The sequence below is a fragment of the Bacillus sp. FJAT-27986 genome, from assembly GCF_001685035.1.
Taxonomy (GTDB): domain Bacteria; phylum Bacillota; class Bacilli; order Bacillales; family Pradoshiaceae; genus Pradoshia.
This window is the reverse complement of sequence record NZ_MAYV01000019.1, coordinates 1-195,409: the sequence shown is the minus strand read 5'-3', so window position 1 is coordinate 195,409 and position 195,409 is coordinate 1. Positions and strand designations below refer to the sequence as shown.

The 195,409-nt window shown below is 39.0% G+C and carries 180 protein-coding genes, 1 pseudogene and 1 riboswitch; of the genes and pseudogenes, 131 read left to right on the top strand and 50 right to left on the bottom strand.

Features of this window, described 5'->3' with window-relative positions:
- Nucleotides 1-339: 339 nt before the first annotated feature.
- From gyrA to dnaA, 7 genes are all read right to left on the bottom strand, one after another.
- Nucleotides 340-2,892: a DNA gyrase subunit A gene (gene gyrA / locus A8L44_RS17950; RefSeq protein WP_066109750.1), complete on the bottom strand. Its 2,553-nt coding sequence runs from the start codon at nucleotides 2,890-2,892 to the stop codon at nucleotides 340-342.
- Between the two features lie 147 nt (nucleotides 2,893-3,039).
- Nucleotides 3,040-4,962 carry a DNA topoisomerase (ATP-hydrolyzing) subunit B gene (gyrB, locus tag A8L44_RS17945; protein WP_066109747.1) on the bottom strand — a complete coding sequence of 641 codons (1,923 nt, stop codon included), beginning with the start codon at nucleotides 4,960-4,962 and terminating at the stop codon, nucleotides 3,040-3,042.
- Nucleotides 4,963-5,019: 57 nt separating this feature from the next.
- Nucleotides 5,020-5,256: an extracellular matrix regulator RemB gene (gene remB, locus A8L44_RS17940; protein ID WP_066109744.1), complete on the bottom strand. Its 237-nt coding sequence runs from the start codon at nucleotides 5,254-5,256 to the stop codon at nucleotides 5,020-5,022.
- A gap of 10 nt (nucleotides 5,257-5,266) precedes the next feature.
- Nucleotides 5,267-6,385, bottom strand: coding sequence for a DNA replication/repair protein RecF (gene recF, locus A8L44_RS17935; RefSeq protein ID WP_066109741.1), 1,119 nt, complete (start codon nucleotides 6,383-6,385; stop codon nucleotides 5,267-5,269).
- A gap of 18 nt (nucleotides 6,386-6,403) precedes the next feature.
- Nucleotides 6,404-6,619 carry a S4 domain-containing protein YaaA gene (gene yaaA, locus A8L44_RS17930; protein WP_066109738.1) on the bottom strand — a complete coding sequence of 72 codons (216 nt, stop codon included), beginning with the start codon at nucleotides 6,617-6,619 and terminating at the stop codon, nucleotides 6,404-6,406.
- Between the two features lie 114 nt (nucleotides 6,620-6,733).
- Entirely contained in the window at nucleotides 6,734-7,867 is a 1,134-nt protein-coding gene (gene dnaN, locus A8L44_RS17925) for a DNA polymerase III subunit beta (protein WP_066109733.1), read from the bottom strand.
- 208 nt (nucleotides 7,868-8,075) lie between these two features.
- Nucleotides 8,076-9,428: a chromosomal replication initiator protein DnaA gene (gene dnaA, locus A8L44_RS17920; protein ID WP_066109730.1), complete on the bottom strand. Its 1,353-nt coding sequence runs from the start codon at nucleotides 9,426-9,428 to the stop codon at nucleotides 8,076-8,078.
- A 582-nt stretch (nucleotides 9,429-10,010) separates the two neighbouring features.
- On the opposite strand from dnaA, the gene rpmH reads away from it, so the two are divergent.
- The 10 genes from rpmH to A8L44_RS17870 all read left to right on the top strand — a co-directional run bounded on the left by rpmH (nucleotide 10,011) and on the right by A8L44_RS17870 (nucleotide 19,387).
- Nucleotides 10,011-10,145 carry a 50S ribosomal protein L34 gene (rpmH, locus tag A8L44_RS17915; RefSeq protein WP_066109727.1) on the top strand — a complete coding sequence of 45 codons (135 nt, stop codon included), beginning with the start codon at nucleotides 10,011-10,013 and terminating at the stop codon, nucleotides 10,143-10,145.
- A 203-nt stretch (nucleotides 10,146-10,348) separates the two neighbouring features.
- Nucleotides 10,349-10,690 carry a ribonuclease P protein component gene (gene rnpA, locus A8L44_RS17910; RefSeq protein WP_066109724.1) on the top strand — a complete coding sequence of 114 codons (342 nt, stop codon included), beginning with the start codon at nucleotides 10,349-10,351 and terminating at the stop codon, nucleotides 10,688-10,690.
- A gap of 139 nt (nucleotides 10,691-10,829) precedes the next feature.
- The gene (gene spoIIIJ / locus A8L44_RS17905) at nucleotides 10,830-11,603 is read left to right on the top strand and encodes a YidC family membrane integrase SpoIIIJ (RefSeq protein WP_066109790.1); all 774 of its coding nucleotides are present in this window, start codon (nucleotides 10,830-10,832) and stop codon (nucleotides 11,601-11,603) included.
- The gene (gene jag, locus A8L44_RS17900) at nucleotides 11,600-12,220 is read left to right on the top strand and encodes an RNA-binding cell elongation regulator Jag/EloR (RefSeq protein ID WP_066109723.1); all 621 of its coding nucleotides are present in this window, start codon (nucleotides 11,600-11,602) and stop codon (nucleotides 12,218-12,220) included. Before spoIIIJ ends, jag begins: the two co-directional genes overlap by 4 nt.
- 352 nt (nucleotides 12,221-12,572) lie before the next feature.
- Nucleotides 12,573-13,958: a tRNA uridine-5-carboxymethylaminomethyl(34) synthesis GTPase MnmE gene (gene mnmE / locus A8L44_RS18785; protein WP_066109720.1), complete on the top strand. Its 1,386-nt coding sequence runs from the start codon at nucleotides 12,573-12,575 to the stop codon at nucleotides 13,956-13,958.
- A gap of 12 nt (nucleotides 13,959-13,970) precedes the next feature.
- Nucleotides 13,971-15,860 carry a tRNA uridine-5-carboxymethylaminomethyl(34) synthesis enzyme MnmG gene (mnmG, locus tag A8L44_RS18780; protein ID WP_066109717.1) on the top strand — a complete coding sequence of 630 codons (1,890 nt, stop codon included), beginning with the start codon at nucleotides 13,971-13,973 and terminating at the stop codon, nucleotides 15,858-15,860.
- 11 nt (nucleotides 15,861-15,871) lie between these two features.
- On the top strand, nucleotides 15,872-16,588 hold the full coding sequence (gene rsmG, locus A8L44_RS17885) for a 16S rRNA (guanine(527)-N(7))-methyltransferase RsmG (protein ID WP_066109714.1): 717 nt from the start codon (nucleotides 15,872-15,874) through the stop codon (nucleotides 16,586-16,588).
- Between the two features lie 138 nt (nucleotides 16,589-16,726).
- On the top strand, nucleotides 16,727-17,608 hold the full coding sequence (gene noc / locus A8L44_RS17880) for a nucleoid occlusion protein (protein WP_066109711.1): 882 nt from the start codon (nucleotides 16,727-16,729) through the stop codon (nucleotides 17,606-17,608).
- A 182-nt stretch (nucleotides 17,609-17,790) separates the two neighbouring features.
- On the top strand, nucleotides 17,791-18,552 hold the full coding sequence (locus A8L44_RS17875) for a ParA family protein (RefSeq protein WP_066109709.1): 762 nt from the start codon (nucleotides 17,791-17,793) through the stop codon (nucleotides 18,550-18,552).
- Nucleotides 18,545-19,387, top strand: a complete 843-nt coding sequence (locus tag A8L44_RS17870; RefSeq protein WP_066109707.1) for a ParB/RepB/Spo0J family partition protein — start codon at nucleotides 18,545-18,547, stop codon at nucleotides 19,385-19,387. The genes A8L44_RS17875 and A8L44_RS17870 overlap by 8 nt, the downstream gene beginning before the upstream one ends.
- A gap of 30 nt (nucleotides 19,388-19,417) precedes the next feature.
- Here A8L44_RS17870 and yyaC read toward each other — a convergent pair whose 3' ends face one another.
- Nucleotides 19,418-20,056, bottom strand: a complete 639-nt coding sequence (gene yyaC, locus A8L44_RS17865; RefSeq protein ID WP_066109705.1) for a spore protease YyaC — start codon at nucleotides 20,054-20,056, stop codon at nucleotides 19,418-19,420.
- 546 nt (nucleotides 20,057-20,602) lie between these two features.
- On the opposite strand from yyaC, the gene A8L44_RS17860 reads away from it, so the two are divergent.
- From A8L44_RS17860 to A8L44_RS17775, 18 genes are all read left to right on the top strand, one after another.
- Nucleotides 20,603-20,800 carry a DUF951 domain-containing protein gene (locus tag A8L44_RS17860; protein ID WP_066109702.1) on the top strand — a complete coding sequence of 66 codons (198 nt, stop codon included), beginning with the start codon at nucleotides 20,603-20,605 and terminating at the stop codon, nucleotides 20,798-20,800.
- 172 nt (nucleotides 20,801-20,972) lie between these two features.
- Entirely contained in the window at nucleotides 20,973-22,073 is a 1,101-nt protein-coding gene (gene ychF / locus A8L44_RS17855; RefSeq protein ID WP_066109696.1) for a redox-regulated ATPase YchF, read from the top strand.
- 140 nt (nucleotides 22,074-22,213) lie between these two features.
- Nucleotides 22,214-22,507: a 30S ribosomal protein S6 gene (gene rpsF, locus A8L44_RS17850; RefSeq protein WP_302621348.1), complete on the top strand. Its 294-nt coding sequence runs from the start codon at nucleotides 22,214-22,216 to the stop codon at nucleotides 22,505-22,507.
- A 61-nt stretch (nucleotides 22,508-22,568) separates the two neighbouring features.
- A complete protein-coding gene (gene ssb / locus A8L44_RS17845; protein ID WP_066109692.1) occupies nucleotides 22,569-23,075 on the top strand; it encodes a single-stranded DNA-binding protein in 507 nt (168 codons plus the stop codon).
- A gap of 52 nt (nucleotides 23,076-23,127) precedes the next feature.
- The gene (rpsR, locus tag A8L44_RS17840) at nucleotides 23,128-23,370 is read left to right on the top strand and encodes a 30S ribosomal protein S18 (RefSeq protein WP_066109691.1); all 243 of its coding nucleotides are present in this window, start codon (nucleotides 23,128-23,130) and stop codon (nucleotides 23,368-23,370) included.
- A 357-nt stretch (nucleotides 23,371-23,727) separates the two neighbouring features.
- Entirely contained in the window at nucleotides 23,728-25,701 is a 1,974-nt protein-coding gene (locus tag A8L44_RS17835) for a DHH family phosphoesterase (RefSeq protein ID WP_066109688.1), read from the top strand.
- Nucleotides 25,698-26,144, top strand: a complete 447-nt coding sequence (gene rplI, locus A8L44_RS17830) for a 50S ribosomal protein L9 (RefSeq protein WP_066109684.1) — start codon at nucleotides 25,698-25,700, stop codon at nucleotides 26,142-26,144. The genes A8L44_RS17835 and rplI overlap by 4 nt, the downstream gene beginning before the upstream one ends.
- Before the next feature lie 227 nt (nucleotides 26,145-26,371).
- A complete protein-coding gene (gene dnaB / locus A8L44_RS17825) occupies nucleotides 26,372-27,736 on the top strand; it encodes a replicative DNA helicase (protein ID WP_066109682.1) in 1,365 nt (454 codons plus the stop codon).
- A gap of 185 nt (nucleotides 27,737-27,921) precedes the next feature.
- On the top strand, nucleotides 27,922-29,211 hold the full coding sequence (locus tag A8L44_RS17820; protein ID WP_066109679.1) for an adenylosuccinate synthase: 1,290 nt from the start codon (nucleotides 27,922-27,924) through the stop codon (nucleotides 29,209-29,211).
- Between the two features lie 267 nt (nucleotides 29,212-29,478).
- Nucleotides 29,479-30,189, top strand: a complete 711-nt coding sequence (yycF, locus tag A8L44_RS17815) for a response regulator YycF (protein ID WP_066109676.1) — start codon at nucleotides 29,479-29,481, stop codon at nucleotides 30,187-30,189.
- 5 nt (nucleotides 30,190-30,194) lie between these two features.
- Nucleotides 30,195-32,018, top strand: coding sequence for a cell wall metabolism sensor histidine kinase WalK (walK, locus tag A8L44_RS17810; RefSeq protein WP_066109673.1), 1,824 nt, complete (start codon nucleotides 30,195-30,197; stop codon nucleotides 32,016-32,018).
- Complete coding sequence (locus tag A8L44_RS17805; RefSeq protein ID WP_066109672.1) at nucleotides 32,015-33,319, top strand: YycH family regulatory protein; 1,305 nt, start codon at nucleotides 32,015-32,017, stop codon at nucleotides 33,317-33,319. Before walK ends, A8L44_RS17805 begins: the two co-directional genes overlap by 4 nt.
- Nucleotides 33,306-34,100 carry a two-component system regulatory protein YycI gene (locus A8L44_RS17800; RefSeq protein WP_066109666.1) on the top strand — a complete coding sequence of 265 codons (795 nt, stop codon included), beginning with the start codon at nucleotides 33,306-33,308 and terminating at the stop codon, nucleotides 34,098-34,100. Before A8L44_RS17805 ends, A8L44_RS17800 begins: the two co-directional genes overlap by 14 nt.
- 6 nt (nucleotides 34,101-34,106) lie before the next feature.
- Complete coding sequence (locus A8L44_RS17795) at nucleotides 34,107-34,901, top strand: MBL fold metallo-hydrolase (RefSeq protein ID WP_066109662.1); 795 nt, start codon at nucleotides 34,107-34,109, stop codon at nucleotides 34,899-34,901.
- 194 nt (nucleotides 34,902-35,095) lie between these two features.
- Entirely contained in the window at nucleotides 35,096-36,295 is a 1,200-nt protein-coding gene (locus tag A8L44_RS17790; protein ID WP_066109658.1) for a S1C family serine protease, read from the top strand.
- Nucleotides 36,296-36,399: 104 nt separating this feature from the next.
- On the top strand, nucleotides 36,400-36,582 hold the full coding sequence (locus A8L44_RS17785) for a CxxH/CxxC protein (protein ID WP_066109653.1): 183 nt from the start codon (nucleotides 36,400-36,402) through the stop codon (nucleotides 36,580-36,582).
- 83 nt (nucleotides 36,583-36,665) lie between these two features.
- Entirely contained in the window at nucleotides 36,666-37,145 is a 480-nt protein-coding gene (gene rlmH, locus A8L44_RS17780; RefSeq protein ID WP_066109652.1) for a 23S rRNA (pseudouridine(1915)-N(3))-methyltransferase RlmH, read from the top strand.
- Nucleotides 37,146-37,399: 254 nt separating this feature from the next.
- Entirely contained in the window at nucleotides 37,400-38,032 is a 633-nt protein-coding gene (locus A8L44_RS17775; protein WP_066109649.1) for a YczE/YyaS/YitT family protein, read from the top strand.
- A gap of 326 nt (nucleotides 38,033-38,358) precedes the next feature.
- Here A8L44_RS17775 and gdhA read toward each other — a convergent pair whose 3' ends face one another.
- Complete coding sequence (gene gdhA / locus A8L44_RS17770; RefSeq protein WP_066109645.1) at nucleotides 38,359-39,741, bottom strand: NADP-specific glutamate dehydrogenase; 1,383 nt, start codon at nucleotides 39,739-39,741, stop codon at nucleotides 38,359-38,361.
- 556 nt (nucleotides 39,742-40,297) lie between these two features.
- Nucleotides 40,298-40,777 carry a hypothetical protein gene (locus A8L44_RS17765; RefSeq protein WP_066109785.1) on the bottom strand — a complete coding sequence of 160 codons (480 nt, stop codon included), beginning with the start codon at nucleotides 40,775-40,777 and terminating at the stop codon, nucleotides 40,298-40,300.
- Between the two features lie 291 nt (nucleotides 40,778-41,068).
- Between A8L44_RS17765 and A8L44_RS17760 the strand changes: the two genes are divergently transcribed.
- Nucleotides 41,069-41,794 (top strand): 3-ketoacyl-ACP reductase, encoded by a 726-nt coding sequence (locus A8L44_RS17760; protein ID WP_066109638.1) that lies wholly within the window; start codon nucleotides 41,069-41,071, stop codon nucleotides 41,792-41,794.
- Nucleotides 41,795-41,883: 89 nt separating this feature from the next.
- On the opposite strand, the gene galT is transcribed toward A8L44_RS17760, so the two are convergent.
- The 4 genes from galT to A8L44_RS17740 all read right to left on the bottom strand — a co-directional run bounded on the left by galT (nucleotide 41,884) and on the right by A8L44_RS17740 (nucleotide 46,779).
- Nucleotides 41,884-43,371, bottom strand: coding sequence for a UDP-glucose--hexose-1-phosphate uridylyltransferase (galT, locus tag A8L44_RS17755; protein WP_066109635.1), 1,488 nt, complete (start codon nucleotides 43,369-43,371; stop codon nucleotides 41,884-41,886).
- Nucleotides 43,372-43,403: 32 nt separating this feature from the next.
- Complete coding sequence (galE, locus tag A8L44_RS17750) at nucleotides 43,404-44,396, bottom strand: UDP-glucose 4-epimerase GalE (protein WP_066109634.1); 993 nt, start codon at nucleotides 44,394-44,396, stop codon at nucleotides 43,404-43,406.
- A complete protein-coding gene (locus A8L44_RS17745; RefSeq protein WP_077248196.1) occupies nucleotides 44,393-45,583 on the bottom strand; it encodes a galactokinase in 1,191 nt (396 codons plus the stop codon). The genes galE (A8L44_RS17750) and A8L44_RS17745 overlap by 4 nt, the downstream gene beginning before the upstream one ends.
- A 206-nt stretch (nucleotides 45,584-45,789) precedes the next feature.
- A complete protein-coding gene (locus A8L44_RS17740) occupies nucleotides 45,790-46,779 on the bottom strand; it encodes a LacI family DNA-binding transcriptional regulator (protein WP_066109631.1) in 990 nt (329 codons plus the stop codon).
- Between the two features lie 312 nt (nucleotides 46,780-47,091).
- On the opposite strand from A8L44_RS17740, the gene A8L44_RS17735 reads away from it, so the two are divergent.
- From A8L44_RS17735 to A8L44_RS17715, 5 genes are all read left to right on the top strand, one after another.
- Nucleotides 47,092-48,840 (top strand): solute:sodium symporter family transporter, encoded by a 1,749-nt coding sequence (locus tag A8L44_RS17735; protein WP_077248195.1) that lies wholly within the window; start codon nucleotides 47,092-47,094, stop codon nucleotides 48,838-48,840.
- Nucleotides 48,841-49,122: 282 nt separating this feature from the next.
- Complete coding sequence (locus A8L44_RS17730; RefSeq protein WP_066109628.1) at nucleotides 49,123-49,458, top strand: aminotransferase yhxA; 336 nt, start codon at nucleotides 49,123-49,125, stop codon at nucleotides 49,456-49,458.
- 23 nt (nucleotides 49,459-49,481) lie between these two features.
- A complete protein-coding gene (locus A8L44_RS17725) occupies nucleotides 49,482-49,880 on the top strand; it encodes a DUF350 domain-containing protein (RefSeq protein WP_066109625.1) in 399 nt (132 codons plus the stop codon).
- 18 nt (nucleotides 49,881-49,898) lie between these two features.
- Nucleotides 49,899-50,360, top strand: a complete 462-nt coding sequence (locus A8L44_RS17720) for an RNA helicase (RefSeq protein WP_066109622.1) — start codon at nucleotides 49,899-49,901, stop codon at nucleotides 50,358-50,360.
- Nucleotides 50,353-51,573 carry a glutathionylspermidine synthase family protein gene (locus tag A8L44_RS17715; RefSeq protein WP_066109777.1) on the top strand — a complete coding sequence of 407 codons (1,221 nt, stop codon included), beginning with the start codon at nucleotides 50,353-50,355 and terminating at the stop codon, nucleotides 51,571-51,573. Before A8L44_RS17720 ends, A8L44_RS17715 begins: the two co-directional genes overlap by 8 nt.
- Before the next feature lie 64 nt (nucleotides 51,574-51,637).
- On the opposite strand, the gene A8L44_RS17710 is transcribed toward A8L44_RS17715, so the two are convergent.
- On the bottom strand, nucleotides 51,638-52,111 hold the full coding sequence (locus A8L44_RS17710; RefSeq protein WP_066109621.1) for a hypothetical protein: 474 nt from the start codon (nucleotides 52,109-52,111) through the stop codon (nucleotides 51,638-51,640).
- Between the two features lie 200 nt (nucleotides 52,112-52,311).
- Between A8L44_RS17710 and A8L44_RS17705 the strand changes: the two genes are divergently transcribed.
- The 3 genes from A8L44_RS17705 (at nucleotide 52,312) to msrA (ending at nucleotide 54,847) form a co-directional block, all read left to right on the top strand.
- Nucleotides 52,312-53,046, top strand: coding sequence for a hypothetical protein (locus tag A8L44_RS17705; protein WP_066109620.1), 735 nt, complete (start codon nucleotides 52,312-52,314; stop codon nucleotides 53,044-53,046).
- A 130-nt stretch (nucleotides 53,047-53,176) separates the two neighbouring features.
- Nucleotides 53,177-53,647: a PaaI family thioesterase gene (locus tag A8L44_RS17700; protein WP_139063886.1), complete on the top strand. Its 471-nt coding sequence runs from the start codon at nucleotides 53,177-53,179 to the stop codon at nucleotides 53,645-53,647.
- Nucleotides 53,648-53,887: 240 nt separating this feature from the next.
- On the top strand, nucleotides 53,888-54,847 hold the full coding sequence (gene msrA, locus A8L44_RS17695; RefSeq protein ID WP_066109614.1) for a peptide-methionine (S)-S-oxide reductase MsrA: 960 nt from the start codon (nucleotides 53,888-53,890) through the stop codon (nucleotides 54,845-54,847).
- Nucleotides 54,848-54,897: 50 nt separating this feature from the next.
- On the opposite strand, the gene A8L44_RS17690 is transcribed toward msrA, so the two are convergent.
- The 3 genes from A8L44_RS17690 to A8L44_RS17680 form a co-directional block, all read right to left on the bottom strand.
- Nucleotides 54,898-58,413 carry a bifunctional 2',3'-cyclic-nucleotide 2'-phosphodiesterase/3'-nucleotidase gene (locus A8L44_RS17690; RefSeq protein ID WP_066109611.1) on the bottom strand — a complete coding sequence of 1,172 codons (3,516 nt, stop codon included), beginning with the start codon at nucleotides 58,411-58,413 and terminating at the stop codon, nucleotides 54,898-54,900.
- Between the two features lie 942 nt (nucleotides 58,414-59,355).
- Nucleotides 59,356-60,501: a glycerate kinase gene (locus A8L44_RS17685; protein ID WP_066109608.1), complete on the bottom strand. Its 1,146-nt coding sequence runs from the start codon at nucleotides 60,499-60,501 to the stop codon at nucleotides 59,356-59,358.
- A 14-nt stretch (nucleotides 60,502-60,515) separates the two neighbouring features.
- Nucleotides 60,516-61,811: a GntP family permease gene (locus A8L44_RS17680; RefSeq protein WP_066109605.1), complete on the bottom strand. Its 1,296-nt coding sequence runs from the start codon at nucleotides 61,809-61,811 to the stop codon at nucleotides 60,516-60,518.
- 202 nt (nucleotides 61,812-62,013) lie between these two features.
- Here A8L44_RS17680 and A8L44_RS17675 point away from each other — a divergent pair, with 202 nt between their 5' ends.
- Nucleotides 62,014-63,027, top strand: a complete 1,014-nt coding sequence (locus A8L44_RS17675; protein WP_066109602.1) for a CdaR family transcriptional regulator — start codon at nucleotides 62,014-62,016, stop codon at nucleotides 63,025-63,027.
- 1,026 nt (nucleotides 63,028-64,053) lie between these two features.
- Here A8L44_RS17675 and A8L44_RS17670 read toward each other — a convergent pair.
- The 8 genes from A8L44_RS17670 to A8L44_RS17635 form a co-directional block, all read right to left on the bottom strand.
- Nucleotides 64,054-65,997 (bottom strand): ABC transporter permease, encoded by a 1,944-nt coding sequence (locus A8L44_RS17670; RefSeq protein ID WP_066109599.1) that lies wholly within the window; start codon nucleotides 65,995-65,997, stop codon nucleotides 64,054-64,056.
- Nucleotides 65,987-66,748: an ABC transporter ATP-binding protein gene (locus tag A8L44_RS17665; protein WP_066109596.1), complete on the bottom strand. Its 762-nt coding sequence runs from the start codon at nucleotides 66,746-66,748 to the stop codon at nucleotides 65,987-65,989. Before A8L44_RS17665 ends, A8L44_RS17670 begins: the two co-directional genes overlap by 11 nt.
- A gap of 102 nt (nucleotides 66,749-66,850) precedes the next feature.
- The gene (locus A8L44_RS17660; RefSeq protein ID WP_066109593.1) at nucleotides 66,851-67,858 is read right to left on the bottom strand and encodes a sensor histidine kinase; all 1,008 of its coding nucleotides are present in this window, start codon (nucleotides 67,856-67,858) and stop codon (nucleotides 66,851-66,853) included.
- Nucleotides 67,855-68,547 (bottom strand): response regulator transcription factor, encoded by a 693-nt coding sequence (locus tag A8L44_RS17655; protein ID WP_066109590.1) that lies wholly within the window; start codon nucleotides 68,545-68,547, stop codon nucleotides 67,855-67,857. The genes A8L44_RS17660 and A8L44_RS17655 overlap by 4 nt, the downstream gene beginning before the upstream one ends.
- 190 nt (nucleotides 68,548-68,737) lie before the next feature.
- The gene (locus A8L44_RS17650; protein ID WP_066109587.1) at nucleotides 68,738-69,562 is read right to left on the bottom strand and encodes an undecaprenyl-diphosphate phosphatase; all 825 of its coding nucleotides are present in this window, start codon (nucleotides 69,560-69,562) and stop codon (nucleotides 68,738-68,740) included.
- Nucleotides 69,563-69,911: 349 nt separating this feature from the next.
- On the bottom strand, nucleotides 69,912-70,640 hold the full coding sequence (locus A8L44_RS17645) for an amino acid ABC transporter ATP-binding protein (RefSeq protein WP_066109585.1): 729 nt from the start codon (nucleotides 70,638-70,640) through the stop codon (nucleotides 69,912-69,914).
- The gene (locus A8L44_RS17640; RefSeq protein ID WP_066109582.1) at nucleotides 70,627-72,072 is read right to left on the bottom strand and encodes an amino acid ABC transporter substrate-binding protein/permease; all 1,446 of its coding nucleotides are present in this window, start codon (nucleotides 72,070-72,072) and stop codon (nucleotides 70,627-70,629) included. Before A8L44_RS17640 ends, A8L44_RS17645 begins: the two co-directional genes overlap by 14 nt.
- A 679-nt stretch (nucleotides 72,073-72,751) precedes the next feature.
- On the bottom strand, nucleotides 72,752-74,434 hold the full coding sequence (locus A8L44_RS17635; RefSeq protein ID WP_066109578.1) for a YrzE family protein: 1,683 nt from the start codon (nucleotides 74,432-74,434) through the stop codon (nucleotides 72,752-72,754).
- Nucleotides 74,435-74,663: 229 nt separating this feature from the next.
- Nucleotides 74,664-74,775, top strand: a riboswitch (SAM riboswitch).
- Between the two features lie 122 nt (nucleotides 74,776-74,897).
- Here A8L44_RS17635 and A8L44_RS17630 point away from each other — a divergent pair.
- From A8L44_RS17630 to A8L44_RS17605, 6 genes are all read left to right on the top strand, one after another.
- Nucleotides 74,898-75,917: a methionine ABC transporter ATP-binding protein gene (locus A8L44_RS17630; RefSeq protein WP_066109575.1), complete on the top strand. Its 1,020-nt coding sequence runs from the start codon at nucleotides 74,898-74,900 to the stop codon at nucleotides 75,915-75,917.
- A 17-nt stretch (nucleotides 75,918-75,934) separates the two neighbouring features.
- On the top strand, nucleotides 75,935-76,585 hold the full coding sequence (locus A8L44_RS17625; protein WP_066109774.1) for a methionine ABC transporter permease: 651 nt from the start codon (nucleotides 75,935-75,937) through the stop codon (nucleotides 76,583-76,585).
- A gap of 17 nt (nucleotides 76,586-76,602) precedes the next feature.
- On the top strand, nucleotides 76,603-77,472 hold the full coding sequence (locus A8L44_RS17620) for a MetQ/NlpA family ABC transporter substrate-binding protein (RefSeq protein ID WP_066109571.1): 870 nt from the start codon (nucleotides 76,603-76,605) through the stop codon (nucleotides 77,470-77,472).
- A 56-nt stretch (nucleotides 77,473-77,528) separates the two neighbouring features.
- Nucleotides 77,529-78,737, top strand: a complete 1,209-nt coding sequence (locus A8L44_RS17615; RefSeq protein WP_066109570.1) for a M20 family metallopeptidase — start codon at nucleotides 77,529-77,531, stop codon at nucleotides 78,735-78,737.
- A 173-nt stretch (nucleotides 78,738-78,910) separates the two neighbouring features.
- A complete protein-coding gene (galE, locus tag A8L44_RS17610; protein ID WP_066109569.1) occupies nucleotides 78,911-79,939 on the top strand; it encodes a UDP-glucose 4-epimerase GalE in 1,029 nt (342 codons plus the stop codon).
- 136 nt (nucleotides 79,940-80,075) lie between these two features.
- On the top strand, nucleotides 80,076-80,864 hold the full coding sequence (locus tag A8L44_RS17605; RefSeq protein ID WP_066109566.1) for a carbon-nitrogen family hydrolase: 789 nt from the start codon (nucleotides 80,076-80,078) through the stop codon (nucleotides 80,862-80,864).
- Between the two features lie 53 nt (nucleotides 80,865-80,917).
- Here A8L44_RS17605 and A8L44_RS17600 read toward each other — a convergent pair whose 3' ends face one another.
- Entirely contained in the window at nucleotides 80,918-81,862 is a 945-nt protein-coding gene (locus tag A8L44_RS17600; RefSeq protein WP_066109564.1) for an ABC transporter substrate-binding protein, read from the bottom strand.
- Nucleotides 81,863-82,024: 162 nt separating this feature from the next.
- On the opposite strand from A8L44_RS17600, the gene A8L44_RS17595 reads away from it, so the two are divergent.
- Genes A8L44_RS17595 through A8L44_RS17585 form a run of 3 tightly spaced genes read left to right on the top strand, consistent with a single transcriptional unit; the run spans nucleotide 82,025 to nucleotide 84,853 of the window.
- On the top strand, nucleotides 82,025-83,053 hold the full coding sequence (locus A8L44_RS17595; RefSeq protein ID WP_066109560.1) for a FecCD family ABC transporter permease: 1,029 nt from the start codon (nucleotides 82,025-82,027) through the stop codon (nucleotides 83,051-83,053).
- Nucleotides 83,050-84,054, top strand: a complete 1,005-nt coding sequence (locus tag A8L44_RS17590; RefSeq protein ID WP_066109556.1) for a FecCD family ABC transporter permease — start codon at nucleotides 83,050-83,052, stop codon at nucleotides 84,052-84,054. Before A8L44_RS17595 ends, A8L44_RS17590 begins: the two co-directional genes overlap by 4 nt.
- 16 nt (nucleotides 84,055-84,070) lie before the next feature.
- The gene (locus A8L44_RS17585; RefSeq protein WP_066109549.1) at nucleotides 84,071-84,853 is read left to right on the top strand and encodes an ABC transporter ATP-binding protein; all 783 of its coding nucleotides are present in this window, start codon (nucleotides 84,071-84,073) and stop codon (nucleotides 84,851-84,853) included.
- A 109-nt stretch (nucleotides 84,854-84,962) separates the two neighbouring features.
- Here the strand turns inward: A8L44_RS17585 and A8L44_RS17580 are convergent, their stop codons facing one another.
- A complete protein-coding gene (locus A8L44_RS17580; RefSeq protein WP_066109546.1) occupies nucleotides 84,963-86,426 on the bottom strand; it encodes an alpha-amylase in 1,464 nt (487 codons plus the stop codon).
- Nucleotides 86,427-86,827: 401 nt separating this feature from the next.
- Here A8L44_RS17580 and purU point away from each other — a divergent pair, with 401 nt between their 5' ends.
- From purU to A8L44_RS17550, 6 genes are all read left to right on the top strand, one after another.
- Nucleotides 86,828-87,727, top strand: coding sequence for a formyltetrahydrofolate deformylase (gene purU / locus A8L44_RS17575; RefSeq protein WP_066109543.1), 900 nt, complete (start codon nucleotides 86,828-86,830; stop codon nucleotides 87,725-87,727).
- A gap of 48 nt (nucleotides 87,728-87,775) precedes the next feature.
- Nucleotides 87,776-88,714 (top strand): sugar-binding transcriptional regulator, encoded by a 939-nt coding sequence (locus tag A8L44_RS17570; RefSeq protein WP_066109542.1) that lies wholly within the window; start codon nucleotides 87,776-87,778, stop codon nucleotides 88,712-88,714.
- 256 nt (nucleotides 88,715-88,970) lie between these two features.
- On the top strand, nucleotides 88,971-90,272 hold the full coding sequence (locus A8L44_RS17565) for a pyrimidine-nucleoside phosphorylase (RefSeq protein ID WP_066109539.1): 1,302 nt from the start codon (nucleotides 88,971-88,973) through the stop codon (nucleotides 90,270-90,272).
- A 31-nt stretch (nucleotides 90,273-90,303) separates the two neighbouring features.
- A complete protein-coding gene (gene deoC / locus A8L44_RS17560) occupies nucleotides 90,304-90,978 on the top strand; it encodes a deoxyribose-phosphate aldolase (RefSeq protein WP_066109538.1) in 675 nt (224 codons plus the stop codon).
- Nucleotides 90,979-91,009: 31 nt separating this feature from the next.
- Nucleotides 91,010-91,408 carry a cytidine deaminase gene (locus tag A8L44_RS17555; protein WP_066109535.1) on the top strand — a complete coding sequence of 133 codons (399 nt, stop codon included), beginning with the start codon at nucleotides 91,010-91,012 and terminating at the stop codon, nucleotides 91,406-91,408.
- Between the two features lie 187 nt (nucleotides 91,409-91,595).
- Nucleotides 91,596-92,780 carry a NupC/NupG family nucleoside CNT transporter gene (locus A8L44_RS17550; RefSeq protein ID WP_066109532.1) on the top strand — a complete coding sequence of 395 codons (1,185 nt, stop codon included), beginning with the start codon at nucleotides 91,596-91,598 and terminating at the stop codon, nucleotides 92,778-92,780.
- Nucleotides 92,781-92,841: 61 nt separating this feature from the next.
- Here A8L44_RS17550 and A8L44_RS17545 read toward each other — a convergent pair whose 3' ends face one another.
- Nucleotides 92,842-93,510 (bottom strand): lysoplasmalogenase, encoded by a 669-nt coding sequence (locus A8L44_RS17545; RefSeq protein WP_066109529.1) that lies wholly within the window; start codon nucleotides 93,508-93,510, stop codon nucleotides 92,842-92,844.
- Nucleotides 93,511-93,659: 149 nt separating this feature from the next.
- Between A8L44_RS17545 and A8L44_RS17540 the strand changes: the two genes are divergently transcribed.
- Nucleotides 93,660-94,865 carry a class I SAM-dependent rRNA methyltransferase gene (locus A8L44_RS17540; RefSeq protein WP_066109527.1) on the top strand — a complete coding sequence of 402 codons (1,206 nt, stop codon included), beginning with the start codon at nucleotides 93,660-93,662 and terminating at the stop codon, nucleotides 94,863-94,865.
- Nucleotides 94,866-94,903: 38 nt separating this feature from the next.
- Here the strand turns inward: A8L44_RS17540 and A8L44_RS17535 are convergent, their stop codons facing one another.
- Nucleotides 94,904-95,137: a hypothetical protein gene (locus A8L44_RS17535; protein ID WP_066109526.1), complete on the bottom strand. Its 234-nt coding sequence runs from the start codon at nucleotides 95,135-95,137 to the stop codon at nucleotides 94,904-94,906.
- A gap of 159 nt (nucleotides 95,138-95,296) precedes the next feature.
- Here A8L44_RS17535 and A8L44_RS17530 point away from each other — a divergent pair, with 159 nt between their 5' ends.
- The 3 genes from A8L44_RS17530 (at nucleotide 95,297) to A8L44_RS17520 (ending at nucleotide 99,562) form a co-directional block, all read left to right on the top strand.
- On the top strand, nucleotides 95,297-96,010 hold the full coding sequence (locus A8L44_RS17530; RefSeq protein WP_077248194.1) for a class I SAM-dependent methyltransferase: 714 nt from the start codon (nucleotides 95,297-95,299) through the stop codon (nucleotides 96,008-96,010).
- A 1,210-nt stretch (nucleotides 96,011-97,220) separates the two neighbouring features.
- On the top strand, nucleotides 97,221-98,630 hold the full coding sequence (locus tag A8L44_RS17525) for a glycosyltransferase (RefSeq protein ID WP_066109521.1): 1,410 nt from the start codon (nucleotides 97,221-97,223) through the stop codon (nucleotides 98,628-98,630).
- 17 nt (nucleotides 98,631-98,647) lie between these two features.
- Nucleotides 98,648-99,562, top strand: coding sequence for a polysaccharide deacetylase family protein (locus A8L44_RS17520; protein ID WP_066109516.1), 915 nt, complete (start codon nucleotides 98,648-98,650; stop codon nucleotides 99,560-99,562).
- A gap of 51 nt (nucleotides 99,563-99,613) precedes the next feature.
- Here A8L44_RS17520 and A8L44_RS17515 read toward each other — a convergent pair whose 3' ends face one another.
- Complete coding sequence (locus A8L44_RS17515; RefSeq protein ID WP_066109515.1) at nucleotides 99,614-100,228, bottom strand: hypothetical protein; 615 nt, start codon at nucleotides 100,226-100,228, stop codon at nucleotides 99,614-99,616.
- A 486-nt stretch (nucleotides 100,229-100,714) separates the two neighbouring features.
- A complete protein-coding gene (locus A8L44_RS17510) occupies nucleotides 100,715-101,980 on the bottom strand; it encodes a dicarboxylate/amino acid:cation symporter (RefSeq protein ID WP_373925486.1) in 1,266 nt (421 codons plus the stop codon).
- Nucleotides 101,981-102,092: 112 nt separating this feature from the next.
- On the opposite strand from A8L44_RS17510, the gene A8L44_RS17505 reads away from it, so the two are divergent.
- Nucleotides 102,093-102,962, top strand: a complete 870-nt coding sequence (locus A8L44_RS17505; protein ID WP_066109509.1) for an AraC family transcriptional regulator — start codon at nucleotides 102,093-102,095, stop codon at nucleotides 102,960-102,962.
- Between the two features lie 68 nt (nucleotides 102,963-103,030).
- Here A8L44_RS17505 and A8L44_RS17500 read toward each other — a convergent pair whose 3' ends face one another.
- Nucleotides 103,031-104,680 (bottom strand): glutamine--tRNA ligase/YqeY domain fusion protein, encoded by a 1,650-nt coding sequence (locus A8L44_RS17500; protein ID WP_175354324.1) that lies wholly within the window; start codon nucleotides 104,678-104,680, stop codon nucleotides 103,031-103,033.
- A gap of 503 nt (nucleotides 104,681-105,183) precedes the next feature.
- On the opposite strand from A8L44_RS17500, the gene A8L44_RS17495 reads away from it, so the two are divergent.
- From A8L44_RS17495 to A8L44_RS17475, 5 genes are all read left to right on the top strand, one after another.
- Nucleotides 105,184-106,383: a DEAD/DEAH box helicase gene (locus tag A8L44_RS17495; RefSeq protein WP_066109507.1), complete on the top strand. Its 1,200-nt coding sequence runs from the start codon at nucleotides 105,184-105,186 to the stop codon at nucleotides 106,381-106,383.
- A 122-nt stretch (nucleotides 106,384-106,505) separates the two neighbouring features.
- Entirely contained in the window at nucleotides 106,506-106,883 is a 378-nt protein-coding gene (locus A8L44_RS17490) for a YckD family protein (protein ID WP_066109504.1), read from the top strand.
- A gap of 293 nt (nucleotides 106,884-107,176) precedes the next feature.
- Nucleotides 107,177-109,486, top strand: a complete 2,310-nt coding sequence (locus A8L44_RS17485; RefSeq protein ID WP_066109503.1) for a glycoside hydrolase family 65 protein — start codon at nucleotides 107,177-107,179, stop codon at nucleotides 109,484-109,486.
- The gene (pgmB, locus tag A8L44_RS17480) at nucleotides 109,483-110,151 is read left to right on the top strand and encodes a beta-phosphoglucomutase (protein WP_066109500.1); all 669 of its coding nucleotides are present in this window, start codon (nucleotides 109,483-109,485) and stop codon (nucleotides 110,149-110,151) included. Before A8L44_RS17485 ends, pgmB begins: the two co-directional genes overlap by 4 nt.
- A gap of 316 nt (nucleotides 110,152-110,467) precedes the next feature.
- Nucleotides 110,468-111,031, top strand: coding sequence for a site-specific integrase (locus A8L44_RS17475; RefSeq protein WP_066109497.1), 564 nt, complete (start codon nucleotides 110,468-110,470; stop codon nucleotides 111,029-111,031).
- A 65-nt stretch (nucleotides 111,032-111,096) separates the two neighbouring features.
- On the opposite strand, the gene A8L44_RS17470 is transcribed toward A8L44_RS17475, so the two are convergent.
- Complete coding sequence (locus A8L44_RS17470) at nucleotides 111,097-111,747, bottom strand: universal stress protein (RefSeq protein ID WP_066109492.1); 651 nt, start codon at nucleotides 111,745-111,747, stop codon at nucleotides 111,097-111,099.
- 185 nt (nucleotides 111,748-111,932) lie between these two features.
- On the opposite strand from A8L44_RS17470, the gene A8L44_RS17465 reads away from it, so the two are divergent.
- From A8L44_RS17465 to A8L44_RS17420, 10 genes are all read left to right on the top strand, one after another.
- Nucleotides 111,933-114,332 (top strand): Na+/H+ antiporter subunit A, encoded by a 2,400-nt coding sequence (locus A8L44_RS17465; protein WP_066109489.1) that lies wholly within the window; start codon nucleotides 111,933-111,935, stop codon nucleotides 114,330-114,332.
- Entirely contained in the window at nucleotides 114,329-114,751 is a 423-nt protein-coding gene (locus A8L44_RS17460) for a Na(+)/H(+) antiporter subunit B (RefSeq protein WP_066109486.1), read from the top strand. The genes A8L44_RS17465 and A8L44_RS17460 overlap by 4 nt, the downstream gene beginning before the upstream one ends.
- A 2-nt stretch (nucleotides 114,752-114,753) precedes the next feature.
- The gene (locus A8L44_RS17455; RefSeq protein WP_066109482.1) at nucleotides 114,754-115,092 is read left to right on the top strand and encodes a Na(+)/H(+) antiporter subunit C; all 339 of its coding nucleotides are present in this window, start codon (nucleotides 114,754-114,756) and stop codon (nucleotides 115,090-115,092) included.
- Nucleotides 115,085-116,563, top strand: coding sequence for a Na+/H+ antiporter subunit D (locus A8L44_RS17450; RefSeq protein ID WP_066109479.1), 1,479 nt, complete (start codon nucleotides 115,085-115,087; stop codon nucleotides 116,561-116,563). Before A8L44_RS17455 ends, A8L44_RS17450 begins: the two co-directional genes overlap by 8 nt.
- Nucleotides 116,564-116,596: 33 nt before the next feature.
- Nucleotides 116,597-117,073, top strand: coding sequence for a Na+/H+ antiporter subunit E (locus A8L44_RS17445; RefSeq protein ID WP_066109474.1), 477 nt, complete (start codon nucleotides 116,597-116,599; stop codon nucleotides 117,071-117,073).
- Nucleotides 117,073-117,357, top strand: a complete 285-nt coding sequence (locus tag A8L44_RS17440; RefSeq protein WP_066109471.1) for a Na(+)/H(+) antiporter subunit F1 — start codon at nucleotides 117,073-117,075, stop codon at nucleotides 117,355-117,357. The genes A8L44_RS17445 and A8L44_RS17440 overlap by 1 nt, the downstream gene beginning before the upstream one ends.
- Complete coding sequence (gene mnhG, locus A8L44_RS17435; protein ID WP_217491087.1) at nucleotides 117,335-117,688, top strand: monovalent cation/H(+) antiporter subunit G; 354 nt, start codon at nucleotides 117,335-117,337, stop codon at nucleotides 117,686-117,688. The genes A8L44_RS17440 and mnhG overlap by 23 nt, the downstream gene beginning before the upstream one ends.
- Before the next feature lie 152 nt (nucleotides 117,689-117,840).
- Nucleotides 117,841-120,030 carry a DNA topoisomerase III gene (locus tag A8L44_RS17430; RefSeq protein ID WP_066109468.1) on the top strand — a complete coding sequence of 730 codons (2,190 nt, stop codon included), beginning with the start codon at nucleotides 117,841-117,843 and terminating at the stop codon, nucleotides 120,028-120,030.
- A gap of 391 nt (nucleotides 120,031-120,421) precedes the next feature.
- Nucleotides 120,422-120,619: a cold shock domain-containing protein gene (locus tag A8L44_RS17425; protein ID WP_066109465.1), complete on the top strand. Its 198-nt coding sequence runs from the start codon at nucleotides 120,422-120,424 to the stop codon at nucleotides 120,617-120,619.
- A 140-nt stretch (nucleotides 120,620-120,759) separates the two neighbouring features.
- The gene (locus tag A8L44_RS17420; RefSeq protein WP_066109462.1) at nucleotides 120,760-122,115 is read left to right on the top strand and encodes an amino acid permease; all 1,356 of its coding nucleotides are present in this window, start codon (nucleotides 120,760-120,762) and stop codon (nucleotides 122,113-122,115) included.
- Between the two features lie 3 nt (nucleotides 122,116-122,118).
- Here the strand turns inward: A8L44_RS17420 and A8L44_RS17415 are convergent, their stop codons facing one another.
- Both A8L44_RS17415 and A8L44_RS17410 read right to left on the bottom strand, forming a co-directional pair.
- Nucleotides 122,119-122,742, bottom strand: a complete 624-nt coding sequence (locus A8L44_RS17415; protein WP_066109461.1) for a LysE family transporter — start codon at nucleotides 122,740-122,742, stop codon at nucleotides 122,119-122,121.
- Between the two features lie 116 nt (nucleotides 122,743-122,858).
- Entirely contained in the window at nucleotides 122,859-123,851 is a 993-nt protein-coding gene (locus A8L44_RS17410) for a YeiH family protein (RefSeq protein WP_139063885.1), read from the bottom strand.
- Between the two features lie 347 nt (nucleotides 123,852-124,198).
- Here A8L44_RS17410 and A8L44_RS17405 point away from each other — a divergent pair, with 347 nt between their 5' ends.
- Nucleotides 124,199-124,879 (top strand): DNA alkylation repair protein, encoded by a 681-nt coding sequence (locus tag A8L44_RS17405; protein ID WP_066109455.1) that lies wholly within the window; start codon nucleotides 124,199-124,201, stop codon nucleotides 124,877-124,879.
- Nucleotides 124,876-125,736: a Cof-type HAD-IIB family hydrolase gene (locus A8L44_RS17400; protein WP_066109452.1), complete on the top strand. Its 861-nt coding sequence runs from the start codon at nucleotides 124,876-124,878 to the stop codon at nucleotides 125,734-125,736. Before A8L44_RS17405 ends, A8L44_RS17400 begins: the two co-directional genes overlap by 4 nt.
- Nucleotides 125,737-125,916: 180 nt before the next feature.
- Here A8L44_RS17400 and bshB2 read toward each other — a convergent pair whose 3' ends face one another.
- The 4 genes from bshB2 to A8L44_RS17380 form a co-directional block, all read right to left on the bottom strand.
- The gene (gene bshB2, locus A8L44_RS17395) at nucleotides 125,917-126,594 is read right to left on the bottom strand and encodes a bacillithiol biosynthesis deacetylase BshB2 (RefSeq protein ID WP_066109449.1); all 678 of its coding nucleotides are present in this window, start codon (nucleotides 126,592-126,594) and stop codon (nucleotides 125,917-125,919) included.
- Nucleotides 126,595-126,610: 16 nt separating this feature from the next.
- Nucleotides 126,611-126,961 carry a YojF family protein gene (locus tag A8L44_RS17390; RefSeq protein ID WP_066109446.1) on the bottom strand — a complete coding sequence of 117 codons (351 nt, stop codon included), beginning with the start codon at nucleotides 126,959-126,961 and terminating at the stop codon, nucleotides 126,611-126,613.
- 151 nt (nucleotides 126,962-127,112) lie between these two features.
- Nucleotides 127,113-127,922, bottom strand: a complete 810-nt coding sequence (gene pdxK / locus A8L44_RS17385; RefSeq protein ID WP_066109443.1) for a pyridoxine/pyridoxal/pyridoxamine kinase — start codon at nucleotides 127,920-127,922, stop codon at nucleotides 127,113-127,115.
- Nucleotides 127,923-128,375: 453 nt separating this feature from the next.
- The gene (locus A8L44_RS17380; RefSeq protein WP_066109441.1) at nucleotides 128,376-128,729 is read right to left on the bottom strand and encodes a general stress protein; all 354 of its coding nucleotides are present in this window, start codon (nucleotides 128,727-128,729) and stop codon (nucleotides 128,376-128,378) included.
- A 168-nt stretch (nucleotides 128,730-128,897) separates the two neighbouring features.
- On the opposite strand from A8L44_RS17380, the gene A8L44_RS17375 reads away from it, so the two are divergent.
- The 3 genes from A8L44_RS17375 (at nucleotide 128,898) to A8L44_RS17365 (ending at nucleotide 130,320) form a co-directional block, all read left to right on the top strand.
- Entirely contained in the window at nucleotides 128,898-129,578 is a 681-nt protein-coding gene (locus tag A8L44_RS17375) for a uracil-DNA glycosylase (RefSeq protein ID WP_066109438.1), read from the top strand.
- A gap of 77 nt (nucleotides 129,579-129,655) precedes the next feature.
- Nucleotides 129,656-129,928, top strand: a complete 273-nt coding sequence (locus A8L44_RS17370) for a DUF5327 family protein (protein ID WP_066109433.1) — start codon at nucleotides 129,656-129,658, stop codon at nucleotides 129,926-129,928.
- A gap of 20 nt (nucleotides 129,929-129,948) precedes the next feature.
- Nucleotides 129,949-130,320: a DUF423 domain-containing protein gene (locus tag A8L44_RS17365; RefSeq protein WP_066109432.1), complete on the top strand. Its 372-nt coding sequence runs from the start codon at nucleotides 129,949-129,951 to the stop codon at nucleotides 130,318-130,320.
- 113 nt (nucleotides 130,321-130,433) lie between these two features.
- Here the strand turns inward: A8L44_RS17365 and gerQ are convergent, their stop codons facing one another.
- The 3 genes from gerQ to hemQ form a co-directional block, all read right to left on the bottom strand.
- Nucleotides 130,434-130,916 (bottom strand): spore coat protein GerQ, encoded by a 483-nt coding sequence (gene gerQ / locus A8L44_RS18635; RefSeq protein WP_077248193.1) that lies wholly within the window; start codon nucleotides 130,914-130,916, stop codon nucleotides 130,434-130,436.
- A 32-nt stretch (nucleotides 130,917-130,948) separates the two neighbouring features.
- Nucleotides 130,949-131,371: a cell wall hydrolase gene (locus A8L44_RS17355; RefSeq protein ID WP_066109429.1), complete on the bottom strand. Its 423-nt coding sequence runs from the start codon at nucleotides 131,369-131,371 to the stop codon at nucleotides 130,949-130,951.
- 397 nt (nucleotides 131,372-131,768) lie between these two features.
- Nucleotides 131,769-132,536: a hydrogen peroxide-dependent heme synthase gene (hemQ, locus tag A8L44_RS17350; protein WP_441294140.1), complete on the bottom strand. Its 768-nt coding sequence runs from the start codon at nucleotides 132,534-132,536 to the stop codon at nucleotides 131,769-131,771.
- A gap of 184 nt (nucleotides 132,537-132,720) precedes the next feature.
- On the opposite strand from hemQ, the gene pta reads away from it, so the two are divergent.
- Nucleotides 132,721-133,698, top strand: coding sequence for a phosphate acetyltransferase (gene pta, locus A8L44_RS17345; RefSeq protein WP_066109419.1), 978 nt, complete (start codon nucleotides 132,721-132,723; stop codon nucleotides 133,696-133,698).
- Between the two features lie 61 nt (nucleotides 133,699-133,759).
- Nucleotides 133,760-134,587 carry a lipoate--protein ligase family protein gene (locus A8L44_RS17340; RefSeq protein ID WP_139063884.1) on the top strand — a complete coding sequence of 276 codons (828 nt, stop codon included), beginning with the start codon at nucleotides 133,760-133,762 and terminating at the stop codon, nucleotides 134,585-134,587.
- A gap of 122 nt (nucleotides 134,588-134,709) precedes the next feature.
- On the opposite strand, the gene A8L44_RS17335 is transcribed toward A8L44_RS17340, so the two are convergent.
- Complete coding sequence (locus A8L44_RS17335; RefSeq protein ID WP_066109416.1) at nucleotides 134,710-135,441, bottom strand: RsfA family transcriptional regulator; 732 nt, start codon at nucleotides 135,439-135,441, stop codon at nucleotides 134,710-134,712.
- 229 nt (nucleotides 135,442-135,670) lie between these two features.
- On the opposite strand from A8L44_RS17335, the gene A8L44_RS17330 reads away from it, so the two are divergent.
- The 4 genes from A8L44_RS17330 to A8L44_RS17315 all read left to right on the top strand — a co-directional run bounded on the left by A8L44_RS17330 (nucleotide 135,671) and on the right by A8L44_RS17315 (nucleotide 141,475).
- Nucleotides 135,671-135,892, top strand: coding sequence for a DUF1450 domain-containing protein (locus A8L44_RS17330; protein WP_066109413.1), 222 nt, complete (start codon nucleotides 135,671-135,673; stop codon nucleotides 135,890-135,892).
- 117 nt (nucleotides 135,893-136,009) lie between these two features.
- Nucleotides 136,010-139,477, top strand: a complete 3,468-nt coding sequence (locus A8L44_RS17325) for a lamin tail domain-containing protein (RefSeq protein WP_066109410.1) — start codon at nucleotides 136,010-136,012, stop codon at nucleotides 139,475-139,477.
- A gap of 138 nt (nucleotides 139,478-139,615) precedes the next feature.
- Nucleotides 139,616-140,926, top strand: a complete 1,311-nt coding sequence (locus A8L44_RS17320) for an HD domain-containing protein (RefSeq protein WP_175354323.1) — start codon at nucleotides 139,616-139,618, stop codon at nucleotides 140,924-140,926.
- Nucleotides 140,927-140,950: 24 nt separating this feature from the next.
- Nucleotides 140,951-141,475, top strand: coding sequence for a YwgA family protein (locus A8L44_RS17315; RefSeq protein WP_066109764.1), 525 nt, complete (start codon nucleotides 140,951-140,953; stop codon nucleotides 141,473-141,475).
- A gap of 143 nt (nucleotides 141,476-141,618) precedes the next feature.
- Here A8L44_RS17315 and A8L44_RS17310 read toward each other — a convergent pair whose 3' ends face one another.
- Nucleotides 141,619-141,804 carry a 2-hydroxymuconate tautomerase gene (locus A8L44_RS17310; protein ID WP_066109407.1) on the bottom strand — a complete coding sequence of 62 codons (186 nt, stop codon included), beginning with the start codon at nucleotides 141,802-141,804 and terminating at the stop codon, nucleotides 141,619-141,621.
- A gap of 141 nt (nucleotides 141,805-141,945) precedes the next feature.
- Between A8L44_RS17310 and A8L44_RS17305 the strand changes: the two genes are divergently transcribed.
- Together A8L44_RS17305 and A8L44_RS17300 are read left to right on the top strand one after the other, a co-directional pair.
- Nucleotides 141,946-142,581, top strand: a complete 636-nt coding sequence (locus A8L44_RS17305; RefSeq protein ID WP_066109403.1) for a site-2 protease family protein — start codon at nucleotides 141,946-141,948, stop codon at nucleotides 142,579-142,581.
- 20 nt (nucleotides 142,582-142,601) lie between these two features.
- Nucleotides 142,602-143,111 carry a YwhD family protein gene (locus tag A8L44_RS17300; RefSeq protein WP_066109401.1) on the top strand — a complete coding sequence of 170 codons (510 nt, stop codon included), beginning with the start codon at nucleotides 142,602-142,604 and terminating at the stop codon, nucleotides 143,109-143,111.
- A 183-nt stretch (nucleotides 143,112-143,294) separates the two neighbouring features.
- Here the strand turns inward: A8L44_RS17300 and A8L44_RS17295 are convergent, their stop codons facing one another.
- Nucleotides 143,295-145,376: a transglycosylase domain-containing protein gene (locus tag A8L44_RS17295; RefSeq protein WP_066109398.1), complete on the bottom strand. Its 2,082-nt coding sequence runs from the start codon at nucleotides 145,374-145,376 to the stop codon at nucleotides 143,295-143,297.
- A gap of 212 nt (nucleotides 145,377-145,588) precedes the next feature.
- Between A8L44_RS17295 and speE the strand changes: the two genes are divergently transcribed.
- From speE to argS, 4 genes are all read left to right on the top strand, one after another.
- A complete protein-coding gene (gene speE / locus A8L44_RS17290; RefSeq protein WP_066109395.1) occupies nucleotides 145,589-146,416 on the top strand; it encodes a polyamine aminopropyltransferase in 828 nt (275 codons plus the stop codon).
- Nucleotides 146,417-146,458: 42 nt separating this feature from the next.
- A complete protein-coding gene (gene speB, locus A8L44_RS17285; protein ID WP_066109393.1) occupies nucleotides 146,459-147,340 on the top strand; it encodes an agmatinase in 882 nt (293 codons plus the stop codon).
- Between the two features lie 150 nt (nucleotides 147,341-147,490).
- Nucleotides 147,491-147,943, top strand: a complete 453-nt coding sequence (locus tag A8L44_RS17280; protein ID WP_066109390.1) for a DUF1934 domain-containing protein — start codon at nucleotides 147,491-147,493, stop codon at nucleotides 147,941-147,943.
- A complete protein-coding gene (gene argS / locus A8L44_RS17275; protein ID WP_066109387.1) occupies nucleotides 147,940-149,610 on the top strand; it encodes an arginine--tRNA ligase in 1,671 nt (556 codons plus the stop codon). The genes A8L44_RS17280 and argS overlap by 4 nt, the downstream gene beginning before the upstream one ends.
- Before the next feature lie 80 nt (nucleotides 149,611-149,690).
- On the opposite strand, the gene uvsE is transcribed toward argS, so the two are convergent.
- Nucleotides 149,691-150,650 carry a UV DNA damage repair endonuclease UvsE gene (gene uvsE / locus A8L44_RS17270; RefSeq protein WP_066109384.1) on the bottom strand — a complete coding sequence of 320 codons (960 nt, stop codon included), beginning with the start codon at nucleotides 150,648-150,650 and terminating at the stop codon, nucleotides 149,691-149,693.
- A 386-nt stretch (nucleotides 150,651-151,036) separates the two neighbouring features.
- Here uvsE and A8L44_RS17265 point away from each other — a divergent pair, with 386 nt between their 5' ends.
- The 9 genes from A8L44_RS17265 to A8L44_RS17225 all read left to right on the top strand — a co-directional run bounded on the left by A8L44_RS17265 (nucleotide 151,037) and on the right by A8L44_RS17225 (nucleotide 164,559).
- Nucleotides 151,037-153,148, top strand: coding sequence for a (Fe-S)-binding protein (locus A8L44_RS17265; protein WP_066109762.1), 2,112 nt, complete (start codon nucleotides 151,037-151,039; stop codon nucleotides 153,146-153,148).
- Nucleotides 153,149-153,372: 224 nt separating this feature from the next.
- A complete protein-coding gene (locus A8L44_RS17260) occupies nucleotides 153,373-154,566 on the top strand; it encodes an acetyl-CoA C-acetyltransferase (protein ID WP_066109381.1) in 1,194 nt (397 codons plus the stop codon).
- Between the two features lie 19 nt (nucleotides 154,567-154,585).
- Nucleotides 154,586-155,437, top strand: a complete 852-nt coding sequence (locus A8L44_RS17255; protein WP_066109378.1) for a 3-hydroxybutyryl-CoA dehydrogenase — start codon at nucleotides 154,586-154,588, stop codon at nucleotides 155,435-155,437.
- A gap of 26 nt (nucleotides 155,438-155,463) precedes the next feature.
- Entirely contained in the window at nucleotides 155,464-156,600 is a 1,137-nt protein-coding gene (locus tag A8L44_RS17250; protein WP_066109375.1) for an acyl-CoA dehydrogenase, read from the top strand.
- 20 nt (nucleotides 156,601-156,620) lie between these two features.
- Nucleotides 156,621-157,763 (top strand): acyl-CoA dehydrogenase, encoded by a 1,143-nt coding sequence (locus A8L44_RS17245; RefSeq protein WP_066109372.1) that lies wholly within the window; start codon nucleotides 156,621-156,623, stop codon nucleotides 157,761-157,763.
- 90 nt (nucleotides 157,764-157,853) lie between these two features.
- Nucleotides 157,854-158,486 (top strand): TetR/AcrR family transcriptional regulator, encoded by a 633-nt coding sequence (locus tag A8L44_RS17240; RefSeq protein ID WP_066109370.1) that lies wholly within the window; start codon nucleotides 157,854-157,856, stop codon nucleotides 158,484-158,486.
- A 20-nt stretch (nucleotides 158,487-158,506) separates the two neighbouring features.
- Nucleotides 158,507-161,764: a fused isobutyryl-CoA mutase/GTPase IcmF gene (icmF, locus tag A8L44_RS17235; RefSeq protein WP_066109367.1), complete on the top strand. Its 3,258-nt coding sequence runs from the start codon at nucleotides 158,507-158,509 to the stop codon at nucleotides 161,762-161,764.
- A 398-nt stretch (nucleotides 161,765-162,162) separates the two neighbouring features.
- Nucleotides 162,163-162,738, top strand: a complete 576-nt coding sequence (gene rpoE / locus A8L44_RS17230) for a DNA-directed RNA polymerase subunit delta (protein WP_066109364.1) — start codon at nucleotides 162,163-162,165, stop codon at nucleotides 162,736-162,738.
- Between the two features lie 222 nt (nucleotides 162,739-162,960).
- On the top strand, nucleotides 162,961-164,559 hold the full coding sequence (locus tag A8L44_RS17225) for a CTP synthase (RefSeq protein ID WP_066109361.1): 1,599 nt from the start codon (nucleotides 162,961-162,963) through the stop codon (nucleotides 164,557-164,559).
- A gap of 341 nt (nucleotides 164,560-164,900) precedes the next feature.
- Here the strand turns inward: A8L44_RS17225 and A8L44_RS17220 are convergent, their stop codons facing one another.
- A complete protein-coding gene (locus A8L44_RS17220) occupies nucleotides 164,901-165,446 on the bottom strand; it encodes a DUF2529 family protein (RefSeq protein WP_066109358.1) in 546 nt (181 codons plus the stop codon).
- 215 nt (nucleotides 165,447-165,661) lie between these two features.
- On the opposite strand from A8L44_RS17220, the gene A8L44_RS17215 reads away from it, so the two are divergent.
- From A8L44_RS17215 to prmC, 9 genes are all read left to right on the top strand, one after another.
- Nucleotides 165,662-166,039, top strand: coding sequence for a response regulator (locus A8L44_RS17215; RefSeq protein ID WP_066109355.1), 378 nt, complete (start codon nucleotides 165,662-165,664; stop codon nucleotides 166,037-166,039).
- Nucleotides 166,040-166,204: 165 nt separating this feature from the next.
- Nucleotides 166,205-167,062, top strand: coding sequence for a class II fructose-bisphosphate aldolase (locus tag A8L44_RS17210; RefSeq protein ID WP_066109352.1), 858 nt, complete (start codon nucleotides 166,205-166,207; stop codon nucleotides 167,060-167,062).
- 162 nt (nucleotides 167,063-167,224) lie between these two features.
- A complete protein-coding gene (gene fsa, locus A8L44_RS17205) occupies nucleotides 167,225-167,875 on the top strand; it encodes a fructose-6-phosphate aldolase (protein ID WP_066109349.1) in 651 nt (216 codons plus the stop codon).
- A 142-nt stretch (nucleotides 167,876-168,017) separates the two neighbouring features.
- Nucleotides 168,018-169,304 (top strand): UDP-N-acetylglucosamine 1-carboxyvinyltransferase, encoded by a 1,287-nt coding sequence (locus tag A8L44_RS17200; RefSeq protein WP_066109346.1) that lies wholly within the window; start codon nucleotides 168,018-168,020, stop codon nucleotides 169,302-169,304.
- Nucleotides 169,305-169,690: 386 nt separating this feature from the next.
- Entirely contained in the window at nucleotides 169,691-170,974 is a 1,284-nt protein-coding gene (gene rho / locus A8L44_RS17195) for a transcription termination factor Rho (protein WP_066109343.1), read from the top strand.
- 123 nt (nucleotides 170,975-171,097) lie between these two features.
- Nucleotides 171,098-171,316 (top strand): 50S ribosomal protein L31, encoded by a 219-nt coding sequence (gene rpmE, locus A8L44_RS17190; RefSeq protein ID WP_066109340.1) that lies wholly within the window; start codon nucleotides 171,098-171,100, stop codon nucleotides 171,314-171,316.
- Between the two features lie 283 nt (nucleotides 171,317-171,599).
- Nucleotides 171,600-172,238, top strand: a complete 639-nt coding sequence (locus A8L44_RS17185; RefSeq protein WP_066109338.1) for a thymidine kinase — start codon at nucleotides 171,600-171,602, stop codon at nucleotides 172,236-172,238.
- A gap of 200 nt (nucleotides 172,239-172,438) precedes the next feature.
- Complete coding sequence (gene prfA / locus A8L44_RS17180; protein WP_066109335.1) at nucleotides 172,439-173,509, top strand: peptide chain release factor 1; 1,071 nt, start codon at nucleotides 172,439-172,441, stop codon at nucleotides 173,507-173,509.
- Between the two features lie 5 nt (nucleotides 173,510-173,514).
- Nucleotides 173,515-174,375, top strand: coding sequence for a peptide chain release factor N(5)-glutamine methyltransferase (gene prmC / locus A8L44_RS17175; RefSeq protein WP_066109759.1), 861 nt, complete (start codon nucleotides 173,515-173,517; stop codon nucleotides 174,373-174,375).
- Nucleotides 174,376-174,849: 474 nt separating this feature from the next.
- Here the strand turns inward: prmC and A8L44_RS17170 are convergent, their stop codons facing one another.
- The gene (locus A8L44_RS17170; protein WP_066109332.1) at nucleotides 174,850-175,221 is read right to left on the bottom strand and encodes a DUF2500 domain-containing protein; all 372 of its coding nucleotides are present in this window, start codon (nucleotides 175,219-175,221) and stop codon (nucleotides 174,850-174,852) included.
- Between the two features lie 133 nt (nucleotides 175,222-175,354).
- On the opposite strand from A8L44_RS17170, the gene spoIIR reads away from it, so the two are divergent.
- The 10 genes from spoIIR to upp all read left to right on the top strand — a co-directional run bounded on the left by spoIIR (nucleotide 175,355) and on the right by upp (nucleotide 183,071).
- Nucleotides 175,355-176,167 carry a stage II sporulation protein R gene (gene spoIIR, locus A8L44_RS17165; protein WP_306821554.1) on the top strand — a complete coding sequence of 271 codons (813 nt, stop codon included), beginning with the start codon at nucleotides 175,355-175,357 and terminating at the stop codon, nucleotides 176,165-176,167.
- A gap of 262 nt (nucleotides 176,168-176,429) precedes the next feature.
- Complete coding sequence (locus A8L44_RS17160) at nucleotides 176,430-176,864, top strand: GNAT family N-acetyltransferase (RefSeq protein ID WP_066109331.1); 435 nt, start codon at nucleotides 176,430-176,432, stop codon at nucleotides 176,862-176,864.
- Nucleotides 176,865-177,035: 171 nt separating this feature from the next.
- Entirely contained in the window at nucleotides 177,036-178,088 is a 1,053-nt protein-coding gene (locus A8L44_RS17155; RefSeq protein WP_066109328.1) for an L-threonylcarbamoyladenylate synthase, read from the top strand.
- A 53-nt stretch (nucleotides 178,089-178,141) separates the two neighbouring features.
- On the top strand, nucleotides 178,142-178,702 hold the full coding sequence (locus A8L44_RS17150; RefSeq protein ID WP_066109327.1) for a manganese efflux pump MntP: 561 nt from the start codon (nucleotides 178,142-178,144) through the stop codon (nucleotides 178,700-178,702).
- Nucleotides 178,703-178,780: 78 nt separating this feature from the next.
- Nucleotides 178,781-179,224 carry a low molecular weight protein arginine phosphatase gene (locus tag A8L44_RS17145; RefSeq protein WP_139063883.1) on the top strand — a complete coding sequence of 148 codons (444 nt, stop codon included), beginning with the start codon at nucleotides 178,781-178,783 and terminating at the stop codon, nucleotides 179,222-179,224.
- A gap of 48 nt (nucleotides 179,225-179,272) precedes the next feature.
- Nucleotides 179,273-179,710 carry a ribose 5-phosphate isomerase B gene (gene rpiB / locus A8L44_RS17140; RefSeq protein ID WP_066109324.1) on the top strand — a complete coding sequence of 146 codons (438 nt, stop codon included), beginning with the start codon at nucleotides 179,273-179,275 and terminating at the stop codon, nucleotides 179,708-179,710.
- Nucleotides 179,711-179,732: 22 nt separating this feature from the next.
- Complete coding sequence (locus A8L44_RS17135) at nucleotides 179,733-180,302, top strand: TIGR01440 family protein (RefSeq protein ID WP_066109323.1); 570 nt, start codon at nucleotides 179,733-179,735, stop codon at nucleotides 180,300-180,302.
- A gap of 107 nt (nucleotides 180,303-180,409) precedes the next feature.
- On the top strand, nucleotides 180,410-181,651 hold the full coding sequence (glyA, locus tag A8L44_RS17130; RefSeq protein WP_066109321.1) for a serine hydroxymethyltransferase: 1,242 nt from the start codon (nucleotides 180,410-180,412) through the stop codon (nucleotides 181,649-181,651).
- A gap of 150 nt (nucleotides 181,652-181,801) precedes the next feature.
- Complete coding sequence (locus A8L44_RS19050; protein ID WP_175354322.1) at nucleotides 181,802-181,942, top strand: hypothetical protein; 141 nt, start codon at nucleotides 181,802-181,804, stop codon at nucleotides 181,940-181,942.
- Between the two features lie 499 nt (nucleotides 181,943-182,441).
- Nucleotides 182,442-183,071, top strand: coding sequence for a uracil phosphoribosyltransferase (gene upp / locus A8L44_RS17125; protein WP_066109318.1), 630 nt, complete (start codon nucleotides 182,442-182,444; stop codon nucleotides 183,069-183,071).
- A 191-nt stretch (nucleotides 183,072-183,262) separates the two neighbouring features.
- Here the strand turns inward: upp and A8L44_RS17120 are convergent, their stop codons facing one another.
- Nucleotides 183,263-183,850 (bottom strand): hypothetical protein, encoded by a 588-nt coding sequence (locus A8L44_RS17120; RefSeq protein WP_066109314.1) that lies wholly within the window; start codon nucleotides 183,848-183,850, stop codon nucleotides 183,263-183,265.
- Nucleotides 183,851-184,066: 216 nt separating this feature from the next.
- Here A8L44_RS17120 and A8L44_RS17115 point away from each other — a divergent pair, with 216 nt between their 5' ends.
- From A8L44_RS17115 to A8L44_RS17050, 13 genes and pseudogenes are all read left to right on the top strand, one after another.
- Nucleotides 184,067-186,256, top strand: coding sequence for a S8 family serine peptidase (locus tag A8L44_RS17115; protein ID WP_066109309.1), 2,190 nt, complete (start codon nucleotides 184,067-184,069; stop codon nucleotides 186,254-186,256).
- Nucleotides 186,257-186,682: 426 nt separating this feature from the next.
- Nucleotides 186,683-187,063 (top strand): ATP synthase subunit I, encoded by a 381-nt coding sequence (locus tag A8L44_RS17110; RefSeq protein WP_066109306.1) that lies wholly within the window; start codon nucleotides 186,683-186,685, stop codon nucleotides 187,061-187,063.
- A gap of 7 nt (nucleotides 187,064-187,070) precedes the next feature.
- On the top strand, nucleotides 187,071-187,781 hold the full coding sequence (gene atpB, locus A8L44_RS17105; RefSeq protein WP_066109305.1) for a F0F1 ATP synthase subunit A: 711 nt from the start codon (nucleotides 187,071-187,073) through the stop codon (nucleotides 187,779-187,781).
- A 57-nt stretch (nucleotides 187,782-187,838) separates the two neighbouring features.
- The gene (gene atpE / locus A8L44_RS17100) at nucleotides 187,839-188,045 is read left to right on the top strand and encodes a F0F1 ATP synthase subunit C (protein ID WP_066109752.1); all 207 of its coding nucleotides are present in this window, start codon (nucleotides 187,839-187,841) and stop codon (nucleotides 188,043-188,045) included.
- A 143-nt stretch (nucleotides 188,046-188,188) separates the two neighbouring features.
- Nucleotides 188,189-188,713, top strand: coding sequence for a F0F1 ATP synthase subunit B (gene atpF, locus A8L44_RS17095; RefSeq protein ID WP_066109304.1), 525 nt, complete (start codon nucleotides 188,189-188,191; stop codon nucleotides 188,711-188,713).
- Nucleotides 188,710-189,246 carry a F0F1 ATP synthase subunit delta gene (locus tag A8L44_RS17090; protein ID WP_066109301.1) on the top strand — a complete coding sequence of 179 codons (537 nt, stop codon included), beginning with the start codon at nucleotides 188,710-188,712 and terminating at the stop codon, nucleotides 189,244-189,246. Before atpF ends, A8L44_RS17090 begins: the two co-directional genes overlap by 4 nt.
- 24 nt (nucleotides 189,247-189,270) lie before the next feature.
- Nucleotides 189,271-190,779, top strand: a complete 1,509-nt coding sequence (atpA, locus tag A8L44_RS17085; protein ID WP_066109298.1) for a F0F1 ATP synthase subunit alpha — start codon at nucleotides 189,271-189,273, stop codon at nucleotides 190,777-190,779.
- A 35-nt stretch (nucleotides 190,780-190,814) separates the two neighbouring features.
- Complete coding sequence (atpG, locus tag A8L44_RS17080; RefSeq protein ID WP_066109294.1) at nucleotides 190,815-191,672, top strand: ATP synthase F1 subunit gamma; 858 nt, start codon at nucleotides 190,815-190,817, stop codon at nucleotides 191,670-191,672.
- Nucleotides 191,673-191,732: 60 nt separating this feature from the next.
- Entirely contained in the window at nucleotides 191,733-193,154 is a 1,422-nt protein-coding gene (gene atpD, locus A8L44_RS17075; RefSeq protein WP_066109291.1) for a F0F1 ATP synthase subunit beta, read from the top strand.
- 28 nt (nucleotides 193,155-193,182) lie between these two features.
- Nucleotides 193,183-193,590 carry a F0F1 ATP synthase subunit epsilon gene (locus tag A8L44_RS17070; RefSeq protein ID WP_066109289.1) on the top strand — a complete coding sequence of 136 codons (408 nt, stop codon included), beginning with the start codon at nucleotides 193,183-193,185 and terminating at the stop codon, nucleotides 193,588-193,590.
- A gap of 648 nt (nucleotides 193,591-194,238) precedes the next feature.
- Entirely contained in the window at nucleotides 194,239-194,613 is a 375-nt protein-coding gene (locus A8L44_RS17060; protein WP_175354321.1) for an NADH-quinone oxidoreductase subunit A, read from the top strand.
- A complete protein-coding gene (locus A8L44_RS17055) occupies nucleotides 194,604-195,116 on the top strand; it encodes a NuoB/complex I 20 kDa subunit family protein (protein ID WP_066109280.1) in 513 nt (170 codons plus the stop codon). The genes A8L44_RS17060 and A8L44_RS17055 overlap by 10 nt, the downstream gene beginning before the upstream one ends.
- Nucleotides 195,117-195,409: pseudogene (locus tag A8L44_RS17050) on the top strand (NADH-quinone oxidoreductase subunit C); the annotation flags it as partial.

Here is a 195,409-nt window from a genome sequence, read left to right as displayed (position 1 = left end):
TTTTTTTATTTAATGTTTGTGCATCCCGGTGTTTCCCGGTCAGCTAAATCAGTATATCAATTCCCAGGCAGGAATGCAACACTTTTTTATAAAAAACTATAAAACAAATATAATCAACTAATCGTATTAGCTTAAAGGTTTTAACTCTGCCTCTCTTATCATCTCCAATCTACAGATGAATGCTGTTATTAGCATGTATCAACTCCATATAAACAGCATAATATGATACGACCTCAAACCAATTTCTTTAAACAATCATTTATAAAAACAACACCTCTTTTAAAAAGAGGTGTTGTTAGTAACAAGCTATTTTGTATATACCAAATGTATTATCTCCTATTATTCTTCTTCAGGTGAATCCAGTGGTTCAACATCCGTGCCTTGTTCTGTTTGTTCTTCTGATTGTATTTCTGTTTGTTCTACTGTTTCTTCCTGCTCGTCATCCTCAGGAGAGTCTTCTTCTTTTTGTACCTTAGCTACTGTAGACACATATTGATCATCACCTGATTCAAGTCTGATCAATTTAACACCCATTGTATTTCTTCCTAAACGGGAGATCTGTCCAACATCCATACGAATAATAACACCCGCAGCAGTAATAACCATTAAATCTTCTTCACCTGTAACAGTTTTTACAGATACTAATGAACCAGTTTTATCGGTTATATTGCAGGTTTTAATTCCTTTACCGCCACGACTTTGAATTCTATATTCTTCTTCTCCGGTACGTTTTCCATACCCATTGCGAGTAACGATTAATATATCATCATTTTCTTCGAGTATATCCATACCTACTACTTCATCATTCTCGCTTAAAGTGATTCCTTTCACACCCGTTGCTGTACGTCCCATTGAACGCACATCAGTTTCTGGGAATCGGATCAATTGACCATCTTTTGTTCCAATGATGATGTTCCGGGTGCCATCTGTTAGTTTAACGGAAATCAATTCATCGTTATCACGCAAACCAACTGCAATCAATCCGTTATTTCTAATATTGGCAAAAGAAGATAATGGGGAACGTTTAGAAATCCCTTGTTTAGTAGTAAAGAATAAGAACCAATCGTCCACAAATTCTTCAACTGGGATAATTGCATTAATCCACTCATCTTTTTCAATTTCAAGTAAGTTTATAATTGGCAGACCTTTAGCTGTCCGTCCATATTCAGGTATTTCATACCCCTTCGAACGATATACTTTCCCTTTATTAGTAAAGAAGAGAATTGTATCATGCGTTGAAGTTGTTAGCAGATGCTCAACAAAGTCATCTTCATTGGTACCCATTCCCTGAATACCTCGTCCTCCACGACGCTGACTTCTGTATGTGGATGCTGGCAGTCGCTTGATATACCCTTTATTCGTTAAAGAGATAACGATATTCTCTTGAGGGATTAAGTCTTCATCCTCAATATGTTCCAGACCGGCCAAGACAATTTCTGTTCTTCTTTCGTCATTAAACCGTTCTTTAATTTCAGTTAACTCTTCACGAATTAAGTCAAGCAACTTTTCTTCATCAGCAAGAATGGCTCTTAACTCGCCAATCAATGTCATAAGCTCTTTATATTCGTTTTCGATTTTATCTCGTTCTAAGCCTGTTAACCTTTGCAGACGCATATCCAAGATCGCCTGAGCTTGCTTTTCAGTCAATTCGAATTTAGTCATTAATCCTTCTCTGGCAATATCAGTAGTTTGAGAGCCACGGATTAAGGCTATAATTTCATCAATATGATCAAGTGCAATTCGTAGTCCTTCTAAAATATGCGCTCTTGCTTCTGCTTTACGAAGTTCAAATTGCGTTCTTCTGCGAATAATTACCTTCTGATGTTCCAAATAGTAATAAAGCATTTGTTTCAGATTCAGAACCTTCGGCTGGTCATCAACAAGAGAGAGCATGTTGATGCCAAAGGTTGTTTGCATTGCTGTATGCTTATATAAATTATTTAAAAGTACGTTTGCATTCGTGTCTCTTCTTAATTCAATTACGATACGCATACCATTACGGTCTGACTCATCCCGTAAATCTGTAATACCTTCAATTTTCTTGTCACGTACCAAGTCTGCAATACGTTCAACCAGTTTGGCTTTGTTCACTTGGTATGGAAGTTCCGTTACAATAATGACCTGTTTACCGTTTTGTTTCTCTTCAATAAACGATCTTGCCCTTAACGTGATGGAACCACGACCAGTTTCATAAGCTTTACGAATACCGCTTCTTCCTAAAATTTGACCTGCAGTTGGAAAGTCCGGACCCGGAATAATTTCCATCAATTCCTGTATGGAGATCTCAGGGTCTTTACTTAAAGCAAGCACACCATCAATGACCTCTCCTAACTGATGTGGAGGAATATTCGTAGCCATACCAACCGCAATTCCAGAAGAGCCATTTACAAGCAGGTTAGGAAAACGTGATGGAAGTACCACTGGTTCCTTTTCTGAACCATCGTAGTTGTCTCGGTAATCGATTGTATCCTTGTTTAAGTCTCTAACTAACTCCATTGATATTTTTGACATACGGGCTTCTGTATAACGCATTGCCGCAGCTGAATCACCATCAACAGATCCAAAGTTACCATGCCCCTCAACCAGCATATATCTAAGGTTGAAATCCTGAGCCATACGGACCATCGTGTCGTAGACTGCCGTATCACCATGAGGATGGTATTTACCGATAACTTCACCAACGATACGTGCCGATTTCTTAAATGCTTTATCCGACGTCATACCTAAATCATTCATAGCGTACAATACACGCCTATGCACAGGCTTCAACCCATCACGAACATCCGGAAGTGCTCTGGCTACGATAACACTCATAGCATAATCCAAGAATGATGTTCGCATTTCCTGACTTATATTTATTTCTTTAACCCTCGAGTTTTCCATTTCCGCCATGGAATTACCTCCTCTTATCCGCAAAATCCAGTTATACATGTAAAAAGACAGGATAGATGTTGTCTATCCTGCAGAAAAGATGTATGGATCGCTATTCCCCAATTCAATAACAATCCCATTGAAGTCATACTTAAAAATCAATCGAATTTATATATCTAGATTCTTAACTTGTAACGCATTTTCTTCAATGAAATTCCGACGCGGTTCGACTTTGTCGCCCATAAGCATTTCAAAGGTTTCATCTGCATCGATTGCATCTTCTAGACTAACCTGCAACAATGTTCTGTGCTCCGGATCCATCGTTGTATCCCATAACTGTGTTGCATTCATTTCACCCAAACCTTTATAACGCTGTAGACCAGGTTTTGGCTGGCTAGGGAGCTCACTCATAATACTTTCCAGCTCTCGATCATTATAAGCATACATTATACGCTTGCCTTGCTGTATTTTGTATAACGGTGGCTGAGCAATATAGATATAACCATTTTCAATAATCGGTCGCATATAACGATAGAAGAACGTCAACAATAAGGTTCTGATATGGGCACCGTCGACATCGGCATCAGTCATGATGACAACTTTATGATATCGTGCCTTCGTAATATCAAAATCCTCACCAATACCAGTTCCCAGAGCTGTTACAATCATTCTGATCTCTTGATTGCCAAGAATTCTATCCAGACGCGCTTTTTCCACGTTTAGTATTTTACCGCGTAAAGGCAAAATGGCCTGGAAGTGTCGATCACGGCCAGATTTTGCCGATCCGCCAGCAGAATCACCCTCAACGATGTAAATTTCGCTAATGGATGGATCTTTTGAAGAACAGTCAGCCAATTTCCCTGGTAAGTTGGAAATCTCCAATGCACTCTTTCTTCTTGTTAGCTCTCTAGCCTTTTTGGCTGCTGCTCTCGCTCTGGCAGCCATTAATCCTTTATCGATAATTTTTCTTGCGACACTAGGATTTTCAAGCATGAATTTCTCCATTTTTTCAGAGAAAATGGAGTCAGTAATCGTTCTTGCCTCAGAGTTACCAAGTTTAGTTTTCGTTTGTCCTTCGAACTGCGGATCAGGGTGTTTGATCGATACAATCGCAGTTAGGCCTTCGCGAACATCTTCACCGGTTAAATTTTGGTCATTTTCCTTGAAAATGCCGTATTTCCTTGCATAATCATTTATTACACGAGTTAAGGCTGTTTTAAATCCAGATTCGTGTGCTCCACCTTCATAGGTGTGGATATTATTGGCAAATGAATAAATATTACTTGTAAAACTATCATTGTATTGCAAAGCAACCTCAACAGAAATCCCATCTTTAGCACCCTCGACATAGATTGGTTCTTCGTGAAGTACCTCTCTCGTACGATTTAGATGTTCTACATAGGATTTAATGCCGCCTTCATAGTAATATTCATTTTCTTTACCATCTTCACGTTCATCCTTAATCGTGATTTTAATACCACGGTTTAAGAAGGCTAATTCCCTTAACCTTACCGCCAAAATCTCATATTCATATATAAGAGTTTCCGTAAAAATTTCACCATCAGGTTTAAATGTAATAGTTGTACCAGTACGATCGGATTCGCCTAAAATCTCAAGCTCGCCTTTTGGTGTACCTCTTTCAAAACGTTGAAGATGAATTTTCCCTTCACGTTCTACTTGGACAGACAATTCAGTAGACAGGGCATTAACAACTGAAGCACCCACACCATGAAGACCGCCGGAGACTTTGTAGCCTCCACCGCCAAATTTACCACCGGCATGTAAAGTTGTCATAATGACTTCTACTGCAGGACGGCCTACTTTTTCGTGTATACCAACAGGAATACCACGACCATTATCCTTAACCGTAATACTATTGTCTTTATTGATGAATACATTGATTTCATCACAATATCCTGCCAGTGCTTCATCAATACTGTTATCAACAATTTCCCAGACTAAATGGTGAAGCCCTCTGGAACTTGTGGAACCAATATACATACCAGGCCTTTTACGTACTGCCTCTAGCCCTTCAAGTATTTGTATCTGGTTTTCATCATAGGATTCTTTTTGTATTTCTTTTTGCTCCATTGTCAAATCATTTCACCTACACTTTTCATGCATTTATTTCGTATCTTATCGATTGTGTTACAACGTAGACATCTTTGCTGATTTTCTTTTCAAAGCAGTTAGTCCAATTGGTGAGAGATAGATGTGATGAACTGTAACCACAATTGATTTTGTATTACCTTCAGCCAGATCAATAACTTTATTTTCATCTAAAAATCTCTGTAATACAGGTGAATCTGTTAGCATTTTGGCATCAAGTGCCGTAACTAGTTCACTAGTCTTAATTACAGTATCATTTCCGACATGAAGATACATCTTAACCACCTCATTTCAATCTGGACATTGTTCCGCTTTTCACTTGAAAGGTTGCAGCTTCTCTCAATGTTTGATGATCGATTCCGTCTACACTTGTAGTCGTTACAAAGGTTTGTACCTTACCTTGAATGGTATTCAACAAATGCGATTGTCTGTAATCATCCAATTCAGATAGAACATCATCAAGCAAAAGAATTGGATATTCATTGATTTCTGAATGAATCAGCTCAATTTCAGCTAATTTTAAAGATAAGGCTGTTGTTCTTTGCTGGCCTTGCGACCCAAACGTTTGCACATCATGACCATTGACGAAGAATTGCAGGTCATCTCTATGTGGACCAATTAATGTTGTGCCTCGTTCTTTTTCTCTAGTACTTATTTTATCAAATTTTTCCTGAAATCTTTCTACTATTTTCGACAAGTCCATAGATTCTGATACCTCTATGGATGGTTTATATTGAATATCCAGCGTTTCTAGACCTCTAGAAATGCCTTTATGGATAGGTTTTGCCCAATTCTTAAGCAATTCAAGGAACTCAAACCTCTTTAAAAGAATTCTTGCAGCATAATGAATGAATTGGTCATTTAGAACCGCAAGCATAGCATCGTCAGCTCTTTTGCTCAGCTGTGCTTGCCTCAAAAACGCATTACGTTGATTGAGAATCTTTTGGTATTGGTTTATATCATGTAAATAAACAGGCGATACTTGTCCTATTTCCATATCTATAAAGCGTCTTCTGATTAAAGGGCTGCCCTTCACCAGGTTTAAGTCCTCCGGAGCAAACATAATCACATTCATATTGCCGATATACTGGCTCAAACGCTTTTGCTCCAAATGATTACTTTTAGCTTTTTTGCCTTTTTTGGAAATAATCAATTCCATAGGAAGAGGTCCTCTGTTTTTCAGTACTCTTCCCTCTATTTTAGCATATTCCTGGTCCCATCGAATAAGATCTTTATCATTGGAGGTGCGGTGAGATTTAGCCATGGCCAGTACATACATAGCTTCCATCACATTTGTTTTTCCTTGAGCATTTTCGCCCAGTATAACATTCACCTTATTTTCAAATTCGGCGGTCAGACTTTCATAGTTTCTATAATGTTGAAGACTAATCTTTTCAAGATACATATCTTTAGATCCTTTACTTTAATCCGTAATAATATAGGAACCGACATCCGGGATTTCAATACGGTCTCCAACCCGGAGCTTTCTGCCTCTGCGAACATCCAGTTCACCATTCACGTATACCTCATATTCTGAAAGAAACCATTTTGCGTTCCCGCCAGAGTCGATAATACTCGCTAATTTTAAAAATTGCCCGAGAGTAATATACTCGGTTTGAATACGTATTGATTCCATCATAATAATCCCACCTGTAAAAGTCTCTAAAAGTTTATTTTACTAAAAAATTTGGTTTTGCACAAAAAGAACCTGTTTCGATGTATATCCAAAAACAGGTTCTCAAAAATTTTTAAATCAATATGTTCTAACAGGCAGTATTAACTGCAGCATACTATCGTCATCTACACCTTTAAGAACAAATGGTCTCATCGCTCCAGTAAAATTAATAGTCACTTCTGTTACATTCAAGGCTTTTAGGGCATCCATCATATATTTCGCACTAAAGGATATTTTTAATTCCTCTCCCTCAATCGTTTGAGTAACAATTTCCTCAGTTACTGTACCAACCTCTGGTGTATGAGAGGAAATTTCAATATAGGAATTTCCCATTGTAGAAAGCTTAACAACATTATTTCTGCTTTCTCTCGCTAATAAAGAAGCACGATCAATGGCATGAAGAAGTTCCTTTGTATTTATTCTAACATCTGTTTTGCTTTCATTCGGTATTAATCGAGAAGTGTCTGGATAATTACCCTCTAATAATCTGGAGAAGAATAATAAATTTTTTGATTTAAACAGTACCTGATTTTCTGTAAATATAATTTTTATTTCTTCATCCGTGTCATCGAGGATTTTACTTAATTCACTTAAGCTCTTTCCAGGGACGACTACACTGTAGCTATCACCATTCCCATTAATCACCGTTTTTCTCATAGCCAAACGATGGCTATCTGTTGCAATACAGATTAATTGCCCATCTTCTATGCGCCAGTTTACACCTGTCAACACAGGGCGTGTTTCTGAGGTGGACACTGCGAAAATAGTTTGACGGATAATATTTTTTAATAAATCGATTGGCATAGAATACATATGCTGTTCTTCCATTTGAGGAAGCTGTGGATAATCTTCAGCATTTAGTCCGTTTAGTTTATATTCAGCTTTTCCTGAACGAATAATTGTTTGCAGGTGTGCATATACTTCCAAATCAACTGTGCTCTCTGGAAGTTTTTTTACGATTTCAGCAAAGAAACGAGCCGGTAAAACGATTGATCCAGACTCTTTAATTTCAACTAGTTCATTGCCTTCTTCTTCTGCTGGAATGAATGATTCAATAGAGATATCAGAATCACTTCCTGTTAAAGTGACCCCTTCTTCATTTGCTTTAATTTTTATTCCAGTAAGAATTGGTATCGTTGTACGGGTTGATACCGCTTTAAGAACATCAGTAACACTTTGGACCAGACGGTCGCGCTGAATCGTAATTTTCATAAGTAATCCTCCCAGTATGATGATTGATTTTAGATACATATTTATTAATTTATTTATAAAAATAAAAGAAGAAGTAATAGTAGGGCCTGTGGAAATGTGGATAACTCAACTATTTGACCGAAAAACAGTCTATCCACATGTGGACAGACTGTGAGTAATCTTGATAGCAACTTAATTGATTATCAACAGTTAGTAACTGCTTCGTTGATCAGTGATTGTTAAGTTTTAAAGTAATTTCCTTAATATGATCCTGTAGCTGAGAATCGATTTGTAAAAGCTTAGATATTTTTTCATGTGCATGTATAACAGTTGTATGGTCACGTCCTCCAAATTCTTCACCTATTTTGGGCAATGAAGAGTCCGTAAGCTCTCTGGACAAATACATAGCAATCTGCCTAGGGAAGGCAACTGATTTTGTCCGTTTTTTAGCTTTAAAATCATCTAATTTTACATTAAAGTATTCTCCAACTGTCCTCTGAATATCCGATATAGCGATAATTTTTGGTTTCGAATTCGGAATGATATCCTTTAGAGCTTCGGCAGCTAAGTCTGCGTTAATATCCTTATTTATTAAGGAAGAATAGGCTACCACTCTTATTAGGGCTCCTTCGAGCTCACGAATGTTGGAATCGATTTGGTTGGCTATATAAATCATAACTTCATTCGAAATATCCAGTCGTTCAGCTTTTGCTTTCTTCCGCAGGATCGCAATCCTTGTTTCGAGATCTGGTGGTGTAATATCAGTAATCAGACCCCATTCAAAACGAGACCGCAACCGATCTTCAAGAGTCGGAATCTCTTTCGGAGGACGATCACTTGAGATAACGATTTGCTTACTTTCCTCGTGGAGTGCATTAAACGTATGGAAAAATTCCTCCTGAGTCGATTCTTTTCCAGCTAAAAATTGAATATCATCAATTAGCAGTACATCGACATTCCGGTATTTATTACGGAAATCTTCAGCACGGTTATCTCGGATTGAATTAATAAATTCATTTGTAAATTTCTCGGATGACAAATAAACCACTTTAGCTGATGGGTTGTGCTCCAATACATAATGGCCGATAGCATGCATTAAATGTGTTTTACCAAGTCCAACTCCCCCATAAATAAATAGAGGATTATAGGCTTTAGCCGGAGCTTCCGCTACAGCCAAGGATGCTGCATGGGCAAAACGGTTGCCGGAACCAATAACGAAAGTATCAAAAGTATACTTTGGTATTAATAAGGTTTGAGGTATCTCATGCTGATCGTCATCTGATTTTCTAACCCTTTTGGCCGGTGCTGGTAAATCATATTCTTCTTCCCTTTGGTTGTGAGGAATAATGAATTTAACTTCCAATTGTTCGCCTGTAGTTTCGTATAAAACCTCACCTATTACATCTGAGTAACGTTCCTCTAGCCAATCTCGGGCAAACTCGTTTGGCGCAATTACTGTGAGTGTATCCTTTTTTAAAGAATAAGCTTTTGTAGACTTCAGCCAGGTTTCAAAGCTTGGCTTGCTTATTTTCTTTTCTAATATTGATAATGAGTGCTTCCATAGCTCATCTATATTTTTCACTCGTCAATCCTCCTTCAAAGACAGCCAAACCACAATAAACTTGAATTAAAACAATATAAATAGGAAATGTATAAATATAAAAAACAATGTATAAGGAACATTATGGGGAATATAGGTTTTCGACAATATCCACTTCCTGTGGACAAAGTTATACGCTCCTGTGTAAAATCCTATCCACAGCTTATTAACAATCTGTGGATAATTATTTATGTGGATAAGTTATTAAGAATGAAAACAAAAAATATGATATCAAAAATTTGCTTGAGTTGCAACGTTTTTTGTTATTTATCCACAAGACTCAGTGAATGGGGATGAAAGTTTTCCACAAGAAGTGGGTTTGTGCAAAACCTGTCGAAAAGGGGTGTGGATTGTTAAATAGTGATAATTTAATTATCCACAACCTATCCATAGAGAACAAGGTAAATTTTAAAAATGAAATTTAAGCGATCCATATAAATTTATTTATTTGTAAATCAGAAGGTAGTTTTTAATGTTTGAAAGTATAAGTTGACAATTACGTATCACCATCTATATAATTGTAAAGACTGTCTTTAACTGTAATCCTCAGGGAGGTGTACTAATATGAAAAGAACGTACCAACCAAATAAACGTAAACACAGCAAAGTTCATGGGTTCCGTGCCCGCATGAGCACAAAAAACGGACGTCGTGTTCTTGCAGCTCGTCGTCGTAAAGGAAGAAAAGTATTATCTGCCTAGACCACTGACCATTTCAGTGGTCTTTTTTTAAGCTTATAGCGTTTTTTAATGATTAAGATGAGAAATAGATCAAAGTTATATACAGATTGGCGTTTTAATAATGCGTAAATTTGTTAATGATGTACAATGGAAATATAATGGGATTAGAAATAAATCGAAACCCATTTAAAAGTTGAACGTATGTGTTAGGTGCAGGTGGATATATGAACAAAGAGCGCAGGATTAAAAAGAATCAGGATTTCCAGGAAGTATTTAAAAAAGGTAAATCTTTTGCGAACAGGCAATTTGTTATTTACGTATTAAAGAAGGAACAGACAAACTTTCGTCTGGGTCTTTCAGTGAGTAAGAAAATTGGCAATGCAGTGACACGGAACCGTGTTAAACGTTATGTAAGGCAATCCTTTTTAGAGCTTGATGATCGAATCATGAAGGGGAATGATTACATCATTGTTGCAAGAAAACCGACCTCAGAAATGGACTTCCATGAATCGAAAGCGAGTCTAATCCATGTATTAAAGCGTGCTGGCGTCTTGAGAAAAATGTAGTGTAGGTTTTCTGTTATAAAAAAGCCTAAAACATTTAGGCGTAGACATCTAAAAGATGTTAAAATACATTCATTGGCATATAAGAGGTATTAATGCCTCTTAAGTAGTTAGGAGGAAATAAGGCTTGAAGAAGAAACATATGCTTCTCTTTGGTTCGGTTGTTTTTCTCATTGCTGTTCTATCAGGATGTAGTGAAGTCAATCAACCAATAGATTCAGAAAGTACTGGTATCTGGAATCAATACTTTGTTTATCCGCTTTCCTGGCTGATAATCAAAATGGCTGAGTTATTAGGTAATAAATATGGAATATCGATTATTCTGGTCACAATTTTGGTTAGATTATTGATTTTACCATTGATGATTAAACAAATTAAAAGTACAAAAGCGATGCAGGCTATTCAACCGGAAATGAATAGATTGAAAGAGAAATACAGCTCTAAGGATGCTGAAACTCAACAAAAACTGCAGCAGGAAACAATGGCTTTGTTCCAAAAACATGGGGTAAACCCATTGGCAGGATGTTTGCCGATTTTTGTTCAAATGCCGATTTTGATTGCGTTCTATCACGCAATTATGAGAACAACTGAAATTGCTAATCATAGTTTCCTATGGTTTGATTTAGGCGACAAGGATCCATACTTTATCCTTCCGCTAATTGCAGGTGCAACAACCTTTATTCAACAAAAAATATCCATGGTTGGACAGGATGATAATCCAACTATGCAAATGATGCTATATATTATGCCGATTATGATTATTGTGTTCGCAATTAACTTCCCGGCAGCACTATCTTTATACTGGGTTGTTGGTAATATTTTCTCGATTGCCCAAACTTACTTCATTAAAGGGCCTGATTTAAAGCAAGCAAAAGCCGATAAATCAAATGTAAAAGCCGGAGGTAAGAAAAAGTGAAACAAGTAACCGCTACAGCCCAAACAGTTAATGAAGCTGTTGAATCTGCTCTTAAGGAATTAAATACAACGAAGGAAAAGACTGAAATCCAAGTTGTAGATGAAGGGAAAAAAGGTTTTTTAGGCTTGTTTGGCTCAAGACCGGCTATCGTGAAGGTGACTGTAAAGCATGATCCGTTAGCAGAAGCAAAACAATTCATCGAGAATGTAGCAGAAAAAATGGGTGCAGAGGTACATGTTCATCATAAGCAAGAAGGCAAAGTTGTTACATTTGAGTTATCTGGTGAGAAAATAGCCATGCTGATTGGAAAAAGGGGACAAACATTAAATTCCCTTCAATACCTGACTCAGCTTGTAGTAAATAAGAACTCTACCCAATATCTAACGATCATGCTCGATGCAGAGGATTACCGGAGCCGAAGAAATGAAGCTTTAGTTAATCTTTCGGAAAAAATGGCTAATAAAGCTATCTATACAAAAAAAGAAGTTTCATTGGAGCCCATGCCATCATTTGAAAGAAAAGTGATTCATACGGCGCTGATGAATAATAAAAAAGTCAAAACGTACTCTGCTGGTACTGAACCACATCGTCATATCGTGATTTCGCCAAATAAATAGCGTGAACAAAATCTCCGAATGATTTCGGAGATTTTTTTTTGAATGCTTCCAGTTATAATTGATTGAATTTATCGGCTTTTAATAATTAAAAGAACTGGACTTTCTGATATCTAAACGAGTGTATTAGGGCAAAGTAGATATAAGGTGAAAAAAATATAAGAACAGAGTTCACAATTTAGCTGAATAATTTATATCTAAAAGGAAGATTGTGCTTAGATTCTTGTTATTCACATGTGGATAAGTTAAAATTATACGTACTGCATTTTAGTGGTTGTGGATAAGAGCGGCGGGTACAAATGGTATGTGTCGATTATTATAGATTTTTAATTTTGTTATGAAAGGAGTATAGGTCATGGATTTTGATACAATTGCTGCGATATCAACTCCGATGGGAGAGGGAGCAATCGGAATTGTTCGTATAAGCGGAGATGAGGCAATAAGTATCGCAGACTCTGTTTATCGGAGCCCTAAAGGGAAGAGATTGACTGATGTGCCAAGTCATACGATACACTATGGAAATATCATAGATCCTAAAACGAATACCATTATAGAAGAAGTAATGGTGACCGTTTTAAAAGCTCCAAATACATTTACTCGTGAAGATATCGTCGAAATTAATTGCCATGGCGGTTTAGTTTCCGTGAATAGAGTACTTCAGCTTATCTTAAGACAGGGAGCTACTTTAGCCGAGCCTGGAGAGTTTACAAAACGGGCGTTTTTAAATGGAAGAATTGATTTGTCTCAAGCGGAAGCTGTAATGGATTTAATCAGAGCGAAGACAGATAAAGCGATGAATGTAGCTTTAGGGCAAGTTGAAGGTAAACTGTCAAGATTGATAAAGAAATTGCGCCAGGATATCCTTGAAACACTAGCTCAGGTGGAGGTTAATATAGATTACCCTGAATATGATGATGTGGAGGAAATGACTCACCACTTATTTAAGGAACGCTGTGAATATGTCAGTGGGGAAATTGAAAAATTACTACAAACCAGTCATCAGGGGAAAATTTTAAGAGAAGGTATTTCAACCGTAATTGTCGGCAGACCTAACGTAGGAAAGTCTTCCTTATTAAATAGTTTGGTACAGGAAAATAAAGCAATTGTTACAGATATTCCAGGAACCACAAGGGATGTCATTGAAGAATATGTTAATGTAAGGGGAGTACCGCTTCGTTTGGTGGATACTGCCGGAATACGTGAAACAGAAGATATAGTAGAGCGTATCGGAGTGGAACGTTCCAGAGAGGTATTAAAGAAAGCAGATTTAATACTTCTTGTGCTAAATCATGCAGAAGAATTTACAGAAGAAGACCAACGTTTGTTTGAAGCTGTCAATGGGATGGATGTCATTGTGCTTATTAACAAAACAGATCTTCCTGGAAAGCTTGAAATTGATAAAGTTAAAGCTGTTGCAAAGAACTATTCGATTATTTTAACATCGCTAAAAGAGGATAAAGGTGTAGATGACTTAGAGGAAGCTATTTCTGGACTTTTCTTTGAGGGAAATTTAAATTCCGGCGATGCGACATATGTATCTAACTCACGTCATATAGCCCTTTTGAATAAAGCAAAACAGGCAATTGATGATGCACTGGATGGCATTAATGCCGGTGTACCAATTGATCTGGTTCAAATCGATTTAACAAAGTCATGGGAACTATTAGGGGAAGTTATTGGAGAAAGTGTCCATGAGAGTTTAATCAATCAGTTGTTTTCGCAGTTTTGTCTTGGGAAATAAGGAGGTAAAACAATGGCATATCATGCTGGTGAATATGATGTAATAGTAATAGGAGCAGGTCATGCGGGGAGTGAAGCAGGTCTTGCTGCTGCCAGACAAGGGGCTAAAACACTTGTATTAACAATTAATTTGGATATGGTTGCATTTATGCCCTGTAATCCATCAGTTGGTGGTCCTGCAAAAGGGATCGTAGTCAGAGAGATTGATGCTCTTGGTGGAGAGATGGGTAAAAATATTGATAAGACCCATATTCAAATGAGAATGCTCAATACAGGTAAGGGACCGGCTGTGCGTGCGTTAAGAGCACAGGCAGATAAATTCGCCTATCAGAACGAAATGAAAAAAACGCTCGAAAATGAAAAGAATCTAACCCTCATGCAAGGGATGGTTGATCGCTTACTTATTGAGGATGGGGAATGTAAGGGCGTTATTACACAGACAGGGGCTATCTATCATTCAAAAGCAGTTGTTATTACAACAGGGACTTTTTTACGCGGAGAAATTATTTTAGGAGAATTAAAATACTCCAGCGGTCCAAATAATCAACAACCATCCATCAAGCTATCTGAACACCTTGAAGAGCTTGGATTAGATTTAGTCCGTTTTAAAACAGGTACACCGCCAAGAGTGAACGGTGATACAATTGATTACAATAAAACTGAAATACAACCTGGGGACGATGTACCAAGGGCATTTTCCTATGAGACAACGACCTATATTACGGATCAGTTGCCATGTTGGCTGACATACACAAATGAAGGAACACATACGATTATCGATAATAATTTACATCGCTCTCCTATGTATTCTGGAATGATTAAGGGTACTGGACCGCGTTACTGTCCTTCAATAGAAGATAAAGTAGTTCGTTTTAATGATAAGCCACGCCATCAAATCTTCCTTGAACCGGAAGGCAGAGACACGAATGAAGTATATGTACAAGGGCTTTCAACAAGTTTGCCGGAAGATGTTCAAAAGGAAATCCTGGCAACCATACCGGGGCTCGAAAATGTACAGATGATGCGGGCTGGCTATGCAATTGAGTATGATGCTATCGTACCAACACAGCTCTGGCCGACATTAGAAACAAAAAATATTAAAAATTTATATACTGCTGGCCAAATTAATGGTACATCAGGTTATGAAGAAGCTGCTGGACAGGGGCTAATGGCTGGGATCAATGCAGGCCGCAGAGCTCTGAATGAAGAGGAGATTATTCTGAGCCGTTCGGATGCCTATATTGGGGTTCTGATTGATGACCTGGTTACGAAGGGAACGAATGAGCCTTATAGATTGCTTACATCCCGTGCTGAATATCGTTTATTGCTGAGACATGATAATGCAGACCTGAGATTAACAGAAATAGGCCATCGCATTGGATTGATCAGTGAGGACCGTTATGAACGCTTCTTGACTAAAAAGCAAGCTATTCAGAATGAAATCGAAAGGCTGGCTGCTACCATCATTAAACCAAATGAAACTACCCAATCTTATTTAAGAGAATGGGGAAGCAGTGAACTAAAGGATGGCATTCGCGGCAATGACCTGCTTAGAAGGACAGAATTATCGTACAAACATATCAGTCAATTAATTCCTGCAGAGAGTGAAGTTCCTGAGGATGTAGCAGAGCAGGTGGAAATACAGGTTAAATATGAGGGTTATATTGAAAAGTCGATTCAGCAAGTAGAAAAGCTGAAGAAAATGGAAAACAAAAGAATCCCTGATTTAATTGATTATGACGCTATTACAGGGCTTGCTTCTGAAGCACGTCAGAAATTAAAACAGGTTCGTCCATTATCTATGGCCCAAGCTTCACGTATATCAGGTGTTAACCCAGCTGATATTTCTATCTTGCTCGTTTATATTGAACAAGGGAAAATTGCAAAAATACCCCAAAATTAAGAGGTAAATAAATGAACATATCAGAATTTAAACATGCATTAGAGGAGAAGGGAATTGTTCTTTCTCCATCTCAGCTTGACCAATTCGAAACGTATTTTAAGCTTTTGGTAGAATGGAATGAAAAAGTAAATCTGACAGCTATTACGGATAAAGAAGAGGTTTATTTGAAACATTTCTATGATTCCATCTCACCATCTTTCTTTATTGATTTTAATCAGGATCTTTCTTTATGTGATGTTGGAGCGGGAGCAGGGTTTCCCAGTATACCACTAAAGATTTGCTTTCCATCAATAAAATTGTCTATTGTAGATTCTTTAAATAAGCGGATTACCTTTTTAAAAACCTTAACAGATGAGCTGGGTTTACAGGATGTCAATTTATATCATGATCGTGCAGAAACATTTGGTAAATTAGCAGCACACCGGGAACAATATGATTATGTTACGGCTAGAGCAGTTGCCAGATTATCGGTTTTAAGCGAGTTATGCCTTCCATTAGTAAAAAAAGGAGGCAAATTTATCGCTTTAAAAGGTGCCGGTGCTGATGATGAAGTATTGGCAGGGAAAAAGGCGTTGACAATTTTAGGTGGTAAAATGGATCAGGACTTTTATTTCCAACTGCCAAAGGAAGACAGCAAACGTCATATTATCTTAATAGATAAAGTAAAAGAAACGCCAAAAAAATATCCACGAAAACCGGGAACACCAAATAAGCAGCCATTAGAGTAAACTTTATTGAGACGGATATTCTAAAAAACGGTATAATAAAGATAGTTATTACCAAAAAATGAGACAATCTGAACTTATTTAAATATGATTTTTGCCAATGATTAAGCTAGTTGGAAGTTTTTTAAAGGTGGTGTAGGGATGACAAAACATCCTTTTTCACGTTTTTTTGGACTTGGAGATAAAGAACAAAATGTTGACAGGGAATCGGAAATTGAGACGGAAAAAGAAGAAATAAACCATGACGAAATCCATAAATTACCTATTTCTTCAATTGTACCAAATCGTTTTCAACCAAGAAGTATTTTTGATGATGAGAAAATTGAAGAACTTGCTCTGACTATAGAAACGCATGGAATTATTCAACCCATTGTTGTCAGAGAAATCCATGATGGACAATTTGAAATAATTGCCGGTGAACGTCGATACCGAGCCATAAGTAAATTGGGTTGGGATAAAATTCCTGCCATTATTAATAATCTCTCAGACACTGAAACAGCATCTGTTGCTTTAATAGAGAACCTTCAACGTGAGGAATTATCTCCTATTGAAGAAGCTGTGGCATACAGTAAATTAATTGAACTGCATCAATTGACCCAGGAAGGTCTTGCAAACAGGCTTGGAATAGGACAATCTACGGTTGCCAATAAAATCCGTTTACTTAAATTGCCGCAGGTGGTTCAGAATGCGGTCATGCAAAAGGCAATCACAGAAAGACATGCACGCTCCTTAATCCCATTAAAAGATCCTGAAAAACAGGCGAAGCTTGTCGAAGAAATTATTGATAAAGGACTGAATGTGAAGCAGACAGAGGAACGAGTCAACAAACTGCTTTCAGCTGATGAAGACAAAAAGCCTCGTGCCATCCGAAAAGCATTCAGTAAGGATATGCGCATAGCGGTAAATACTATCCGTCAATCAATGAGCATGGTTAAGGATAATGGAATTAACTTAGACTCAGAGGAAACAGAGTTTGATGATTTTTATCAAATTACAATCCGTATTCCGAAAAAGAGGAAATAATAGTTTGATTAATTGATAACTTGGCAATCCGATAGGTTGCCAGTTTTTTTTATATAATCAAAACTTTTTACAAAAATCGATACTTTCTGTGTGATAATTTTAAATATATGAACTTTGAAAAATAGAAACATGTTAAAATAGAAACGTTATAAGTCTGAATGTAAAGTGAGGCAGGTGACAACATGGGAAAAGTAATATCTATTGCAAACCAAAAAGGAGGAGTTGGTAAAACAACAACCTCAGTTAATTTGGGGGCCTGCTTGGCGTACATAGGAAAGAAAGTTTTGCTAGTCGATGTTGATCCACAAGGAAATGCGACCAGTGGAGTAGGGATAGAGAAGGCTGATGTTGAACAATGCATTTATGATGTACTTATTGATGATGTGGATGTTGCTGATGTTATTAAGGCAACGAAAGTTGAAAACCTAGATGTCATACCGGCTACTATTCAACTTGCAGGTGCTGAAATAGAATTGGTTCCTACCATATCCAGAGAAGTACGCTTGAAAAGAGCGTTAGAAGCAGTCGTTAATGAGTATGATTATATTATTATTGATTGCCCTCCATCTTTAGGTTTATTAACTCTAAATTCCCTTACAGCATCTGATGCTGTGCTTATACCTGTGCAATGTGAATACTACGCCCTTGAAGGCCTCAGTCAATTACTTAATACGGTTAGATTAGTCCAGAAACATTTAAACCATGATTTAAAAATAGAGGGAGTATTATTAACCATGCTTGATGCCCGGACAAACCTGGGTATACAAGTCATAGATGAGGTTAAGAAGTACTTTCAGGATAAAGTATATAAAACGATCATTCCACGTACCGTACGTTTAAGTGAAGCACCAAGCCATGGTGAGCCGATTATTATTTATGATCCAAAGTCACGTGGAGCGGAAGTATATTTAGATTTGGCAAAGGAAGTGGTTGCAAATGGGTAAGGGATTGGGGAAAGGTCTTGATGCCCTTATTGCTAACATGGAAGTCAGCAAAGAAGAAGTGGTACAAGAGATTGCGATTAAAAATTTGCGGCCAAATCCATATCAACCAAGGAAATCTTTTCAGCCTGAAGCTATTGAAGAATTAAAGAACTCAATTCTTCAACATGGAATTTTACAGCCTCTGATTGTACGGAAAAGCAGTATTAAAGGCTATGAAATAGTGGCTGGAGAAAGGCGCTTTCGTGCTGCTAAAGAAGCAAAAATGAAAACTGTGCCTGCTGTAGTTCGTGAATTTGATGATCGACAAATGATGGAACTTGCTTTATTGGAAAATCTTCAAAGAGAAGATTTAAATCCAGTAGAGGAGGGTGCTGCTTATCAGTCATTATTGAGAAACCTTGATATCACTCAAGAAGAATTGGCGAAAAGAATGGGGAAAAGCCGACCTCATATAGCCAATCATATTCGATTGTTATCATTGCCTGCATTGATTCAGGATTATATTTCTCAAGGAAAATTATCAATGGGACATGGAAGAGCATTGTTAAGCCTGAAATCAAAAAAAGATATTAAACCTCTGGCTGATAAAGTAATTAAGGAAAATCTTAATGTTAGGCAATTAGAGGGGATCATTCAAGGTTTGAATGAAAGTGTTCCACGTGAAACAAAAAAAGTCCCTGCTAAGGATATATTTATTCAGGAAAGAGAAAATCAATTAAGAGAACGTTTCGGTACAACAGTTAATATTAAACAGAATAATAAGCGTGGGAAGATAGAAATAGAATTTTTCTCCAATGAGGATTTAGAGAGACTCCTTGAAATTTTAGAAAAATAAAAAACCATTTATATGGTTTTTTATTTTTCTCTATAAATTATTGTCATGTACCTTTTCTTCTTCGAAGTTCCAATTAAATGTTGTAGTTATGGAAGCGGCATGATTATAGGATAAACCGGCTAAATAAATACCTTTTGTAATAGCTTTAGCCATTTTTAAGACTAAATTTAAACGAGTATTTTGAAGCACAAAGTATTCCATAAATCCACTAACATTAACGATTCCTGTAATATGGGCTTCTCCCACATTGGGCAATTCTTTATTTACACCGGCACCAGGCTTTACAGGGCCTTTACCAACCTGGATAATTCCAACACTTTTAACTCTGCCAAGACAAGCGTCTATTCCAATAATAAATGGATTTTCATGTATGCTATGAATATAATTAAGTTTTTCTTGTAAATTCACAGCATGGATTGGATCCTCTAATGTACCATATATATAAAAATTGGGCAGTGTTTTCTCACTTAACAATGTTCCAATTAAAGGACCAAGTGAATCACCAGTTGAACGGTCTGTACCGATACAAACAATGACAACAGGACGTACTTTATGAGAAGGGAGGATTGTGAGTAATTCTCTAGAGATAACATGGTGGGCATTCTCTTCCTCATATGATATTCGATTTGTTGTATTGCGTTGTTCAAAAAAAGAAGGCCTCATGTTCATAATTACCACTCCTCTGCAAAAGTACTATCAGTATACGGAAAATATAGGGATTTTATACACTGAACTTTGGAATATTTTGCAGACTTTCGAATCCTATATTCTTCCCATCCGGTTATCAGGATGAAAATACTTGTCTTTTTATATACACTTTTTCCTTCCAAAGCTGAGATGTAGTAAAATGGTTAACGTTTCTTTTAAACAGATTGATTTATCATATGTATACCCAAGCATAAGGAATAAAGAAACATTGTCATTATTCATTTATATAGGTATTTAGATCCTAGTAGATTTGAATAAGTTATATTAAAAAAACATTTAGTTTCAATTCATATACCCAGGTAATAATAGTGAATGGTTCTTTATAGCGAATTTAGTGTGAAACGTTATTCTTATATGATGAAATGAAAGGAAAGAAATTAGAGAAACGGGAGTCTAGGTAGATTTCTGTTTATTCTGGATGTTGGTTTTAATTGGAGGTCTGGCCATATGCTGATATAATTCATGGATATAAAGGGAAAAGTTTAAATAATGGAGGATTAAAAAACTATGGATGATAAGGATTTTGGATTGAATGATGTTGTTGAAATGAAAAAGCCTCATCCATGTGGTATCAACCGCTGGAAGATTATTAGACTTGGTATGGACGTCCGAATTAAATGTGAAGGATGTGACCATAGTGTCATGTTGCCCCGTAAAGATTTTGTTAGGAAGATGAAAAAGATACTTCAGAAACACGAGGCATAATCTCAAAGCTTAATGTACAGCTTGTATGCTATCATAATAAAGTGTAATTCAAATACTAATTGAAAAATAATAGCGGCTTGTCTTTTAGATGACTTGTCACTATAATTGGTAAAGGTTTATCACATATAGATTATATAACATTTAATATGTTTTCACATAAGGAGTGAATGATGTGGCATTAACAGCTGGAATAGTAGGTCTGCCTAACGTAGGGAAGTCTACTCTCTTTAATGCAATAACACAGGCTGGAGCAGAATCTGCTAACTATCCATTTTGTACGATTGATCCTAATGTAGGGATTGTAGAGGTACCAGATCATAGATTGCAAAAGCTGACAGAGCTTGTAGTACCGAAGAAAACAGTACCGACTGCTTTTGAATTTACCGATATCGCAGGAATTGTAAAAGGGGCAAGTAAAGGAGAAGGCTTAGGCAATAAATTCCTTTCCCATATTCGCCAGGTAGATGCAATTTGCCATGTAGTAAGATGCTTTGCTGATGAAAATATTACCCACGTTTCAGGTAAGGTTAATCCAATCGATGATATTGAAACGATTAATCTCGAATTAATTCTCGCTGATATGGAAACGGTAGAGAAAAGAATTGACCGTGTAGGTAAATTAGCTAAACAAAAAGATAAGGAAGCAGTTGTTGAGTATGAAGTTCTTTCCTTATTAAAAGAAGCATTTGAAGCTGAAAAACCAGCCAGAGCAGTTGAATTCACGGAAGAACAGCTCAAAATCGTGAAAGGATTACATCTTCTCACGATTAAACCAGTTTTATATGTTGCTAATGTTGATGAAGATGAAGTAGCAGATGCGTCCGATAATGATTACGTGACTCAGGTTCGTGAATTTGCAGCGAAGGAAAATGCTGAGGTAATCGTGATTTGTGCCAAAATTGAATCGGAAATTGCAGAGCTTGAAGGCGAAGAAAAAGCGATGTTCCTTGAAGAACTAGGCATAGAAGAATCTGGGTTGGATCAATTAATTCGAGCGTCTTATCAATTGTTGGGCTTGGCAACATATTTCACGGCAGGTGTTCAAGAAGTACGTGCCTGGACTTTCCGTAAAGGGATGAAGGCGCCACAGTGTGCTGGAATTATTCACTCTGATTTTGAACGTGGATTTATTCGCGCAGAAATCGTTTCTTATGAAGATCTGATGGCAGCTGGTTCCATGAATGCTGCGAAAGAAGCGGGTAAAGTTAGATTAGAAGGTAAAGAATACGAAGTAAAAGACGGAGACATTATTCACTTCCGTTTCAATGTATAAACAAGAGGACCGGTCAGTATGATCGGTCTTTTTTATCAATTTGCAAACTTCTTATATGTATGCTATACTTTTAACTTGTGAGTAATTGTAATTAATTGCTCCTTGCCCATAAGGGCCGTTTAGACCAAAAGGAGGTGACAGTGATGACAAAATACGAAGTTATGTATATCATCCGTCCAAACATTGAGGAAGATGGAAAAAAAGCTTTAGTTGAGCGTTTTAACACAATTTTAGCTGACAAGGGTGCTGAAGTTCTTGAAACAAAAGAATGGGGCAAACGCCGTCTTGCTTATGAAATCAATGATTTCCGTGATGGATATTACATGATCAACAAAATCCAAGCTGAAACTGCAGAGGCTGTTCAAGAATTTGACCGTCTTGCTAAAATCAGCGAAGATATCATCCGTCATATTGTAGTTAAAGAAGAAGAGTAATTTTGATTGAACATAAATTGTTTCATGTGGAACAATTTTCTAATATTAGGAGTTGATTCTGTTGATAAACCGTGTCATTTTGGTAGGTCGTTTAACGAAGGATCCTGATCTCCGCTATACTCCGAATGGTGTTCCTGTTTCAACCTTCACATTAGCAGTGAATCGCCCATTTTCTAACCAACAAGGTGAACGGGAAACAGATTTTATTAACTGTGTTGTTTGGCGACGCCAGGCAGAAAATGCAGCTAATTATCTAAAAAAGGGTAATCTTGCTGGAGTTGATGGACGTATTCAAACTCGTAATTATGAAGGTCAGGATGGAAAACGTGTCTATGTAACAGAAGTGTTGGCAGAGAGCGTACAATTCCTAGAGCCTAAAGGTTCATCTGCCGGTGAAAAAAGCGGCGGAAGCCAATATGGTGGTCATGATACCAATCCATTTGGCCAGGGAAATAGCAACCAAAACCAGAATCAACGGAAGGACAGTAATTATACGAAGATTGATGATGATCCATTCAGTAGTAATGGACAAACTATCGATATTTCGGATGATGACCTTCCATTCTAACATTGATAATTCGAACGGACGTATATAATTATAATGAAAGGGAGTGAATAATATGGCAGGCGGACGCAGAGGCGGACGTGCAAAACGCCGTAAGGTTTGTTATTTCACAGCAAACGGCATTACGCACATCGACTATAAAGATGTAGATCTTCTTAAAAAGTTTATCTCTGAGCGTGGAAAAATTCTTCCACGTCGTGTAACTGGAACAAGCGCTAAGTACCAACGTAGATTGACTATTGCAATCAAACGTGCTCGTACTATGGCTCTTCTACCATTCGTAGCAGAGGAAAAATAAGATTTTACACATAAAAACGGAAAGGGAATCCTTTCCGTTTTTTAATTGTATTTAAGGAAACAGTATTGACATGAGGAATTATTAATAAAATTACAGACATCGAATTACATTATTTTTAAATATTATTTCAATATAACATTATGGTTCAATGTAATGTCTTGTTTTTTGGATATCATTTTATTTATGCTTTATAATATTCTTTGTATGTATTTATTGTTTTAAATAGGTACTAATGAAGGGTATTAATTATACGCCTCTGAACAGGTAATTAATTGCTCTGTTGGTCATAATGGAGTTTTATCAAGTATAATGATAAGTAATACATAAATTGATCCACATTATTTAGGAGCTGAATCTATGCCATCTTATTTAAACAGGCAAGCGATCCGTTATCCCATCTACGCATTATTGGGTGTATCTTTAGTAATCATCGGAGTTCTTGCTTATTATAATTGGATATTTGCAATAGTAGCTTCTTTGCTTTTTGGCATTCTCTTCTTTCTAATATTAAAAATTGAATATGGAATACAAAAAGAAACGGAAATCTATATTTCCACTCTATCCTATCGATTAAAAAAAGTGGGGGAAGAAGCTCTATTAGAAATGCCAATAGGTATACTGCTTTTCAACGAGGATTATGTAATTGAATGGACCAACCCATATATGGCTAAGTGTCTCCAGGAAGATACTTTGGTTGGAAAATACATTTCTGAGGTTGCAGAACCCTTAATACCTTTGGTGAAAAGAGAGGAAAGCGAAGATATTGTAGCAATTTATAATCGTAAGTTTCGAGTAGTCCATAAACCGGAGGAAAGATTGCTTTATTTCTTCGATGTTACAGAGCAAACAGAAATTGAAAAAATGTACGAAGAAGAGCGAACTGTCATTGGAATTATCTATCTAGATAACTATGACGATGTGACACAAGGAATGGACGACCAGCGAAAAAGCAGCTTAAATAGCTTTGTAACCGCCCTATTAAATAATTGGGCTAAAGAATATGGAGTCTTTTTAAAGAGAATTTCCTCGGATCGGTTTATCGCTATTTTTAGCGAAAGTATTCTTAACCACCTAGAAAAAACGAAATTTTCCATACTGGATGATGTACGGGAAACAACGGCCAAGCAAAATGTTCCGTTAACACTGAGTATAGGTGTGGGGAGCGGAGTTTCTGTATTACCTGAATTGGGCAGCATTGCTCAATCAAGTCTTGATCTGGCTCTGGGTAGAGGTGGAGATCAGGTTGCCATTAAACTCCCAAATGGAAAAGTGAAATTTTATGGTGGCAAAACGAATCCTATGGAGAAAAGAACTAGAGTTCGCGCACGGGTAATTTCACATGCACTGCGTGATTTGATAGTCGATAGTGATAAAGTTATTGTAATGGGACATAAGTTTCCCGATATGGATGCTATTGGTTCGTCCTTAGGGATATTAAAAATTGCCGAAATGAATAACCGTGAAGGATATATTATTCTAGACAGAAGTGAATTAGATTCAAGTGTTAAACGACTTCTATCTCAAGTGAAGCAAAAGCCTGAGTTGGACTCCAGATTTATATCACCTGAAATTGGTGTTGAGCTAATCACCGATAAAACATTACTTGTTATCGTAGATACTCATAAGCCAAGCATGGTCATTGAGGAAAAACTGGTTTCCCGGGCTGAAAAAATCGTGGTGATTGATCATCACAGGCGTGGCGAGGAATTTATAGATAATTCTATCCTGGTTTATATGGAGCCATATGCATCATCTACAGCCGAGTTAGTAACGGAGCTTATTGAATACCAGCCAAAGCGTGTTAAGGTAGGTATGCTGGAAGCAACTGCTTTGCTGGCTGGTATTATAGTGGATACAAAATCCTTTACATTTAGAACAGGATCCAGAACTTTCGATGCTGCTTCTTTTTTAAGAGGGCATGGTGCAGACACAGTCCTTGTACAAAAGCTTCTTAAGGAAGATGTAGATACTTACCTAAAGCGCGCAAAGCTGATTGAGGACGTTTATTTTTATCATAAAGGGATTGCTATTGCTCATGGTGATTTAAATGAATTTGCTGATCAGGTTTTGATTGCCCAGGCTGCAGACACATTGTTAGCAATGGATGAAGTGATCGCATCCTTTGTGTTATCACGAAAATCAGAAACTAGCATTGGCATAAGTGCAAGATCTCTTGGCGATATAAATGTTCAGGTTATTATGGAACGTTTGGGTGGCGGAGGGCATCTTACAAATGCGGCAACTCAACTGGATGACATTTCAATGGAAAAAGCAGAGCAAATGTTGAAAGATGCAATTGATGAGCTATATGAAGGAGGCACAAACACATGAGAGTAATATTTTTAAAAGATGTTAAAGGAAAAGGAAAAAAAGGTGAAATTAAAAATGTTGCAGATGGGTATGCACATAATTTCCTTTTGAAACAGGGATTAGCTGTAGAAGCAACCGGCAGCAATATGAAAACACTAGAAAATCAGAAAAATAAAGAAGTACAGCTTGCAGCTGAGGAACTAGAAAATGCAAAAAAATTAAAAGAGCAATTAGAAAAGCTTACAATTGAATTAAAAGCGAAGACTGGTGAGGGCGGCAGAATCTTTGGATCCATTACCAGCAAACAGATTGCTGACGAATTACAAAAACAGCATAAGCATAAAATTGATAAACGTAAAATTGAATTAGAAGACGCAATTCGCTCTCTCGGCTACACAAAAGTTCCGGTTAAGCTTCATCATGAGGTAACCGCTACTTTAAATGTTCATGTGAAAGAACAATAAAATATTTTCCCAGGAAATAATTTTCTTAAAAAAAGTGATGAAAAGCTTGTTAGCTGATTTCATCACTTTTTTTTAGTATGATAGAAGTTACTAATGCAAATGAAAGTTAAAATAAATAATTTCCTGTACCTATTCTCTTCATTTCCATATACAATAGAATAGCAATCCATTTTAATTGCTAATAAAAATATATAATTACGTTTAAATATATAAAGGGGGTTTGCCGAATGAATGAGCTCTTTACTGATTTGGTTCCACCACAAAATGTTGAGGCGGAACAAGCGGTTTTAGGAGCAATTTTTCTTGTGCCTTCCTCTTTAATACTTGCCTCTGAGATTTTGATACCTGAGGATTTTTATAGAAGTGCACACCAAAAAATCTTCCTGGTTATGCTGAAGCTAAACGACAAAGGAAAGGCTGTCGATTTAGTCACAGTAACAGAAGAACTAAGTGCAACAAAGCAGCTTGAAGAGGTAGGGGGAGTTCCCTATTTAACAGAACTGGCGTCATCAGTACCTACCGCGGCCAATATAGAATATTATGCCCGAATTGTTGAAGAAAAGTCCGTTCTTAGAAGATTAATTAATACAGCAACTGGCATTGTACAAGATGGGTATTCACGTGAAGATGAAGTAGAAAGTCTCTTGGGTGAAGCCGAAAAGAGCATTATGGAAGTTGCCTCCCGAAAAAATGCCGGAGCCTTTCACAACATTAAAGATGTTTTAGTTCGGACCTATGACAATATTGAGTTACTTCATAACCGCGTAGGAGATGTAACTGGAATACCTACAGGCTTTAATGACTTGGATCACATGACAGCAGGCTTTCAGCGTAATGATTTAATTATCGTTGCTGCCCGTCCATCTGTTGGTAAAACAGCCTTTGCACTTAATATTGCCCAAAACGTTGCAACAAAAACGGATGAAAATGTTGCGATTTTCAGTTTGGAGATGGGTGCAGAACAATTGGTCATGCGTATGCTTTGCGCAGAAGGTAATATAAATGCTCAAAACCTTAGAACAGGATCTCTGACAGACGAAGATTGGCGCAAATTAACACTGGCAATGGGAAGCTTATCAAATGCAGGTATATTTATAGATGATACTCCGGGTGTCCGAATTAGTGAAATCCGTTCAAAATGCCGTCGTTTAAAGCAAGAACATGGACTTGGCATGATCCTGATTGACTATCTCCAGCTTATTCAGGGAAATGGCAGATCAGGCGAAAACAGACAACAGGAAGTATCAGAAATTTCCCGTTCCCTTAAGGCCTTGGCAAGGGAGCTAGAAGTTCCGGTTATCGCTCTTTCCCAGCTCTCTCGTGGTGTTGAGCAACGTCAGGACAAGCGTCCGATGATGTCTGATATCCGTGAGTCAGGAAGTATTGAGCAAGATGCTGATATTGTAGCCTTCTTATACAGGGAAGATTATTATGATAAAGAAACAGAAAACCAAAATGTTATTGAAATTATCATTGCGAAACAGCGTAATGGCCCGGTTGGAACAGTTCAACTGGCATTTGTGAAGGAATACAATAAGTTTGTTAATTTAGAGAGAAGATTCCAGGATGATGCCATACCTTCTGGAGCATAATAGTTTATAGACCGACCCACCAAACAAAGGTGGGTTTATTTTTATTACATCAATACACGAACATATTTTACTATTTTCATATAAACGTTCGTGAATTCCTTGAAATTACTTCATGTAATTGATACACTTAATTTGTTTGTTAAGCCAAAGTGCAAGATGTTGGTAAATTAGTGGAGGTGTAAAGAATGTCTTCAGTCGTAGTAGTAGGTACACAATGGGGAGACGAAGGTAAAGGAAAGATTACAGATTTCCTTTCAGAAAACGCAGAAGTAATTGCCAGATATCAAGGTGGAAATAATGCGGGACATACAATAAAATTTAATGGTGAAACATATAAGCTTCATTTGATTCCCTCAGGCATATTCTATAAGGATAAGATATCGGTAATTGGAAATGGTATGGTCGTTGACCCTAAAGCACTTATTGAGGAGCTTACTTATCTGCACGATCGTGGGATTACCACAGATAATTTACGTATCAGCAATAGAGCCCATGTGATTCTTCCTTATCATCTGAAACTTGATGAAGTAGAGGAAGAGAGAAAAGGGAGTAATAAAATAGGTACTACTAAAAAGGGAATTGGCCCGGCTTATATGGATAAAGCAGCCCGTATAGGTATCAGGATTGCCGATTTATTAGATAAAGAAGTATTTGAAGAGAAGTTAACAAGAAACTTGGAAGAGAAAAACCGTATGCTGGAACGTTTTTATGAAACTGAAGGCTTTACGATGGATGATTTCTTTGAAGAATATTATGAATATGGACAGCAAATTAAACAATATGTGTGTGATACCTCTGTTGTTTTAAATGACGCCTTGGATGAAGGACGCCGTGTTTTATTTGAAGGAGCACAAGGGGTAATGCTTGATATCGATCAGGGAACATACCCATTCGTTACATCCTCCAACCCAGTTGCGGGCGGCGTGACAATCGGTTCCGGAGTTGGACCATCAAAAATCAATCATGTAGTGGGTGTATGTAAAGCCTACACGACACGTGTTGGAGATGGACCATTCCCTACCGAACTTGATAACGAAATTGGTAATCAAATTCGTGAGGTAGGAAGAGAATATGGTACTACTACGGGACGTCCGCGAAGGGTAGGTTGGTTCGATAGCGTCGTTGTCCGCCATGCGCGCCGCGTTAGTGGAATCACTGATCTTTCTCTTAACTCTATCGATGTTTTAACAGGTATTGAAACATTAAAAATCTGTGTTGCTTATCGACACGATGGAAAAGTATTGGAGGAGTTCCCGGCGAGTCTGAAAATATTGGCTGAATGTGAACCAATCTATGAAGAACTGCCAGGCTGGACAGAAGATATCACGGGTGTGAAAACATTGTCTGAACTGCCTGCAAATGCACGTACTTATCTAGAAAGAGTATCTCAGTTAACAGGTATTCCATTATCAATCTTTTCTGTAGGACCGGACCGTAATCAAACGAATATACTCCGCAATCCATACGGTATATAAAAAATAACTGGCTGACAGACGAAAACGTTTGTCAGCTTTTTGAATAAATTAATCATTAGTACTAGTATATTTCATAGAGAATTTGAGGGTTAGACACCAGTCTAATCCTTTTTGGTATTCACCCTTGTATATATTTGGAATTAAATTTTAAAAAGATGACCTGTTTCAATAGAAATGGTAAAGTAAGATTAGGATAGTTTAACAAAATTGTGACTCGCAGATGTCATTAATATAGACATTTTATTATATAAAAGGGAGAAATAGACGATGGATAAAAAGATACTGGTTGTTGATGATGAAAAGCCTATTGCAGATATATTACAGTTTAACTTGAAAAAAGAAGGATTTGATGTGTATTGTGCCTATGACGGTAATGATGCCATTAAACTGGTAGAAGAACTTCAGCCAGATTTGATTTTATTAGATATCATGCTACCGCAACAGGACGGAATGGAAGTATGCAGGGAAGTGCGGAAGAAATATGATATGCCAATTATTATGCTGACGGCAAAGGATTCCGAAATAGATAAAGTGCTTGGCCTGGAACTGGGCGCAGACGATTATGTGACAAAGCCGTTCAGTACTCGTGAATTAATTGCGCGCGTAAAAGCGAATTTACGCAGGCAAAAACATGCTGCAAATCAGCAGGAAGATAACGAGGAAACAAATGAAATTACGATTGGCAATCTAGTGATACATCCTGATTCTTATATGGTATCCAAAAGAGGTGACACCATTGAATTAACCCATAGGGAATTTGAGCTTCTCTTTTATCTCGCTAAACATATAGGCCAGGTAATGACAAGGGAGCATCTTCTGCAGACAGTATGGGGCTATGATTACTATGGAGATGTCAGAACAGTTGATGTAACCGTTCGACGCTTACGTGAAAAAATAGAAGATAATCCAAGCCATCCTGCATGGATTGTTACAAGAAGAGGAGTTGGGTACTACCTCCGTCATCCTGAACAGGAGTAAAAATTATGAGAAAAGTTGGTTTCTTTAAATCGATTTATTTTAAGTTTGTACTAATTTATGTGCTGCTTATTTTAGTTGCCATGCAAATTATCGGAGTTTATTTTGCACAGGGACTTGAACAGCAGCTATTGGAGAATTTTAAGAGCTCTATTCAAGAGCGGGTAACGATTCTTTCCTATAGTTTAGAAAAAGAAATAACGGAAACCCGCAAAGTTGAAGATCCCACCTTAATAGAAGACATTAAGACGACATTGGAGGGATATTCCTCTGGGGATATAACGGAAATACGGGTAATGGATCAGGATTCAAAAATTATTGGCACATCTGATCCGGAGAAACAAGATATAATAGGGAGCCGTTCAACTGAAAAGCTTGTTGATAGGGCAAATAACCAAGGAACGCCCCAAACAGAAATCAGAATCGATTCTCAGACGGGAAAAAGAATTCTCCTTTGGTCAGAACCGATTTTGAGTGATGGACAAATTATAGGGAATTTATATCTGAATACGAAAATAGAGAATGTCTATTCCCAATTAAAACAAATTAATACGATAATGGCGAAGGGAACGATTATTTCTCTTGCAGTGACAGCCTTTTTAGGAATATTGCTGGCACAAACCATTACAAGGCCAATATCTGACATGCGTAAGCAAGCTTTAGCGATGTCACGTGGTAACTTTTCGAGAAAAGTTAAGGTGTATGGATACGATGAAATTGGCCAGCTTGCTATTACATTCAATAGTTTAACTAAAAAGCTACAAGATGCACAGGCGACAACTGATGCAGAGAAAAGGAAGCTATCTTCTGTATTGACTAATATGACAGATGGCGTGCTAACAACAGATCGCAGAGGCCGAGTCATTTTGATTAACGACACAGCACTATCAATGCTGAAAGTTTCACGTGAAACGTCATTATCTAAGCCGATTACAGAGGTATTAGGATTAGAGGATACGTTCACTTTTGATCAATTATTGAGTGAGAAAGATTCCATTATCCTTAATTACAGCAATGAAAAGAAACTGCTTTATTTAAGAGCGAATTTCTCTGTTATTCAAAGAGAAACAGGTTTTATTAATGGGTTAATTGTCGTTCTTCATGATATTACCGAGCAAGAAAAGATCGATGAAGAGAGAAGAGAATTTGTTGCGAATGTTTCCCATGAGCTTAGAACGCCGCTGACAACGATGAGAAGCTATCTTGAAGCTTTGGCAGATGGCGCTATGGAAGATAAAGAGCTTGCTCCGCGTTTTCTGAATATAGCTCAAACAGAAACAGAGCGGATGATCAGATTGGTCAATGATCTCTTGCAGCTTTCAAAGCTAGATAATACAGACTATAAGCTTTCTACAACCTGGGTCGATTTTGGCCGTTATTTCCACCGAATTATCGATCGTTTTGAAATGTCTAAATCGCGAAATGTAACTTTTAAGCGTTTAATCCCATCTGAGCCAATTGGTGTTGAAATAGATGAGGATAAAATTACTCAAGTACTCGATAATATTATTTCGAATGCATTGAAGTATTCACCTGAGGGTGGACAAGTTACCTTTAAGCTGCAAGTAATCGGACAATTTGTGGAAATTAGCATTAGAGATGAAGGAATGGGTATTCCAAAAGAAAATGTAGCTAAGATATTTGAAAGATTCTACCGTGTAGATAAAGCCAGATCAAGAAAGATGGGCGGTACAGGTTTAGGTCTCGCGATAGCGAAGGAAATGATTGAAGCACATAAGGGGCATATTTGGGCTTCTAGTGAGGAAGGGAAGGGGACAACCATTTTCTTTACTCTCCCTTATGAAACATTACAAGAGGATGATTGGGAATGAGCTGGGAAGGATTTAAAAATATCTTATTGGTGTCCCTCATTTTGATAAGTGGCCTTTTGACTTGGTCATATTGGTTTTATCAGCCAACCTATAACGAGACGGAGAATACAAACTATGTTCAGGAGAAAATCTTCAGTAATCTTGAACCCGATGAAGTCGTAAAGCCAACAAAAATGATTTATCATAAAGGTAATTTATCCTATGGAACTTACTCTGAGGAAATGATTACACAAGCAATCAACTCCATAAAAAAATGGAATATGTTTAACTTTCAGGATCAATCATCAAAGTATAAAAATACTGCTGCTATCAATAAGTTTAGTGAGAAGGATGGATTCATTGAATTAATATTTAATGATATCGTTCCGCTGTCTTTTTATAAAAATTATTTAAAAATAGAAGATAATGAGTTGCCAAATGTTAAATTTGACAGGGTTATTATTCATACCGATAATGATTCTATCTACTTTGTTTCTAGTGAAAAGAAAACAGTCATTGAAGCATCCGTTGATAAAAGTTTGATTGAAGACTTCACAAAAGAGTACGCGAGGGTTGAAAATCTAAAACCCTACACAAAGCTGAAATTATCAGAAACTAACTCAATCCTGGTTCCATCCGGCGAAATAAAAGTAAGTAAATATGATTTTCTAACAAAAGCTACTGATGTGAAAAGCTTTAAGGAAGCTCTGTTTATCAGACCAAGCACTGTTAAGCAGGAAGGGGATATCTATACCGATGGATTGAGTATAATGAAAAAGAACCCAAAGACATCAATGATTGAATACAAAAATCTTGTTGTCGGTGCCAAAGATGAGAAAAAGCTGGAAACTCATATATTGCAAAGCAGCATAGAATTTATCAATATTCATGCCGGTTGGGATACACGCCACCGGTATGCGTCATTAGATGAGTTTAGCAGAGAAGTCGCTTTCCGTTTATATATTGATGGACTTCCTGTATTTAATGAGGAAGGTATGACTGAAATTCACCTGGAATATGGAACTCAAAATGTGAAGAGATATGAACGTTCCTATTTTAATCTTGTGGATGAGCCCTTGGATCAAAGCGCAGTTACTCTTCCTTCTGCAAATGAAGCATTAAAGTCCTTCAAAAACGGTATGGGTAAACAATATGATGCAAATAAACTTACGGATATGACTGTCGGCTATAAGCTAATTTATGATGATAATTCAGGCACGACTCTTTTGGAATTGAAACCTGTCTGGTACTATCAGTATGGTGGCAGCTGGATGGAGATCCCCGAAAAGGATTTAGGAGGACTTATGGATGGATTGGAATAAAACAAAAGGTTTATTTATTGTTGTGTTTCTAATTCTGGATGTATTCCTCCTATATCAGTTCCTGGATTTTAGGGCAGCAAAGCTTGAAATCAATAAGGATTCGGATTCAACCATTGAAGAAAGGCTAAAGGCTGAGGGAATCAAGTATCATGTAGGAACTCAGGAAAGAGTAAGTGAAAAGACGATAAGTGCTAAGCCTAAGGAATTCAGTAAAGAGGAATTAAATACCCTCAAAAATCAAACCTTAATTATTGATAATAAAAGAACCATTCGATCGACGCTGGATAAACCAATTAAAATTGGTACTGGTGAAGGGAAATATTTTGAGCTGGAAAGCTTCATTAACAAAAATGTATATTCGGGAGATGAGTATAAATTTTGGCGTAAAGAAGATGGGACAATAACATATTATCAAACCTACAAAAGCCGTTTACTTTTTAATAATAAAAACGGCGCCTTAATATTTACGCTTAATGAAAATGATGAAGTAATTTCGTATATACAAACACACCTCGATGATATTGAGGAATTTAATGAAAACCAAGAGATTAATCCGCCAATTCAAGCAGTAGAAAGTCTGTTGAATGGAGGATACTTGTCATCTGGAAGTGAAGTTTCAAAGGGAGAGCTTGGTTTTTATACCTTAATAGAAGTATCAGAATCAAAAGTGCTTGTCCTTGTACCAACATGGCATTTTACAGTAAATAAGCAAGAGGATTATTTCGTAAATGGTATTGAAGGACAAGTGCTGAATACAGAAGAAGGAAATGTAACGGAGTGAGGAAGAATGTCGATGAAATTTAGCGTTCTAGCCAGTGGAAGCACGGGGAATTCACTCTATGTGGAATCAGGAGAGCATTCATTTTTAGTGGACGCTGGTTTAAGCGGCAAAAAAATGACCGAGCTATTAAATAAAATTGATAAAAGGCCTGAGGATTTATCAGGAATTTTTGTGACACATGAGCACAGTGACCATATAAAAGGGCTTGGTATTATGGCTCGTAAATATCAGCTGCCTATTTATGCAAATGCCAACACATGGAGAGCAATGGATGGGTTAATTGGCGAAATTCCTACAGATTTAAAATTTGAATTTGGAATGGAGACCGTTAAGTCATTTGGCAACCTTGATGTAGAGTCCTTTGGTGTTTCGCACGATGCGGCAGAGCCGATGTTTTATGTATTTCACCAGGATGGTAAGAAACTGGTGACAATTACAGATACGGGGTATGTAAGTGATCGAATGAAGGGCATTATTAAAAATGCAGATGTGTACATCTTTGAGAGCAATCATGATGTAAGTATGCTCCGCATGGGTCGATATCCATGGAGTGTAAAGCGTCGGATACTAAGCGATGTAGGCCATGTTTGTAATGAGGATGCTGCTATAGCCATGAGTGAAGTTGCGGGTGACCGTACAAAACGGTTTTATCTGGCTCATTTAAGTAAGGACAATAATATGAAGGATCTGGCACGTATGTCTGTCAGTCAAACACTTGAAACAAAAGGGATCAGAGCGGGAGAGCAATTTAGCCTGTATGATACGGATCCTAACGAACCAACTGAATTAATACTTGTTTAACAGAGGAGGTTTCCTCTGTTATTTTTTTAGGTAATATATATAATGTTGGTAAAGGTTGGAGAATACTCACTAGTTATTAAACATATCATTAAACTCTGCAACAAGAATTTCCTTTCGATGCTGTTTTTGTTTATAAAATGGAAAACAACAAATACTAGACCTACATAAGTAAATAGTGAAGGGAATGTTGGCAAATGGGCTATTATGATCAAGATTATAATCAGTCAGAACAACAGCAAACTAAACGAAAAGGAAGTAAAGCAGGCTATTTTCTCTCTGGTTTAATTGGTGCTATTATTGGTGCATTATTAGTCCTTCTATTGACAGGCAACTTGAATAATAATGGATTAAATCAGAATACTAGTACAAATAACGGTAATGATGCATCCAAATTGACTCAAAATGTTTCTATGGATGTGACGACTGACGTTACTAAAGCTGTTGAAAAAACGGGAGACGCGGTAATCGGGATTACAAATATCCAAGGCTCTGATTTTTTTAATGAAACTCAGGAGGCAGGCACAGGCTCAGGAGTCATCTATAAAAAGGAGAATGGAAAAGCGTTTATCGTTACCAATAATCATGTGGTGGAGGGTGCATCTTCCTTAGAGGTTACTTTAGCTGATGGTACTAAAACAAAGGCAGAACTTTTAGGAAGCGACATATGGACAGATTTAGCTGTTATCCAAATAGATGATAAGGGTATTGATGTAGTTGCTGAATTTGGTAATTCTGATAAATTAAAAGCCGGAGAACCAGTTATTGCAATTGGTAATCCACTAGGTTTGAATTTCTCCGGATCCGTGACCCAAGGGATTATCTCGGGTTTGAACAGAACTATACCGATTGATGTGAATTCAGATGGTGTGGAGGACTGGAATGCAGAGGTTATTCAGACAGATGCAGCGATTAACCCAGGGAATAGCGGAGGTGCTTTAATTAATATAGGCGGCCAAGTGATTGGGATAAACTCCATGAAAATAGCCGAGTCATCCGTTGAGGGAATTGGATTATCGATTCCAAGCAATTATGCTATACCGATTATTGAGGATTTAGAGGCACATGGAAAAGTGAAACGGGCTTATATGGGAACTAGTCTTCGTTCCTTGAATGAAGTGACCAATTATCAGAGGCAGGAAACATTGAAATTACCTACTGGTGTGACAGAAGGTGTCGTCATTACAAGTATTGAACCAGGTTCTCCGGCTGCTAAAGCCGGGTTAAAGGAGTTCGATGTCATTGTGGAGCTGGATGGGAAGAAAATCGCTAATGTTCCGGAGCTCCGTAAACATTTATATGTAAATAAGCAGATTGGCGATAAAATGAAAGTGACATACTATAGGAATGGACAAAAAGCGTCAACCGAAATGACATTGATTGAAGCCCAAATGTGATATAGTTAGGTACGAAAGCAGGGGATTCCAAATTCCCTGCTTTAAATATGCGGGCTTAAAATGAAGCAGATATTACAAAAGACAACAAGAAAAGGAGAATGAATATGAAAATTTATTGCTGTAAAGATCATGTAGAAGTTGGACTTGATACAATCGTGGATGAGACGGAAGTCCCTCCTTTTATAAATATGATTTCAGAGGAAGAAAATAAAGAAGTTACTAACAATTCTAATGAATTCACCTGTGAATACTGTGGACAACCTGCTGTATATATTGTGGCGAACTAATATTCGGGCACAATATGTGGACGATGGTTGTGTATATGTGGATAACTCCTGTGGATAAAATGTTTGTAAAGTGAGGGTAACATGTGAATATCTCGATAATAACTGTAGGTAAATTGAAGGAGAAATATTTAAAACAGGGTATCGGAGAATATGTAAAAAGATTATCGGCCTATGCCAAAATAGACATAATTGAAATACCCGATGAGAAAGCACCTGAAACATTAAGTGAGATGGAGATGCTGCAAGTCAAGGCGAAAGAAGGAGAGCGAATCCTCGCAAAAATTTCTGACGATACTCATGTTATTGCTTTGGCGATTGAGGGGAAAATGAAATCATCTGAAGAACTTGCAGAAACAATAGATAAACTCGCCACCTACGGAAAAAGCAAGATAGCCTTTGTCATTGGCGGATCGCTTGGACTAAGTAAAGATGTAATGAAAAGAGCAAATGACACCCTGTCTTTTTCGAAAATGACCTTCCCTCACCAGCTGATGAGGCTGATTTTAGTGGAGCAGGTGTATCGCGCGTTTCGGATTAATCGAGGGGAACCATATCATAAGTAAGATGTTTGTTTTATCTTAATATGTTTTTCTTGTGGAATGTATATGAAAAGAAGCAGTCATAGTTAAAGATCAATAACTTCCTTTAGTATGAAAAGATTGGTTGGCATATGGGAATTAAGGAATTAAGAAGGGTTACAAAAAGATGATTTACTTTTAATTGTTTTAGGTTATATTTCAGAAAATATAAATTATGTATTCTGTCCTGCTTTAATGTTATAGTAAAAAAATAAAATATAAGTTAGAGGGACAGAGTTATGAAGAGGAAATGGGTGTTACGCTGGTCTGTTTTTATTCTCGGATTATTGGTATTAGCATTTGGTATAGCACTAACAATTAAAGGAAAGTTTTTAGGGATTGGACCATGGGATGTTTTTCATTATGGACTATTTACTAAATTCGGATTCACTATAGGAACTTGGTCGATCATTAGTGGTCTATTGCTTTTGTTCATCAGTTCAATTTTCAATAAAGCATGGCCCCAAATAGGGTCCTTTCTGAATATGATGTTGCTTGGTTTATTTATTGATCTTTTTAATTGGATGTTACCTAGTATTGATAATTTAGCAGGAGCAACAATTGCCTTTATCATAGGTGTTATTTTAATGGGATATGGTATTGGATTATACGTTTCTGCCGATTTTGGAGCAGGCCCTAGAGACAGCTTTATGTTATTAATTGTTGAAAAAATGGGATGGAGTATCCCGTTGGTCAGAAATGGAATTGAAGTTATCGTTTTTCTCATTGGTTGGATGTTAGGAGGTCCTGTTGGGATTGGAACCTTGTTCATTGCGTTTGGATTGGGTCCCATTTTAGGCTTTTCCATTCCTCAATGTAAGAAGCTGATGGCCTATCTTCTTAAGCAAAAGGACCAATTAGTAACGACTTGAGTATATAAATAGAAGATCTTTTCATAAGCGGAATTTCGCAACTTTAGCACCTGGCCTGGTTGTAAAAAGCTTACTTATATATTTTAAAGTGATATTCTTATAAAATACGAAAAACACATAGTCTTACGGAATTATAACTCAAGCAAAAAGGATGTCTGGCCTTAAGAGACATCCTTTTTGTATTCATCTTATCTTATCTTATATAGTTATTGAAGTAACCTTGGATATAGACTTTTGGCGTGTCTTTGCCTATACCAACCGAAGTCATATCAGATAAGGATAACAATAAGGGGCGAGGCCATTATGATATCTCATAAAATAAAATGTTAAATGACTCCCTGTGCAATCATGGCATCGGCTACTTTTTTAAATCCCGCGATATTAGCGCCAACCACCAGATTGCCTGGGTAGCCATAGTCCTCAGCAGCCTTGACGCTCTCCTTGTAAATGTTAGTCATAATATCCTGCAATTTTGCATCGACTTCTTCAAATGTCCAGGATAATCGAGCGCTGTTTTGTGCCATTTCTAAGGCAGAAACGGCTACACCACCTGCATTGGCAGCTTTTGCTGGACCAAAGAGGATATGGTTATCCAAAAACACATCAATAGCTTCGGAGCTAGATGGCATATTAGCGCCTTCACCGACGGCTTTTAGTCCATTTGCAACCAGAAGTTTCGCTGATTTTTCGCTAATTTCATTTTGTGTGGCACATGGCAAGGCAATATCGCATGGTATGGACCAAATTCCGTAGCAACCTTTCGTATATTGTGCATGTGGGTGTTCTTCTACATATGCCGAGATTCTTTTCCGCTCAACTTCCTTTAAACGTTTCACGGTTTCTAGGTTAATACCGTTTGGGTCGAAAATATAGCCGTCAGAATCACTGCAGGCGACAACTTTTGCTCCTAGTTGTGTAGCTTTTTCGATTGCATAGATGGAGACATTACCTGAACCGGATACTACCACTGTACTTTCCTTAAAGCTAAGGCCTTGTTCTTTAAGCATTTCTTGTACAAAGTAAACAGTGCCATATCCAGTAGCTTCGGTTCGAGTTAAGCTTCCGCCGTAACCAAGTCCTTTTCCTGTCAGAATACCGGCCTCATAGCCTCCGCGTATTCTCTTGTACTGTCCAAACAGAAATCCAATTTCTCGTGCTCCAACGCCAATATCACCAGCTGGTACATCTATATCCGGTCCGATATGTCTACTTAGTTCCGTCATAAAGCTTTGAGTGAATCGCATGATTTCTCCATCAGATTTCCCTTTAGGATCAAAGTCAGACCCACCTTTGCCTCCTCCAATCGGCTGACCGGTAAGAGCGTTTTTAAAAATCTGCTCAAAGCCGAGAAATTTAATTATACTTGCATTAACAGTAGAGTGGAATCTCAAGCCGCCTTTATAGGGACCGATGGCGCTGTTATACTGTACACGGAATCCACGGTTTATCTGTACCTTGCCTTGATCGTCGACCCAAGGAACTCGAAAGGTAATCAGTCTTTCTGGCTCTACAACTCTTTCAAGGATACTTTGCTCCATGTATTCTGGATGCCTAGTAAATAAAGGGACGAGTGAATCAAAGATTTCTTTAACAACCTGATGAAATTCTCTTTCATTAGGATTTCGCTTTTTGACTGTTTCAAATACTTCATTAACATAATTTTTTGCAGTGATTGTTTCTGTGTCTTTAAACTCTGTCAATACAGTCATGCTGTTATAAGCCCTCCCTTAGATGAACAGTAATTTAGTGTGTGTACTTTAGTCTAATAAAGAAATGATATACTAAATTATCTGATTCTTCAAATTTATAATAAAAATAAACCCAAACAATATAAAGATAAATTAAGAAAAATAAATCTAGAGGGTCATTTAGTATGCATGAAAAATAGATTTTAAATAGAGATTGGCATCTTATTAGATAGATTAGCGAAAGAAAGATATCCGAGTAGAAGTTACTGATAAAATTGTAGTATTTTGTAATTTACTATTAATAATTCTGAAATAATACAAATATGAAAATATGGAAAAAACCTAGATCCATTGGAATGTAGGTTTTTTGCATTAACTATTATTAGGAATACCTTTTCTCACAAAGAAAGAGAAAATCAATGTGAAGCAAATTTGAATGTTTTTGAGAACCGTCTGTCTAAAAAAGTATATCCAAATATTGGGCGTTAAAAAATTAACCAAACATGCACGTAGCTGATTACGAAGTTTCGTGCGTGTAGTTAAAATAATATGAAGAAATAGATAGTTAGGAACCACTTTAGCACCAAACAATAATCCGATAGGGGGTCGTTTGGGCAGGGATGCTTTTTGTAGCTGGTCCATAGATGACAATGAGATTCCGATTTCCGATATTTTTTGAAAATGGCTGCCCATTTCTTAAAATGATAGGAGTGTAAGGGGAGGGGTTTAATTGTAATTGACCATCACGGCTTACCAGTTGGTTGTTAAAATAATCTGCTTTAACATTTTGATCGTTATATTCCTTAACAACGATAAGAGCCCGATATTGTGGCGGATAGATCAATGGTACTGGTACATCCCCATCATAATAACCAGTAATTTTATCACCGAGGCCCACAATTGCCTGTTCTACGAAGTAAGTAGTCGGTGATATGATGAAATTAACTATTCCGTTATTCCCATCTTCAACTGTAAGTTGTTTAAAACAGCCCTCTGATTCCCCGTTTTGTCCTATCATAAAATCATTCATGTCGGTTACAATACCTCGAAATGACATAAAATTCACGGCATTATTCCTTTCCTGAAAAACTAAGTTTTATAGTCTTTACGGTTAATCATAAATGATAAAATCATCATAAATAATCCTGACGCTTCCTATACAATTTATGTGTCATTGCCCAGAAAGGTGAATGCAAGAAATTCAAACTTTGGACTATGAGATTTGTCTTATTGATATAATTGGCGTTATAGGTAGGAAGCTCGGGTGCATACCTTTAGTCTTATTAACTGCTGCGTATTATACTGAGAAAGAGAACTTCAAGGTTGATTTGGAAAGGAGCTTCTAATTATGGCACAGACATTAAAGGGAAAGATTGCGTTTATCACTGGCGGAGCCAGAGGGATTGGTAGAGCGACAGCAATTGCACTGGCTAAAGAGGGTGTAAACGTTGGTTTGCTTGCAAGGTCAGAGGAAAATCTTAAAAAGGCAGCTGCTGAAATAGAAGGTTTAGGCGTAAAAGTATCTTATGCAACAGCTGATATTTCATCAAAGGAACAGGTAGAAGCAGCAATTGAAGTGTTAACCAAGAATTTAGGCACTGCTGATATTTTGATAAATAATGCAGGAATTGCAACATTCGGAACAGTTTCGGAGATGGATCCGGAGGAATGGAAAAGGATTATAGATATAAACCTAATGGGTACTTATTACGTGACACGAGCTGTACTTCCTCAACTAATAGAAAAAAATGGGGGAGATATTATCAATGTCTCTTCCACTAATGGATTAAATGGGGCAGCTACATCCAGTGCTTACAGTGCTTCAAAATTCGCGGTGATTGGCTTTACCGAATCACTTGCGCAGGAAGTTCGCCGGAATAATATTCGGGTATCAGCTTTGACACCAAGTACAGTTGCTACAGATTTGGCTCTCGACCTCGATTTAATTAAAGAGAATAACGATTCAAAATTCATTCAGCCTGAGGATCTTGCAGAATTTATAGTCGACCAATTAAAATTGAACCCTCGTGTTTACGTGAAAACGGCAAGTTTTATTGCAACAAATCCATTTTAAGGAATCGTAAACTGGTATAGATGAATGGAATGAAGAAAGAAGGCGTAAATCTGCCTTCTTTTTTCTCTTCTAACTAAGTTCTTTTACGGTTAGAGTATATCGATAAATCGTTTGAATGCTTGATTTCCTTCATGGGTCCGTTTAAATACACCGGCATCCTCTAAACATCTCAGGAATTTGGAACCGACTGCCTGAGAGATAATCATTTTTACAGATTCAGAAGTAATTTCTTTCCCGTTAACTACTTTTAGATCTTCAGCCCAGGCTTGGTGATAATCTGCCACTTCATTGCGTTGATTGAGCAGATATTTTTCAACCTCAATAAGCTCCTTTTGTAAGCGGGCAGGTAATACAGCAAGACCCATAACTTCTATTAAACCAATATTCTCTTTTTTGATATGGTGAACATCCTGGTGAGGGTGAAAGATTCCTAATGGATGCTCTTCACTTGTTCGATTATTGCGAAGAACAAGATCAAGCTCAAATTGGCCATCTCGCATTCTTGCAATCGGTGTTATGGTGTTGTGACGGGTATCTCCGGAATAGGCTACAAGATTAACTGATGGATCACTATAGTGAATCCATTTTTTGAGTATCCGATCAGCTGCGCCTGCAACTTCCTCCAGACGAACTCCTTTTATACGAATTACGGACATAGGCCATTTCACGATATTTGCAGAAATAGAAGGGAACCCTTTAATTGAAAAAGTCCCTTCTTCCTTCGCTCGGGCCATTGCGAACTCATATCGTCCGCCTTGATAATGGTCATGGGTTAAAATAGATCCCCCTACAATAGGGATATCGGCATTAGATCCCAAGAAATAATGCGGAAACTTTTTAACAAACATCAGCAAATTGGTGAACGTATGGAAATTAATTTTCATATCACGATGTTGTTCCGATAACAGAATGCAATGCTCGTTATAATATACGTATGGTGAGTACTGTAAATACCATGATTCTTCCCCGAGTGGAATGTGGACCATACGATGGTTGGACCTGGCAGGATGATTTAACCGTCCTGCGTATCCTTCATTCTCAATACAAAGGAGACAAGTTGGATAATTAGATGTAGCAGGCTTCATCTCGCGCTCCAATGCGATTTGTTTAGGATCCTTTTCAGGCTTTGATAAATTAATTGTTATGTCCAGTTCCCCATAATCCGTATCAACCGTGTAGCTGATATTTTTCGCAATCTGTTTAGTTTGGATATAATTGCTATTCTGGCTTAACTCATAAAAATACTTGGTTGCTTCCTCAGGGCATTCTTTATACTTTTGATAAAAAGTGTAATTTAGCTCTGAAGGTCTTGGCATAAATACATTCATTATCTTGGCCTTTAAAATATCTTTATTGACTATTAAATCCTCAATAATGCTAGTTTTAACAGCATAATCAGCGATAACATCCAATAAATCTGGGATCGACAGCTCGTTCTTTACTGGATGTTTCGAAAAGCCATCTAAATGAAGCAGTGACAATATCTGATTTCTGGCGTATATTTCATCTGCTGAATCAAGCATTTGTAATCTTTTAGCCTGATTCAAAAGGTGTTGAACTGCTGCATAGATCTCCATGATATCTTCTCCTTTTAATCGATTTAACTAGGTTACTTATCTCCATAGCCGTTTGGATGGGCCTGATGCCATTTCCAGGCATCGGTAATAATATTTTGGATGGACGTCCGTTTTGGTCTCCAGCCCAAAATGCGCCCGGCTTTTTCAGAAGAGGCAATTAGCGTACTTGGATCACCGGATCTTTTAGGGGCGATTTTAGCGGGAAGCTCGTGGTCTGTTACAGCTCTGGCTGCTTCGACAATCTCCTTGACTGAAAATCCATTGCTGCTGCCAAGGTTAAAGATATTACTTTCTCCACCGTTTTGAAGATACTTCAATGCTAAAATATGAGCATCAATTAAGTCCTCAACATGAATATAATCACGGATACATGTGCCATCCTCCGTTGGATAATCCTCTCCGAAAATGGAAATCGATTCTCGCTGTCCTAATGCTACTTGAAGTACTACTGGAATTAAATGTGTTTCCGGATGATGGTCTTCACCAATTTCCCCGGTTGAACGGGCACCGGCAACGTTAAAATAACGGAGCGACACATAATTCATGCCGTAGGCTGTATCACACCACTTCATCAATTTCTCCATCGTCAGTTTTGTTTCACCGTAGGCATTCGTTGGATTTGTCTGCATTTCTTCCGTAATCGGTGTTTGTTCCTGCTCTCCATATGTAGCTGCGGTAGAGGAGAAGACAATATGCTTAACATTGAACTCGTTCATCACTTCAAGCAGTACTTGTGTTCCATATACATTATTACGGAAATACTCGAGCGGCTTTTCCATAGATTCTCCAACAAGTGAATAGGCAGCAAAATGAAGTACAGCGTCTACCTTTTCCTTCGTAAAAACTTCGCGTAAAAAGTCCTTGTCTCGAATATCTCCTTGATAAAATCTTGCCTTTGGATGTATGGCTCCTTTATGGCCTGTTTGTAAATTATCAACCACCACTGTGTCGTAACCTTCGTCGAGTAGTTGATATACGGCATGGGAACCAATATAACCAGCCCCACCAAGAACTAGTGTACTCATACAATCGCCTCCGTTATAATTTCCTTTGTTCCATCACCAATGCTGGCAACATAAAAGTCTGCCTCATAACCGATTGTTTGTTTGTACGCATCGCCGACTTCCTGAATAAAACGTTCGATATGAGCTGATTGAACCAATGCAATCGCACAGCCGCCAAAACCGGCCCCCGTCATTCTAGAGCCAACGGTACCTTCTTGCTGCCAGGCTGCCTCCACTAATGCGTCGAGTTCCGGTCCGGTTACCTCGTAATCATCCCGAAGTGAAATATGGGACTCGTTCATATAGATACCGAATTGGACTAAATTACCATCCTGTAAGGCTTGAAAGGCTTTTTTTGTGCGTTCATTTTCATAAACTGCATGGCGTGCCCGTTTTTCAAGTGTGGAATCGGCAATGACAGCTTTATGTTGATCAAAAAGATCGATAGATAGTTCTCCAAGGGAGGATATATCAGTTGCTGTTTGCAGTCTTGCAAGCGCTGCTTCACATTCGCTTCGCCGTTCATTATATTTTGAATCTGCCAGTTCTCTTCGTTTATTCGTATTCATGATGACAATCTGGTGATCTGCTATATCAAATGGGGCATATTCATAGCTTAAAGTCTGGCAATCAAGCAATATAGCTGATTTTGCTTTTCCCATTCCAATTGCAAACTGGTCCATAATACCGGAGTTTACTCCAATAAACTGGTTTTCCACCTTTTGACCAATTTTTACTAACTCGATACGGTCTATCTTTAATTGAAAGACTTCATTTACCATTACACCGATTAAAACTTCAAGTGAAGCAGAGGAAGAAAGGCCAGCTCCATTTGGAATATTGCCGTATATGAGAATATCAAGGCCGTTCGGCAGATTATTTCCATTCTCGGCTATATATCGAAGTACTCCCTTAGGATAGTTCGCCCATTGATGGGATGGGTCATAATCCAGATCATCTAAAGAAAATTCAATTATCCCGACCTCTTTGAAATTCAGTGAATATAGCCGAATAGTGCGGTCTCCACGCAGTCGTACTAACCCATATGTGCCATAGGTGATGGCAGATGGGAAAACATACCCACCATTGTAATCAGTATGCTCACCGATTAGGTTGATTCGGCCAGGTGAAAAAAAGGTACGAACCTTATCATTCATACTGCCTGAGAATATACTGTGAAATGCAGATAATAGTTTTTGATGGTCCATATTGGTCACTTCCCTCTAAATTTTAGGTAAAGCTTTTTATAATTAGTGAATCGAACAGTTTGCTTTTTAACGAGAGTATATTTCCTTTTTTTGAAAGCGTATCCAACTTTATTGTAATAAAAATTAGTAAAGTACGTCAATTAATTTTACTAAAATTTTTACTAATTAGTTTACCATACAAAAAAGCGCACATTTATTTGTGCGCTTTATTTGGAGCTTCCTCTTATTTTAAGTTGTGTAGCTATACTTACTTTCTTTGAGACTTGTCTTCCAGAAAACTGCTCAAGCAATAAATCTACTGCCGTTTCACCCATTAATTCGGTATAGACCTTAACCGTGCTTAAAGGGGGAGACATATATTTTGAAATGCTAATATCATTTACTCCAACAATACTAACTTGATCCGGTACGCGGACACCTGCATCTTGAAGGGCCCTTAATGCTCCAACAGCAATAGAGTCATTTCCGGCAAAAAAGGCTGTAGGAATTTCATCTTCGTGGTCCTTGACTGCTTGTTTCATCAGGTGGTATCCATCTTCAACAGAAAACTTGCCTTCATACACATAAGCTTCCTGATAGAGGCCCATGTCCGATAGAAATCGTTCAAAACTAGTTCTTCGAGGATCGTCAATTTTGGAAGTGTGATCCTTATAAATTTCCCGCCCACCTAAGTAGCCAATTTTAGTGTGTCCTTGATCCAGAAAATATTGAAGAATATTTCGTGTGGCTTTTTCGAAATCAACTATAACAGAATCGAATTGATCGTCATTAGGTGAACTATCTACAAAAACAAGGTTACTTGACACACTCTTTAGTTCCTCAGCCTGGTTTTCGCTGAATTTACCAATTGCGATAATTCCTTGAAATCCTTCATTTTGGAGGGAACGCAAATGCTCTATAGAAAAATTAGTGAACTTCATATTGTGGTATTCCAGGCGCTTTTCCACGCCAAGTCTGATTGCCATATAATAAAGATCGTCTAATTCCTCTTTTTCAGTATACCAATTCACGATTCCTACTTTATACATGATAGGTTTGCGTTTAGGTTTTTTTTGATAGTCTAATTCTTCAGCCGCTTCAAAAATCCTTTTTTTCGTCTCATCACTGACTGATAAAGAGTTGTCGTAATTAAGCACTCTTGAAACGGTCGCAATCGAAACTCCAACCATATTTGCGATATCTTTAATGGTGGCCATTGGACAGCTGCCCCCTTTCTTTTCTAAAAGTAAAATCCGGTTATTTTAGCGCTTTCAGTATACTATACTTTTTAGTAAATTTCTTTAGATTATTTTCGTTTTATTAAGGAAAGGTGTAAAGGATGGAAGTGTGAAATACCTAAAATATAGATAGCTATTTCCGATCAATCATGATAATAATCCCTTGATTCTATTTTTGGAAGATATCAATTTATTTTCAATGTATTTAGTAAATAAATTGATTAATTTACTAAAATTTATTATGATACCCATGAAAACGTTTTTATAATAAGTCAACAGGGGGGAACCATTGTGCAGTGGTATATCATACTATCTTTTATTCTCTTTACGGGTGTAGTTGCCTACTATACATTTTCAAAATTGAGGAAAGAAAAGGTTAAAGGAAAAGTATCTAAGGATAATTATTTCTTAGGTGGGAGAAGTTTAACATGGGGCGTTATTGGGATGTCCTTGCTATTAACGAACCTAAATGCCACACAATTCGTTGGAATGAGCGGGCAATCCTTTGCGGGGAATATGAGTAACATGGCTTATGAAGTTACGTCCGGATTCGTTTTGGCGTTAGTAGCTATTTATTTGCTTCCACGTTATTTAAAACAAGGAATCACAACTATTCCTGAATTTTTAGAAGATCGGTATGACAGTCAAGTTAAATCGTTTGTGTCGATATTATTCTTGTTGGGATATGTGTTAAATATGCTACCAACGACCCTTTATTCGGGCGCCATTGCATTAAGCCAAATGTTTGATATTGAAAGCACTTTTCATATCAGCTATGAGGCTGGCATTTGGATTATGGTGTGGTTAATCGGAATAATCGGCTTCTTCTATGCAGTATTGGGTGGATTGAAAGCGGTTGCGATTTCAGATACATTTAATGGAGTTGCTTTGGCCATTGGCGGTTTATTAGTCCCAATTTTTGCGTTGCTTACTTTAGGAGACGGCAGCATATCTCAAGGGTTTTCACAATTTGTCGCAGCGACTCCTGAAAAGTTTAATGCAATTGGTACCAATCATGATGTTGTTCCATTTGGAGCGGCTTTAACGGGCCTTTTACTAGTGAACTTTTATTATTGGGGAACTGATCAATCTATTATTCAACGTGCTTTGGCAGCCAAGGATTTAAAAGAAGGACAAAAGGGGATCATGTTTGTCGGTTTAATGAAAATCTTTACACCGATTATTGTTATTATCCCTGGGATTATGGCATTTCAGATTATCGGTAATACGGGAGCTAACCCAGACACAATGTATTCAGCTCTTGTAACAGAAGTAATGCCGAAACCGTTAATTGGCTTGTTTGCAGCTGCTATGTTTGGATCTGTATTAAGTGTCTTTAATGGAATCTTAAATAGCGCGTCAACTTTATTTGCGATCAATGTGTATGCGCCAACCTTTGGAAAAAATAAATCTGATGAGGAAATTGTCAGGAAAGGGAAATGGTTCGGTGTCTTCATTGCTCTGATCTCCATGTTTATCGCACCACTGATTATGTATGCACCAAGCGGGTTGTTCCAATACTTACAAGTTATAAACGGCTTTTTCAATGTACCGATTTTCACGATTATCTTTATTGGTTATGTGACAAAGAGAGTTCCAGCTATCGCAGCGAAAATAGCCATAACCTTCTTTATTGCAACGTATGCAATCCTTCAGCTGGTTGTTAAACCTGAGATGAGCTTCTTATATCAATTGGCTATTCTGTTTGTCATCAGCTGTCTGCTTATGTTGATAATCGGTAAAATCAAACCAAGAGAAGAGGCATACGTTCTTCCAAGCCGCAATCTTGTAAACCTGGATCCATGGAAATATCGTCAGGAAGCTGCCTGGGGAATGATCTTCTGTGTCACTGCTTTTTATATCGTATTCTCAAAACTCGGTCTCGCAAGTGAAATAGGCTTTGGTGTACATACTTGGGCTTGGCTTGCCGGAGCTGCTCTGATTTGTCTGATCGGTCTATTCGTCACCAAGAAAATCGGAAATAGAACAAATACAGCTGAACCTTTAGAAAAAACGACTCTTAATAAAAATGTATTGTAGTAAATTTACAATATATTAATCTAAAATCACTTTCCTGAGTAAGGAAGGTGATTTTTTTCGGAGAATAAATCAATCGTCTTTAATAGTTTTTCAGCAGGGATTATATGTGTTGGTTAGTAGGGTGCCGGTTACTTTAGAATACTAAATACTTTCGTAAGCAGGTGTTATACATAAATAATCCCTATAACTAAAGAGAAAGACATAAATTCTTCTTCCAATTATTATACTTTTTATTGGAAGTATTTAGTAAAATATAACGAAAGAGGGATTGAGGTGAGATGATTGAATAAAACCAAAAAAATCATGATTGGTGTGACTGTAACTGCGTTGACCATTGGTTTGGTAGGGTGTGGGACATCAAATGCAGATCTTCCTCCAAAACCCACAGATTCAGACTGCGGAGATTGGAAATGGGATGATGATGATGGTGTTTGGGAGTGTGATGATGACAACTCGAGGTATCACGGCCATTATTATTATGGCGGTTATTTTTATGGAAATCGAAGCATGCTTCTGAACAATAAGGGCTACCAATCCTATAAAAATAGTTCTTCTTTTAAGGGGGGGATTAAGGCTAGTTCGGGATTTGGCAGCGGAACAAAATCTTTTGGAGGTTAAGCCTTTGAAAAAGGAGGATTTATATGAATTTATATCTTAATTTTCTTTCATATTTAGGAGTAGCCTTGTTATTGCTTGCTGCAGGGATTGCTTTATTTACTATAAGTACGCCAAAGCTGAGGGAATTCAAGCTGATTTCTGAGAAGAACTCTACAGCAGCCATGTCACTCGGCGGTAAGATCGTTGGGCTCTCAATCGTACTTGGGGCAGCAATTGAATATTCCGTATCACTTAGAGATATGGTGATATGGGGAGTTATCGGGATTGTCTCACAGATTGTTGTGTTCTTGCTTGCCGAGGTTCTTACGATAAGGTTTAGCATTCATCAAGCAATCGAGGAAGATAATCATGCTGTTGGAATCATGTTAGTCTCGTTGTCACTGGCTGTGGGGTTAATTTTAGCGAAATGTCTATCCTATTAAATAAGGCAGGTAAGTGGAGTGAAGCAATTAACGTATTATTTAGATAAAGGAAATGAGCGGTTTGAGCCCTTTTATCAATACAATCTCCCAACTGTTGGGGTGGATGAGTGCTATGCCAGACAGCTTTGTACGTATTTTATTGTAAGAGGAACACAATATGAGCTAATATCGAATGAAATGTCTGCTGAAGAGGAAATCCTTGTGGTTAAGGAAACAGGGAGGAATTTGCAGGGGGAGAAAGAAAAAAACTACCGTGGTCAAGGGATTCATATTGAATTTCGAAACCATGAATTACGGGAAAACTATCGGCTGCTTTCTTGCACTCCTTACGAGAATCATTATGAAGTACTCCGCTATCTCTTGAAGGATGTAGTTGATGTACCGGGCGCCGGACAGATGTTAGTGACGTCCACTGAGATTGATGAAGACCGGGGTGTTTATGTGATTTATGTTAAGGAGTTAGATGATGTTGATGGATAAGTACCATGAAAGAAGAAGCAAATTTTATGATCATATAGAGGGCTTTTGGGCTAATCTTTATGGTGAGGAATATGCCTTATATGATATGAAGCTGATAGGCAGGCAAGAGGCAGCACATATACGCCTAGTTACTGAACGAATCGGCAAGGTATACTCGAAAATGGCGTCACTATTACGTAAAGTTCCATATGAAACTTTTCTCGAGATGGGTTATCCAGAAGAGACAATCTCTTTTTTAAGACTTAAAGTTCACCCGGCTGAAAGTGTGATCGCGCGCCTGGATCTAATTCCATACGGAGATGGTTATAAGTGTATCGAGATTAATTCAGATACTCCTACATTTATTAAAGAATTATTTCATATAAATGGACGTATTTGCAAAGAGTTTGGGGCAGGGAATCCAAATGATGGCTTGGAGGTGCAGTTGTATAAGGCAGTTCAGGAAAGTATCCAGCAAGTCAGTAAGGGAAAAGCTCCGCATATCGTGTTTACGGCTCATGAGGATCATATTGAGGACAGAGAAACCGTTCAGTATCTTAAACAGGCTGTACCCTCATCCAAGTTCACTCCCTTGCATAAGCTGCAAATTCAAAGAGGCGTAGGCTTATTCGATGAGAATGGAGTCAGGATTGATATCCTTTATCGGCAGACTTTTCCGATTGAAAATATTATTATGGATCAGGACAAAGATGGGAATACAATTGGCTTATGGTTGCTAGAGTTAGTGGAAGAGGGGAAGCTATCCATCCTGAATCCACCATCGGCATTTTTACTGCAAAATAAAGCAGTTCAGGCTGTCATTTGGGGATTGCATGAAGAGGGGCATCCTTTTTTTACGGAGGAGGAACATAAGTGGGTAGAGGATTATTTTCTGCCGACATACCTTGAAGCTGAGCCCTTTTTGAAAAAACAACTGCCTTATGTGAAAAAACCAGCCTTTGGGCGTGAGGGCGACACAGTTGAAATCTTTAGTGAAAATGGCCGATTAATGTACGCAGATAGCCAAAAGTCATATTCTGAGTACACCTCAGTTTATCAACTTTATATGGAACAGCCGACTGTACAATATCTAAGTGAAAAGGGGCTTCAGGAAGGCCGGTTGCTCTTGGGAAGCTTCCTGCTTAACGGAAAATCATCTGCCTTCGGCTACAGGGTTGGCGGAATGATTACCAATAATCTATCCTATTACTTGCCTGTTGGTATAGGTGATTGATAGATTGCTTGTTTTACCTTTACTATCATCCAAGGAAGGCCCTATAATAGGTTCCCTTGGTTTCCTAATCCCAATAGTTAAAAATAATCTCTCCAACTATATTAGGTTTCCAATACTTAATTTTCTCTAATTCAGCGAGAGTTAAATCATGTTCGTTTTGTAAAAAATCATGCTTTAAATGATTTTTAATAATGACAGTCTCGTTCAGCTCACTTGTATGCAATACTTTATAAAAAGAGGAAAATGTCTCGACAAGATGGGGGAGATCAATGAATTCAATGTATTCATACTCAACACTTGAGGCAAAAGCAAGCAAGGGATAATGCTTATTCAGTAAAATATGTAATTCCTCATTATTAAATGATATGTGTGCATGATAAAAACTCGTTGGATATGCAGGATCTCTCCATTTATTAAGCGTTCCGCCATTGTAATTAACAATAGAATAACAGAGCTGCTTGAACTGCCTTTCGTCCATTGGTGTCAGTTGATTATCTGCTGAATCGAAGAATCCTGTTATCCCATTACGAAGCCTCATATTATCACCACCATCATCTTATATTTTGGTATTATTACCCAATAAAGGAGAGTGTAACATACAATTAGTTAAGCCGATAGCCTTTTAGCGACTAATATTGCATGGAATCCTATTATAAATCTCTTTTTATAGCAATGTACCCATTTGCCATACCAATATGTAGGGCAATAAAGGTAAAATAAGAGAGAGGAGGGGTTAAAGTGGAATACATAAAATATGAAAAAAGGAAAAACTGGACTTTTAGAGTAGTTCTGCTATTACTCGCGATATCAGTCATTTATGCTATATACATGTTAATCAATGCCCCATCAGGCGTTGCCCAAAATGAATATGAACGTGTGAAAAGTGATTATGTATTAATGATTTTGCAATGTTTAACAGGATGTATAGTTATTTTCCTGCCATCCCAACTAGAACATCGCTTCCGCATAGATATACCGGATATCATGGAAATTATGTATTTTATCTTTTTATTTTGTGCGATCTATCTTGGTGAGGTTCGAAACTTTTATTATAAAGTTCCTTACTGGGATTTAATTCTACATTGCTTTAGTGCAGCTATGCTGGGAGCGTTAGGATTCATTATTGTGAATTTCCTTAACAATACCAAGAAAACAATTGATTTAAGTCCCTTTTTTGTGGCTCTATTCGCCTTTTGTTTTGCAATAACCTGTGGAACCGTTTGGGAAATTTATGAGTTTCTTGCTGATGGTGTCTTAGGAACAAACATGCAAAAATTCATTACAGGAGAGGGAGTTGTCTTGATTGGGCGAGACGCTGTAATGGATACGATGGGAGATATTATTGTAGATGCTCTCGGTGCGTTCACTGTCACAGCAATTGGCTATATTAATTTAAAAAAGCAACAAAAAAGTAGAATCGTAGAGGAAGAAGAACAGAAGATGTGGATTGAATCCGAAAAGACTGGTTCATAATTATGACAAAAAGAAGTTGCACCTGCAGCCATTAACCCAACCAAAGGATAATGTGCTCAGATTTATATGCATATTGAATTGAAAAAATCTTTAGCTACTCATTTTAGTAAGGAGTGATTTGGTGATAAAGATGATTGAAAAAGCAATCCAGGATATTTATCCAGATGATTTTGCTTGGTGCTATGGCTGTGGGCGACTGAATAAAGATGGACATCATTTTCGAACTGGCTGGGATGGTAATAAGACTAAAACCGTATATGAGCCAAAATCTGATCACATGGCAATACCAGGGTTTGTCTATGGAGGAGTCATTGCATCCTTAATTGATTGCCATGGGACTGGCTCTGCCTCTCTGGCTCTCCATCGAAAAAACGGATTTGATGTGGGAGATGATGCAATTCCACCTCGATTCGTAACTGCTTCATTACATGTTGATTTTATGAAACCGACACCTGAGGGAGTCCCATTAATTGCAATCGGTTCTTTAACTGAAATCCACCCGAAAAAGTGGAAAGTGGAAACAGAGGTTTATGCTGATGAAATACTTTGTGCCAGGGGAGTTGTCGAAGCAGTCGTTATGCCTGGTACATTTAAAAAATAAATGAATTAAAGGGGCAGTGTTAAACAAAGGGTAATGAGACCTTTTGTTTGCACTGCCTTTATTATTGCCTTAATATAAAACCATTTAGAGCAGCCTTTTTACTTGAGGGATAAGATACATAGTAGGAATCATTTTTATTGTTTATATAAATACGCATATGAGTTTGAATACGATAGAAGTAGGGTTGGAAAAGATAGTAGGGTTGATTACCCAAAATAATGATAGTGGGGTGTATACTGAATGGATCATCAGTTGGAACTGGCAACATTTGCGGGCGGCTGTTTTTGGTGTATGGTATCACCATTTGACGAGCAGCCGGGAATTATAAAAGTCGTATCCGGTTATACGGGTGGACATACGGAGAATCCAACATATGAAGAGGTTTGCAGTGATACAACAGGCCATTATGAAGCTGTTCAAATTACTTATGACCCTGAAAAAATGTCATATGAAACATTGCTTAAACAATATTGGCAGCAAATTGACCCGACAGATGCCGGAGGGCAATTTAATGATCGGGGCGATTCTTATCGAACAGCCATTTTTTATCATAATGAAGAGCAGCATCGTTTAGCCGAGGATTCTAAGAAGGAACTAGCCAACAGTGGACGATTTCAGAAGGAAATTGTAACGAAGATACTCCCGGCTGGTCCGTTTTACAGAGCGGAAGAGAAGCACCAGCATTATTATAAGAAGAATCCTTTTCACTATAATCTTTATAAAGAGGGATCTGGCCGTGCTCGTTTTATAAGAGATAATTGGAAGAATACAAAAAGTGATGAGCAGCTTCGAGCGGAATTAACACCGCTCCAATACGAGGTGACAAGGAATAATGCAACAGAGCCACCATTTCAAAATGAATATTGGGACAATAAGGAAGAGGGAATCTATGTAGATATCATTTCGGGTGAACCTTTATTTAGTTCACTTGACCAATATGATGCCGGCTGTGGCTGGCCGAGTTTTACGAAACCAATACAGCGACATGAAATGGAAGAAAAGCTTGATACTTCATATGGGATGCGAAGAATTGAAGTAAGGTCCAAAACATCAGACTCTCATCTGGGGCATGTTTTTGATGATGGGCCAGGCCCGGATCGAGCACGTTATTGTATTAACTCCGCCGCCCTCCGATTTATCCCTCTAGATCAGTTAGAGGAAAAGGGATACGGTCAATATTTAAGTTTATTTAATAAGTAAAACTAAGAAAGGACTGCCTATTATGAAATTGGCAGTCCTTTAATCACTTGTTAATCTATTTTTTGAATTCTACCCTCTGCCTTATACTCAAACGGGGAAGGCAAGGTTTTTACAAACTCAACAGTTGCATCTATATCAACTGGTCCGACTTCCATATCTGTTGATAGCTTACCAAAGCTCGTACTGATATTTCCATACATATAGTTGTTGATTACGGCTGTGTATTCTTTATTCGGATCGACTTTACTGCCATCCGGTAAAAGGATATCGACTACTTTACCAGTTTTCGCTTGGTCGTCATATGTGTACGTATATTTAAAACCGGACACGTGGTAATCTAAACCTCTTGCGGTGATTTGTTCATTTAAAATAACTTCTAAATCAGCTCCGCTAAGCTTTACTTTGTTTAATACGTTACCAAAGGGCTGGATGGCGAATAAATCTCCAAATGTCACCTCGCCTGCATCTAATGGAGAGCGTACACCGCCGCCATTCATTAAGGCGAAATCTGAATCCATGGCTGCCTTCATACCATCTGCAATTAAATTACCGAGGGCAATGTCACTGAATTCTCTTGCTGTAGTTGGGTAGCTTTTTTCAAGAGAAGCCGTATTATTGCCTATTATCTGAGCCTTAATGGGTTCTACGCGATCAGAGTATTTTTTTAGAATAGATGAGACTTCAGAATCTGGAGCATAGTCCTTTTGGTAAACAGTGTTTATTTTTCCTGTTTTGCTGACGATATCGCCTGTTAGTGGATCAATGGTGATGTCTACATCAGAGAAAGCATTTCCATAGGAGTAAGCTTGAACAATCAATTTTTGATCAACGACGCGGTTCACGTTTACGTGGTTATGTGCCGCAAAAATCACATCGACTTCATCATTAATCTGCTCTGCAATCCGGCTTGCATCGAAGGAATCGGTATAGCCAGTTTGCGTTGCGGGATTATGGGCAAGCACGATAATAGCCTCAATTCCTTGTTTCTTAAGTTCATCTGTATATTTGTTGATGGCAGCTACTTCATCTGTGATTTTTAATGATTCATTTCCTTTTGTTACGATCATAGTAGGCGTTTCCTGAGTTACAACGCCAATAACACCAATTTTTTCGCCCTCAGCTTCTAAAACTGTATAGGGCTGGGTGATTAAATTCCCCTCTCTAGTGTCAAAAGCATTGGCAGCAACTAATGGAAAGTTCATTCCGTCATAGTCAGCGTTGCCTTTAGGATGGTCGCCGCCATTCATCATACGCTTTAGTTCATCAATGCCCTCATCAAACTCGTGGTTGCCAAATGTTCCGACATCAAATCCGATTGCTTCTAATATTTCAACGGTAGGCTCGTCCTGAAATAAAGCGGAGACTAACGGACTTCCTCCAATCATATCCCCGGCATGCACTAGAAATGTATTAGGATTTGTAGCTTCTTCCTTCTTTAATGCTGCCGCTGTATATGAAATAGGTCCTGTTGGTAAATCTCCAACAGTAGTGACAGTATCTAACTGTCCGTGTAAATCGTTTAATCCCAGTAACTGAACATTGACTCCACGATTTAGATCAATATTGAAGATTCCGAAGCCTTTAGAGTCTGTTTTTCCAGTGTACGTGAACGGTGTTTCATCTGTAATATACTCTTCTGCCTTTGGTGAAGTGGTAAATGTGACATTCACTTCGCCAGATATTGGAGCAATAGACCAGTTGCGGTCAGCAGTTGGTGTAATTTCTTTTACTTCAGAAATGTAATCCATTAGAACTTGGCGGTTTTCATCTGCTGAATCAATGACCAGTTCACTGCCTTTTAATCCAGGGAAGTTACCTCCGCCACCGGCACGATAGTTGTTTGTCACAACGATAAATTCCTGATCTGGATCAATTGGACTTCCATTGTACTCCAGATTAATTACGCGGCTTGATTCTGGGTTTATAAGAGTACCGTTTGGTGCATATTTTGGAGCCTTCGTCACATCAATTTGATAATTGACACCATCGATGACATCAAAATTATAGACCGCAAAGGAAGGGTTCAATAGTTCTTGTTCACTTTCTTTGGCAGGGTCTATCATATTAAACTTACCTGCCGACATTTCAATCCATTCTTTTACTACGGAGCCTTTGATTTTAACGGCTTTCAATGTATTGTCGTAGAGATATAAATCACCGGCGCTTCGAATGGTTAAATCGCCCTTTTTAATATCGGTGAACTCATCAACACCGTTTCGGCCAGCTTTAAATGGAGCACCAACAGATAATATAGGCAGATCCTTTAATTCTGGTTTATTTAATTCAATGTACTTTTCTGCATACCATTTTTGTGCATTCGTAACGACCTGAACAGAGGGATCGTCCTGAACCAGTGCGAAGTAGCTATAAATATCATCAGTTGTAGTACCGATAGGAGTATCGATATAATTCAACGTACCTTCGTGATCCTTTTGAACAGCACGAACAATCGATTTATCAGGTTGTATAGACTCGTCAACACTCCTTGTGGAGGATTGAGATTTGGATATTTCCCACTCACCTTTTACTTGCTTTAATGTCAAATCAATAATTCCAAGTGCAGCGCCACCATACCCTGCCTGAACAGCAGGCACGCCATTAATGGTTCCTTTAGTATTATCAACACCAGGAAGAGGATTTCCTGCAGAATCTTTGAATAAAGCATCTAATTCAGCATCGGTTTTAGCTGGGAATACTTTATGTGTGTGTGAAAAAGTGAGAGCATCAATACCAGGTACTTTGCTTAAAGCATATACGGTATCCTCCGTATTATCGAGATTCCCATTAAAACCGGAGTGAGCCATAGCAACAATCACATCCGCACCTTTTTTCTCTAGGACAGGAATGTATTTTTTAGCAGTTGCTACAACATCCTTTGTAATGACCTTTCCATCAAGATGGGCCTTGTCCCATTCGTTGATTTGTGGTGGAACAAAACCGATATAGCCAATCTTAATGATTTTGGTTTTTCCGGATTGGTCTTTAACTTTTTTATTGACGATTTTATAGGGCTGGAATTTATGAACATCATTGCTTGGATTGTTATCCTGATCATCAATGTATACGTTTGCATTAATGACAGGAAAATCAGCGTCATTATATACTTCGTTCAGATATTTCAACCCATAGTTAAACTCGTGGTTTCCAAGAGTCGCTATATCATAATCCATGATATTCATAGCCTTTATGGCTGGATGTGTTTCTCTTCTTTCTAACGGATCGATTTTAGCTTTATATGTGCCAAGAGGTGTCCCTTGAATTAAATCGCCATTATCAACTAATACAGAATTTTTTACTTCTGAACGTGCTTTTTTTACGAGAGTAGCTGTTTTAGCTAAACCAATGTTAGGGGCGGAGCTATCTTTATAATAATCATAGCTTAAAAGATTAGTATGAATATCTGTCGTTTCCATAATACGGAGTTCTACTTGTGATTGTCCCTTAGGCTTGTGATGCTTGTGCTTGGTGGCTTCTGCTTCACTTGTCATAAAAGAGGTTGCTACCAAGCTGATTGCCATTGTACTTGTTAAAAAGATCCGACCTTTAATACTACTCCATAGTTTCATACGAGGCACCTATCCTTTGTATTTTTTGAGAGTTTTAGGCTCCGCTTACAAATATATCAAATTTAAAGTGGTATATGGATAGGTATCTAGGATAACAGTTAAATACTACTATTAATTATATTGGTTCAGGTTAAAAAACTAGTTATTATTACTCAGTTCATAATTAAATATAGGTATTATGGATGTCAAAGTAATCGGTTATTTTGGAGAAGACATGAGAAATTGGTTTGGTATTTCATAAAATAGAATAGGCAGAGACTATCAAAAGGGATAAGAGGATTATAATGACTAAAAAAGAGGCTGGGACACTAACTTATAAACAATGCTGAAAGACGAAGATATCTAAATTAATTCTAGTAGACTTTGTTGCATGATAAGGAGTTAAGTTGGAGAAAAAAGTCCGTTCCATTGCGCTACAGCGCCACTCGCTTTCCGCGGGGAGGAAGGCTTTAGCCTCCTCGGCTGCGCCTTGCTCAGGTCTCAGCCTTTCCTCTACTTCCCGCAGGAGTCGAGTGGCTTCCGCTCCATTCCACTAGATATGAATAAGGGTATGCAGCATGAACCTATCTATGAAAACAAATAAAACTCACACTAGCCGGCGAATATCCAATTAAAATATCACCTAAATAGTTCGGATTTATCATTAACTGAAATACTTATGTCCCGGCCTCTTTTATTATTTGTAACGTTAGGAACTACACTTAAGCCTATCAGATCTGGCATAGGTTCCTAACGGCAAACAAATGAGTGTCAGAAGCCTCCGAGATGAGGGTTCTAAAGGTCTTTTGAAGGTCTATAAACCGTGGCGTTTTTAGTCTTCGTACCTTTGATCAAGGTCCTTCAGCACTCTGAGTAGTCCGGCTTCAGGGCCTAGGAGTTCGGGACATAAGCATAGCCTCTGCGGGGGAAGAACATCCCCTCCGAGCCTCTGTCTTATGCTCCTTACTCCTGATCAAGGCCCTTCAGCACTCTTGCAATATTCTCACAGGTTCTTTCTATGTTTTTAGGGCCGTTTTTTAGGGTTTGGTCTAGGGGTGCGAGTTCTGGGATGATTCCGAAGATGGCATCGATTCCTTTGTCGTAAAGCTCTTCAATACCTTCCCCAATGTATCCGGCAACTGCTATTACTTTTTTGTCAAGTTCTTTTGCAGCTTGCGCGACCCCATAAGGTGTTTTGCCAAATTGCGTTTGATAGTCAATGCCGCCCTCGCCTGTGAACACGTAGTCAGCGTTCTTAAGTTTTTCTCGTAACCCACTGAATTCGATTACAATGTCAATCCCTTTTTGAAGAGTGGCATTTGTAAACAGGAGTAAGCCAGCACCCAGGCCACCAGCAGCTCCAGAGCCTGGGGTGTTCCGAACAGCTTGTCCTAATTGCTGCTCTACCATGTCAGCATAATGCGCTAGATTCTGATCTAGCTGTTTAACCATTTCAGGTGTGGCGCCTTTTTGAGGCCCGAAAACATGAGATGCTCCAGTTTCGCCGCATAAAGGGTTCGTTACATCACAGGCAACTATCATGGTTACATCAGCTAGACGTGTATCTATTTTAGACGTATCAATTGTATGCAATTGATTTAAGTAGCCACCTCCTCTAGGGATATGGTTTCCTTCTTTATCAAGAAACTGAACACCCAGCGCCTCAGCCATACCTGTTCCTCCGTCATTAGTAGCACTGCCGCCAATTCCAATGATGATTTTTTTAATCCCTTTATCTAAACAGGCGCGAATCAATTCACCTGTACCATATGTAGTAGTAATGAGTGGATTTTTTGTTTCTTGGGTGACATAGTGAATACCGCTGGCTTCTGCCATTTCAATAACTGCGGTTTCATGATCCCCCATAATTCCATATCGAGCAGTTACGGGGTTGCCGAGTGGACCTGTAACGTCTAATGAATAGAGAGTGCCGCCTGTTGCATCAATGAGTGACTGGACAGTACCTTCTCCGCCATCTGCCATCGGAACATGGATAAAATCTGCATCTGGATAGACCTTTTTAATACCTGCTTCCATTGCAATGCATACCTCTTTTGCTGTCATGCTTTCCTTAAAAGAATCTGGTGCAAGTACAAACGTTTTGCTCATTGTAACCCCTCCTGTTATAAAATAAATCCGAATAAAATGGTGGCTACAATCGTCATGGTTGCACCGACAATTGCTTCGTAGCCGACTACGGACATCCTTTGTTTAATGGACATGTTCATGCTTTGCGCTGTAACATGAAAATAATTTCCGTGCGGTAATGAATCAATTACTGTTGCACCTGAGTGAACCATAACTGAAGCGGCAAGTGGTGCAACTCCCATGTCTAAAATAGCTTCGCTGAATGATCCTGTGGCAATAATAACGCCAGTAGATGTAGAGGCAGTGGCTGCTGCCATTAAAATACCTGCTATAGGTGCCAGGAATGTACCAGAGATACCGGTAGCTTCAATTAATGAAACAACCTGTGCGGATAGATTGGATTGAGAAATTAATCCTCCGATGGCACCTGCACCAATTAGAATTAACACAGTTACTGTCATTCTATCCAAGCCTGATGCTGTATATTTCAATAAATTTTTTGATTTCCCCATAGCTATTGTTCCAATGATACCTGCAAGGGGGAGAATGTACATAGCATCTACTTTAAAGCTGGATAAGGCCTCTATATTTAAAATTGAACCGATTGGATTAATCATTAATAAGATAATGGCTACTAATGGAGCTACGATTGCTTTATTCAGTGGAGGATAGTTAGCTGAACCATGATCAAGATCCACAACCTCATTATCTGAAACTTTTTCGCCTTTATTTTTGATTAAAGTGGCGATGAGAACAGTTGCGATTAAGCCGAAAATTGCTGGGATAAGACCTGCAATCATTACATCGCTAAGTTCTAAATCAAACCCTCGGGCTGCTGCAATTGTATTCGGGTTTGGCGAGATGATGTTACCCGCTTTTCCTCCTCCGGATAGTGCTAATAATAGAGCAATTTTTGAAATGCCCATTTTATTACCAATTGATAAAGCGATAGGCGCTACAATCAGGACAGCTACAGGGATAAATACCCCAACCGCTGTAATAATCATGGTGGCAAGAGCTAATGCAATGAGAGCCTTCTTTTCCCCTAATTTAGAAACAATAGATTGGGCGATTGTTTCTGCAGCCCCGGATTCCATCATGACACCAGCCAAAACTCCAGCGGCAAGAACACGAATAACAGTCCCCATAACACTTTGAGTGCCGCCAACAAGTATATTGATTGTTTCCTCAAGGTTAGCTCCACCTATTAAACATCCGAGTATGGCTCCTAAAAATAGAGCATACAGCGGGTTCAGCTTTTTTAAGATTAAGATAATGGCTATTGCCAGACCAGCTAAAGCCCCAATCCAACTAATCATAATCCCGTCCATCTTGTAACCTCCTAAGTAGTGTGGAATACGTCTTATTATAGTTTGGTAGCGGTTACAATTCTATTGATGGATAGATGATTTTCTTTGTGCAAACGCACAAAGAAAGTGATGAGAGGTTTGTTAGTTTATAATGGAAATATAGGAGAAGATTTACGGATCATAAGATAAGGCGGTACAGAAATAAAGAAAGGTTTTGTTCACCATGTATCAGTTAACTAATAAACAGGCGCAACATATTGTCGATAAAATGATGGCGGATATTCCATATAATATCAATATTATGAACGAAAAGGGCATCATTATCGGCAGCGGGAGTAAGGACAGAATCGGAACCTTTCATACTGGAGCAGTCCAAGCCCTACGTTTAGGCAGGATGATTACAATAACAGAGGATAATAGGTACGAAAAAAAGGGTACAAATGAACCGATTGTCATTAATCAAAAGATGGTAGGTGTTATTGGGATTAGTGGCGAGCCGGGTGAGGTAATCCCTTTTTGCAAACTAGTCAAAACCACAGTCTCTCTGTTAATTGAACAAGAAATCGCGTTGAAGAGTATGGAGGAGATTAGTAAAAAGAAGTCCGCGTTTCTTAAGTTATTAGTAGAAACGAAGTACCAATACTCAGATGAAATAAAAAGGGAAGCCCTGAATTATCAGCTTGATCTGACAAGAAAAACATCTGTCCTGATTGCAAAGCCAAAGCCAAGTCCTAAAAGAATCAATTATCCTGTTTTTGAGGAAGATGAGCATTCCATCATCCTGCTACAGGATAATAGCGGAGTCAAACCCTTGGCTGACCTGTTAACTAATGAAAATTCGACTATAAAGATCAGTGTTGGAAGTCATGTAGACACTATTTCTGAGAGCTATCATCAAGCAATCAGTGCTATGCAAATTAGTGAAAAATTAAATCTTCAAAAGAGAGTTATTCATTATATGGATGTATCCTTTTTATCCAGAATCAGCGAGATAGGTATAGATTCGTTTATTAATCACTCCTATATTAAAGGTTCTCTTATCTCTTCGCCGGAATTGCTGGAGACCTTGCAGATCTATATTAATAAGAATGGCAATATGACATTAACATCAAAAGAGTTACATATTCATAGAAATACGCTGCAATATCGTCTGGATAAAATTAAGGAGATAACAAGTAAAGATCCTAAACAAATATTCGAGTTGTTCGAGTTGATCTTTATTATGTTAAAGGATTAAATTCCTCATTCATTTAAACCTAACATTCGGTTAGGTTTTTTTATTGAAGATTGAAGGTCGAATTAATTGGGTGCAGTCAGACAAAAGTTTGTGAATAAAATCTAGAAAAAAATTATCAAGATAACAAAACTGTTATAGTCTATATTTTTATAGAGTAATACAGTTTGTGAAATAAATCACATGATTTTGGAAGTGTTTTCATTGCTTTCACAATCATATTTTTCTATGAATACTTGTATACAACTATGTATACCAATAGATTAAACGGTGTGCTTAACAAAATATAAGTGAATAATTTCACAAACTTTTTTTGAAAATTTCACTGGACTGTTATAGTCATTTTGGACTATACTGTATCTGTAAGGTTGAGAAATCAACTTGAAAGATCACTTATTTTTGAAAAGGAGATTGTGAAATTGAAAAGTGTAGTATCAACTTTTGCGCTTAAAGCGGGATCATTATTGTTAGTTTATACAGCAATGCAAATTTTTATGTAATAGGACAATATGTAATTAAAAAGATAGGAGGAGAAGGAATGAAACCATTAGCGATTGTATTTGGATTTAAAGCTGTAACAATGGCGTTAATGTTATTTATGTAATGAACATTGTATGTAGTAATATTTGCTCTTTGTAGGAATGCAAACGTAAAGAAAAAAAGATAGGAGGAAAGGCAGAATGAAAGGATTAGGAATTGTATTTGGACTTAAATTTGTAACAATGGCTCTTGTATTATTTGTTTAATGTAATTAATCATATGCGATATTGGGCTAATATTGAAACAAGGGAGGATCTAATATGAAAGCAATTGTGATAACATTTGTCTCTAAAGTTGCTACTTTAGGAATGGTGTATACTTCATTAAATGCCTTTATCTAAAATGAATAGACAAAGGCAATTAGAGTATGCACCATAAATTTAAATTCCCATCATTAAAACACGCTATTTATAGAATTTTCCTCGAATTATTTTCTTCAAAATGAAAAGAAGGCTCCCGCTATTTAAAGCAAGAGCTCCATAAATAATTTTATAACGATTCTTTTATGATTTTCTTATAATATGAAACAGATAATACTCCAAATATAGAATAGAATACTGTATACAACACCATTACTAGTAACATCGGTGTCCAAATCTCTATTCCAAATAGGAACCAACCTGACTTAACTGCAAAATAGCTATGACAAAGACCTAATATGAGTGGTATTCCAAAATTAAATAATTGTTTTAGCTTAACACCCTTCAAAAGATCCTGTTGGGTAAATCCAAGTTTTCTTAAGATAGAGAAGTTTAACTTTTCGTCCTCACTTTCACCCATTTGTTTAAAGTAAAGAATGCAGCCCGATGTAATAAGGAATGTTAAACCGAGAAATCCGACAATAAACATCGTTAATCCCATTCTTTTTTTGTTATCTTGGATCATGTTAATACGAGATTCATGTGTATCATCCTGAGTAGCTAATTGGTTGAATAGACTATTTGCTTCTGGAAGCTGTTCATTATCTGTGATATCAATCCCAATATAGAGTGAGTCAGCATCCTGGATAGCTGGATCTATATCATCCTTTAATCTTTGAAAAGTAGATTCATCCACAACTACAGCAGGTATACCGCTGATGGTAAAGTTCCAGGAAATCACATAATCCCTATTTAGGCCTGTATATTTTTGGTCAATCGTTATGTTGTTACCTGTTATTTGGATGTTACCTGTGTCTTTAAAATCCAACGTATTTTTCAGCATGTCGCTATACCCGGTGAAATAAGCCTCATGGGCAGATAACTCAACATCGTCAATTGCCTTTTCACTGATAACAGGCATTGGCATAGAATTCAGTCGAAGATCAAGTACATTAAGGCTGGTTTCTATGATTTGCTCAATATTAACTCTCGATTGAATAACGTCAACTTTCTTCTCCTTAAAAGCAATGCCATTTTCACGAAGGACACTTGTAAAATGATCAGCATCTTTTTCATTCATAAAGGAGAAGTTAGCTGGAACATCATTCTTCGCTGTTTTCTCTACTGAATAGAAGGAAATATAGCTTAAGGAGAGTAAACCGATTGCAAGTGCTGAAACAGTTGTGATGATTGTTAATAACATAGCATTCGATTTCAAGCGAAACATGATAGATGAGAGAGAGAGAACCTCATACACATTTAAATAACCATCTTTCTTTTTACGAATACTATTTAAAATAAAGGTCACAGAGCCTTTATAAAACAAATAGGTCCCAACTATCACAGCCCCAAGAATATATAACATTGCTGCTATTAACTCATCGCCAGTAGATAAATCCTCACCGAAAAGTTTAGTTGAAATATAGTATCCAGATCCTATTAAAAAAAGACCAAGTATACCAATTGTGATTTCAAATTTAGATATTTTTTTGACTTTTACTTCAGTGGAAGAAGTTACTCTAAATAATGATAATATAGTTTGTCTTTTAATGAAGAGATAATTTGATAACATGATTAGTAGATAGATCACACTGAACACAATAATAGTTTGGATTAGCGCTTCTCCTGAAAAACGTAGAGCAGCTATATCCTCGACACCAGTTAATTTAATTAGTATAAGCATAATAAGCTTTGAAATGGAGAATCCAATAAAAATACCTACCACCAATGAACCAAAGTAGAGAATCGCATTCTCCATATTTAAAATACGGAATATTTTCGATTTCGTCATACCGATTAACTGGAATAGACCAATTTCTTTGCCCCGCCTTTTAATAAAAATACTATTGGCAAAGAGCAGGAATACAAGTACGATGCTAATGAGCAAAATAGATCCTACTTGAAGTGCAGCCCCTCCTTTTATCGAACCTTTAGCAGCATCCATTGCGGGGTCATACTGCAGAGTAACAAATGAAAAGTAAAGGGCAACGCTGAAAACTAAAGCAAATACATAGAGATAATAGTTGTTTATATTTTTTTTGAGGTTTCTCCATATGAGTGTTTTAACGCTCATCCATAACACCACCCAAGATTCCTTGTGTTTTAATAATTCCTCTGAAAAAGGATTCACGATCTTCTTGGCCCTTAGTTAGCTGTGTATAGATTTGTCCATCCTTAATAAAAATAACGCGATTGCAATAACTGGCTGCTATAGGGTCATGTGTAACCAATACAATCGTTGCATTCCTCTTTTGGTTTAATTCACTTAGTTTATTTAACAGATCGGATGCTGATTTAGAATCAAGGGCACCTGTAGGTTCATCGGCAAAAATAATACTTGGTTCATGGATAAACGCTCTTGCTGCAGATGTTCGCTGCTTTTGACCGCCTGAGAGTTCATTTGGGTATTTATCCTTCAGGTCCAGGATGCTAAGATCCTTAGCTACCTCATCAAACTTCTTTATAGCTTCTTTTTTGGATAAGCCGCTAATAGATAATGGTAAAAGAATATTTTCCTTAACGGTTAAGGTATCTAATAGATTGTACTCCTGAAAGATGAAGCCAAGATGATGCTTGCGGAATTCAGCTAATTTCTTTTCCTTCATTGCTGTCATCTCTGTATTATTAATCATGATGGTCCCTGTGCTGACTTTATCAATCGAAGATAATACATTAAGTAAAGTCGTTTTTCCTGAACCGGAGGCGCCCATTATTCCAACAAATTCTCCTGTTTTAATAGTAATATCAATGCCTTTTAGAACCTCTTGCTGATTAAATTTGCTACCAAATGATTTATGGATTTTATGTGCCTCTAATATATTCATATGGAATCGTCTCCCTTTAATTGATACCTTCATTATATAGAGGACGTTCTATTCAAATCCTTCTATTCTCCGAACAAAATAGAAAAGCATGTGACATTCCTGTCACATGCTAATGACCTCAACAAAATCATTCTTCTTTGGAAAGGTAAGCGTAAATCGGGTGCCTTCGTCTAGTTTTGAATCTACTCCAATATCAATCATAAGAGGATTTGCTGCTTTTTTAGCTAGATATAAGCCCATACCTGTCGCAGCATTATCGGTATGTTCCACAGCAGAAGTGTAGCCTTTATCAAAGATACGCGGCAAATCCCTCTGATCAATGCCGCGGCCAAAATCCTGTATGGTTAAAATGATATGTTCATTTGGCAGGGGGCGGCTTGAAATAATAATATCTGAGTCATGACTATATTTGACTGCATTCGTTAATAACTGTCTAATAATAAAGCTCAACCACTTGGCATCACTTACAACCTCGGTAATATCCAGCTGGAGGTCAAAGCCGATTCTTTTCTGGATACACCAACTCTGCAATTCTCTTATTTCTTTATAGACAATTTTACGTAAATCTAAATTCTCTATTAAAAGGTCGTTTTCAATAAATTGAAGTCGCTTTTGGAAAAGTTGAGAATCAAGAAGATGTTGAATTCTCATCCATTCATAGGTTAGCTCAGATTTTGTTCGTTCATCCTCAAGGCGATCAATGATTAAATTCATGGCTGTTAGCGGAGTTTTAACCTCGTGAATCCAGGAGAGTAAGTCATCTTTTTCTTGTTCAATTAAGGTTTGGCTGTGTGCAGTTGCATGTTTCAGCTGCTCTGTTTGATTCAGGATACTATTTAGAACAATTCGTTCAATAGGGCTCCTTGCATCCGGCAAAGTGGAGATGTCTAAATCAGTTTCCCGTTTATCTAAACTTCTATAAAATTGCGTTTCAGTTTTATAGCGTATGATAATGAAGATGGTAAATAAAATTACAGATAAAAAGACGATATAAGCAATTGATTGAAAAGGGATAGACTGGTCAATATAAGCCACAAAGAGTATAAATAGATGAATTGACAGGAATAAGATAATCCAGCTTCGTCTTTCAATTAAATAGCTCTTTATCATAAAGAATCAGCCGTCTCTTTTGCCATGTAACCTTGACCTACTTTTGTTTCTATAAAATGTCCGAGTCCAAGTTCATCCAGCCTTTTTCGCAACCGATTCACATTGACCGTTAATGTATTATCGCTGACAAACCGCTCATCATCCCATAAACTGCGAATTAAAGTATCTCTGCTGATAATCTTATTCTTATGATCGATTAACTGCTTTAAAATGTAAATTTCATTCCTTGAAAGCTCTATTGATCCAAGTTCATTTTCAACCGTATTTTTTTCGTAATTAATGGTCGCTCCGCACCAGATTTTCAGCTGTGTTTGATCAGCATTATAATTATAAACTCTTCGTAAAATGGCTTGAATCTTTGCAACTAAAACATCAAAGTTAAAGGGCTTCTGTATAAAATCATCAGCACCAAGTTGCATAGACATCACCATGTCAGTAGGGTGGTCTCTCGATGATAAAAATAAAATGGGTACATTGGAGTGCGTCCGTATCAGCCGGCACCAATGGAAACCGTCAAATTTAGGCAACTGAATATCAATAAGGACTAAGTCAGGCTGAATATCCGTAAATTCATTAAGTACCTCTCCGAAATCTTGAACGCCATATACTTCATAAGACCATTGGGTTAACCTCTCTTTAATTTCTTTAAAAAGGCTGGTGTCATCTTCAATTAATAAAATTTTAAACATAACCATCACCCGTTCTTTATTTATTAGGATTACGAATAGTGGTAAAGTAGCTCGAACTATTTTAGGGTATTAGTTGTTTTGTCATGTAAAGCTCAAAATGTATAGTATATATAAATATAGTGTACTATAAAAACGACTCGCAAATATAAAAAGGAGAACAAGCACCAATGCTTGTTCTCCTTTTTATAAGTTAACCGAAGATAATAACGAGGATTCCTACGATAAAACAGTAAATAGAAAAATAACCTAATTTCCCTTTTTTCATAATATCCATAAACCAACGCAGTGAAAAATAGGAGGCGATGAGGGAAGCTATAAATGCCAATGCATACGGAATCAGCAGTCTTCCTAAATCAGGATCGTTCACCATATCGGATACTGAAAATACCATGCCGCCAAGACTGATTGGGATATATAGAAAAAACGAGAATTTCAACGCAGTTTCACGGTTCATTCCCATAGCCATAGAGGATACGATCGTTGCACCGGAACGGCTGATTCCAGGTATTAAAGCAACAGCCTGTGATAATCCCACAATAATGGCATCCTTAAATGTTAGTTCTCCCTCAGCTTTCCTGCCCTCTAAATTACGGATAAGCCATAAAGCAATACCTGTGATAATCAGCGCAAAGCCAATGACACGTACACCCTTAAAAATAGATGCGATTTGATCCTCAAAGAAAAGACCGATAAATGCAGCTGGAATTGTAGCAACAATTAAGTAAAGAATAAAATAAAAATCCTTTTTCGTGGCGGTAGATTTATCAGAACCTGTTAAATAGGAAAATCCATTTTTAATCAACTTCATTAAATCTGCTCGATAAATAAAGATAACGGCCAGTAGGGACGCAAAGTTTACAAACAACTCAAAGCTTAATCCCGGAATGTTAAGTCCGAAAAAATGCTGAAAGATGACCAAGTGGCCACTTGAAGATACAGGGATAGGTTCAGTAAGACCTTGCAGTAATCCTAAAAAAACAAATTGTATTATTTCAATAAAGCTAATTGAATCCATTTTAACACTCCTATTTTATAGCTTTTACTTTTATTTATTATACTAAAATAATAATATCATTTGGAGAGAACGGTTCGAAACTGGAAAATTCAGAAAGTAAGGGAACTGGATTAATACTAAAGCTTATTTTGCGCGTAATAAAGGTTTTTATGAAAATATTGGAGTGTTTGCATGGAGGGTTGCATGTAACCAGGAAATAGAAGTTTATATCAGAGTAAAGGCAGGATTCATATATATCAGGCCTTTTAGTAACTGCATATATGGATAGTCATTACATCAGCAAGAAGGAGGTTATCAAAATAGAAATACTAAAGGGCACAGTGCTTAAGCACTGTGCCCTAACTTATCCTTATAAAACTTTATCAAGAAAATCCTTAGTTCGTTCATTTTGCGGATTGGAGAAGATTTCTTCAGGTGTTCCTCTTTCCACAACATAACCGCCATCCATAAAGATGACCTGATCAGCTACTTCACGGGCAAAGCCCATTTCATGAGTCACAATTACCATGGTCATACCCTCTTGTGCAAGCTGTTTAATAACATTCAGAACCTCACCGACCATTTCGGGATCAAGTGCACTCGTAGGCTCATCAAACAACATAATGTCAGGGTTCATGGCAAGAGCTCGTGCAATCGCCACACGTTGTTTTTGTCCGCCGGACAGTTGAGCTGGCATGGCATTGGCCTTATCTTCAAGACCCACACGAGCCAATAGCTTTAAGCCGATTTTTTTTGCTTCTTCTTTTGTAGCTTTATTCAGCTCAACAGGAGCCAAAGTAATATTATCTAGTACTGTCATATGCGGGAAGAGATTGAAATGCTGGAATACCATTCCGATATTTTCCCTAACTTTATTAATGTCTGTGTTTTTATCAGTTAAATGTTTATCATCAACTGTTACGTCACCTTCATTTACTTCTTCAAGTAAATTGAGGCAGCGCAGAAGTGTACTTTTACCGGATCCAGAAGGGCCGATTAAGCAGACAACTTCGCCTTCTTTAACCTCAAGACTGATATCCTTTAGTACTTCCAGCTTCCCGTATGATTTTTTTAATCCTTTTACTTTAAGCTTTCCCATTTTGGATCTTCCTTTCCATACGGTTTGATACCTTAGTTAAAATCATAATAATGATAAAGTATATAAACCCTACAATCAGCCACATTTGGAAGGACTCAAGGTTTCTGGCAATAATGATTTTTCCGCTTTGAGTCAATTCATTAATACCAATGATGGATAGGATAGAGGTATCTTTTAATGTAATGATAAATTGGTTAATGATAGATGGAATCATCAGACGGATTGCCTGTGGAAGGATAACCTTTGCCATTGCCTTTTTATATGGAAGACCAAGGCTTCGGGCAGCTTCCATTTGTCCCTTATCAACGGATTCGATACCACCGCGTACAATTTCAGCCATATATGCACCAGCATTTAAGCTTAATGTTATGATACCGGCAGCAACTGCAGATATACGGAAGTCAAGTGCTGCTGGAATACCGAAATAGATAAAGAAAGCTTGAACAATCAGTGGAGTTCCTCTAAAGATATCTACGTAAATGACGCCGATTGCCCTTAAGATTTTGAGATGGGACACACGCATCAGACCAAATATAATACCTAGGATACATGCTATAACAAGAGATACGACAGTCAATATCAGGGTCATTTGAAGACCTTTTAACAGACTTGGCATACTTGATTCTAATAAGCCGAAGAAACCGTTATTAGTATCGGTGCTTTTTTCTGCCTTCAAGTACTTATCCATAATATCCTGATATTCACCGGATTCTTTTAGATTGGCTAGACCTGTATTGAACTGCTCAATCAATTCCGCATTTTGCCCTTTAGCGACAGCAAATCCATAGGAGCCGCCTTTTTCTTTTTCAGTAACGATTTCTAATCCGTTGCCTTGCGTAATCCCATATGCCAGAACTGGGTAATCATCAAAAACAGCTGCAGAGTTACCTGTTTTAACATCGTCATACATATTGGCGGAATCATCAAAGGTTACCGTTTTAAAGCCATATTTATCTTTTATGCTTTCTGCAAAGCTGGCACCTTCTGTACCTGTTTTAATGGCTACCTTTTTTCCTTTTAAATCTTCATAGGATTTAATCTCTTCATTTCCCTCGGCAACCGCCATTACGACACCAGATTCAAAATAGGGATCGGAGAAATCAAATTTCAGTTGTCTTTCATCTGTTATACTCATTCCGGCAATAACGCCGTCTACTTGATTGGACTCTAGTGCTTGTACGGCTGCATTAAATCCAAGCGGCTTAATTTCTACTTCAAACCCTTGATTTTCAGCTATAGCATTGAGTAAATCGATATCTATACCTACAAATTCGCCATTCGTTTCCTGGAATTCAAATGGGGCAAATGTAATATCTGTTGCAATCTCATATTTTTTTCCTTCTGCTTTCGTGTTTAAAGCCGGGAATATAAATGAAGCAATCATGACAATAGCCATTGCTATTAGGAATGTGAATTTTGAAAATTTCTTCATTGTGAACCTCCTTCATATAAGTAACGTTTAAAAACCCTCTATATCCAATTGGGGCGGGTTAAAAGGGATGTTTTAATCTTATAACAGAATGTATGTATCTCTATGAGTATATATAAAGATACGGTTTTTTGGCAATCAATACTTACCAAATAATATTAGATTACTATAAGATTTCCATTTATTTGTTGTGAAGAAAAAGATGTAATAAAGGGTGGAGAAATAAAAAAAGAGCAGTATTATACTTATTTAATCTAATAAAATATATAGAGATTTGTAAATGGAAAGTACTTCCTAAATGTTATGTGAAAATAATCTAACTCACATATTAATACTGATTATGTATGGAAAACAGCTGAGAATGCTTTAACCATGTAAGTGTATCTTAAGCAAATTTTAGTTCTGAAGAATGAATTCTAAAGTATATTTCCATTTGCGCTCTAATTCTTTTGGAACTACATCCAGTATGGGTATTGATCTATAGAATTTAACTCCAAAGCCCTCCTCTTAATAATGTAAACACTACCTATTATGAGTATTTATGACTAATTTTATTTACCCTATTCAACACGATTCTAACTATATATTTAACAATAATTTAAATATGGGTAATAAAATTAGTCCAGTTGTTAAAAAATAGATCAATCCTCGAGTGAGGATGATCTATTTTCTTCAGTATATATTATTGTAAATTCTTAATTGTAATACCGTTAACAGGTAAAAAGTTTTCCCCGGTATCCAGGTACGTTACAGATACCTCATCGTTTTCCTGCAGATATATGATCAAAGGATCCTTTTCAGAGGACATATTGTAGCTTTGTCCATTATCCAGAAGGAACGAAACGACGGTATATTCACCTGATTTTTCTTTATAGACTCTGATAACTTTCCCATCGATTTTCTTCTCAACACTTGTGGAGGTGCCGTTAACCGTTCCGCCGCCTTTTTGAAGTGCTGTTTTGTATAGCTTTAAGGCTTCATTTGGCGTTGACCCATATGCTGTTATTTCAGGATTGGCAGCAGATACAATGAAATAATTTTGTAGGAATCCATTTGAATCCAGGACTCCTGTTAACCAACTGGCTTCACCGTAAAAATTATAGATGATGGGCATTTCTCCTTCCCATTTCTTTTCTATAAACTTCTTCTCGATAATTTGCAGGGCACCCTGTGAATCCATGTAGGATTCCTCCATATTACCTGTATAATAGACAGCTTTACCTGTCCTGGAATTTGTGAGCGCATAGCCGAGCATAGAATCGACGCCTTCTTTAGGACTCGTGAAATCAGTGAAATAATACATATCTCCATTTTCATCAAAGATCGGACTTACATTCGCTTCGGTACCCTCATCAGAAGGCAGTTTAACATCTGATTTTCCAAATAGGCTGTTCCAATAGCCATGAATATAATTTCCGAAGTAGCTGTTTTGTGTACTGACGACTTCTGGTGCAACGGCACCATCAATAAATTCGGGCGCTTCAGAAAGGGAATAAGAGTTGGACTTCCCAGTTTTGGCATCCATCACCACAACACCTTTTACCTTAAAGCCATTTCTGGCAGAGACAAAATCACCATAAGAGCGAATATAAAATGGCGTGCCATTATCATCTACTTCAAGCTGTGAATCCCCATAGAATATGTAGGATGGATACTGTAGACGAATACGGCGCTCTGTTTCTTTATTGAAGAATGCAGAAGGAGTGTAGATCATTTCTGCATCAACAAATTTTGGGTTGGCTGATGAATCTGTAGCACTCAATATAAAGTAACCAGGAGTTTCTTTCCCTTTCAGCCATTTGAAGAATCCTGAAAATTCGACTGGAGCAATATAAACATACTCACCATCTACTTTTTGGATTTGTAAATTCCCTAATTCGTAGTAGCTCGTATTTGGTACCTGGCCAAATGCTTTTTTCATTTTATTGCGCGCGTATTGAGGAGGCACGCTGGCCGGCTTTTTATTTTCATCAAATGTTTGAATTTCTTCTTTGATGTCCATTTTAGCTATAGTATACTTTTCATCGGCATTGAACAGAAATGCCGTTAAAAAATAGAGACCGACAAGCAAACTACCTGCAAATAAAATACCCTTAATGGTTCTCTCCATACCCGTAGCAAGCATTGAACCCAGCAAGGTTAGTATGATGACAAAAATCCAAAGAGAAGAGATAGTTTGATCCAACAGGGTGAAGTAATAAAATAAAAATGCTCCAATCGTGATTAATGCAGCTAAGCTGACAAAAACAAGCAGTTTTGTTTTCCCCTTCATATGGATACGTAATTTTTCATTATTTTTGAATGGCACAAGAATAAGTGCCGATATAATCCCAATGATAATGGAATAGATGAAGATATTTCCCACAAAGTACCCCTCCTTATTTTTTCTATAATTTACCTTAATATCCTATACGAATAACTGACCAAAATGATTCATGAATTGGAAATATTCATGAATTTTAGTTGCTGTAACTTGATTTAGGATATTCTTTATTATAAATCAAAAATATTTTAAATATTATAAATTATTATTGACATTGCTAAACAAGATAGGATATAGTTGGAAACATCAAATTTAATTGAATAGCAAGCGATTCTTATCGAGAGAAGTGGAGGGATTTGGCCCTATGATACTTCGGCAGCGGATTTTTACTATGGTAAAAATACTGTGCTAATTCCAACAAACATCTGTTTGAGAGATAAGAGGAAGCTTTAAGCGAACATATTTCTACTTGTCTTTTTATGTATATGTTCATACAAAGCCTCTTCTGTCTAATGACAGAAGGGGCTTTTTGCATTTCGAATTTTTTAGGCCTGGAGGAGAGAACATGATTGAGTTTCGAAACATAAAAAAGTCATATCAAGCAAATGGTCAAAGCGTAGATGCTCTGAGAGGCGTTCATTTAACGGTTGAAAAAGGGGATATTTTTGGAGTGGTAGGATACAGCGGGGCCGGGAAAAGTACACTTTTGCGTTTAGTTAATATGCTTGAACGGCCTACTGAGGGGGAGGTCCTTGTGAATGGTAAATCGTTTGCCAGTCTCAAAGCAAAGGAATTAAGGGCAGAGAAAAAGAAAATCGGGATGATCTTTCAACATTTCAATTTACTTCAATCTAAGACGGTATTTGATAATGTAGCGATTCCATTGATACTATCCGGCGTTCGTAAAGAAACGATTCAAAATAGAGTTCGAGAATTACTGGAGTTCGTGGGGTTATCAGCTAAGGGTCGAAGTTACCCGGATGAATTGTCAGGGGGACAGAAGCAGAGGGTTGGAATTGCGAGAGCTCTGGCCACGAATCCATCTATCCTGCTATGTGACGAAGCTACATCGGCATTGGATCCGCAGACGACCAGGGATGTTTTAGAGCTATTGAAAAAAATAAACCGAGAATACAATATAACAATTTTGCTTATTACACATGAAATGTCGGTGATTAAAGAGATATGCAATAAGGTCGCTGTCATGGAAAATGGGAGGGTTGTTGAGCAGGGTCCTGTTCTTGATATTTTTTCCAAGCCAACCACTGAGGTTGCCAAGCGGTTTGTTAGAACAGTCATTCACGACGAGATTCCGCAGAGCTTTTTGAAATCCTTAAAGGAGAATAAACCAGCAGTTTGGAAACTTAATTTTTTGGGATCTTCGTCTGGCAAGCATCTACTTTCAACAGTGGCGAAAAGTTTTGATGTCCATTTAAGTGTTCTTTCTGCCAATATTTCTGAAATACAGGAAACCCCTTTTGGGAATTTAATCGTTGAGGTCATCGGTGAAACAGAAGAAATAAAGAAGGCGATCCAATACATAGAGAGTGAGGATGTGCTCTTGCAGGAGGTTAAGCTATCATGAATGAACAGTTTTTAGGAATGGAAATTACACTTGAACAGTTACTGATTGGATTCAGTGACACACTCTATATGGTTTTCTTCTCCTTACTATTCGCGGCCGTGATTGGATTGCCTTTAGGGATTTTACTCGTCATAACGAGAAAGGGTCACATTCTGGAGAATAAGTGGGTGTTTAATATATTGAACCCAATCATTAATATTTTACGCTCGGTTCCCTTCATTATTTTATTGGTGGCTTTGATTCCATTTACACGATTGGTTGTTGGATCGGCGATTGGAACGAATGCCGCCATTGTACCGCTTGTATTTTATGCAGGTCCTTATATTGCCAGATTGGTTGAAAATTCATTATTGGAAGTTGATAAGGGAATTATTGAAGCAGCTCAGTCAATGGGCGCGACTGAATGGCAGATCATTTTTCGGTTTTTAATACCAGAGGGACTTAGCTCTCTTGTTTTAACCTTTACAACAGCAACTATTGGGCTGGTTGGAGCCTCAGCAATGGCAGGGGCAGTAGGAGCTGGAGGAGTTGGAGATCTTGCCCTCACCTATGGTTATCAGAGGTTTGACACTAACACCATGATTGTAACCGTTGCGGCACTGGTAATCATTGTACAGCTTTTACAATCCATAGGTAATACGCTGGCTAGAAAAATAAGAAGACGATAAAGAAGGAGATGGAAAAAATGAAAAAACTTTTTCTTACTATTTTAATAATTGCATGTACTGTCGTAACAGCAGCATGTGGAAGCGATTCGAAAGGCAGTGCAAAAGAGGGCAGCTCTACCATTAAGGTTGGAGTAAGCAGCGGAGACACAAGAATATGGGATTATATTGCTGAACTCGCTAAGGAGAAGGGGCTCAATATAGAGCTTGTAAAGTTCAGTGATTATATTTTGCCGAATACAGCTCTAAATGATGGCGAAGTGGATGCTAACGCATTCCAGACCATTTCTTACTTTGAAGAACAAGTGGAAGAAAGAAAATTAGATCTTGAGCCACTAAGCTCTACTGTTATTGCACCAATGGGAATCTACTCAAATAAGCATAAGGATTTAAAGGAATTGCCTGATGGGGCTAAAATTGCTGTCCCTAATGAAGGTACAAATCTTGGCCGGGCGCTACTTCTTTTGCAGGAGGCTGGCTTCATTACACTAACAGATAATTTTGATGGAATAGGCTCTTTGGAAAAAATTAAATCAAATCAAAAAAATATTAAACTCGAACTGGTAGCTGCCGGGAATACACCGCGTTTTCTTGAAGATGTAGATGCATCTATTATAAACAATAACTTTGCGGTTGAGGCAGGATTGACATTAAAGGATGCCTTGTTCCATGAAAGTGCAACGGCCAAACCATACATTAATATTATCGCTATAAAAAAAGGGGATAAAGACCGCGCTGAGCTAAAAAAACTGGCAGACATCTATCATTCCGAGGAAGTGGAGGATTTTATCCTTAAAACATTTAAAGGAAATACCATTCCGGCTTTTGTTTCAATAGAAGAATTGGTTAATTATCAGGATGCCTGGACCAGCCCGGCAGTCGATCAATGAATTACTTCGGATACTAACATAGGTATAAGATTATTAGAGAGATTGGAGGCAGAGCAATGATTAAAAACGAAGGTCGCATTTTTCATAAAGATATTATCAATGAATATATAGATCAGCAGAAAAACAAATATATAAATATAAGCCACCAAATTCATGAAAATCCAGAAATAGGGAATGAAGAATTCTTTGCATCTGAAACACTGACCAAGGTATTAATCGATGCTGGCTTTGAGGTAACAAATGATATTGCTGGCCATAAAACTGGATTTTTAGCGAGGAAATCATCCTCAAAGCCGGGGCCTACGATAGCTTTTCTTGCCGAGTATGATGCGCTTCCTGGCCTTGGCCATGCATGCGGCCATAATATCATTGGCATCACCAGCGTAGCGGCTGGAATTTCGCTTGGTTTAGTACTCGAGGAAATAGGGGGAACGGTACTTGTTTACGGTACCCCGGCAGAAGAAGGGGGTCAAAATGGAAGTGCGAAGGGCAGTTATGTAAAGCATCAATTGTTTGACGGTGTGGATGCAGCTATTATCATTCATCCTTCTGGTCAAACGAGAACAACTCAGCCTTTCTTGGCTGTTAATCCCCTTGACTTTCATTTTTATGGGAAACCGGCGCATGCTGCGGCAGCACCAGAGGAAGGGATTAATGCACTTGATGCGGTCATCCAGTTATTTAATGGGATTGGCGCATTGAGACAGCAGCTGCCGACAGATATAAGGGTTCATGGCATTATTCCAAATGGAGGAGATGCACCTAATATCATTCCTGATTATGCCTCTGCAAGATTCTATATTAGAGCTTCAACTTGGAAAAGTTGTGAGGAAATATCGGAAAGGATTATTCAGATTGCCAAAGGTGCGGCGTTGGCAACCGGAGCCGATGTAAAAATAGAAAGATTTCAAAATGAAGTTCATGATTTCGTTCTGAACACGGCTCTTGATGAGGTACTTCGAGAAGAACTGGCAGCTCTAGGTGAGGAGGTTGTACAGGGTACGCGGAATGCATCCGGTTCAACAGATGCAGGAAATGTAAGCCATGTTGTTCCGACAGCGCATCCTTATATCAAAATTGGTCCGAATGATCTAATCGCCCACACAAAAGAATTTAGAGAGTGTGCTATATCAGAACTTGGAGACCAAGCCGTCATTACTGGTGCAAAAGCCTTGGCCAATACAGGTTATCGCCTTCTGACAAATCAGTCGTTACTGCAGAGGATTAAGGATGAATTCCTTAAAGCTAAAACAAGTGATATTTAAACAAGCCTAAATATCGACTTGCGGCAATATAAATTGAGTATCCACTGCCCTGTTCTTCTTTTAGTATTTTTAACTCATAAAGAAATTAAGTACCACATAATTCTAAATAAGGTAAAATTAGTGTATGTGTATTTCTAATTACCAATCGTGAGAAACAGGGGAGTGGATCATGGATGGCGATACTCATTACAGGTGGTGCTGGTTATATAGGCAGCCATGCGGCGGTTGAATTCTTAAAAGCGGGTTATGATATTGTGGTGCTGGATAATTTCTCTAATAGTCATGTGGAAGCAATTGAAAGAGTGAAAGAGTTAGCTGGTAGGAAATTTCCTTTCTATAATATAGATTTAGTAGATAAGGAAGCTATTGACCAATTGTTTGCAAAATATGATTTTGATTCAGTTGTCCATTTTGCCGGTTTAAAAGCAGTTGGTGAGTCCATTTCAATGCCTCTGAGATATTATGAAAATAATGTGACGGGTACCATCAGACTATGTGAAGTTATGGCGAAGCATCAGGTGAAGAAGCTGGTATTCAGTTCCTCTGCCACTGTATATGGTATGCCGGATCGGGTACCGATTGATGAGTCCTTTCCATTATCAGCAACCAATCCATATGGACGTTCAAAATTAATGATAGAGGAAATTCTGTGTGACTTGCATGTTTCCGATCCAGCATGGAGTATCGCTTTGCTGAGGTACTTCAACCCTATAGGAGCTCATGAATCAGGAAGAATCGGTGAGAATCCAAGTGGTATTCCCAATAATTTAATGCCATATATCACACAGGTTGCCATTGGAAAAAGAGATAAATTATCCGTTTTTGGCAGCGATTATGAAACTCATGATGGTACGGGTGTCCGCGACTATATCCATGTAGTCGATTTAGTGAAGGGCCATTTGAAGGCATTGGAATATCTGCAGGGTAGATCCGGAGTAGAAGCATTTAACCTTGGAACAGGAAACGGATACAGTGTCCTGGACCTGGTGGATGCGTTCGCGAGTGTTAGCGGAAGGAAAATCCCTTACGAATTAGTGGAACGGAGGCCCGGTGATGTGGCTGTTAGTTACGCTGATTCCGTAAAGGCCGCAAAGGTACTGGTCTGGAAAGCAGAAAAGAGTCTGAAGGATATGTGCGCTGATTCCTGGAAATGGCAAAGGCAAAATCCGAATGGTTATGAACAGACAATTATAAATTCTTAGTGGAGAATTGGATGATGGAGTCGATGATTAAGCCGATTCCATCTTTCTTACATATTGGATAAACGGATAGCATCAAAGTTGCTATCAGCCATCTATTGAAATAACCTATTTAATAGAAGAGAGAGGGGGAAGCCACCTGAAAATCGCCTGTGTACAAATGGATATCGAGTATGGAAAGCCAATTGAAAATTTTAAGCATGTAACAGAGTCTATAACTGAGGCGGCCGAGAATGGTGCGGATTGTATTGTGCTGCCTGAAATGTGGAATACAGGCTATGCACTGCAACAGCTGGGGGAACTTGCTGACCTTGATGGGAAGGAAACGATTAAGCTGCTTTCTTCTTTGGCATTAAAGTACAATGTCAATATTGTTGGCGGCTCTGTATCTGTGAAAACCTCAAAAGGGTATTTTAATAGAATGTATGTATTCAATCGCTTTGGAGAGGTCATATCTGAGTATGATAAAGTTCATCTCTTTAACGTAATGGATGAACATCAATATCTTATAGCGGGACAAAAAGAGAATTTATTTAAGATAGATGAAAATGTGAGCGGGGGCCTGATTTGCTATGATATCCGCTTTCCCGAATGGGTAAGAAAACATGCTTTGGCGGGAGCAAAGCTTATATTCGTAGTGGCAGAATGGCCGGAAGCAAGAGTGGATCATTGGGTAACGCTCTTGAAGGCGCGAGCCATAGAAAACCAGCTATTTATTATAGCTGTCAATCGAGTCGGAAAAGATCCTAATAACACATTCGGCGGGTTTTCCATGGTTATCAATCCATGGGGCGATACAATTGCAATTGGTTCTACAGCAGAATCTATCCTTTATGCTGACTTAAACATACAGGAAGTCGATCAGGTACGAACTCGCATCTCCGTTTTTGAGGACCGAAGAGAGGATTTATATAATAGAAAAAAGTAAGCTTCAGACATACAATAAAAAGGAGACTCTTAAAAAAGAGCCTCCTTTGTTTATTATTTAGTTAAGGAATCTAGTACCAAATCGATTGTTTTAGCATTGGCCGTTTTAGCATTGGTTGTCCAGTTGCTGGAATCTTCAAATGTATAAACATTTCCTTTTTGGACAGCCGGAATGGATCTATAAATAGAGCTGTTTTCCAATGTTTCCATTCCTGGTTCGCCGCTCGCTGCAGCAATAAAGAGGTGGTCTGCATCCAAATCCGCTAATGCCTCAAGTGAAGTGCCCTGCCATGTTGCCTGTGCTTCACCAAGTTTACTAATATAAGTTGGCATCTTAATTCCTAAATCATTATAGAGTACATTTGAAGCGTAACGATCACCCTCGAAAACAAAGTACTGACCGCCTGTTACCCAAATCAGAGCGGCAGACTCATCTCCGATTTTCTCTTTAACTGCTGTTTTAGCTTCCGCAGCTTTATCCTCATAGTCTTGAATTGCTTTTTTTGCCTGATCTTCTTTACCGAACAACTCGCCCATTTTTGTCAGTAAAGTTCTCCAGTCAGCAGCATCTTCTTCCTTAAATACATAGGTTGGAGCTACTTTTTTGTATTCCTCATACTGGCCTTCCTGAATAGCAGCTTCAGATTCGAACATAATTAAGTCTGGTTCCGCTTCGATCACATCTTCTATCGGCATATCCCATGAAATCAAAGGAACATCCTTAAGTTCATCCTGTAAATAATTATGAACAGTTGTACCGATTGACCATTGAGCAGCAGGTTTAATGCCCAAAGTGACTAAATAATCCTCTAAATTTGGTGCCAGTATTCTTTTAGGGTCTTTAGGGAAGCTCATTTCACCGATTGCATCTGTAACCTTCTTGTCAGACTGCTCCTTGTTAGAAGTATCATTGTCATCATTTGAGCCACAGGCTGCAAGCAATAATACTGCACACAGCATGAATACCAGAAGACGTGTGTATTTATTATTTATTACCATTGCTATATCCTCCTTTAGTATGTAAAATAAATTCGTTACTATTAATGATAATCATTCTCATTTGAAGGGTCAAAGGAAATTCATACCTATTCATTTTAAGGTAACACTAGAAAGGTGGATTCCTTTGGACTACATATTATAATTTTGAAGGACTGAACGTACGTGCAGAAGAACGAGGATAGAAATATTCCATCTCGCAGGGAACGGATTGGCATTGTTCTCCCGCTGTCTTTTTTACTACTACTAGTTATTTTTATTACTTCATTAATAATTGGAACAAAAATGATAGACCTTTCAACAGTATGGGAGGCTTTGCTCCATAGAAATCCTGATAATGTGACACATCAGATTATTTGGGAAATCAGATTGCCGCGGGCACTGATGGCAGGCCTTGTTGGGGCATACTTAGCCATTTCTGGTGCTGTTATGCAGGCATTGACTAGAAATCCACTTGCTGAACCATCTCTTTTGGGAGTATCCAATGGGGCTGCATTTGCTTTAGTTTTATCATTAACGGTTTTCTCTGGATTATCCATAATGGGTTCTATTAGTGCATCCATGATTGGAGCAGGATTGGCTGTCCTATTGGTATTTTCTTTATCTGCCTTATCCAGAGGAGGGGTAACACCAGTTAAATTGGCTTTGGCGGGTATGGCAACTGGGATGTTTTTAAGTTCTTTGACAACCAGCATGGCTTTATATTTTGATGTCACGAAAAATATTAGCTTCTGGTATGCAGGTGAATTGGCGAATAGTCATTGGGTTGAGGTAAAAATAATTACAGCGGTTGGCTTAATAGGATTGCCTATTTTACTTAGTATTGCACATTCGCTTACGTTATTATCGCTTGGTACGGATGTAACGAAGGGGCTTGGGGTTAACATCAAGCTAGTCCGAGCTTTAGGAATTATCGTTATTTTATTACTGACTGGCAGCTCGGTTGCGGTCTCTGGGACGATTGGTTTTATCGGTCTTGTCATTCCTCATATAACCAGGATGTTGATTGGAACGGACTATAGAAAGTTACTGCCTCTCGCAGCTGTTCTCGGAAGTGCCTTGTTATTGTTGGCCGATGTTGCCTCAAGAGTGATTAATCCCCCATATGAAACTCCGGTTGGTGTTATGACAGCACTTATTGGAGTTCCTTTCTTCCTGTACCTTGTTCGCAGTGAAGGGAGGCAATTGTTTTGAAGAAGATTGCTAATTTGCCAAGAGTATGGATTGCTTTGTTCATACTAATTATTACGGTCAGTTTAATCAGTCTGAATATAGGAAAGGTCAGTATTTCACCAGCAGAGGTGTGGCAGACGATTGTGGGAAATGGAACAGCTAAGCAGGAGCTTGTTTTATTTGAGATCCGGTTGCCGGCTATCTTACTGGCTATTTTGGTAGGAGCAGGAATGGCTATATCGGGAGCAGTATTGCAAACAGTTGCTCAGAATGAATTAGCGGAGCCTGGGATATTAGGGATTAATGCAGGTGCTGGTCTTGCTGTATTAATTTATATTACTGTATTTCAATCTACGCTTGGCAGTCAGAGCCAGATAGGTACATTTATTATGCCTTTCTTTGCATTTGCCGGAGCCATGCTTACAGCCGTATTGATATTGGCATTATCATGGAAGAAAGGGCTGCACACGATTCGCCTTCTTTTAGTTGGAATCGGTATTAATGCTGGATTTTCAGCTGTCTTAACTGCCATGCAGCTCAGATTGAATCCGCATGATTTCATGAAAGCGATAGTTTGGTTATCCGGAGATCTTTGGGCTACACAGTGGAAATATGTGTGGGCCTTGCTGCCGTGGTTTTTAATCTTAATTCCATTTATTTTATATAAATCACACACACTAAATGTATTAAATCTTGGGAGTCTTGTATCGTCAGGACTGGGAATTCGTACAGAAAAAGAGCGCTTAGTTTTAATTGGTGCCGCAGTTGCATTGGCTGGGTTAGGTGTGACAGTTGGCGGGGGGATTGCTTTTCTTGGACTAATAGCACCCCATATTGCAAGGAAGCTTGTTGGTCCTAAACATGGGGCATTTTTACCAGCTTCAGCTATGATTGGAGCCCTTATTTTGCTGTTGGCAGATATGCTGGGTAAAAATATGTTCCGTGTCGATATTCCTTCAGGGGTAATCGTCTCTATTATCAGTGCTCCATATTTTATTTATCTCTTAATGAAATCAAAGTAGAGGAGGGGTAAACCTTTTGGAATTGTCAGCTCGGAATTTAAAAATAGGCTACGACGGAAATGTAATTGTTCCTTCACTGAATTTAGATATAAAAAAAGGAGCGATTACAGCCATTATTGGTCCAAATGGCTGTGGAAAATCGACTATTTTGAAGACAATGGCAAGATTACATCCAGCTATGTATGGATCAGTTATTTTAGATGGAAAAGATATTAAGAATACACCTACAAAGGAGATTGCCAGAAAAATGGCTATCCTGCCCCAGTCACCGGAAGCTCCTGCCGGTCTTTCTGTAACCGACTTGGTCTCTTATGGAAGAACCCCATATCAGGGTGGTTTCTCACGCTTAAATGAACATGACAGAGAAATGGTCGATTGGTCGATTCGTGTTACCGGATTAAGTGATTTTAAAGATCATGCAGTGGACTCCTTATCCGGCGGGCAACGTCAGCGTGCGTGGATTGCAATGGCAATTGCCCAGGAGACGGGGTTATTGTTACTGGATGAGCCAACCACGTATTTGGATATGGCACATCAGTTGGAGGTTCTTGAGCTTTTAAAAAAACTGAATCAAGAGGATGGCCGAACCATTGTGATGGTAATCCATGATTTGAATCATGCTAGCCGGTTTGCAGATGAATTGGTTGCCATTAAAAAGGGGCAGTTGATTTTACAGGGGAGTTCTAATGAAGTTATGAGTGCGGAAGTATTAAAAGAAGTGTTCCAGATTGATGCTTCTATTGTAGAGGATCCCAGAACCGGTAAACCGGCAATCATATCGTATGATTTAGTGAAATGATGAAAAATATGAGGGGCTATGAGTGATGGAACACTGCAGTAAACAGTGTTTCATTACTCATAAGCCCCCTGTTTATATAAATTCTGGATGCTACTCTAGCTTAAGCTTTTTAATCTTCTGAGTCAGGCTTGGTCCACACAGAAACACTGCCGCCATTTACAGGGAATGTTGCCCAGCCTTCCTCGTCAATCTCAATCTTATCTGGTCGGTTGCCTGTACAATCAGTCCATATTTCCCTGGCTCGTTCAGCTCCTACACACATTCTTTTTTCGCCTTCGTCACCGTTTGAAATAACAACAGCGCAGCCAGAGTTCTCCTTTTCTTCGGTTCCTAATCTTACCCACCCAATAGTATTTGGATGGTCAAAGTAATCGACCTGTTCTCCATAGGCTTTATGGACCCGAGCATAAAGAAGTGGATCAATCAGTTTGTTTTTACGCCCAACTGGGTTTTCGCCGCCAACGCCATAATAATCCCCGTAAAAAACACACGGGTAACCGTCATGGCGAAGTAAGATGAGTGCATAAGCAGACGGTTTAAACCAATCTTCGATCCATGATTCCAGAGATTCTTCCGGCTGTGAGTCATGGTTGTCTACAAAGGTTACCGCATTTAATGGATTAGATTCTACTAGAGTATTATGAAAAATGGTTGTAAGGTCAAAATCTCGTCCCATTTGAGAAGCTTGATGTAATTTATAGTGGAGAGGCACATCAAATAAATCAAGTGTATGATTAACTTTTTCTAAATACTCCTGGCAAGCCTGTAAATCGGGATTCCAGTACTCTCCCACCATATAAAAGTCATCACCGTGAGCCTCTCTCATTTCAATGGCAAATTCTTTAATAAAGGTATAATCAATATGCTTAATGGCATCTAAGCGATATCCCTCACATTTAATGGTTTCAGCGAGCCATCTGCCCCAATTTTTCATTTCATTTCGTACATCTGGATGGCGATAATCAATATTGGCAAACATTAAATAGTCATAGTTTCCAAACTCTTTATCAACATGTTCATTCCAGCCTTTATTTTCACCGAGAAATTTAAATACACCTGTGCGAATGGTTCCTTCATCATAATCAGTCCCATTGAAATGCTCCATATTCCACTTGAAATCAGAATATGTATTGCCGCGCCCGGGAAACGTGAACTTCGTCCAGCCATCTATATCGAATGGGTCCGAAATCTCCTTTGTACGGTCGTTCTGATCAACCTCTACAACTTTAAATCTTTCTGTTTCATCCGCACCTGCTTTATGGTTCATAACGATGTCTGCATACACACAAATATCATTTTCTTTGCATGCCTCAACTGCTTCTATCAACTCATCCTTCGTACCATATTTCGTGCGTACAGAACCATTTTGATCAAATTCCCCTAGATCATATAAGTCATATATACCATAACCTGTATCTTCAGGTGTTTGTCCTTTCGTTGGGGGTGGGATCCAAACAGAATCTATTCCGCAGTTTTTTAATACTGGCGCTAATTCCTTCAACCGTTTCCAATGAGTACCATCAGGTAAAATATGCCACTCAAAAAATTGCATCATTGTATGGTTATGCCCCATTTGTACCACCTCGCATCTCTCTATTAGCAGCTTCAACTAATAAAACAATATTTACCTATTTACCCGCTAAGCATACCTTTAGAAACATGAAATGAAAATATAATTAATAAATCGTATTTATTGCGAGAAAATGCGTCTCTTAAGATGGGAAAACAAATAGTCAAAATGAATAAGAATCAACATTCACATGGTGAATAAGAACGTTGGTGAATAAAATTATAATGCGGGAAAATCAACGATTATAAAGGCTTGATGAGGAAGTGCTACATTTTGCTCTTTTACCGAAACAACTAATTTTTTAGGATAAAAATATTTCAACAGGTAGGATGGAATATTTGTGATAAAATGTAGGAAATGTAAGCGGATAAATATATATCTGTGCAGATCAGGATGGTGAGGGAATGGAAACAATCGCTGAAAAGCATGTAAATCTGTATAAAGAGAGTCAGCGAGATAAAGGGCGCCTGCTAATTAGCTGTCCGGACAAAAAAGGAATTGTGGCAGCAGTATCTGATGTCTTGTTTAAACAAGGCGCTAACATCCTGGAATCAAATCAATATTCAACAGACAGTAATGGCGGTACGTTTTTTATGAGGATTGAATTCGAATGTCCTGATCTGGCTGACAACGAGAAGAAACTAAAAGAGGAATTTCTTTCAATAGCGAATAAGTTTAAGATGAAGTGGGATATAATCTTTAACTATCACATAAAGAAAACGGCTATATTTGTTTCAAAGGAGCTTCATTGTTTAAGAGAGCTGCTATGGGAGTGGCAATCAGGGGATTTAATGACAGAGATTCCGATCGTAATCAGTAACCATCTGGCTGCTAAAGAGCTGGTAGAATCGCTGCACATCCCTTTTTACTATATACCTGTGTCGAAGGAAACAAAGGAAGATGCGGAGTTAAGGCAGAAGGAGCTGCTCGATAAACATCAAATCGATCTAATCGTGTTAGCGCGCTATATGCAAATTCTTTCGCCAAGCTTTGTTGAAATGTATGAGAATAAAATCATTAATATTCATCACTCCTTTTTGCCAGCGTTTATGGGAGCACGACCGTATGAAAGAGCGTTTGCACGTGGGGTTAAATTAATTGGAGCAACTAGTCATTATGTAACAGATGATTTAGATGAAGGGCCCATCATTGAACAGGATATTATGCGGGTTAATCATCAGGATAATATTCAGCAATTGAAGAAAATAGGACAATCCATTGAAAGAAATGTGCTCAGCAAAGCTGTGAAATGGCACTTACAGGACAGGATTATTGTTCAGGGGAATAAGACAATTGTTTTTTAGGTCAATGAAATAAAAGAGTGAAAATTAGTGGAAAACTAGGGGACCAAAATGGAAGCAGATAAAAAAAGTAAAGTGATAGAAGCTGCTAAACTTTATTATTTACTGGATTATACACAGAATGAAATTGCAAAAAAACTTGGTGTTTCAAGGCCTACGGTGTCACGTATGCTGCAAACGGCTAAAAGAGAAGGGATTGTCCAAATTAAAATAGATGATATGGAAGAAAATTTGGAGAATCTTGAGGTTAAACTTGAAGAAAAATATAAGTTAAAAAAGGCAGTAGTAACACCTGTACCACAATATGAGGATCACACTATCAAAACTTCTATCGGATTAAAGGCTGCAGAATATCTTGATACAATTGTTAAGGATGATGACATTATAGGAGTGACATGGGGAACGACTCTCTATCATGTGGCAGTGGAGTTGAAGAAAAAGGCAGTAAATAATGTGAAGATTGTGCAGCTTAAAGGTGGAATCAGCCACTCCGAGACGCATACCTATGTATCAGAAATTCTATATTTATTCGGGAAGGCTTTCCGTACTACTCCATTGCATTTACCTTTACCGGCGATTGTCGACCAGGTAGTTGTTAAACAAGCAATGATGGCAGACAGACATATTAAAGGAATTATTGAAACTGGAAAAGAAGCTAATATTGCATTATTCACATGTGGGCCGGTTAAACCAGAATCTCTGCTCTTTAAGCTTGGTTATTTTACGGAAGAAGACTTGGAGATGCTTTATTCTAAGGCTGTGGGTGATATTTGTTCACGCTTTTTCGATTCAAAGGGAAATATATGTAACAACTCATTGAACGAACGTACTTTGGGAATTGACCTTGAAGAGCTGAAAGAAAAAGAATATTCGATATTGGTTGCCGGCGGCACTCAAAAGGTAGATTCCATTCACGCGGCTCTAAGGGGACAATTCGCCAATGTATTAATCACCGATCAATATACGGCAAGGTTTATTTTGGATAAATAAATATATCAGCTATATATGAATATGGTTCTAACCTCCTGTTTATCCTAATAGGAGGTTTTTGGTGTTAAAAAATGGATAAAAGGGTCAATAAGGATACACCCACAAAATGTTTTACATTTGTTCATACTTTAATGTTACTTTTGTTCAATTAATATGGTATAGTTAGTTTTGTAAGTGCTACCAATATTTTCACTTACATGGTTATTCTAAGTAATGGTGGCTATTTTACGATAATTCAAAAATGAGGTGTAAAATCATGAGAATGGTTGACGTTATTGAAAAGAAACGTAACGGTCATGAGTTGAATAAAAATGAAATCCAGTTTGTTATTGAAGGATTTACGAATGGAAGTATACCCGATTATCAAATGTCAGCATTTGCTATGGCGATTTATTTTCAAGGTATGACTCAGGAAGAAAGAGTTAACCTAACTGAGTTAATGGTTGAATCAGGAGATCAAATTGATCTATCACAAATAAATGGTGTAAAAGTAGACAAGCATAGCACTGGTGGTGTTGGTGATACAACTACACTTGTGTTGGCACCTTTAGTAGCAGCACTTGGAGTACCGGTTGCGAAAATGTCCGGACGTGGTCTGGGTCATACAGGCGGAACCATTGATAAGCTGGAAGCTGTTCCAGGATTTCATGTAGAAATTTCAAATGAGGATTTTATTAATCTTGTAAATAAAAATAAAATCGCTGTTATTGGACAAAGCGGTGACTTAACACCAGCTGATAAAAAGCTATACGCATTACGTGATGTAACAGCAACAGTAGATTCTATTCCTCTAATTGCAAGCTCCATCATGAGCAAGAAAATTGCAGCTGGAGCAGATGCTATTGTCCTGGATGTTAAAACAGGCGATGGGGCATTCATGAAAAACCTTGATGATGCAAAAGAATTAGCAAGAGCAATGGTTGATATCGGGAATGGAGTTGGCAGAAATACAAAAGCTATCATTTCAGATATGAGCCAACCACTTGGATTTGCAGTAGGTAATGCATTGGAAATCAAAGAAGCGATCGACACATTAGTAGGTAAAGGTCCGGCTGATTTACATGAATTATGCTTAACGTTGGGAAGCCATATGGTCATACTAGCTGGTAAAGCTGAAACAACTGAAGAGGCACGTGGCATGCTTGAGGAAGTTATGCATAATGGAAAAGCGCTTGAAGTATTCAAAACATTCCTTGCCTCACAGGGCGGAGATGCATCTGTGATAGATGATCCATCCAAACTTCCAACGGCTAAATACCTTATTGAAGTCCCTGCAAAGACTTCTGGATATGTTTCTGGTATTCAGGCAGAGGAAATTGGTGTTGCAGCTATGATGCTTGGAGCAGGCCGTGCTACGAAAGAATCTGTAATTGACTTGGCTGTTGGAATTGTTTTGAATAAAAAAGTTGGCGATGAAGTTGCGGAAGGCGAATCACTTGTAACTGTACATTCCAACTCAGAAGAAATTGCTAATGTATTAGAAAAAATTTATGGAGCATACAACATCAGTACTGAAAAAGTACAGGCTCCAACATTAATTTACACAGAAATTCATTAATATAAGCTTTTTGGAAGGCAGGAATTAAGACATGACTACAAAATTAACATCTTTAATCGACCATACGTTATTAAAAGCGGATGCTAGAGAAGAACAAGTAACGACAATTGTTGAAGAGGCAAAGGAATATAAATTTGCATCTGTATGTGTGAATCCAACATGGGTAAAAAAATGTGCAGAAATGCTAAAAGATACACCCGAAGTAAAAGTATGTACAGTAATTGGTTTCCCTCTTGGAGCGAATACTCCTGAAGTAAAAGCATTTGAAACTACTAATGCAATCGAAAATGGTGCAGACGAAGTCGATATGGTAATCAATATCGGTGCTATGAAGGATGGCCGTTATGATGAGGTTGAGGCTGATATTAAAGCAGTAGTTGATGCAGCAAAAGGTAAAGCATTAGTAAAAGTTATCATCGAAACATGCCTATTAACAAAAGAAGAAATTGAGAAAGCATGTCAGTTGGCTGTTTCTGCTGGTACAGACTTTGTTAAAACATCAACTGGATTCTCTACAGGCGGCGCAACAGTGGAAGACATCGCTCTAATGAGAAAAACAGTTGGAGCAGAAATCGGTGTTAAAGCTTCCGGCGGCGTTAGAAGTCTTGAGGATGCTAAAGCGATGACAGAAGCTGGTGCTACACGTATTGGTGCAAGCTCTGGAGTCTCTATTGCAAAAGGCGAAACAGCAAACTCAGACTATTAATTAATTGAAGAAGTATGTGGGAGGTTCCCTAATGGATAAAAACAGTTTAATTCAAGAAGCAATCGAAGCACGTAAACAGGCATATACACCTTATTCTAAATTTAAGGTGGGAGCAGCTGTCTTAACTACAAGTGGACATGTTTTCCGTGGATGTAATATCGAAAATGCGTCATACGGCCTGACAAATTGCGCTGAACGCACAGCCATATTTAAAGCTGTTTCAGAAGGTGAACCAAAAGTAGAGGCAATTGCTATTGTTGCTGATACGGAAGGTCCGGTTTCACCATGTGGAGCTTGCCGACAAGTAATAGCTGAGTTTAGTGATAACAATACAAAAGTCTATCTATCCAACTTGAAGGGTGATCTGTTGGAAACTTCAATTGCAGAATTACTGCCAGGATTTTTTAAATCGACGGACATGGGGAAATAAAGTGAAACTAATGCCTCGGTGGGGTCCCGCCGAGCAATAGTTGAACAGGATAATTTAAGTCATTAACCAAGAGCAGTTTTCGGCTCCAATCTCTAAACAGGTAATATTGGAGCCGGATTCTGTAAAGTAGAATGGGTTTTTAGTTAAGGTGTACGTAAAACAATCTAAACATCTTAGTGGAGGAATTATGAAATATTTAATTTCAATCATCGGGTTACTTGCAGTGGTAGGGTTGGCTTTGTTAGTGAGTTCAAACAGGAAACAAATCAAGTATAAATATATTGGGTTAATGGTTGTTATTCAGATTGCATTAGCAGCTTTATTATTAAATACTAAATTCGGCTTTGTTTTAATCCAGGGGATTGCCACTGTATTTGGATATTTACTGGAATTTGCAGAAGCAGGGATATCATTTGTGTTTGGCGGAATGGCAAATGAAGGAGAAGCACCATTTTTCCTCACAGTTCTATTGCCAATTGTTTTTATATCCGTGTTAATCGGAATATTACAGCACTTTAAAATACTTCCTTTTATTATGAAGGGAATTGGCCTTCTGTTAAGTAAAGTGAACGGAATGGGTAAACTTGAATCATACAATGCAGTTGCCTCAGCTATGGTCGGACAATCAGAGGTATTCATAACGGTGAAAAAACAATTGGGGCAGTTACCGCCTCACCGTTTATATACTTTATGTGCATCGGCTATGTCTACAGTTTCAATGTCGATTGTCGGAGCATATATGACAATGATCGATCCTAAATATGTCGTAACCGCTTTAGTGGTCAATCTATTTGGTGGATTTATTATTGCTTCACTGATCAATCCTTATGAAGTCGATGACAAAGAAGATATCCTCGTTGTAGCAGAAGAGGGCGAAAAACAAACCTTTTTCGAGATGATCGGCGAATATATCATGGATGGCTTTAAAGTCGCAGTTACCGTAGGTGCCATGCTAATTGGTTTCGTGGCATTAATGGCGTGTATAGATGCCTTGTTTGATATGACTATTGGTGTATCCTTCCAACAAATACTTGGATATATCTTTGCACCGTTTGCCTTCATAATGGGTGTACCTTGGTCTGAAGCAGTATCCGCAGGTGGAATCATGGCTACTAAACTAGTGACTAATGAGTTTGTTGCGATGATCAGCCTTACAGAAATAGCAGATACGTTTAGTGAACGTACACTGGGAATCATCTCTGTGTTCCTTGTATCCTTTGCAAACTTCTCCTCAATCGGAATTATATCTGGTGCAGTGAAGGGTCTACATGAAAAGCAAGGGAATGTGGTAGCGCGTTTTGGCTTAAAATTACTCTTTGGAGCTACGCTTGTAAGCGTATTATCCGGTATCATTGTAGGGTTGGTTCTTTAATCATATAGGTTAGAAAAAAGCAGATTCGAGTGAGAATCTGCTTTTTTGATAGGTTTGAAAATTATCCTCTTAAAGGCTTTATATGCAAAGGAGTGGTCTGATCAGATGTCTTGCTAATACTGGAGGCTATTGTGTATTGAGCAGCATAATAAGTTGACATGATTAAAAAATGCGAGTATGGAACATCAGATATAAACATATTCCATGATAAGATAGTGTCAGAAATAACGAAGAGCAAGCTGCCGATTATCGCATACATATTCCCGGTCATGAAGGCTGCCCATGCCATAAAAGAAATAGCGCCAATATAAATGACAACAGGAATAATCAACCCATCATTTCCCGCCTCTTGAAGAGCATTTATAAGTTTATTGCCGATGATTAGGTCAAATGCAAGGAGCGGGATAATGGATAAAAGGCGAATTTTAGAGGAATTCCATTTCTTTAGAAAGCCTGCAATATAAATGATATGTCCGATCAGAAAGAAGCTTAGCCCAACTATAAACCAGTGAAGCAGCCCGTCGCCGAGCATACAAAAAAACAGGCCGGTAAGGATGAGTCCTTTATTTTTGTGTCCTTCAGCAGGTTTTTGAAGATAGGCAAAGTAGATAATTAACCACATTGGAATAAGCTTGAATAGCAATTTGATTCCAAACGGCTCAGCTGGAATGAAAAAGATATAGATAATACTCATTACTAAAATGAGAAGAGTAAGTAATTTAACCTTCATGTAATTCCCTCCTTCCTGTGAATGTAACATAAAGTATTTGATGGAGATAGCGGAAAATCCTTCATTTTACTTAGTATTAGTTTTGAGAGGAAGGCAGTTTTCGATATACTGTAAGTAGAAAAGATTAAAAGAGAGTATGTGAAATATAGATGAGTTCAAGTTATAAGGAAATAATTTGTGAAGTAAAACCAAGAGATAGCAAAAAATTAAGAAATGGATTTCCGCTTATTTTAAAGGAGGCTATTGTGTCTCCTCAAAAATTGCAGGAGGAAGGTCAAATTCTTAAGCTTGTTGATGATTCAGGTCGCTTTATTGCCAAAGGATATTTTGGAAAGCAGAATAAAGGATATGGCTGGGTATTAACAAGACAGGAAAATGAATCTATTAACCAAGCGTTCTTTGATGAGAAAATTCAAAAGGCTCTAGATAAGCGAGCGCACTATTTCCAACAAGAAGATACAACAGCTTTTCGTGTGTTCAATAGTGAGGGTGACGGAATTGGCGGTCTCATTATTGATTTTTATGATGGATATTTTGTCATTCAATGGTATAGCCAAGGGATCTACTCATTTAAAGAATATGTTTTAGAGTCTTTACGCAGATTAACAGATTTTAAAGGAATCTATGAAAAAAAACGTTTCGATACAAAAGGAAAATACATTGAAGATGATGATTTTGTTGTAGGGCAAGAAGGTGAGTTTCCAATCATCGTAAAGGAAAATGGCGTAAACTTTGCAGTCAATCTAAATGATGGTGCTATGGTAGGTGTTTTCTTAGATCAGCGTGATGTACGTAAAACAATCCGGGACCACTATGCTAAAGGAAAGACCGTTGTAAATATGTTTTCTTATACGGGAGCCTTTTCTGTGTTTGCGTCATTAGGTGGAGCGAAAAAGACGACCAGTGTGGATCTTGCCAATAGAAGCCGGGCTAAAACGATCGAACAGTTCAGTGTAAATAGCATTGATTATGAAGCACAGGATATCATCGTAGAGGATGTATTTAAGTATTTTAAATATGCACGCAGAAAAGAGTTAAAGTTTGATATGGTTATTCTCGACCCGCCAAGCTTTGCCAAGTCGAAGAAATTCACCTTCAGCGCAGCAAAGGATTATACAAATCTGCTGAAGGAATCAATCGCAATCACGGAAAAAGGTGGTCTGATTGTTGCTTCAACAAATTGCAGTCTGTTTGGAATGGATAAATTCAAATCTTTTATCGATAGTGCATGTAAGGAAATGCATCAGAAATATAAAATTGTTGAAGAATTTTCATTGCCTGATGATTTTAGAATAATCAATGAATACCCAGAGGGTAATTACTTAAAAGTAGTGTTTATCCAGTTAGCAAGATAACAAAAATGGCCTCGTAATGAATATACGAGGCCTTCTTTTTAGAAAAATAAAGCTCCGAGAGCAAAGCCGGTAATAAGGCCAAGTCCAACTGGATAGCCCCAGCCTCCTCCGCCCCAGCCCCAATAGCCATAGCCATTCTGACCGCCATGTGGCTTAATCCATACATGGCTTCTAGTGACTCTTGTGATTGTCCCGGCATGAACACGATTATGACGGTCAGTTATGCGCACATTTCGACCAATATGTTTATTGCATAGATTGTAATAGTTCATTTACCTGATGCCCCTTTCGAATAATGTCTTCTTTGTATTGTATTGATAGATGGACAACTTGACTGTTTGTTTACCCAAAATTCCAATAAAAATCCGACGCTAAGCCAAGAACCAAAAAAAAGAAGAGGCATACAATGTGTAAAACACTGACAGAGGTGGATGATGACCACATTTACGTATATGGATTTATTATCTAAGCTTGGAATTGGAGGAGCTCATCCGGGAGGACTAAGGGCAACAGAAATCATGCTGAAGGATGAGCCTATTACTCAAGACACCGTCATTCTTGATGCGGGCTGTGGTACGGGACAAACCAGTGCTTATTTGTATAATACGTATCAAGCGAACATTATAGCGCTCGATGCCCATCCGATCATGATTCAGAAAGCGAAGAACAGGTTTTTGCAATTGCAATTACCTATACAGACAGTAGAATCCTCGTTGGAAGCTATTCCAATGAAGAATCAATCCACTCATTATGTTCTGGCTGAATCCGTTCTATCCTTTGTTGAAATAGAGCCTGTTCTTAGAGAAATGCTAAGAGTGTTAAAGCCTGGTGGTGTTTTGTATGCCATAGAACTGACCATGCAAGGAACTCTTTCAGAAATAGAACAAAAACAGATTGGACAGTTTTATGGATTTCAACAGATGTGGAACGAGGATAGATGGAAAGACGCAATGAATAAGGCAGGGTTTGCGGACGTACAAATTAGAACATTGCCCTCCTTTTATGATGATCATGAGCCTCTGACAGAATTTCAGCCATCTGAGGATGTGCCGGATGCTTTATTTGATCTACTGGAACAGCATGAAAGGTTTTTGCTTCAATATCGTGACGCGATGAGTTACCGAATTGTACGTGCGCAAAAATAGCAATACAGTGCGGCCGTAGAATGAATCAAAATCTATTCATCCGCAAGGAAAAGCCCTTTAGTTAATATTTATTAAGGGGTTTTATTCTTACTTGTTAGGTTGATGATACAATCATTAGATTCATTCTTGAACACCGAGGGGTTTACAGAAATTTTATCAATCTAAGGTTATAAAGTATTAACTTCTTCTTCAAAGTTGATCTCTACTAAGAGTGGTAATCTATTTAACATTTCCTCGGAAATTTCATGAAAATAAATCTACATAATCACCCCAGCTTAATTTTGCGTACAAGGGATTGTTTAAATACCGAATTGACATACGTTCAATCAATTTTGTCGTTCGGCAATATGAAAGTCATTAAATGAAATAACTACAAAATGAATGTATCTACTCAAAAATGGATTGCATATGGATCTTTTTCTGTTCTATGTTTAAGTATCTTTTTTACTACGTATTGTCGCAATATACCAAAGCTTAACGTTAGTACTAGCAACCCGTTTTCTTTAAGCAGATTATCATTAAGCTCCTCCACTGTAAGGCTTGGTGCTTGCTTTGAAAATTTTGTAAAAACATGCAGTTAAACACTTTATTGATCGTGTAATATGGACGTCCCTTTAAGTAGAGCCGATATCATTTTATTAGTCAGTTTAGCAGTGAAAACCACATATTTAATTTTTAAATTAAAAAATATTTTAAATTAATATAAAAACAATACTTTAGAACTAAGCATATAGAGCTATATTACTATGGATTGAAAAAATACCTACACTATAATTGATTCTTTTATCCTGTCTTTTTAGCAGATTTGACCTATTTTTAAAAAAAAGTGATGTCGAATGGTAGTATATTATGTCTTTTCGCACATTGACTTTAGGTAACAAGAATCATTATCATGGAACCTAAGCTTGTCAGAAAATTACTATATTTTTATAATTATGTAATTCGAACTACACACCTGCTTTTTCCCCTCGAGTAAGAAACAATGTCCTATTTAGATGAAATTCACTAAAAAGATAATCTTACACAGTTATAGAAACAGGAATAGCTCAAATTAGCTATAAGGGTTATGGCATCTCATCTAAAATGAGTACCTATGTGTAACAAGCCTTTAGAAGACAAGGCTTTTTACTTTCAATAGGTACTTTTATTTTTAAGATAATAGTTTTAGATGAGCTTTTATCATACATATCTATTGATAAGGAGGATTTAAATGGATTTAACAATTGGACTAATTTTTACACTTATTTTGTATGTTATCTTTTTTGCATTCCAAATTCTCTATATCATTGTCCCTCTTTTTAGTGTAAATAGGGAACGGAGTAGAATAGTGCGTGAACCGGAAGATGGTATATCCATCCTTATACCTGCTTACAATGAGGAAACGGTTATCAAGAATTGTATTCAGGCAATCCTGCATGTCGATTACAAAAAATATGAGGCATTTATCATTAATGATGGTTCGACGGATCATACTATGGAATTGCTTATTTCCATGCTGGACTTAAAGAGGGTTGAAAAGGAGAAAGCCGCACAGATTTCTCATAAACCTATCAAAGGAATTTACCAGTCTACATTATATCCGTCCATCTTTATCATTGATAAAGAAAATGGCGGTAAAGCTGATTCTTTAAATGCTGGAATTGAGTTTGCTGGATATGAAACAATCATTACCTTGGATGCTGACAGCGGACTGGATGTAAAATCATTGCAGATCATTAATTCTGCATTTAAGGATAATAGTGTTATTGCAGCAGGCGGAATGGTTCATATTGGACAAGCTTTCTATGGCGATTATACAAATCCAAAGCCGAAATTTAATATATCCCACCTACTACGATTTCAATTCTTGCAATACTTAGTTAATTTTTATCTTTATAAAATTACACAGACAAAATTCAAAGCTTTAGCCATTATTTCAGGAGCGTTTGGTGTCTTTAAGCGAGACGCATTATTTGAAGTGGGAGGATATCGCATTACTGTTGGAGAAGACATGGACATTACGATGAGGATACAACGTCTGATTAAGACAAATTATCCTTATAAAAAAATCCTTTTCATACCTGAAGCTGTATGTTTCACAGAAGGTCCCGAGACATTCAGAGACTTATTCAAACAACGGATTCGTTGGCAAAAAGCATTTATCGACTGCATCATTACATACGGACCTTCGCTGCTTACAAAATTCGGTCCAGGCATCTCACTGTTTTTGATTGTGGATGCATTAATGCTTGGAACATTAACAGCATTCCCGACCTTAATTATTCCTTTCGTAATGCTGATTATGGGTGAGGGGGCTATATTAGCGCTTATGTTATTTGCTTTTTCTTTCAGCCTCGGGGTTTTCCAAAGTTTAGTGGCCATGATTATTACCAATCGATTTGGATATGCATTCTCAAGGATTGACAAAATACGGATTGTATTCTTTGTTCCATTCGAAATTGTCACATACCGTTTTTTAGGCGTTTTATTCAATACTTTTGGTACTGTCGGTTATTTTATAAACAAGAACAGTTGGAATAAGGTGAAGCGGGTAGGCGGCCAACATCAAACCTATGATGAAGATATACAGGATAACGGAAAAGTAATTGATCTGAATGAACATAAAAAGAGTGCGGGCTGAGGAGGATTGTTTCAGTTTTGAAGAAAAATGTAAATCTTATATTCCTAATTGTTTTTATAGGGCACTTCACATTATTAGCCGGCTATTTTACAAATAATTTCGATACAATTGCCCATGCTAAATTCAGTTTAAGGGTGGATAGACCATTAGATATTGAAAACACCGTTAATGTAAGGGATTTTAAAGTTAAAGAAAACGATAAGGCAGAAAAAATTACTGTCTTGATGTACCACAGAGTCATCGATAATAAGGATCTTGTTAAAAATCACTATGATGAAGATGGAAATCTTCATGGTACAATCGTCACTTTATATGATTTCGAAGCGCAAATGCAATATTTGAAAGATAAGGGATTCAAAACGCTGACATTGCCCGAATTCCAGGCCTATATGAAAGAAGACATTGCGATACCAACTAAAAGTGTCCTGATTACTTTTGATGATGGCTTTAAGGATAATTATATTAATGCGTATCCTGTCTTAAAGAAACATAATTTCAACGCATCAATCTTCCTGATCACAGGAGGAATAGACCGAAATCCTCGTGATTATGATCCTGCTGACGCGCAATTTTTAAGCGTTAAAGATATTAATAAAAGCTTAGATGTTTTTAGTTATCACGGGCACGCCGATGAATTCCATAAACTCGATGACAATGGGGTATCATATTTGATTTCAAAGGAATATGAAGATGTAAAGGCTGACATTCAGTCTGGCTATGAAACCATCGGCGATTCTAGTGCATTTGCTTACCCATATGGGGAATATAACAAATCCACTTTAGAAATCCTGAAAGAACTGGATACTGATATGGCCTTCACTATAAAAGATGGCATGGCTTCTCCAGGTGATAATATGTTGGAGATACCAAGAAGAGGTGTTTATCCAGGGACAACTCTGGATATATTCGATAAACTAATAACTTACGAATGATAATACTAACCATTATTGTGAGGCTGCAAGATTCATCAGCAGCCTCACATTTTAGTTATGTATGGAAACACCTTTTTTAGATGTGGATGTTGGAAGAGCCAAGATTAATTCATTCAGCAAAATATGGTTTGTAAAATGGGAATAGAATTGTAACATATCCTTTAGCTCTGGGTAAAGAAGATCCGCGTTCTCAGCAGTTTGCTCCATCTCTTTAAAAAAGGCGTTCATCAAAATTAACTTTTGGGTATTGATTTCATATTCAAGTTTAGCCAGTAAAAAATCCTTGTGGCTTGCGTTCAAATTTGAGGTTTCCAATTCGTGATATTCTTTATTTTTACTATGTATACCAAAATATAGTTCCAGCATCTTCTTTGACATATACTGTTCATTTCCCTCTAACTGTTTCATTATTTCATCGGCTAGGCAAATGGAATCTGTCACTTTATTTGATTGCTTTATACGATGTTCCCTTATTACATAGGGTTGATTTTCAAAGAAACCATATGTTTTTTTTATATGCTGGGCCTTAATGATAATAGGTGAATAAACAGTTGAAAAAATTTCCTTATAGAAAATATTATGTTGTTTACGTTTCGTGAAAAAATATTTTAACAGGATGCCAAAGAAAATGGTAACAATAATTCCAGTCAAGATGATTGTAAGCATCTAATTCCTCCTACCCCAAGCGGATACCTATCTATATCTATTATCGGCATATATTCCCTAATGTTTATAGTTCAAACCTCTTTTTCGTCATTTTTTTGCTTTTATATATGTATAGTATTAAAAGTAAATGTTATAGGCTGTATGAAATCTATATTTAAAGCTTCATAAAAACAATGTTACTTATGGCCCCAGCCCATTTTTTCTACAGGCAACCGGTCATATTTCCTTGTTTTATTCCTCGCTTGTCCTTGCTGTGCTGGCTTCTCCTGTAGTAGTCTCACGAAATTTCAACGATTCTTTTCCTTTTTAGTAACCAACAGTGACCTACAGAACCATATTCCTTAAAAGTCGTATATGACATTGCTTATCAATCAGAAAGCAGCAGATAGTAGCCTTATTATACAAAAAACTGCAGACAAAATTCCAAACGGAATTTTATCTGCAGTCTGAATTGATCCTTATAGGGAAAAAAACGAATAATATGTTCTATGCTTTAGCTGTTTTACTAAGTGAGTTTTGCAGCCAGTTTTTACCCTCAACCAGACGAGCTACGAGCATTGCACATACTGTGTTTCCAGTTGAGTTCAATAAGGTTGCAGGAATATCAATAATTGTGCTGATTACAGCGATAATTGGCAGCACCTCTGGTGAGAAACCAAATACAGAAAGAATGAGCATTTCTCCTATCATACCGCCGCCAGGTATAGCTCCCATGACAGCTCCGACAAGGAAGGAAACAGCAAGAATACTTAAAATGCTTGATACACTTGTCATGTCTTTGCCGAAGAGGCTGAATAGAAAGACAATCTTCAAAACTCCTCCAAAGACAGATCCATCTTTATGTGTATTGGCACCAAGAGGGATGACAGTCTCAGCAATATCGTCTGGAACTCCGATTCTTTTAGTAGCTTCCAGGTTGATAGGTATACAAGCAGCACTTGAGCATGTTGCTATAGCAGTTACGGATGGAGGAAGGGCATTCTTCCAAAATACATTGATACCATTTTTGCCTGCTGCTATATAAGCATATAAAGTAAAGAAACCAAAGAAGTAGATGATACTTAAAATCATATACAGAGCAAATGAACGGGCATATCCTTCAAGAATTTGCGGCCCAAGCTCTCCAATAATTGTGGCAAAATAACAGCCTAATCCGATAGGGGCATAGTACATGATAATTTTGACAACCTTCATTAATACTTCAGTTGCTGAGCTCATCAATTGTGCAACAGGCCGACCTTTTTCCCCAGCCATAGCTGTAGCCAATCCAACTAATACGGAAAATACGATTAATTGTAATATATGATTTTTGGATAAGAGCTCTGAGAAATCACTTACTGTAAAAGTGTTAACTAACTGGCCCAGGAAAGAAATTTCTTCTGTTTCAACCACTTCAGTGTTTGACATTAATTCTTTAATGGATGATACATCGGAATCCCCAATTGGATTCATAAAAGTTGTACCGATAAAGCCGAGTACCGCCGCAATAAGAGCGGTTGTGAAGAACACGATGACAATACTGCCCATGATTTTTCCGAGACGCTTCATTTCACTCATATTTGCAATAGCGGAAGTGATACTGAAAAATACAAGCGGAACGATAATCATGAATAATAAGTTCAGAAATAAATCCCCGAATGGCTTAATAACTGCTATATCGGGACCGATCAGATAACCGGCTACCCCACCAATCGCGATTGCCAGCAGTAAGATGATGGAACCTTTATAATTTAAAAAGATTTGTTTCACTATTTTCACTGCCTCTCAATAATTAGTACTATAAGCATACTTGACTATTTTACCACATTCTATGAAAATATTGCTTAAAACATGGTAAAAAGTGCTCTTAAACAGGAGGAATATCATGCATGAATTCAATAGATGGCAATCAGAGAGAAGGGGAATCCTAAATCAGGAAATAAAAGTCTTTCACATTAAAGACCAAATAGTGAATGAATTCGAATATCATTATCATGATTTTAATAAAATCATCATCTTTATTAAAGGAAACGTCACTTATATGATAGAAGGAAAGGCTTATAAACTGAAGCCGTGGGATTTGCTCATCATAGGGCATGGACAAATCCATAAGCCTATTATTGATCCAACGGAAGAATATGAGCGTTTTATCATTTGGTTCGACCCAGCTATGGTTTCCAAACATAGCAGAGAAAATAGCAATTTATTGATGTGTTTTGATTTGGCTGCCCGTCGTGAAATTAATCTAATACGGATTACAGATAAGCCACTTGAAAAAATCAAAAGCATCGTTCAGGAATTAATAGAGACTGAACGGGAAGCTGCTTTTGGAGATGATATTTTAAAATCGGCACTGTTAATGCAATTGCTGATTATTATTAATCGTATTTTTATCCATGATGAAGCAGTAGCGCATTCACAGGATATCCTTTTTGATAAAAATATAACAGAAGTCTTATCGTATATTAATCAACATTTAAATGAGGATCTTTCTATACAGGTATTAGCATCAAAATGTTTTTTGAGTAAGTATCATTTAATGAGAAAATTCAAGTCATATACAGGGTACACACTGCATCAGTATATCCTGCAGAAGAGATTATATCTAGCAAAATCGATGCTCTCGAAGGGAGAATCGATGACACATATTTCCCAAAGTGCAGGTTTTAATGATTATTCAACCTTTGTAAGGGCCTTTAAAAAGGAGTTTGGGCTGTCACCGAGGGAGTATTTAAAATCAAGTAATTATGAATAAAAACCGATTTCCATTTCAAATCATGACAAAGGACCGTGTATTACCACGGTCCTTCAGTGTTTAAAGATTTAAATTTTAAAGGAACTCTTAAGAGATACAATTAAGTTGAAGATTAAATGTTCAGCTGTTGTATCCTTAGGATCAACATTAAAGTATCCATGACGGAAGAATTGGAATTTCTCATTTGGTTGAACATCCTTCATATTTGGTTCAACAAAGCCGTTTTCTATAATTAAAGAGTTCGGGTTTACATGATCAAGAAAGCTTCCGTCTTCCTCTGCTTCTTCGTCAAGAATAAGCGGCTCATATAAGCGGAATTCAGCTGGAACAGCTTGTGTAGCTTCAACCCAGTGAATAGTTCCCTTTACTTTACGTCCAGTGAAACCAGATCCACTCTTTGTTTCAGGGTCATAGGTACAACGAAGCTCTATCACATTGCCTTCCTCATCTTTAATAACTTCTTCACATTTGATGAAGTAAGCATGCTTCAGACGCACTTCATTTCCAGGGAATAGTCGGAAATATTTTTTTGGAGGATTCTCCATGAAGTCCTCTTGCTCAATATAGATTTCTCTTGAGAATGGAATTTGGCGAGTTCCCATCTCAGGATTTTCTGGATTGATTTCTGCATCAAGCATTTCAACTTGTCCTTCCGGATAGTTGGTGATAACCACTTTTAATGGTTTTAAGACTCCCATCGTTCTTGGTGCTTTCAATTTCAAATCTTCTCTTACGAAGTGCTCGAGCATTTTCTCATCCACAATTCCGCTTGTTTTAGCGACACCAATTTCTCGGCAGAAATTACGAATTGCTTCTGGAGTATAGCCTCTTCTTCGCAGACCGGAAATAGTAGGCATTCTTGGGTCGTCCCAGCCATCTACAAGGCCTTCCTCAACCAATTGTTTTAGCTTACGTTTACTCATAACGGTATTTGTTAAATTTAAACGGCCAAACTCATACTGTCTTGGTGTGCTTTCCATCTCACATTCTTTAATAACCCAGTCGTAAAGCGGACGCTGGTCTTCAAACTCCAACGTACAAATGGAGTGAGTGACGCCCTCAATAGCATCCTCAATTGGATGGGCGAAAGCATACATAGGATAGATACACCATTTATCACCAGTATTATGGTGAGTTGCATGAGCGATTCGGTAAATAACCGGGTCGCGCAAATTAATGTTTGGTGAACTCATATCAATTTTGGCACGAAGTACCTTTTCTCCATTGCCGAATTCTCCATTACGCATACGCTTAAATAGCTCTAAATTTTCTTCTACAGAGCGGTTACGGTAGGGACTCTCTTTACCTGGTTCAGTTAAAGAACCACGATATTCGCGGATTTCGTCTGCGCTTAAATCGTCCACATAGGCCAATCCCTTTTCAATTAAAAGAATTGCGCGATTATACATTTCTTCAAAGTAATCAGAGGCAAAGAAGAGGTTGTCCCAATCAAATCCAAGCCATTTGACATCTTCTTTAATAGATTCTACATACTCCGTATCTTCTTTCAACGGATTTGTATCATCAAAACGTAGATTTGTTTTTCCTTTAAATTCATCAGCAAGTTCAAAATTTAAAACGATAGATTTTGCATGTCCAATATGCAAATAACCATTTGGTTCAGGAGGGAAACGAGTAATAATTTGATCTGTTTTACCTGATTTTATATCATCAATAACGATGTTACGAATAAAATTTGACGTATTGTGCTCCACCATCTTCAACCTCTTTCGCATAAACTAGTAGTTTCATTCTAATGGAAATAATCACATGTCGCAAGAAGCCTAAAAATAATTACATTTCACTATTTGTGCGTTCTTCTAATATAGTAATTTTATTGTTTATATGTAGTATAACTGTATTTCCTCCTGCCAATACATCATAATGCTTAAAAATATAGCCCGGAACAAGTCATCCGGACTATAATAATTCATTTTACTTATTGTTTATGTGGCAACATCTTTAACGGCAGTTGGAATAAAGTTGACAATTCCTAAACAATCGGGCTACCGGCCAAAATAGACACCTTGCAGGCACGGTAATGACTACACCACCGGCACCAGTGGAGCCTGGTGTGTAGGTATATATTCCATTAAATAAAAAATGGCTTTACACGGAGAGACCTCTTTATTATGGGAGGAACCTCTCCTTTATTGATAATCATCGTTTGGCATATGTATAATAAGAATCATACAAGTATGTGTTTAGTTAGGAGAAATTAATGAATACAAATGATTCAATCGTCAATGAGTTAATAAATGGATTAAAAAAACAATGGGAATTATCCGGATTCAAAGAAGCAACTACAGTTCAGAAGGAGACCTTTGGTCCTATATATGAAGGAAAAGATGTTTTGGCAGAATCGCCGACAGGAACAGGAAAGACACTTGCTTATGTCCTGCCAATCTTAAATAAAATAAAAGCAGACGAACAAAAAGTACAGGCTGTTATTCTTGCCCCTTCAAGAGAGCTTGTTATGCAAATTTTTGAAGTTGTACAAGCATGGTCAAAAGAAACAGGTATTACGGCTGCTTCGTTTATCGGCGGTGCTAATCCGAAGCGTCAATTGGAAAAGCTGAAAAAGCATCCGCATGTTGTCATCGGAACACCAGGCAGACTAGAAGAACTGATTAAGCAGAAAAAGCTAAAGATGCATGAAGTGAAAACAATTGTGCTGGATGAAGGGGACCAACTAATGATCCCTGAGCATTTGCCAACTATTGGGACAATTATTAAAAGTACTATGAGAGACCGTCAGATAGTTTTGTTTTCAGCTACTTTGCCGGCTGGGTTAGAGGAAGAAGCCGAGCAATGGATGAATGACCCTGTTAAAGTACGGGTTAAAAAGGAAGATACCGTTCAATCAAAGGTGGATCATATTTATTTTGTCACTGAGGCGCGTGATAAAATAAATATTCTTGAAAAATTAGTTAAAATGCCTGAAATGCGTGCATTGGTTTTTGGAAAGGACATCGGAAATTTGGATGTGATGGCTTCAAAGCTTCGTTTCAAGGGAGTAGATTTAGGAGTTATTCATGGCGATTCCAAGAAAATAGAAAGAGAAGCGGCTATACGTGAGTTTCGTAGGCAGGAGTCAACTATATTACTTGCTACAGATGTGGCAGCAAGGGGCTTGGACATTAAAGGGCTGCCATTTGTAATCCATGTGGATTTCCCTGAAACGATTGCTCAATATGTGCATCGTTCAGGTAGGACTGGACGCCAGGGAGAAAGTGGAACGGTTATTTCAATTGTAACGGCTCGTGAAGAACGTGAATTAAAGAAATACGCTCGGGAACTGCATATTGAAGTTCAGAAAAAGGAACTGTTTAAAGGTAAAATTGTAGATCAGAGACCTGTATATAATCAAAATTCAAAGTCTATAAAGAAGAAACCGAATCCTAAAAGGTATAAAAAATAAAGAATGAAATGGGCTGGCTCTAATTAGAGTTCAGCCTTTTTTATTATAGGAAAACAGCATGCATAAATAATTAAAGTTGGTAAAAACTAGGGGCAGAAAATAAAGAAGGAGTGAAAATACTAATGAAAAAAATGTCTCTCTTGTTGATAATGGCATGTGTTTTGAGCTTTACCTCAATTGGTATATCCAATACCGTCGTACATGCGGCAGAAAATGGCGATAATCAAACAAAGCAAACAAGGCCAACTTTAACGGAACAACAGAAAGCAGAGCTTGCTGCGATGCATAAAGAAGTGATGGAAAAGGAAAAGGCTATTGTTGAAAAGTATGTTGAATTCGGTGTGATGTCTAAGCAGAATGCTGATATGTTAAAGAATCATATGGATAAAAGATTTGAAAGAATACAGGCAAACGGATATATTCCTCCACATCCTTTTGGAGGTACCCACCCTGGTAAGCCGCCGCATGAAAACAGTCCTGGGACTGAATCTAACGAATAATAAAGCATGAATAACCTCTAAGGAATAGAATTCTTTAGAGGTATTTTTATTTTTGAGTAATTATAGAAGAAAGGATAGTAGGGCATTAAAAAAGGCTTTTTATCCTACTATTCAAATTCACGTAGATGTAATAAATTTTAGATAAATTTTAGAATTTTTAATTTTATGCTTTCATAAGTTAATGAATCGGTTATAATGAGAATGTACTTTTATGCAACCGATTGCACAAACAGTAGAAGCCTATATATATTCTATTAAATAAATAATTGAGGGAAGATGGAAAGGGGTATTATATGAAAAGACTGTTCTCAATAGATCCGTGGAAAATTATTGAAGAAGAGTTACATAAAGAGGATTTTAGACTTGCTGAAAGTATGACAAGTCTTGGAAACGGGCATATGGGGTTAAGAGGTAATTTTGAAGAAACCTATACAGGTGATAGTCATAGAGGGACATATGTGGCAGGCGTTTGGTTTCCGGATAAAACCAGGGTTGGATGGTGGAAAAACGGTTATCCCGATTACTTTGGTAAAGTGATCAATACCATTAATTTTATCGGAATTCGTGTTTTTATTGGTGAGGAGGAAATTGACCTTAATAAAGTGGAAATGAGTAATTACCGCCGTGAACTCGATATGAAAAATGGTGTTCTTACGAGAAGCTTTACGGTCTCACAAGCTGGTAAAGAAACAGCTGTTGAGGTAGTACGCTATTTATCAATTGCAGAGAAGCAACTAGCGGTGATCAAGTATGCGGTTACACCAATTAACCATGATAGTGTGATTACCTTTATTCCTTATTTAGATGGTGAAGTTCGCAATGAAGATTCCAACTATGAAGAAGACTTCTGGAATTATATTTCCTCCAGCTCATCTGAGCTCATGGGTAATTTGGTTATGCAAACAAATGAAAACCCTTTCGGAACAGACAGATTTACAGTCTCTGCGACGATGGGTCTTGAAATCAATGGCAACACGGCCGATATCAAACCGTTCCAACACGAAGAATATGTAGATAATAAAATTGAAATTCCAACTGAAGAAGGTAAGACTGTTACGTTAACTAAATATGTGGGCATTACAACAGACCGTGATCATGCTTCAGAATTTTTAAGTGAAAAGGGTCTGGAAATTGTTAATACAGCTATGCAACAAGGCTATGAAGCTTGCTTAAAGGCACATTGCGATCGATGGGCAGAGCGCTGGGAGTTAGCAGACGTCCAAATTGATGGAGATATTGAAGCACAACAGGGAATCCGTTTTAATTTATTTCAGCTGTTTTCAACCTATTATGGAGAAGATGCCCGATTAAACATCGGACCTAAGGGATTCACAGGCGAGAAATATGGTGGTGCAACGTATTGGGATACTGAAGCATATGCGATTCCATTATATTTGGCAGCAGCTCAGCCTGAAGTGGCTCGCAATCTCTTAATCTATCGTCATAACCAGCTCGAAGGAGCCTATCTCAATGCTGAGAGACAAGGATTAAAAGGAGCATTATATCCAATGGTCACTTTCACAGGAGTGGAGTGCCATAATGAGTGGGAAATTACCTTTGAAGAAATCCACCGTAATGCAGCTATTGCCTATGCTATTTATAATTATGTGAATTATACAGGAGATAAGAGTTACCTTAACGAATATGGCATAGATGTGCTGGTCGGGATTTCGCGCTTTTGGGCAGACCGCGTCCATTATAATAAAATGAAAGATCAATATATGATTCATGGAGTAACCGGTCCAAATGAATACGAAAATAACGTCAATAATAACTGGTATACGAATACAATGGCAGCCTGGACTTTACGTTACACCCTTGAAGTTATTGGATATTTAAAAGAGAACGGGCATGAAGCGAGATTTTCAGATTTATATATGACAGACGATGAATTAAATAAATGGCAGGATATCATTGATAAAATGTACTATCCATTTGATGAGGAGAATCAAGTGTTTATTCAGCATGATACATTTATGGATAAGGATTTAATGCCTGCTTCGCAATTAAAGCCAGAAGACCGCCCGCTAAATCAAAAATGGTCCTGGGATAAAATTCTGCGCAGCTGCTTTATCAAGCAGGCGGATGTCCTGCAAGGGATTTATTTCCTGAATAATGAATATACACGTGAGGAAAAACGCCGAAACTTTGAATTCTATGAGCCAATGACCGTACATGAATCCTCTCTGTCTCCATGCATTCATGCGATACTTGCTGCTGAACTTGGACTGGAAGATAAAGCATATGAGATGTATACCAGAACAGCAAGGCTGGATCTGGATAACTATAACAATGACACGGAGGATGGCCTTCATATTACAAGTATGACAGGCTCCTGGTTAGGGATTGTACAAGGTTTTGCTGGCATGAAAACATTTAATGAGGAGCTGTCGTTTGCACCATTTATTCCGGCAGCATGGGACCGTTATAGCTTTAATATCAATTATAGAGATCATCATTTAACTATTGAAGTGAATAAAAACGAAGTGAGTATTTCACAAACTGGCCCGGTAATGAAACTCAAGGTTTACGACAGTGAATTTGAGTTGCCTGCTGATGGTGTTGTAAAAATACCGCTAATGAAGGAGGACACGGTCGCGTGAGTAAGGAATTAAAAGCGTTTATCTTTGATTTGGATGGTGTTATTACGGATACAGCAGAATATCATTATCTTGCCTGGAAACAGCTTGCCAGTGAATTGGGAATTGAGTTTACCAGAGCGGATAATGAAAGATTAAAGGGAATTTCTCGAATGGAATCCCTTGAAATCATTCTGGAAATTGGGAATAAGCAATCTTCCTATACGGTTGAAGAAAAAGAAAAACTGGCTGCGCAGAAAAATGAGCATTATATGGAGCTAATCAAGCAAATTACACCAAATGATAGTTTACCTGGCATTAAACAGCTATTGCTTGATATAAAAGCTGCCGGCTATAAGCTGGGTCTTGCTTCTGTTAGCAAAAACGCGCCGGCTGTGATGAACTCCTTACAGCTCAGTGACCAGTTTGATTATATGGTTGATGCGCGTACAATTAAGAGGGGTAAACCGGATCCGGAAATTTTCTTAAAAGCCGCTGAAAAGCTTGGTGTCCCTGCTGATGAATGCATTGGGATTGAGGACGCAGAAGCAGGAGTTGAAGCCATTAAGAGTGCTGGCATGTTTGCGGTCGGAATAGGCTCTAAAGAACAACTGGCTAAAGCGGATCTCCTATACAGCAATACATCTTACCTATCGCTGGATGAATTAATAAAGGAATATCAAAACTAAGCAATTTAAGTGCGTCCCAATTTTGGGGCGCTTTTTTTACTCTTTTTATTCCTAAGTAGCAATTAAATACTTCCTCGTTAGCCTGTATTCTAAAAGATGGATATTACTACATAACATTGCTAATGAAATCCAGGGAGTGCTCCTGCAGGCCACTGCCAGAACCGCGAAAAGGGAGTAAATGGAGCTGCCTTACTTTAATAAAGCCTCTTTATAAAGCGTTTTAGATTAAAAAATCAAACAAGTCACTATATTTGTAATGTTACTTAATTTTTGATAATATCATAATTAAGTAACATTATAGTTAGGGGGTATTTCCTTGGAATACGTTGATCCCATAAAGGATATCCGCAAGATTACCGCAATAAAAAGGATTCTTAAAAAGCAATCCTTGCGTGATCTACTATTATTTGTTTTTGGAATTAATACTGGTCTCCGTGTCAGTGAACTGCTCTCTTTACGGGTGGGTGATATCTGGGAAGGCGGGAAGTTCAAGGAGTTCCTTTATATAAAAGATGCAAAGACTTCGGAAGAGAGGGCTTTTTACCTCAATCAAAATGTGAGAGAAGCTGCGAAACATTATTTAGAAACCTTTGATTTCTCTACGGATGATTATTTATTCAAATCCAAAAAAAATCAGCAGCCTATCTCAAGGCAACAGGCATACAGGATTATTAATTGTGCGGCTAAGGAAGTGGGGATACCGGGAAAAATCGGAACCCATACGTTACGGAAGACATTCGGTTATCATGCCTATCGAAAAGGGATTGCTATTTCAATCCTGATGAACATTTATCATCATCATAGTCCTGGTGAAACATTACGGTATTTGGGAATCGACAAAAATGAAAAACTTCCTGTCAAAGTTGATGTGAATCTATAGGTATAACAGACTCCAGTTTCCTTAGAAAAGAAAAAACCCCCACATTTTTTTGTGGAGGTGTCACATCATAAAGTTTCTTTGACATAGTTATCAGTCACGGTTACTTGCAGTGTTTTTTGGTTTTTCATAAATTTAAAGATACCAGTATTGAAATCAGTACCGATTTCTTTAAAGAAGATACCCTCAAATTCACTTTTCTTTGTATGTTCAAAGCTCAGCCGATAATGATTGTCTTCTTTTTCGAGATAGGCACGTACGCCTTTTTCGTAAAGGCCGTCTGGATCATCTCTCAATGCCCGGGCGACGGATATTATATGAATGTCAACAAATGGAATATCTCGCAACAAAGTATTTATAATCGAACCTTTAGCAATCTGTTCCCAACGGCTTTGTGCTGTTTGACCAAGGATGATCTGTGAAATTTGTTTTTCACGTGCGACATCCGCTATTACTTTTGCAAACGGTCGTTTCTCATTATCTTTCAAAATGAATTCCTCTGCTTCCAATTCCTCGGCGAGCTGACGCCATCTCTCAATACTTTCGGATTTCTCAGCGTCTAGTTCATCAAAAGGACTTGGGTCCACTGTCAAGATATATAGGGGACAATCCAACATGTTGGCGATTTTACTGCCACGCTGGATCAAGCGATCACCATTGGGGCCGTAATAGACACACACAAGGATGCTTTCGTCCATTCGGCTTTTGCATTTTTTCATTAAAAGTTCACCTCTAAATAGATGGTAGTTCATTGGACTATTACGAATATAGCCCATGCCAGATTTTCAGTCAATTATTATTACACAAAATAGAGTAAATATTTCTAATATAAAAAGGGTCCGTTGGATATATCGTCACTTTTGTGTGTGCGTACAGTATTCTATGATGAAGGGAGCGCGAGGACATGATTAATTTAATGATTTTATTACCGTTTTTCTTTGCGGTTCTGATACCTTTCCTCTATAGTATGTTCAATAAAAAATTACATATAGGCTGGTTTGTTCTTTTTTTGCCGGTCATCATCTTTATCTCCTTATTACAGTATATCCCAATTACAACGACTGGGAATACATTGACCAGTGAATTTAAATGGCTGCCATCATTCGGGATTAATTTCACAGCTTATGTCGACGGATTGTCCCTCTTATTCGGTATGTTAATCACAGGTGTCGGATCGCTTGTCATTTTGTACTCGATTTTCTATATGTCCAGGGCTCGGGAGGAGCTGCATAACTTTTATGTATATCTGATGTTGTTTATGGGGGCCATGCTTGGAGTCGTTTTCTCGGATAATGTTGTCGTCCTTTACGTGTTCTGGGAACTGACCAGTATTTCATCTTTCTTGTTGATTGCTTATTGGTACCAACGGAAAAAATCGAGAGAAGGAGCACGGAAGTCGATGCTAATCACCATTTTCGGTGGATTATCTATGTTGGCCGGGTTGTTGCTCCTTTCCATCATTACCGATACATATAGCATCCGTGAAATGATCTTCCAAGCTAAATTATTGCCGGAGAATGTCCTCTTTTTACCTGCGATGATTTTAATTTTACTGGGATCTTTCACTAAATCAGCTCAGTTTCCGTTTAGTCTTTGGCTACCTGATGCGATGGAGGCACCGACACCAATCAGTGCTTACCTCCATTCGGCTACAATGGTCAAAGCCGGCATCTATTTGGTGGCTAGGTTAACCCCTTTGTTTGGCGGTGATGCAGTTTGGTTCTGGACGGTATCCTTGGTCGGAATTGTAACTTTATTATACGGATCCTGGAATGCAGTTCGTCAGAAAGATCTAAAGGCCTTGCTCGCTTATTCGACAATTAGTCAGCTCGGTTTGATCATGAGTCTACTAGGATTGGGGTCTGCTGCCATTTATTTTGGCTATGGCGATGAATCGAAAGTATATGCAATCGCTATTATGGCGGCTGTATTCCATTTGGTTAACCATTCAACCTTTAAGGGAAGTCTGTTCATGGTTGTCGGAATCATTGACCATGAGACAGGAACCCGGAATCTGCAAAGGCTGGGTGGGTTAATGAGCCTCATGCCGATTTCTTTCACGATCACTATGATTGGAAGTTTCTCTATGGCAGGATTACCGCCATTCAATGGCTTTTTGAGTAAAGAAATGTTTTTTACCGGCGTGGTGAATGCTTCAGGGATGGATATTTTCGGGATGGAAAAGTTCGGCATGATATTCCCTGTTGTTGCTTGGATAGCAAGTATCCTAACGTTCGTCTACTGTATGATTATGGTCTTTAAGACGTTCACTGGAGAACATAAACCTGAGATGCTGTCAAAGGCTGCTCATGAACCGCCCGTCGGTATGCTGATTCCGCCTGCTATATTGGCGATGTTTGTAGTCCTGATATTCTTCTTCCCCAACATTTTGGCAAAATACATTTTAGATCCTGCCCTTATATCAATCTTGCCGGATTATGAGGCAGCAGGAGGGTTGGGTAAGGAGATTAGTGCTTGGCATGGTTTTAATACAGAATTATTGATGACAATCGGTGTCGTATTAGTTGGCCTATTGCTATACAAGCTGCTGCCTAAGTGGATCAGGGTATTCAGCTGGTATCCGCAAAGCCTGACGTTTAACAATATATACAATGAGTCTTTGCTGCTTATGGAATCGATATCTGCTTATGCAACGAAGAAGTACATGACTGGATATACACGTGATTATCTAGTTTATATTTTTGCGTTTTTTATTTTCATTGTTGGTGGTTCTCTGTGGCTGTTCAACGGTTTTGCTTTCGATATGTCTAAGGATTCACCGGTGAGCATTTATGAAGCTGTGATGGTCATTGGTATGGTGGTGACCGCTTTAATCGCACTGTTTTCCCAGTATCGACTGACATCGATTATTGCTGTTGGTGCCCTTGGATATCTAGTGTCTATTCTTTTCGTTATTTTTCAGGCACCGGATCTGGCGCTGACGCAATTGGTTGTGGAAACAGTGACAGTCGCTTTATTCCTGCTGTGCTTCTATCATTTGCCAGAGTTTCGAAAAGAAGTAAGTAAAGTTCGTTTCAAATTCACCAATATGTTGATTTCAGTTGGAGTGGGGTTGACGGTAACACTATTGGCCCTTTCCGCCAATGGAACCCGTTTGTTTGAAACGATTTCTGGGTATTTCGAAGATTCCTATACGCTTGCCGGAGCTAAAAATATAGTGAACGCGACCTTGGTTGACTTCAGGGGACTTGATACGATGGTCGAAGTGGCGGTCCTGTGTATTGCGGGATTGGCTGTCTTTACATTAATCAAGGTCAATGTTACAGGGAGGGATAAAAAATGAAGCCTAATGATATTTTATTGACGGCCGTAACAAAAGTTGCAGTATTGATTATCCTCACCTTTTCCATTGATTTGTTCTTCTCGGGGCATCACAACCCTGGAGGAGGATTTATCGGAGGGTTGGGAATTGCCAGTGCACTTGTACTCATGTATTTGACGCTTGGGACGGAAGCGGTCAATAAGATTATTCCTGTGGATTTTAAAACAGTGGCAGCGATCGGTGTACTGATTGCAATTCTTACGGGTGTCGGTTCATTTCTGTTCGGTGTTCCCTTTCTTTCCCAAACGTATGGTTATGTAGATTTTCCGATTTTAGGTAAAACGGAACTAGCTACCGCTCTTATATTTGACACTGGTGTAGCGTTAGCTGTCATTGGTTCAGCTGTGACAATCATCCTGAGCATAAGTGAGGATCGATAATTATGGAAACAGTTATGTCTATACTTGTAGGTGTTTTTTTCACAATTGGAACATATATGGTCCTATCCAAAAGCCTGCTGAGAATCATTCTTGGGACTTCGGTGATCGGCCACGCTGTCAATCTTTTAATCTTAACAATGGGGGGATTAAAGACCGGGGGTCCGCCATTGTTAGGATTGAAAAGCACTTCCTTTACAGACGGGCTGCCACAGGCGCTCATCCTGACAGCGATTGTTATTAACTTTGCAGTTACAGGTCTTTTTCTGGTGGTTGCCTATCGTAGTTACCGAGTCTTGGGAACTGACGATTTGAATGAATTAAGGGGAAATGAAGATGAATAATATAATCATTCTGCCGGTCATTATTCCGCTTATCGCGGGACTTATCATGGTCATATTCAGAAAAAACTTATATGCGCAAAGATCAATTGCTCTTCTGGCAATTCTAGCCACGGGAATGGTTTCAGTGCTAATGGCTATGAAAGTAAAGGTGGAGGGAATACAGGTTCTGCAGGCAGGGGGATGGGCGGCCCCTTATGGAATTAGCCTTGTCGCCGATATGTTTGCGGTCATTCTGTTGATTATAACGGCATTTGTGTCTTTCTGTTGTTTGCTTTACGCCTTTTACACAATTGGAAAGATAAGAGAGAAAAATTTCTTCTATCCATTGTTCCTGTTTATGATCAGCGGTGTGAACGGATCTTTTTTGACCGGAGATATCTTCAATCTATTTGTCTTTTTCGAACTGATGCTGATTTCCTCCTATGCATTGATTACACTTGGCGGGGAGAAAAAACAGCTCAGGGAATCAATCAAATATATATTGATTAATGTCATGTCATCCTTCTTTTTCCTTGTGTCCGTTGCCTACCTATATGCTGTAACAGGTACGTTGAATATGGCGCATCTGTCTGTCCGTGTTGCGGAAGCGGGACAAAATGGGCTGCTGACGACCGTTGCGATTTTACTGCTCATGGTTTTCAGCCTGAAGGCCGGTCTCTTGCTATTTCATTGGTTACCAGGATCATATAGTGTTCCACCTACAGCGGTGGCAGCAATCTTTGCGGCTTTGCTCACCAAGGTTGGAATTTATGCTATTTTCCGTATGTTTACATTGATTTTCTATCATCAACCGGAAATCACCCACTTGTTGATCGGAATCCTAGGGGCAGCGACAATGTTACTCGGAGCAATCGGTGCGGTCTCGAGATGGGATATAGAAGGAATTTTGACCTACAATGTTATCATTTCTGTCGGTTTGATTATGGCCGGACTTGCTGCTTTCACCACAGGCAGCATCACAGGTTCCATTTTTTATCTTGTGCATGACATCAATGTGAAAGCACTGATTTTTCTAATCGGCGGTACAGTTATTTACCTAACTGGCACTGCTAAATTAAAGGAAATCAGCGGCTTGATCCGGACTCATCCGTTTCTTGGCTGGATGTTCTTTGTCGCAGCCTTGGCGTTGGCAGGTATCCCACCTTTCAGTGGTTTCCTCGGGAAGATGCTGATTACAAAAGGTACCTTTGAAGCCGGAGATTATTGGCTGGGGGCAATTGGATTACTATCAAGCTTGTTAGTGCTATATTCTGTTATGAAAATCTTCATGAATGCATTCTGGGGTGAGACAAACCTAAGTGAAGAAATGGAGAAAGGGACAACAAGAGGGGTTATTATACCAATTACGCTTTTGACGGCTGCAACAATTTTTCTGGGATTGGGTGGAGAAATAATCTCATCTTATATCCAGTTGGCTGCCGAAGGCTTGATGAACCCTGATTTATATATCGATGCGGTTTTAGGAGAATAGTAGCTAGTCTATAAACAAAAAGGGGTGGTCGTTGTGCCCGTTCAAGTCTTGCTTAATATATTCATTGGTTTCTTATGGATGCTCTTGCAGGATAAATGGAGTTTCCCTTCGTTCTTTGCCGGATATCTAGTGGGAATCGTTATTTTGTTTTTTGTGCGTCGCTTTTTCAATAAATCCTTCTACATGGGGACATTTCTCTCTATATTAAAGTTGCTATTTGTATTTCTTAAAGAGCTCGTTTCTTCTACGGTGCTTGTTCTGAGGCAGGTCACACGTAAAAAAATAGATGTTCAGCCGGCGGTTTTTGCCTTAAAGACAGATCTGAATGGAGATTGGGAAATACCAATGTTGGCTTTGCTATTATCGCTGACACCAGGCTCCGTGGTATTGGAGATTTCGCCGGACAACAAAACATTCTATATTCATGCCATGGACTACAAAGAATCTAAACAAGCGATTATTCAGGCAAAAATGAGCTTTGAAAGGGCGATTAAGGAGGTTACACGATAATGTTTGAAAAAGCCATGACTGTAGCGCTATTCATTTTAACGTTATCCATTCTCATTTCCATCTATCGCCTCTATAAAGGTCCATCCATGCCAGACAGGGTTATGGCACTGGATTCAATTGGAATCCACTTAATTTCAGGTGTGGCTATTTTTTCTGTACTGTTCAAATCCCATGCCTTCTTGGACATCATATTGTTGTTAGGGATCCTTTCTTTTATCGGGACTATCGCGTTTGCGAGATTCATAGAAAGGGGTGTGGTCATTGAACGTGGAAATGATAAGTGAGTGGATTGCTGCTGTCTGTATTCTTACGGGGACAATCTTAACGCTTCTAAGTGGTGTTGGGCTGATTAGGCTTCCGGATGTTTATACACGATCACATGCAGCTTCAAAAAGTACAACACTTGGAGTACTATTCATCCTTCTGGGAGCATTTCTGTTTTTTTTAATTGGTGAAGGATATGTTAGTATACGGCTGCTTCTCGGAATATTCTTTGTATTCCTGACTGCTCCGGTAGCAGGCCATATCATCTGCCGGGCAGCTTATCGCTCAAACGTAAAACTTACCGACCGTACAGTCCGTGATGATTTGAAGAAATTATTGAAGTCTAAATGAAAGATAGTTGAACTGCCCACTAAAGGTTAGACTAAATCTAACTTTTATGGGGCAGTTTTAATTTGGAAAAAAAGCGATAGGATGTCTATTCAATTCAAACATTGAAACTATGGTATATTGACAGTACATAGTTAGTAAAGGAGTTTAGAAATATGGCAAAAAGTGTAGTCATTGCTGAAAAACCTTCCGTTGCCCGTGATATTGCGAATGTACTGAAATGTACAAAGAAGGGCAATGGATTTTTCGAAGGAAACAAATATATAGTTACTTGGGCATTAGGGCATTTAGTTACTTTAGCTGATCCTGAAGCTTATGATAATAAATATAAAACATGGAATCTAGAAGATCTTCCTATGCTTCCAGAACGTATGAAATTAGTTGTCATTAAACAAACTGGAAAACAGTTTAATGCTGTAAAAGCACAATTAAGTCGCAGTGATGTGAATGAAATAATTGTGGCTACTGATGCGGGAAGGGAAGGAGAATTAGTTGCACGTTGGATTATTGATAAAGCAAAAGTCAATAAGCCAATCAAGCGCCTATGGATATCTTCTGTAACAGATAAAGCGATAAAAGACGGATTTAATAACTTAAAACCTGGTAAATCGTATGAAAATTTATATGCTTCCGCAGTAGCACGCTCAGAAGCAGACTGGTATATCGGTTTAAATGCAAGTCGTGCATTAACAACTAAATTTAATGCACAATTAAATTGTGGTCGCGTCCAAACACCAACAGTTGCTATGGTAGCGGCACGTGAAGATGAAATCAAAAACTTTAAACCGCAAACTTATTATGGTATTGAAGCGCAAGCTGATGGGCTTAAATTAACATGGCAAGATGTGAATGGTAATAGCCGCAGCTTTAATAAAGAAAAAATAGATGCAATTGTTAAATCGCTTGGATATAAAGATGCGAATGTAGTTTCTATTGAACGCAAAGCAAAGAAAAACTTTTCACCTGCCTTATATGATTTAACAGAACTTCAACGTGATGCTAATAAGATCTTTGGCTATTCAGCTAAAGAAACACTGAATATTATGCAGAAACTATATGAACAACATAAAGTACTAACATATCCACGTACTGATTCACGCTATATATCATCTGATATTGTCAGCACCATTCCAGAGCGCTTAAAGGCAATCGGCGGTAATGAGTATCGTAAGTTAGTAACTAAGATTATAAATAGGCCTATTAAGGCGACGAAGGCCTTTGTTGACGACAGTAAAGTCAGCGACCACCATGCCATCATTCCAACGGAAGGCTTCGTTAATTATGCTGCCTTTAATGATAAGGAACGTAAAATTTATGATTTGGTCGTGAAGCGGTTTCTCGCTGTTCTATTTCCGGCCCATGAATTCGAGCAATTAACAGTCCATGCGAAGATTGGCCCAGAGTCCTTTATCGCCCGTGGTAAAACAGTGATTCAGCCAGGCTGGAAGGAAGTCTATAACAATCGTTTTGAGGAAGAGGAATCTGGCGATGAGGTGAAGGAACAGTTACTTCCGAAAATCAATAAGGGTGACAAATTAGCAATTACGATAATATCGCAAACTTCAGGTCAAACTAAGCCACCTGCGCGTTTTACAGAGGCTACTTTACTGTCAGCGATGGAAAACCCTACGAAGTACATGGAAACAAAAGATAAAAAGCTTGTAGATACGATAAAGATAACTGGCGGGCTTGGTACAGTTGCAACCCGTGCAGATATTATAGATAAATTATTCAATTCATTCTTAATCGAAAAACGTGGTGGAAAAGATATATATATTACTTCTAAAGGACGCCAGTTACTTAATTTAGTACCGGAAGAATTGAAGTCGCCAACTACAACAGCAGAGTGGGAACAAAAACTTGAGCTAATCGCTAAAGGGAAAATGAAAAAGGCTGTGTTCATTAATGAGATGAAAGAGCATACAAAAGAAATTGTGGCAGAAATTAAAGCCAGCAATAAAAAGTATAAGCACGACAATATCTCCACAAAATCCTGCCCAGAATGCGGGAAACCAATGTTAGAAGTAAACGGAAAGAAAGGCAAAATGCTTGTCTGCCAAGATCGCGAATGTGGTCATAGAAAGAACGTGTCACGTGTCACTAATGCACGATGCCCTCAATGCAAAAAGAAAATGGAACTCCGTGGCGAAGGTCAGGGACAAATATTTACCTGTAAATGTGGATACCGTGAAAAATTATCTGCTTTTGAAGAGAGACGTAAAAAAGAGTCTGGCGGAAAAGTGGATAAACGAACTGTACAAAAGTACCTGAAACAGCAAGAAAAGGAAACGGAGCCTATCAACAATCCATTTGCTGATTTATTAAAAGGAATGAAATTTGACTAGAGAATTAAGTTAATTTTTCAAAAACAAAAATGCCTATCCTAATTTTAGAGGATAGGCGTTTTTGTTAAAAATCAGGAGACTGATGAAGATTAAGTGGTACCAGATGAATTAACGAGCCTTTACGAAGAAGACAGTTCAAAAGTTTCATTTTGTATTGATAAAGAAGATACAAATTATATTTTTACCCTATATTGGAATAACCATCACATTTTGGATTAGTTTGATTTGTTTAAATTGTTTGTTAATTAGTAAGCTGTATGTTACAATAAAACAGCAAAAAGGTTTGAAGATCAAAAAAATTTTTACAGTCTTTAAGTACATGCTTAGACAGAAAAGGTTTTTCTGGTTTTCTACTTTTAAAATTTTCACTAAAAGTTAGGGGGCCAAAAAAATGGTCGGAAAAGTAAAATGGTTTAATGCAGAAAAAGGTTTTGGTTTTATCGAGCGTGAAGATGGTGACGATGTATTCGTACACTTCTCTGCTATTCAAGGTGAAGGATTCAAAACTCTTGAAGAAGGTCAAGAAGTTGAATTCGAAATCGTTGATGGAAATCGCGGACCACAAGCTGCTAATGTAGAGCGTATCTAATTAAATTTAAAACCATCGGGTACAATCCTTTTCGGATTGTACCCTTTTTATATTGGCAAGCAAATAAAGCATAAGTTTCGCCTGGATGGAGCAGATTAATTGAGGATACAGTCTGATATAAATCAAAGGGCGGATAGGATATGAAAAAAGCAGCAGCGACAAAAAATCAAGAAAAGAAAAAACTGCAATGGTGGCAGCTTTCCCTTATAGGGATAGGCTGTACAATTGGAACCGGCTTTTTCTTAGGTTCCGGATTAGGAATCAGGCTTGCCGGCCCATCAATATTAATTGCGTTTATACTTGCCGCTTGTACGACATATATCGTATATGAAGCTTTAGCAAAGATGACGGAAAAAGATCCTCAAAAAGGGTCTTTTCGTACATACTCCCGTAAGGCGTTTGGACGTTCTTTTGGGTTCTTAAATGGGTGGGTTTACTGGTTTTCAGAAATGCTTATAATGGGAAGCCAATTAACAGCCCTGTCTCTATTTTCTAGGTTTTGGTTTCCTGAATTTCCTTTATGGATATTTGCAGCCATCTACGGAGCACTTGGACTGATTGTTATTATTATTGGGGCAAAGCTGTTTGAACCGATGGAGAATGTCAGTGCAATCGTTAAAGTATCCGCAATTTTAATGTTTGTCATTATCGTGATCCTTGGCTTGTGTGGTGTGATTGATGGAAAAGGAACACTTGATTTTCCTTCAACGGTTAAGGAGGTTTTTCCTACAGATTGGAAGAAAACTTGGTCATCTCTCGTTTTTGCTTTTTTTGCCTTTGGAGGTATTGAAGTTCTGGGTATTATGTCTATGCGATTAGAGAAAAAAGAGGATGCTCCAAAAGCAGGGAGAGTCATGATTCTAGCATTAACCGTCATTTACATCATATCCCTAGGCTTAGTCGTAATGCTGTTGCCATGGGATAAGGTTAATCTAAAAGAAAGCCCGTTTTTAACGGTCTTGAGTTATTATCCATTTAGGTTCATTATGCATCTTTTTAATGGAGCTTTGATAATTGCCGGTTTTTCAACAATGTCGGCTTCACTTTTTTCTGTTGCAAATATGCTGACGACCTTAGCTGAGGATCGAGATGCCCCGAAAATATTGGGGAAAAAAGGGAAGTTCGCAATCCCTCTGCCTGCTTTTGCTGTAACAGTGACTGGTTTGCTAATCTCTATCGTTCTGTCGAGAGTGATGCCGGATAAGGTCTATGAATACTTTACGACTGGTGCGAGTTTACTCATCCTTTACAATTGGATATTAATCCTGTTGACGTATTCCAAGCTTGCTGACCTAAAAACAAAGGATAAAATAAAACGAACTATAGGGCTTGGGCTTATTTTGCTGGCTATTGTTGGGACGGTCATTGAAAAGGACACGAGAATGGGCTTTTTCGTAAGTCTAGCTTTTGTTTCTTTTGTAAGCCTGATTACAATTATTATGGCTATTATTCGAAAACGAAAACGGCCTTTAACAAGGCGAAGAATCCATAACTAACGATTAAATTAGGGATTGAACCCCCATAACTCCAAAATAGATCCCAAAGCCAACTAAGGAAATTCCGGATATGATTGAAATTCCCGCTAAGAGTTTATTGGTTAAATAGCGCCTAAATATGGATGCCATCATCGCCATCGAGTAGTCCCAAATTAATATCCCCAAAAGGATGGCCAAGCTGTTAATGATGATTTGCTGAGGAGATAAGTGACTCACGGTTTTGGCGAGTACAGAGCCATAGATGCCCAACCAAAAAAGAATGGATAATGGATTCAATAACGACATAAAAAAGCCAGAGCGAAAGGAACGAGTGATATCCTTGTTCCGTATATTGCTTTGGTTTTTTTTATGATAAACAGCAACCAGACTCTCTACTCCGGAATAAGTAAGCACGAAAGCCCCGAATAACCAGAGAAAGGTTTGGATTAGAGGAACTTGCATATATTGAGCCAACCCGGTATAAACAACAAGCATATAGCAGATATCGGCTAGTATAGCGCCCAGACCGAATACCCAGGCATTTAAGAATCCATGCCTTAAACCAATTTCCATTTGTGCAGCATTAATTGGTCCGATAGGAGCCGATAAGGAAATTCCTAGATAGACATATCCCAATAATCCATACATACAATTTATACCTCCATTTTAATTGCTCAAATTATCATATGCATGTATACAGGCTTGTACGACAAAAAAGAATAGTTTAAGGAAAACATAAAAAAGAGGCATAAGCCTCAAATGGCTCATGCCCAAAAATATGTCAGAATTGATAAAAGAACGGATGTAATAACCATTGTAAGCAAGGGAAGGCTTGCTCGTTTCTTAAGCTCTTTTAAATCAATCGTTAAGCCTAGCCCAGCCATAGCCATCGAAAGTAGAAAAGTGGTCAGCATGGCAATGTAATCATATAGGTATTCAGGAAACCAGGATCCAGCAAGATAAGTTCTAAAAATACTTAAGGCCAGAAATCCTAGAAGAAACCATGGAAATGGAATGGAGGATTGGCTGCCAGCGCCTTGTTTACGTTTCATCCAGAACACTAATACAAAACAGAAAGGAATCAATAAGAAAACACGACATAATTTAGCTAATAAAGCCATTGTAACAGCAGCTTCCCCAGCAGGCTCAGACGCTAAAGCTACATGAGCCAATTCATGTAAGCTAAGTCCGGACCAAATTCCATATTCAGTAGGTGTTAGGGGGAGAATCGGAATAAGCATCGTATAGGCGACTGAAAAAATAGTACCAATCAATGCAATCATCCCGACGCTCATCGCCGTGTCCTCTTCTTTTGAATCCACTATAGGTGAAACCGCTGCTATAGCCGCTGCGCCGCATATTCCTGTCCCTGCACCAAGCAGGAAAGAAATCATTGGATCAATTTTCAGCCATTTGCCAAGCAATACCATGAGGGCTACAGAGAATACGATACAAATCAGAGCTTTACCCAAAAGGCCAAGACCTTCACTAAAAATAATCTGCATATCTAATTTCAACCCATATAAAATAATGGCAGCACGTAAGAGAATTCTTGCTGAAAAATGAACGCCCGTCCGTAAATTTGTTGGATAGCTGCGAATATTACGATACAGGATGGCGAGCAAAATACTGCATGCTAATGGTCCTATGTATTCGAAAAAGGGCAATTCAGCAAGGACAAATCCAAGCAGCGCCAATAAGGCCGTAAAGCCCAGACCTCCCCAAAATGATAAAGGAGATTGAGTTTGTTTAGTCATAGTAGTCACTCCTAATTCTTTCATCACTATATTTGAAAACAGTCATTATGTATGCGTAGAATATATGTATATACATAGCCAGGTTATTATGAGTCCTGGCAATAGCTTCCATGAAGCCACTTCCCTAGTTTAATATTCTTAGACTTAATAAAAAAGAGGTAACACTCAATTAATTAATTGTATGTTTATCCAATACAGGATCTTTTATACAAAAAGCTGAGGCGACTGCCCAACTCCGACAAGCACGGAGGGAGAGCGCTTTTCCTCTACTGCAGCAGCTACACTTATGACTCGAGCGGTTAGGCCCTGAAGCTGGCTTATAAGGGAAGAATAGGTGAGGTGGAAATGTGGATTATATTAATCGTTTAAAACAGTTATTTGAGAATGAAAAGAATGAAGAACAAGCAGTAGCAATGGCGCGATATATGAAGAATCAATTTCCTTTTTACGGGATTAAAACCCCGGAAAGAAGAAAATGTATGTCTGTATTCTTTAAGGAAACAGGTATTCTTGCTATGCCGCTTTCACATGAATTTTGTTTAAAGCTTTGGAATATGCCGGAGAGAGAATGGCAAAATGCTGCGCTTGATTACCTTGCTAACTATATCGACAAACTGGAAGTAAAGGATTTACCGCTACTAAAAACATTAATTACGACAAAATCTTGGTGGGATACCGTAGATATGATTGCCTCTAAGCAGGTTGGCAATTTGGTATTAAGAAATCCTGATTTAATAGATACTATCATGAATGATTGGGTAATAGATAATAATATGTGGCTACGTAGAACAGCAATCCTCTTTCAACTTTCCTATAAAGGTCAAACAAATGAGAGAATCTTATATGACTACATATTGAAAAATGCGGATAGTAAAGAATTCTTTATTCAAAAAGCGATTGGGTGGGCACTGAGAGAATATTCAAAAACGGATCCGGAGTCTGTGAAGAACTTTATAAAAAAAACAGAGCTTGCACCTCTCAGCAGAAGAGAAGGTAGTAAGCATTTTCTAAAGGGGGAGACTGTATGAAGTGTATAGCAACCGATATGGATGGAACATTACTGAATGAGCATCAAATGGTAAGTGACGAGAACCGAAAGGCGATGGAGGCAGTAAGGGATAGCGGGGGACAAGTAATTGTTGCTACGGGCCGATCTTATAAAGAAGCAAGGTTTGCACTTGATGAGATTAACTTTCACTGTCCTATTATCAGTTTAAATGGAGCAGCTGTTTATAATCAGGAAGGCAGTTTGGTGGATTCCAATCCGATGAAGCAAGAAAGCTTAGTGGAGACAGTCAAGCTTTTGGAAGAAATGGATCTTTATTTTGAAATGTATACAAACAGGGGGACATTTTCCAAAAACCCCGAAAAGGCTATTGATTCACTTGTCGATATCTTCTTGAGTGCCAATCCTGATCAGGAAGAAGATAAAGTTCGTGAATTTGCTGAAGGCAGAATTAAATTTGGATTCTTATTTGCGACAGACGATTACTTCCAGCTAATTAATGAAGAGGATATCGAAATATACAAAATACTAGTCTTTTCCTCTGATATGAATAAACTAAAAAATACTGGCACTATTCTTGGAGAGATGGAAGGAATAACTGTCACTTCATCCGGTAAGGGGAATATTGAAATTAACCAGAGTGGTGTTTCTAAGGGAATAGCTTTGGAGAAATTGCTAGAAAAATTACGAATCCCACTTGAAGAAACAATTGCTGTGGGAGATAACTTTAATGATTTATCTATGTTCGAAAAAGCGGGGATGTCCGTTGCTATGGGTAATGCATCCGATGAGATTAAAGGGCTGTGCAAGGATGTTACCTTAACAAATGAAGAGGATGGTGTCGCCCATATCATTTATAAGTACATCGTTCAAAAATAAATTTAAAAATTAGGTATAGGTGGTCCAGAATATGGCTATCATAGTACTACAATGAAGTTTTCCAAAGTATCCCCCCCTTTTTTTGAACCGCCTTTAGTAATGAAGGCGGTTTTTTTTATGAAATAAAGATGCCCGCAAAAAAAGCCGTCATTAGTATGACAGCTTTTATAAATCTAATTCTTATATTTTTTCAGGCCATTTATATGAATAAAATCTTTCAAAGCAAAGGCGGCTTTCAAGCTCTTTATTCTTTTGGGCGAGTAATTCAGGCCAACCAGCCATCATCGCCTCAGTTTGAGAGCGGTGGGCAGAGATTGCCTTTAGTTTAGTCTCGATTACATCCTGAATATTATTTATGATATCAGGCTCTCCAAGGACATCCTGATGGTTGTTGGAAAAGGCTACACAATGAAGCTTTGGCCTTTTTTCAGGATTGATTTCAGAGACTGCCTGTACGACAGCTCTTCCGCAAGCCTCATGATCCGGATGGACACTGAATCCCGGATAGAAAGTGATAATGAGGGAAGGATCAAGCTCATCAATAAGCTTAGTCATTTGATTAGCTAGCCACTCTTCATTTTCGAATTCAACAGTTTTATCGCGCAGTCCCATCATACGTAAATCCTTAATACCCATTATTTGTGCTGCGTCTATTAATTCTTTCTTGCGAATCTTCGGGAGACTCTCCCGTGTTGCAAAAGGAGGATTTCCAAGATTACGTCCCATTTCACCAAGCGTTAAGCATGCATAGGTAACGGGGATACCAGCTCTTGTATAAGAGGCGATTGTTCCGGAAACCCCAAATGCCTCATCATCAGGATGAGGGAATATGACTAATACATGTTTCTCTTTATCCATTTATCCCAACTCCTTGTTATTTATCAAATGGGGCGGTACTGATTTCAAAAGCGACAGCCAGTCTTCCGCTCTGGTCAAGTCCAGCCATTAAAAGGCGGCCGAATTCATCGATTTCGTAATGGGTAATCCCTTCAGCGTATACCCAGCCTTCCTTCATTCTTAATCCTACCCGATAAGGGCCATCTCCGATAATTTTACCTTCTTCAAAACAAATAGAAACATTACGGATAAACGCACCTGCTGAGAAGAATGATTCATCATTATGAGTGGCATAAGCGCCGTTTGTTGTCTCTAAATGCAAATAAACCTGTAAACCGGCATATGATTGCAGCGCTTTTTGTGAATCAAGCAGGTCAATTGGCTTCATTAAGATTACCTCCTATATAAAAAGGAACACATTAGTTTCCTATTAAATTAGTGTTGTATTAATTATGATACTAAAGTATCTGAAAAATTGCTAAAAATGGAGATGGAAAAAAGCTGTCCTAAATTTCGGACAGCCTGTAATAAAGAAGAAATTATTTATATGTACGGTAAGCACCATGCATAACTGGTCCAACAAATTCATTTAGCTTCCAGCTATGTTCAATAGCGGCTGAGATAAATTCCTTTGCAGTAGCCAAGGCTTCTTCAACTGTTTTTCCTTTAGCCAGCTCAGCAGTAATGGCTGCAGCAGTTGTACAACCGGCACCATGGGTATAAGTAGTCGCAAACTTTTCGGATTCAAGGATGGTATAGTCTGTTCCATCATAAATTAGGTCAATTGCTTTATCTTGCCCATCAAGTTTAGTGCCACCCTTGATAAGGACATATTTTGCCCCTTGATCATGGATAATCTTTGCAGCTTGTTTCATTTCATCAATAGTAGTGATGGGGCCAATCCCGGATAATTGCCAAGCCTCAAAAAGATTTGGTGTTACAACCGTAGCAAGAGGGAGAAGCAATTCTCTCATTGCCACTGTATTCTCAGGCATTAACACTTCATCTGTCCCTTTGCAAACCATTACAGGGTCTATGACGACTTTATCAAGGCCATACTCTTTAATTTTTCGTGCAGCCAATTCAATAATATCAACGGTCCCAAGCATCCCTGTTTTCATGGCATCAATTCCTGTAGAAAGGATTGTATCCAGTTGTGCCTCCACAGTTGAAACATCAATAGAAAATACATTATGAGACCAGTTATTTTTAGGGTCCATTGCAACAATTGAAGTAACAGCAGTCATTCCATAAACGCCAAGCTCCTGGAATGTTTTTAAATCTGCTTGAAGTCCTGCTCCGCCGCTGCTGTCTGATCCAGCTATAGTCAATGCTTTTTTTAGACTCATTGGCCTATCCTCCCTCATTATAAAACTTAATTTAGTTATACTTTATAATACATACCAAAACAATATGTATGGAAAAAAACTGATGCTGTTAATTGTATACATAATCCGTGAACAATAAATTCTGAATTACCATTTTGCGGTATTTTATCATAGGTATAAACCGGAAGTATACAGTAAGAGTTTATAAAGGTAAAAGCTCATATAGTAATGATACTATAAGTGAAAAATAGTGGATAACAATAACGCTTATATGATTTAAGACATAGTAAGCAGATGCTCGTGATCATGGAGACGAGAATGAACAATGATTGATTCTAATAACATCAGATTGATATATGCAAAAAAGTTTTTTCTTATGCATTGTAACTTGATCAGAGTAGTAAAAAAGCCAGTAAAAAAAAGGGCGTTAAGGAAGAGAGAACCCATCCTTAAGCCCTTTTTATGCTGTATGCGTTACATTATTTTTGTATTATCAATATCACTTGCCTGGTTCGAAGTAACAATAACAATTTTGTGGTCATCAAGATCTTTTTCATATTGTTGTGCTTCTAACTCAGATAATCCAAGTGATTGGAGCTTGCTGCGCAATTCGTCGCCACGTTTTTTGAACAGATTTCCTACACTTTCAAAGAAACCTTGCTCACCAATACCAATGTTGCCTGTATCCGTAGCATCAGTTAAATCCTTCGAAAACTCTTTATTATGGGAAAACAGATAAACATTCTCTTTTGTAAATCCCTCAGCTGCAAGTTGTTCAACTTTCTCTTTAGCTTGAACTGAATTTTCTACTACAAAAACTTGATACATCTTGCATCCTCCTCGATTTTTGGATTTTAATTTAAAATGTAGTTACAGTGTTTATATAACCTATTAAAAAATCTATAAACATAAGTTGAGCAGGGTAAAGAGAGTGTAAGCGGAAAATATTGTTCGACAAATATAATAATTTCTGAAGTATATAGAGGAGTGGATTGGATGAGTCACCAAATTTTACAGAATGACTGGCTGGAGTATTTAGTGGATGAATTTAAACAACCATATTATGCAGCCCTGTGTAATTTTATAAAAAAGGAGTATGAAAACGAGATTGTCTATCCAAAGGCTGAAGATATCTACAACGCTTTGAACTATACTGATTTTAAATCCGTAAAAGTGGTATTGCTCGGGCAGGATCCCTACCATGGCCCCAATCAGGCTCATGGATTAAGTTTCTCTGTACAGCCTGAAGTTGCTCTCCCGCCCTCGCTACGGAATATTTTCAAGGAACTAAATGATGACTTAGGAATTCCAGTCCCTAACAATGGATACTTGAAAAGTTGGGCGGATCAGGGGGTACTTTTGTTAAATACCGTTTTGACTGTCAGACAGGGAGAAGCCCATTCACATAAGGGGAGAGGATGGGAGCGATTAACAGATAAAATAATAGAGACATTGAATGAAAAATCAGAACCGGTTGTTTTCCTATTATGGGGAAAACCAGCACAATCCAAAATTCACTTAATTGATCAGAAGAAGCATCACATCATTACCTCGGTTCACCCGAGCCCGCTATCTGCTCGGCGAGGTTTCTTTGGAAGTAAGCCATTTTCTAAAACGAATGAACTTCTCCGACAAAATGGGCTGAAGGAAATCGATTGGGCCATTCCTGATTTGTGAGGTTGTGAAAAATAGATTCCTTGGCGAAGTTAGGATAGAATTGAATAAGAAGAGATGAAGGTAAGAGGTGTGAATCTGTGGAAATAACATCAGAAAAGGTATTGGACAAAATGGATGAACTGATTCATAAGGCTAAAATGGCGCCTGCTGAAAAAAGGAATGGATACCTAATTGCCGTTCAAAGCTTAATCGACTTGGTCATAAGTGATCATACGAAGGCGGAAGGACAAACTGTGAAGAAAACTGTTCCATATAATCCAATTCAGCAAACGAATCCGACTGTCTCTCTTCCTCAGGAGGAACCAGTTAAGATGGAGGACGCAAACGGGGATTCACTGCTTGATTTTTAAACGCAAAGGAGAGAATGGGGATGAAAACATTTATTATTATTGCAGCCATTAATGCGGCGATGTCCGTGGCATGCGGTGCATTCGGAGCTCATGGGCTGGAGGGGAAGATTTCTGAAAAGTCTCTGGCGGTCTGGAAAACAGCCGTTCAGTATCAGATGTTCCATGCAGGTGGATTATTGGCAATAGGATTGTTGTGGGATCGATTATCCTCACATCAATTGTTAAATTGGTCAGGTTGGCTCATGTTAGTTGGAATTATTCTCTTTTCTGGAAGCTTATATGTACTCAGTGTAGCAAGTATTGGTAAGCTTGGTATTATAACGCCGTTTGGCGGAGTTGCATTTATTGCTTCCTGGGTATTAATGATTGTGGCTGTTTATAAATATTCATAAGTTTGATATGTTCATAGAAGAACCGCTTATGTCTGACATAAGCGGTTCTTCTATGTACTATAGGGATTAGTTCGTCAAATATTTTTTATTCTCGGTATGCTAACCATTCTCGATTAACGAGATGGAGAACCAAAAGGATAGGAGTATTCGATTTCTTCATCAAAAGTTACATAATCGAGGTAAATCAGTGGCAATAAATAGCGCATGCCTGTTTGCGGATCACTTAAGATAAGATGATCTCGGCCGGCTGCTTCAATAATTCCTTTGAATAGTCTTGTATTACCATCCTTACTTCCCTCAAAGGTCATATATACCGAAGCGAGTTTACCGCGATTTAAACGCAGAATATTTTCGATATAGGATTGTTCTACGAATTGACCCGGAGCAGGCGACGGAGAAGTTTGGAACGGTGATCCACCACCGCCTAGAGTATACGACTGCGCCGGAAAGGGCAGTTGTTGTTGCTGTTGTTGTGGCTGAAACTGTTGCTGCTGCCCCATGCCTGTTTGTCCTGCCATATAGGGATTATAAGGGACTTGATATCCGCCTCCATACGTTTGCCCCCCGCCGTATGATTGTGAACCCGGTTGTTTCATAAAATGACTCCTCCTCTATAAACAATAGTATTCTAAAAAACAGTTGGACAATCAGATTGTGTCGGTGCAAAGAAGCAGTGTGATTTGTAACGCCCAGAATTGTATTGTCCAAACCATTGTGCCGGGCAGTCCCCTTCCGGTCTGAAGAACCAAAGAGCGTTCGTGGCCGGATTAAAACGTTCCCCGTTGACGACTCTTCTTGCCAGCCTGATTTCACTCTCTCTGGCACGTTGATAAAAGTATCCTTTCTGTGTCGCTTCGAATCCACCGGGGTTTTGGAAAACCATTTGAGGAATCGATCGGATATTTACGAAATCCAAACATTCACCACGTACCCTGTTGACACCTACATTGCCAACCATTAACATGCCCAAATTTCCTTCACCCTCAGCTTCTGCTCTCATTAATCGGGCAAGAACTTTTATATCCTCCTCAGTAGCTTTTATAACTGCCATGCTTGAAGCACCTCTTTTCGATAGGTCATTTCATGATGTGTTGTAGATACGTAAAAGGTATGCTCACTATAGAAAATTATGCAGGGGGAGACCGGCTTATGATAAAAAAGGATATTACTTCATCCATTTCAAGAAGAGCAGAAGAGATTGCTTTGTTTTTGCAGGTCGCACTATTCACATAATTTTCCTGTGTGATGGAATTTAAAAAGGTTAACAACACAGGGGAAGTCGATACTGAAGCAAATGAAGAGACAGGCGGTTATTGGGGAAATGCTTCAACCTTTATCTGAGGGGAACAGAGTATTTTGAAATAAAGGGGATCTTGGTGCTTGGACAACAAAAAAGTGCCCTATCCACCATGTATAATGGCTTTTAAAGGCACTTCCTTTTATCCTATTTAAACATGTAAAAATTCGCTGACACAGTCCGGTGTAAGGATATTTCCAACAAAGAAGGAACCGAATTCACCGTAACGGGCACTCACTTCATCGAAACGCATTTCATAAACCAATTTTTTAAATTGGAGAACATCATCTGCGAAAAGGGTAACACCCCACTCATAGTCATCGAATCCAACGGATCCAGAAATAATTTGTTTAACCTTGCCAGCATATTGTCGGCCAATCATTCCGTGAGAATACATAAGTTTTTTACGATCCTCCATCGGAAGCATATACCAGTTATCATTGCCTTGACGACGCTTGTCCATCGGATAGAAGCAAACATGCTTAGATGTCGGCAAGATCGGGTATAGTCTGGAACGAACATGAGGATTCTGATATGGATCTTCATCTGAATCAGAAGGCAGATAATTACTTAGCTCAACAACAGATACATAAGAATGTGCCGGAATTGTGAACTCTGCTAATTTAGTTTTATTAAACTCTAATTCAAGTGCATTTAATTCTTCCATTGTTGGGCGTAAAAGCATCATCATAAAGTCTGCTTTTTGTCCGACAATTGTATAAAGAGCATGACTGCCTTGGTTTTCATTCTGAGTTTTATTCCATTTTTCAACCAATCCCAGGAATTCATTGATGGCAGTGGCACGTTCGTCTTTGGGTAACATTTTCCAGGATAACCAGTCAATTGTACGGAAGTCATGTAAACAATACCAACCGTCTAATGTTTTAGCTGCTTCACTCATACTTATCATCTCCCACATAACATTTCGTTCATGCCATTTACTATATCACAATCAATGGCATATTTTCTTGAATCAAGGCTTCGATAAACTTGTCGATATTTTGACATACCGCTATAATTTTAAAAAATAAGGCAAACCTATTAAATAATTCATCATAAAGGTGTATTCTAGGTAGAGTGACATTTTGAGGAGGACATAAAAAATGAGTAATTTATTTACAACTTTAAAAGAAAAAGTTTCTGGCAATCAATTGCGAATTGTATTCCCAGAAGGAATGGATGAAAGAATTCTTGAAGCAGCAGGAAGATTGGCAGCTGAGAAAACAATCATTCCAATCTTAGTTGGAAATATTGATGAAATCACAAAAAAAGCGAAGGATATGAATATTTCTGTAGATAATATGGAAATTTACGATCCTGCTACATATATTATGATGGACGAGCTTGTGACAGCTTTCGTTGAACGTCGTAAAGGTAAAGCGACTGAAGAACAAGCACGTAAAATCTTGCTTGACGAAAACTATTTCGGAACAATGCTTGTATATCTAAATAAAGCAGATGGTTTGGTCAGCGGTGCTGCGCATTCTACAGCAGATACAGTACGTCCGGCATTGCAAATCATTAAAACAAAAGCAGGCGTTAAAAAGACGTCTGGCGTATTCATCATGGTTAAAGGTGATGAAAAATACGTATTTGCAGACTGCGCAATCAATATTGCTCCTGACAGCCAGGATCTTGCTGAAATTGCAATTGAAAGTGCTAGAACAGCGCGTATGTTTGATCTAGATCCACGTGTTGCAATGCTTAGCTTCTCCACAGTTGGTTCTGCTGTATCTGAAGAAACAACAAAAGTGGCGGATGCTGTTAAGCTTGTAACGGAGATGGACCCACAATTAATCGTAGACGGAGAAATTCAATTCGACGCAGCGATTGTTCCATCTGTTGCTGCATCTAAAGCTCCTAACTCTCCACTTCAAGGTTCTGCAAATGTATTTGTATTCCCTAGCCTTGAAGCAGGTAATATTGGATATAAAATTGCACAACGCCTAGGCGGATTTGAAGCAGTTGGACCAATCCTGCAAGGTCTAAATGCTCCTGTGAACGACCTATCCAGAGGATGTAACGCAGAGGATGTATACAACCTTGCACTGATCACAGCTTCTCAAGCTTTGGTAAAATAAGTTTATAAGTGACCTATGGCGCCCTTTGGCGCCTATTTTTTTATAGATGGAGAGAGGTAAGATGAATTTATTACAGCAGGATCGCTGGAGAATCATTGACCATAGTCAATCAGGTATGCATACACGTGCCATTCAATCATTTGCGATTGACGATACATTATGCGCTTCGGTTGGAGCTGGGAACTCACCAGTTACCGCACGGGCTTGGGTTCATCAAAAAACAGTTGTGTTGGGTATCCAGGACGGAAGGCTCCCGATGCTGAAGCAAGCTGCTGATTTCCTGCATGAGAAGGGCTATGACTGTATTGTCCGAAATTCAGGCGGATTGGCCGTTGTATTGGATGAAGGAATTTTGAACCTGACGCTTGTTTTTCCGGAAAAAGACCGGAAAATTGAGATTAATCGCGGATATGACGCTATGTGGGAACTGATCAAGTACATGTTTCGAGACTTTGATAATGAGATTAAAGCGGGTGAAATCGTAGGCTCTTATTGTCCGGGAAGCTATGATTTAAGCATTGATGGCAAAAAATTTGCCGGTATCTCTCAAAGGAGAATCCGTCATGGTGTAGCAGTACAAATCTACTTGGATATCAATGGGGATGCTGAACAAAGAGCTGCATTAGTGAGAGATTTTTATAAAATTGCTCTAAATGGGACTGAGACGAAATTTGTTTACCCTACTGTGAATCCAAAAGTTATGGCTTCCTTATCTGATTTGCTCGGTGTCGAGCTGACTGTAAATGATGTAATGCTTCGCTTAATGAAGGCATTACAGGATCATGCCGGGCAGATTGAGATGAATTCTTTGGCGGAAGCAGAAATGCCACTGTTCGAATCCTATTTAGAAAGAATGCAAGACCGCAATGCGAAATTGGAAATCGATTAATTCTTTCCATCGTTTTAGGAGGGGCTGTTAAAAGTAGTCTCTTACATGCTCGAATGAAAGTGAGAATGGTTTGATATTACAGATGAAAGCCGGCTCCTCTGAAAAGAGCCGGCTTTTTATATTTATTCTGCGATTTTTTCTAGATTTCCATTACGATCCATCTTAAATTTAGTAGCTTGTCGGTCATCTTCATCCAATAAAGCTAATTTACGGGCACGATTCATAATATTCATGAGTGTTTCGTAGTCTTCCTGAATCGTAACGGTATTTTCTTCAACATTATCAAGCTTGTGCTGCAATTCTTTATTTGTATTTTTCAGTTCCCTGATTTCAAGGCGCAATCTTTCATTTTCAGATTGTAATGCTTGCAGTTTCAGGCTGTTTGTATCATAAGATTGTAAGAATACAATAACATCGTCCATCGTCAAAGCCGGAGTCTTGTATTCTTCCAGCACTGGAAATAGGCTTGTTTGCTCAAATGTTTCAGTATCTTTTTGTTCGGTGGAAATATCCATGTCCATCAATTCATCTTCCATTGCGGTAGTTACTGTTTCAAAGTCTCGTAAAGATGGAGTCGGTGGCTGGTACAGGATTTTCTTTTTGCCGCCCTGATCCTTTCCAAGCAATCTTTGGCGTTGTTTACGCTGTTTACGGGCAAGCTGCAATGCTTTCTCATAAGTGTGTCTTACAACCGCATTCCATCTAAATCCGCAAGCAGCTGCGGTACGGTTCAATTTATCTCCAACTTCGTCAAATGCATTCAATTGGGTACTGCCTTCGCGGACGTGTCTTAAAACAGTTTCTGCTAGTAATAAATCATTTTCTTCAGTCCATGCATCTTGTCTGATTTTCATGATCTGCAACTCCCTTTTCTATAAGATTTAAAATAAATTTGCAAATTATGGTTCTAGCATGGACAAAAAGAACAAAGTTTATACAGGTTACTAGATTTTTTCATTAACCTAATAGATATTTAGCCGATTCTTGCAAATAAGGGAGCCGGAGTGATACAATACGCTTTAGTCCCAAGAGGCTCACAACTAACAAAGAGTCAAATTTTTTGGCAAGAAAGGATAGGCGGTCATGTCGAACGAATTTAGAGTATGTGACGACTGTCAGGCTACAAACCTAAAGACATTGCTACCAAAATTAAACAAGCTCGATCCCGATGCAAAAATTGAGATTGGATGCCAGTCCTACTGTGGACCTGGACGCAAAAAATCATTTGCGTTCGTCAATAATCGTCCAGTAGCTGCACCAACAGAAGATGAATTAATTGAAAAAGTAAAAGCTAAGATAAAATAAATAAAAAGTCGCTCCTCTAAAAGATCAAATTTTAGAAGAGCGACTTTTTTTCATAAAATCCTATCTAATAATCCATACTAAGGTATCAATCTTTGAATGGGGAATTGAGGATTATATATGAAAAAAATAGGTGTACTGATTCTAACTGTAGTTTGTTGTATATGGCTTAATCCCGAAATTAGCATAGCGCTTTCGAATGATCCACCAGATTTACTGATTACAGAGATTTCTCCGCAGGGGAAAACGTATGAATATATCGAAATCTATAATAATACAGACGTACCAATCGATTTACGTGATTACAATCTGCGATACCTCTCTATGAATAAATCGATGCAAGTATGGGATATAAAAGAATCAACTTTTATAGAGCCAAAATCTACGAAAATCATTTGGATTAAAAATGCTGCCAGCAAAGATGAGTTTGATTTTGAGGATTTCAAACACCACTTTCATGCCTCGGTGGATCATAAGCAACTGATTCGCCTGGAAGGTAACTTACACAATAGCAGCAAAAATACGGTCGTTCTGGCAACTGATACAGGAGCGGTTATTTCATATGTAACCTACGATAAGGGACTCATCCATTATAAGCAGGATATGGGAGCAAAAAAATTAAAACAGGATAAACAAATCAAAGAAAGTACACCAGGTCAAGTGAGTAATGAACAGGTGCCGTTAAATGCCAATAAGCAGACGGATACCACTAAGCCGATTGTTAGACCTGTGACCATGCCAAAAGAAGTACCAGAACGCTCGGATGTCTCTATCGAGATTCAAATTGAGGATGAACATCTAATTAAGCGGGCAGAAATATTTTATAAAAGAGGTCAGGATTCTGCCTTTACACAAGCAAATATGCTTATGAAAACCACGACTTCTTATCAATCAATTATATCTCGATACGATGTTTATGGTTCTGTTCCAACCTTTGAGTATTATATAGAAATATCGGATGGACAGCATGTCATTAGATACCCCGAAAAAGGGACAAAGACGATAAAAATAGGAAATCCAGATATGTACAAACCCCTAAAGCCGGGGCTTTCTGTCCAAAAAAATACGATTTTAAAAGGTACAAAAAAGATACAAGTTCAAAAGGCAACAGCTGAGGAACAGATTAAGCTTACGGTTGATGGACAAAAACTGAAGACACAGAGGATCTTGAGCCGTCCTGCTGCAATTGTATTTGAAGGCCTTGGCATTGATGAAAGAAAGAAAAGTGCAGTTTACATGGGAGACTGTTTAATATCCAAATTAAAACCTACAGCAGGGTTATATCTTCCATATGAATTGTCAATTCCAATTGATGAACTCAAACCGGGTAAAAATACGATTTCCATCCACACGGGCACGAAGAAGGAAACATTTATGCCCGGAAGTACAGTTGAAGAAAAAGATGTCGATCGCTTTTCTATCAAGAATATAAAGCTGCTGATGGGTGATGGTACGATGATTCGCCCAATCAGTGTAAATTCAATCACGGGAGATGGTGATGAGAATCGAGAAAGCACTCGGGAAGCCCAGGAATGGAAGGTGGGTAATCAGGGAGTGTTCATCCTATCCTACGAATTTATCATCCCGGCAGCTATGTTCACAGCAGAAGAGGCAGAGATTGATACGATGGCTTATCAGGATGGAGTCCATAGTATTCAATCTAAAGGCACATCCATTCACCAAGCAGATGTTGTTTTTGATAATACAGCACCAAAGCTCCATGTAAAAACACCGCTGAATGGCAGAACCTATAAGGGAACATTCACCATTGATGCAAACCCCGAGGATGAGGTGACTTCAATAGCCTCCATTAAAGGCTATCTGGATGGTCGGGAAATCACTCTGCCATATACGACCTCCTCCGGCAGACTGTCTAAAGGGAAACACAAGGTAACCTTCATGTCAGTAGATGCAGCTGGGAATCGCAAAAAGGAAACGATTCATTTTAAGATTGTGGATGAAGCACCTATTATTATGAATCAAGCCATACCGCTTGATAATGATACAAAAGTATCTGTTCATCCGAAGCTAAGCGTGAAGGTAGAAGATCCAACTAATGATCAAATAGTGGCTAAGTTTTTCTCAGGCAATCGCTATGATTTTACCTCCAAAGGGAGGAATCAATTAAAAGCATTTTCCAATATTGCAGATGAGGAACCGCCGCCCAATCAGACTTATCCGCGTGAAACAGGTATCTTAGCCAAGCAAATAAAGCAGATAGCCAAAGCGGATAAGACTTATTGGGTGACTGCCTCAAATAAAGGATTTCCGTATCAGCGATTCGAAATTTCACTGGATGAAACACCCGCGGAAATGAAAGAGGTTGAAGTAAAGTGGATCGGGCATTCCTTACAGGGAAGAAAGGTCACTCTATATGCCTGGAACATACAAAAATCTAGATGGGATGCATTAGCGTATGGCTACGGCAATAAGGATTTTTTGTTGAAAGCAAAGGTTGAGACAGAGGCCTATTTGAAAAATCAAAAGCTGCAGGTCCTTGTGCAGGACCAGGTTATTGGAGAAGTGAATCGTCCATTTAATTTGATCTGGATGTCAGATACCCAATATTATTCTGAATCATTCCCACATATTTTCCCAGTGATGACGAACTGGATTAGAATCCAAAATCAGCTTGGAAATGCGGAATATGTTATTCATACAGGGGATATTATTAATGTCAGATGGGATTTGGAGCAATGGGATACCGCAGATAAGAGTATGGGCATTTTGGACGAACATCATGTTCCTTATGGGGTAGTGTCCGGAAATCATGATGTGGGAAACTTGGTACTGGATTATCGCAATTATGGTAAATACTTTGGAGAAAAAAGATTTAAGCATACATCCCATTACGGAGGCGGGATGGAAAATAACACAAATCACTATGATTTAGCATCCTTTGGCGGGCACGATTTCCTCTTCCTGTATCTGGGCTGGGGTAAAGAAACCACGACTGCAACCCTAGATTGGGTTAATAAGGTATTAAACCAATACTCAGAGAGAAATGTGGTGCTTGCGGTCCATAATTATCTCGACCATCAAGGAAAACGGACGTATAACGGTAATCAGGTCTTTAAAGAAATTGTACGGAAATACGAGAATATTAAATTGGTTCTTGCAGGGCATATTTCAGGGGCAAGCCGTAATGTAGCGACCATTCCTCTAAAAGGAAAACCATCGAAATTCCGTAAAGTGTATGAAATGCTGGCCGATTATCAGAGTGGTCCGGAAGGCGGCGAGGGGTATATGCGGATGCTCCATTTCAATCCGGAGGCAAAGCAGTTATCAGTCAAAACGTACTCGCCTTACTTGGATGATTATAATTATTTTGAGCCGGAAGTCGATGAATTTACAATTGACCAACTGGAGCTGAACCCGATTCAGAAACAGGTGGCAACAGACTATATTGGCGTAAATGTGTACTCGAATACCTTATTGGGTGAAGATAAGGACGGAAGGAATCGGGAAAAAGTACAAATCCGCCTAAAGGATCTAAAAAACAAGCAGGATTATTTCTGGTATGTAGAAGTGAGCGACAGCTATGGAGGGCGATCACGTTCTCCGGTCTGGAAATTTACGACTAAATAAAGATAAAGTGCCCTTTGAACAGAATCGATTTCTATTCAAAGGGTTTTTGTTGTGTATTATTGTGGAAGAAGATGATTATGTTTTTTTAGATTAAACAAGCTATAATAAAACCATGACCGATTAGGAAGAGGGAATAGAATGATAGAATATTCTCTGGAAAAATTAAACGAAGAAAAAGTATTTAAGGATCCGGTGCATCGCTATGTGCATGTGAATGACCGGGTCATTTGGGATTTAATTGATACAAAGGAATTCCAGCGTTTAAGGCGAATTAAACAGCTTGGAACGACCTATTTAACATTTCATGGGGCTGAACACAGCCGTTTTAATCACTCTCTTGGAGTATATGAGATTGTGAGAAGAATTGTGGATGGGGTATTTGCTAATAGGCCGGAATGGAACCCGAAAGATCGTCTTCTTTCTTTATGTGCAGCTTTGCTCCATGACCTCGGGCATGGTCCTTTTTCACATGCCTTCGAAAAAGTCTTTGATTTGGACCATGAGGAATTCACAAGGAAGATTATTTTAGGGGATACTGAGGTTAATGCAATTTTAAAAAAGGTAGATGCCAGCTTTCCGAAAGAGGTAGCTGAAGTCATTGCCAAAACACATGCCAATAAATTGGTTGTCAGCTTAATCTCGAGTCAGCTTGATGCAGACCGGATGGACTACTTGTTACGGGATGCTTATTTTACTGGGGTGAGCTACGGCCAGTTTGATATGGAGCGGATTCTCCGAGTGATGAGACCGACGGAGGATCAGGTAGTTTTCAAGCAAAGCGGTATGCATGCTGTAGAAGATTACATTATGAGCCGCTATCAAATGTACTGGCAGGTTTATTTCCATCCAGTATCTCGAAGCGCAGAAGTGATTTTGACAAAAATCCTGCACCGCGCTAAAGATTTATATAAGAAGAATTATCAATTTAAACAGGAACCTCATCATTTTTCGTCTTTATTTACCCAGTCTGTTACCCTATATGATTATTTGAAATTAGACGATAGTATAATGCTGTACTATTTTCAGTTATGGGGAGAAGAAGAGGATAGCATACTGAGTGATTTATGCACGAGGTTCATGAACCGGAATTTGTTCCAGTATGTAGAATTCCTTCCGTCATCCAGTGCGGAAATGAAAAAAGTGATGGAGCTCACTCAATTGTTCGCAGCAGCCGGTCTTGATCCGGAGTATTATTTGGTGCTAGATTCTTCATCGGATTTACCGTATGATTTTTATCGGCCTGGAGAAGAAGGAGAAAGGGTACCGATTTATCTGTTATCCAAAACGAGAGAACTTAAAGAGCTTTCCAGACAATCGGATATCGTAGACGCGATTTCCGGTAAACGACGCACGGATCATAAACTGTACTTTCCTGCTGATATTTTAGAAGATGAAGCGAATCATAAAGAAATAAAGGAAAAAATAAAAGAATTGCTTGATTGGGATTAATTGATATTGAAGGAGTGAAGAATGGTGTTGAAGGAGCATGCCAGAATTCTTTCAGCCATAGATGCGGCCGGGCATATTGGGGGAAGAAAAAAGCTTCAAAAGATGGTGTTTATCTCAAAAAAACTCGAATATCCTTTTCAGGAGAGATTTGAATTTCATTTTTATGGACCCTATTCAGAGGAATTAACGTTAAAGATAGAAGAGCTTTGCAATTTAGGGCTTTTATCTGAAATAAAAGATAAGGAAAATGGCTATGTTCATTATGACTACTCTTTAACAGAGGCAGGCAAAGAATTTCTTTCTTTATACAGCAAAGACAATGAAAACGACGAGCTGTCTGCATGTGTGAAGGGATTGAACAATCATAATGCACGTTTTCTTGAATTGGTTTCTACGGTTTTTTATTTCGACCATTTATCCAAGGATGAGATTATTAAGAAAATCCAGGAACTAAAGGCGGAGCAACAGTATTTGCCTGAGGAAATAGAGGAAGCCTTCAATTATGCAGCACAGCTTATTAAGGAAAATAAACCAATGTACGCGAATTAGTTCTTTTTAATACTGGAGAAATAAAAAGAATGGAGCATATTTGCTCCATTCGGCTCCCACTTAAAAACGAAAGTCGGGTCCAATAATATGTAATTAGATCAATAATGTTCGGTGTGGATGAAAGACACGCAATCGAACAAAGTTTATTGATCGCTGGCGCGTACACCGCCAACCGCATAATGAGATTTAGTCATTTCTTCAATGAACACCGTAATTCTTTCTTTTGGTGCTCCTGTTGTTTCAGAAACTGCTTCAGTGACTTTTTCACATAAGGCCTTTTTTTGTTCTTCAGTGCGGCCCTCCAACATTTTAACGGTTACATACGGCATATAATGTCCTCCTCATTTGTAAAACAAGTGATTATGTTGATAGTTTTTCATAATCGCCGGCGGAAAGCAAGTGGTGAAAAGCAGAATGGAAGGTTGAACCTAACTGAAAGGTTTTATATTAAGGAAAAGGGGGATGTTTTGATGTTTGATTTTCAAAGCATATTGGTCAATTTACCATATACACTTGTAACTCTCGCCATTGCGTTTACTGTTCATGAATATGCACATGCCTATGCGGCCTATAAATTTGGAGATATGACTGCAAAAAATCAGGGACGGCTGACATTAAATCCGATTCGGCACATTGATCCATTAGGTGCGATATTTATTATATTGGTCGGGTTTGGCTGGGCGAAACCTGTACCGGTCAATCGCTTCTTCTTTAAAAATCCACGGATGAACAGTATTGTTGTTTCAGTGGTAGGCCCTTTGAGTAATCTTGTGCTGGCTTTTATTGGTGTCCTATTGATATATATTATAAGCATCGCAGGATTTAATTTACCTGAGTTTATCTACACGTTTTTTAATATTTTTATCCGCTTGAATGTTGTACTGTTTGTATTTAATTTATTGCCATTTCCTCCACTTGATGGGTATCGTATTATTGAGGACCTCGTTCCGGCTGATATACGTCCAAAAATGACACAGTATGAACAATATGGAGCGTTGATTTTCCTTATCCTGGTGATTACACCGCTTGGTAATTACACAATCGATCCAATCATTTATAAGTTAGTACCAGCGATTGAGCGATTCTTAGTTTCAATATTTATTTAAAGGGAGGCTTGTACATATCCATGAGTCAAGAGAAGAAAAAACCAACTTTTAATATCATCAAAAACGACCCTACTGATGGCCATAAAGGCTTTGGAATGGGGGCGTTGAGCCTGGAAAATGTTTCACCTGTCATTATTGATGTGGAAGCAGGTGAAGCGTTTGTCGATATTGGTGCTATGCATGCAAGAAGTGCTATCGAAAGACGAATCAAATTTTTACCAAATAAAGATGAAGTACCAAACGGAAAGCCATACTGGCTTGTTTGGGTTACAATCGAACAGACGAAACAGGGAGCCTATTATGCTGGTGTGACGGCATGCGAAATGACGGTTGATGAAGAGATTCGCCGCGGCTATAAATCATTGCCAGAGCATGTGAATCGCATGGATAAATCATTGAAAAGACATATTATCGTTGAGCATATGGATGAACCTTCAAAAATCATCTTAGCTAACTTCCTGAAAAAACATAATGAAGAGCTTTGGAAAAACTCCCCTGATGAATTGAAGGAAAAGCTAAACGCTAACTAATATTGACAAAAACGTGAAAATTATGGATTTTTTTGTAAAGTAATTCAGCATATTACTTGTCGGTTTTCAGTAAAAAAAGTACACTAAAAACAGTGTGCAAGCACGTAGAGCTAGGACGCAAAAATCCCCAAACCGTTAATGGTTTGGGGATTTTTGTTTTCTTATGCTTATGGGTCGGATTGTTTAAAGCTTTCCAAATGGCCATACTCTCTTGTACCACGGATCATGTGACTTTTCTTTATTCTTTTCATCAGAAGGGCTTAGATCGTTTCCCTTGTTTATATGATTATGGCAATACTGTTTCGGCTCGGTTCCTTTTTTATAGTAAGTAAGGCGTTTAACCGGGCAGGCTCCGTGTGCAAGCAAGCCGCTTTCGGGGTCAATTTCTACCGCAACAATATTTTTCGGCTGTTTAAACTCTTTAACAGGCTCATCCTCTAGGGATTGCTCCATAAAGCTCGCCCAAATTTCTTTGGCTGCAATTTTATCTTGTTTAGTTTCGATTTTCTGAGAGCGATCATATCCGGTCCAAACACCTGTCGTAAGCTGTGGAGTATAGCCAATCATCCAGCTATCATACTCAGTTGAGCCTGACTTTCCAGCATAGGGCCTTGAAAGCTTAGGTGCGATTGAGGCGCCTGTCACAGATGCGTAACCATTTAGCTTTTTATCGAACACACCTGTCAGCATTTGTGTCATGACATAGGCATCCGCTTGCTTCAGTACGGCTGTCCGTTCTAATTTTTTCTGATATAAAACCTCTCCGTCACGCCCTGTAACCTTAGTGATAAAGTAAGGTTTAACCTTTTTTCCTCCGTTGGCAAATAAGTTATAGGCATTTGTCATTTCCAAAGGCTTAACTCCGGACGTTCCAAGCGCCAGTGAGGGAACCTTGGTCATAGGAGTGGTTAATCCAAATCGCTTTACAGCCTTAACCAGTTCATCCTCTCCAAGGAACAGATGTGTTTTGACGGCAAATATATTGTCTGATACAGCCAGGGCCTGAGCCAGTGTAATCGATTCATTGGCATATCGGTTATTAAAATTATGGGGTGTATATTTTTCTTTTCCTCCTTCAAATGAAAAGGTGGTCACTTCACTTCGCAAGGTCGTCGATGGTGTGAACCCTTTTTCTAAAGCTGTGTAATACAGCAGCGGCTTAATCGTGGAACCGGGCTGTCTAAGTGCTTGGGTCGCACGATTGAATGAGCTATGCTCATAATTGGTTCCGCCAATCAATGCTTTAACCATACCGTTATGGGGATTCATCGCAATTAAAGCTGCCTGAAAATCACCTTCCGGCTGCACATGCTTGGCAATAGCCTCTTCAGCAATGGCCTGCTGCTTGGAATTGAAGGTTGTATACACCTTTAATCCCCCTTGCCTGATCAGCTCCTCATTCCCCTTTAAGACATGACGTAACTCATGATTGACTGCATCCAGAAAATAGGGTGCCTCTTGTTTTTTCTCTGTAATCAGGGAACCGTATATGGGCAAGCGGTCGGCTAATGCCAATGTTTCTTTTGCCTGTTCTGCACTCAGCTGACTGGTTTCCTTTAAAGAGTTGAGGACAATAGCCTGCCGTTCCTTTGCGTTCTTTTTCGAAACAAGTGGTGAATAAATGCCTGGTCCCTTTGGAATGCCAGCAAGCAGGCTTGCTTCAGCCAAGGATAGATCTTTGGCATCCTTATGAAAATAATAGTGGCTCGCAGCCTGTATACCATACATTCCATGCCCGTAATAAATCGTATTTAAATAACCTTCGAGAATCTCATCCTTACTGAAATGGTCTTCAATCCGAAGAGTGTAGAGAGCTTCCTTAGCCTTTCGTGACCAGGTTTTTTCTGAATCAAGGAAGAGGTTCTTGGCATACTGCTGAGTGATTGTACTGGCTCCCTGCACCTTGGCCATGGCAATCGTGTCAGATACAATTGCTCCTATAATTCTCTTTGTATCAAACCCGTTATGATGATAAAAATTTCGATCCTCAACTGCCAGAGTAGATTGTATTAAATAAGGCGATATCTCACTGAGAGGTACCCAATACCGCCTCTCGGCCCCGTGGCTTTCCGTAAATGTACTTAAATCATCAGCTAAATATTGAGTGGTTTGCGGGACGGATATGGCTGGAGGTCCGGCAAGCTTTACAATAAGTAGGACGGTAACAAACCCAATCACTCCAAATGTAGCAATCAGTGATCCGAAAAGTATAAGGGATCTCTTATAGGCAAGTAATTTCCTTCTTCTAAGTCTGCTTGGAGACACATGTCTTCCCCCTGATCTGTTGTGAAATTATTCATATTAGTAGTATGAAAACAAACCAACATTTTTAAACGTAAAACAGACATAGAAACAATAATATTGGAAATATCGGAAAATCTTTACTTTTTTATAAGAATGCACTATACTCTTCTAAGTTTAATAGATAGTGAATGATAATTGGGCCGCTGAAACTGAAACAAGAAAAGAGGTTCATCATGGGTATTTGGTTCACGGAGAAGCAAACAAATCATTTTGGAATCACCATGAAGATAAGTCGTACCTTGCATACGGAACAAACAGACTTTCAAAAACTGGATATTGTAGAGACAGTAGAGTGGGGTAAGATGCTGTTGCTGGATGATATGGTGATGACATCTGTGAAGGATGAATTTGTCTATCATGAGATGGTAGCCCACGTTCCCCTACATACGCACCCTTGTCCAGAGCATGTCCTCGTTGTAGGAGGCGGGGATGGTGGCGTAATCCGTGAAGTGCTTAAGCATGAGAATGTAAAAAAAGCTACTTTGGTAGAGATTGATGGCAGAGTCATTGAGAACTCAAAACAGTTTTTACCAGAAGTTGCAGGAAGCCTGACTGACCATCGGGTTGAAGTACTGGTTGATGACGGATTTATGCATATTGCCAAAAGCGAAAATAAATATGATGTAATTATCGTAGATTCTACAGAGCCGGTTGGACCGGCCGTAAATTTGTTTACGAAGGGCTTCTATGCAGGAATCTATCAGGCATTAAAGGAAGAGGGCATCTTTGTTGCACAAACGGATAACCCTTGGTTTAAAGCGGATTTAATTCAATCGGTCTTTAAAGATGTAAAAGAGATTTTTCCGATTACCGGCCTATATACGGCTAATATCCCAACCTATCCGAGCGGTTTATGGACCTTTACAATTGGTTCAAAAAAACACCATCCTTTAGAGATTTGTGATGATAGATTCATTGAAATGGAAACAAAGTATTATACAAAGGAGCTTCATAAGGCTGCCTTTGTGCTGCCTAAATTTGTAGCTGATCTTTTAAAATAAACAGAAATGAACATATAGATGAGGATTAAAGGAGTGCAGATTATGAGATTTGATGAAGCCTATTCCGGTAATGTTTTTATAGGAAGTCATCCCAATTTTAAAGATTCAGAGGCGGTTCTCTACGGAATGCCAATGGATTGGACAGTTAGCTTTCGTCCTGGATCCAGGTTTGGCCCAGCGCGTATACGAGAAGTATCCCTTGGTTTGGAAGAATACAGCCCTTATATCGATCGACATTTAGAGGTTGTTAAATTTTTTGATGCGGGCGATATTCCGCTCCCTTTTGGAAATCCGCAAAGAAGCATTGATATGATAGAGGCGTACATTGAAACCCTTTTGGCAGAAGGGAAATTCCCGCTTGGTATGGGCGGCGAGCATCTCGTTACATGGCCGATTATAAAAGCAATTCATAAGAAGTATGAGGATTTGGCTATTATCCATTTTGATGCTCATGCAGATTTGAGAGAAGAATATGAAGGCGAGCCGCTTTCCCATTCAACTCCGATTCGGAAGATTTGTAATTTGATTGGTGCAGAGAATGTCTATTCTTTCGGCATTCGTTCAGGTATGAGGGAAGAGTTTCAATTTGCCAAGGATTCCGGAATGCATATGTATAAATTTGATGTGGCGGAGCCATTAAAAAAAGTACTGCCCACCCTTGCCGGCCGAAATGTGTATGTCACCATTGATATTGATGTACTTGACCCAGCACATGCACCGGGTACGGGAACTGCTGAAGCAGGCGGTATTACATCTAAAGAAATGCTTGAGGCTATAACTGCTATATCAAACTCTGGCGTAAATGTGGTGGGAGCAGATCTTGTAGAAGTTGCTCCTGTTTATGATTCCTCTGAACAAACACAAATTGCTGCAGCTAAATTTATTCGCGAAATTCTTTTAGGTTGGGTAAATAAACGCCTGTAATTGAATAAGACTAGCAATCCCCTGTCTATGATAGTAGAGCAAGGGGATTTTTTTTAGAAAAAAAGATTCGGACAAGTTGCCAGAGAGTTTTTCTTTACCTTATACTTGTATGATTGAGTAAAATAATCAATTCCAGGGGGAATTCATTAAATGACCGAGGAAAAAAGCAACGCACCCATAGAGGTCATGGTACGGCTAAAGACGCATATCCAATATGTTGACGATGAAGAGAACATCGAGCTAATTACATTTGGCACGTTGCATCACATGCCAAATGCCACATATATCCGCTATATTGAGCACGTTGAAAACAATGGGAAAATCAATACAACTGTTAAATATGACGGGGATGAAATGCTAATTATTAGAAGCGGCGCGGTTAAAATGAGACAGCTTTACAAAATTGGCACAGAAACCAGCGGCTCTTATGAAAGCATTCATGGTACACTGGATTTAACGACACGTACAAATAAGCTGGAGCATACCGTCCATCCGGAAACGAAGGAAGAGATTTTCCATGTTTCCTACAACCTATTTTTACAACAAGAGAATGTGGGCAACTACTCACTTACATTGACGGTCAAGGAGGAAAAGACAAGATGAACATCGTAACAGAGATTCAGGATCAGATTAAAGAAGAGATTAAGCAGGCAGTAATTAAGGCTGGATTAGCGGAAGAAGCAGTGATTCCAAGTGTAATTCTTGAATTGCCAAAGGATAAAACACATGGAGATTATTCTACTAATATGGCTATGCAGCTTGCCCGTATTGCTAAGAAGGCACCTCGGACAATAGCAGAGGAAATCATTAATCATTTTGATACTTCAAAGGCATCAATTGAAAAAATTGAAATTGCCGGACCGGGATTTATCAATTTTTATTTAAACAATGGATACTTAACAAATCTGATTCCCGCTATTTTGGAGTCAGGGGAAGCTTATGGTGAATCTAATGTAGGCGGAGGAGAAAAAATTCAGGTTGAGTTTGTTTCTGCGAATCCAACAGGAGATCTTCACTTGGGTCATGCCCGCGGTGCGGCAGTTGGGGATTCTTTATCCAATATCCTGGCTAAAGCTGGCTGGGATGTATCCCGTGAATACTATATTAATGATGCGGGTAACCAAATCAATAATCTGGCATATTCAGTTGAAGCTCGCTATTTACAGGAGCTTGGAATGGAGAAAGAAATGCCTGCAGATGGCTATCATGGAGAAGACATTATCAATATCGGTAAACGTATGGCTGAAGAATTTGGCGATAAATATGTAAATGCTGATGAAGAAGAGCGCTTTAAATTTTTCCGTGAGTACGGGTTGAAATATGAAATGGAAAAATTGAAAAAAGACCTTGAGAGCTTCCGTGTCCCATTTGATGTATGGTTCTCTGAAACATCTCTTTATGAAGATGGCAAAATTATGCCTGCATTGGAGCTGTTAAGAGAAAAAGGATATATCTATGAGATGGATGGAGCTACCTGGTTCAAATCTACTGATTTTGGCGATGATAAAGACCGTGTATTAATTAAGAATGATGGTTCATACACCTATCTCCTACCAGACATCGCATACCATAAAAATAAGCTGGAACGCGGATTTGAAAAATTAATCAACATTTGGGGAGCAGACCATCATGGGTATATTCCTCGTATGCAAGCTGCGATTCAGGCGATGGGTTACGGAAAAGATACGTTGGAGGTAGAAATCATCCAGCTTGTTCACCTGTTCAAAAATGGTGAGAAAATGAAAATGTCCAAGCGTACAGGAAAAGCTGTCACAATGAGAGACTTGATGGAGGAAGTTGGTTTAGATGCCGTGCGTTATTTCTTTGCGATGAGAAGTGCGGACACGCATATGGACTTTGACCTTGATCTGGCTGTATCCGAATCCAATGATAATCCAGTGTACTACGCTCAATATGCACATGCTCGTATTTGCAGTATCCTTCGTCAGGGAGCTGAAGTGGGTATTACATTGGAAGGCGACGCAGAGCTTAGCCGATTGGGTTCTGAAAAAGAAATTGACCTTCTGAAGAAACTTGGTGAATTCCCACAAGCGGTTGCAGAAGCGGCTCAAAAACGTATGCCGCACAGAATCACGAATTATATCTTTGATCTGGCTTCCACATTCCATAGCTTCTATAATGCTGATAAAGTATTAGATCAGGAAGAGCCTGAAAGAAGTAAAGCTAGACTTGCTCTTGTTCAGGCAACAAAAATTACATTGGCAAATGCATTAAAACTAATTGGTGTATCTGCTCCAGAAAAAATGTAATCTCATACTAATAAAATGCCCACACCATAAGAGAGGTGTGGGTTGTTTTTGTTAGTCTAGTGACAGACTGCTAACAAATATTATCTTATCCTGATGCTTCCGCCGCTGATTCGATTGATTCCTCTTAATGAGGCCAAATTCTCAATTAGCTTCATCATCGCGATATCCTTATTTTTCGCCTCGATTATGAAATCAATTTCAGAAATTCCTATTTGCTTCAGCATTTGGATAAATGGCATGATAAAGTCAACATCGACGTTGGATGCGTGTGCGCGAATTTCACGCTCCGAACGGGGAGAAGAAATATGGATTTTAGGCTTCCAGCCTCTTAATTCCCATGTCAGAAGAATACGGGGCAACAATTTTTCCAATGGAGTCATAGAAGGATTTGCCATGTGATGATGGTAATCAAATAAAAGCGGGATATCCTCATGCTCACAAACCTGCAGAGTCTCTTCAGTTGTATAAGTCTTATCATCATTTTCGAGTGTCATGAGCTGCTTAATGGATTCAGGGATTTTTTGGCTATTGGCATAAAACCGTTGAATAGCCGTTTGTTTATTTCCATATGATCCGCCGACATGGATATTAATGAGTGCTTGGTCTGGCATTCCCATAGCCTCCAGCATTTTATAATGGTAAACCATATCTTCAACCGCTTTATCTGTCACATCATGATTAGGAGAGGTAAAAAGTGTAAAGGCATTCGGGTGGAAGCTGACACGAAGCTTGTGTTTCCGTACCAGTTTGCCAATTTCAGCCCAATCTTTTTTGAAAGGTGTAATAAAATCCCACTTAACATCAGGGTGAGTTGCAAGCGGTACAATCGAGCTTGAGAAACGATAGATCGGTATTTCATGTGCAATATTATAATGGAGAATTCGTTTGGTGGTTTCGATATTTTGTTTAGTAATTGCGAGTAATCGTTCGTTTTGCTCTTCTTGAGATAATCCGCTCCATCGTGTATAGGTGATGGTTTTGGAGGGGGTTGAATTCCAAAGATTTAAAGCAGTGGATACATATCCAAATCGAATATCCATAAATAAAGGCCTCTCCTTTCCAAGTTTTTAGTAGTAGCCGTTTATTAAGCTATGCGGCAGGGTATTGGTATTAAACTGTAAAATACTTCCTGGATATGGATTGAAACTGAATCAATGTATACCTCAAAGTAGTTCCTCTAACCAATATGTACTCATCTTAGTATGACTAAAAATATAAAAATAAATCTCAAATGATCTATTCGACAAACTAGATTATATTTACCATGTTTTAATAATTAATCTAAAATATGTAAATTATTGATTGACTGAATGCTCATTCATTATATAAAATATAGTTATACTATATTGGGTTTAGTGTCGTTTTATGTTGTAGGTAACTTTTAAATCATGCTTTCGGTAGCAAAAGGGGGAAGACGGGGATGGAGATGAATGGTCTTCTATGGATCAACTTAGTTGCAGCTGTTCTTGTAACCGCTTACGCAGTTTGGCTGTTCACGTATCTGATCAGAACAAGGATTGCCTATATTAAACTTGGCAAGAAAACTGAGTTTGATAATGACGTAAAGAAGAGGCTGGAAAAGATTTGGGTATTTGTATTTGGGCAGAAAAAGTTACTGAAGGATAAGAAAAGCGGAACGATGCATGTGCTCTTCTTTTACGGGTTTATCCTTGTCCAATTTGGAGCGATTGATCTAATTTGGAAAGGGATTAAACCGGGATCTCATTTGCCATTGGGACCTATATATCCGATTTTTACTTTTTTCCAGGAGATAGTTGTACTCCTGGTACTGGTGGCTGTTGTTTGGGCATTCTATCGCCGTTATATTGAGAAGCTTGTTCGGCTAAAGAGGGGATTTAAAGCCGGTCTAGTTCTGATCTTTATCGGAGGATTAATGCTAGCAACGCTTGTAGCGAACGGGGCTGCTATTGTATGGCATGGCGGTGAGCTTCATTGGTCAGAGCCTGTTGCTTCTACGATTGCGATGGCGCTTGGCTGGATGAATGAGACAGCTGCCATAGCTGTATTCTATGTGGCCTGGTGGATACATTTACTATTCATTTTGACGTTCTTGGTATATATTCCGCAATCGAAGCACGCACATTTAATTGCCGGACCAGCCAATGTTTATTTGCACAGATTAACTCCGCCAAAATTAAAGAAAATTGATTTTGAGGATGAAACACAGGAAACGTATGGAGCAGGTAAGATTCAGGACTTTACGGATCTGCAGCTCGTCGATTTATACGCATGCGTGGAGTGCGGCCGTTGCACCAATATGTGTCCGGCAACCGGGACAGGAAAAATGCTGTCACCAATGGACGTTCTAATTAAAATGCGTGACCATTTAACGTTTACGGGAGCTGCAGTTACAAGGAAAGAGCCATGGGTTCCGGGATTTGTATTCAGTAATACGAAAGGCAATCAAATCGCGGTGGCTGCACAGGGTGCGGGTGCTGCGGAGTCTGCGGCAGCAGCTGAATTGTACAATCCAGCTTTGGTGGGTGAGGTTATTACAGAGGAAGAGCTTTGGGCATGTACTACATGCCGCAACTGTGAGGATCAGTGTCCGGTTATGAATGAGCATGTTGGAACCATTATTGATATGCGTCGCTTTCTTGTATTAACGGAAGGTAAAGTACCTGCTGATGCTCAGCGTGCGATGCAAAATATCGAACGTCAGGGAAACCCTTGGGGATTAAACCGTAAAGAGCGTGAAGATTGGCGTGAAGCTCGTGAGGATGTAGTTGTACCGACTGTGAAGGAAATGAAGAAGTCTGGTGAAGAGTTTGAATACTTATTCTGGGTCGGCTCAATGGGATCCTATGACAACCGTTCACAAAAAATTGCTTTATCATTTGCGAAACTTTTAAATGAAGCCGGCGTTAAATTTGCGATTCTCGGTAATAAGGAGAAAAACTCCGGAGATACACCGCGACGTCTTGGGAACGAATTCCTGTTCCAGGAGCTGGCTACAAAGAATATTGAAGAGTTCGAAAAAAATGAGGTCAAAAAGATTGTTACAATCGATCCGCATGCTTTCAATATCTTCAAAAATGAATATCCGGACTTCGGCTTACAGGCAGAGGTTTATCACCATACACAGGTGCTGGCTGATCTAGTGAAGGAAGGCAGATTAAAACCAACTTATGCCGTTAATGAAAAAATTACGTTCCATGATTCTTGTTACTTGGGAAGGTACAACGATGTCTATGATGCACCGAGGGATATTTTAAAAGCAATTCCGGGAGCCTCATTTGTAGAAATAGAAAGAAATCGCGAAAATGGAATGTGCTGTGGAGCGGGTGGGGGCTTGATGTGGATGGAAGAGGAAACAGGCCACCGTATCAATGTTGCCCGTACGGAACAAGCTCTTGAGGTCAATCCGACAGTTATCAGCTCAGGCTGTCCATATTGCTTAACTATGTTAAGTGACGGCACAAAGGCGAAGGAAGTTGAAGAAGAAGTTAAAACATACGATGTGGCAGAACTGCTTGAAAAAGCGGTATTTGGGGAACATAGGGAGCTTGCATCTTAATTTTCACCGATATATGAAGGGGTTCATATAGTAATAGATGAGACAGAAACGGAAATTTACACAACTATTTGTTTTCGAAATATTGTGTAAATATTTCCGTTTCTTTCTTATTTACAGTAAAATACAAATATACCAAATTAAAGCGCTTACATATTTTCTGCCAACGACGAGCGAGCGTTCAGTCAATTAACCAAAGTATGAAATTTGAAAGCGGAGGGATAACGATGGGGAAAACCGTAATTATTGATGGAGCTAGGACGCCTTTTGGAAAATTTGGAGGAGCATTAAGCAGTTTAACAGCTTCGGAGTTAGGCGGAATAGCAATCAAAGAGGCTATAGAACGTGCAGGTGTAAATGCGGCAGATGTGAATGAAGTCATTATGGGATGTGTATTACAGGGTGGCCAAGGGCAAATCGTTTCTCGTCAGGCCTCAAGACATGCAGGGCTTCCATGGTCAGTAAAGACAGAGACGATTAATAAAGTATGTGCATCGGGTTTACGAAGCGTCACGCTCGGAGACCAGATCATTCGGCTTGGTGAAGAAGAAGTTATCGTGGCCGGCGGGATGGAATCAATGAGCAATGCTCCATATATTCTTCCGAAAGCAAGGTGGGGAGCTCGTATGGGAGATACGCCGCTGGTCGATATGATGGTCCATGATGGTTTGACATGCAGCTTTACCGGTGTACATATGGGGTCTTACGGTAACAGCACATCTGAGGACCTGGAATTATCAAGAAGTGATCAGGATAACTGGGCTTATCAGAGCCATCAAAAGGCAATTCGAGCAATTGAATCCGGCCTTCTGCAGGAAGAAATCGTTCCAGTATCGGTCAAACAGCGTAAAGGTGAGCCGGTTGTTGTGGAAATCGATGAAGCGCCGCGAAAAGATACGACAGTGGAGAAGCTGAGTTCCTTGAAACCGGCATTTGACCGGGATGGAACAATAACGGCTGGAAACGCACCGGGGATTAATGACGGGGCTGGAGCACTTGTTTTAATGAGTGAGGATAAAGCAATTGATGAAGGATACAAGATTGGTGCAAGAATTATCGGCCATGCCGAAATTGCTGTGGAAGCAAAGGATTTCCCAAAAACTCCCGGCTTAGTCATTAATGAGCTGCTTAAGAAAACAGAAAAATCACTGGATGATATTGATTTATTTGAAGTGAATGAGGCATTTGCAGCGGTTGCCCTTGCGAGTGGCAAGCTTGCCAATCTTGATGCTGAAAAAGTGAATGTAAATGGTGGAGCGGTTGCCCTTGGCCATCCAATCGGAGCTAGTGGGGCGCGAATCATTCTCACCCTCATGTATGAACTGAAGAGACGTGGCGGCGGCATAGGGATCGCGTCTATCTGCAGCGGCGGCGGACAGGGAGATGCCATTATGATCGAAGTGCCAAAGGCAAAAGAATAAAAAAACGGGGTGAAGTGGGATGGAGATTAAAAAAATAATGGTCATCGGTGCAGGGCAAATGGGGTCTGGAATTGCACAGGTTTGTGCGGTATCAGGGTTCGAGGTGTTTCTGCACGATTTAACTGAAGAGTTTGTAAAAAAGGGTCTGGTTACCATCGAAAATAATTTGTTAAGGCAAGTGGAGAAGGGGCGTTTAAGTGAACAGGAAAAAGTAGAGATCCTGGAAAGATTAACACCCTCAACTGAAATGAAAAATGCAGGTCATGTCGACCTCATAATTGAAGCAGCTACAGAAAATATGGATATCAAAAAGAAAATATTTAAAGAGCTTGATGAGGTTGCGTCGGTTCACACAATTCTCGCTACGAATACCTCTTCCTTACCAATTACGGAAATTGCAGCAGCAACAAAACGTCCGGAGCAGGTAATCGGTATGCATTTTATGAATCCTGTGCCTGTCATGAAGCTTGTGGAGATCATTCGCGGTCTCGCAACTTCTGAAGAAGTATATAAAAAAATTGAAGAGACCGCTAAAGAGCTCGGAAAGATTCCGGTAGAAGTAAATGATTTTCCTGGCTTTGTTTCAAACCGCATACTCATGCCGATGATCAACGAAGCCATATTCACCCTATATGAAGGGGTTGCTTCCAAGGAAGCCATTGATGAAGTGATGAAGCTGGGGATGAATCATCCAATGGGTCCGCTGCAGCTCGCTGATTTTATTGGGCTTGATACATGTTTGTACATTATGGAAACCTTGCATGAAGGTCTTGGAGATGACAAATATCGGCCATGTCCGCTGCTACGTAAATATGTAAGTGCCGGTTGGCTCGGCAAGAAATCCGGCAGAGGATTTTACCAATACAACTAAGTTTGTCAAAAAGGAGGCTGGCTGCAATGGAATTCACGTTTACGGATGAGCAGCAAATGATGAGAAAAATGGTTCGTGAATTTGCCGTCAAGGAAATCGAGCCATTTGTACCAAAGATGGAAGCTGGATTGTTTCCGAGGGAGATTGTATCCAAAATGGCGGAGCTTGGACTGATGGGGATTCCGATACCGGAGTCATATGGCGGGGCCGGAATGGATTATATCTCCTACATTACAGCGATACATGAAATATCGAAAATAAGTCCGACAGTCGGCGTGATTTTATCCGTCCATACATCTGTTGGAACCTACCCGATTTTGAATTTTGGTAATGAAGAACAAAAAAAGGCGTATATACCGAAGCTTGCAAGTGGCGAATATCTGGGTGCTTTCTGTCTAACTGAACCAAGTGCCGGATCAGATGCAGGCTCCCTGAAATCAAGAGCTGTAAGAAAAAATGGGGAGTATATCGTCAATGGTTCAAAAATATTTATCACGAATGGCGGTGAGGCAGATGTCTATATTGTTTTTGCCTCTACGGATCCTTCTAAGAGAAATAAGGGAATCAGCGCTTTTATTGTAGACAAAGACACGCCCGGACTTACCATCGGCAAGGATGAAAATAAAATGGGCTTGCATGGATCAAGAACAGTTCAGCTCATCTTTGAGGATATGAGAGTACCGGCCGAGAATCTGCTAGGGGAAGAAGGACAGGGAATGTCCATCGCGCTGAATAACCTGAATACAGGGCGGATTGGGATTGCAGCACAGGCACTTGGGATAGCGGAAGGGGCTTTTCAGCATGCTGTCCAATATGCAAAGAATCGCAGCCAATTTGGGAAACCAATCTCTGCTCAGCAGGGAATAGGCTTTAAGCTCGCCGATATGGGGACAATGGTTGAGGCTTCAAAATTACTGGTTTATCAGGCAGCTGCTTTAAAAAGTTCGAATCAGCCTTGTACAAAGGAGGCATCCATGGCAAAGCTGTTTGCCTCGCGTACGGCAGTTGAAGTGGCGACCGAAGCAATCCAGGTTTTTGGAGGCTATGGCTATACCGAGGAATACCCAGTAGAACGTTATTTCAGGGATGCAAAGGTGACAGAAATATACGAAGGTACAAGCGAAATCCAACGAATAGTAATCAGTAAGCATTTGATGGGTTAATAGAACAGGGGGAAATAGGAATGAATTTTAAATTATCAGAGGAACATGAAATGATTCGCAAAATGGTTAGGGACTTTGCCCGGAATGAAGTCGCACCGACTGCGGCCGAACGGGATGAGGAAGAGCGTTTTGACAGGGAAATCTTTAACAAAATGGCGGAGCTCGGGCTTACAGGTATTCCTTGGCCAGAGGAGTATGGTGGAATCGGCAGTGATTATGTAGCCTATTGCATTGCCATTGAAGAACTTTCGCGTGTCTGTGCTTCAACAGGTGTTACGCTATCTGCTCATACATCATTGGCTGGCTGGCCAATTTATAAATTTGGCAATGAAGAACAAAAGCAAAAATATTTAAGACCTATGGCGCAGGGAGAGAAAATTGGAGCGTATGGGCTGACGGAGCCGGGATCGGGCTCGGATTCGGGAGCTATGAAAACAACTGCCCGTCTGGAAGAAGATCATTATGTTTTAAATGGCTCTAAAATATTCATTACAAATGGGGGCGTGGCGGATACATATGTGGTCTTTGCATTGACAGATCCGTCCTCTACACATAAAGGTACAAGCGCATTCATTGTGGAGAAAGATTTCCCTGGCTTTAGTGTTGGAAAAAAGGAAAAGAAACTCGGGATTCGTTCATCTCCAACAACAGAGATTATTTTTGAAGAGTGTAAAGTACCGAAGGAGAATCTATTAGGTACAGAGGGAGAAGGATTTAAAATCGCCATGATGACCCTTGATGGAGGAAGAAATGGCATTGCTGCGCAGGCTGTTGGAATCGCTCAGGGAGCGCTCGACGCTGCAGTGGATTATGCGAGGGAGCGAGTTCAGTTCGGCAAACCAATTTCTGCCCAGCAGGGAGTTGGCTTTAAGCTTGCAGATATGGCAACCAGTATAGAGGCTTCAAGACTTTTAACCTATCAGGCTGCTTGGCTGGAATCCGAGGGACTTCCATATGGAAAAGAGTCGGCTATGTCCAAATTATTTGCCGGCGATACAGCAATGAAGGTCACAACAGAAGCGGTACAGGTATTTGGCGGGTATGGATATACAAAGGATTATCCGGTTGAGCGCTATATGCGCGATGCGAAAATAACACAGATTTATGAAGGAACACAGGAAATCCAAAGACTTGTTATCTCAAGAATGCTCACCAAAAACTAATTTCAAATTTTTATAGGGTTCTTCCCGGCTATCTTTATCCGGGGAGAATTGATTTTTAAAAGAAATACTTGTAGGTAGGTGGGTGAAAGGGTGAAGAGAATCGTAGTCCATGCCTCGGTAAAGGATGAGAGGCTTGTGAAAAAACGCCGGGACGAGATGATTAAAGGGGCGGTCTCTTTATTCATAGAGAAGGGCTACCACCGAACAACAACAAGGGAAATAGCAAAGGCAGCAGGATTCAGTATTGGAACGCTCTATGAATATATCAGATCAAAGGATGATATTTTATATCTGGTTTGTGACAATATTTACGATGAGGTGAAGGACCGGCTTCAAAAGGCGCTTGAAGAAAGCGAGGGAACATTTGCCGGGCTGCGCTTAGGTATCGCCTATTATTTTAAAATTTGTGATGAAATGCAGGATGAAGTATTGGTGATGTACCAGGAAGCAAAATCATTGAGCAGGGCAGCATTGCCATATGTATTAAATAAAGAAAATGAAATGACGAAAATGTTTGAGGAACTTATTCAGACATGTGTACAGCATGAGGAAATTGATTTAAGCCCGATACAAATTCACCTGCTTGCACATAACATTATTGTTCATGGACAAATGTGGGCATTCAGGAGATGGGGACTTAGAAAAAGCTATACAATCGATCAATATATTGAAATGCAATCGCATCTTCTTTTAAGCGGTTTAGCCAATGGGGAAAACAGATAAGCAAAGGGGAATGAAAAAAGATGAATAAAGGATATAAACCGAAACACCCTATTCGTTTTGTGACGGCTTCGAGTTTATTTGATGGGCACGATGTCAGTGTCAATATTATGAGAAGAATTCTTCAGGCAAAAGGAGCGGAGGTGATTCACCTCGGTCATAATCGTTCTGTTGAGGAAATTGTTAATGCAGCTATTCAGGAGGATGTTCAGGGGATTGCTGTTTCTTCCTATCAGGGTGGTCACGTAGAATTTTTTAAGTATATGTACGATTTGCTCAAGGAAAGAGGAGCCGGCCATATTCGTATTTATGGGGGCGGCGGAGGAGTCATCATACCAAGGGAGATTAAAGAGCTGCATGAATATGGGATTGCAAAGATTTTTTCACCGGATGATGGAAGAGAAATGGGCCTTGAGGGCATGATGGAATTGCTAATACGTGAATGTGATTATCCACTGCCCCCGCTTGAAGAGTTGAATGAGGGGAATCTATCCGTATCGGCCCCATTAACTGTAGCACGCGCGATTACGATGGTGGAAAATCGCTTGCTGGCTGGGCAGGAAGCCGTTGCTTTGTCAGATGAACTGCAAAAAATAGATGATAAACAGGTTAACCATATTCCGGTAATTGGGATAACCGGTACTGGGGGAGCGGGAAAGAGCTCGCTTACAGATGAATTAATAAGGCGATTCATTAATGAAATCCCTGAACAAAACATAGCAATTCTTTCGATTGACCCAACGAAGCAAAAAACAGGCGGAGCGTTGCTTGGAGACAGAATACGAATGAATGCCATTTTTCATCCGCGTGTGTATATGAGGAGCTTGGCGACGCGGAACTCACACTCTGAGCTTTCCAATTCGATAAAAGATGCAATAGCTGTCGTAAAAGCAGCCGGATTTGATGCTGTAATTATTGAAACAAGCGGAATTGGCCAGGGAGATGCGGCAATAACGGAAGTATGTGATATATCCATGTATGTCATGACAAGTGAGTTTGGAGCCCCTTCACAGCTTGAGAAAATAGATATGATTGATTTTGCTGATTTAATTGTTATTAATAAATTTGAAAGAAAAGGATCAGAGGATGCATTGCGCCAGGTTCAAAAACAATACCAGCGCAGCCGCAATCTATTTGATAAGGATCTGGCTGAAATGCCGGTGTACGGAACGATTGCGAGCCAGTTTAATGATGTGGGTACAAACGCACTTTTTGCTGCGTTGCTTGAAGTCATTGAGAAGAAAACAGGTCAGGAATACAAAAGCCGTTTTAATACATCTATGCGTTCAGAAAAGCAAAATGTCATCATCCCTCCCGACCGTCAATATTACTTACGGGAAATCGCTGAAACAGTAAAGCAATATCATACCGCCTCACTTGAGCAACAACAGATTGCCAGGCGATTATTTCAAATAGAAGGTACCATACAGGCGTTAGAGGAAGAGGGATATTCAGCGGATGGAACAGAGCCGCTGAGCGAGCTTCAAAAGGGATACAGGCAAAATCTAACCAATGAGTCAAAAGCCATTCTTGATGGCTGGAATAATCAGAAGGAATTATATTCAAAAACAGAACTGATTACGAAAGTACGAAATAAGGAAATTAAGACAGAATTGAGGACTAGTACATTAAGTGGTCTGACCATACCGAAAGTAGCTTTACCTAAGTTTCAGGATTATGGAGAAATCCTGCGCTGGGTACAGAAAGAGAATGTTCCCGGGAAATTTCCGTTCACTGCAGGTGTGTTTCCGTTTAAAAGACAGGAAGAGGATCCGAAGCGGCAATTTGCCGGAGAAGGATCACCGGAGAGAACGAACCGCCGTTTTCATTATTTATCAAAGGATGATACGGCCAAACGGCTGAGCACGGCTTTTGATTCGGTCACACTATATGGCGAGGATCCGCATATACGCCCAGATATTTATGGGAAGGTTGGGGAAAGCGGTGTAAGTGTCTGTACCCTTGAGGATATGAAAAAACTCTATGATGGGTTTGATTTATGTTCACCAAGTACTTCCGTTTCTATGACAATCAATGGCCCTGCTCCCATCATTCTTGCTATGTTTATGAATACCGCCATTGATCAACAAATAGAGAAAAAGCAAGCAGAGCTTAAAAGAACTCTTACTTCTGAGGAAAAGGAAACTGTAAAAAAAGAGACCCTGGAGATTGTCAGAGGAACCGTTCAGGCAGATATTTTAAAGGAAGATCAGGGACAGAATACATGTATCTTTTCTACTGAGTTCGCATTAAAACTGATGGGCGATATCCAGGAGTACTTCGTAAAAAATCGGGTGAGAAATTATTATTCTGTCTCCATATCCGGTTATCACATCGCTGAGGCAGGAGCAAATCCCATTTCACAATTAGCATTTACACTGTCGAATGGCTTTACGTATGTAGAATATTATTTAAGCCGAGGTATGGACATTGATTCGTTTGCACCGAATCTCTCGTTCTTTTTCTCAAATGGACTGGACCCAGAATATACTGTTCTCGGACGTGTGGCAAGGCGAATATGGGCAATTGTTATGAGAGATAAATACGGTGCGAATGAACGAAGCCAAAAGCTGAAATATCATATCCAAACCTCGGGACGTTCCCTGCATGCTCAGGAAATTGATTTTAATGATATCCGTACGACTCTGCAGGCTTTGCTTGCTTTGCAGGATAATTGTAACTCCCTGCATACCAATGCCTATGACGAAGCAATCACTACACCAACGGAGGAATCCGTACGAAGGGCCATGGCCATTCAGATGATTGTTACGAAAGAATTTGGCTGGATGAAGAATGAAAATTCTCTTCAGGGTTCCTTCATTGTTGAGGAATTAACGGATTTAGTAGAAGAAGCGGTTCTCCGCGAATTTGAACGAATCAACGACAGAGGTGGAGTCCTTGGAGCAATGGAAATGCAGTATCAACGTGGCAAAATTCAGGATGAATCTCTTGTTTATGAAATGAAAAAGCATTCGGGTGAGCTTCCGATTATTGGTGTGAACACCTATTTAAATCCTAATCCGCCGAGTGAAGATGAAGTAAACAATATGGAATTGGCCCGTGCCACAAAGGATGAAAAGGATTTACAAATTGCTAATCTAGATAAATTTAAGGAGATTCATGGAATGGCTGCAGAAAATGCTCTAACTCAACTCAAAGAGGCTGCCATTAATGGAGAGAACATATTTGAACAGCTGATGGAAACTGTTAAAACAGCCAGTCTTGGCCAAATCACCCATGCATTATATGAAGTTGGAGGGCAATATCGCAGAAATATGTAAGTTTCTGTGCTACCAGAGTACAGACTAATTAATGTCTGTACTCTGATTTTTTAGGATGACATTCAAAGGATTGATCATTTGCTCAATATTTGTGTATGGGATTGAACATTAATAGCTGGTTGTATGGTAGGATAAAAAAGTAGAAGCTTTTTATTATAAGATACATAAAAGCAGGTTATAATGGAGAAACGAGAGGATACTGGAAACGGGTTGAACAAAGACCGATCAGTGCCCCTTTAAGTCCTTGTGATGGCTTTTTATTTATATTCTTATAAAGCCGCAAGAGGAAAAAGGATAGAACGGATAAAATAAAGTGGCAAAAAGATGAATCGTTTGGTTATAATGGGATATGCATAATTGGGCATTCATGTTGATTTGATAGAAAGGAAGTGCGAACAATGAAACTAGCCAACCTGTCTAAGGAAGAAGTAAGTGAAATGGCTTACATTGAAATTGCGAACGTGTTACTTATAGAAAAGAAAGAAGCAATAGATTTTAAGGTAATGATGGATAAAATCCAAAAATTACTTGGTTTGACAGATGAAGAAGTTAGTGCAAAAATGGGCCAATTCTATACAGATCTAAATGTAGACGGCCGTTTTATCAGTATTGGAGACAATCGCTGGGGACTAAAAGGATGGTACCCTGTTGAACAAGTTGAAGAAGAAACAGTTCCAGCTTCTAAAGTGAAGAAGAAGAAAAAAGGCAAAAAAGCACTCGTTGATGACTTTGATGATGAGGATGAAGTTCTTGATTTTGATGATCTTGATGACTTCGATGACGACGATGATGAGGATGATTCTTTAATTGATGATTTCGACGATATCGATGACATCGATGATGATGAGGATGATGATGATGAGGATCTAATCGAGGACGAAGTTATCGTTGAGGATGATTATGATCTTGACGACGAAGAAGAAGAGGAAGAAGATCTTGTGATTGACGAAGAAGAAGAGGACGACAATCGCTAATCCTTTAACCTTGACTTAAAGTGTCAATCTTTGTAGAATATTCATTGGGCTCCTTTAAAATAAAGGAAACACTATTAAGCGATTTTAAGCTCCCTTGCTTGCAAGGGGGCTTTTTTATTTTTTTTAGGGGATAGGCCCGATGAAAAAACAAAAACTAATCACTATTAATAGATTTGTGCTTACCAAATGAAATCAATACGATCTTTTAGGAGGTTTTTATAGATGACAAAATATATTTTTGTTACAGGCGGAGTTGTATCTTCTTTAGGAAAAGGGATTACAGCTGCTTCACTTGGCCGCTTATTGAAAAACAGAGGCTTGAAAGTGACAATCCAAAAATTTGACCCATACATCAATGTGGACCCGGGAACGATGAGTCCTTATCAACATGGTGAAGTTTTCGTAACAGATGATGGTGCAGAAACAGATTTAGACTTAGGCCATTATGAGCGTTTTATTGATATCAATTTATCTAAGCTTTCCAATGTAACAACAGGTAAAGTTTACTCTCACGTGTTAAAGAAAGAGCGCCGCGGAGACTATTTAGGCGGAACGGTGCAAGTAATCCCGCATATTACGAATGAGATTAAAGAGCGGATTTTGAAAGCTGGCCATGATACAAATGCGGATGTCGTTATTACCGAAATTGGCGGAACAGTAGGGGATATTGAATCCTTGCCATTCCTGGAAGCGATTCGTCAAATTAAGAGTGATATTGGCAGCGATAACGTTCTATACATTCACTGTACATTGATTCCTTACCTTAAAGCTGCTGGTGAAATGAAAACAAAGCCTACACAGCACAGTGTTAAAGAATTGCGCAGCTTAGGTATTCAGCCAAATATTATCGTCGTGCGTACAGAATTACCAATCTCTCAGGATATGAAAGACAAACTTGCTCTGTTCTGTGACATTGATAAAAATTCTGTCATCGAGTGCCGTGATGCAGAAACTTTATATTCCATTCCATTGGATCTTCAGGCACAAGGAATGGACGAAATTGTTTGTAACCATTTGAAATTGCAAACAAACGATGCAGATATGACAGAATGGAAAGAGTTGCTACATAAAGTAACGAATCTGACCAAAGAAGTGAAAATCGGTCTTGTTGGAAAATATGTAGAGCTTCAAGATGCCTATATTTCTGTAGTAGAAGCATTAAAACATGCCGGCTATGCATTTGATGCAGATGTGAAGATTAAATGGATTAACGCAGAGCATGTAAATAAAGAGAATGTAAATGAAATGCTTGATGATGTGGATGGTATTTTGGTGCCGGGCGGATTTGGAGACCGTGGTGTTGAAGGAAAAATCCTGGCAACCGAATATGCCCGCACTAACAAAAAGCCGTTCTTTGGAATCTGTCTTGGTATGCAGTTAGCATCCATTGAATTTGCACGTAACGTTCTTGGGTTAAAAGATGCTCATTCTTCTGAGCTTAATCCGGAAACGACAAACCCAATCATTGACTTACTTCCTGAACAAATTGATATCGAGGACCTTGGCGGGACTCTTAGACTTGGTTTATATCCATGTAAAATTGTTCCTGGAACGAAAACATTTGAAGCTTATCAAGATGAAGTGGTATATGAGCGCCACCGCCATCGTTATGAGTTCAACAACCATTACCGCGAAGATATGGAGAAACAAGGCTTTATCTTCTCAGGTACCAGCCCGGATGGACGTCTGGTAGAAATTATTGAATTGAAGGATCATCCTTGGTTCATTGCTTCTCAATTCCATCCAGAATTCAAATCAAGACCACAGCGTCCGCAGCCATTGTTCCGTGAATTCATTCATGCATCACTAGGCGAAAAATAATAAAAATAAAGGTGTACAGAAAATCAGTTACTACTGATAGCTCTGTACACCTTTTTTATTTTCGAGTGATTTTTTACTCAAAAGTGATATTTGTACTCATAAGGGCGATTAAATATACAATTCGTCCTATAAAGGTTCAATAAATTGGAAAACGCTCATCTGAAAAGGCTATTCAATTAGTTGAAATTATAAAATTTCAACTAATCTCAATCGTCCAAACTTACAACTTTATATAGTAAACGAAATCATTATCAGAAAACTTTTATCAAACAAAAACAGACAAGAAACTTGCTGGTATGCGCTTACGTAATGTAAAGTTATTTTTTGGCCAAGCAGGATAATTATTCTTCTTCATATTCCTTAATGATTTCATCGATTGACAGAGTGATTCCCTGATAAACGAAGAGGGCGGCTGCAAGGGTGGGAATCCCGCTTCTTGTTCCATCCTCATTTGGAATAAGACCTCGTGTTGCTTTTAAATCAATATGGATATCTGCCAGATTGGCAAGGTTCGGCGTATTGATATCATCTGCAGCAGGAGCCAGGGAAACGGCAACAAAAGGGATACGCTGTCCGTTTAAGGATTCAGCTAAAGCAACTGCTTCCGGTTCGGTTGCAGTTCGTGCAAAAATGATGGCGCGGTCTCGTTGCTCGATTTGAGCCATATATTGGCCGTTATACAATCGCTTCACGCCCTTGATCGGTTCAGGTCCATCGATTGCCTGGCTGATAATCCCATCCATTTCTTTAAAACCATGAAGATAAACAATACCATGGCTGACTAAAGCCTGAGCTAATAATCTCGCTGCGTCCTCCATATTTTCCTGTTCATCTTGTTCAATTTTTTTATAAATACCAGTTAATTGAGTTAAATATATTTTCAGCATTTGGGTCAACTCCTGATTTTAATAGTAATAGATGCTTTCATTTTTACTGTTTTTACAGCATTAAAATGATAAGTTCCTGTCAAAGTATAAATGCTTGAACGTAAATTGTCGAAAGACAATTTCGTTTGAATAAAGGTATTATTTACCTATTAGTAGAACTTATAGATTTAAGTGTCTTATTTATACAGGCTAACGGAAAGAAGGAGCTGTGTAAAATGAATGAAAAAATTTTAATTGTTGATGATCAATTTGGCATCCGTATTTTGCTGAATGAAGTACTGCAGCAGGAAGGATATCAAACATTTCTGGCGGCAAATGGAGAGCAGGCATTGGCGCTCCAGAAAAGTGAATCACCAGATTTAGTGTTGCTGGATATGAAAATTCCCGGTATGGACGGAATTGAGATTTTAAAAAGAATGAAAGAAGAAGATCAGGGCATTCGTGTATTAATTATGACAGCGTATGGAGAATTAGATATGATTCAGGAAGCGATGAACCTGGGAGCCTTGACTCATTTTGCAAAACCATTTGATATTGATGATATTAGGAAAGCGGTAAAGGATCATTTACCGGTTGCTAAAATTGACAGTTAAATGTACATTTTGCACACTTGTTGATAGTTTGAGGACAAGTTGATATGCTAGAGATAACTTCCCTCTGACGCTTTTTGCAGAAGGGGGAATACATATCGATCCATTAGGGAAAATGATAAGGGAAGCCGTTTGGCTCGAGCTTATTATTAACAAGGAGGAAGAAAAATGCCTTTAGTATCAATGACTGAAATGCTGAACAAAGCAAAAGAAGAAGGATATGCAGTTGGACAATTTAATATCAATAATCTAGAGTATACCCAAGCTATTCTTCAAGCTGCTGAGGAAGAAAAATCTCCAGTAATCTTAGGGGTTTCTGAAGGGGCAGCTCGTTACATGGGCGGTTTTAAAGTGTGTGTAGCAATGACAAAAGCCTTAATGGAAGAATACAAGACAACAGTTCCAGTTGCTATTCACTTAGACCACGGTTCCAGCTTTGAAAAATGTAAAGAAGCTGTTGATGCAGGATTCACTTCCGTTATGATTGATGCTTCTCATCACCCATACGAAGAGAATATTGAAATTACTTCTAAAGTGGTTGAATATGCTCATGCAAATGGTGTTTCTGTTGAAGCAGAACTTGGAACAGTTGGCGGACAAGAAGATGACGTAGTAGCTGATGGCGTTATCTATGCTGACGTTGAAGAGTGTAAAGATCTTGTAAAACGTACAAATATCGACTGTCTTGCTCCAGCGTTAGGCTCTGTTCACGGACCTTACAAAGGTGAACCGAAATTAGGTTTCAAAGAGATGGAAGAAATCGGAAAAGAAACTGGTATGCCATTAGTACTTCACGGTGGATCCGGTATTCCTTTACACGATATCCAAAAAGCTATTTCTCTTGGAACAGCTAAAATTAATGTAAATACTGAAAACCAAATCACTTCTGCTAAAGCGGTACGTGAAGTATTGGCTGCGGACAAAGAAGTATACGATCCACGTAAATACCTTGGACCAGCTCGTGAAGCAATTAAAGAAACGGTTATCGGTAAAATTCGTGAATTCGGTTCTAATAACAAAGCATAAAAGATATCTTTACGAGAGGATGCCACTCATCATGGGATCCTCTTTTTTACTATACATAATTTTGGTTAAATCATACGTTTTTAAAGGTGAAATTATTTGCTCAAAATGGAGAACAATGACACAATATAAAAGACATAGAAATTCATTCAAGGAGGAATTTAAATGAAGTTTTTTATAGATACAGCAAACTTAAATGAAATTAAAGAGGCCCATGCACTTGGTATTTTGGCAGGTGTAACAACGAACCCATCATTAGTTGCGAAGGAAAAAGATGTTTCTTTCCATGATCGTCTGCGTGAAATAACAGCGTTGGTACCTGGTTCTGTAAGTGCAGAGGTTATTGCACTGGATGCGGAAGGTATGATTCGTGAGGGTAAAGAATTAGCTGAGATTGCTCCGAACATCACAGTAAAAGTACCAATGACTCCAGACGGATTAAAAGCAGTTCATGCATTGACTGAAGCAGGAATCAAAACAAACGTAACTTTAATTTTTAATGCCAATCAGGCTTTATTAGCTGCTAGAGCAGGTGCAACATATGTTTCTCCTTTTATCGGAAGATTAGATGATATTGGACAAAATGGACTTGATTTAATAGCTGAAATTGCAGAAATCTTTGCAATCCATGATATCGATTCAGAGATTATTGCAGCAAGTATCCGTCATCCACAGCATGTGACGCAAGCAGCACTTCGCGGCGCACATATTGCAACGGTTCCTTATAACGTAATTCTTCAAATTTGTAAGCATCCGCTAACAGACAAAGGAATTGAAGCATTCCTTAAGGATTGGGAAACAAGAACAGAAAAATAATCGTGGTAAAATATGTATGAATGATCCGAGCTTGTGAAACAATTTGACAGACTAGCTTTAATTCAGGTGATTTTTGTGGTAATATTTACCTTATTCTCGCCGGACGGATAAAATCACATCAAGGGCGCAGAAGGGAGTTATTATGGAAAAGCTTAAAATAGCGGGTGGGTATCCGCTAAAAGGGGAAGTTCGCATAAGTGGTGCAAAGAATAGTGCAGTTGCTTTAATACCAGCAACTATTCTTGCTGACTCATCTGTAACAATTGAGGGGCTTCCAAATATCTCTGACGTAGAAATGCTTAAAGGATTACTTGAAGAAATCGGCGGTCAGGTAACACTTGACTCAACTGAAATGACTGTTGATCCGAGTAAGATGATATCAATGCCTCTTCCAAACGGAAGGGTCAAACAATTACGTGCCTCCTATTATTTAATGGGAGCGATGCTCGGTAAATTTAAGAAAGCAGTTATTGGCTTGCCGGGGGGATGCTATTTGGGACCTCGCCCAATTGATCAGCATATCAAAGGATTTGAAGCTCTCGGTGCTCAGGTAACAAATGAGCAGGGGGCAATCTATTTGCGTGCTGAAGAATTACGTGGAGCCCGAATCTACCTGGATGTTGTCAGCGTAGGAGCAACGATTAATATCATGCTCGCAGCTGTATTAGCTAAAGGCAAAACCATTATTGAAAATGCTGCGAAAGAGCCGGAAATTATCGATGTTGCAACATTGTTAACGAATATGGGAGCCCGTATCAAAGGTGCAGGTACGGATGTCATTCGTATCGAGGGTGTCGAAAAACTTCATGGTTGCAGACATACCATTATTCCTGACCGTATCGAGGCAGGAACCTATATGATTGTTGCCGCAGCAGTTGGAGAAGGTATATTGATTGATAATGTAATACCGCAGCATCTTGAATCCCTGATTGCAAAGCTAAGAGAAATGGGAATTGATATTGAAGAGCGGGACGACCAGATTTATATACCGAAGGCTGAAAAATTAAAAGCAGTAGATATAAAAACCCTTGTATATCCTGGTTTCCCTACGGATTTACAGCAGCCCTTAACAGCATTATTGACGAAGGCTACTGGATCTTCCGTTGTTACGGATACCATATATGGATCTCGATTTAAACATATAGATGAATTAAGCAGGATGAACGCCGATATTAAGGTAGAAGGCCGTTCTGCAATTATTAATGGACCTGTTCAGCTTAATGGAGCAAAAGTGAAGGCAAGTGATTTGCGCGCCGGAGCTGCTTTAATTATTGCTGGTCTATTAGCAGAGGGAGTTACCGAAATAACCGGTGTCGAGCATATCGATCGGGGATACAGCTTTATAGTGGACAAGCTTTCAGGACTGGGAGCGACCATATGGAGAGAACAATTATCGCCGAGAGAGATTGAGCAGCTTAAGAATTCTTAATGTAACAATCTAAATAAGAAACCAAATTTGGTTATGAAAACGTAATTTAGATAAAAATAGTAGTTCCTCCAGGTGAAAATCTGGAGGACTTTATTATAAAAATTATGAAATTGTGATATATTGAGAATGTTGCAATAGTTTTAAAAACCTCTATGTGATGTTAATAGTTGAAGTCTGAATCAAAAGCGAGTAAAATGGATTTGTTTTTGAGAAAAAAATAGAATAGAATATAATTGCTAATGAAAGCAACAAATGGTTTACGTGGATTTAAACCGCAACTCATCCTTTTACCTTCCTAAATATTTTCTTCTTGATAACCCTATCCATGTAGTAATAAACAAATCACTAAAATCAATCTAATTAATTTACTGAAGTGTGGTGTCATAATGGAATTAACAATTTCCGATTTAGAGAATTTAAAGCTAAAAGAGCTTTATGAACAAGCTAAAAAGTATAAAGTGTCCTATTATAGTAAGCTGACAAAGAAAGAATTGATCTTTGCCATCTTAAAAGCTCAGGCGGAGCGAGATGGGTACCTATTCATGGAAGGTGTTTTAGAAATCATTCCATCTGAAGGGTTTGGATTCCTAAGACCGATCAATTACTCACCAAGTTCAGAGGATATCTATATTTCGGCATCTCAGATTCGCCGATTTGATCTAAGAAACGGTGATAAAGTATCCGGTAAGGTACGTCCTCCAAAAGAAAATGAACGGTATTATGGATTATTGCATGTTGAAGCAGTGAATGGGGATAATCCTGAATCAGCTAAGGAGAGGGTGCATTTCCCTGCATTAACTCCGCTGTATCCTGATCGTCAGGTTGTACTTGAAACAACTCCCCGCAATGTATCTACACGTGTAATGGATATCGTAGCACCTGTTGGTTTTGGGCAACGTGGATTGATTGTCGCACCTCCAAAGGCTGGTAAAACGATGCTTCTTAAAGAAATCGCCAATGCCATTACAACGAATCACCCGGATGCGGAATTAATCGTCCTTTTAATTGACGAGCGTCCTGAGGAAGTAACAGATATCGAGCGATCTGTACAGGCAGATGTAGTCAGCTCAACATTTGATGAGGTTCCTGAAAACCATATCAAAGTAGCAGAGCTTGTATTAGAGCGTGCTATGCGTCTGGTTGAGCATAAACGAGATGTTATTATTTTAATGGATAGTATAACAAGATTGGCACGTGCTTATAACCTAGTAATCCCTCCAAGCGGCAGAACATTGTCAGGTGGGATTGACCCGGCGGCATTTCACCGTCCGAAGCGTTTCTTTGGAGCTGCCCGTAATATTGAAGAAGGCGGTAGCTTAACCATTTTAGCAACAGCTCTTGTGGATACAGGTTCAAGAATGGATGACGTTATTTACGAAGAATTTAAAGGAACGGGTAATATGGAGCTTCACCTGGATCGCTCACTAGCAGAAAGAAGAATATTCCCTGCTATTGATATTCGCCGATCTGGGACAAGGAAAGAGGAGCTTATTATTCCGAAAGACCATTTGGAAAAATTATGGGCTATTCGCAAAACGATGTCAGATATGCCTGATTTTGCTGAGCGTCTGTTACGAAAACTTAAACAAACTAAAACCAACCAAGAATTCTTTCAATACCTCGATGACGAGATGAAAAAGTCAACGGGCGGATCGAAAAGAATCTTGTAATAGTAGCAGTAGCTGTTGATTTAAAATAACACGTCTGTTATAATATCTTGAGTGTGCTTATACTAAAAAGAGCACGCTTGATAACTCTGTTTCGAAAGACTCAGGGCGGAAGGAGTGGAAAAGATGAAAACAGGAATTCACCCTAATTACAAAACAGCAACTGTTAAATGTGCTTGTGGTAATGAATTTGTAACTGGCTCTGTTAAAGAAGAGGTGCGCGTAGAGGTTTGCAATGAATGCCACCCATTCTACACTGGACGTCAAAAGTTTGCTTCTGCTGATGGACGTGTTGAGCGTTTCAACAAGAAGTATGGTTTCAAATCCCAACAACAAGAACAATAATTTTGATTTTCGGAAACAGGCAGCGGGTAAGCCGCTTGCCTGTTTTTTTGCTTTAAGGCAGACACAGGCTAATGTACTGAGAAAAACATGTTGGTCTGTGTTTGTATGTTTTTAGAGGAGTTATATCAATTTTTTAACAACAAAGGTCTCTATTAACAAATGATAAAAAATCTTTTCTTGAGCAGTTTATGATGTATAATTATCTATTGGTATAGTAAATGCAGGAATGTTACAAGCAAAATCCTAATGAACCTAGTAAAGACAGGAAGGGAGACCCCAACACATGTACGAAACGAAACAATTTGGCTGGATAGAATTAATTTGTGGCAGCATGTTTTCCGGAAAATCTGAAGAACTGATTCGCAGGGTAAGGAGAGCGGTCTTTGCTAAGCAATCCATTGCTGTTTTCAAACCGGCTATTGATAATCGATACAGTGAGGAAGCGGTGGTTTCCCACAATGGAACTTCTGTTATTGCCAAAGGCATTACGCATTCATCCCATATCTTCGATCATATAGATTTAGATACAGATTTAATTGCCATTGATGAAGTGCAGTTTTTTGACGAAGAAATTGTACAGGTTGCTCAGCATTTGGCAGACAGCGGCTATCGAGTAATCCTGGCTGGCCTTGATCAGGATTTTAGAGGAGAGCCATTCGGGCCGATGCCGGAGTTAATGTGCCTGGCAGAACAGGTAACAAAACTACAGGCAGTTTGTTCCGTATGCGGATCCCCTGCAAGCCGGACGCAGCGTTTGATTGATAAGAAGCCTGCAGGCTATGAGGACCCTGTTATTTTAGTGGGTGCATCGGAATCCTATGAGCCAAGATGCCGTCATCATCATGAAGTACCAGGCAAACAAGAAACGGTACATACACCGATTAACGGTGGTATCGAAAACATAAAAACAAACAGGCTTTAAAAGGAATGAACACCTCCGGAGGAATAAGTGGAATTTGGGGGTGTTTTTGTATGTCAGAAATAAAAGGGTATGGCAGATTAAAGGATGTATGTTCATCTTTGCCGTCTCTTTTTTTCGTTTCCGTCTGATTGTGGTACAATAAACAAATCAAATACTGAGGTAAAAACCTCTTTTAAAAACCTGTTAATGAGGTGAAGAAATTGATCGATCGTTTACAAGCGGTAGAAGACCGATATGACAAATTAAATGAGCTTTTGAGTGACCCGGAAATCGTAAATGACACTAAGAAGCTTCGCGAATATTCCAAGGAACAATCAGATATTCAGGAGACTGTCTTTGCGTATCGAGAATATAAAGATGTACGTTCCCAATTTGTTGATGCGAAAGCAATGCTTGAAGAGAAGCTGGATGCTGAAATGCGTGAAATGGTGAAGGAAGAAGTAGATGAACTTTCCGGACAAATGAAAGAGTTGGAAGAAAAGCTTAAAGTATTGCTAATTCCCAAAGATCCTAATGATGATAAAAACGTTATTATGGAAATTCGCGGAGCAGCCGGCGGTGATGAAGCGGCCCTATTCGCAGGAAGTCTTTATAGAATGTACAGCCGTTATGCTGAGGCACAAGGATGGAAGATTGATGTAATGGATTCAAATCCAACGGGGCTTGGCGGTTATAAAGAAATCATCTTTATGATTAATGGAAATGGCGCATACTCCAAGATGAAATTCGAAAACGGTGCCCATCGTGTACAACGTGTCCCTGAAACAGAATCAGGCGGTCGTATTCACACATCAACAGCGACTGTGGCTTGCTTACCGGAGGCAGAAGAGGTTGAGGTTGAAGTTCATGACAAAGATATCCGTGTAGATACGTTTGCATCCAGCGGACCGGGCGGACAAAGTGTTAACACTACCATGTCAGCTGTACGTCTTACTCACGTTCCTACGGGGATTGTTGTATCCTGCCAGGATGAAAAATCCCAGATTAAAAACAAAGAGAAAGCAATGAAAGTATTGCGTGCTCGTATTTATGATAAATTCCAGCAGGAAGCACAGGCTGAGTATGACAGTGCTCGTAAATCTGCAGTCGGAACAGGGGATCGCTCAGAACGTATCCGTACGTATAATTATCCGCAAAACCGTGTTACAGATCACCGCATTGGATTAACCATTCAAAAGCTGGATCAAATCATGGAAGGCAAATTGGATGAAGTGATTGATGCATTGATTGTTGAGGACCAGGCTAGCCGTCTTCAAAATGCGGAGGATTAAGAATGATGAAAGTGTATGAAGCTCTTCGATGGGCTTCTTCTTTTTTAAGGGAGAATGGCCGTGATGAAAATGCTGGAGAATGGCTGTTGATGAATCAGCTGGGTCTATCCCGTGCTCAAATGCTTGCGAATATGCATGATGAGTTAACGGAAGAGGAAGAAGCTATCTTTATAAAGGATGTAAAAAAGCATGGAATCGAAGCAGTACCTGTGCAGCATATAATTGGCAGCGAGGAGTTTTATGGCAGGACATTTCTGGTGAATGGAGATGTATTGATTCCGCGTCCTGAAACGGAAGAGCTGATATTTCATGCCTTAGCTAAACTAAAAAAGCTTTTCAATCCTGAAGAGAAGCTGGACATGGCTGATATTGGGACAGGCAGCGGGATTATTGCGATTACGATGGCCTTGGAATGCCCAGGTATGAAAGTGACGGCTGTCGATTTGTCAGAGAAAGCATTGAAACAGGCAGCTGAAAATGCTCAACGCCTTCAGGCTGAGGTGGCGTTCTTGCAGGGGGATTTGCTCAAACCATTAATAGATGCTGGTAAAAGGGTGAATGTTCTTCTTTCTAATCCTCCTTATATTCCTGAATCAGATCATGCAATCCTTTCGGATGTGGTTAAAAACCATGAACCTCATCTCGCCTTGTTTGCTGGAAATGATGGCTTGGATTGTTATCGCCAAATTACATCAGATCTGCCAAGTGTACTTGCAGACAAAGCATTGGTTGGATTTGAAGTAGGCGCCGGTCAGGGAGAGCAAGTAGCAGAACTAATGCAAGCTGTTTACCCTGAAGCCCATGTAGAAGTCCTGTTCGATATCAACGGAAAAGATCGAATGGTCTTTGGCGAAATAAAAAGCTGAAACGGCTTGATCAGAAGCGAGGAGCATAAGACAGGGGCTCGGAGGGAGGTGCTCTTCCCTCCCGCAGAGGTCATGCTTATGTCCTGAGCTTCTAGCCGTTGAAGCTAGATTACATAAAAAGCTGAAGAGCCTGTATCGATGAACGAAGACTAAGAACGCCACGTCCTGTGGCAATGTCTTCATGACCAACATCCTGTAGGCCCGCGACGAGCATAAGATGAATACTCGGAGGGAGGCGTTCTTCCCTCCTGTAGAGTATTTGCTTATGACTCGAGCTCCTAGGCCCAGAAGCTGGATTACATAAAAAGCTGAGGCGACTGCCCAGCTCCGACAAGCATAAGGAGAGGCATGAAGGGAGGCTATTAAGGAACAAAGACTAAGAACGCCACATCGTGTGGCAACGTCTTTGTGATCAACTTCCTGTTGACCTCCGTAGTGGCTATCCTTATGACCTCGAGGAGCTAGGAGTCGAAGCTAGATTCTCAAAAATCCGAGATACCGTGTGCCCTGAAAAGATAGATTCCCAATATCTCCTTCTGCTAACATCCCGTAGTCTTTTCCACTTAAAGTCAATTCCATTCGGTCGCCGCTTTCCATCTCAAACGTCGCATAATACCAGGTACTGGACGAATTGTCACTTCCTCTGCTCTCTGATCGTTTGGTGACAACCTTAGCAACTACATTCAGCCTGGGCTGTTTATTATTATGACTCCATTTAGATAGGCTTTTGATGATAATAAATAGAAAAGTGCCAATGACTAAAATAAAAATAATACCAAAGATGATTGGAAATCCAGTTAAAAAAATGCCAAAGAACCCACCATCATCCATCAAAAAATTATCCATTTTTATACTCTCCCTTCCCTTAATTTCAAGAATGCGGTAAATAAAACGCAGTAGAAATAAAATTCAGATAATTATAGTTTAAGATAGAAAAAAACTGTCCACACTGTTTGTAAGTGAAGGGACGGTGTTTACGATGATGGCAAAAAAATATTTGCCTTTAATATATATTGTATTACTTTGTGCGGCAACAATGACTGGAATGATTACACCGAAAAACAGTTCTTCTGCGACAGAAACAGAGGTTCAAGTAATCCCGAATGAAGCGATCCGCTTACGGATCTTAGCAAACAGTAATAAAGAAGCTGACCAGGAATTGAAACGATCCATCAGGGATGAGGTCAATAAAGAAATTAACAAATGGGTAGCAGAATTAACTTCAATTGAGGAAGCCAGAAAAGTGATTGGTTCCCGTTTGTCTGATATAGAAGCTATAGCTGAAGATGTTATGGTCAAAGAAGGTAATGTACAAAAGATACAGGTTGATTTTGGTGAAACTGTTTTTCCAACTAAGCTATATGGACAATATTTATATCCGGCAGGCAAGTATGAAGCTATTAAAATCACATTGGGTGAGGGTCAAGGTGAGAACTGGTGGTGCGTCCTTTTCCCGCCGCTATGCTTTCTGGATTTCAACAGCGGAACAGCTGTAGCAAATGATTCAGCGTATGAAGAGTCAGCTGAAGAAGTTGAGCCAGTTAATAATAGTATGAACGAGGAAACTGCAGAACAAACGCAAACGGATGATCAAAAAATACAACCGATTAAGACTGCCGCCCAAACGGATAAATCGATTGAAAAGGCAGAAGATCAAGAAACGCAAATGGATTACGAGAACCAGTCTGAAGAAGCCGGACAAGATATCGCCCCTCCTGTTTATGAAAATCAGGATGAAGAGCCGGTTAAGGTGAAATTCTTTTTAAAAGAGATCTTGAAGGATTTGTTTTGAGAAACAGAATAGTACTCGGAGCAAATCAAGTTAAAAGTACAAATAGGAAGTGTTGTGCTGGAGCCGAAGTGGTTTCAGAATAGAGCGGGAAACTGGGAAATACCAGCCGAAGTTGAACAGAATTCAGCCGAACTGGCATAGAATTCAGCTGAATTTGCCAAAATAGCAGCCAACCGGATAATCAGCCTGATCCGGTTCTATTTTCCCTATTAATTCATATCCATATAGTAGTTGTGATTTGATAGTGAAGGGAGAATAGAAGGTGTATTATTTATCTATATCAAAAAGTACCGATATTGAAGGAATTGAGCGGTTTGCGGCACCTCAAGGAGTTGAGCTGCATCATGAAGACATTAGTTCAGGAAAATTTGTTTTATTAAAAGAAGAAGGCTCTATTAAAGGAATGATTGGTCTGGAGCCATGTGGAGATTATGGGGTGCTTAGGTCTTTTCTGTTTAAAGAGGAGGCTCAGGTGCAAGTACCTGCCCTGTTTGAAACGATCTTGGCTTTAGCAAAGGAAAAAGGGTTGAAAAAGATATTTCTGATATCGAATAAACTGCAAGCGTTAGGATTTTTTGAGGCCCTTCAATTTGAAAGAGTGAAAAACGGGGAGATTCCTAAAGACGTAAGAGATTCCTCGGTTGTGGAAAAGGTGTGGACAATAAACGAAACATATATCATGGAAAGAGCCCTATAAGGATGAAATTATCCACGATTTTATTGGCTTTATTCACAGACTGTGGATAAAGCTTGTTTTATTGTATAAATTCTTTTATACTTGCAAGGTGATTTTGTGAAAAATGTCGAGGAATCCTTATTTAATAAGTAATTTATAGAGAATGTTGTAGATTGGTGGCAGGTGATAATAGTGGAAACAAAAATGTGGACAGTGGATAAAATTGTGGATAAAGAAGAGGGTTATCCACAATTGATGGATGCGGCCCAAAAATTGAAAGCCGGAGAGCTGATTGCTTTTCCGACTGAAACGGTTTATGGACTTGGAGCAAATGCTTTACTTGGAGGGTCTGTAGCAGCTATTTATGAGGCGAAGGGAAGACCGAGTGATAATCCTTTAATCGTCCATATTGGAGAAAAGGAACAGGTTCATGGATTGGTGGGAGAAATTCCTGCAGTCGCAGATAAACTAATGGAACAATTTTGGCCAGGTCCGTTGACGCTAATTTTCCAAAAGAAAGAGGGCGTGTTCCCGGATGTTGTAACAGCAGGTCTTTCATCAGTAGCGATCCGAATGCCGGATCATCCGGTGGCATTGGATTTACTGAAAAAGGCGGGCTGTCCCACAGCCGCGCCAAGTGCAAATCTGTCTGGTAAACCAAGTCCGACAACAGCAGAGCATGTTCGCGAGGATTTAGATGGTAAAATTGCTGGGATCGTGGATGGAGGTCCAACTGGGGTTGGCTTGGAATCAACAGTACTTGATGTGACTGGCAGTATTCCGCAAATACTTAGACCTGGTGGTATTACGCGTGAACAACTGGAGAAGGTAGTCGGTGAAGTGTCTGTGGACCCTGGCTTGGTGAAGGACAGTGATGCACCGAAAGCTCCCGGTATGAAATATACACATTACGCACCGAAAGCCCCATTGACCTTGGTTGAGGGTACCCCTCAGTTTATCCAAACATTAATAAATGAAGAGCGGGACTTAGGTAAGCGAGTGGGTGTGTACACGGTTGACGAACATGCCCATTTGTATGAAGCTGATGTTATTATTACTGGCGGAAGCCGTGAGCAGCTGGACACTGTGGCTGAAAAAATGTATGGAGTGCTGCGCCAATTTGATAAAGAGCAGCCAGATCTAATTTTCGGAGAAGTGTATCCGGAGGATGGGATTGGGATTGCAATCATGAATCGCTTGAAGAAAGCGGCAGGAGGAAGAATCATCACACAAGACAAGTTCTAATTGATCCGGGACAGGCATATGTTTATTTAGGCTGGTCCCGGGAGGTTACTTGGATGGAACAAACGATGGTTGAATTTTTTGGCCTGCTTTTTATGGCTTTCGCACTCGGAATGGATGCCTTCTCAATTGGATTGGGAATGGGATCGTACAAGCTGAGGCTTAAGCAAGTACTCATCATTGGTTTTACTGTTGGTATTTTTCATGTGTGGATGCCGCTCTTGGGTATCTTTTCAGGAAAGTTATTATCCGCTCAGTTTGGATTGTTTGCCTCATACGCCGGTGCTGGTTTATTACTATTTCTTGGCTTGCAAATGCTGCTCACTGGAATTCAGGGTAAAGGTGAAACGGTTGTGGCTCCAGTTGGAACAGGATTGATTCTATTTGCGATAAGTGTCAGTTTGGATAGTTTCTCAGTTGGACTGAGCCTCGGAATGCTGGGATCCCGAGCGCTGATGACCATCCTGTGCTTTGGCTTTGCCGCCTTTTTCTTGACGGTGTCAGGGTTGTTGTTAGGGAGAAGAGTACATACATATCTCGGCAAATACAGCCTTGTTTTTGGGGGGAGCATCATGTTTGCGGTTGGGTTAAAGATCATCCTGCACCTGCATGGATAAAGATGTGTATCAGATTAATCTGATACATTTTTTTATTGTCCGTAAATATTCTATAATGGGGACAGGAGGGAAAATACGTTGAAGAATATTTTATTCGTTTGTACAGGAAATACATGTCGAAGTCCTATGGCAGAAGCAATTTTGCGAAATTATAATCTGTCTGATATAGAAGTAAAATCAGCAGGGGTTTATGCCTATGGGGGTCAAACGGCATCTGAGTATACGGTTACGGTACTTGATAAACACAAAATTGTGCAGGACCATGCCTCATCTCCATTAAAAGGAGAAGACATCGAGTGGGCAACCTATGTATTAACGATGACAGAAGGCCATAAGCAGTTAATTGCTTCGCATTACCCTCAGGCGATTGAAAAGACGTTTACATTAAAGGAATTTGTAAGTGACGATCTTGGGAACAGAGATATTTCAGATCCATTCGGGGGTAATGAACAAGTATATGAGCAAACTTTCCATGAATTATCTAAATGGATTAAAAAGCTTGTGGAAAAATTAAAAGACTAGATTTAGGATAGAAACTGTGCAGTTCAAATTGAAGGGAGCCATGTTACCATGAAAGTTATCATTGCATCAGATCACGGTGGAATAAATATAAGAAAAGAAATTATGAACCTAATGGAAGAGCTTGAGATTCAATATGAGGATTTTGGATGCGATTGTGAAACATCTGTTGATTATCCGGATTATGCGTTGCCTGTTGCTGAAAGAGTGGCAAAAGGAGAATTTGACAGAGGGATTTTGATCTGCGGTACTGGAATCGGAATGAGCATCGCGGCGAATAAAGTAAAAGGAATTCGTGCAGCATTGGTACATGATATGTTTAGTGCCCAAGCTACAAGAGCTCATAATAACAGTAACGTACTAACAATGGGAGAGCGTGTAATTGGTCCTGGTTTAGCCAGAGAAATTGCCCGCGTTTGGCTGACAACGGAATTTGAAGGCGGCCGCCATGAAACACGGATTGGAAAAATAGCTGAGGCAGAAAAATAAATCTTAGAAGGGCAGTAGAAGAATGAGTGAGATTAATTTAAAAGAAATAAAAACTCAGGTGACTGCCATTCTCGAAGATTTGGAAGCTCATTTTCCGATGAATGGCCGTTTGTTGGTAATTGGCTGCAGTACAAGTGAAGTAATCGGAAAGCGAATTGGTACAAGCGGGACGATGGAAGTGGCACAAGCAATCTTTGAGGCCATATATGATTTTTCTAAACAAAAGGGAGTCTACTTGGCTTTTCAGGGTTGTGAACATATTAATAGGGCTCTGATTATTGAACGAAAGACAGCTATTCAATATAATCTGGATGAAGTATCAGTTGTGCCTGCCCGGAATGCGGGTGGAGCATTGGCCGCTTGTGCATTTGCTAATTTCGAGAATGCAGTTGTGGTTGAGCATATTTGTGCTGATGCAGGCATCGATATTGGGGATACAATGATTGGAATGCATCTGAAGCATGTTGCAGTCCCGTTGCGTTCAGCGATTAGAGAGATTGGGAAGGCGCATGTAACATTTGCTATGACCCGGCCGAAACTGATAGGTGGGCCGAGAGCTCAATATGATAGAGTAAATATTAGAGAAATGTAAGAATTATACGTCAATGGAATAAATGACTATTGTCCTTTTTCGTGCTAGAATTGAAGGGATTAAATTGAAGATTTGTCCGTTTTGACGAAAAGGGAGGAAGCTATAAGATGAGGCATTTGCAAAAGCAAGACTCGCAAGTATTTGATGCAATTCAACAAGAATTGGACAGACAACGCGGTAAGATTGAGCTGATTGCTTCAGAAAACTTTGTCAGCGAAGCAGTAATGGAAGCTCAAGGATCCGTGCTTACGAATAAGTATGCGGAAGGATATCCAGGCAGACGCTATTACGGCGGCTGTGAATATGTGGACGTAGTTGAGGATTTGGCTAGGGAACGTGCCAAAAAGATATTTGGCGCGGAGCATGCAAACGTACAGCCACATTCAGGCGCTCAAGCAAATATGGCTGTTTACTTTACGATTTTGAATCCAGGAGATACGGTACTTGGAATGAACCTATCCCACGGAGGCCACTTAACTCACGGAAGCCCTGTAAACTTCAGCGGAATCCAATACAATTTTGTTGAATACGGTGTTGATGAAAAAACCCATCTTATAAATTACGAGGATGTTAGAGAGAAAGCAATCCAATGTAAGCCTAAATTGATTGTTGCCGGTGCGAGTGCGTATCCACGTTCAATTGATTTCAAGAAATTCCGTGAAATTGCAGATGAAGTAGGCGCCTATTTAATGGTGGACATGGCTCATATTGCAGGGCTTGTTGCAGCCGGTTTGCACCCAAGTCCAGTTCCTTATGCGGAATTCGTCACGACGACAACTCACAAGACATTGCGCGGACCACGCGGAGGAATGATCCTTTGCAGAGAAGAGTTTGCCAAGAAAATAGACAAGTCCATTTTCCCTGGTATTCAGGGAGGACCTCTAATGCATGTAATTGCTGCAAAAGCAGTGGCATTTGGCGAGGCACTTCAGGATTCCTTTACAGATTATGCAAAGGAAATTATAGAGAATGCAAAACGCCTTGGTGAAAGTCTGCAGAAGGAAGGACTTACGCTCGTTTCAGGCGGTACAGATAATCACTTATTATTAATCGATGTCCGCTCCATCAACTTAACTGGTAAAGTAGCAGAAAAGGTACTGGACGATATTGGTATTACAGTGAACAAAAATACGATTCCATTTGACCCAGAAAGCCCATTTGTAACGAGTGGGGTTCGTATTGGAACAGCGGCTGTTACAAGCCGTGGATTCAAATTGGAGGATATGGATGAAATCGCGGCAATCATCAGTCTCGCCCTCAAGAACCATGAGGACGAAGAGAAACTGAAAGAAGCTGCAGAGCGAGTGACTAAGCTATCTGGAAAATATGAATTATACCCTGAGTATTAAGGGTGAATAGAAGAGGTGTTGGTGAGTCTGATAGGACTTATTGACACCTCTTTTTATGATGTTTGGCAGTATAACATGTCGTTTTATATGGTTTGGGCAAAACGATGCTGAATGGGGATCAATGAGCCTGGAAATTTAGGAATGGCTGGAATGAGGAGTGTTTTGGCTGGTAAAATCCGTGGTTCGGCTGAATTAATATTAAAATTGGCTGGAATAATTGCCGCATTGGCTCAATTAATTCTCATTTCCGCTCAATTCACGGAAATTTCACATCCATTTACGTTTCTTTAACGATTTTAACACTTTAAAAAGTGGATAATAGAGAAGAAGGTATAGAATCATGTTTTATTAAAAAACTAATGAAGACTAAAAAGCTGAGGCGACTGCCCAGCTCCGACAAGCATAAGAGGAGGCACGTAGGGAGGCGCTCTTTCCTCCCGTAGTGGCTACACTTATGACCTCGAGGAGCTAGGAGCCGAAGCTAGATTGAATAAAAAGCTGAAACTCATTTAGGGAACGAAGACTAAAATCGCCACGTCCTGTGGCAACGTCTTCATGACCTACATCCTGTAGGCCCGCGAGGAGTATAAGACAGGATCTCGGAAGGAGGTGTACTTCCCTCCTGCAGAGGTCATGCTTATGTCCTGAGCTTCTAGCTGTTGAAGCTAGATTAAATAAACCTTGAATGCGGTAGATTTTGGCATACAGAAACTTAATTGAACTAATGGAGAATTTTCTGTACAATAAAACGAGTGCAAAAATAGGAACATAAAAGTGAGGAGAGATCCATATGGGAAAAGTTTATGTGTTTGACCATCCGTTAATACAGCATAAGTTAACATTTATCCGTGATAAAAATACGGGTACAAAAGAATTCAGAGAATTGGTAGATGAAGTATCTACTTTAATGGCTTTTGAAATCACCCGAGATCTCCCGTTAGAAGAAGTGGAAATTGAAACGCCAGTCAGCAAATCAACATCTAAAACAATTGCGGGTAAAAAAGTAGCCATTATCCCTATTTTACGTGCTGGTCTTGGTATGGTTGACGGCATGATTAAAATTATTCCGGCAGCAAAAGTTGGACATGTAGGTTTATACAGAGATCCAGAAACATTGAAACCAGTTGAGTATTATGTAAAACTTCCTGCTGACGTAGAGGAAAGAGAATTTATTGTAGTTGATCCAATGCTTGCGACAGGTGGATCTGCTGTCGATGCCATTAGCGCAATCAAAAAGCGCGGGGCAAAAAATATTAAATTCGTTTGTCTAGTTGCTGCGCCTGAAGGCGTTAAAGCAGTGGAAGAAGTCCATCCGGATGTCGATATTTTCATCGCTGCACTTGATGAAAAATTGAATGATCACGGCTATATCGTTCCAGGTCTAGGTGACGCGGGCGACAGATTGTTCGGAACAAAATAAAGATAATTTATAGAGGTGTTCATCAGCCGTTTCTGACTGATGAATACCTCTTTTTTTTGCGGATAATTGACTCGTCTTAGATCAAGTAAGTTCTCTGGGCGATACCTCAACTACACCGCTTTAAGGATTCCAGCATATGCTATTCAGGCATAAAAATATGCTGTGATAGCAGAACTGATTTCATTAAAAGCCTAAGATTTTAAATGTTCATCGCGCTCTTTTTTGATTTCTTGAATTCTCTTTATTTCTTCCTGATATTGTTCCTCGACTTCTGATGTGGCCGGAAGGAAGGATTCATTATTATAATCAACCCTTTTTCCGTAACGGATCATTTCATAAATGATCATACCATTATTAGGTTTTCCGTTAATTGTATGCATTGGTATAACGTCAAACAGAACATAATAAATCGCATAGAAAGCAAAGCGATCCCAAAATGTCTTGAACTCCTCAATAAAATGGTTGGCAATTAAAAAGTTGATGAGGAGGGCGATGGATAGGTTCATTAAAATCGGACCTAGATAGATGCAGATGTAAGCAAACTTACTCTTGCGCTTTAATTCATCATACGAAAACCAGCTATATAAGTGGTAGTATTTGCGAATATCGATCATTCCAATTTTTTTGATACGGGGGCCGGAACCAATCGTAAGTCTCGGATTGATTACGCCAAATAACCAGCTGACTAACAGATAGCCTGTCTCCCGAAGAAAAACAACGACAGGCAAGATGATAAAGGCAGAAATCACTAATGACGTAAGATCGGCCAGACCAAACATAACTCTACACATCCTAACTTAAATTACTCATATACCTGACACTCATACCCAGACCTATTTAACATACAAACAGGAAGAATGTGGACATTCATTTTTTTGTAATCAGGAGAATCAATCCATTACCCGAAAATGGAGAACACAGAACAACCACTATTTATTTTTACATGCATAAGAGACTGCCGTTAATCCATTCTAAAAACAAGGATGTGATAATCATTGAAGCAAATTTTAATTGGAGCTTTCATATTTATTCAATTAATAGTATATGCTCCACATAGTTCTGCTGAGGATATAGAGGTGGTGATGATTGAAACAGTAAAAGACACATCAGCTCATCGAGTGGCGAAAGAGCTGATAGAAAAGTATCCAGCAATCAAACCGCGCTATTATTTCAATTTAGTGTGCAACGGCTTTTCTGCTAGCGTACCTTCTATATTAATACCGAGATTAAAAAAGGAAGAATCAGTTTCAGCTATTTTTCTATCGGGTCCAATTAAAACTACTATTAAAAAGAATTCTCTGCCAAAAGGTCAGCCGCAACTTCAATTCAACCAGCCAATTCAGGCTACGGGCAAAGGTGTAAAGGTCGGAGTGATTGATACGGGAATTGATTATAGGCACCCTGATCTTAAAGCAAACTATAAAGGCGGCTATGATTTAGTGGATCAAGATGAGGACCCAATGGAGACGATGGGGAGCTCTAAAAAAGCAACCATTCATGGGACGCATGTGGCTGGAATTATTGCGGCTAATGGAAAAATGAAAGGGATAGCTCCTGAAGCAAGCATTTATGCATACAGAGCACTAGGGCCGGGAGGATACGGAACAACTGATCAAGTCATTGCTTCAATAGAAAGAGCGGTAAAGGACAAGATGGATATTATCAATCTGTCCTTGGGAGATACGATGAATGGTCCGGATCTTCCTACAAGTAAAGCGCTCGATAAGGTAGTTAAAAAGGGAATAGTGGCTGTTGTAGCAAATGGAAATGATGGACCGGGTATTTGGACGGTAGGTACGCCTGGGACATCAGGGGGAGCGATCAGTGTAGGGGCGAGTTCAGATGCAGGTAAATCGAAGAGGTTGAATTTTACGAAACCATGGGCGGACATTGATTTTCAATTAACAGCAGGCTCCCCCGAGTGGGATTTTTCACATTCTATGATCATGACTTATGCAGGCCTTGGTAAAAGGGAGAATTACGAAAATATCAATGCGAAAAATAAAATTGTGTTAGTGGAGCGGGGAGTAATATCATTTAAAGATAAAGTAAAAAATGCAGTGAATGCCGAAGCTCTGGGTGTAATTATTTTTAATAATGAACCTGGTGAATTAAGCGCTTCTCTCGAAATGAATTCAAAAATTCCCGTAATCACCGTTTCGCAAAAAGATGGGCGAAAAATGAAAAAGGCTCTGGAAAATGGACAACTCACCTGTAGGACAATTGATATAGAAGAAAAAGAGAAATTAGCCTCCTTTAGTTCAAGAGGTCCGGTTATTCATAGCATAGCGATAAAGCCGGATGTAGTAGCACCGGGTGTGAGAATTGAAAGTACGATACCGGGCGGAACGTATCTTTCTTTGCAAGGAACGAGTATGGCTGCTCCTTATGTGGCGGGTGTGGGTGCATTGATTAAAGAGGTTCATCCTGATTGGAGCCCAGAAAAAATCAAATCGGCTTTAATGACCAGTGCTATATCGTTGAAAAATGATAAGGATGAAATATATCATACATTTGAACAGGGAGCTGGTCGGGTAAATGTGAAGGATGCACTGCAAGAGGATACATTTTTAGCTCCGTCATCTGTAACTTTTGGCATGGCAACCAATGGTCGAATGTATAAAGCGAATATAGTAGTAGAAAATAGAAGTAGTAGAAAAAAGCGATATTATTTTTCTATTCCACGTAAGGAAAGATTTATGACATGGAAACTGCCGTTAGCTTTTGTACTTGAAGGAGGCCAAAAGAAGAAACTGGAAGTTCAGCTTGAATTGGATAATTGGAAAGAGAAAAGTGAACTAGATGATGGTTATCTATACCTCAATGAAGCGGGAAGAAATAAGGTGCGCAAGATCCCTTACATTTTTGCAATGACGAAACCTGATTACCCAATTGCTGAAGGGGTAGAGGTTGTTCAAGAGAAAGGCGATCGCAAGATGGAAATAAGTGTTTATTTACCGTTTGGAGCCGATTCTGTAAGATTTACCTTGTATAATGCAGATTCACTTCTTTACATAAAAGATCTAGTAGAAGTGAAAGGTGTTAAAAGAGGGGTACTTAAACAAAAAGTCGACTTACCGGAAAATATCCTCTCAAATTATTACGAAATTGTGACAGAAGTTGAAAAAGACCATCAAAAAGTAGTGCTTAAGAATACAAATTACTTGAAATTTCAGTTAGAATGAAATTTATACACTTATTTTTAACATAATTGATAATTTATTCTAGTATAGGTAATGGATTTCACACCTATCTGAATTGACAATCATTTTTGCCTATTGTATTCTTACATAGGGTATAAATGGTAGGGTTTTCAAATTGACAGACAATTTTCCATTTATATTGTCAATTGTGTTGATTATACACCTCTAATATACATATCTGAGTTGATTCGATACAAAATAATAATCGCAGTGTTTTTCTGCAACGATTTACAATGTCTGCCGGTTTATTATAATTGATCGGCCCAATACTATCGGAATTTTATTGGTAGGTGGCTATAATCATAATCGCTAACAATTGGAACCCCTTATTGTCTCCTGATCGGATTAGTTAGTGAAAGGTGTATATGCTATCCGTTCAAATAACTCTTAATGGAGAAACCTATTCAAATGCTAGAAGTCCACATTGTTTTCAGACGCTATCTGAGGTACACGTTCACCTTATTATCCATTTATGTTATCCTATGGGGAGTAACCCCTTATAAAACAGAAGCCTTGGGAATGACACTTGGCAGTATAATTGGTATTTATAATATTTGGCTTTTATCAAGAAAAACTGCTCAATTAGGTGAGAAAGTGCTTGAGGGAAGCAGCATGAAATCACTTGGGACAATCTCAAGAATGGCAGCTGCAGTTTTAGCTGTCGCCATTGCTATGCGATATCCTGATCAATTTAATGTATTTTTTGTCGTATTGGGATTAATGACGGGTTACCTTGTCATTATGATAGATTTAACAATCCATAACATAAGGCGGGGGGAAAAGAGGTGAATTTAGATTGAATCATGGAGCACCTACAGTCGAATTAATGGGCCTTACTTTTAATCTTGGTAACGTTCTGATGATTACGGTCGCAAGTGTGATTGTATTTTTAATCGCCGTACTGTCGACAAGAAAATTGGCAGTTAAGCCATCTGGTATGCAGAACTTTATGGAGTGGGTCATTGACTTCGTCAGAAACATTATTAATAGCAATATGGACTGGAACACTGGCGGGCGCTTTTTAGTTCTTGGAACGACGCTTATCATGTACATATTTGTTTCAAATATGCTTGGTCTTCCATTCTCAGTTACTTATAACGGAGACCTATGGTGGAAGTCGCCAACAGCCGATCCAGTAGTCGCTTTAACCCTTGCAGTAATGATCGTAGTCCTTACAAACTTCTATGGTATCAAAATGCGAGGCTTTAAAGGGTACAGTAAAAACTTTGTATCACCTATGCCGTTCTTATTTCCGCTTAAGATTATTGAGGAGTTCGCGAATACCCTCACACTGGGCTTGCGTCTATTCGGTAATATTTATGCGGGTGAAATCTTACTCAGCCTACTGGCGGGATCTCTTGCAACAGATTTCTGGAGCAGTGCCCTTGCTATTGGTCCAACCATTGTATGGCAAGGTTTCAGTATATTTATCGGAGCAATCCAGGCATTTATCTTTACGATGTTAACAATGGTTTACATGGCCCACAAAGTCAGCGAAGACCATTAATAATATAAAAAATTTAACTATAGTTATACAAATTAAAGGAGGAACTTCATAATGGATTTGGGAGTTATAGCAGCAGCAATCGCAATCGGTTTAGCAGCTCTTGGAGCAGGTATTGGTAATGGTTTGATCGTATCTCGTACAGTAGAGGGAATTGCACGTCAACCAGAAGCACGTGGTATGCTTCAAACTACAATGTTCATCGGGGTAGCTTTAGTTGAGGCGATTCCTATCATCGCGGTTGTTATCGCGTTCATGGTAATGTAATTGACAATACTGATGGCGGAGAATCTAGGGATTATCTTCGCCATTCCTTTATGTTTACTAAAATCCGGCCGTGAGTTCACGGTTTAAACGTATATGCAATAAAAAAGCAAGCCGTAAAGACTTCTGAAGGGAGTGAAATAGGGGTGTTATTTAATAATTTGGTACTTGGAGCTGCAGCGCATAGCGGTCTAAATACGGGAGATATCATCTTCCAATTAGTCGCTTTCATCATCTTGATGCTTTTACTGAAAAAATTCGCATTCGGTCCTCTTATGGGCATTATGAAACAACGTGAAGAACATGTTGCGAGTGAAATTGAAGTAGCAGAAAAGAATCGTGCAGAAGCAGCTGCTTTGTTAGAAGAACAACGTACTATGCTGAAAGAAGCTCGCCAGGAATCTTTATCTCTTATTGAAGAGGCTAAGAAACATGGTGAAAAACAACGCGAAGAAATCATCGTTGTTGCCCGTCAGGAAGCTGAACGTGTGAAAGAGTCAGCGAAACGTGAAATTGAACAGCAAAAAGAACAAGCTATGGTTCAACTTCGTGAGCAAGTTGCATCCTTGTCTGTTCTAATTGCGTCTAAAGTGATTGAAAAAGAACTTAGTGAAGCTGATCAACAAAAATTGATTAACGATTACATTCAAGAGGCAGGAGAAGAGCGATGAGTAATACAGTTGTAGCAAAACGCTATGCAGATGCTCTTTTCCAAATTGCCAAGGAAGATAATCAAATAGACCGTTTGGAAGGCGAAATGCGGACTTTGAAGGAAGTATTTCTATCAAACAAGGAGCTTACTTTATTCCTTGAGCATCCAAAGGTATCTATGGAGAGCAAAAAAGACGCCATAAGAACGGCTTTTGCTACTATGTCTCCATCTATTCAAAACCTGTTAATGATTCTTGTAGACCGTCATCGCGAGGATATTGTGGCGACTTTGGCAGATGAGTTTATTTTATTAGTAAACGAATACACAGGTGTAGTCGATGCTAAAGTTTATTCTGTCCGTCCTTTAACGAAGCAGGAACAAGAAGGCATTTCAAAGGTTTTTGCCCAAAAAATTGGAAAACAGGCACTGCGCATTGAAAATATCGTAGACAGCAGTCTTCTGGGTGGAATCAAGCTGCGAATCGGTAACCGTATTTTTGATGGTACGGTCTCAGGTAAGCTAGAACGCTTGGAACGTCGTTTGCTGGGTTAATATTAGAAGTTAGGGGTGAAATTCATGAGCATCAGAGCTGAAGAAATCAGCGCGCTGATTAAGAAACAAATTGAAGGCTATCAATCTGATATAGAAATGAGTGAAGTCGGCACCGTAATCGTTGTTGGTGACGGTATCGCGCGTGTTCATGGATTGGACAACGTCATGTCCGGAGAGCTGCTTGAGTTCTCAAACGGTGTAGTTGGTATGGCGCAAAACTTGGAAGAAAATAACGTCGGTGTTATTATCCTCGGTCCTTTCCGCGACATTAAAGAAGGAGACGAAGTACGCCGTACAGGCCGCATCATGGAAGTACCAGTAGGTGAGGCTATTATCGGACGTGTCGTTAACCCTCTTGGACAACCACTTGATGGTATGGGTCCAATCGCTACAACTGCAACATTACCGATCGAAAACAATGCACCGGGTGTAATGGATCGTAAGTCTGTACACGAGCCTTTACAAACAGGTCTTAAAGCGATCGATGCCCTTGTTCCTATCGGACGTGGACAACGTGAATTAATCATTGGTGACCGTCAAACAGGTAAAACATCTGTAGCGATTGACACCATTTTGAATCAAAAAGATGAAAACATGATTTGTATCTATGTAGCAATCGGTCAAAAAGAATCAACAGTTCGTGGAACAGTTGAAACTTTCCGTAAGCATGGTGCATTGGATTACACAATCGTTGTTTCAGCATCTGCATCTCAACCAGCTCCATTGCTATACTTGGCTCCTTACAGTGGGGTAACAATGGGTGAATATTTCATGCGCCAAGGCAAGCATGTCCTTGTTGTATATGATGATTTATCTAAGCAAGCAGCAGCATATCGTGAGCTTTCCTTGTTGCTTCGTCGTCCTCCAGGCCGTGAAGCATTCCCAGGGGATGTATTCTACTTGCACTCCCGTCTATTGGAGCGTGCTGCTAAATTGAACGACACACTTGGTGCGGGTTCAATCACAGCATTACCGTTCGTTGAAACACAAGCTGGAGATATCTCCGCTTATATCCCAACAAACGTTATCTCCATCACAGATGGACAAATCTTCTTGCAATCTGATTTATTCTTCTCCGGCGTACGTCCTGCGATTAATGCGGGTCTATCCGTATCCCGTGTAGGTGGATCAGCGCAAATTAAAGCAATGAAAAAAGTTGCCGGTACTCTACGTTTGGACTTGGCATCATTCCGTGAGCTTGAAGCATTCTCCCAATTCGGATCTGACTTGGATAAAGCAACTCAAGCGAAATTAAATCGTGGTCAACGTACAGTTGAAGTATTAAAACAAGATCTTCATAAGCCATTGCGTGTAGAACAACAAGTATTAATTCTATACTGCTTGACTCGTGGATTCTTAGATGATATTCCATTGGCTGATATCAGACGTTTTGAAGCTGAAATCATTGAATGGACTGCACGTAACCACAACGAATTATTTGAACATATCCGCACTACTGGCGATCTGCCAAAAGAAGAGGATATGAAAGCAGCAATCGCTGAATTTAAAAAACAATTTGTTGTATCGGAATAACAGGATAGGCATTTAATAAAGGATGGTGAGAAGAAATGGCATCATTACGTGATATAGATGCGCGTATAAAATCAACGAAAAAGACGAGCCAAATCACAAAAGCCATGCAAATGGTTTCCGCCTCCAAATTGAATCGTGCCGAAGCAAACGCGAAAGCTTTTGTACCGTACATGGAGAAAATCCAAGAGGTCGTAGCGAGCATTGCGAATGGAAGCTCGGATGCATCTCATCCGATGCTGGTCACTCGTCCTGTGAAAAGAACCGGATATCTGGTTATCACTTCCGATCGCGGATTAGCTGGACCATATAATAGTAGTGTCTTAAGAAAAGTTTATCAGACAATCAATGAACGCCATAAATCCCCGGATGAATACGGTATTATCGTTCTTGGGCGGGTGGGAAGTGAATTCTTCCGTATCCGCGGTATGAACGTTATCCAGGAAATGGTCGGATTGTCTGATCAGCCAAGCTTTGATGACATTAAAGAAATAACCGCCAGTACGGTAAAGTTATTCGCAGACGAAACTGTTGACGAAATCTATATGTACTACAACCACTTTATTAGTGCTATTTCCCAAGAAGTAACGGAAACTAAACTTTTACCTCTTGGAAGTGTAGAAAGCGATGCTGTAGCTACACTTTACGAATTCGAACCAAACCAGGAAGAGATTCTTGAAGTGTTACTGCCACAATATGCTGAGAGTTTAATATATGGCGCATTGTTGGATGGTAAGGCAAGCGAACACGCATCACGGATGACAGCAATGAAGAGTGCAACTGATAATGCTTCTGAGCTTATCGGCTCTCTAACATTGACATACAACCGTGCACGCCAAGCTGCAATTACACAAGAAATTACCGAGATTGTCGGCGGAGCCGCTGCACTCGAATAGATAAAATGGAAATATAGATTCGAACATTCACACGGCATAGAGTAAATAGGAGGGAATGGAATGAACATAGGACGCGTTACTCAAGTCATGGGTCCGGTTGTCGACGTTAGATTTGAAAACGGCAAACTACCTGAGATCTATAACGCTCTGAAGATCAACATTTCCAAAGGAGCGCCTGCTGATGAGGCAGAATACCTTACTTTGGAAGTTGCTCTTCACTTAGGCGATGATACGGTTCGTACGATTGCAATGGCTTCTACAGACGGATTAGTCCGTAATGCAGAAGTAATCGATACAGGAGCACCAATTTCTGTACCGGTTGGAGACATAACACTTGGTCGTGTATTCAACGTATTGGGTGAAAAAATTGATTTAGATGCTCCTTTAGAAGGCAACTATCAAAAAGATCCAATCCACAGAGAAGCTCCAAAATTTGAAGAGTTATCTACTGAAGTTGAGATCCTTGAAACAGGTATCAAAGTAGTAGACTTACTTGCACCTTACATCAAAGGTGGAAAAATCGGATTGTTCGGTGGTGCCGGTGTAGGTAAAACTGTATTAATCCAAGAATTAATCAACAATATCGCCCAAGAACACGGTGGTATCTCCGTATTCGCAGGCGTTGGAGAACGTACTCGTGAAGGAAATGACCTTTACCACGAAATGACTGACTCCGGTGTTATCAAGAAAACAGCCATGGTCTTCGGACAAATGAATGAACCGCCTGGTGCACGTATGCGTGTCGCCTTGACAGGTTTGACAATGGCTGAGTATTTCCGTGATGCACAAGGTCAGGACGTACTTTTCTTCATCGATAACATCTTCCGTTTCACACAAGCCGGTTCAGAGGTTTCTGCCCTGCTTGGACGTATGCCATCTGCCGTTGGTTACCAACCAACATTGGCTACAGAAATGGGTCAATTACAAGAACGTATTACATCCACTAACGTGGGTTCTGTTACATCTATTCAAGCAATTTACGTACCAGCCGATGACTACACGGATCCGGCTCCAGCTACAACATTTGCCCACTTAGATGCAACAACAAACCTTGAGCGTAAACTTTCTGAAATGGGTATTTACCCAGCGGTGGATCCGTTGGCATCTACTTCCCGTGCGCTTTCTCCTGAAATCGTAGGAGAAGAACACTATGAAGTTGCCCGTAGCGTTCAATCTACATTACAACGTTACAGAGAGTTGCAAGATATTATTGCCATTCTAGGTATGGATGAATTGGGAGAAGAAGATAAATTAGTTGTTGCCCGTGCACGACGTATTCAAAACTTCTTATCTCAAAACTTCCACGTAGCTGAACAGTTTACTGGTCAAAAAGGTTCTTATGTACCAGTTAAAGAAACTGTTAGAGGCTTCAAAGAAATCCTTGATGGTAAATACGACAACCTTCCTGAAGATGCATTCCGCCTAGTTGGACGCATTGAAGATGTTGTAGAAAAAGCTAAGCAAATGGGCGTTGAGGCTTAACCGAAGGATCTTATAGGAGGGCGCATATATGAGAACGATTAAAGTTTCTGTAGTTACTCCTGGCGGTCCTGTGTTGGATGAAGAAGTAGAAATGGTCAGTACGAAAGCAAAAACGGGGGAACTTGGTATTCTTGCCGGACATATTCCAATGGTAGCTCCACTTGATATCGGTTCCGTTCGTTTAAAAACGGGTAACAATACAGAATGGGTTGCTGTATCCGGTGGATTCATGGAAGTCAACGGTGAAGAAGTAACCATACTCGCACAGTCAGCTGAACGTGCTGAAGATATTGATACTGCTCGCGCCAAACAGGCTAAAGCACGTGCTGAAAGACGACTTCAAGACAGACAAGTTGAAATTGATGCACATCGTGCTGAATTGGCACTTAAGCGTGCTTTAAACCGTCTAGATATTGCTGAACAAAGACAACGTTAAACGTTGAATAAACTCCAGGGGAGAGGGGCCCCTGGAGTTTTTTTGTACATAACTTGGCAAATGAGAAATATATATAGGATATGAGGAAGGAAGAATGGAACAAGTGGGATGAGAGGACTTTGTCTCTTGCTGTTGGGTCGGTGGGAGGTCGGTCATAGGTCGGTGGTAGATGGGTGAAAGATCGGTGATAGGTATGCGGAAGGTGGGGGAAAGGAGCTCTGGGGTACCTATCAGGCACCTATGCCCTACCTATACTGGGGTAAAGGCCGGTCATAGGTGTGTGAAAGGTGGGGGAAAGGAGCTCTGGGGTACCTATCAGGCACCTATGCCCCACCTATACCGGGGTAAAGGTCGGTCAAAGGTATGTGAAAGGTGGGGGAAAGGAGCTCTGGGGTACCTATCAGGCACCTATACCCCACCTATACCGGGGTAAAGGTCGGTCAAAGGTGTGTGAAAGGTCGTAGAAAGCTCTGCTATCAACTACCTATGAGTCACCTATCATCCTCACCTATCCAATAAAATTGAGATAAAAGTGGTATGACCAAAATCACCATATCATATCGACACGTATATATCAGAATGTTATAATATATACGGTTACATATTGAATATTTAGAAAATTTTAGTGGGGAAAATGGGGGGATGAGATTGGCATCACTACATTGGTATCAGAACAATTATATAATCGTTCTGGTTTTTTTATGCCTTGGAATATTGCTTCCAATTGTAGCATTGTCTTTAGGGAAGTTATTAAGACCTCACAAACCTACCGACGCAAAAGGTACAACCTACGAAAGTGGCTTGGAGCCCTTTCATGATTCAAGGGTTCAATTTAATGTACGTTATTATATCTTTGCCTTGCTGTTTGTTTTATTTGATGTAGAGACCGTATTTCTTTATCCATGGGCGGTAGCCTATGAAAAATTAGGCGTATTTGCATTAATTGAAATGCTGATTTTTGTGTTGATGCTTGTACTTGGATTACTTTATGCCTGGAAAAAGAAGGTGCTGAAATGGAATTAAAATTGGAAGAGCTCTCTCCAAGGGAGAAGGATGAACTGCAACGTACGATATTTTTGGCAACATTGGAACAGGTAAAGGGATGGGCGAGAGGAAATTCCCTATGGCCACTTACATTTGGACTGGCATGCTGTGCTATTGAAATGATGGCTGTTGGTTCCTCGCATTATGATGTTGATCGATTTGGTTCCTTTTTTCGTACATCTCCACGTCAATCAGACGTCATGATTGTTTCAGGGACTGTGACAAAGAAAATGGCTCCTATTTTAAGAAGACTGTATGACCAAATGCCTGAACCGAAGTGGGTCATCGCGATGGGTTCCTGTGCTACCGCAGGAGGTCCATATGTGCGCTCCTATAGTGTAGTGAAGGGAGTCGACCAAATAGTGCCGGTTGATGTCTATATACCAGGATGTCCTCCCAATCCTGCAGCTCTCATATATGGAATCAATAAATTGAAGGAAAAGATTAAATATGAGGCGAAAACTGGGAAGAAGGTGTTGTAGTTGAGCGAAAAAGACTTATCCCAGCAAAAGAAAGAGGCAGCAGAAAAGGCGAAGGAAGCAGCCAAACAAAAGCTTGCTGAAAAGCAATCCTCCGAGCAATCACCTAAAGCAGATCCTCATCAAGATAAAGATGATATCGCTCTCGCGAAAGCAAAAGCGGCAGCAGCGGCCAAGGCAAAGGCAGCTGCAATAGCGAAGCAAAAACGGACAGAGGGAGAAGCAAACTCTGAGTCCACCACACCGCCAGAGGAAACAGAAAAAGAAAAAGCCATCGCCCTCGCGAAAGCAAAAGC

Coding starts and splice junctions, on each gene's coding strand:
- gyrA (WP_066109750.1), bottom strand. CDS start 2,892: ATGGCGGAAATGGAAAACTCGAGGGTTAAAGAAATAAATATAAGTCAG.
- gyrB (WP_066109747.1), bottom strand. CDS start 4,962: ATGGAGCAAAAAGAAATACAAAAAGAATCCTATGATGAAAACCAGATA.
- remB (WP_066109744.1), bottom strand. CDS start 5,256: ATGTATCTTCATGTCGGAAATGATACTGTAATTAAGACTAGTGAACTA.
- recF (WP_066109741.1), bottom strand. CDS start 6,385: ATGTATCTTGAAAAGATTAGTCTTCAACATTATAGAAACTATGAAAGT.
- yaaA (WP_066109738.1), bottom strand. CDS start 6,619: ATGATGGAATCAATACGTATTCAAACCGAGTATATTACTCTCGGGCAA.
- dnaN (WP_066109733.1), bottom strand. CDS start 7,867: ATGAAAATTACGATTCAGCGCGACCGTCTGGTCCAAAGTGTTACTGAT.
- rpmH (WP_066109727.1), top strand. CDS start 10,011: ATGAAAAGAACGTACCAACCAAATAAACGTAAACACAGCAAAGTTCAT.
- rnpA (WP_066109724.1), top strand. CDS start 10,349: ATGAACAAAGAGCGCAGGATTAAAAAGAATCAGGATTTCCAGGAAGTA.
- spoIIIJ (WP_066109790.1), top strand. CDS start 10,830: ATGCTTCTCTTTGGTTCGGTTGTTTTTCTCATTGCTGTTCTATCAGGA.
- mnmE (WP_066109720.1), top strand. CDS start 12,573: ATGGATTTTGATACAATTGCTGCGATATCAACTCCGATGGGAGAGGGA.
- mnmG (WP_066109717.1), top strand. CDS start 13,971: ATGGCATATCATGCTGGTGAATATGATGTAATAGTAATAGGAGCAGGT.
- rsmG (WP_066109714.1), top strand. CDS start 15,872: ATGAACATATCAGAATTTAAACATGCATTAGAGGAGAAGGGAATTGTT.
- noc (WP_066109711.1), top strand. CDS start 16,727: ATGACAAAACATCCTTTTTCACGTTTTTTTGGACTTGGAGATAAAGAA.
- A8L44_RS17875 (WP_066109709.1), top strand. CDS start 17,791: ATGGGAAAAGTAATATCTATTGCAAACCAAAAAGGAGGAGTTGGTAAA.
- A8L44_RS17870 (WP_066109707.1), top strand. CDS start 18,545: ATGGGTAAGGGATTGGGGAAAGGTCTTGATGCCCTTATTGCTAACATG.
- yyaC (WP_066109705.1), bottom strand. CDS start 20,056: ATGAACATGAGGCCTTCTTTTTTTGAACAACGCAATACAACAAATCGA.
- A8L44_RS17860 (WP_066109702.1), top strand. CDS start 20,603: ATGGATGATAAGGATTTTGGATTGAATGATGTTGTTGAAATGAAAAAG.
- rpsR (WP_066109691.1), top strand. CDS start 23,128: ATGGCAGGCGGACGCAGAGGCGGACGTGCAAAACGCCGTAAGGTTTGT.
- A8L44_RS17835 (WP_066109688.1), top strand. CDS start 23,728: ATGCCATCTTATTTAAACAGGCAAGCGATCCGTTATCCCATCTACGCA.
- rplI (WP_066109684.1), top strand. CDS start 25,698: ATGAGAGTAATATTTTTAAAAGATGTTAAAGGAAAAGGAAAAAAAGGT.
- dnaB (WP_066109682.1), top strand. CDS start 26,372: ATGAATGAGCTCTTTACTGATTTGGTTCCACCACAAAATGTTGAGGCG.
- A8L44_RS17820 (WP_066109679.1), top strand. CDS start 27,922: ATGTCTTCAGTCGTAGTAGTAGGTACACAATGGGGAGACGAAGGTAAA.
- yycF (WP_066109676.1), top strand. CDS start 29,479: ATGGATAAAAAGATACTGGTTGTTGATGATGAAAAGCCTATTGCAGAT.
- walK (WP_066109673.1), top strand. CDS start 30,195: ATGAGAAAAGTTGGTTTCTTTAAATCGATTTATTTTAAGTTTGTACTA.
- A8L44_RS17805 (WP_066109672.1), top strand. CDS start 32,015: ATGAGCTGGGAAGGATTTAAAAATATCTTATTGGTGTCCCTCATTTTG.
- A8L44_RS17800 (WP_066109666.1), top strand. CDS start 33,306: ATGGATTGGAATAAAACAAAAGGTTTATTTATTGTTGTGTTTCTAATT.
- A8L44_RS17795 (WP_066109662.1), top strand. CDS start 34,107: ATGTCGATGAAATTTAGCGTTCTAGCCAGTGGAAGCACGGGGAATTCA.
- A8L44_RS17790 (WP_066109658.1), top strand. CDS start 35,096: ATGGGCTATTATGATCAAGATTATAATCAGTCAGAACAACAGCAAACT.
- A8L44_RS17785 (WP_066109653.1), top strand. CDS start 36,400: ATGAAAATTTATTGCTGTAAAGATCATGTAGAAGTTGGACTTGATACA.
- A8L44_RS17775 (WP_066109649.1), top strand. CDS start 37,400: ATGAAGAGGAAATGGGTGTTACGCTGGTCTGTTTTTATTCTCGGATTA.
- gdhA (WP_066109645.1), bottom strand. CDS start 39,741: ATGACTGTATTGACAGAGTTTAAAGACACAGAAACAATCACTGCAAAA.
- A8L44_RS17765 (WP_066109785.1), bottom strand. CDS start 40,777: ATGTCATTTCGAGGTATTGTAACCGACATGAATGATTTTATGATAGGA.
- A8L44_RS17760 (WP_066109638.1), top strand. CDS start 41,069: ATGGCACAGACATTAAAGGGAAAGATTGCGTTTATCACTGGCGGAGCC.
- galT (WP_066109635.1), bottom strand. CDS start 43,371: ATGGAGATCTATGCAGCAGTTCAACACCTTTTGAATCAGGCTAAAAGA.
- galE (WP_066109634.1), bottom strand. CDS start 44,396: ATGAGTACACTAGTTCTTGGTGGGGCTGGTTATATTGGTTCCCATGCC.
- A8L44_RS17745 (WP_077248196.1), bottom strand. CDS start 45,583: ATGGACCATCAAAAACTATTATCTGCATTTCACAGTATATTCTCAGGC.
- A8L44_RS17740 (WP_066109631.1), bottom strand. CDS start 46,779: ATGGCCACCATTAAAGATATCGCAAATATGGTTGGAGTTTCGATTGCG.
- A8L44_RS17725 (WP_066109625.1), top strand. CDS start 49,482: ATGAATTTATATCTTAATTTTCTTTCATATTTAGGAGTAGCCTTGTTA.
- A8L44_RS17715 (WP_066109777.1), top strand. CDS start 50,353: ATGGATAAGTACCATGAAAGAAGAAGCAAATTTTATGATCATATAGAG.
- A8L44_RS17710 (WP_066109621.1), bottom strand. CDS start 52,111: ATGAGGCTTCGTAATGGGATAACAGGATTCTTCGATTCAGCAGATAAT.
- A8L44_RS17700 (WP_139063886.1), top strand. CDS start 53,177: ATGATTGAAAAAGCAATCCAGGATATTTATCCAGATGATTTTGCTTGG.
- msrA (WP_066109614.1), top strand. CDS start 53,888: ATGGATCATCAGTTGGAACTGGCAACATTTGCGGGCGGCTGTTTTTGG.
- A8L44_RS17690 (WP_066109611.1), bottom strand. CDS start 58,413: ATGAAACTATGGAGTAGTATTAAAGGTCGGATCTTTTTAACAAGTACA.
- A8L44_RS17685 (WP_066109608.1), bottom strand. CDS start 60,501: ATGAGCAAAACGTTTGTACTTGCACCAGATTCTTTTAAGGAAAGCATG.
- A8L44_RS17680 (WP_066109605.1), bottom strand. CDS start 61,811: ATGGACGGGATTATGATTAGTTGGATTGGGGCTTTAGCTGGTCTGGCA.
- A8L44_RS17675 (WP_066109602.1), top strand. CDS start 62,014: ATGTATCAGTTAACTAATAAACAGGCGCAACATATTGTCGATAAAATG.
- A8L44_RS17670 (WP_066109599.1), bottom strand. CDS start 65,997: ATGAGCGTTAAAACACTCATATGGAGAAACCTCAAAAAAAATATAAAC.
- A8L44_RS17665 (WP_066109596.1), bottom strand. CDS start 66,748: ATGAATATATTAGAGGCACATAAAATCCATAAATCATTTGGTAGCAAA.
- A8L44_RS17660 (WP_066109593.1), bottom strand. CDS start 67,858: ATGATAAAGAGCTATTTAATTGAAAGACGAAGCTGGATTATCTTATTC.
- A8L44_RS17655 (WP_066109590.1), bottom strand. CDS start 68,547: ATGTTTAAAATTTTATTAATTGAAGATGACACCAGCCTTTTTAAAGAA.
- A8L44_RS17650 (WP_066109587.1), bottom strand. CDS start 69,562: ATGGATTCAATTAGCTTTATTGAAATAATACAATTTGTTTTTTTAGGA.
- A8L44_RS17645 (WP_066109585.1), bottom strand. CDS start 70,640: ATGGGAAAGCTTAAAGTAAAAGGATTAAAAAAATCATACGGGAAGCTG.
- A8L44_RS17640 (WP_066109582.1), bottom strand. CDS start 72,072: ATGAAGAAATTTTCAAAATTCACATTCCTAATAGCAATGGCTATTGTC.
- A8L44_RS17630 (WP_066109575.1), top strand. CDS start 74,898: ATGATTGAGTTTCGAAACATAAAAAAGTCATATCAAGCAAATGGTCAA.
- A8L44_RS17625 (WP_066109774.1), top strand. CDS start 75,935: ATGGAAATTACACTTGAACAGTTACTGATTGGATTCAGTGACACACTC.
- A8L44_RS17620 (WP_066109571.1), top strand. CDS start 76,603: ATGAAAAAACTTTTTCTTACTATTTTAATAATTGCATGTACTGTCGTA.
- A8L44_RS17615 (WP_066109570.1), top strand. CDS start 77,529: ATGATTAAAAACGAAGGTCGCATTTTTCATAAAGATATTATCAATGAA.
- galE (WP_066109569.1), top strand. CDS start 78,911: ATGGCGATACTCATTACAGGTGGTGCTGGTTATATAGGCAGCCATGCG.
- A8L44_RS17600 (WP_066109564.1), bottom strand. CDS start 81,862: ATGGTAATAAATAATAAATACACACGTCTTCTGGTATTCATGCTGTGT.
- A8L44_RS17580 (WP_066109546.1), bottom strand. CDS start 86,426: ATGGGGCATAACCATACAATGATGCAATTTTTTGAGTGGCATATTTTA.
- purU (WP_066109543.1), top strand. CDS start 86,828: ATGGAAACAATCGCTGAAAAGCATGTAAATCTGTATAAAGAGAGTCAG.
- A8L44_RS17570 (WP_066109542.1), top strand. CDS start 87,776: ATGGAAGCAGATAAAAAAAGTAAAGTGATAGAAGCTGCTAAACTTTAT.
- A8L44_RS17565 (WP_066109539.1), top strand. CDS start 88,971: ATGAGAATGGTTGACGTTATTGAAAAGAAACGTAACGGTCATGAGTTG.
- deoC (WP_066109538.1), top strand. CDS start 90,304: ATGACTACAAAATTAACATCTTTAATCGACCATACGTTATTAAAAGCG.
- A8L44_RS17555 (WP_066109535.1), top strand. CDS start 91,010: ATGGATAAAAACAGTTTAATTCAAGAAGCAATCGAAGCACGTAAACAG.
- A8L44_RS17550 (WP_066109532.1), top strand. CDS start 91,596: ATGAAATATTTAATTTCAATCATCGGGTTACTTGCAGTGGTAGGGTTG.
- A8L44_RS17545 (WP_066109529.1), bottom strand. CDS start 93,510: ATGAAGGTTAAATTACTTACTCTTCTCATTTTAGTAATGAGTATTATC.
- A8L44_RS17540 (WP_066109527.1), top strand. CDS start 93,660: ATGAGTTCAAGTTATAAGGAAATAATTTGTGAAGTAAAACCAAGAGAT.
- A8L44_RS17535 (WP_066109526.1), bottom strand. CDS start 95,137: ATGAACTATTACAATCTATGCAATAAACATATTGGTCGAAATGTGCGC.
- A8L44_RS17530 (WP_077248194.1), top strand. CDS start 95,297: ATGATGACCACATTTACGTATATGGATTTATTATCTAAGCTTGGAATT.
- A8L44_RS17525 (WP_066109521.1), top strand. CDS start 97,221: ATGGATTTAACAATTGGACTAATTTTTACACTTATTTTGTATGTTATC.
- A8L44_RS17515 (WP_066109515.1), bottom strand. CDS start 100,228: ATGCTTACAATCATCTTGACTGGAATTATTGTTACCATTTTCTTTGGC.
- A8L44_RS17505 (WP_066109509.1), top strand. CDS start 102,093: ATGCATGAATTCAATAGATGGCAATCAGAGAGAAGGGGAATCCTAAAT.
- A8L44_RS17500 (WP_175354324.1), bottom strand. CDS start 104,680: ATGGTGGAGCACAATACGTCAAATTTTATTCGTAACATCGTTATTGAT.
- A8L44_RS17495 (WP_066109507.1), top strand. CDS start 105,184: ATGAATACAAATGATTCAATCGTCAATGAGTTAATAAATGGATTAAAA.
- A8L44_RS17490 (WP_066109504.1), top strand. CDS start 106,506: ATGAAAAAAATGTCTCTCTTGTTGATAATGGCATGTGTTTTGAGCTTT.
- A8L44_RS17485 (WP_066109503.1), top strand. CDS start 107,177: ATGAAAAGACTGTTCTCAATAGATCCGTGGAAAATTATTGAAGAAGAG.
- A8L44_RS17470 (WP_066109492.1), bottom strand. CDS start 111,747: ATGAAAAAATGCAAAAGCCGAATGGACGAAAGCATCCTTGTGTGTGTC.
- A8L44_RS17465 (WP_066109489.1), top strand. CDS start 111,933: ATGATTAATTTAATGATTTTATTACCGTTTTTCTTTGCGGTTCTGATA.
- A8L44_RS17460 (WP_066109486.1), top strand. CDS start 114,329: ATGAAGCCTAATGATATTTTATTGACGGCCGTAACAAAAGTTGCAGTA.
- A8L44_RS17455 (WP_066109482.1), top strand. CDS start 114,754: ATGGAAACAGTTATGTCTATACTTGTAGGTGTTTTTTTCACAATTGGA.
- A8L44_RS17450 (WP_066109479.1), top strand. CDS start 115,085: ATGAATAATATAATCATTCTGCCGGTCATTATTCCGCTTATCGCGGGA.
- A8L44_RS17440 (WP_066109471.1), top strand. CDS start 117,073: ATGTTTGAAAAAGCCATGACTGTAGCGCTATTCATTTTAACGTTATCC.
- A8L44_RS17430 (WP_066109468.1), top strand. CDS start 117,841: ATGGCAAAAAGTGTAGTCATTGCTGAAAAACCTTCCGTTGCCCGTGAT.
- A8L44_RS17425 (WP_066109465.1), top strand. CDS start 120,422: ATGGTCGGAAAAGTAAAATGGTTTAATGCAGAAAAAGGTTTTGGTTTT.
- A8L44_RS17420 (WP_066109462.1), top strand. CDS start 120,760: ATGAAAAAAGCAGCAGCGACAAAAAATCAAGAAAAGAAAAAACTGCAA.
- A8L44_RS17415 (WP_066109461.1), bottom strand. CDS start 122,742: ATGTATGGATTATTGGGATATGTCTATCTAGGAATTTCCTTATCGGCT.
- A8L44_RS17410 (WP_139063885.1), bottom strand. CDS start 123,851: ATGACTAAACAAACTCAATCTCCTTTATCATTTTGGGGAGGTCTGGGC.
- A8L44_RS17400 (WP_066109452.1), top strand. CDS start 124,876: ATGAAGTGTATAGCAACCGATATGGATGGAACATTACTGAATGAGCAT.
- bshB2 (WP_066109449.1), bottom strand. CDS start 126,594: ATGGATAAAGAGAAACATGTATTAGTCATATTCCCTCATCCTGATGAT.
- A8L44_RS17390 (WP_066109446.1), bottom strand. CDS start 126,961: ATGAAGCCAATTGACCTGCTTGATTCACAAAAAGCGCTGCAATCATAT.
- pdxK (WP_066109443.1), bottom strand. CDS start 127,922: ATGAGTCTAAAAAAAGCATTGACTATAGCTGGATCAGACAGCAGCGGC.
- A8L44_RS17380 (WP_066109441.1), bottom strand. CDS start 128,729: ATGTATCAAGTTTTTGTAGTAGAAAATTCAGTTCAAGCTAAAGAGAAA.
- A8L44_RS17375 (WP_066109438.1), top strand. CDS start 128,898: ATGAGTCACCAAATTTTACAGAATGACTGGCTGGAGTATTTAGTGGAT.
- A8L44_RS17365 (WP_066109432.1), top strand. CDS start 129,949: ATGAAAACATTTATTATTATTGCAGCCATTAATGCGGCGATGTCCGTG.
- gerQ (WP_077248193.1), bottom strand. CDS start 130,916: ATGAAACAACCGGGTTCACAATCATACGGCGGGGGGCAAACGTATGGA.
- A8L44_RS17355 (WP_066109429.1), bottom strand. CDS start 131,371: ATGGCAGTTATAAAAGCTACTGAGGAGGATATAAAAGTTCTTGCCCGA.
- hemQ (WP_441294140.1), bottom strand. CDS start 132,536: ATGTGGGAGATGATAAGTATGAGTGAAGCAGCTAAAACATTAGACGGT.
- pta (WP_066109419.1), top strand. CDS start 132,721: ATGAGTAATTTATTTACAACTTTAAAAGAAAAAGTTTCTGGCAATCAA.
- A8L44_RS17340 (WP_139063884.1), top strand. CDS start 133,760: ATGAATTTATTACAGCAGGATCGCTGGAGAATCATTGACCATAGTCAA.
- A8L44_RS17335 (WP_066109416.1), bottom strand. CDS start 135,441: ATGAAAATCAGACAAGATGCATGGACTGAAGAAAATGATTTATTACTA.
- A8L44_RS17330 (WP_066109413.1), top strand. CDS start 135,671: ATGTCGAACGAATTTAGAGTATGTGACGACTGTCAGGCTACAAACCTA.
- A8L44_RS17325 (WP_066109410.1), top strand. CDS start 136,010: ATGAAAAAAATAGGTGTACTGATTCTAACTGTAGTTTGTTGTATATGG.
- A8L44_RS17320 (WP_175354323.1), top strand. CDS start 139,616: ATGATAGAATATTCTCTGGAAAAATTAAACGAAGAAAAAGTATTTAAG.
- A8L44_RS17310 (WP_066109407.1), bottom strand. CDS start 141,804: ATGCCGTATGTAACCGTTAAAATGTTGGAGGGCCGCACTGAAGAACAA.
- A8L44_RS17305 (WP_066109403.1), top strand. CDS start 141,946: ATGTTTGATTTTCAAAGCATATTGGTCAATTTACCATATACACTTGTA.
- A8L44_RS17300 (WP_066109401.1), top strand. CDS start 142,602: ATGAGTCAAGAGAAGAAAAAACCAACTTTTAATATCATCAAAAACGAC.
- speE (WP_066109395.1), top strand. CDS start 145,589: ATGGGTATTTGGTTCACGGAGAAGCAAACAAATCATTTTGGAATCACC.
- speB (WP_066109393.1), top strand. CDS start 146,459: ATGAGATTTGATGAAGCCTATTCCGGTAATGTTTTTATAGGAAGTCAT.
- A8L44_RS17280 (WP_066109390.1), top strand. CDS start 147,491: ATGACCGAGGAAAAAAGCAACGCACCCATAGAGGTCATGGTACGGCTA.
- argS (WP_066109387.1), top strand. CDS start 147,940: ATGAACATCGTAACAGAGATTCAGGATCAGATTAAAGAAGAGATTAAG.
- uvsE (WP_066109384.1), bottom strand. CDS start 150,650: ATGGATATTCGATTTGGATATGTATCCACTGCTTTAAATCTTTGGAAT.
- A8L44_RS17265 (WP_066109762.1), top strand. CDS start 151,037: ATGAATGGTCTTCTATGGATCAACTTAGTTGCAGCTGTTCTTGTAACC.
- A8L44_RS17260 (WP_066109381.1), top strand. CDS start 153,373: ATGGGGAAAACCGTAATTATTGATGGAGCTAGGACGCCTTTTGGAAAA.
- A8L44_RS17255 (WP_066109378.1), top strand. CDS start 154,586: ATGGAGATTAAAAAAATAATGGTCATCGGTGCAGGGCAAATGGGGTCT.
- A8L44_RS17250 (WP_066109375.1), top strand. CDS start 155,464: ATGGAATTCACGTTTACGGATGAGCAGCAAATGATGAGAAAAATGGTT.
- A8L44_RS17245 (WP_066109372.1), top strand. CDS start 156,621: ATGAATTTTAAATTATCAGAGGAACATGAAATGATTCGCAAAATGGTT.
- icmF (WP_066109367.1), top strand. CDS start 158,507: ATGAATAAAGGATATAAACCGAAACACCCTATTCGTTTTGTGACGGCT.
- rpoE (WP_066109364.1), top strand. CDS start 162,163: ATGAAACTAGCCAACCTGTCTAAGGAAGAAGTAAGTGAAATGGCTTAC.
- A8L44_RS17225 (WP_066109361.1), top strand. CDS start 162,961: ATGACAAAATATATTTTTGTTACAGGCGGAGTTGTATCTTCTTTAGGA.
- A8L44_RS17220 (WP_066109358.1), bottom strand. CDS start 165,446: ATGCTGAAAATATATTTAACTCAATTAACTGGTATTTATAAAAAAATT.
- A8L44_RS17215 (WP_066109355.1), top strand. CDS start 165,662: ATGAATGAAAAAATTTTAATTGTTGATGATCAATTTGGCATCCGTATT.
- A8L44_RS17210 (WP_066109352.1), top strand. CDS start 166,205: ATGCCTTTAGTATCAATGACTGAAATGCTGAACAAAGCAAAAGAAGAA.
- fsa (WP_066109349.1), top strand. CDS start 167,225: ATGAAGTTTTTTATAGATACAGCAAACTTAAATGAAATTAAAGAGGCC.
- A8L44_RS17200 (WP_066109346.1), top strand. CDS start 168,018: ATGGAAAAGCTTAAAATAGCGGGTGGGTATCCGCTAAAAGGGGAAGTT.
- rho (WP_066109343.1), top strand. CDS start 169,691: ATGGAATTAACAATTTCCGATTTAGAGAATTTAAAGCTAAAAGAGCTT.
- rpmE (WP_066109340.1), top strand. CDS start 171,098: ATGAAAACAGGAATTCACCCTAATTACAAAACAGCAACTGTTAAATGT.
- A8L44_RS17185 (WP_066109338.1), top strand. CDS start 171,600: ATGTACGAAACGAAACAATTTGGCTGGATAGAATTAATTTGTGGCAGC.
- prmC (WP_066109759.1), top strand. CDS start 173,515: ATGAAAGTGTATGAAGCTCTTCGATGGGCTTCTTCTTTTTTAAGGGAG.
- A8L44_RS17170 (WP_066109332.1), bottom strand. CDS start 175,221: ATGGATAATTTTTTGATGGATGATGGTGGGTTCTTTGGCATTTTTTTA.
- spoIIR (WP_306821554.1), top strand. CDS start 175,355: ATGATGGCAAAAAAATATTTGCCTTTAATATATATTGTATTACTTTGT.
- A8L44_RS17150 (WP_066109327.1), top strand. CDS start 178,142: ATGGAACAAACGATGGTTGAATTTTTTGGCCTGCTTTTTATGGCTTTC.
- rpiB (WP_066109324.1), top strand. CDS start 179,273: ATGAAAGTTATCATTGCATCAGATCACGGTGGAATAAATATAAGAAAA.
- A8L44_RS17135 (WP_066109323.1), top strand. CDS start 179,733: ATGAGTGAGATTAATTTAAAAGAAATAAAAACTCAGGTGACTGCCATT.
- glyA (WP_066109321.1), top strand. CDS start 180,410: ATGAGGCATTTGCAAAAGCAAGACTCGCAAGTATTTGATGCAATTCAA.
- A8L44_RS19050 (WP_175354322.1), top strand. CDS start 181,802: ATGAGGAGTGTTTTGGCTGGTAAAATCCGTGGTTCGGCTGAATTAATA.
- upp (WP_066109318.1), top strand. CDS start 182,442: ATGGGAAAAGTTTATGTGTTTGACCATCCGTTAATACAGCATAAGTTA.
- A8L44_RS17120 (WP_066109314.1), bottom strand. CDS start 183,850: ATGTTTGGTCTGGCCGATCTTACGTCATTAGTGATTTCTGCCTTTATC.
- A8L44_RS17110 (WP_066109306.1), top strand. CDS start 186,683: ATGCTAGAAGTCCACATTGTTTTCAGACGCTATCTGAGGTACACGTTC.
- A8L44_RS17090 (WP_066109301.1), top strand. CDS start 188,710: ATGAGTAATACAGTTGTAGCAAAACGCTATGCAGATGCTCTTTTCCAA.
- atpA (WP_066109298.1), top strand. CDS start 189,271: ATGAGCATCAGAGCTGAAGAAATCAGCGCGCTGATTAAGAAACAAATT.
- atpG (WP_066109294.1), top strand. CDS start 190,815: ATGGCATCATTACGTGATATAGATGCGCGTATAAAATCAACGAAAAAG.
- atpD (WP_066109291.1), top strand. CDS start 191,733: ATGAACATAGGACGCGTTACTCAAGTCATGGGTCCGGTTGTCGACGTT.
- A8L44_RS17070 (WP_066109289.1), top strand. CDS start 193,183: ATGAGAACGATTAAAGTTTCTGTAGTTACTCCTGGCGGTCCTGTGTTG.
- A8L44_RS17055 (WP_066109280.1), top strand. CDS start 194,604: ATGGAATTAAAATTGGAAGAGCTCTCTCCAAGGGAGAAGGATGAACTG.